The 226,766-nt window shown below is 61.6% G+C and carries 222 protein-coding genes, 5 tRNA genes, 7 pseudogenes and 1 riboswitch (2 of these 235 only partly in view); of the genes and pseudogenes, 77 read left to right on the plus strand and 157 right to left on the minus strand.

Annotated elements, in window-relative coordinates; translation table 11 throughout:
- From ACYU0X_RS11375 to ACYU0X_RS11385, 3 genes are all read left to right on the plus strand, one after another.
- On the plus strand, positions 1–457 hold the 3' portion of the coding sequence (locus ACYU0X_RS11375) for an RNB domain-containing ribonuclease (RefSeq protein WP_461900777.1). 1,001 nt of this gene lie to the left of the window's left edge; 457 of the gene's 1,458 nt are visible here — the last part of the coding sequence; its start codon lies off the left edge, out of view; the stop codon is at positions 455–457.
- Positions 458–704: 247 nt separating this feature from the next.
- Positions 705–2,255 carry a DEAD/DEAH box helicase gene (locus ACYU0X_RS11380; RefSeq protein ID WP_461900778.1) on the plus strand — a complete coding sequence of 517 codons (1,551 nt, stop codon included), beginning with the start codon at positions 705–707 and terminating at the stop codon, positions 2,253–2,255.
- 7 nt (positions 2,256–2,262) lie between these two features.
- Positions 2,263–3,150, plus strand: coding sequence for a DNA-methyltransferase (locus ACYU0X_RS11385; protein ID WP_461900779.1), 888 nt, complete (start codon positions 2,263–2,265; stop codon positions 3,148–3,150).
- On the opposite strand, the gene ACYU0X_RS11390 is transcribed toward ACYU0X_RS11385, so the two are convergent.
- Complete coding sequence (locus ACYU0X_RS11390) at positions 3,147–3,992, minus strand: PHP domain-containing protein (protein ID WP_461900781.1); 846 nt, start codon at positions 3,990–3,992, stop codon at positions 3,147–3,149. The genes ACYU0X_RS11385 and ACYU0X_RS11390 overlap by 4 nt on opposite strands.
- A 66-nt stretch (positions 3,993–4,058) precedes the next feature.
- On the opposite strand from ACYU0X_RS11390, the gene ACYU0X_RS11395 reads away from it, so the two are divergent.
- Positions 4,059–5,606, plus strand: coding sequence for an aminopeptidase P family protein (locus tag ACYU0X_RS11395; RefSeq protein ID WP_418907012.1), 1,548 nt, complete (start codon positions 4,059–4,061; stop codon positions 5,604–5,606).
- A gap of 79 nt (positions 5,607–5,685) precedes the next feature.
- On the opposite strand, the gene ACYU0X_RS11400 is transcribed toward ACYU0X_RS11395, so the two are convergent.
- Positions 5,686–6,567: a YflT domain-containing protein gene (locus ACYU0X_RS11400; protein WP_461900783.1), complete on the minus strand. Its 882-nt coding sequence runs from the start codon at positions 6,565–6,567 to the stop codon at positions 5,686–5,688.
- A gap of 112 nt (positions 6,568–6,679) precedes the next feature.
- Here ACYU0X_RS11400 and ACYU0X_RS11405 point away from each other — a divergent pair, with 112 nt between their 5' ends.
- From ACYU0X_RS11405 to ACYU0X_RS11415, 3 genes are all read left to right on the plus strand, one after another.
- Complete coding sequence (locus ACYU0X_RS11405) at positions 6,680–7,930, plus strand: magnesium transporter MgtE N-terminal domain-containing protein (RefSeq protein ID WP_309406418.1); 1,251 nt, start codon at positions 6,680–6,682, stop codon at positions 7,928–7,930.
- 66 nt (positions 7,931–7,996) lie between these two features.
- Positions 7,997–8,608 carry a DUF1003 domain-containing protein gene (locus ACYU0X_RS11410; RefSeq protein WP_309406417.1) on the plus strand — a complete coding sequence of 204 codons (612 nt, stop codon included), beginning with the start codon at positions 7,997–7,999 and terminating at the stop codon, positions 8,606–8,608.
- Positions 8,608–9,711, plus strand: a complete 1,104-nt coding sequence (locus ACYU0X_RS11415; RefSeq protein WP_418907014.1) for an Mrp/NBP35 family ATP-binding protein — start codon at positions 8,608–8,610, stop codon at positions 9,709–9,711. Before ACYU0X_RS11410 ends, ACYU0X_RS11415 begins: the two co-directional genes overlap by 1 nt.
- A 921-nt stretch (positions 9,712–10,632) precedes the next feature.
- Here ACYU0X_RS11415 and ACYU0X_RS11420 read toward each other — a convergent pair.
- From ACYU0X_RS11420 to sigE, 4 genes are all read right to left on the minus strand, one after another.
- A complete protein-coding gene (locus ACYU0X_RS11420; RefSeq protein ID WP_461900786.1) occupies positions 10,633–10,839 on the minus strand; it encodes a hypothetical protein in 207 nt (68 codons plus the stop codon).
- Between the two features lie 266 nt (positions 10,840–11,105).
- Positions 11,106–13,079 carry an HNH endonuclease signature motif containing protein gene (locus ACYU0X_RS11425; protein WP_418907016.1) on the minus strand — a complete coding sequence of 658 codons (1,974 nt, stop codon included), beginning with the start codon at positions 13,077–13,079 and terminating at the stop codon, positions 11,106–11,108.
- A 239-nt stretch (positions 13,080–13,318) separates the two neighbouring features.
- Positions 13,319–13,720 (minus strand): sec-independent translocase, encoded by a 402-nt coding sequence (locus ACYU0X_RS11430; RefSeq protein WP_309406410.1) that lies wholly within the window; start codon positions 13,718–13,720, stop codon positions 13,319–13,321.
- 46 nt (positions 13,721–13,766) lie between these two features.
- Positions 13,767–14,384: an RNA polymerase sigma factor SigE gene (gene sigE / locus ACYU0X_RS11435; protein WP_309406408.1), complete on the minus strand. Its 618-nt coding sequence runs from the start codon at positions 14,382–14,384 to the stop codon at positions 13,767–13,769.
- 141 nt (positions 14,385–14,525) lie between these two features.
- On the opposite strand from sigE, the gene ACYU0X_RS11440 reads away from it, so the two are divergent.
- On the plus strand, positions 14,526–15,173 hold the full coding sequence (locus ACYU0X_RS11440) for an O-methyltransferase (RefSeq protein WP_309406406.1): 648 nt from the start codon (positions 14,526–14,528) through the stop codon (positions 15,171–15,173).
- A gap of 53 nt (positions 15,174–15,226) precedes the next feature.
- Here the strand turns inward: ACYU0X_RS11440 and ACYU0X_RS11445 are convergent, their stop codons facing one another.
- The 3 genes from ACYU0X_RS11445 to ACYU0X_RS11455 form a co-directional block, all read right to left on the minus strand.
- Positions 15,227–15,394 carry a DUF3117 domain-containing protein gene (locus ACYU0X_RS11445; RefSeq protein ID WP_309406405.1) on the minus strand — a complete coding sequence of 56 codons (168 nt, stop codon included), beginning with the start codon at positions 15,392–15,394 and terminating at the stop codon, positions 15,227–15,229.
- 126 nt (positions 15,395–15,520) lie between these two features.
- Positions 15,521–15,868, minus strand: a complete 348-nt coding sequence (locus tag ACYU0X_RS11450; RefSeq protein WP_418907017.1) for a DivIVA domain-containing protein — start codon at positions 15,866–15,868, stop codon at positions 15,521–15,523.
- A gap of 3 nt (positions 15,869–15,871) precedes the next feature.
- Entirely contained in the window at positions 15,872–16,654 is a 783-nt protein-coding gene (locus ACYU0X_RS11455) for an LOG family protein (RefSeq protein WP_418907018.1), read from the minus strand.
- A 134-nt stretch (positions 16,655–16,788) separates the two neighbouring features.
- On the opposite strand from ACYU0X_RS11455, the gene ACYU0X_RS11460 reads away from it, so the two are divergent.
- The 4 genes from ACYU0X_RS11460 to ACYU0X_RS11475 all read left to right on the plus strand — a co-directional run bounded on the left by ACYU0X_RS11460 (position 16,789) and on the right by ACYU0X_RS11475 (position 20,073).
- The gene (locus tag ACYU0X_RS11460; RefSeq protein ID WP_418907019.1) at positions 16,789–17,559 is read left to right on the plus strand and encodes an amino acid ABC transporter ATP-binding protein; all 771 of its coding nucleotides are present in this window, start codon (positions 16,789–16,791) and stop codon (positions 17,557–17,559) included.
- Positions 17,560–17,595: 36 nt separating this feature from the next.
- Positions 17,596–18,429 carry a glutamate ABC transporter substrate-binding protein gene (locus ACYU0X_RS11465; RefSeq protein WP_418907020.1) on the plus strand — a complete coding sequence of 278 codons (834 nt, stop codon included), beginning with the start codon at positions 17,596–17,598 and terminating at the stop codon, positions 18,427–18,429.
- Positions 18,430–18,532: 103 nt separating this feature from the next.
- On the plus strand, positions 18,533–19,213 hold the full coding sequence (locus tag ACYU0X_RS11470; RefSeq protein ID WP_309406397.1) for an amino acid ABC transporter permease: 681 nt from the start codon (positions 18,533–18,535) through the stop codon (positions 19,211–19,213).
- Positions 19,210–20,073 carry an amino acid ABC transporter permease gene (locus tag ACYU0X_RS11475; RefSeq protein WP_418907021.1) on the plus strand — a complete coding sequence of 288 codons (864 nt, stop codon included), beginning with the start codon at positions 19,210–19,212 and terminating at the stop codon, positions 20,071–20,073. The genes ACYU0X_RS11470 and ACYU0X_RS11475 overlap by 4 nt, the downstream gene beginning before the upstream one ends.
- Before the next feature lie 80 nt (positions 20,074–20,153).
- Here the strand turns inward: ACYU0X_RS11475 and dapE are convergent, their stop codons facing one another.
- Complete coding sequence (gene dapE / locus ACYU0X_RS11480; protein WP_461900791.1) at positions 20,154–21,245, minus strand: succinyl-diaminopimelate desuccinylase; 1,092 nt, start codon at positions 21,243–21,245, stop codon at positions 20,154–20,156.
- A 79-nt stretch (positions 21,246–21,324) separates the two neighbouring features.
- Here dapE and dapD point away from each other — a divergent pair, with 79 nt between their 5' ends.
- Positions 21,325–22,275: a 2,3,4,5-tetrahydropyridine-2,6-dicarboxylate N-succinyltransferase gene (gene dapD, locus ACYU0X_RS11485; protein ID WP_461900792.1), complete on the plus strand. Its 951-nt coding sequence runs from the start codon at positions 21,325–21,327 to the stop codon at positions 22,273–22,275.
- 79 nt (positions 22,276–22,354) lie between these two features.
- On the opposite strand, the gene ACYU0X_RS11490 is transcribed toward dapD, so the two are convergent.
- The 4 genes from ACYU0X_RS11490 to fdxA form a co-directional block, all read right to left on the minus strand.
- Positions 22,355–22,960, minus strand: a complete 606-nt coding sequence (locus tag ACYU0X_RS11490; RefSeq protein WP_418907023.1) for a hypothetical protein — start codon at positions 22,958–22,960, stop codon at positions 22,355–22,357.
- Between the two features lie 133 nt (positions 22,961–23,093).
- A complete protein-coding gene (locus tag ACYU0X_RS11495) occupies positions 23,094–24,374 on the minus strand; it encodes a citrate synthase (protein WP_309406390.1) in 1,281 nt (426 codons plus the stop codon).
- Positions 24,375–24,473: 99 nt separating this feature from the next.
- On the minus strand, positions 24,474–25,589 hold the full coding sequence (gene dapC / locus ACYU0X_RS11500) for a succinyldiaminopimelate transaminase (protein WP_461900795.1): 1,116 nt from the start codon (positions 25,587–25,589) through the stop codon (positions 24,474–24,476).
- 11 nt (positions 25,590–25,600) lie between these two features.
- Positions 25,601–25,924 (minus strand): ferredoxin, encoded by a 324-nt coding sequence (gene fdxA, locus ACYU0X_RS11505; RefSeq protein WP_309406387.1) that lies wholly within the window; start codon positions 25,922–25,924, stop codon positions 25,601–25,603.
- Between the two features lie 214 nt (positions 25,925–26,138).
- Here fdxA and ACYU0X_RS11510 point away from each other — a divergent pair, with 214 nt between their 5' ends.
- The gene (locus tag ACYU0X_RS11510) at positions 26,139–26,390 is read left to right on the plus strand and encodes a putative acetyltransferase (protein WP_461900797.1); all 252 of its coding nucleotides are present in this window, start codon (positions 26,139–26,141) and stop codon (positions 26,388–26,390) included.
- A gap of 105 nt (positions 26,391–26,495) precedes the next feature.
- Entirely contained in the window at positions 26,496–26,993 is a 498-nt protein-coding gene (locus ACYU0X_RS11515) for a helix-turn-helix domain-containing protein (protein ID WP_309406383.1), read from the plus strand.
- A 64-nt stretch (positions 26,994–27,057) separates the two neighbouring features.
- On the opposite strand, the gene ACYU0X_RS11520 is transcribed toward ACYU0X_RS11515, so the two are convergent.
- The 7 genes from ACYU0X_RS11520 to thiO all read right to left on the minus strand — a co-directional run bounded on the left by ACYU0X_RS11520 (position 27,058) and on the right by thiO (position 33,415).
- Positions 27,058–27,480: a hypothetical protein gene (locus ACYU0X_RS11520; RefSeq protein ID WP_461900798.1), complete on the minus strand. Its 423-nt coding sequence runs from the start codon at positions 27,478–27,480 to the stop codon at positions 27,058–27,060.
- Positions 27,467–29,374 carry a translational GTPase TypA gene (typA, locus tag ACYU0X_RS11525; RefSeq protein ID WP_459273717.1) on the minus strand — a complete coding sequence of 636 codons (1,908 nt, stop codon included), beginning with the start codon at positions 29,372–29,374 and terminating at the stop codon, positions 27,467–27,469. Before typA ends, ACYU0X_RS11520 begins: the two co-directional genes overlap by 14 nt.
- Positions 29,375–29,519: 145 nt before the next feature.
- Positions 29,520–30,053, minus strand: a complete 534-nt coding sequence (locus tag ACYU0X_RS11530) for a GNAT family N-acetyltransferase (RefSeq protein WP_418907029.1) — start codon at positions 30,051–30,053, stop codon at positions 29,520–29,522.
- 30 nt (positions 30,054–30,083) lie between these two features.
- Positions 30,084–31,232, minus strand: coding sequence for a ThiF family adenylyltransferase (locus ACYU0X_RS11535; RefSeq protein WP_461900801.1), 1,149 nt, complete (start codon positions 31,230–31,232; stop codon positions 30,084–30,086).
- Positions 31,233–32,039 carry a thiazole synthase gene (locus ACYU0X_RS11540; protein ID WP_461900802.1) on the minus strand — a complete coding sequence of 269 codons (807 nt, stop codon included), beginning with the start codon at positions 32,037–32,039 and terminating at the stop codon, positions 31,233–31,235.
- Positions 32,040–32,041: 2 nt separating this feature from the next.
- Complete coding sequence (gene thiS, locus ACYU0X_RS11545) at positions 32,042–32,287, minus strand: sulfur carrier protein ThiS (protein WP_459273722.1); 246 nt, start codon at positions 32,285–32,287, stop codon at positions 32,042–32,044.
- Positions 32,288–33,415 carry a glycine oxidase ThiO gene (gene thiO / locus ACYU0X_RS11550; RefSeq protein WP_461900804.1) on the minus strand — a complete coding sequence of 376 codons (1,128 nt, stop codon included), beginning with the start codon at positions 33,413–33,415 and terminating at the stop codon, positions 32,288–32,290. It abuts the gene before it with no gap.
- A riboswitch (TPP riboswitch) is annotated at positions 33,412–33,522 on the minus strand. Its footprint overlaps the gene before it by 4 nt.
- A gap of 80 nt (positions 33,523–33,602) precedes the next feature.
- On the opposite strand from thiO, the gene ACYU0X_RS11555 reads away from it, so the two are divergent.
- Complete coding sequence (locus tag ACYU0X_RS11555) at positions 33,603–34,619, plus strand: GNAT family N-acetyltransferase (protein WP_461900806.1); 1,017 nt, start codon at positions 33,603–33,605, stop codon at positions 34,617–34,619.
- Between the two features lie 85 nt (positions 34,620–34,704).
- Here ACYU0X_RS11555 and ACYU0X_RS11560 read toward each other — a convergent pair whose 3' ends face one another.
- From ACYU0X_RS11560 to ACYU0X_RS11600, 9 genes are all read right to left on the minus strand, one after another.
- Positions 34,705–35,925, minus strand: coding sequence for a mechanosensitive ion channel (locus ACYU0X_RS11560; RefSeq protein ID WP_461900807.1), 1,221 nt, complete (start codon positions 35,923–35,925; stop codon positions 34,705–34,707).
- 237 nt (positions 35,926–36,162) lie between these two features.
- A complete protein-coding gene (locus ACYU0X_RS11565; RefSeq protein ID WP_459273726.1) occupies positions 36,163–36,501 on the minus strand; it encodes a YnfA family protein in 339 nt (112 codons plus the stop codon).
- A 17-nt stretch (positions 36,502–36,518) separates the two neighbouring features.
- Positions 36,519–36,959, minus strand: coding sequence for an OsmC family protein (locus tag ACYU0X_RS11570; RefSeq protein WP_418907036.1), 441 nt, complete (start codon positions 36,957–36,959; stop codon positions 36,519–36,521).
- Positions 36,956–37,921 (minus strand): NAD-dependent epimerase/dehydratase family protein, encoded by a 966-nt coding sequence (locus ACYU0X_RS11575; protein WP_461900810.1) that lies wholly within the window; start codon positions 37,919–37,921, stop codon positions 36,956–36,958. Before ACYU0X_RS11575 ends, ACYU0X_RS11570 begins: the two co-directional genes overlap by 4 nt.
- Positions 37,918–38,733: an alpha/beta fold hydrolase gene (locus tag ACYU0X_RS11580; protein WP_461900811.1), complete on the minus strand. Its 816-nt coding sequence runs from the start codon at positions 38,731–38,733 to the stop codon at positions 37,918–37,920. The genes ACYU0X_RS11575 and ACYU0X_RS11580 overlap by 4 nt, the downstream gene beginning before the upstream one ends.
- Complete coding sequence (locus ACYU0X_RS11585; RefSeq protein ID WP_461900813.1) at positions 38,730–39,194, minus strand: acetyltransferase; 465 nt, start codon at positions 39,192–39,194, stop codon at positions 38,730–38,732. Before ACYU0X_RS11585 ends, ACYU0X_RS11580 begins: the two co-directional genes overlap by 4 nt.
- Before the next feature lie 65 nt (positions 39,195–39,259).
- Complete coding sequence (locus ACYU0X_RS11590; protein ID WP_461900814.1) at positions 39,260–39,823, minus strand: tetratricopeptide repeat protein; 564 nt, start codon at positions 39,821–39,823, stop codon at positions 39,260–39,262.
- Positions 39,816–40,358, minus strand: coding sequence for a GNAT family N-acetyltransferase (locus ACYU0X_RS11595; RefSeq protein WP_461900816.1), 543 nt, complete (start codon positions 40,356–40,358; stop codon positions 39,816–39,818). The genes ACYU0X_RS11590 and ACYU0X_RS11595 overlap by 8 nt, the downstream gene beginning before the upstream one ends.
- A gap of 42 nt (positions 40,359–40,400) precedes the next feature.
- On the minus strand, positions 40,401–41,303 hold the full coding sequence (locus ACYU0X_RS11600) for a DUF4303 domain-containing protein (protein WP_461900818.1): 903 nt from the start codon (positions 41,301–41,303) through the stop codon (positions 40,401–40,403).
- A gap of 92 nt (positions 41,304–41,395) precedes the next feature.
- On the opposite strand from ACYU0X_RS11600, the gene ACYU0X_RS11605 reads away from it, so the two are divergent.
- A complete protein-coding gene (locus tag ACYU0X_RS11605) occupies positions 41,396–42,589 on the plus strand; it encodes an MFS transporter (protein WP_461900820.1) in 1,194 nt (397 codons plus the stop codon).
- A gap of 10 nt (positions 42,590–42,599) precedes the next feature.
- On the opposite strand, the gene ACYU0X_RS11610 is transcribed toward ACYU0X_RS11605, so the two are convergent.
- The 4 genes from ACYU0X_RS11610 to ACYU0X_RS11625 all read right to left on the minus strand — a co-directional run bounded on the left by ACYU0X_RS11610 (position 42,600) and on the right by ACYU0X_RS11625 (position 47,337).
- Entirely contained in the window at positions 42,600–43,175 is a 576-nt protein-coding gene (locus tag ACYU0X_RS11610) for a hypothetical protein (protein WP_461900822.1), read from the minus strand.
- 36 nt (positions 43,176–43,211) lie between these two features.
- On the minus strand, positions 43,212–43,556 hold the full coding sequence (locus tag ACYU0X_RS11615) for a hypothetical protein (RefSeq protein WP_461900824.1): 345 nt from the start codon (positions 43,554–43,556) through the stop codon (positions 43,212–43,214).
- A 105-nt stretch (positions 43,557–43,661) separates the two neighbouring features.
- Positions 43,662–44,330 carry an MOSC domain-containing protein gene (locus ACYU0X_RS11620; RefSeq protein WP_461900826.1) on the minus strand — a complete coding sequence of 223 codons (669 nt, stop codon included), beginning with the start codon at positions 44,328–44,330 and terminating at the stop codon, positions 43,662–43,664.
- 1,180 nt (positions 44,331–45,510) lie between these two features.
- Positions 45,511–47,337, minus strand: a complete 1,827-nt coding sequence (locus ACYU0X_RS11625; RefSeq protein WP_461900828.1) for an ATP-binding protein — start codon at positions 47,335–47,337, stop codon at positions 45,511–45,513.
- A 550-nt stretch (positions 47,338–47,887) separates the two neighbouring features.
- Between ACYU0X_RS11625 and ACYU0X_RS11630 the strand changes: the two are divergent.
- Positions 47,888–49,095: pseudogene (locus ACYU0X_RS11630) on the plus strand (IS110 family transposase).
- 40 nt (positions 49,096–49,135) lie between these two features.
- Here the strand turns inward: ACYU0X_RS11630 and ACYU0X_RS11635 are convergent.
- The 4 genes from ACYU0X_RS11635 to ACYU0X_RS11650 all read right to left on the minus strand — a co-directional run bounded on the left by ACYU0X_RS11635 (position 49,136) and on the right by ACYU0X_RS11650 (position 55,099).
- Positions 49,136–50,740 (minus strand): AAA family ATPase, encoded by a 1,605-nt coding sequence (locus tag ACYU0X_RS11635; RefSeq protein ID WP_461900829.1) that lies wholly within the window; start codon positions 50,738–50,740, stop codon positions 49,136–49,138.
- Between the two features lie 822 nt (positions 50,741–51,562).
- Positions 51,563–52,648: a redox-regulated ATPase YchF gene (ychF, locus tag ACYU0X_RS11640; protein ID WP_418907050.1), complete on the minus strand. Its 1,086-nt coding sequence runs from the start codon at positions 52,646–52,648 to the stop codon at positions 51,563–51,565.
- Positions 52,649–52,699: 51 nt separating this feature from the next.
- Positions 52,700–53,797: a 4-hydroxy-3-methylbut-2-enyl diphosphate reductase gene (locus ACYU0X_RS11645; RefSeq protein ID WP_461900831.1), complete on the minus strand. Its 1,098-nt coding sequence runs from the start codon at positions 53,795–53,797 to the stop codon at positions 52,700–52,702.
- Positions 53,798–53,920: 123 nt separating this feature from the next.
- A complete protein-coding gene (locus ACYU0X_RS11650) occupies positions 53,921–55,099 on the minus strand; it encodes an SH3 domain-containing protein (RefSeq protein ID WP_461900833.1) in 1,179 nt (392 codons plus the stop codon).
- A 349-nt stretch (positions 55,100–55,448) separates the two neighbouring features.
- On the opposite strand from ACYU0X_RS11650, the gene xseA reads away from it, so the two are divergent.
- Both xseA and ACYU0X_RS11660 read left to right on the plus strand, forming a co-directional pair.
- Positions 55,449–56,711 carry an exodeoxyribonuclease VII large subunit gene (xseA, locus tag ACYU0X_RS11655; RefSeq protein ID WP_461900835.1) on the plus strand — a complete coding sequence of 421 codons (1,263 nt, stop codon included), beginning with the start codon at positions 55,449–55,451 and terminating at the stop codon, positions 56,709–56,711.
- Complete coding sequence (locus tag ACYU0X_RS11660; RefSeq protein WP_461900836.1) at positions 56,711–56,941, plus strand: exodeoxyribonuclease VII small subunit; 231 nt, start codon at positions 56,711–56,713, stop codon at positions 56,939–56,941. The genes xseA and ACYU0X_RS11660 overlap by 1 nt, the downstream gene beginning before the upstream one ends.
- A gap of 5 nt (positions 56,942–56,946) precedes the next feature.
- Here the strand turns inward: ACYU0X_RS11660 and ACYU0X_RS11665 are convergent, their stop codons facing one another.
- The 4 genes from ACYU0X_RS11665 to ACYU0X_RS11680 all read right to left on the minus strand — a co-directional run bounded on the left by ACYU0X_RS11665 (position 56,947) and on the right by ACYU0X_RS11680 (position 60,513).
- A complete protein-coding gene (locus ACYU0X_RS11665; protein WP_461900837.1) occupies positions 56,947–57,807 on the minus strand; it encodes a PPK2 family polyphosphate kinase in 861 nt (286 codons plus the stop codon).
- Positions 57,808–57,828: 21 nt separating this feature from the next.
- Entirely contained in the window at positions 57,829–59,049 is a 1,221-nt protein-coding gene (locus tag ACYU0X_RS11670; protein ID WP_309406331.1) for a pyridoxal phosphate-dependent aminotransferase, read from the minus strand.
- 63 nt (positions 59,050–59,112) lie between these two features.
- A complete protein-coding gene (locus ACYU0X_RS11675; protein WP_461900839.1) occupies positions 59,113–60,003 on the minus strand; it encodes a glycine betaine ABC transporter substrate-binding protein in 891 nt (296 codons plus the stop codon).
- 39 nt (positions 60,004–60,042) lie between these two features.
- A complete protein-coding gene (locus ACYU0X_RS11680) occupies positions 60,043–60,513 on the minus strand; it encodes an NUDIX hydrolase (RefSeq protein ID WP_461900841.1) in 471 nt (156 codons plus the stop codon).
- A 70-nt stretch (positions 60,514–60,583) separates the two neighbouring features.
- On the opposite strand from ACYU0X_RS11680, the gene ACYU0X_RS11685 reads away from it, so the two are divergent.
- On the plus strand, positions 60,584–61,078 hold the full coding sequence (locus tag ACYU0X_RS11685) for an Lrp/AsnC family transcriptional regulator (RefSeq protein ID WP_309406327.1): 495 nt from the start codon (positions 60,584–60,586) through the stop codon (positions 61,076–61,078).
- A gap of 115 nt (positions 61,079–61,193) precedes the next feature.
- Here ACYU0X_RS11685 and ACYU0X_RS11690 read toward each other — a convergent pair whose 3' ends face one another.
- Both ACYU0X_RS11690 and ACYU0X_RS11695 read right to left on the minus strand, forming a co-directional pair.
- A complete protein-coding gene (locus ACYU0X_RS11690; protein WP_461900843.1) occupies positions 61,194–62,063 on the minus strand; it encodes a hypothetical protein in 870 nt (289 codons plus the stop codon).
- A gap of 163 nt (positions 62,064–62,226) precedes the next feature.
- Complete coding sequence (locus tag ACYU0X_RS11695; RefSeq protein WP_461900844.1) at positions 62,227–62,841, minus strand: GNAT family N-acetyltransferase; 615 nt, start codon at positions 62,839–62,841, stop codon at positions 62,227–62,229.
- 55 nt (positions 62,842–62,896) lie between these two features.
- Here ACYU0X_RS11695 and ACYU0X_RS11700 point away from each other — a divergent pair, with 55 nt between their 5' ends.
- Positions 62,897–63,511 carry a 5-formyltetrahydrofolate cyclo-ligase gene (locus ACYU0X_RS11700; protein ID WP_461900845.1) on the plus strand — a complete coding sequence of 205 codons (615 nt, stop codon included), beginning with the start codon at positions 62,897–62,899 and terminating at the stop codon, positions 63,509–63,511.
- An 83-nt stretch (positions 63,512–63,594) separates the two neighbouring features.
- On the plus strand, positions 63,595–64,290 hold the full coding sequence (locus tag ACYU0X_RS11705; protein ID WP_461900847.1) for an RcpC/CpaB family pilus assembly protein: 696 nt from the start codon (positions 63,595–63,597) through the stop codon (positions 64,288–64,290).
- A gap of 25 nt (positions 64,291–64,315) precedes the next feature.
- On the opposite strand, the gene ACYU0X_RS11710 is transcribed toward ACYU0X_RS11705, so the two are convergent.
- From ACYU0X_RS11710 to ACYU0X_RS11780, 15 genes are all read right to left on the minus strand, one after another.
- Positions 64,316–64,645: a hypothetical protein gene (locus ACYU0X_RS11710; protein WP_461900849.1), complete on the minus strand. Its 330-nt coding sequence runs from the start codon at positions 64,643–64,645 to the stop codon at positions 64,316–64,318.
- Positions 64,642–68,697, minus strand: coding sequence for a DNA helicase (locus ACYU0X_RS11715; RefSeq protein ID WP_461900851.1), 4,056 nt, complete (start codon positions 68,695–68,697; stop codon positions 64,642–64,644). Before ACYU0X_RS11715 ends, ACYU0X_RS11710 begins: the two co-directional genes overlap by 4 nt.
- Before the next feature lie 194 nt (positions 68,698–68,891).
- Complete coding sequence (gene guaA / locus ACYU0X_RS11720; RefSeq protein WP_461900853.1) at positions 68,892–70,478, minus strand: glutamine-hydrolyzing GMP synthase; 1,587 nt, start codon at positions 70,476–70,478, stop codon at positions 68,892–68,894.
- A gap of 175 nt (positions 70,479–70,653) precedes the next feature.
- Entirely contained in the window at positions 70,654–71,115 is a 462-nt protein-coding gene (locus ACYU0X_RS11725; RefSeq protein ID WP_461900855.1) for a DUF3817 domain-containing protein, read from the minus strand.
- On the minus strand, positions 71,108–71,935 hold the full coding sequence (locus tag ACYU0X_RS11730; protein ID WP_461900857.1) for an SURF1 family protein: 828 nt from the start codon (positions 71,933–71,935) through the stop codon (positions 71,108–71,110). The genes ACYU0X_RS11725 and ACYU0X_RS11730 overlap by 8 nt, the downstream gene beginning before the upstream one ends.
- Positions 71,936–72,141: 206 nt before the next feature.
- The gene (locus tag ACYU0X_RS11735; RefSeq protein ID WP_461900859.1) at positions 72,142–73,923 is read right to left on the minus strand and encodes an alpha/beta fold hydrolase; all 1,782 of its coding nucleotides are present in this window, start codon (positions 73,921–73,923) and stop codon (positions 72,142–72,144) included.
- Positions 73,920–74,519 (minus strand): TetR/AcrR family transcriptional regulator, encoded by a 600-nt coding sequence (locus ACYU0X_RS11740; RefSeq protein ID WP_461900861.1) that lies wholly within the window; start codon positions 74,517–74,519, stop codon positions 73,920–73,922. Before ACYU0X_RS11740 ends, ACYU0X_RS11735 begins: the two co-directional genes overlap by 4 nt.
- 344 nt (positions 74,520–74,863) lie before the next feature.
- Positions 74,864–76,015: a GuaB3 family IMP dehydrogenase-related protein gene (locus ACYU0X_RS11745; RefSeq protein ID WP_459273764.1), complete on the minus strand. Its 1,152-nt coding sequence runs from the start codon at positions 76,013–76,015 to the stop codon at positions 74,864–74,866.
- A gap of 4 nt (positions 76,016–76,019) precedes the next feature.
- Positions 76,020–77,360, minus strand: a complete 1,341-nt coding sequence (locus tag ACYU0X_RS11750) for a DUF4872 domain-containing protein (RefSeq protein ID WP_461900863.1) — start codon at positions 77,358–77,360, stop codon at positions 76,020–76,022.
- A gap of 137 nt (positions 77,361–77,497) precedes the next feature.
- Positions 77,498–79,183: an HNH endonuclease signature motif containing protein gene (locus tag ACYU0X_RS11755; protein WP_461900865.1), complete on the minus strand. Its 1,686-nt coding sequence runs from the start codon at positions 79,181–79,183 to the stop codon at positions 77,498–77,500.
- A 185-nt stretch (positions 79,184–79,368) separates the two neighbouring features.
- The gene (guaB, locus tag ACYU0X_RS11760; protein WP_461900867.1) at positions 79,369–80,871 is read right to left on the minus strand and encodes an IMP dehydrogenase; all 1,503 of its coding nucleotides are present in this window, start codon (positions 80,869–80,871) and stop codon (positions 79,369–79,371) included.
- Between the two features lie 96 nt (positions 80,872–80,967).
- A complete protein-coding gene (locus ACYU0X_RS11765; RefSeq protein WP_461900869.1) occupies positions 80,968–83,070 on the minus strand; it encodes an acyltransferase family protein in 2,103 nt (700 codons plus the stop codon).
- 178 nt (positions 83,071–83,248) lie between these two features.
- A complete protein-coding gene (groL, locus tag ACYU0X_RS11770; RefSeq protein WP_461900871.1) occupies positions 83,249–84,859 on the minus strand; it encodes a chaperonin GroEL in 1,611 nt (536 codons plus the stop codon).
- A gap of 102 nt (positions 84,860–84,961) precedes the next feature.
- Positions 84,962–85,258, minus strand: coding sequence for a co-chaperone GroES (groES, locus tag ACYU0X_RS11775; protein ID WP_461900873.1), 297 nt, complete (start codon positions 85,256–85,258; stop codon positions 84,962–84,964).
- A gap of 244 nt (positions 85,259–85,502) precedes the next feature.
- Complete coding sequence (locus tag ACYU0X_RS11780) at positions 85,503–86,921, minus strand: amino acid permease (RefSeq protein ID WP_461902802.1); 1,419 nt, start codon at positions 86,919–86,921, stop codon at positions 85,503–85,505.
- Positions 86,922–87,435: 514 nt separating this feature from the next.
- Between ACYU0X_RS11780 and ACYU0X_RS11785 the strand changes: the two genes are divergently transcribed.
- Together ACYU0X_RS11785 and ACYU0X_RS11790 are read left to right on the plus strand one after the other, a co-directional pair.
- The gene (locus ACYU0X_RS11785) at positions 87,436–88,677 is read left to right on the plus strand and encodes a class I SAM-dependent methyltransferase (RefSeq protein ID WP_461900875.1); all 1,242 of its coding nucleotides are present in this window, start codon (positions 87,436–87,438) and stop codon (positions 88,675–88,677) included.
- Between the two features lie 127 nt (positions 88,678–88,804).
- Positions 88,805–89,947: a glutamate--cysteine ligase gene (locus tag ACYU0X_RS11790; protein ID WP_461900877.1), complete on the plus strand. Its 1,143-nt coding sequence runs from the start codon at positions 88,805–88,807 to the stop codon at positions 89,945–89,947.
- Between the two features lie 130 nt (positions 89,948–90,077).
- On the opposite strand, the pseudogene ACYU0X_RS11795 reads toward ACYU0X_RS11790, so the two are convergent.
- From ACYU0X_RS11795 to ACYU0X_RS11825, 7 genes and pseudogenes are all read right to left on the minus strand, one after another.
- Positions 90,078–91,273: pseudogene (locus tag ACYU0X_RS11795) on the minus strand (IS3 family transposase).
- 308 nt (positions 91,274–91,581) lie between these two features.
- Positions 91,582–94,158: a DEAD/DEAH box helicase family protein gene (locus tag ACYU0X_RS11800; protein WP_461900879.1), complete on the minus strand. Its 2,577-nt coding sequence runs from the start codon at positions 94,156–94,158 to the stop codon at positions 91,582–91,584.
- The gene (locus tag ACYU0X_RS11805; RefSeq protein WP_461900881.1) at positions 94,158–95,999 is read right to left on the minus strand and encodes a site-specific DNA-methyltransferase; all 1,842 of its coding nucleotides are present in this window, start codon (positions 95,997–95,999) and stop codon (positions 94,158–94,160) included. Before ACYU0X_RS11805 ends, ACYU0X_RS11800 begins: the two co-directional genes overlap by 1 nt.
- Positions 95,999–96,235: a helix-turn-helix domain-containing protein gene (locus ACYU0X_RS11810; protein ID WP_461900882.1), complete on the minus strand. Its 237-nt coding sequence runs from the start codon at positions 96,233–96,235 to the stop codon at positions 95,999–96,001. Before ACYU0X_RS11810 ends, ACYU0X_RS11805 begins: the two co-directional genes overlap by 1 nt.
- Positions 96,225–98,099 (minus strand): AAA family ATPase, encoded by a 1,875-nt coding sequence (locus ACYU0X_RS11815; RefSeq protein WP_461900884.1) that lies wholly within the window; start codon positions 98,097–98,099, stop codon positions 96,225–96,227. The genes ACYU0X_RS11810 and ACYU0X_RS11815 overlap by 11 nt, the downstream gene beginning before the upstream one ends.
- Positions 98,096–98,536, minus strand: a complete 441-nt coding sequence (locus ACYU0X_RS11820) for an ABC-three component system middle component 2 (protein ID WP_461900887.1) — start codon at positions 98,534–98,536, stop codon at positions 98,096–98,098. The genes ACYU0X_RS11815 and ACYU0X_RS11820 overlap by 4 nt, the downstream gene beginning before the upstream one ends.
- The gene (locus ACYU0X_RS11825; RefSeq protein ID WP_461900888.1) at positions 98,533–99,501 is read right to left on the minus strand and encodes an ABC-three component system protein; all 969 of its coding nucleotides are present in this window, start codon (positions 99,499–99,501) and stop codon (positions 98,533–98,535) included. The genes ACYU0X_RS11820 and ACYU0X_RS11825 overlap by 4 nt, the downstream gene beginning before the upstream one ends.
- Positions 99,502–100,278: 777 nt before the next feature.
- Between ACYU0X_RS11825 and ACYU0X_RS11830 the strand changes: the two genes are divergently transcribed.
- The 3 genes and pseudogenes from ACYU0X_RS11830 (at position 100,279) to ACYU0X_RS11840 (ending at position 102,918) form a co-directional block, all read left to right on the plus strand.
- Positions 100,279–100,731, plus strand: coding sequence for a hypothetical protein (locus ACYU0X_RS11830; protein ID WP_461900890.1), 453 nt, complete (start codon positions 100,279–100,281; stop codon positions 100,729–100,731).
- A 689-nt stretch (positions 100,732–101,420) separates the two neighbouring features.
- Positions 101,421–102,558 (plus strand): annotated as a pseudogene (locus ACYU0X_RS11835) (DUF2800 domain-containing protein).
- Positions 102,559–102,582: 24 nt separating this feature from the next.
- A complete protein-coding gene (locus ACYU0X_RS11840; RefSeq protein WP_461900892.1) occupies positions 102,583–102,918 on the plus strand; it encodes an ssDNA-binding protein in 336 nt (111 codons plus the stop codon).
- Here the strand turns inward: ACYU0X_RS11840 and ACYU0X_RS11845 are convergent.
- Together ACYU0X_RS11845 and ACYU0X_RS11850 are read right to left on the minus strand one after the other, a co-directional pair.
- Entirely contained in the window at positions 102,842–103,105 is a 264-nt protein-coding gene (locus ACYU0X_RS11845; protein ID WP_461902832.1) for a hypothetical protein, read from the minus strand. The genes ACYU0X_RS11840 and ACYU0X_RS11845 overlap by 77 nt on opposite strands.
- A gap of 15 nt (positions 103,106–103,120) precedes the next feature.
- Positions 103,121–103,330, minus strand: a complete 210-nt coding sequence (locus ACYU0X_RS11850) for a hypothetical protein (protein ID WP_461900894.1) — start codon at positions 103,328–103,330, stop codon at positions 103,121–103,123.
- Between the two features lie 32 nt (positions 103,331–103,362).
- On the opposite strand from ACYU0X_RS11850, the gene ACYU0X_RS11855 reads away from it, so the two are divergent.
- From ACYU0X_RS11855 to ACYU0X_RS11870, 4 genes are all read left to right on the plus strand, one after another.
- Entirely contained in the window at positions 103,363–103,659 is a 297-nt protein-coding gene (locus ACYU0X_RS11855; protein WP_461900896.1) for a DNA polymerase, read from the plus strand.
- 57 nt (positions 103,660–103,716) lie between these two features.
- A complete protein-coding gene (locus ACYU0X_RS11860) occupies positions 103,717–103,959 on the plus strand; it encodes a hypothetical protein (protein WP_461900898.1) in 243 nt (80 codons plus the stop codon).
- Positions 103,960–104,022: 63 nt separating this feature from the next.
- Complete coding sequence (locus ACYU0X_RS11865) at positions 104,023–104,277, plus strand: hypothetical protein (RefSeq protein ID WP_461900900.1); 255 nt, start codon at positions 104,023–104,025, stop codon at positions 104,275–104,277.
- Positions 104,278–104,478: 201 nt separating this feature from the next.
- Positions 104,479–105,243 (plus strand): phage antirepressor, encoded by a 765-nt coding sequence (locus tag ACYU0X_RS11870; protein WP_461900901.1) that lies wholly within the window; start codon positions 104,479–104,481, stop codon positions 105,241–105,243.
- Between the two features lie 170 nt (positions 105,244–105,413).
- Here ACYU0X_RS11870 and ACYU0X_RS11875 read toward each other — a convergent pair.
- Together ACYU0X_RS11875 and ACYU0X_RS11880 are read right to left on the minus strand one after the other, a co-directional pair.
- Positions 105,414–106,611: pseudogene (locus tag ACYU0X_RS11875) on the minus strand (IS110 family RNA-guided transposase).
- Between the two features lie 281 nt (positions 106,612–106,892).
- On the minus strand, positions 106,893–107,642 hold the full coding sequence (locus ACYU0X_RS11880) for a transposase (RefSeq protein ID WP_461900903.1): 750 nt from the start codon (positions 107,640–107,642) through the stop codon (positions 106,893–106,895).
- Positions 107,643–107,845: 203 nt separating this feature from the next.
- On the opposite strand from ACYU0X_RS11880, the gene ACYU0X_RS11885 reads away from it, so the two are divergent.
- Positions 107,846–108,865 carry a beta family protein gene (locus ACYU0X_RS11885; protein WP_461900905.1) on the plus strand — a complete coding sequence of 340 codons (1,020 nt, stop codon included), beginning with the start codon at positions 107,846–107,848 and terminating at the stop codon, positions 108,863–108,865.
- Here ACYU0X_RS11885 and ACYU0X_RS11890 read toward each other — a convergent pair.
- From ACYU0X_RS11890 to coaA, 8 genes are all read right to left on the minus strand, one after another.
- A complete protein-coding gene (locus ACYU0X_RS11890; protein WP_461900907.1) occupies positions 108,786–109,403 on the minus strand; it encodes a sce7726 family protein in 618 nt (205 codons plus the stop codon). The two genes, ACYU0X_RS11885 and ACYU0X_RS11890, sit on opposite strands and share 80 nt — an antisense overlap.
- A gap of 432 nt (positions 109,404–109,835) precedes the next feature.
- Complete coding sequence (gene tsaD, locus ACYU0X_RS11895; protein ID WP_461900909.1) at positions 109,836–110,912, minus strand: tRNA (adenosine(37)-N6)-threonylcarbamoyltransferase complex transferase subunit TsaD; 1,077 nt, start codon at positions 110,910–110,912, stop codon at positions 109,836–109,838.
- Positions 110,909–111,406 carry a ribosomal protein S18-alanine N-acetyltransferase gene (gene rimI, locus ACYU0X_RS11900; protein ID WP_461900911.1) on the minus strand — a complete coding sequence of 166 codons (498 nt, stop codon included), beginning with the start codon at positions 111,404–111,406 and terminating at the stop codon, positions 110,909–110,911. The genes tsaD and rimI overlap by 4 nt, the downstream gene beginning before the upstream one ends.
- On the minus strand, positions 111,403–112,086 hold the full coding sequence (gene tsaB, locus ACYU0X_RS11905; RefSeq protein WP_461900913.1) for a tRNA (adenosine(37)-N6)-threonylcarbamoyltransferase complex dimerization subunit type 1 TsaB: 684 nt from the start codon (positions 112,084–112,086) through the stop codon (positions 111,403–111,405). The genes rimI and tsaB overlap by 4 nt, the downstream gene beginning before the upstream one ends.
- Complete coding sequence (gene tsaE / locus ACYU0X_RS11910; RefSeq protein WP_461900915.1) at positions 112,083–112,646, minus strand: tRNA (adenosine(37)-N6)-threonylcarbamoyltransferase complex ATPase subunit type 1 TsaE; 564 nt, start codon at positions 112,644–112,646, stop codon at positions 112,083–112,085. The genes tsaB and tsaE overlap by 4 nt, the downstream gene beginning before the upstream one ends.
- Complete coding sequence (gene alr / locus ACYU0X_RS11915; RefSeq protein WP_418907083.1) at positions 112,636–113,838, minus strand: alanine racemase; 1,203 nt, start codon at positions 113,836–113,838, stop codon at positions 112,636–112,638. The genes tsaE and alr overlap by 11 nt, the downstream gene beginning before the upstream one ends.
- A gap of 132 nt (positions 113,839–113,970) precedes the next feature.
- Positions 113,971–114,369, minus strand: coding sequence for a large conductance mechanosensitive channel protein MscL (gene mscL / locus ACYU0X_RS11920; RefSeq protein ID WP_418907084.1), 399 nt, complete (start codon positions 114,367–114,369; stop codon positions 113,971–113,973).
- 95 nt (positions 114,370–114,464) lie between these two features.
- Positions 114,465–115,382 carry a type I pantothenate kinase gene (gene coaA / locus ACYU0X_RS11925; RefSeq protein WP_461902803.1) on the minus strand — a complete coding sequence of 306 codons (918 nt, stop codon included), beginning with the start codon at positions 115,380–115,382 and terminating at the stop codon, positions 114,465–114,467.
- A gap of 211 nt (positions 115,383–115,593) precedes the next feature.
- Between coaA and glmS the strand changes: the two genes are divergently transcribed.
- The 3 genes from glmS (at position 115,594) to ACYU0X_RS11940 (ending at position 119,748) form a co-directional block, all read left to right on the plus strand.
- Positions 115,594–117,465, plus strand: coding sequence for a glutamine--fructose-6-phosphate transaminase (isomerizing) (gene glmS, locus ACYU0X_RS11930; protein WP_461900918.1), 1,872 nt, complete (start codon positions 115,594–115,596; stop codon positions 117,463–117,465).
- Between the two features lie 624 nt (positions 117,466–118,089).
- Positions 118,090–119,115, plus strand: a complete 1,026-nt coding sequence (locus ACYU0X_RS11935; protein WP_461900920.1) for a restriction endonuclease — start codon at positions 118,090–118,092, stop codon at positions 119,113–119,115.
- A gap of 198 nt (positions 119,116–119,313) precedes the next feature.
- Complete coding sequence (locus tag ACYU0X_RS11940) at positions 119,314–119,748, plus strand: helix-turn-helix domain-containing protein (RefSeq protein ID WP_461900922.1); 435 nt, start codon at positions 119,314–119,316, stop codon at positions 119,746–119,748.
- Between the two features lie 285 nt (positions 119,749–120,033).
- On the opposite strand, the gene ACYU0X_RS11945 is transcribed toward ACYU0X_RS11940, so the two are convergent.
- On the minus strand, positions 120,034–120,546 hold the full coding sequence (locus ACYU0X_RS11945; protein WP_461900924.1) for a hypothetical protein: 513 nt from the start codon (positions 120,544–120,546) through the stop codon (positions 120,034–120,036).
- Positions 120,547–120,594: 48 nt separating this feature from the next.
- The gene (locus ACYU0X_RS11950; protein WP_461900925.1) at positions 120,595–120,819 is read right to left on the minus strand and encodes a hypothetical protein; all 225 of its coding nucleotides are present in this window, start codon (positions 120,817–120,819) and stop codon (positions 120,595–120,597) included.
- Between the two features lie 160 nt (positions 120,820–120,979).
- On the opposite strand from ACYU0X_RS11950, the pseudogene ACYU0X_RS11955 reads away from it, so the two are divergent.
- From ACYU0X_RS11955 to ACYU0X_RS11980, 6 genes and pseudogenes are all read left to right on the plus strand, one after another.
- A pseudogene (locus ACYU0X_RS11955) lies at positions 120,980–121,120 on the plus strand (holo-ACP synthase); the annotation flags it as partial.
- Positions 121,121–121,433: 313 nt separating this feature from the next.
- Positions 121,434–122,815, plus strand: a protein-coding gene (locus tag ACYU0X_RS11960) for an IS3 family transposase (RefSeq protein ID WP_461900927.1) whose coding sequence is annotated in 2 segments (ribosomal slippage) — positions 121,434–121,752 and positions 121,752–122,815 — 1,383 coding nt in all. Because the reading frame shifts where the segments join, the coding sequence is not laid out codon by codon here.
- A gap of 381 nt (positions 122,816–123,196) precedes the next feature.
- Positions 123,197–123,631 (plus strand): excisionase family DNA-binding protein, encoded by a 435-nt coding sequence (locus tag ACYU0X_RS11965; protein ID WP_461900929.1) that lies wholly within the window; start codon positions 123,197–123,199, stop codon positions 123,629–123,631.
- A gap of 44 nt (positions 123,632–123,675) precedes the next feature.
- Entirely contained in the window at positions 123,676–124,269 is a 594-nt protein-coding gene (locus ACYU0X_RS11970) for a PIN domain-containing protein (protein ID WP_461900931.1), read from the plus strand.
- A gap of 63 nt (positions 124,270–124,332) precedes the next feature.
- Positions 124,333–124,683, plus strand: coding sequence for a holo-ACP synthase (locus tag ACYU0X_RS11975; protein ID WP_461900932.1), 351 nt, complete (start codon positions 124,333–124,335; stop codon positions 124,681–124,683).
- A 72-nt stretch (positions 124,684–124,755) separates the two neighbouring features.
- On the plus strand, positions 124,756–126,267 hold the full coding sequence (locus ACYU0X_RS11980; protein ID WP_461900933.1) for an NAD(P)H-hydrate dehydratase: 1,512 nt from the start codon (positions 124,756–124,758) through the stop codon (positions 126,265–126,267).
- 100 nt (positions 126,268–126,367) lie between these two features.
- On the opposite strand, the gene ACYU0X_RS11985 is transcribed toward ACYU0X_RS11980, so the two are convergent.
- Both ACYU0X_RS11985 and glmM read right to left on the minus strand, forming a co-directional pair.
- Positions 126,368–127,693, minus strand: coding sequence for a UDP-glucose dehydrogenase family protein (locus ACYU0X_RS11985; RefSeq protein ID WP_461900934.1), 1,326 nt, complete (start codon positions 127,691–127,693; stop codon positions 126,368–126,370).
- Positions 127,694–127,813: 120 nt separating this feature from the next.
- Positions 127,814–129,163 carry a phosphoglucosamine mutase gene (gene glmM / locus ACYU0X_RS11990; RefSeq protein WP_461900935.1) on the minus strand — a complete coding sequence of 450 codons (1,350 nt, stop codon included), beginning with the start codon at positions 129,161–129,163 and terminating at the stop codon, positions 127,814–127,816.
- Positions 129,164–129,431: 268 nt separating this feature from the next.
- On the opposite strand from glmM, the gene ACYU0X_RS11995 reads away from it, so the two are divergent.
- Together ACYU0X_RS11995 and ACYU0X_RS12000 are read left to right on the plus strand one after the other, a co-directional pair.
- Positions 129,432–129,710: a helix-turn-helix domain-containing protein gene (locus tag ACYU0X_RS11995; RefSeq protein WP_461900936.1), complete on the plus strand. Its 279-nt coding sequence runs from the start codon at positions 129,432–129,434 to the stop codon at positions 129,708–129,710.
- The gene (locus tag ACYU0X_RS12000; RefSeq protein WP_461900937.1) at positions 129,703–130,908 is read left to right on the plus strand and encodes a HipA domain-containing protein; all 1,206 of its coding nucleotides are present in this window, start codon (positions 129,703–129,705) and stop codon (positions 130,906–130,908) included. The genes ACYU0X_RS11995 and ACYU0X_RS12000 overlap by 8 nt, the downstream gene beginning before the upstream one ends.
- Before the next feature lie 119 nt (positions 130,909–131,027).
- Here ACYU0X_RS12000 and rpsI read toward each other — a convergent pair whose 3' ends face one another.
- From rpsI to truA, 3 genes are all read right to left on the minus strand, one after another.
- Positions 131,028–131,528: a 30S ribosomal protein S9 gene (rpsI, locus tag ACYU0X_RS12005; RefSeq protein ID WP_461900939.1), complete on the minus strand. Its 501-nt coding sequence runs from the start codon at positions 131,526–131,528 to the stop codon at positions 131,028–131,030.
- 38 nt (positions 131,529–131,566) lie between these two features.
- Positions 131,567–132,010 carry a 50S ribosomal protein L13 gene (gene rplM / locus ACYU0X_RS12010; protein WP_309406261.1) on the minus strand — a complete coding sequence of 148 codons (444 nt, stop codon included), beginning with the start codon at positions 132,008–132,010 and terminating at the stop codon, positions 131,567–131,569.
- Between the two features lie 301 nt (positions 132,011–132,311).
- Positions 132,312–133,211, minus strand: a complete 900-nt coding sequence (gene truA, locus ACYU0X_RS12015; RefSeq protein WP_461902804.1) for a tRNA pseudouridine(38-40) synthase TruA — start codon at positions 133,209–133,211, stop codon at positions 132,312–132,314.
- Positions 133,212–133,369: 158 nt separating this feature from the next.
- On the opposite strand from truA, the gene ACYU0X_RS12020 reads away from it, so the two are divergent.
- On the plus strand, positions 133,370–133,780 hold the full coding sequence (locus ACYU0X_RS12020) for a hypothetical protein (RefSeq protein WP_461900941.1): 411 nt from the start codon (positions 133,370–133,372) through the stop codon (positions 133,778–133,780).
- Between the two features lie 100 nt (positions 133,781–133,880).
- Here ACYU0X_RS12020 and rplQ read toward each other — a convergent pair.
- The 37 genes and pseudogenes from rplQ to rpoB all read right to left on the minus strand — a co-directional run.
- Positions 133,881–134,327, minus strand: a pseudogene (gene rplQ, locus ACYU0X_RS12025) (50S ribosomal protein L17); the annotation flags it as partial.
- A gap of 79 nt (positions 134,328–134,406) precedes the next feature.
- On the minus strand, positions 134,407–135,408 hold the full coding sequence (locus ACYU0X_RS12030) for a DNA-directed RNA polymerase subunit alpha (RefSeq protein ID WP_461900943.1): 1,002 nt from the start codon (positions 135,406–135,408) through the stop codon (positions 134,407–134,409).
- 161 nt (positions 135,409–135,569) lie between these two features.
- Positions 135,570–135,971 carry a 30S ribosomal protein S11 gene (rpsK, locus tag ACYU0X_RS12035; RefSeq protein ID WP_309406255.1) on the minus strand — a complete coding sequence of 134 codons (402 nt, stop codon included), beginning with the start codon at positions 135,969–135,971 and terminating at the stop codon, positions 135,570–135,572.
- 43 nt (positions 135,972–136,014) lie between these two features.
- Positions 136,015–136,389, minus strand: coding sequence for a 30S ribosomal protein S13 (gene rpsM / locus ACYU0X_RS12040; protein ID WP_309406253.1), 375 nt, complete (start codon positions 136,387–136,389; stop codon positions 136,015–136,017).
- 147 nt (positions 136,390–136,536) lie between these two features.
- Positions 136,537–136,650 (minus strand): 50S ribosomal protein L36, encoded by a 114-nt coding sequence (gene rpmJ / locus ACYU0X_RS12045; protein WP_071894985.1) that lies wholly within the window; start codon positions 136,648–136,650, stop codon positions 136,537–136,539.
- A gap of 117 nt (positions 136,651–136,767) precedes the next feature.
- Entirely contained in the window at positions 136,768–136,989 is a 222-nt protein-coding gene (gene infA / locus ACYU0X_RS12050; protein ID WP_309410423.1) for a translation initiation factor IF-1, read from the minus strand.
- A 209-nt stretch (positions 136,990–137,198) separates the two neighbouring features.
- Positions 137,199–138,029, minus strand: coding sequence for a type I methionyl aminopeptidase (gene map / locus ACYU0X_RS12055; RefSeq protein WP_418907096.1), 831 nt, complete (start codon positions 138,027–138,029; stop codon positions 137,199–137,201).
- 125 nt (positions 138,030–138,154) lie between these two features.
- A complete protein-coding gene (locus tag ACYU0X_RS12060; RefSeq protein WP_309406244.1) occupies positions 138,155–138,727 on the minus strand; it encodes an adenylate kinase in 573 nt (190 codons plus the stop codon).
- Positions 138,724–140,028 carry a preprotein translocase subunit SecY gene (secY, locus tag ACYU0X_RS12065; RefSeq protein ID WP_418907097.1) on the minus strand — a complete coding sequence of 435 codons (1,305 nt, stop codon included), beginning with the start codon at positions 140,026–140,028 and terminating at the stop codon, positions 138,724–138,726. Before secY ends, ACYU0X_RS12060 begins: the two co-directional genes overlap by 4 nt.
- 255 nt (positions 140,029–140,283) lie before the next feature.
- Positions 140,284–140,736 carry a 50S ribosomal protein L15 gene (gene rplO / locus ACYU0X_RS12070; protein ID WP_309406240.1) on the minus strand — a complete coding sequence of 151 codons (453 nt, stop codon included), beginning with the start codon at positions 140,734–140,736 and terminating at the stop codon, positions 140,284–140,286.
- Position 140,737: 1 nt separating this feature from the next.
- On the minus strand, positions 140,738–140,944 hold the full coding sequence (rpmD, locus tag ACYU0X_RS12075) for a 50S ribosomal protein L30 (RefSeq protein ID WP_309406238.1): 207 nt from the start codon (positions 140,942–140,944) through the stop codon (positions 140,738–140,740).
- 3 nt (positions 140,945–140,947) lie between these two features.
- Positions 140,948–141,637, minus strand: a complete 690-nt coding sequence (gene rpsE / locus ACYU0X_RS12080; protein ID WP_309406236.1) for a 30S ribosomal protein S5 — start codon at positions 141,635–141,637, stop codon at positions 140,948–140,950.
- On the minus strand, positions 141,634–142,005 hold the full coding sequence (gene rplR / locus ACYU0X_RS12085; RefSeq protein WP_309406234.1) for a 50S ribosomal protein L18: 372 nt from the start codon (positions 142,003–142,005) through the stop codon (positions 141,634–141,636). Before rplR ends, rpsE begins: the two co-directional genes overlap by 4 nt.
- A gap of 2 nt (positions 142,006–142,007) precedes the next feature.
- Positions 142,008–142,544: a 50S ribosomal protein L6 gene (rplF, locus tag ACYU0X_RS12090; protein ID WP_309406232.1), complete on the minus strand. Its 537-nt coding sequence runs from the start codon at positions 142,542–142,544 to the stop codon at positions 142,008–142,010.
- A 21-nt stretch (positions 142,545–142,565) separates the two neighbouring features.
- Positions 142,566–142,964: a 30S ribosomal protein S8 gene (rpsH, locus tag ACYU0X_RS12095; RefSeq protein WP_309406230.1), complete on the minus strand. Its 399-nt coding sequence runs from the start codon at positions 142,962–142,964 to the stop codon at positions 142,566–142,568.
- A gap of 60 nt (positions 142,965–143,024) precedes the next feature.
- The gene (gene rplE / locus ACYU0X_RS12100; RefSeq protein ID WP_309406229.1) at positions 143,025–143,594 is read right to left on the minus strand and encodes a 50S ribosomal protein L5; all 570 of its coding nucleotides are present in this window, start codon (positions 143,592–143,594) and stop codon (positions 143,025–143,027) included.
- Positions 143,594–143,938 (minus strand): 50S ribosomal protein L24, encoded by a 345-nt coding sequence (rplX, locus tag ACYU0X_RS12105; RefSeq protein WP_309406227.1) that lies wholly within the window; start codon positions 143,936–143,938, stop codon positions 143,594–143,596. Before rplX ends, rplE begins: the two co-directional genes overlap by 1 nt.
- Before the next feature lie 2 nt (positions 143,939–143,940).
- Positions 143,941–144,312, minus strand: a complete 372-nt coding sequence (rplN, locus tag ACYU0X_RS12110) for a 50S ribosomal protein L14 (protein WP_309406226.1) — start codon at positions 144,310–144,312, stop codon at positions 143,941–143,943.
- Between the two features lie 297 nt (positions 144,313–144,609).
- Positions 144,610–145,545: an endonuclease/exonuclease/phosphatase family protein gene (locus tag ACYU0X_RS12115; RefSeq protein ID WP_461900946.1), complete on the minus strand. Its 936-nt coding sequence runs from the start codon at positions 145,543–145,545 to the stop codon at positions 144,610–144,612.
- A 157-nt stretch (positions 145,546–145,702) separates the two neighbouring features.
- Complete coding sequence (rpsQ, locus tag ACYU0X_RS12120; protein WP_058254898.1) at positions 145,703–145,990, minus strand: 30S ribosomal protein S17; 288 nt, start codon at positions 145,988–145,990, stop codon at positions 145,703–145,705.
- The gene (gene rpmC / locus ACYU0X_RS12125; RefSeq protein WP_309406221.1) at positions 145,990–146,250 is read right to left on the minus strand and encodes a 50S ribosomal protein L29; all 261 of its coding nucleotides are present in this window, start codon (positions 146,248–146,250) and stop codon (positions 145,990–145,992) included. Before rpmC ends, rpsQ begins: the two co-directional genes overlap by 1 nt.
- 2 nt (positions 146,251–146,252) lie before the next feature.
- Complete coding sequence (rplP, locus tag ACYU0X_RS12130; RefSeq protein WP_309406220.1) at positions 146,253–146,669, minus strand: 50S ribosomal protein L16; 417 nt, start codon at positions 146,667–146,669, stop codon at positions 146,253–146,255.
- Positions 146,670–147,458: a 30S ribosomal protein S3 gene (gene rpsC / locus ACYU0X_RS12135; protein ID WP_309406219.1), complete on the minus strand. Its 789-nt coding sequence runs from the start codon at positions 147,456–147,458 to the stop codon at positions 146,670–146,672.
- Entirely contained in the window at positions 147,459–147,824 is a 366-nt protein-coding gene (gene rplV / locus ACYU0X_RS12140) for a 50S ribosomal protein L22 (protein WP_309406218.1), read from the minus strand.
- 58 nt (positions 147,825–147,882) lie between these two features.
- Positions 147,883–148,164, minus strand: coding sequence for a 30S ribosomal protein S19 (gene rpsS / locus ACYU0X_RS12145; RefSeq protein ID WP_309406217.1), 282 nt, complete (start codon positions 148,162–148,164; stop codon positions 147,883–147,885).
- A gap of 12 nt (positions 148,165–148,176) precedes the next feature.
- Positions 148,177–149,016 (minus strand): 50S ribosomal protein L2, encoded by an 840-nt coding sequence (gene rplB / locus ACYU0X_RS12150; RefSeq protein ID WP_309406215.1) that lies wholly within the window; start codon positions 149,014–149,016, stop codon positions 148,177–148,179.
- A gap of 32 nt (positions 149,017–149,048) precedes the next feature.
- Positions 149,049–149,351: a 50S ribosomal protein L23 gene (gene rplW, locus ACYU0X_RS12155; RefSeq protein WP_309406213.1), complete on the minus strand. Its 303-nt coding sequence runs from the start codon at positions 149,349–149,351 to the stop codon at positions 149,049–149,051.
- Positions 149,348–149,950 (minus strand): 50S ribosomal protein L4, encoded by a 603-nt coding sequence (gene rplD / locus ACYU0X_RS12160; RefSeq protein WP_309406211.1) that lies wholly within the window; start codon positions 149,948–149,950, stop codon positions 149,348–149,350. The genes rplW and rplD overlap by 4 nt, the downstream gene beginning before the upstream one ends.
- A gap of 4 nt (positions 149,951–149,954) precedes the next feature.
- Complete coding sequence (gene rplC / locus ACYU0X_RS12165) at positions 149,955–150,605, minus strand: 50S ribosomal protein L3 (protein ID WP_309406209.1); 651 nt, start codon at positions 150,603–150,605, stop codon at positions 149,955–149,957.
- A 19-nt stretch (positions 150,606–150,624) separates the two neighbouring features.
- Positions 150,625–150,933: a 30S ribosomal protein S10 gene (gene rpsJ / locus ACYU0X_RS12170; protein ID WP_013349689.1), complete on the minus strand. Its 309-nt coding sequence runs from the start codon at positions 150,931–150,933 to the stop codon at positions 150,625–150,627.
- Positions 150,934–151,327: 394 nt separating this feature from the next.
- Positions 151,328–155,227, minus strand: a complete 3,900-nt coding sequence (locus ACYU0X_RS12175; protein WP_461900953.1) for a hypothetical protein — start codon at positions 155,225–155,227, stop codon at positions 151,328–151,330.
- Between the two features lie 180 nt (positions 155,228–155,407).
- Positions 155,408–156,598, minus strand: coding sequence for an elongation factor Tu (gene tuf / locus ACYU0X_RS12180; RefSeq protein ID WP_309406197.1), 1,191 nt, complete (start codon positions 156,596–156,598; stop codon positions 155,408–155,410).
- 242 nt (positions 156,599–156,840) lie between these two features.
- Entirely contained in the window at positions 156,841–158,955 is a 2,115-nt protein-coding gene (gene fusA / locus ACYU0X_RS12185; RefSeq protein ID WP_461900955.1) for an elongation factor G, read from the minus strand.
- A gap of 75 nt (positions 158,956–159,030) precedes the next feature.
- Entirely contained in the window at positions 159,031–159,501 is a 471-nt protein-coding gene (gene rpsG, locus ACYU0X_RS12190) for a 30S ribosomal protein S7 (RefSeq protein WP_047119684.1), read from the minus strand.
- Complete coding sequence (gene rpsL / locus ACYU0X_RS12195; protein ID WP_309406191.1) at positions 159,501–159,875, minus strand: 30S ribosomal protein S12; 375 nt, start codon at positions 159,873–159,875, stop codon at positions 159,501–159,503. The genes rpsG and rpsL overlap by 1 nt, the downstream gene beginning before the upstream one ends.
- Before the next feature lie 448 nt (positions 159,876–160,323).
- A complete protein-coding gene (locus ACYU0X_RS12200) occupies positions 160,324–164,214 on the minus strand; it encodes a DNA-directed RNA polymerase subunit beta' (RefSeq protein ID WP_418907103.1) in 3,891 nt (1,296 codons plus the stop codon).
- Between the two features lie 100 nt (positions 164,215–164,314).
- Positions 164,315–167,821 carry a DNA-directed RNA polymerase subunit beta gene (gene rpoB / locus ACYU0X_RS12205; RefSeq protein ID WP_309406188.1) on the minus strand — a complete coding sequence of 1,169 codons (3,507 nt, stop codon included), beginning with the start codon at positions 167,819–167,821 and terminating at the stop codon, positions 164,315–164,317.
- 392 nt (positions 167,822–168,213) lie between these two features.
- Between rpoB and ACYU0X_RS12210 the strand changes: the two genes are divergently transcribed.
- Positions 168,214–169,404, plus strand: coding sequence for an acetyl-CoA C-acetyltransferase (locus tag ACYU0X_RS12210; RefSeq protein ID WP_461900956.1), 1,191 nt, complete (start codon positions 168,214–168,216; stop codon positions 169,402–169,404).
- Between the two features lie 81 nt (positions 169,405–169,485).
- Here ACYU0X_RS12210 and ACYU0X_RS12215 read toward each other — a convergent pair whose 3' ends face one another.
- The 8 genes from ACYU0X_RS12215 to ACYU0X_RS12250 form a co-directional block, all read right to left on the minus strand.
- On the minus strand, positions 169,486–170,622 hold the full coding sequence (locus ACYU0X_RS12215) for an acyltransferase family protein (RefSeq protein WP_418907105.1): 1,137 nt from the start codon (positions 170,620–170,622) through the stop codon (positions 169,486–169,488).
- A gap of 159 nt (positions 170,623–170,781) precedes the next feature.
- Positions 170,782–171,159: a 50S ribosomal protein L7/L12 gene (rplL, locus tag ACYU0X_RS12220; RefSeq protein ID WP_309406184.1), complete on the minus strand. Its 378-nt coding sequence runs from the start codon at positions 171,157–171,159 to the stop codon at positions 170,782–170,784.
- 71 nt (positions 171,160–171,230) lie between these two features.
- Positions 171,231–171,755, minus strand: a complete 525-nt coding sequence (gene rplJ, locus ACYU0X_RS12225; protein WP_418907106.1) for a 50S ribosomal protein L10 — start codon at positions 171,753–171,755, stop codon at positions 171,231–171,233.
- A gap of 587 nt (positions 171,756–172,342) precedes the next feature.
- Entirely contained in the window at positions 172,343–173,041 is a 699-nt protein-coding gene (gene rplA / locus ACYU0X_RS12230; protein WP_309406182.1) for a 50S ribosomal protein L1, read from the minus strand.
- 138 nt (positions 173,042–173,179) lie between these two features.
- The gene (gene rplK / locus ACYU0X_RS12235) at positions 173,180–173,611 is read right to left on the minus strand and encodes a 50S ribosomal protein L11 (protein WP_309406180.1); all 432 of its coding nucleotides are present in this window, start codon (positions 173,609–173,611) and stop codon (positions 173,180–173,182) included.
- A 129-nt stretch (positions 173,612–173,740) separates the two neighbouring features.
- Entirely contained in the window at positions 173,741–174,541 is an 801-nt protein-coding gene (gene nusG, locus ACYU0X_RS12240) for a transcription termination/antitermination protein NusG (protein ID WP_418907107.1), read from the minus strand.
- Between the two features lie 80 nt (positions 174,542–174,621).
- Positions 174,622–174,876 (minus strand): preprotein translocase subunit SecE, encoded by a 255-nt coding sequence (gene secE / locus ACYU0X_RS12245; protein WP_459273806.1) that lies wholly within the window; start codon positions 174,874–174,876, stop codon positions 174,622–174,624.
- Between the two features lie 119 nt (positions 174,877–174,995).
- A tRNA-Trp gene (locus tag ACYU0X_RS12250) sits at positions 174,996–175,068 on the minus strand.
- 226 nt (positions 175,069–175,294) lie between these two features.
- Here ACYU0X_RS12250 and ACYU0X_RS12255 point away from each other — a divergent pair.
- Positions 175,295–176,494 carry a pyridoxal phosphate-dependent aminotransferase gene (locus ACYU0X_RS12255; RefSeq protein WP_461900960.1) on the plus strand — a complete coding sequence of 400 codons (1,200 nt, stop codon included), beginning with the start codon at positions 175,295–175,297 and terminating at the stop codon, positions 176,492–176,494.
- A gap of 95 nt (positions 176,495–176,589) precedes the next feature.
- On the opposite strand, the gene ACYU0X_RS12260 is transcribed toward ACYU0X_RS12255, so the two are convergent.
- Both ACYU0X_RS12260 and ACYU0X_RS12265 read right to left on the minus strand, forming a co-directional pair.
- Positions 176,590–177,261: a response regulator transcription factor gene (locus tag ACYU0X_RS12260; protein ID WP_309406176.1), complete on the minus strand. Its 672-nt coding sequence runs from the start codon at positions 177,259–177,261 to the stop codon at positions 176,590–176,592.
- On the minus strand, positions 177,258–178,529 hold the full coding sequence (locus ACYU0X_RS12265; protein WP_461900963.1) for an ATP-binding protein: 1,272 nt from the start codon (positions 178,527–178,529) through the stop codon (positions 177,258–177,260). The genes ACYU0X_RS12260 and ACYU0X_RS12265 overlap by 4 nt, the downstream gene beginning before the upstream one ends.
- A 114-nt stretch (positions 178,530–178,643) precedes the next feature.
- On the opposite strand from ACYU0X_RS12265, the gene ACYU0X_RS12270 reads away from it, so the two are divergent.
- The 4 genes from ACYU0X_RS12270 to ACYU0X_RS12285 all read left to right on the plus strand — a co-directional run bounded on the left by ACYU0X_RS12270 (position 178,644) and on the right by ACYU0X_RS12285 (position 181,739).
- On the plus strand, positions 178,644–179,960 hold the full coding sequence (locus ACYU0X_RS12270) for a PspC domain-containing protein (protein ID WP_461900964.1): 1,317 nt from the start codon (positions 178,644–178,646) through the stop codon (positions 179,958–179,960).
- A 15-nt stretch (positions 179,961–179,975) separates the two neighbouring features.
- The gene (locus ACYU0X_RS12275) at positions 179,976–180,224 is read left to right on the plus strand and encodes a hypothetical protein (RefSeq protein ID WP_461900966.1); all 249 of its coding nucleotides are present in this window, start codon (positions 179,976–179,978) and stop codon (positions 180,222–180,224) included.
- A gap of 19 nt (positions 180,225–180,243) precedes the next feature.
- On the plus strand, positions 180,244–180,486 hold the full coding sequence (locus tag ACYU0X_RS12280) for a PspC domain-containing protein (protein WP_309406171.1): 243 nt from the start codon (positions 180,244–180,246) through the stop codon (positions 180,484–180,486).
- Positions 180,487–180,710: 224 nt separating this feature from the next.
- Entirely contained in the window at positions 180,711–181,739 is a 1,029-nt protein-coding gene (locus ACYU0X_RS12285; RefSeq protein ID WP_461900968.1) for a 6-phosphofructokinase, read from the plus strand.
- Positions 181,740–181,816: 77 nt separating this feature from the next.
- On the opposite strand, the gene ygfZ is transcribed toward ACYU0X_RS12285, so the two are convergent.
- From ygfZ to ACYU0X_RS12300, 3 genes are all read right to left on the minus strand, one after another.
- Positions 181,817–182,896 (minus strand): CAF17-like 4Fe-4S cluster assembly/insertion protein YgfZ, encoded by a 1,080-nt coding sequence (gene ygfZ / locus ACYU0X_RS12290; RefSeq protein ID WP_461900970.1) that lies wholly within the window; start codon positions 182,894–182,896, stop codon positions 181,817–181,819.
- 4 nt (positions 182,897–182,900) lie between these two features.
- Positions 182,901–183,536 (minus strand): heme-binding beta-barrel domain-containing protein, encoded by a 636-nt coding sequence (locus ACYU0X_RS12295; RefSeq protein ID WP_461900971.1) that lies wholly within the window; start codon positions 183,534–183,536, stop codon positions 182,901–182,903.
- Between the two features lie 279 nt (positions 183,537–183,815).
- Entirely contained in the window at positions 183,816–184,556 is a 741-nt protein-coding gene (locus ACYU0X_RS12300; RefSeq protein ID WP_461900973.1) for a hypothetical protein, read from the minus strand.
- 115 nt (positions 184,557–184,671) lie between these two features.
- On the opposite strand from ACYU0X_RS12300, the gene ACYU0X_RS12305 reads away from it, so the two are divergent.
- From ACYU0X_RS12305 to asd, 9 genes are all read left to right on the plus strand, one after another.
- On the plus strand, positions 184,672–185,355 hold the full coding sequence (locus ACYU0X_RS12305) for a winged helix-turn-helix domain-containing protein (RefSeq protein WP_309406163.1): 684 nt from the start codon (positions 184,672–184,674) through the stop codon (positions 185,353–185,355).
- 39 nt (positions 185,356–185,394) lie between these two features.
- On the plus strand, positions 185,395–186,345 hold the full coding sequence (gene mshD, locus ACYU0X_RS12310) for a mycothiol synthase (protein ID WP_461900975.1): 951 nt from the start codon (positions 185,395–185,397) through the stop codon (positions 186,343–186,345).
- 82 nt (positions 186,346–186,427) lie between these two features.
- Positions 186,428–188,644, plus strand: a complete 2,217-nt coding sequence (locus ACYU0X_RS12315; protein ID WP_461900977.1) for an RNA degradosome polyphosphate kinase — start codon at positions 186,428–186,430, stop codon at positions 188,642–188,644.
- Entirely contained in the window at positions 188,644–189,651 is a 1,008-nt protein-coding gene (locus ACYU0X_RS12320) for an NUDIX hydrolase (RefSeq protein WP_461900979.1), read from the plus strand. The genes ACYU0X_RS12315 and ACYU0X_RS12320 overlap by 1 nt, the downstream gene beginning before the upstream one ends.
- 117 nt (positions 189,652–189,768) lie before the next feature.
- Positions 189,769–190,113, plus strand: a complete 345-nt coding sequence (locus ACYU0X_RS12325; RefSeq protein WP_309406158.1) for a GNAT family N-acetyltransferase — start codon at positions 189,769–189,771, stop codon at positions 190,111–190,113.
- A gap of 73 nt (positions 190,114–190,186) precedes the next feature.
- On the plus strand, positions 190,187–190,990 hold the full coding sequence (locus ACYU0X_RS12330; protein WP_418907121.1) for a thymidylate synthase: 804 nt from the start codon (positions 190,187–190,189) through the stop codon (positions 190,988–190,990).
- Positions 190,987–191,544 (plus strand): dihydrofolate reductase, encoded by a 558-nt coding sequence (locus tag ACYU0X_RS12335; protein ID WP_461900981.1) that lies wholly within the window; start codon positions 190,987–190,989, stop codon positions 191,542–191,544. The genes ACYU0X_RS12330 and ACYU0X_RS12335 overlap by 4 nt, the downstream gene beginning before the upstream one ends.
- Positions 191,541–191,768, plus strand: coding sequence for an NF038396 family protein (locus ACYU0X_RS12340; protein ID WP_461900982.1), 228 nt, complete (start codon positions 191,541–191,543; stop codon positions 191,766–191,768). The genes ACYU0X_RS12335 and ACYU0X_RS12340 overlap by 4 nt, the downstream gene beginning before the upstream one ends.
- 112 nt (positions 191,769–191,880) lie before the next feature.
- On the plus strand, positions 191,881–192,999 hold the full coding sequence (gene asd, locus ACYU0X_RS12345; protein ID WP_461900983.1) for an aspartate-semialdehyde dehydrogenase: 1,119 nt from the start codon (positions 191,881–191,883) through the stop codon (positions 192,997–192,999).
- A gap of 89 nt (positions 193,000–193,088) precedes the next feature.
- Here asd and ACYU0X_RS12350 read toward each other — a convergent pair whose 3' ends face one another.
- From ACYU0X_RS12350 to ACYU0X_RS12380, 7 genes are all read right to left on the minus strand, one after another.
- A complete protein-coding gene (locus tag ACYU0X_RS12350) occupies positions 193,089–193,640 on the minus strand; it encodes a GNAT family N-acetyltransferase (RefSeq protein ID WP_461900985.1) in 552 nt (183 codons plus the stop codon).
- Positions 193,641–193,680: 40 nt separating this feature from the next.
- Positions 193,681–194,742 carry a UDP-N-acetylmuramate dehydrogenase gene (locus tag ACYU0X_RS12355; RefSeq protein WP_461900987.1) on the minus strand — a complete coding sequence of 354 codons (1,062 nt, stop codon included), beginning with the start codon at positions 194,740–194,742 and terminating at the stop codon, positions 193,681–193,683.
- An 8-nt stretch (positions 194,743–194,750) separates the two neighbouring features.
- Positions 194,751–195,905, minus strand: a complete 1,155-nt coding sequence (locus ACYU0X_RS12360) for an MFS transporter (protein ID WP_461900989.1) — start codon at positions 195,903–195,905, stop codon at positions 194,751–194,753.
- A 65-nt stretch (positions 195,906–195,970) separates the two neighbouring features.
- Complete coding sequence (locus ACYU0X_RS12365; protein ID WP_461900991.1) at positions 195,971–196,411, minus strand: MaoC family dehydratase; 441 nt, start codon at positions 196,409–196,411, stop codon at positions 195,971–195,973.
- A gap of 8 nt (positions 196,412–196,419) precedes the next feature.
- Complete coding sequence (locus ACYU0X_RS12370; protein ID WP_461900993.1) at positions 196,420–196,866, minus strand: FAS1-like dehydratase domain-containing protein; 447 nt, start codon at positions 196,864–196,866, stop codon at positions 196,420–196,422.
- Positions 196,867–196,915: 49 nt separating this feature from the next.
- Positions 196,916–197,176 carry a hypothetical protein gene (locus ACYU0X_RS12375; protein ID WP_309406145.1) on the minus strand — a complete coding sequence of 87 codons (261 nt, stop codon included), beginning with the start codon at positions 197,174–197,176 and terminating at the stop codon, positions 196,916–196,918.
- 104 nt (positions 197,177–197,280) lie between these two features.
- Positions 197,281–198,240, minus strand: a complete 960-nt coding sequence (locus ACYU0X_RS12380) for a DUF2797 domain-containing protein (protein ID WP_461900995.1) — start codon at positions 198,238–198,240, stop codon at positions 197,281–197,283.
- 304 nt (positions 198,241–198,544) lie between these two features.
- Here ACYU0X_RS12380 and ACYU0X_RS12385 point away from each other — a divergent pair, with 304 nt between their 5' ends.
- The 4 genes and pseudogenes from ACYU0X_RS12385 to ACYU0X_RS12400 all read left to right on the plus strand — a co-directional run bounded on the left by ACYU0X_RS12385 (position 198,545) and on the right by ACYU0X_RS12400 (position 200,469).
- Positions 198,545–199,045, plus strand: a complete 501-nt coding sequence (locus tag ACYU0X_RS12385) for a VanZ family protein (RefSeq protein ID WP_461900996.1) — start codon at positions 198,545–198,547, stop codon at positions 199,043–199,045.
- Between the two features lie 179 nt (positions 199,046–199,224).
- A complete protein-coding gene (locus ACYU0X_RS12390; RefSeq protein WP_461900998.1) occupies positions 199,225–199,539 on the plus strand; it encodes a hypothetical protein in 315 nt (104 codons plus the stop codon).
- A gap of 21 nt (positions 199,540–199,560) precedes the next feature.
- A pseudogene (locus ACYU0X_RS12395) lies at positions 199,561–199,802 on the plus strand (ISL3 family transposase); the annotation flags it as partial.
- A 220-nt stretch (positions 199,803–200,022) separates the two neighbouring features.
- Positions 200,023–200,469, plus strand: coding sequence for a hypothetical protein (locus ACYU0X_RS12400; RefSeq protein WP_461901000.1), 447 nt, complete (start codon positions 200,023–200,025; stop codon positions 200,467–200,469).
- A gap of 131 nt (positions 200,470–200,600) precedes the next feature.
- Here the strand turns inward: ACYU0X_RS12400 and ACYU0X_RS12405 are convergent.
- Positions 200,601–200,677 (minus strand) — tRNA-Met (locus ACYU0X_RS12405).
- Positions 200,678–200,722: 45 nt separating this feature from the next.
- Positions 200,723–200,794: transfer RNA gene (locus ACYU0X_RS12410), tRNA-Thr, on the minus strand.
- Between the two features lie 508 nt (positions 200,795–201,302).
- Here ACYU0X_RS12410 and ACYU0X_RS12415 point away from each other — a divergent pair.
- Positions 201,303–201,377: transfer RNA gene (locus tag ACYU0X_RS12415), tRNA-Thr, on the plus strand.
- A gap of 465 nt (positions 201,378–201,842) precedes the next feature.
- Here ACYU0X_RS12415 and ACYU0X_RS12420 read toward each other — a convergent pair.
- The gene (locus ACYU0X_RS12420; RefSeq protein WP_418907135.1) at positions 201,843–203,729 is read right to left on the minus strand and encodes a DEAD/DEAH box helicase; all 1,887 of its coding nucleotides are present in this window, start codon (positions 203,727–203,729) and stop codon (positions 201,843–201,845) included.
- Positions 203,730–204,134: 405 nt separating this feature from the next.
- On the opposite strand from ACYU0X_RS12420, the gene ACYU0X_RS12425 reads away from it, so the two are divergent.
- Both ACYU0X_RS12425 and ACYU0X_RS12430 read left to right on the plus strand, forming a co-directional pair.
- Positions 204,135–205,604: an alanine/glycine:cation symporter family protein gene (locus tag ACYU0X_RS12425; protein ID WP_418907136.1), complete on the plus strand. Its 1,470-nt coding sequence runs from the start codon at positions 204,135–204,137 to the stop codon at positions 205,602–205,604.
- Positions 205,571–206,014 carry a hypothetical protein gene (locus ACYU0X_RS12430; protein WP_461901003.1) on the plus strand — a complete coding sequence of 148 codons (444 nt, stop codon included), beginning with the start codon at positions 205,571–205,573 and terminating at the stop codon, positions 206,012–206,014. The genes ACYU0X_RS12425 and ACYU0X_RS12430 overlap by 34 nt, the downstream gene beginning before the upstream one ends.
- Before the next feature lie 78 nt (positions 206,015–206,092).
- Here the strand turns inward: ACYU0X_RS12430 and ACYU0X_RS12435 are convergent, their stop codons facing one another.
- Together ACYU0X_RS12435 and ACYU0X_RS12440 are read right to left on the minus strand one after the other, a co-directional pair.
- Positions 206,093–207,247: a cystathionine gamma-synthase gene (locus ACYU0X_RS12435; protein WP_461901005.1), complete on the minus strand. Its 1,155-nt coding sequence runs from the start codon at positions 207,245–207,247 to the stop codon at positions 206,093–206,095.
- A 15-nt stretch (positions 207,248–207,262) separates the two neighbouring features.
- Positions 207,263–208,633: a pyridoxal-phosphate dependent enzyme gene (locus tag ACYU0X_RS12440; RefSeq protein ID WP_461901006.1), complete on the minus strand. Its 1,371-nt coding sequence runs from the start codon at positions 208,631–208,633 to the stop codon at positions 207,263–207,265.
- Between the two features lie 105 nt (positions 208,634–208,738).
- Here ACYU0X_RS12440 and ACYU0X_RS12445 point away from each other — a divergent pair, with 105 nt between their 5' ends.
- Positions 208,739–209,716, plus strand: a complete 978-nt coding sequence (locus ACYU0X_RS12445) for a DNA-3-methyladenine glycosylase family protein (protein ID WP_461901008.1) — start codon at positions 208,739–208,741, stop codon at positions 209,714–209,716.
- 18 nt (positions 209,717–209,734) lie between these two features.
- Here the strand turns inward: ACYU0X_RS12445 and trxA are convergent, their stop codons facing one another.
- Both trxA and ACYU0X_RS12455 read right to left on the minus strand, forming a co-directional pair.
- Positions 209,735–210,112 carry a thioredoxin gene (gene trxA / locus ACYU0X_RS12450; RefSeq protein ID WP_309406135.1) on the minus strand — a complete coding sequence of 126 codons (378 nt, stop codon included), beginning with the start codon at positions 210,110–210,112 and terminating at the stop codon, positions 209,735–209,737.
- Between the two features lie 119 nt (positions 210,113–210,231).
- A tRNA-Tyr gene (locus ACYU0X_RS12455) sits at positions 210,232–210,313 on the minus strand.
- A 169-nt stretch (positions 210,314–210,482) separates the two neighbouring features.
- On the opposite strand from ACYU0X_RS12455, the gene ACYU0X_RS12460 reads away from it, so the two are divergent.
- Positions 210,483–210,971: a YajQ family cyclic di-GMP-binding protein gene (locus tag ACYU0X_RS12460; RefSeq protein ID WP_309406133.1), complete on the plus strand. Its 489-nt coding sequence runs from the start codon at positions 210,483–210,485 to the stop codon at positions 210,969–210,971.
- A gap of 192 nt (positions 210,972–211,163) precedes the next feature.
- On the opposite strand, the gene ACYU0X_RS12465 is transcribed toward ACYU0X_RS12460, so the two are convergent.
- The 4 genes from ACYU0X_RS12465 to ACYU0X_RS12480 form a co-directional block, all read right to left on the minus strand.
- Positions 211,164–211,676 carry a hypothetical protein gene (locus ACYU0X_RS12465; protein ID WP_461901011.1) on the minus strand — a complete coding sequence of 171 codons (513 nt, stop codon included), beginning with the start codon at positions 211,674–211,676 and terminating at the stop codon, positions 211,164–211,166.
- A gap of 251 nt (positions 211,677–211,927) precedes the next feature.
- On the minus strand, positions 211,928–212,719 hold the full coding sequence (locus ACYU0X_RS12470) for a DUF6612 family protein (protein ID WP_461901013.1): 792 nt from the start codon (positions 212,717–212,719) through the stop codon (positions 211,928–211,930).
- Between the two features lie 139 nt (positions 212,720–212,858).
- On the minus strand, positions 212,859–213,737 hold the full coding sequence (gene htpX, locus ACYU0X_RS12475) for a zinc metalloprotease HtpX (RefSeq protein WP_461902805.1): 879 nt from the start codon (positions 213,735–213,737) through the stop codon (positions 212,859–212,861).
- A gap of 67 nt (positions 213,738–213,804) precedes the next feature.
- On the minus strand, positions 213,805–215,100 hold the full coding sequence (locus tag ACYU0X_RS12480) for an MFS transporter (protein WP_461901015.1): 1,296 nt from the start codon (positions 215,098–215,100) through the stop codon (positions 213,805–213,807).
- 81 nt (positions 215,101–215,181) lie between these two features.
- Here ACYU0X_RS12480 and rarD point away from each other — a divergent pair, with 81 nt between their 5' ends.
- Positions 215,182–216,117 (plus strand): EamA family transporter RarD, encoded by a 936-nt coding sequence (rarD, locus tag ACYU0X_RS12485; protein WP_418907143.1) that lies wholly within the window; start codon positions 215,182–215,184, stop codon positions 216,115–216,117.
- A gap of 83 nt (positions 216,118–216,200) precedes the next feature.
- On the opposite strand, the gene gabT is transcribed toward rarD, so the two are convergent.
- The 3 genes from gabT to ACYU0X_RS12500 form a co-directional block, all read right to left on the minus strand.
- On the minus strand, positions 216,201–217,541 hold the full coding sequence (gene gabT, locus ACYU0X_RS12490) for a 4-aminobutyrate--2-oxoglutarate transaminase (RefSeq protein WP_461901017.1): 1,341 nt from the start codon (positions 217,539–217,541) through the stop codon (positions 216,201–216,203).
- Between the two features lie 210 nt (positions 217,542–217,751).
- Complete coding sequence (locus ACYU0X_RS12495) at positions 217,752–217,889, minus strand: methionine/alanine import family NSS transporter small subunit (protein ID WP_309406124.1); 138 nt, start codon at positions 217,887–217,889, stop codon at positions 217,752–217,754.
- Between the two features lie 2 nt (positions 217,890–217,891).
- Positions 217,892–219,499: a sodium-dependent transporter gene (locus tag ACYU0X_RS12500; RefSeq protein WP_461901019.1), complete on the minus strand. Its 1,608-nt coding sequence runs from the start codon at positions 219,497–219,499 to the stop codon at positions 217,892–217,894.
- 112 nt (positions 219,500–219,611) lie between these two features.
- On the opposite strand from ACYU0X_RS12500, the gene ACYU0X_RS12505 reads away from it, so the two are divergent.
- The 4 genes from ACYU0X_RS12505 to ACYU0X_RS12520 are packed head-to-tail and all read left to right on the plus strand — an operon-like array spanning position 219,612 to position 222,563.
- A complete protein-coding gene (locus ACYU0X_RS12505; RefSeq protein WP_309406120.1) occupies positions 219,612–221,015 on the plus strand; it encodes a PucR family transcriptional regulator in 1,404 nt (467 codons plus the stop codon).
- Positions 221,016–221,034: 19 nt separating this feature from the next.
- Positions 221,035–221,469, plus strand: coding sequence for a hypothetical protein (locus tag ACYU0X_RS12510; RefSeq protein WP_461901021.1), 435 nt, complete (start codon positions 221,035–221,037; stop codon positions 221,467–221,469).
- Positions 221,469–221,981 carry an HIT family protein gene (locus tag ACYU0X_RS12515; RefSeq protein WP_461901023.1) on the plus strand — a complete coding sequence of 171 codons (513 nt, stop codon included), beginning with the start codon at positions 221,469–221,471 and terminating at the stop codon, positions 221,979–221,981. The genes ACYU0X_RS12510 and ACYU0X_RS12515 overlap by 1 nt, the downstream gene beginning before the upstream one ends.
- Positions 221,982–221,990: 9 nt before the next feature.
- Positions 221,991–222,563 carry a hypothetical protein gene (locus ACYU0X_RS12520; protein ID WP_461901024.1) on the plus strand — a complete coding sequence of 191 codons (573 nt, stop codon included), beginning with the start codon at positions 221,991–221,993 and terminating at the stop codon, positions 222,561–222,563.
- An 18-nt stretch (positions 222,564–222,581) separates the two neighbouring features.
- Here ACYU0X_RS12520 and ACYU0X_RS12525 read toward each other — a convergent pair whose 3' ends face one another.
- On the minus strand, positions 222,582–223,679 hold the full coding sequence (locus ACYU0X_RS12525; RefSeq protein ID WP_461901026.1) for a polyprenyl synthetase family protein: 1,098 nt from the start codon (positions 223,677–223,679) through the stop codon (positions 222,582–222,584).
- A gap of 281 nt (positions 223,680–223,960) precedes the next feature.
- On the opposite strand from ACYU0X_RS12525, the gene ACYU0X_RS12530 reads away from it, so the two are divergent.
- The 3 genes from ACYU0X_RS12530 to ACYU0X_RS12540 all read left to right on the plus strand — a co-directional run.
- The gene (locus ACYU0X_RS12530) at positions 223,961–225,295 is read left to right on the plus strand and encodes an isochorismate synthase (RefSeq protein ID WP_461901028.1); all 1,335 of its coding nucleotides are present in this window, start codon (positions 223,961–223,963) and stop codon (positions 225,293–225,295) included.
- A gap of 140 nt (positions 225,296–225,435) precedes the next feature.
- Positions 225,436–226,215: an ABC transporter substrate-binding protein gene (locus ACYU0X_RS12535; protein WP_418907154.1), complete on the plus strand. Its 780-nt coding sequence runs from the start codon at positions 225,436–225,438 to the stop codon at positions 226,213–226,215.
- Between the two features lie 80 nt (positions 226,216–226,295).
- Positions 226,296–226,766 carry the 5' portion of an amino acid ABC transporter permease gene (locus ACYU0X_RS12540; protein WP_418907155.1) on the plus strand. Its footprint extends 324 nt past the window's final position, so the window shows 471 of its 795 coding nt (coding positions 1–471); its start codon is at positions 226,296–226,298; its stop codon lies off the right edge, out of view.

Consider the following 226,766-nt stretch of genomic DNA (forward strand, 5'->3'; position numbering starts at 1 on the left):
GGATGTGATTCAGGCGGCCCTGGCCGCGCCCTATGCCCATGTCACCGCCCCACTGCGCCGCCTCGTGGACCGTTTCGGGCTCCTCACCTGTTTGTTCATCAGTCAAGGGCAGCAGCTTCCCGCGGAACTGTCGGAGGCGCTAAACCAAGTGCCGGATCTCATGCGTGCCTCGAACGCCGCCAACGGCCAGATTTCTCGGGCCGCGGTGGAACTCGTCGAGGCCTATGTGCTCAGGGATCGGGTTGGGCAGAGCTTCGAAGCGATTGTGCTGACCCTGCCCGAGTCCGCCGACGACTCCCAGGCACGCGAAGGGAGCATCCAGTTGGTCGACGAGCCGGTCACCGCACGCTTTCGCGGACACAGTGCCCCCGGCTCACTCATTACGGTACGTCTGCAGTTGGTCGACGTCGGCAAACGCCGGGTACTCTTCGAGGAAATCGCCGGTCCGGAGGAGTGAAAATATCCTCCGTTGCCACCTAAGGGCTATGCTTGGGCTATTGAACTATAGGATGCCCGGTCGCACCGCGCTAAGAAATTGAACGAGGACCCGGTGGCTTCCCAGCGGCCACCCGTGCCCCGCCAGCCGCCCTTCAGGGCGCAGGCCAGGACACGAGAATCAGCGATCGGCTCCGCTGGCAACGCGCCAGCCGTCGGCCCAAGGGCCACGCAGCCAGGCGCCTTCAAAGAAATGAGACTCACGAACCGTGACAGAGATTACCACCGAGACGACCGCCCCGGCGGCTCCCATCGAAGAAAAAACCTTCGCCGACTACAAGGTCCGTGAAGACATCGTCGGCTCGCTGCTTGAAGCCGGCATCGAACACCCTTTCCCGATCCAGGCGCTGACCCTTCCGGTTGCCCTGGGCGGCAATGACATTATCGGCCAGGCCAAGACCGGTACCGGCAAAACCTTGGGTTTCGGCATTCCGGCCCTGCAGCGCGTGATCCGCGAAGAAGACCCCGGCTACGCCGATCTGGAATTCCCCGGTGCCCCGCAGGCACTGATCGTCGCCCCGACCCGTGAGCTGGCCCTGCAGGTTGGTGCAGACTTGGCCAAGGCCTCCAAGCACTCGAATATCCGCATCACCACCATCTACGGTGGACGTCCGTACGAAGAGCAGATCTCCGCACTGACCGCCGGCACCGACGTGGTCGTCGGTACGCCGGGGCGCCTGATCGACCTGAACCGCCAGCGCGTGCTGAACCTCAAGCAGGTGCGCACCGTGGTCTTGGATGAGGCCGATGAGATGCTCGATTTGGGCTTTTTGCCCGATGTGGAACGCATCCTCGCAGCACTGCCTCCGGTACGCCAGGCGATGCTTTTCTCCGCCACCATGCCCGGCCCGGTCATCACCATGGCCCGTCGCTACATGTCCCGCCCCACCCATATTCGGGCCCAGGATCCGGACGACGACTCGATCACCAAGCGCAACATCCGCCAGCTGGTCTACCGCGCCCACAACCTGGACAAGGACGAGATGGTGGCCCGTCTGCTGCAGGCCGAGGGCCGTGGCCGTACCATCATCTTCACCCAGACCAAGCGCTCGGCCGCGAAGCTCACCGACGAATTGATCGACCGTGGCTTCAATGCCGGGGCACTGCACGGGGATTTGGGTCAGGGAGCCCGCGAGCAGTCCCTGAAGGCCTTCCGCTCGGGCAAGGTTGAAATCTTGGTGGCCACCGATGTGGCGGCCCGTGGCATCGATGTGGACGACGTCACCCACGTGGTGAACCTGCAGTGCCCGGATGACGAGAAGACCTACCTGCACCGTGTCGGCCGTACCGGCCGTGCGGGCAACGACGGCACCGCCGTGACCTTCGTCGACTGGGATGACGTGCCGCGCTGGTCGCTGATTAACAAGGCTCTGGGTCTGAACGTGCCCGAACCGGTGGAGACCTACTCCTCCTCCCCGCACTTCTTCGCCGACCTGTCGATCCCCAAGGGTACGAAGGGACGCCTGCCGCGTGCCGCCAAGGCCCGGAGCGAAGAGTCCGCGGCACCGCGTAACGAACGCTCCTCGCGCCGCCGCAACTCAACCCCGCGCAACCGCACCCGCACCCGCACCGTCGAGGGCGAGCAGACCGGTAACGAAGAGTCCGGAGCCCGCCACGGCCACTCCAAGGGCAAGCACGACCGTCCGGCCCGCGAGGCCGAACGGCACCGTGAGACCTCCCCCGCGCAGGAAGAGGGTCAGCCGGCCAAGCGCCGGCCGCGTCGCCGTACGCGCCGCACCACGCGTACTCAGGAGGACTAAGCACCCCATGCTCGATGCACAAACGAGCGACCCTCGGTCGACCCCCGCGGGGCCGGCCGAGGGCAACACCGTCATGCACGGGGAAAATCTTCCGGTCCTCGAGTCGCTGCCGGATGAAGCTTTTCAGCTGATCTACGTTGATCCGCCGTTTAACACAGGTCGTACTCAGCGTCGTACCGAACGCACGATGATCCGCTCGGATGAGGGCACGCACACCGGTTTTCAGGGACGCTCCTATGACACGGTGCTCGGCGAGAACCGATGGTACACGGACAGTTTCGACGACTACCTCCAGTTCATCGCCCCACGGTTGATGCATGCGCATCGGCTCTTGAACGAAACCGGAACCCTCTACGTACATCTGGACTACCGCGAGGTGCACTACGTGAAGGTGTTGCTCGATGACATCTTCGGCCGCAAGTGCTTCCTGAACGAAATCATCTGGGCGTATGACTACGGTGGACGGGCGAAAAGCCGCTGGCCCTCCAAACACGACACCATCCTGGTGTATGTGAAGGACCCGAAAAAATACCACTTCGACTCGGCCGAGGTCGATCGCGAGCCGTATATGGCTCCGGGCCTGGTGACACCGGAGAAACGAGCCAAGGGCAAGCTCCCCACCGATGTATGGTGGCACACTATTGTCTCGCCCACGGGCAAGGAGAAAACCGGCTATCCCACTCAAAAACCCGAGGGGATCCTGCGCCGAATCATCTCGGCCTCCTCACGCCCCGGGGACTGGATCTTGGATTTCTTTGCAGGTTCTGGCACCACCGGGGCCGTCGCGGCGGCCATGGATCGCAAGTTCTACCTGATCGACCAGAACGATCAGGCCATCGAGGTAATGCGCGGACGGTTGCCGGACGGTACCGACTTCGCCACCGTCGAAGCCTAGAGCAGCGCCGGGCTTCCGGTGGCCGTGGCCACAATACGTTCGAGCATTTCCGGCTCGGTGAGATTCTCACCGAGCCGGTTGAGCTTTCCGGTCCCGTGATAGTCCGAAGACCCGGTGACGATCAGGTCGTGCTCGGCAGCCAGCGCGCGCAGGAACACCTTGCCTTCGGCCGAGTTATCGCGGTGGTCAATTTCGAGACCGTGTAACCCTGCCTCGATCATGTCGTGGAAGGTCGATTCGGGTACCACTCGTCCGCGGGAGGAAGCCATGGGGTGAGCGAACACGGAGACTCCCCCGGCCTCACGCACCAGTCGTACCGCATCGCGCGGGTCGATCGAGGGGTGCGAAACATAGTATTTGGAGCGCGTCGAAAGCACATGCGCGAAGGCCTCGTTGCGGTCCTCGACCACCCCGGCACTGACCAGGGCGTCGGCGATATGCGGGCGCCCCACCGTGGCACCGGGCTGGCAATGCTCATTGACCAGATCCCAGTTAATTGGGAAGTCCTCGGCCAGAAGGTCGACGATTCGGCGAGCGCGCACTACACGCGAGCCGCGGGACTCCGCCAACTCGTCGAGCAAGGGCTGGTACTCGGGGTCCTGGAGATAGCACAACAGGTGCACGCTGATGCCGGTGGTGTCCTGGCAGGTGATTTCCATGCCCGGCACGAATCCAATACCGCATTCGGCAGCCACCTGGCGGGCCTCATCCCATCCGGTGGTCTGATCGTGATCGGTCAGTGCCACCACATCCAACCCCGCAGCCTGTGCCGCGCGGATCAGGTCACCGGGGGTTTCGGTCCCGTCGGAAACGTTGGAGTGCGCGTGCAGGTCTATTCGCATAGTTCCTAGGGTATCCCGCGCGCTGACACTTTGCCCCTATCCACTCGGCAGTGACAGTATGGTGCCATGACTAACGAACCAAGCACCGTTTCGGGGAACGACCAGCCCCTAGAAGACCGGGTGAACAACCGCTCGCAACGACCCACTTCGCGAGCTTTCCAGGAATTCATGGGCTCGCACTGGGCCACCGATACCTCCGAGCTGCCGGCCGCCGATCCGGCCGCACCATACGCCGCCGCACGCCGCGCCGCGCTGTCGGCGAAGTTCCCGGGCGAACGCCTGGTCATCCCGGCCGGTCCGTTGAAGGTCCGTTCAAATGACACCGATTACCGATTCCGTCCGCATTCGGCATTCGCCCACCTAACCGGGCTGGGCGTCGACCACGAACCGGACGCGGTACTGATCCTCGAACCGACCGACGAGGGCGCCGGCGATCAGGGCTCAAACCACGCCGCCACCTTGTACTTCGCTCCGATGGCCGGGCGTGACTCCTCGGAGTTCTACCTGAACTCGCGTTCCGGTGAATTCTGGATCGGCCCACGCCCGACCCTCAGCAGCCTCTCGGCCCGCACCGGGCTACCCACCGAGGGACTGGAGCAGCTGGAACTGGCCATCACGAAGAACGCCGGGCCGCAGGCCCTGGGCGGCATCCGCATTCGCCTGCTCCGCGAGGTCGACCTGAACGTGGAAGCGTTGGTGGACACCTCGCGCATCAACACCGGTCAGGATCTTGAGGCCAGCGACGCGCTGGATGGCGAGCTCGCAGAATCCCTCTCCGAGTTGCGCGTCATCAAGGACGAATACGAGATCGCCGAGCTACGCAAGTCGGTCAACGCCACCATCAACGGCTTCGAAGATGTGGTGCGCAACCTCGACAAGGCCATCGCCCACGAGCGCGGTGAGCGCATTGTGGAGGGGACCTTCTTCGCCCGGGCCCGCGCCGAGGGTAACGAGCTGGGCTACGACACCATCGCGGCCAGCGGCAATAACGCAACGATCCTGCACTGGATCCGCAATAACGGCACCGTGAACGAAGGCGAGGTGCTGTTGCTCGACGCCGGCGTCGAAGCTGACTCGCTGTACACCGCCGATATCACCCGTTCGCTTCCGGTCAGCGGTCGTTACACCGAGGTGCAGCGCAAGGTCTACCAGGCGGTGCTTGACGCTGCCGACGCCACCTTCGCCGCGGTGAAGCCGGGTCTGAAATTCCGTGACCTGCACACCATCGCCACCACGGTTCTGGCCGAGCGTCTGAACGACTGGGGTCTGTTGCCAGTGTCCCTGGAGGAAGCGCTCTCCCCCGAGGGCCAGCATCACCGTCGGTGGATGCCGCATGGCACCAGCCACCACCTGGGCCTGGATGTCCACGACTGCGCGCAGGCTCGCGCCGAGCTGTACCTCGACGCCGAACTGCAAGAGGGCATGGTCTTCACCATCGAGCCCGGCCTGTACTTCAAGAAGGAGGATCTGGCGATCCCCGAGGAGTACCGCGGCATTGGTGTGCGCATCGAGGATGACATCCTGGTAACCGCCGACGGCGCGGTCAACCTTTCCGCAGCGTTGCCGCGCACCCCGGACGAGGTAGAGGCATGGATGGCTAAGCTCCGCGGCTAATCCCCACGCCCCACACATACATCAGGCTCCGAACCCTTGAGGGTTCGGAGCCTGATGTATGTAGATCTCTGCGCGAGGTCTAGACGCTCTCATCCTTGCGTTCGGACTGCGACTGCTCGGCGTCGTCCTCCGGGGCGGATACCGGGGGCTTTGCGGTCACCCGTGGCTCTTCGTCGGCCTCCGGTGAGGGTGCCTGCTGAGCCGGGGACGGCGCGGCCGGTGTCTGTGGCTGCTCCGGCGCCGGGGCGGGGCTGTTCGTCGGTGCCTTCGGCTCGGACACGCGCACGCCATAGCGCGGGCGTCCATCGGGCAGGTCCGGGAACTGGCCACTGGCCTCACGCGGCGCCTCGGCCGCCGGCGTACCCTGTGCCGGTGCGGCGGGCTGCGCTGGAGCCTGTGCCGGAGGCTGCTGCTGGAATGGGGCCTGCGGAGGGGCCGGTGCCTGCGCCTGCGGCTGGACCGGCGCTTGTTGTCCGCGCATCGGTAGCTGAGCGGCCAGCGTACGGGCGGCCTGTGCATGTTCGAAGTCGACGACCACATCGAAGCTCGTCGCCACGAACTGGCTCGAGGAGGCAAAGTCGCGCTTTCCGCGGCGGGTCGAGTAGCTGACCACTCCGGCGATCATCCAGATCGCCATACCCAAACCGATGGCGGAGAGCACCTGGTAGAGACCGTTGCCGGCCCCCGAGAACAAGGAGAGCAGCAAGCCGACGAACAGGCCCATCATGGCGCCCTGTGCCGCGCCAGCCAAGGCAACCTTCGGGTACGAGAGCTTCGCGGTGACCCGCTCGACCGTGCGCACATCGTTGCCCACAATCGTCACGGCCGCCACCGGAAAGTCGTTATCCGCGAGGTAGTCCACCAGCTTCTGGGCATCCAAATAGCTGGTGTAACGCCCCAGCAGCTCGCCGCGTGGCAGGCCGTTGGGACTGATCGTGTTCATTCCTTGTGGAGAGGTCATATCACTATTGTGCACGTAATTGCTGTGTGTCTGCCCAGCATATGAAAGCTCGATCGCTTAGGACGTAATGCGATACCCGCACCGGGGCACGGCCCGCGCTAGGGTAGGAAGGGTGAGTGCGCAAGTATCTAAAGTCTTTGTCGCGAGGTTGCTCGGCCTAGACGTATTCGACCCGCTGGGTGACCGTCTGGGCCGCCTGCGCGATGTGGTCGTGGTCTCTCGCGGCCCCAACCGTGCCCCTGCCTGTGTCGGCGTCGTGGTCGAGGTCCCCGGCAAGCGCCGCGTCTTCGTGCCCATGACACGTATCCAGTCCATGGAGTCCAATCAGGTCATCTGCTCGGGCCTGATGAATATGCGCCGTTTTCAGCAACGCGGTCAGGAAATGCTGGTCGTGGGCGAGATCTTCGACCGCAAGGTCTATTTCGTCGACGGTTCCGGCCGGGGCGTCGTCGAGGACATCGGCTTGATCCAGAACCGCCGCGGGGACTGGGAAATCCACGAGTACTTCGTCCAACGTATCGAATCGGGCGGCTCGCTGTTGGGGCTGCGTTCCCGGAAACGCAATTCGGTCTTGGTCACCTGGGATGAGGTGCGCCACGGAGCGGAAAGCGAACCTCAGGCGGCGGATAACTTCGTGGCCACTCACGATGAGATGAAACCGGCTGACTTCGCCGACGCGCTCCACGAGATGAGTGGCAAGCGCCGTCTGGAAATCGCCGCCCATCTGCAAGATGACCGCCTCGCCGACGTGCTGCAGGAGCTGCCCGACCGCGAACAGGTCGAAATCCTCTCCGCGCTCGGGCTCGAACGCGCCGCGGACGTGTTGGAGGAAATGGACCCGGACGACGCGGCCGACCTGCTCGCCGAAGTCGAGGAAGACACCAAGCACCAGTTGCTTGAGCTGATGAACGACGAGGAAGCCGAAGACGTGCGTCGTCTTCTCGCTTACCCGGAGGGTACCGCCGGTTCGGTGATGACCCCGGTTCCGGTCATCCTGACCCCGGAGTCCACCGTCGCCGAGGCCCTGGCCGCGGTTCGCCAGGAGGAACTAAGCCCCGCGCTGGCCTCGACCGTGTACGTGGTGCGTCCGCCCTTGGAGACTCCCACGGGACGGTATGTGGGCCAAGTTCACATTCAGGCACTCTTGCGGACCGCTCCCCCGGAACCGGTCGGCGATATCCTAGACAAGGAGCTTGAGCCGGTCTCCGATCTGGCCGATATTTCCGAAGTCGTCCGCCACCTCGCCACCTACAACCTGACCTCGGTCGGGGTGGTGAACAAAGAGGGTCGGCTCGTTGGAGCGATTACCGTCGACGACGTGCTCGACCATCTACTGCCCGACGACTGGCGCTCACAGGACTAGGCAAGAAACCCGATAGCCACCGGGCACCCCGCACCGTACATTTCACGCAGCAAAGGAGTTCTGCTAATGGCCGAACCACGCAAGACTGGCGGACTTGATACTCCCCTCGCTGCACGAAGTCGCTTCTGGCCTAAGTTCAACCCGGACCCCGACCGTTTTGGCTCGGCGACGGAGAAGTTCGCCCGCTTCATGGGCACCCCGGCGTTCCTCTTCTACATGACGATTTTCTGTCTCGTCTGGCTAGGGTGGAACACCTGGGCGCCAGCCGAATGGCGTTTCGACTCCGCCGCACTGGGATTCACCGCGCTGACCCTGATGCTCTCGCTTCAGGCCTCCTACGCGGCTCCACTGTTGCTGCTGGCGCAGAACCGACAAGACGACCGTGACCGTGTCTCGCTCACCGAGGACCGTGCTCGGGCCGAACGAAACCTCTACGACACGGAGTACCTCACGCGCGAGCTTGCCAGCCTACGCCTGGCAATGCGCGACGTCGCCACCCGTGACTACGTGCGTTCCGAACTGCGCAATGTCCTCGAAGAGCTGCTCGAAACCACCGACGGCGAAGAGCTGCACCTGCGCGCCAAGCGGAAGTCAAAGTCCAACCCCACGACCGGCCTGATTGAACAGGTCGACCCCTCCAAGAACCCGAACCGCAAAAACCCGAAGAGCCAAAAGTAGTGCCACAAGACAACGAACTGCTCCAGGCGCTCTCTGCCGTCACCGACCCGGAGCTGCGCCGCCCGATCACCGAACTGAAGATGGTTGAGTCGGTGAGCTGCGACCACGGGGTAGCCCGCGCACGCATCTTGCTCACCATTGAGGCCTGCCCTATGCGCTCCCGTATTGAGCAGGATGTGGCCGAGGCCTTGTGCACCGTGCCCGGGGTCGAACGCGCCGAAGTAGAACTCGGGGTCATGTCACCCGAGCAGCGCGCGGAGTTGCGCAGTTCGCTAGCCTCGCGGCGCACCCCATTCTCCGATCCTTCCTCGCTCACGCGCGTTATCGCCGTGGCCAGCGGCAAGGGCGGCGTCGGCAAGTCATCGGTCACCGCGAACCTGGCCACGGCCATGGCCAGCGCGGGCCTGAAGGTCGGGCTGATCGACGCGGACGTGCATGGGTTCTCCATTCCTTCGCTGATGGGTATTTCGCAGAATCCCACCCGTGTCGATGACATGATTCTTCCCCCGGTAGCCCACGGGGTGAAAGTCATCTCCATTGGCATGTTCCTCGAGGACAATGCGCCGGTCATCTGGCGTGGCCCGATGCTGCATCGCGCCCTGGAACAGTTCCTGTCCGACGTGTACTTCGGCGACCTCGATGTGTTGCTTCTGGACCTCCCACCGGGCACCGGCGACATGGCCATCTCGGTGGCGCAGCTATTGCCCAATAGCGAACTCTTGGTCATCACCACGCCACAGTCCACCGCGACCCAGGTCGCCGAACGCGCTGGCACCATCGCCCTGCAAACCAAGCAGAAGGTGATTGGCGTGGTGGAAAACATGAGCTATCTGCTGTTGCCCGACGGCACCCCAATGGAGGTCTTTGGCTCCGGCGGCGGTCAAGCCCTCAGCGACTCGCTGACGGACCAGCTGGGCTATCCGGTACCGCTGATGGCCACCCTGCCCTTGGAGCAATCACTGCGTGAAGGGTCGGACCAAGGTGTACCCGTCGTCCTGCAGAACCCGGATAGTCCGGTCGCCCAGGAGCTTGTAGCTCTGGCGGCTTCACTGTCCCAGCGTCCACGCGGTCTTGTCGGCAAGTCCCTACCCATAAGCTTCTAGCCGCACACGTTCCGTGGGCGTACGGAACCAAATTTGTTAGGTACCCCGGGCAGTCGTGAATCGAATTTCGACGGCTGCTCCCGGCTGAACCGCCGAGCATACGTCGCGCGGGGCTGCTGCCCGACGTCGGATCACGGCGAACTGGACAAAAGATCTGGATCCCGTGAACCTTCTGCGCGATCTCATTACCAGGCACGCGCATGCTGCTCGCCATCGATCCCATGTCGTTTACCGTCTGGATCTGCGATGGCCACAGTGCAACGCATCGGCGCTCCGGCGCTTCCTGAGCCTAACTTTGAAGGCTAGACCAACCAACCGGAGTCGTGCCGTCAAGCAATTCACAGGGCGTCGTCTGCTCGGCAACCACTTGTGCCAAAGTCCTCATGTCGCCGATCAGGTCCGAATGGGTAGATCGTCGACCGGCATCCATCATGTCTTGATCAACGAGCTGCGCCAGATTGTAGGTTCAGCGGCGCGTACTCCTATTTAGCAAGGCAATATCCGGTCGTCGTCCCCGAACCAGAGTAATACCAGTAGCCGGGCAAACAGTGGAGCCCATACACGTGAGGATCTAGGCCCAGGCCGATTCTGACAGCTTGCGTCGATCGGTGTATCGTCCTCCAGCCAGTGATTGGCCCCCATGAACCAAGCTCGAGCCACATGAACCGATTCGTTCCCGTCACGTATTCAGGCATCGAATGATGCAAAGCGCGGCCTCATGACGGCATCCAGCTCCGGTAGTCATTCACCGGACTCGGGCCCTGACCGGGCCTCCGGTCCGGCCGGAACGGCGCCGTGCCGGAGAGCGGTCGCCGGCTATTCTCCGTCAAATGCTCGATTGGCTATGGTGCAAGGCGTGAAACAGGAGATTTGCCCTGATTCCATACTGATGCAGAGCAAATCCCCTAACGCAATTTCAACCTAGCGGGGAGCTTGAGTTCGCCGAAGCTCTTTGGACTTCGCGATGCTGTCCGCGACGGCACCCCAGGCGCATCCAACCACTGCGATGCCGGCAACGACGATCCACCACACCGGCTGTTCCGGAACCGCTGTCAGGTAAAGCACCACTGCCACCAGCACCAAAAGTATGAGCATGACAGGAACACCGTTCAAGTTCTTATTCTTCATCATTCTCCTCTAGGCTTTCGGCTAGCTGAAGCAAGTGCCCCAGATAGAATCCACGCCGAGTAATTTCGCCGTAGCGCTACCGACGGCAATTCGGGTAGCTGCCTATATTCCGGCGCTTCTCGTTGAGGCGTTTCAGGCGCGCACCGGTACTTACATCGTATGTTTCAGGCTACCGAATCGTTTAACGACTCGATGTGTCGTGGATGTCGCGTGGGCACTCCCTGCAATCTCTGCAACGACAGTGGCAAGACAAACGGTCCGCCCCGCTATCGGGGTTTGAGATGGATCGTGTTACGCCGCAATCGTTGCTCCGGATCTATATGCTTCGGCAGTCTCACCCAGGGCACCCCGTCCTTGACGACGATCTCGAACAGCCCGGCGTGCTTATCCATGTGGTGCCCCTTGCTCAACGTGGCAGCGTTAGCCACGTTGGTCGGGCCGCCGTTCTCCCACGGATCCACATGATCCACCTCGCATAGTTCGGCGGGGACCGTGCATCCGGGCACGATGCAGCCTCGATCACGGGCGAGGATTGCGCGTTTCATCGCAGGCGGGAAGTACCGTTGCGAACGCCCCACATCAAGTACTTCGCTCTCCCCACCAAGGACCATCGGGATGATGTTCGCTTCGCACAGCATCCGTCGCAGGGTGCCTGGGTCGATTGCGAGACCGTGGGCGGTAATGCCACCAACCCTCGGCACCGCCCCGGCACCGGCGGTTTCGGCTTGGGCGAGATCCAATGCGTGCCGGTCGGCAAGACGAAGCATTTCACTGAAGGGGATGTGCACGATCACGGTGGGTCGGAACAGGCCTTGAGGTTTCTGAATACCACCACCCGTGGCGATGGTGCCCTCGGCACTACCTGTGCCGCCCGCAGATCCGTTGCTATCGGTATAGGTGTCGCAGTCACTGTCGCGCTCAACGTCAACCTCAGCTACGGGTCCGGACTCGGGAACGGTGGCGGGGATCGGTCCCAAACCGTTCGAGGTGCTCTGGGCACGTAACAGGTTCAGCAGCCCGGCCAACCGGCGTTGCGCCATCGTGGGCTCTGGCAATCCCAGATCATCGGCCCGAGCGGTCTCCGCTTCCTCATCGGTCAGGAAGTCCGGATGCTCTCCCGACCCACCACCAGTGGTTTGATAGGCGTGGGCTGAGCTACTTTTCGCGCCCTGCACCGCCGCGGCATGCGCGTCGGTACGTAGATGATCGATCTGACCCAGCGCCGACTCCAGATACTCGCTATCCTCGCCATCGGCTTTGAACACGTAGGTGGTGACCCCGTTCTTCGTACCCCGCCGGAACAGGCCTGTACTTGCGTGCGGGTCACTGACGGTGCGGGCTGCGGTGGTGTGGGTGAAGAACTTCTTAAGTTGATCATCGCGGGTACGTGGGTCGGGTTCTTCCAGAAGCCGGGCGGTGTGTTCTTCCAACGCGACCGGGTCATCAGCAGCACCATCAAGGTCGGTGGTGCTACCGGTGGTCGCGGCGAAGGGCGAGTCGAGGACACCGGCCCCGGTGGTCGAATCGGAGTGCGTGATTTTCTCTAGGCGCCGGGCCGCAGTGAGAACGGCGTGCGGGTCGGTACCTGAGGCGAATTGTTCGGCGAGTTGGCCGAAGAGCGGGACACCGGGAACCTCGGTCGTGGTGGTAGGTAACGCGATGAGTCGGTGGGCATCCTGAATCCTAGCTTGGGCAGTGAAATAGTCCAGATGGAGCCAGTTGCTGAGAAAGCTGGTGGTGTCTCGGTAGGTGGGGCGGCCCGGAGTCAAGGTGCACGGCCCGGTCAGAATCGAGGTGCCCGGGCATCCATCCGGGGCTTCCTGTGCGTGTTGGTTGTCCAGGACGTCCGATGCTTTCGCCGGTACAGCCTGCGTACCCGGTCCGTCCCGGCCGTCCACGTCGTCCGGCTCATCGAGCGCGTTCAGGTTCTCGAAGACCGTCAGGTCCAGATCCGGGTCGGCCAGCGCGTCCAACACCAGGCTAGGCAGCGCGTGGGCTGCGGTGGCTTCGGCCCGGTGTGCGGCGTGCAATTGGTTGCGTAGCAGTTGCCGGGAGATTTGCTCGGTGTAGCGGGCGGCCAGGGCCGCGATCCGCGGATCGTTATCCTGCGCCAGCAACGCGGGTAGTTCGCTCAGGTAGGTGGTGATCAGAGTCAGGGCATGCAGATGCGCCGCCGCGGTGCGACGGTTCCCTGTAGTGCTCCGGTCGTTGAGTGCCCGAGTGAGGTCGGTGATCTGCATGAGCCCAGTCTCTCCCCGACCGGGGTGAGAGTTCTACGCAGGGCGCACGTGATGTGGATAAACGTGATCTGAGATGGCGCGGGTCCACCGGCACGGACGATGAGGGCACGTCGCGCGCGGCGAAAAAGCGGCGCAGTGCAGGTCCATCGCGCCGATACCGACGGCCTAGAACACGGAAAATGGCATGTCGGAGATGGTCACACCGACGATTCGAACCAAGGTCAGCTCCGAGGTGGTTACTAGGTCGCCTCGGTATCGAAGGGCGCCGGTTCCCCGGCTGCCAGAAGCGCGCGCTCATCAACCGCGATCGCGCTCTTACGCTGCGGTGTTTCGGGGCGCGAGGCAATTGGCTCCTGCTTGGCGGCTGCTACGGCATCGTCGAAATCGTCGAGCAACGCATCTTTGATGATCCGGCGCGGGTCATATTGCCGCGGATCGAGCTTACGCCAGTCCAGGTCGGCCACTTCGTCGCCGACCTCTTCACGAAGCTGCTCCTTGGCCCCGTTGGCCATCCGGCGCAACTCCTTGACCAAGTTGGCGAGCTTTTTGGCATAGTCCGGTAGCTTCTCAGGCCCCAAAACCACCACAGCGAGGATGGCGAGTACCAGAAACTCGCCACCGTTAATCCCAAGAAACTCCACGTCCTACAGATTACCCTCTCGCCGCGTCCTCATGCCATGCGGCAGGCTAGGCCGACGGCCGCAACTTGCGCGAGATGCGCGGCAGCGAGACCGTCAATGGTGCCCGGTTGGCCGGGTTTCGGTGGGCCAAGGCGTCGCGCAACATGGCACGGCCGCGGTGAATGCGTGAGCGGACCGTGCCCAGCTTCACGTTCAGGATCTGTGAGACTTCCTCGTAGGAAAAGCCTTCGAGGTCCGAAAGCACCACGGCGGCACGGAAGTCGGGCGAGAGGGAACGCAACGCTTCTTGCACGTCGACGTCGAGATTGTTGAACTCGAAACCCCGCTCGGGTGTGACTTGGTTGCTGGGCAGGCGGTCTTCGGCGCCCTCGGCGAACCGGTCGAAACGGATCTTGGACTTGCGCCGTGCCTGATCAAGGAAGAGGTTAGTGGTAATTCGGTGCAACCATCCGGCCATCGTCCCGGGCACGTACTTATCGAGCGCGTTGAAGGCCCGAACGAAGGCTTCCTGTGAGAGATCCTCCGCGTCTTGGCGGTTACCGGTGAGCCGGTACGCCAAACGAAACACCTGATCGCCGTGGTCGTGGACCATTTCATCCCACGTAGGGATCGACGAATTCGACACCATAGGGTGCGAGGCGGTTGCGGTCGAGAAAGTATTCACATTAACGATTGTGGGTGGTAAAGCTGAGCTGAGGCTAAGAATGAACTGCGTGGCTCCCCGCAGTTCAAGCCCGGCGCGGTGGACTCGGATAGGTAACATGGTGCTAGTCGCAACTTCCCCATTTCCAAGGACCACGTACCTATGCCCTCGATGAATCCCGAGCTGCTGGCAAGCTGGAGCTACAGCCAAAATCAGGCCCCCGAGGATGAAACCATCCTTCGGGCCCGCCAGCGCGCCCAGGACCTCGGAGTCAGCTGCATCGATCCCGGCGGCCGCGCCATGCTCGAGTTGTTGTGCGCCCTGCGCGAGCCGCAGAACGTGGTGGATATTGGTGCCGGCGTCGGCGTCGCGGCCATCAGTATTTTGAGGTCTTTGGGCGAACTGGGCACGCTGACGGCGATTGAGCCGGACCGTGAACGGGCCACTGCGCTCCGCGAAGGTCTGCGCGACGCCGGTTTGCTGGCCGCTCGCGCCCGAGTGATCACCGAGCGCGCCGAGAATGTGCTGGGGCGTCTGGCCGATCACGCCTACGATCTCGTGCTGCTCGACACCGGTTCGGCGGAGTTGCTGGATCTGGTCGTCGAAGCCAAACGTCTGATCGGGCCACGCGGCGTGATCGTCATCAATAACGCCTACGACGAGCACCGGGTTGCCAAACCAGCGGTTCGCCGCGAATCGACGGTGGCTATGCGCGATGCCATGCGTTTGCTACGCGAGGACCCGAAACTTCGCGCCCACCTATTCCCCAGCGAACAGGGACTCTTCGTCGCCAGCGCCTTCGCACGCTAAGCAGGCATGCCAAAGGGCCAGCCGCACGGCCGGCCCTTTATTCGCGCAAGGCGTTATTCGGTAACGCCCATCAAGCAGTTACGCAGCTCAGCTGCCTCGGCGTCGTTGAGCTCGACTACCAAGCGCCCACCGCCATCAATGGGAAGGCGCAGAATCAAGCTACGACCTTCCTTGGTTACCTCCATCGGTCCGTCACCGGTGCGTGGCTTCATCGCAGCCATGTAAGCTGTTCCCTTCGTCCGTGGCTAACACGCGCAACATGTGTTTGCTTTGCGCACAACCGAATGCCTTGCCCATTGATCACGACGATTTCATTCCAGATCAACGGGTACTTATGTTTATTATCGCTAATTTTCGCTCGTGTCGCTAATCACACGCCGTGCCTTAAGGTCACGAATTTCGTTTTCCAGCCGGGTAATTTCCGCCGAAAGCACGTCCAGGGTGTCATCAACCTGATCGCAGCGGTAGCCACGTAACCCCAGCGAGAAACGCACCGCGTCGACATCGGCCGCCCGCGGATGTTCGGGAAGTAGCACCGGTGGCAGCGAAGGTTCGGGCTCGACGAGTCCGACGATTGGCTCCTGGACGGCCGCGAACCGACGCCCCTTACCTGCCGCGCTGGAACGTTGCATCGAGACGAGGAAGAACAACGCACCGATGAGTACGACGGCCAGAGCTACCAGAAGGAAAGGCATGCGTTACTCCCAGGTCGCGCCGTCGTCGGTTCCGTCGCGGCGCATGGTGCGCAGCACGAGATCCACGGCCTCATCCGGGTCGTCGGTGAGCTGGAACAGTTCCAGATCCGCGGCGGAGATGGCGCGTTCCTCGGCCACGGTGTTACGCAACCAGTCCACCAGGCCACCCCAGTAGTCGGTGCCCAGCAGAACGATCGGGAAGCTGGTGATCTTCTGCGTCTGCACCAGGGTCATGGCCTCAAAGAGCTCGTCCAGGGTGCCGTAGCCGCCGGGCAGCACGATGAAGCCCTGCGAGTACTTGACGAACATGGTTTTACGCACGAAGAAGTAGCGGAAGTCAATGCTCTTGTTGACCCAGGGGTTTTGCCCGGTTTCAAAGGGCAATTCGATACCGAGCCCGACGGAGGTGCCCTCCGCGTTGGAGGCTCCACGGTTCGCCGCCTCCATGGCCCCGGGGCCACCACCGGTGATGGTGATCAATCCGGCCTCGGCCAACCGTTGTCCGACGCGTTGCGCCCACGCGTAATACTTGCTCTCCGGGCTGGTGCGGGCCGAACCGAAGACGGCCACCGCAGGTCCAAGGCCGGCTAGGGTGCCGAAGCCGGAAACGAACTCGCTTTGGATCCGCAGTACCCGCCAGACGTCGTTGTGGGTAACGTCGCCCTGCGGACCTTTCAGCAGGTAGTGGTCGAGCTGCTCGGTGGGCTTTTTCCCCGAGGGCTCCGAAGGCGCGGACTGCCGCTGTGCGCCGGAGGCGTTCTCTTCGCTCTGCTGCTGATGAACCATGTCTTCACTGTATCCCGTGGGCCTTTTCAATCCACGCATTGGGCGGAACACGAACAGGCAAATATTCGATAACAGTTGCAGTTCACTTGCGAAGATCTCGCGTAAGCTTCGTCACATCGGCTATCGTCATACTCATGAAAAGCGAACAAGAGGCATCGGCGTCGCATGCTGGCCCAATTGTCGAGCTGTCTGGGGTCAACAAGCACTATGGCGACCTACACGTATTGCAGAACATCAATCTCGAGGTCTCCAAGGGTGAAGTAGTTGTCATCCTCGGCCCCTCGGGATCGGGAAAGTCTACGCTCTGTCGCACCATCAATCGTCTGGAAACGATCGATGAGGGCAGCATTGCGATCGACGGCAAGAAGTTACCCGAGGAAGGCAAGGCCCTAGCCAATCTGCGGGCCGACGTTGGCATGGTCTTCCAGTCCTTTAACCTCTTCGCACATAAGACGATCCTGGAGAACGTCACCCTGGGCCCGATCAAGGTCAAGGGGATGAAGAAGTCCGAGGCCGACAAATTGGCCATGTCGTTGCTGGAGCGCGTGGGGGTGGCCAACCAGTCCCACAAGCTACCGGCCCAGCTCTCCGGTGGTCAGCAACAGCGTGTGGCTATTGCCCGCGCCCTGGCCATGAAGCCCAAGGTGATGCTCTTCGACGAGCCCACCAGTGCGCTGGATCCGGAAATGATCAACGAGGTGCTGGACACCATGGTGGGGCTGGCCCACGAGGGAATGACGATGCTAGTGGTGACCCACGAGATGGGCTTCGCGCGCAAGGCCGCCGACCGCGTGATCTTCATGGCCGACGGTCAGATCGTCGAGCAGTCCAGTCCCGAAGACTTCTTCACCAACCCGCAGAGCGATCGTGCCAAGGACTTCCTCGGCAAGCTCATCACCCACTAATCACCCACGACACACCTTCAAGAACTAGGAGTTCACATGCGTAAACAACGTTTGGGCGCAATCGCGGCGGCAGCCGCTGCCGCCACCTTGGCCCTGACCTCGTGCGGTAGCAGCGGCGGGGGCGGCGGTGGCGAAGGCGACACCGTGCGCATCGGTATCAAGTACGACCAGCCGGGTCTGGGCTTCAAGGAAGGCAACAGCTACACCGGCTTCGACGTCGACGTGGCCAAGTACGTGGCCAAGGAGCTGGGCTACGACGAGAACAAGATCGAATGGGTCTCGGCTCCTTCGGCGAACCGTGAAACCCTGCTCGAGACCAAGCAGGTCGACATGATCTTCGCGACCTACACCATCAACGACAAGCGCAAGCAGCGTGTCGGCTTCGCCGGACCGTACTTCGTCGCCGGTCAGGATCTGCTGGTGCGTGCCGATGATTCCTCGATCACCGGCAAGGACTCGCTCGACGGTAAGAAGCTGTGCTCGGTCACCGGTTCCACCTCGGCCGAGAACGTGCGCAAGGACGTACCAGGCGTGGAGCTGGTGGAGCAGAGCGGCTACGCCGAATGCCTTGGCCTGCTCGAGGGTGGCAATATCGATGCCATCACCACCGATGACATCATCTTGGCCGGTCTAGCCGCCACCGACGCCAACAAGGGCAAGTTCAAGGTTGTCGGCAACCCGTTCAGCGAGGAGCCGTACGGCGTCGGACTGAACAAGGAAAGCGACAAGTGCGAGGCCATCAACACCGCCATCCAGAAGATGATCGACGATGGCGCCTGGAAGGAAGCGCTGGATAAGAACACCGAGGGCACCGGCTACGAGCCGAATGCCAAGCTGAACCCGCCCACGAACTTTGAGGCCTGCAGCTAGCAGCTCACCCGTGGATTGATCACGAGGCGCCACGCGCCAGCATGAGCTGCGTGTGGCGCCTCGCGCGTCAACGACTATTTCCGTCAACCAAGGAGAAAATGCCGTGGAAGGCTATTTAAGTCTTTGGGATGAGTATGGCTCCCGCATTATGGAGTCGTTCTGGGCCAACCTCCAGCTCACGTTCTGGGCCGCCTTGGCCTCGCTGGTGCTGGGCACCATCTTGGCGATTATGCGCATCAGCCCCATTCCGAGCCTGCGGGCCTTTGGTGCCGCCTATGTGAACATCATCCGCAATACCCCGCTGACGATCATCCTCACCTTCGGAGTCTTGGTACTCTTCGGCGTTTTTCAACTGAAGCTCACCAACGATTTCGATCTGAACTTCTTCCAAATCGCCATCATCGGCTTGAGCATCTACCACGCGGCGTTCTTCTGCGAGGCCATCCGCTCGGGCGTGAATACCGTCCCGCTTGGGCAGGCCGAGGCGGCCCGCGCCATTGGGCTCAGCTTCCTGCCGGCTGCCTGGCTGGTGATTTTGCCACAGGCCTTCCGTGGAGCGATCGCCCCGATGGGCAACGTGCTCATCGCCCTGATTAAGAATACGACGGTGGCCATTGCCGGTTCCGTCGCCGAAATTTCTGGCCTGATGAAAACCATGCTGGAGTACCGCGCGGATGTCGGTGTACTGATCTTCCTCACCGTGGCCCTGATGTTCGTCATCGTCGTGCTACCCATCGGCGCGCTGGTGACGTGGCTGTCTAAGCGATTGGCGGTGGCACGATGAGTAGCACCTCGCAGTCCGTACTCTTCGACGCGCCAGGGCCGAAGGCCAAACGTCGGATCCTGATCTTCAATATCCTCGGGATCCTGCTGGCAGTGGCCCTGATCGTCTACCTGTTGCTGGCGCTGAACGCAAAGGACCAGCTCAACCCGGTCCGTTGGCTGGTCTTCACCGAGGGCTCGGTGTGGAGCAACTATCTGCTGCCCGGGTTGATCAACACCCTTAAGGCCGCGGCGATCTCCATCGTGACCTCGCTGCTGTTTGGTTTCATCTTCGGCATGGGCCGACTGGCCCACAACAAGGTGATCAACGCGATCAGCTCGGTAGTCGTGGAATTCTTCCGCGCGGTGCCGGTGCTGTTGATGATGCTGTTCCTCTGGATCATGCTCGCCCGTAGCGGTCTGGTCCCGCCGGCCGACTCTCCCTTTATCGCGGTGGTCATTGGTCTGACGTTGTATAACGGTTCGATCGTGGCCGAGCTGATCCGTTCGGGTGTGCACGGTCTGCCCAAGGGGCAGCGCGAGGCGGGTATCGCCATTGGGCTTACCCGCGGCCAAAGCCTGCGCCTGATTGAGGTGCCCCAGGCACTGACCGCGATGTTGCCGGCGTTGATTAGCCAGTTCATCGTGATCTTGAAGGACTCGGCACTGGGTTACATCATCAACTTCAACGAGTTGCTGTTCAACGGCAAGCTGGTCGGTACCGGTAATTCGAATACTCTCCAGGCTCTGGTCGTCGTCGCGCTGGTCTTTATCATCTTGAACTTCGGTCTTTCCAAGCTGGCCGAGCTGGTCTCCAGCCGGCTCAGCAGCCGTGTCGGCATTGCCGCCCCGGTCAAGGAAGAGGTCGAAGCCGAGGTCTAAGCACCAAAGCCCGCCACGCAAAAGATCCCGTAGTCCCCGCCGCGAATATTCGCAGGGGGCTACGGGATCTTTGTGTGTTCCTAGGCGCTGGCCTGCAGCCAGCTACGCAAGCTGTTCAGGCAGCGACGGATATCTTCCTGCGCCACATGCTCGTCGTCGGTGTGCGCCAGCAGCGGATCGCCGGGCCCGAAGTTCACCGCCGGGATCCCCAGCGCCGAGAAACGCGACACGTCGGTCCAGCCGTACTTTGGTTTGGGTTCGGCACCGATACTCCGCACCAGCGAGGCGGCCACCTCGCGGTCCAGTCCGGGGCGGGCGCCTTCGGCACCGTCGGTGCGTTCGACCTCGAAGCCGGTGAAGAGTTCGCGGACGATCTCTTCGGCCTGCGCCAAATTCTTGTTCGGCGCGAAACGATAGTTGACCTCGACCTCGCAGTAATCCGGAATCACATTGCCGGCGACCCCGCCGGTAATCCGCACCGCGTTCATGCACTCGCGGTAGTCCAGGCCTTCAACGGTCACCGTCGCGGTGTCGTACTCGGCCAGCCGGGCCAGGATCGGGGCCGCCGCGTGGATCGCGTTGCTGCCCATCCAGGCGCGCGCCGAGTGCGCGGCCACCCCGTGGGTGCGCACCACGAAACGGCTGGTCCCGTTGCAGCCGCCTTCCACGGTGCCGTTGGTCGGTTCGAGCAGGATCGCGAAGTCGGCTTCGAGCAGCTGCGGGCTGTTCCGGGCCAGGCGGCCCAGACCGGATTTTGCCGCTTCGACCTCTTCGTGGTCGTAGAAGATGTAGGTGACATCGAACTGGGGTTCGCGCAGTTCGGCGGCCAGGGCCAGCTGTACGGCCACCCCGCCCTTCATATCGGTGGCGCCGCGCCCGTAGAGCACCGAATCGATCACCTGGGATGGGACGGTGCCCCGGGCTCCTTCGGTGCGGGGCAAGGGCACGGTGTCGAGGTGTCCGGCCAGTACGACGCGGCGTTCGCGGCCCAGCTCGGTGCGGGCCACAATGGAATCCCCGTCGCGGTGCACCTTAAGGTGGCCCAGCGCGCGCAGCGCCGTTTCGACGGCGTCGGCCAAGGCCCCTTCATTCCCGGAGACCGATTCAATGTTCATGATCTGCTCGGTCAGCAGCGCAACATCCTGTTCGAGGTTCAGCACGGTGGTGCCCACGACGGACTCCTTCTGTAAATTACTTCCACCCAATGTCATCTACAAACGTTACCCTCCGTTGGAACGATACGATCAGTGCATGACTTCAGAGCTAACACCAGAGAATAAGTCCGTCCGCGTTGCCTCCGGCCACGGACTGGCCACGGTGGCCCAGGACGGCACCGTGCTGGACGTGTGGTATCCCGCCCCGGTGCTCGGCGATATCGAAGACGCTAAGGAACTTTCCGGCGAGCTGTCGGCCATCGCCGCCGACGACGCCGAGCGTGGCACCACCCAGAAGGTCGTCTCGCTGACCGTCGACCTCGATGTGGCCCCGGCGGACACCGCCGATGTGTGGCTGCGCCTGCACCTGCTCTCGCACCGCCTGGTGCGCCCCAACAGCATTAACCTCGATGGCATCTTCGGCCACCTGGCCAACGTGGTGTGGACCAACTTCGGTCCCTGCCAGGTGGAGAACTTCGAGCTGACCCGTCTGAAGCTGCGCAGCCGCGGCCCGGTCGTGGTCTACGGCATTGACAAGTTCCCACGCATGGTCGACTACGTGACCCCGAGCGGCGTACGTATTGCCGACGCGGACCGCGTGCGCCTCGGCGCCCACCTGGCCGAGGGCACCACGGTGATGCACGAGGGCTTCGTGAACTTCAACGCCGGCACCTTGGGCACCTCGATGGTCGAGGGTCGTATCTCCGCCTCGGTGGTCGTCGGCGACGGCTCGGATGTGGGCGGCGGCGCCTCGATTATGGGTACCCTCTCGGGCGGCGGCAAGCAGCGCATCGTCATTGGTGAGCGCGTGCTGCTCGGCGCGAATGCCGGCGTCGGCATTTCCATCGGCGACGATTCGGTGGTTGAGGCCGGCCTGTATGTCACCGCCGGCACCCGCGTGCTGGTCGATGGCGAGAGCGTGAAGGCACTGGAACTCTCCGGTGTGCCGAATCTGCTCTTCCGCCGCAACTCGCTCAGCGGTGCCGTGGAGGCACTGCCGCGCAACGGCCTGAAGGTCGAGCTGAACAGCGCCCTGCACGCCAACTAGTCGCAGAAGAATACCGTCTGCTCCCTTCGGTGAACCCACCGGGGTGCAGACGGTATTTCTGTGCCCTGTTCACGGGAAGCTAGGGAAACATCACGCTGGCGATCGGCTCCATATACGAGTGGAAGGCCGCACCGTCGCGCAAGAGATTGTGGCTGGCCACAATGGTCCCGCCCCCACCCAGCCAGGCGCGGGGTTCGCTCAGCGGCACCTGAAGCACCCGGATGTTGGTTTCGGTATTGCTCTGACCGGCATGCTCAACACCCTGATCGAGCAGGATCTTCTCCAACTCCTGGATGCGTTGCGGGACGTACTCGACCGCGGCCCGGGTGAACTCCCGATGGTGCTCATCGGCGAAGACGATCGCCTGACCATAGTGGGCCGACGCCACGCGCGCCAGCTGCGGGTACCCCCGACGTTCAAGTTGCAGGGGCAAATCGTGGGTGGATTCCAGTTGGTTGTGCGTCGGTCCGTGCATGATGGACTGCCACCACGAATCCCATTCCTGTTTGATTTGCCCGTGGGTATCCCAGCGGCCGCCACGGATCTTCACCGTATGGGCCAGCGTGCTATTCGGGCCAACTTCCGTATGCGTCAAACCTGCCAAATCCCGCAGGAATAAGGCCATCACCGCGTAGGGATCCGAGTCGATACAGATCGACCAGTTTTGGCCACGTCGAATATACATGCGCACCACCACCAAGCACACGCGAATCGTCTTGTGCCCATAGCATACGCCTCACAGAGCGCTTAAAACAGGGCGCCGAGGCATCATCCTCGATGATGCCTCGGCGCCCTGTGAATCGCTGGTACGCGCGGGGTTAGACGCCCGGGTAGTTGCGTTCGGTGTTGCCCGTGTACAGCTGACGCGGACGGCCGATCTTGGTCTCCGGGTCCTGGTTCATCTCGCGCCACTGGGCAATCCAGCCCGGCAGGCGTCCGATGGCGAACAGCACGGTGAACATCTTCTCCGGGAAGCCCATGGCCTTGTAGATCAGGCCGGTGTAGAAGTCGACGTTCGGGTAGAGCTTGCGCTCGATGAAGTAATCGTCGTTCAGCGCCTTCTCTTCCAGGCTCAGCGCAATGTCGAGCAGTTCGTTGCTGCCCTGCTTGGCCAGGATGTCGTGGGCGGTCTTCTTGATGATCTTCGCGCGCGGGTCGTAGTTCTTGTACACGCGGTGGCCGAAGCCCATCAGGCGGACGCCGTCCTCCTTGTTCTTCACCTTCTCCATGAAGGTTTCCGGAGTCATATCCGAGGCGGCGATTTCGCGTAGCATCTTCAGCACGGCCTCGTTGGCACCACCGTGGGCGGGGCCGGAGAGGGCGTTGATACCGGCGGAGACCGAGGCGAACAGGTTGGCCTGAGCCGAACCGACCAGACGCACGGTGGAGGTCGAGCAGTTCTGCTCGTGGTCGGCGTGCAGGATCAGCAGGGTGTCCAGGGCCTTGACCATATCGGGGTCGAGATCATACGGCTCGGCGGCTAGGCCGAAGGTCAAACGCAGGAAGTTCTCGACGAGGTTCATCGAGTTATCCGGGTAGAGCAGTGCCTGGCCGATGGACTTCTTGTAGGCGTAGGCCGCGATAACCGGCATCTTCGCCAGCAGGCGAATGGTCGAAACCTCGACGTGCTCCTCGTCGCTGGCGTCGAGCGAATCCTGGTACCAGGTCGACAACGCCGAAACGGCCGAGGACAGCACCGGCATCGGGTGGGCATCACGCGGGAAGCCGCCGAAGAAGCCCTTGAGCTCTTCGTGCAGCAGGGTGTGACGTCGGATCTTGTGGTCGAACGCTTCCAGCTGCTGCGGGGTGGGCAGTTCACCATAGATGAGCAAGTAGCTGACCTCGATGAAGTTCGAGTTCTGGGCCAGCTGTTCGATGGGGTAACCGCGGTAGCGCAGGATCCCTGCGTCGCCGTCGATGTAGGTGATGGCGGACTTGGTTGCCGCCGTGTTCATGAAGCCTGGATCGTAGGTAACGGCACCCGTAGTCTTGAGCAACGGGGCGACGTTCAAGCCTGGATTACCTTCGGCAACCGGCAATACCGGTAGCTCTAGGTTCTTGTCACCAAAATTCAGCGTTGCAGATTTAACATCTGTCATTGCATCTCCTAACCGGAAAAGCGTCTCGTTCCGAAAGGTCAGTCGTCAGGAAAGAACATACCCCTAAGTGGCGTGCGAGAGCTAATCACCACGACATGTTCAGCGGCGCGTAGCCGATTCCAGCCGCGCCACTGCGGCCGCAATTCGTTCGTCGGAGGCGGTGAGCGCGATGCGCACATGCTGCTCCCCCGCCGTTCCGTAAAAAGCGCCTGGACCTGCGACGATACCCAAGTCGGCCAGTTGCGAAAGGGTGTCCCAGCAGGAGCGTGCCTCGGTGCACCACAGGTACAGCCCGGCCACCGAGTCATCTATGCGCAACCCGAAACGCTCCAGCGCCGGTCGCAGTGCGTCACGGCGGGCCTGGTAGAGCTCTTTCTGGGCTACCACGTGCGCGTCGTCGTCCAAAGCCACCGCCATCGCATGCTGCACCGGAGCGGGCACGATCATCCCGGCGTGCTTGCGGCTGTTGATCAGCTGCGGCATGAGATTCGGCGCACCGGCCACGAAGGCGGCGCGGTAGCCGGCCAGGTTCGACTGCTTGGACAGCGAGTACAGCGCCAGCAGATCGCTCAGTTCCCCACCGCTAACCTGCGGATCCAGTACGCTAGGCACCTGCCCGGCGTACTGGCCCCAGCCCAGTTCGGCATAGCATTCATCCGAGGCCACCACGGCACCCAAGGCACGGGCCTGGTCGACGAGCTCGCGCAGCGATGCGGCGTCGCGCACCTTGCCGGTTGGATTGCCCGGGGAGTTGACCCAGACCAGCTTCAGGTTGGCGCGCTGCTCGTCGGTCAGCGTGTTCAGGTCGTCGGTGGCGATGGCGGTGGCACCCACCAGCAGCGCCCCGATGTCATAGGTCGGGTAGGCGATCTCCGGGCGCACGATGACATCCCCGGCCCCGAGGCCGAGCAGCAGCGGCAGCCAGGCCACCATCTCCTTGGAACCGACCGTGGGCATCACGTCGTCGACGCTCAGCTGCGTGACACCACGGCGCCGGGCGTACCAGCGCACGATGGCTTCGCGGACCTCGAGGGTGCCATGGGTGGTCGGGTACCCGTGGGCGTCGCTGGCCTCGGCCAACGCTTCACGAATGATGCCCGGAGTGGGGTCGACCGGGGTGCCGATGGACAGATCGACCGTTCCCCCTGGATGTTCGGCGGCGCGCTCACGGTATGGGGCGAGCTGATTCCAAGGGTAATCGGGAAGCTGCAACATGCGCGGGAAACCTACTCCTGGTTCTGTGGGGGCAGCGCGCTGATGTAGGGGTGGTCGCTGCCGGTGTTACCAATTTTAGCGGCACCGCCGGGCGAACCCAGCTCGTCGAAGAACTCGACGTTGGCCTTGTAGTAGTCGGCCCACTCATCCGGCACGTCGTCCTCGTAGTAGATCGCTTCCACCGGGCAGACCGGCTCGCAGGCACCACAGTCGACGCACTCGTCCGGGTGGATGTACAGGCTACGATCACCCTCGTAGATGCAGTCGACCGGACATTCCTCGACGCACGCCTTGTCTTTTACGTCGACGCATGGCTGGGCGATGATGTAAGTCACGGGAACCGGGACCTTTCCTTGCAGTGTGGTTGTTACGCGGTAAGTGGTGTGCAGCTCATTCACGGCGCATTGAATCTTGCACCAACTCAAACTACAGTCTAGACCTGTTCTCCCGCGGAAATACCGTTGCCCGAAACGCTGTGACGTAATTGACTGGTCACATTTCCCCGTGTGGCGTTTAGTTTTCGTTTCTTGACATGAAGGTGGTGGGTGGGTGCTGAACCTCGACGAGCTGACCGAGGCGGACCGTATCGTGCTGCGCTACCGGCTGGCCGAGGGCCCCGATTCCCCGAATACTGCGCAATTCTCCGATGTGTTGGGCTATGTGGTGCAGGTCGATCCGCGGGTGATTCGCCTGCGCACCCGGGGCGGGATCGTCGAGGTCGAACGCGCTTTGATTACGCGCGCCAAGCGAGTCCCACCCCCTCCGGTGCGGCGGCCGAGGTCATCGGGCGTCGCAGACTAGGTGAACCACGGCGATACTGTGCTAGGCACGCGTTCCGGGTCACAACTGGGTCACATGTGATTTGAAAATGCCAATCACTCACCGAAAATCGCGTATGCTGGCTATATGCCCACCGACGAAATGATTCAAGCCCGGGCCCGGGCGTTGAGTTCGCCCCTGCGCTTGCGAATTCTGCGGCTGTGCCTGCATGAACCGCGAACGAACAAGGAGATCGCCGATATTCTCCAACTGAATCCGGCCACCTCCTTGCACCATGTGCGCACGCTGGTTAGCAGCGGTTTCCTCGAGGCGCTCGAGGCGCGCAAGGGTAATCGCGGGGCCAAGGAAGTGCCCTACCGCAGCACCCGCCAGTCGTGGGGCACGCGCATCCCCGACGCCGCACCACTGTTGGTGGAGACCTTCCTGCAGGAAATCGACGGTCTGGACGCGCAAGAAATTCAGGTGATGCGCGTGGGTTTGAAACTTTCCGAGGAGACGCAGAAGGAAATGTTGGGCCGGATCCGAGCCGTGGTGGAAGACTACGCCATGCGCGAGCCGGAGCCAGGCGGAGTAGCCACTTCGCTGTTCTTGGCCCACCACTTGGATCTCACCGGCAACGAGTAGCCGAAGCACACGAACGAAAATGCCCTAACCCCGCGCGGGGTTAGGGCATTTTCTGTGTGGAACGCTAGCCAGCGCGCCGTAGCCGCAGTACCTTCAGGGCCCGCAGCAGGCCAATGACCGCGGGGATGATCATCCCGTACATCCACAGCAACGACACCACGGTCGGGGCCGGCAAATACTGCAGGTACCCGATCGACAGAATCAACTGGTCATTGCCGAGGAAGGAGATCGCTCCCACGAGCACGTAGCACAGCAGCAGGCTCAAGGCTCCGGCCCAGAGCTTGCCGCTGGCGACGGTGGCCCAATAGACCAGCACCCCCAGCAACGCCCAGGCCAAGGCCAGACCCCAGGGCAACGGAATGTCCCCGAGGTAGGTCAGCGAGGCATGCGCCAGCGTTCCAAACACGGCGCCGACCAGGGCGGCCACCCCGGCGCGCCACAGCCCGCCGAGAGTGCCGCCCTTGGCACGCGTGTTAGGCGCGGGCACGGTTGCGGGCAGCCTTTGCGCGGTCGGTGGCGTTCAGAATGACCTTGCGGATGCGGATAGCCTCCGGAGTGACCTCGACGCACTCGTCTTCGCGAGCGAATTCGAGCGACTCTTCCAGGGTCAGGGTGCGCGGCGGGGTCAGGTTCTCGAAGCTGTCCGAGGATGCGGCACGCATGTTGGTGAGCTTCTTTTCCTTGGTGATGTTCACGTCCATGTCATCGGCGCGCGAGTTCTCGCCGACGATCATGCCCTCGTACACCTCTTCGGTGGGCTTCACGAAGAAGCTCATGCGCTCCTGCAGGTTGATCATGGCGAACGGGGTCACCACACCGGCACGGTCGGCCACGATGGAGCCGTTGATGCGGTATTCGATGGCTCCGGCCCACGGCTCGAAGCCTTCGGCGATGGACGCGGCAATACCGGCACCTCGGGTTTCGGTCATGAAGCGGGTACGGAAACCGATCAGGCCACGGGCCGGAACGATGAATTCCATGCGCACCCAGCCGGTGCCGTGGTTCGACATGTTGGTCATGCGGCCCTTGCGCGACGCCATCAGCTGGGTAATCGCGCCGAGGTACTCCTCGGGCACGTCGATGGTCATGTGCTCCATCGGCTCGTGCACCTTGCCGTCGATCATCTTGGTGACAACCTGCGGCTTGCCCACGGTCAGCTCGAAGCCTTCGCGGCGCATCTGCTCCACGAGGATGGCCAGCGCCAGCTCGCCACGGCCCTGAACTTCCCAGGCATCCGGACGCTCGGTCGGCAGCACCTTCAGCGACACGTTACCGATCAGTTCCTTGTCCAGGCGGTCCTTGACCTGGCGTGCGGTGACCTTTGCGCCCTTGACGCGGCCGGCCAGCGGGGAGGTGTTGATACCGATGGTCATCGAGATCGCCGGGTCATCCACGGTGATCAGCGGCAACGGCTTCGGGTTCTCCAGGTCGGTGAGGGTTTCACCGATCATGATGTCTTCGATACCGGCCACGGCCACGATTTCACCCGGGCCAGCGGATTCGGCCGGCACGCGGGTCAGACCCTTGGTGGCCAGCAGTTCGGTGATCTTCACGGTCTTCAGCTCGCCGTCCTGGCGGGCCCAAGCAACCTGCTGGCCCTTGCGCAGGGTGCCGTTGAAGATACGCAGCAGGGCCAGACGGCCCAGGAATGGGGAGGCGTCGAGGTTGGTCACGTGCGCCTGCAGGACCTCGCCCTCTTCGTAGGACGGGGCGGGGACGTGCTCCAGGATGGTCTGGAACAGCGGCTCCAGGTCCTCGCTGTCCGGCAGCGAACCGTCGGCCGGCTGGGTCAGCGAGGCGCGGCCGGCCTTGCCCGAGGCGTACACCACCGGCACGTTCAGCACGGAGTCCAGATCCAGGTCCGGAACTTCGTCGGCCAGGTCGCTGGCCAGGCCCAGCAGCAGGTCCATGGAGTCCGAGACGACGCCGTCGATGCGGGCGTCGGGACGGTCGGTCTTGTTGACCACCAGGATCACCGGCAGCTTCGCGGCCAGCGCCTTGCGCAGCACGAAGCGGGTCTGCGGCAGCGGGCCCTCGGAGGCGTCGACGAGCAGCACCACGCCGTCGACCATGGACAGGCCGCGCTCGACCTCGCCACCGAAGTCGGCGTGACCCGGGGTATCGATCACGTTGATGGTCAGGTTCTTGCCCTCGGCGGAAGGACCGGAGTAGAACACGGTGGTGTTCTTGGCCAGGATGGTGATGCCCTTTTCACGCTCCAGCTCGCCGGAATCCATCACGCGGTCTTCGGTTTCACCGTGCGAAGAGAACGCACCGGTCTGCTGCAGCATGGCGTCGACCAGGGTGGTCTTTCCGTGGTCAACGTGGGCCACGATGGCAACATTGCGAAGATCTTCGCGAATCGTCGTGTTTTCTGACATGCGTGAAGGCTCACTTCCGCTAGAGAGTTTTAGGGTCATTGGGTCGGGGCCACAGTTGACCCAAGATTCTATTTTACGCGCTCCCACCAAAAAAGCCGCGTCAGCGTGTTGTACGCAACAGCGCGCGGGTATCTGGCGGTGCTATTCAGCCGGTGGGGGCCCAGAACCGCAGCGTCGTTCCGCCGTCATGACGACGAACCGTCGGCTGCTGCCGATCGGGGCGGCCGCCGACCTTTTCAATGGTGGCCCGCGACCCGGTATTGGACTCGTCGCAGGTGATCAGCGCCTGGTCGACGCCGGAGGCGTGGAGCCGCTGCAGGCCGAAGCGGGCCAGCGCCTCGGCCACCCCTTGGCGGCGGTAGGCCGGGCCCACCCCGTAGCCTAGGTGGCCGGCCACCGAGGCGAGGAAGGCGTTCAGTTCATAGCGTACGCCGAGCCGGCCCAGCAGCTCCCCGTCGCGTTCGGCCACATAGAATCCGGCACGCACCCAGCCTTCGGGAATGTCGCGGCCCTCCTCATTGGCCAGTTGCCGGGCCACGTAGTCGGCGAAGGACTCCTGCTCACCGCGTCCGACGAGGAACTCGAATTCGTCGGCCAGCAACTGCTCATGCAGGGCTTCGGCCTGCTGCCGATCGCTGGGCCGCAGCTGGCGGATGATTAGTCGATTCGTTTCACTCACCCTTTCATCCTTGCAGATCAGCGAGCAGTACTAGTAGTCGAGAACTTCACCGCGCACCTCGCTGGCCCAGCGCAGGGTACCGCCGGCCAGATTCAGCACCGTGGCCTGCGCGTCGGCGGCCAGTAGCGCGCTGGCCGCACGTTGTGAACGTGCCCCGGTCTTGCACACCAGCACGGTGACGCGATCTTCCGGCGCGTCCGGCAACGCCGCCCACCCTTCGGCCAGGACCCGGTCCAGTGGCACATGGATGCTGCCGGGGATGGCCAACAGTTCGCGTTCCCAGCTCTCGCGCACATCCACCAGGTGCACCGTCGCGCCTTCCTGCAATGCGGCCAGTTCGCCGACCTGCAGGTCGCGCACGGTTGCCGGGGGCGCGGCACAGACCTGCTGGTACTGGCCCAGCTCCCGAACAGGTTCACGGTCCGGGTCGGCTTCAAGCATCAGGGTCATGGTGTGGGCCGCGGCCGCATCATAGCACCACAGCCGTCCGATGAGCGGCTCGCCCACCCCGCAGATGAGCTTCAGCGCCTCGGTGGCCATGGTCGCGCCCACCACCCCGCACAGCGCGCCGAAGACCCCGCCTTCGGCGCAGCTGGGCACCGAGTCGGCGTCGGGCATCTCCGGGAACAAGTCGCGCAGCATCGGACCGTGCCCCGGGGCGAACACCGAGACCTGGCCGTAGAACTGGAAGATCGTGCCCCACACCAGCGGGGTACCGCTCAGCTCGGCGGCGTCGTTGCTCAGGTAGCGGGTGGCAAAGTTATCGGTGCCATCGATGACCAGATCGTGGGCGGCGAAGAGCTCTAGGGCGTTTGCCGGTGTGAGTCGGCCGGAGATCGGGGTGACGCGCGCCCCGGCATCCAACCGGTGTGCGGCCTGCACCGCCGAGTCCACCTTGGCCAGGCCCACGTCGGCCTCGCGGTGAATGACCTGGCGCTGCAGGTTGGAGGCTTCCACGCGGTCGTCGTCGATCACGGTCAGCTCGCCGAGGCCGGCGGCCACCAGATACTGGAGGATCGGGGCACCCAGTCCGCCGGCGCCGATCAGCAGCACCTTGGCGTTGCGGATGCGGCGCTGCCCCTCGGGACCGACCCCGGGCAGGGTCAGATGCCGGGCGTAGCGGGCCAGCTCATCCGGTGACAGCGGCGGACCGGGGGCCACCAACGGGGGCAGCGGCATCTACAGTTCACCGACCAGCGTCTGCATCATGCCCTCGGCAGGTGAGGAGGCCAGCGCCACGTCACGGCGCGGAATTCGCCCGGCCAGGTGGGCGGCACGCCCGGCGCGCACCGCCTCGCGCATCCCCTGAGCCATCAGCGCCGGGTTGTGCGCGCGGGTAACCGCGCTGGCCAGCAGCACCGCGCTGCACCCCAGCTCCATGGCCAACGCCGCATCCGAGGCGGTGCCCACCCCGGCGTCGAGAATCACCGGCACGTTGCTGCGTGCGACGATGGTGGAAATATTGTGCGGGTTAAGGATGCCCAGCCCGGAGCCGATCGGTGAACCGGCGGGCATGATGGCGGCCACCCCCACATCCTCGAGACGCTTGGCCAGGGCCGGGTCGTCGTTGGTGTAGGCGAAGACCGTGAAATCCTCGGCCACCAGCTGCTCGGCGGCGCTAAACAGCTCGATCGGATCGGGCAGCAGGGTGTGCTCGTCGGCGATGACCTCGAGCTTGATCCAGTTGGTTTCCAACGCCTCGCGGGCCAGTTGGGCGGTGAGCAACGCGTCGCGGGCGGTGAAGCATCCGGCGGTATTCGGCAGCGGGCGCACGTTGTTGCGGCGCAGTAGCTCATAGACCGACCCGGAGCCGGCGGCGGCGAAATGCCGGATGGCCACGGTGGTGATCTCGGTGCCGGAGGCCTCCAGCGCCTGTTCGACACTGGCCAGCGAACTGGCCCCGCCGGTGCCGAGGATGAGCCGCGAGCTAAACTGCTGCCCGTCGATTTCAAACGTGTCGGTAGCCAAGTGGTCGATGGTGCTCATGATTAGCCTCCTTGGGCTGCGGTGACGATATCGAGGCGGTCCCCGGCACAGAGTGCGTAGCTGGCCCACTTGCCGCGCGGAAGCACCGCGCCGTTCACGGCGAGGGCGACCCCGAGGCGGCTGCCGTCCACGGCACGCCCGTCCTCGCCCAGTGCACGTCCGGTGTGCGTGGCGATCAGGTCGCGGGCGGTGCTGCCGGCTGGCACGCTGTGCGCCTGGTTGTTCAGCTGGATGTCGATGCTGTGCATTTAGGTTGCCTCCACGGGTTGGGCTGGCAGGTGGCCGCCGGTGAAGCGGCTCAGGGACAGGGTGGTTTGTTGGGCGGCGGGCAGCTGCCCGCCGGTGGCGAGGGTGGCGGTGGCCTTGGCGGCGAAGGGAGTCAGCAGAATCCCGTGCCGGAAGTAGCCGGTGGAGACCACCAGGCCCTGCTCGACGCGTTCGATAATGGGTACGTCGTCCTCGGTGCCAGGCCGGGCCCGGGCGATCACCTCCAGGAGCGAGGCGTCGGCCACCCCGGGCACCAGTCGCCGGGCATCGTCGAGCAGGGTGTGCAACGCCCCCACATTGACCTCGGCGCGGCCGTCTTCGCGGCTGCTGGCCCCGAGCACCAGCGAACCGTCGCGGCGTGGCACCAGGTAGACCGGGCGGCGGTTGACGATCCCGCGCACCGTGTGCTCGATCAGCGGCCGTCCGCCGTGCGGGCGCAGCCGCACAATGTCGCCGTACACCGGACGCAGCGGTAGCTCCGGGGCACCGGCCAGCGCACCGAGTCCGGTGGCTAATACCACGCAGTGGCCTTCAACCACTCGCCCCGAGGCGAGGCGTACCCCGCTGATCGTTCCGGCCTCGCGGAGCACCTCGATGGCCTGCTCGCGGACCAGCTCGGCGTGCAGGTAGCGCAGCAGGATAGCGGTCAGCGAGCGTGGGTCGACCTGATGATCGTCGGCAAAGCGCATGGCCCCGGCAATATTGGCCGCCAACGCCGGTTCGGCCGCCCGGGCCTGCGAACCCAGCAGCCGTTCGGTGCGCAGCCCCAGGGATTGTTGCAAGGATTCGAGTTCGTTCAAGGCCTGCCGGTCGGCGGCCTCGGCGGCCACCACGAGTGTCGCGTTATCCCGGTAGTCCGGGCGCTCTCCGGTGATCGCCTCGATGCGGTCGATGAACTGAGGGTAGTCGGCGGCGGCCTGCACCATCAACGGGTGCAGGGTGTGTTGGCCCCAGACGGTTTCGGCGGCCGGGGCAAGCATGCCGGCGGCGGCGTGGCTGGCCCCACCGGCCGGGTCGGGGTCGATCACATTGACCGTATGCCCGGCTGTTTTGAGTTCGAAGGCGGTGGCGAGGCCGATGATTCCGGCGCCCACGACGAGAATATGCACGACGGCACACTTCCTTCCTACGGCGGCATCACCCGCATCAGGTCTGGCGGTCGGCGTTCGGCCCTCTCAGCCCACGTTCCAATCGGTGGGCTCCCGCGAAGTTGTTGCGATTATAAGCATGAGCCCGCTCACTAAGCGAAATTCCATGACGTGAGCATTTAGCCTCGCGGCGTGATCTACTGTGATCATGCAGCACACGGATTTTCCGCAGATTCTCGACCCCGCCGCTCCCCTCGTCGAGCACCTGACCGCCAGTGAGGCACGGCTACTGGATCCGGCCGTGCGGCACGACGAAAAGTCCCTGCGCGAGCTGCTGCACCCGCACTTCACCGAGGTCGGCGTCTCGGGCACCAGCTATGATTTCGCCGCCATCGTGGCCCTGCTGCAAGCTGAGCCCGCCGCCGACGCCGGACCTGGGGTCCCCGGCAAAGTGCTTGCACCGCAGCTGTGTTTGCTGGCCCCACAGACCGCGCTGCTGCGCTGGCGTTCCGAGACCGGCTCGGTACCTGCCCACCGCAGTTCGCTGTGGCAAAAGCACGAGGGCGAATGGCGTTTGCTCTTTCATCAGGGTACGGCGACCAGCGAGCCGCTACCCGCAGCCGCCGCAGAGCTAGAGCAACCTAATGCCGACGACGCACCACGTTCTACCGCGGCACACCCCGCCGCACCACACGACGGCATCTTCCTGCGCCCCCTCGAACCGGAGGACGCACAGGCGGTGTTGGCGGCCTTTGATTCGGACGCCGCGGCCATGGCTCGGCAAGGTCAGGTGACCACCATGGCCGAAGCCGAGCAGTATGTGGCCCGGCTGCTGGATCCGGCCAACCTTCAGCTCCCACTGGCCATCGCCACCGAAGACGGGCTGGCCGGTTTGGTCAGCGCCGGGATCGATGCCACCAATAACAACGCCTGGGTCTGGTACTGGATGCACGCCGCGTACCGGGGTCGCGGTGTGGTCAGCGCGGCGCTGCGTACCCTGGCTCGGGTACTTTTCGACACGCACGGGATCCACCGGCTCGAGTTGGGCCTGCGCGTGAATAATCCGGGCTCGCGCCGCGTGGCCGAAAGGGCCGGATTCATCTGCGAGGGCCGCGAGCGCGGCAAGTTCCTCATTGACGGGCAGCGCGTGGATACCCTGCTGTACTCCCGGCTGGCCAGTGACCCACGGCCGGCCTCGGCACGCGAGCTGCCCTTGCACCAATAATTACCGGGCAAAGGCAAGGGGACCGCCCACCGTGTGGTGGGCGATCCCCCGATAGTGCCGATCGTCGGTTGATCGAGCCTCAGCTTTAGCGGAACGGATCGGTATCCGGCAGGTCGGTACCCTTAGGTCCGTTGTCCTCGCCCAGCTTGGACTTGGCCAGCACCTTGGCCGCTGCGTCGCGTCCGCCGAGACCGAAGGCCAGTGCCGCGGCCAGCGCCGCACCGATGACTACCGCGCCGAAGGCCATATTCACGATCGAATCGGCCAGGCCCATGTAGCGCAGGCCCATGGCCACGAACAGGGCGATCGCGGTGTAGCGCACGATCTTCGAGGCGGTGCCGTCGGCCATGAACTTGCTGATCACGTTGGCCACGACGAAACCGGCGGCGATGATCAGGCCACCGAAGAGCACCCGGCCACCCAGGGCCAGCACCTCGTTGAGGATGTTGGTGATCGCCGGGAAGTTCAGCATCTGTGCGGCCATCACACCGAAGAAGAGCACAATGGCGATGCGCACGATGGTGGCGATAATGCCCGAGGCGCTCTGCCCCTCCGGCACGATGCCCCAGCCGGCGACGGCCCGGTCGGTGCCCACCCCGTGCAGGGTGGATTCGAGCAGCTGCCCAACGAACTTGGCGATCATGATACCGATGGCCAGCAGCACCAGTGCCATCAGCACCTGTGGGATAGCGGCCAGTACCAGTTCGAGCATGCGCTGTGCAGGACCGGAGATAGCTTCCAGACCCAGCACCTGCAGGGCGGCAATGGCCACGACCAGCAGGATCAGAGCAAATAGAACGTTAGCCAAGACGTCGACGATCTTGCCTTGGGCCTCGCGGCTGGCGGCCTCATCGAGCTCCTCGCGGTCCTTGGAGAATTTCTTGACCAGGGCGGAGAAGTCGACGGTCGATAGCGCGGTGACAACCAGCTGTCGGACGATATTGGCGATTACGTAACCGATAAAGAAGATGAAGCCCGCACCAATAAGGTTCGGGATAAAGGCCATAACCCCTGTGAGCAGGTTCTGCACCGGGGACAGTACCTCGGTCAACGAGAACAGCTGCAGGATGGCCACCAAGCCGAATAACCAAACGATCAGGCTCGCGACCTTGCCAAGTGACTGGCCTAGTTGCGCTCCGTCGTTGCCTTGTTTCTGAAGGAATTTCACCCTGGTCACTAGCTTGCCGATGGCCCATTTGATGATCTTGGCCAAAAGCCAGGTGACGAGGAGAATAATCAGCGCGGTGACAACCCTTTGTGTCAACAGCGCCCAATCGATGTTGCCGAAAACGTTCTGAGTTTGCATCACTGCTCCTTAAACGTGGGGACACCTTTGACCCTACGACGAGGAGTCCGCCCTGACTAGGGCAGAATACTGAGCACGAACGACGCAATACACGGTGGGAACTCAACCCAAGCGCGAAATCCGTGGCAAATATTGGCAAAATCCACGATCTGCGAGGAACATCCCCGGAAATCGCTACGGATCCATGTTCATGAAACTTTCAGCAAGGAGCCATGGAGGCTTTTCACCCAGCGAAGATTAGCCTCGTGGGGAGTACATAATGACGCCGACGCCCACTAGGCAAATGGCGGCGCCGATGAGGTCAAACCGGTCCGGGCGGTACCCATCGAGCACCGCACCCCACGCCAGCGAGCCGACGATAAACACCCCGCCATAGGCCGCGAGGATACGTCCGAAATTCGCATCCGGCTGCAGGGTGGCCACCACGCCATAGAGACCCAGCAGCACCACCCCGCCCCCGACCCAGAGCAGGCCGCGGTGCTCGCGCAGCCCCTGCCACACCAGCCAGGCCCCGCCGATTTCGGCGAGCGCGGCCAGTGCGAACAGGGCCACCGATCGAAGCACCTCGGAATTCATTGCGCTACGCTTTCGGGCTACGCCTGATCGGTTTCGACGATACTCCGCACGCTCGCGCCGTGCTCCACGGTGCGCGAAACGGTGCAGTACTTGTCGTGGGAGAGCTTCACGATGCGCTCGACCATACCCCGGGCCTTGCGTCCGTCCTCGGTATCCGGGAACTTCAGGTCAAAGGACATGGTGATGTCCTCCATTTTGCTGGCCCCATCTTCGGTCACCTTGTACCCGCTGGCGGCCACCTCGAACTTCTCCGGTTCGGTGCGGCGGGTGGTCGCCACATCCACGTCGATGGCCGAGCAGCCGGCAATGGCGGCCAGCAGTAGCTCCACCGGGGTCAGCAGCCCCTCCCCTTGACCGAATTCGACGCTGGCACCGGTTTCGGCGCTGGTCGCCCGGTAGCGGCAGGATTCGGTGCGTTCGACGCTCACTTCACGAAGGGATCGGGTATTTTCACTCATGCTCCCATCCTCCCATGAAGCGCCCCGGCACGCTGGGAATCCAGCACCCATTGCACCTCCTCGGCCACGAGCGACAAGCTATCCGCCGGGCGATACCCCAGCTCTTTCGCGGCGCTGGTATCCAGCTCGAACGGGTGGGCCGAGGCAAAGGGATTAGCGAGAGTGGACGGACCATCTCCGGCCTCTTGCACCTCCCCTGTGTAGCCCACCGTGTGCGCGATCCGCTCAAAAATCGCGCGGGCCGTCACCGGGTGGGCATCGGCCGCATTCAGCACGCGCGACGCGGGGTGAGCGGCAACGAGTTCGAGCAGTTGGGCCACGTTGGCCGCCGCAGTCAGCGACTGCACCGACTCCAAACTCGACACCCGAAGCTCAGGCGGGTTTCCTTGCATGGCTTCGACGATCCCAGCGGTGCGTGCGTTGCGGGCCCAGGCTCCGTGCACCTTTCCCGGGCGCAGCACGCTAACCGGCACCCCGCTCTCCAGAACCCGTAGCTCCATGGCGCGTTTGCCCGGGGCGTAGCCCTCTCGGGTGAACGGGTCCAGATCCCGTGCGCCGGGAGCGACGCAGGACTGGGATTCGGGTACCGGCCCGGCAAACTCGGGTGGCTGCTCGGCGTTGACATGTCGTCCCTCCGCGTCGGTGTAGACGGCACGCGAGGAGATCACCGCATTCGATGTGCAGTCGACCGCCCACCGACACAGTTCATCGGCTCGTTGGGCGTCGAAGCACACCATGTCCACCAATAGATCGGCGCCACCTGACAGCAACTGGCCGATCCCGGCGGTATCAGCCCGGTCAAGGGCGTGGAAGCGCACCCCGAGCTCTCGCAGTGGCTCTGGGAATAACTCCGCGTTCCGCCCGGTCACCTCGACCCGCCAGCCGGCACGGGCGAAACGTGCGGCGGTGGCCGCACCCATCGCCCCGGTACCGCCTAGAATCACGATTCGTTGCTGGCTCACTGTCCCGTCTCCTTCGCCTCGGCGGCCACTGCGGCCGCAAAATTACGCATCGCCGCCAGCACCCGCCGCGGCCGATCAATGTGCACGTTATGTCCGGCTCGGTCCAGTTCGACAAGCTCGACCGTCGCGAACCGGTCGCGGAGCCTTCGTTGATTCTGGTAACCGACCACATGATCCTGCCGACCGGTGATAATCACCCCGTGCGGCCATTGGCCAGCGCCCTCCACCGGCAGCCTTGGCAGAGTGTACTCACGGGCCAGCTTCGCCATGGCCCGCACGTTCGCCACCCGGATTCCGGGAAGCACGAAGCGTTCGAAGCGCTGGTAGTTCGCCTCGCTTTGCACCACCGACATTTCCGCATAGTTCTCCGCATCGGCCGCGGAAAGGCTAGCCAGTAGTCGCGGCTCGGAGTGCAAGATGCACCGTTCGGGCAGGGTGCGCCGTTCGGCCTGCGGGTACACCACCGGCGCGCACAGGCCCACGCCCAGCACCTGCCCGGGCAGGCGGTCGGCGATCTCGGTGGCCAAGAGTCCGCCCATTGATTGTCCGACGATCGCAAAGGGCTCCGTGCCAACCACCTCCCGCACCGTGCCCTCGAGCCAGTCGGCGAGCTGCGGCAGGCCGCCACGGTCGGTCAGCGCCGGGGTTTGCCCGAAACCGGGTAGGTCGACGTAGACCCGACGAAAGACCCCGGGCTGCGCGAAGGCAGGGTCCAACGGGAGCAGGCAACGGTGATCGACCCCATTGCCATGCACCATCACCACCGGAATGCCGGATCCGCGTTGTAGCACCGGGGCACCGCCGATACTCATTGGCGTGGTCCGCTATAGCGAAGGTGTAGCAGCGGATACGGGTTACCCTGCCCGTCGAGTTCACTGCGCCCGATCTGCTCGAAACCCAGATGCGTATAGAAGCCGTGTGCCTGCGGGTTCTGCTCATTCACATCCACTTCAAGGTGCGGATGCGCGGCGAGCGCTTCGTGCACCAACGCGCTCCCCACCCCGCAACCGAAGGCCTCCGGCGCGACGAACAGCATTTCCAGCCTGCCGTCGGCGAGGCCGCTGAATCCCACGAGCTTCTCTCCGTGCAGGGCCACGGTGACCAGCACCTGGTCTAGATACATATTTTCGATAAGTTCGGCGAGCGCCCCGATCTCTGATTGCGATAAAAAATGGTGCGTGGCTTCCACCGCGCTTCGCCAGATCTGGAGTATCGCTGGAATATCTTCCGGGAGGTTCGCGGCGCGCAACTGCAACGCTTGGTCGGTGTGCATGGGCTCAGCCTACGATGAAGCAGCGCTCGCGCCAATTTGCCGCGGTACGGGAAACCGGCCGTGGCCTAGAGGTTTACGCCACGGCGCCGGGTTGCGCGTAACGCCAACACCGAGGAGTCGATCATCTCCTGCCCGGCTCGATGCTCGCGCCGCAAGCTCTCGGCCTGTACAAAGCAGGACTCGGCCTCGCGGTAATCTCCCTGTTCGAAGAGCGACTTGCCATAGTGCTGATAGGCGAATGCCACATCCATCGCGTGAGCTCGCGGATCGGAGGGCTCTGTCGTCGCGATGAAACACTCGAGCGCCGCCCCATAGCACTCATCGGCGCGCGCGTAGGCGCCTTGCCACTGCCAAACGGTGGCCAGTCGCAGCAACCAGCGAGCCTGGGACGAACTTGCCTCTCGAGGTTGACGGACTAGTTTCTCGACCCCGGTGGGTCCATCGAGTTGGGTGAGCGCAAGCAGCTCGGCTTCCTCGAGCCTGCCGCCGATGCGCAACAGCGCGACACGTTGCGCCGCGTCGAGTTCCGGCGACGGCTGGTTCAGCAATTTCTGGATCCGCGTCGGGTCGGTGGCCACTTCGCCCAAGGTCTCCGGGTCGATGGCATACAGCGGACTCTGTTCAGTCAAGGTCGTTCCATTCGAAGGTAGTGGTCGTGCCCGTCTCCCAGTCCCGACGCAGAATCGCATAGGCCACGCTGGCGACCGGCGGCGCGCCAGCTACCGGCCAGGACTCCCGGTAGTGAGCCTCCTTGAGCCAACCACAGCGTTCGAAGACCTTACGCATGGCGATATTGTCCTCACGGGTTTGCCCCTCAAAGCGGGTGACCTCGCCGAAACGGCCGAAGACATAGCTCGTAACCGCGGTCAGCGCCTGCTCGCCCAGCCCTTGACCGCGCCACGATGTGGCCAGTCGCAGGTCGAATAGCGGCGTGGGATCTTCCAGGTCTTCCAGGCGCACAAGTCCGATGCGCCCGTGCTCACGGTGAATCAGCCAGTGGCTCTCATGCTCCGCGTCGTGAAAGTCGCCGTCGTCGATCATTTCCTGCACGTCCATGACGCTGAGCTGAGAACGCACATGGAAGGGGAAGTGGTGGCTGGTCATGAAGTCCAGCAGGGCGGCGCGATCGGCGCCGTTCACGTCGACTTCTTCTAAGGTGAGCATAAGCCCATCCTGCCAGCAAAGACGCCGCAAGTGAACAGGCGTTTATCGCCGAACTAACCATCCATAGAGGTCATCGGTCACCCAGTCACCTACACCCGCTACGTCCTCTTCCAACGCTCCGAGATCCAGCGCATAGACTTCGCTGGCCGCCGGTTCGTGCGCGGGCTCGAAGACGGCGCCACCGGCGCGCATGAGGTAGCCAATCCCGCCGCTGTCGTCCCCGATCAACACCCATCCCGGTGCGTACTCGGCGACCTCAAAGGTCTCATTACGTTCGGCTAACGAGTGCGGCCCATAGATCGTGGTGCCATCGGCCAGATAGAGACCCGGACTCCTCCCCCAGAGTTGCGCCAGCGCATTCGTTGGCGCGGGCACCAGCTGGTTGGGAGTGTCGGATAATTCTTCGGCCGCGACAAGGTCCGACGACAGGCGGGGGTCTTCGCAGGCCTGCTCGATCCAACGTTGAAGCAGGTCTCCTGCCGGGTTGAGTCGACGGGTGGAGCCGGACGTCGCCGGATCCGGCGGCATGGTTTCGGTCAACAGGAGAACCTGGCGGCGTGCCTCGCCCCGCCCGAACGCTCCGGCGCAGTCTATGTCCCGCAGCGCCTGTTCCATGAGGCGAAGCCGTCGGTCCAACTCGCCGTCGAGGTCCGCCAGTCCTAGCTCGGACGGATCGCCGAGTAAGTCCCACTGCTCGGTGAGTCTCGCCAGATGCTCGTCGCCGAGGATGGCGAAGCGGGCGTCGGCGAAATTCCATGGGTCCTCGCCGGGGAGCGTCACACTGAGATACGGGCGTAACAGGTCTCCGGTGGTCACCAGCGCGACGGTTTGGGGCGATTCGCCGGTCTCGTCGCGCAGCCGCAGCAGTGCGTGACGCACGGCCTCGACTAGCGCGTCGATTAACTGCTGCTCGGTTGGGCTCGGTTTCCACGCTGCGCCGCTCATGACACCCAGTATGTCATCACCCAACGACTGGACGTGCCGATAGGCTGACTACGTTGGCTGACAGAGCCAGAAACCACGAACCGAGGAGCACCATGCGCGACTATCACCGGTTTTGGACCGGTAACGCGCTGGCAAACTTGGCCGACGGCCTCGCATTCGTCGCCGTGCCGCTACTGGCCACCACCGTGACGGACGATCCAGTCAAGATTGCGGCCCTGGCCATGAGCTACTCACTTCCGCGCCTGCTATCCGTACTCGGTGTCGGGGTGATAGTTGATATGTTCGACCGGCGGCGGATTCTTTACTCGGCGAACATTGCGCGGGCACTGCTCTTCGCCGGGGTGACGCTCCTGAGCCTTTCGGGATCCGTCACGATCCTTGCGCTGCTCGTCGTCAATGCGACGCTCGGGGTCGTGGAGACGATGGCCGATAACGCCGCCGTCGCCATCGTTCAACAAGCAGTCCCGACCAAACGGCTGGACCGAGCCAACTCACAAATTGCCGGAACCCAAATAGTTGTGGATGAGTTCATTGGGCCACCGCTCGGCGGCATGACTTTTGCGCTCTCGGCCGTGGCCCCGACCGCGTTGATCAGCCTCGCCTTTCTTGGTGCCGGGCTAGCGTTCTCGACGCTCCGCGGAAACTACAAGCCTCCCCCGATCGCACCGGACGCCTCTGGTGTGCGCGTAGCGAAGCGCATCGTCGAGGGACTGCGGTGGACATGGCATCATCGCGCGGCCCGAGTTCTGGTCCTCGTCGGTTTCCTAGCCAGCATCGGTTACATGATCCCCTTCTCGTATCTCGTGCTTTACGCGCAGAGTACCTTGGGGCTCACCCCGTTTGGCTACGGACTGCTGCTGTCCGCATCGGCCCTCGGCGGACTGCTTGGCAGCATCCTCGCGGCACCGCTTCGACGTCGGTTCGGGTACGCAAACACCCTCATCGGCGCTTTGCTCCTTGGCGCTACGGCATTTGTGACCATCTCAATGAGCGGCCATCCGGTGCTCGTGGGAGTTGCGCTGGCCCTCTATATTGCGCATGCCGTGGTATGGAATATTTTGGCGTCCTCCGTGCGCCAGAAGATCACCCCGCCCTCCCTCATGGGACGCGTTCTGTCGGTCAGCCGCCTGTTCAGCATTAGTGGACTAATCATCGGCGCGGGGCTGGGCGGTATGCTGGCTCGGCAGCTGGGCTATCAGCAACCATTCGCGATCGCCGGCGGTCTCTTTCTCCTCGCCGCACTGGCCGTGCTGGTCACCCGGCGGCATTTCCGCGACATTACCTAGGCCGCTACCTTCAGCTCCAGTCGAATGTCAGCGCGACGAGGCCGGATTCGGGTTCGACGAAAAGCAAGATCGCATCGGCCCCAGCGTCCCGCCACGGGTAGCCGGCGGTGGCGCCGATAAATCGTAGCGGCTTCCCAGCGGCCGTTGCCAGCACCGGCGAAACAGGGTCCTCTGTGTCGAGGCTCAGCGCTCGCGGCGGTGGATAGCCGGTCCAGTTTCCATACCCGGGCTCTCCGCCCAGCTGGTCGATGAACGCGATGTCATCGTTCCAGCCTTCGCGAGGCTTCGCGGGGTCGTTGGCATCGCCCCAGAGCAACCGACCGTAACGCTCCCACCGTGTCTTGGCACCGGCCAGTTCAGTCTGTGCCCGCTCACGCTCGCCTGACGATAAGTCACCTAGTTTCGACGCATCCGGGTCACCGAGGTAACGGTAACGCCCCTGGTGATCTGCTTGAAAAATCAACCAGTTCTCCGCCATGTAATCGCCGTGCTCTCCGGCCGCCGGCTGGAACAGAAGTTGGTCAGCGACGGGACTCAGGAAATGCACCACACCGGGCATACCCGGCTGCAACGCATTGAGCCGCACCGAGATAAGTGGATGTAGCTCTTAGGCAAGCCACCGCTAATCGGCGGCGAAGACGTCGCGGACTTCGGGGAAAATCGTGAAGCGCCCATCGATCTCGGTGATGCGATCACCTGTGTCGCGATCACGCGCGGGATCCACCAGGCTCCCTAACCGCACAACATCGGGCCCCGGGTCGGCTGCCAGCTCCCCGGCAATCCCCCATGCGCTCTCGAAGGCGGAGGCATCGCCCCGGACCTGAGTCTCTGCACGCTCAATGAGATCCCTAGCTTCTTCTTCCGAAGCCGCGGGCATTTCAGCGACGACCTCGTGATCATCGAGTCGGCGAATAACCAGGTGGCCTATCGGCCCATCGGTGGCACCCCAGGTAGAACGGTAGGTCACTTCGTAGAGGGCATCGGCCGAGATATTCGCCTTAGTTCAACCATAACGACGAAGATGTCCGACGTAAGTCACATGTCGACCTCACGTCCAACCGCGTACCACGGATCAGCGGGTACGGCCTAGGCTTTCGAGTCGCGCCGCCAGCGCGGCAGTTTCCTCCGGGTCAGATAACACTCCTGATTCGACGACTGCACGCATCGCCTCGAGGTCGTCATAGAACGCCCGGAATACCGTAGGCACATCGATCCCATGGTCGGGACGGGACAGGACGGTAATCGCGTCGCCAGCCTTGACTACCCCGGGCCGCTCGATTGACAGATAAGCGCCCGACAGGCCGTGTGCGACGAACCGCTTGAGCCAGCCGGCTTCGCCCATATGCATACGGAAGGTACCGCATGGAATTCGCGGCCCTTCGACCCGGAGCACTACCTGCTCGCCCACCTGCCAGCGTTCGCCGATCAGCGCATGATCGGTATCGAGGCCTACGGTGGTGAGGTTCTCGCCGAACATGCCGTCATCCAGCTGTCGGCCGAGCTCACTACCCCACCAGTCAAGTTCTTCACGCGCGACCGCGTACACGGCCTGGTTGTCACCACCGTGATGCTGCCGATCGCCGATGAAGTCCCCCACGACGCCGCTACCAAGTCCACCGTGCTTCGGACCTGGCGGTCGCAATTCAATTTGGTCCACCGGCCGCTTGTGGATGCCGGTCGGAGTATCCTTTGCGGCATTTGGCTGACTCGTGCCGATATTCACCGGCACAACATGACCCATAATGGTTCCTTCCGTACTTGGCCCCGACGTAGATGCTGGATACTACGACGCTACGTTATTTGCAATGTAATCTTGTCGGCAAGCTTTCGTTTCCACTGCTGACAATGGCAAGCAGCATGGAAAAGTGCGCGGCTCTCGACCCTTAATACAGCCATCTGGAGGCCGCTACCTATCGCCCTTTATTCCGGAGCAAACGCCACACTACCAACGGCAACTTCAAGTCACGCAAAGCGCAACGGCGTCAATACTCGGGGACACCATCGCTAGACTTACATAGGGACCCAAGGCGACATCTACCCCAAGTTTGTTGGTTCTCAATTGCCTACGGCGTGCCTCAATGGAACTCCAAACCTTTGTCATTTCTACCTCGGCAGGTAAGTCGCATGTCGCCGCAGGTCTGTAAAGTACATATCGATGTTCCACGTGAGTCGGGGCAACTTTATGGAAATTGCACAGAAGTAGTTCATCAGGTCTCTGCGGAACTCCGTTTCGCCCTGTCCATATTTTTGCAGACATTCACATCGCGGCGAAGAATCCTATACATCGCCGACACCGAACGCACTTGCTGAACTGACCAAAGACGAGATTCGATACGGATTTCAAGCATGCAAATGCCAGAGTTTCGCTCTCATCTGCCGCTGAGGGACTGGCGAATAGCAAAATGCCGCAATCCAGAGATTACAGCACCGAACCGAATGAATCGGTACGTGGCCGACCAACTGAACCGGAACTCCACGGCGTTCGGGCACAGAGCAACCGTAGAGCATGTCTGGGCGCGGCTATCAGAGGATTCTGGAGAGAAATTATGGCTGGGTGTAATGGACTCACTGATTCTGGGCTAAACCGAACAAACACGCTCTTGTATCACGACCACGACGAGCGTGTGTTCCCGGTGAAGTAGCGCAACAAAGTTAGCAATCGAGATTGATTGGTAGAACCACCGGACAAAAATCGCACTGTAGTTAACTAGCCAACATTATGACTGCTAGTGGTAACCTGCATTTGAGACCCTGTGAACTCGAAGCTCCTATCAAATTATTTCTCTTCGATACTAAGAAAACCGCAGTCTTAACCGCTTTGATGTGAAGTTGGCCTTGGACGAAGTTGAATCCCTGACCACAGATTAGTTATACGGTGAATCATTGTCCGCCTACGCTTGAGATTTTGAAGAATGGACGACTTAATATCTAGCCATTTCGACCAACTTCTTAAACCAACCCATTACCTCGCCTTTAGGATCCGACTCTGCCAACCGTCCCAGCGTCATAAACCCGAACGCCTCATCTGCGAGACGTGACTTGACGATTCCTTTCTTTATCGGCCGCACACCTGGTGTGCTTCTCGTGGCCTCGACGACGAGATCCGGAACATTACAATCTGCCGAGACGTTGACACGAACTTTCAATGCGTCAAATATGGCATCCGGATGTAGATAGTTCTCCATCATTAGCCTTGATGTGGTGAGGGCCAGCGATCCGTCACCTCGTTCATTCACCTGTTTGGCGGTCTCTTTGTAAGTTTCCACGTCATTGTCGTACAGGTGAAATTCCTTCCTATTCAGGTCCTTCAAGTACCGATTGCTCACCCACTGTCCAAGCGTTCCTCCGCCCTGCGGCACGAATGCAAACCTGCGATCCGATGTGAGGTCGGGATAGAGGTCCGGCCTCTCGCGATTCAAATTTCGCGAAAGTCGTTGAAGCGACGTTACATCGTGAGGGCCCTCGACACAGATCAGCACTTTGACGCGGTTGTCGGGTTGCACTCCAAGCTCGTCAGCAAGCTCGGTCCAAAGGTCATCATCACTTTCCGCGACAGACGGAAGTCCGGATGATGGGTCCTTTCGTACATATCTCAACGACTCTGCAGGTAGTTCCGAGACGAACCCAGGACTATGCGAAGTCAGAACGACTTGCGTCCCTGAGACTTCAGACATAGTGCGGAACGAATCAAGTAATATACGCTGATTGCGTGGGTGTTGTGATGTCTCGGGTTCTTCGAGCGCGTAAACTACTGATGACTTCTCACTCGATTCGATCATCCGCTTGGCTTCGGCTTTAAAGAAGCTCACTAGGATCAGTCGTCGAACGCCGGAACCGCGCTTATTGATGGCAACCCCGTTGGCGCCTTGCAACACCACCGAAAATAGGCCGCTCCAGCGTGGATCGTTCTTGAACTCCGGGATCAGTCCATCGGCGATGGCCGGATCAATCTCGGAGAGTGCCTCATGAGTCCTAGTTGCCAGATCAGTCGCCTTGACCCGAACTGCTTCTACGACATCATCGAGAAGTTTCTGAACTGACTCCTCAGCAAGAGCGGCAGCAACAGCCATTTTCATGGGCTCTTGCACCTCATCATCAGCATCGGTGCTTTTGCGGTCTGACTGGAATAGCGCGAAGTAAGGAAGGTGCAATGCAAGCTTTGACCAAATCTTTCCGCCATCTTCTTTTCCGAGCGGAACGACCGATTCCTCAAGCGTCAGGTCTTCACTCTCCCACAACGCGGCTCGCAGATGAGGATTGGACGTCTTGTTTACGGCAAGATATTCAGCATCGATCAAACGGTCCTTAGCTAGCTTCTTGAGTGTTGCATTCCCTAGGGTAACTAGGTTGTCCAGCCCCTTGTTAGACGGATGCTGGCAAACGGCATGGATCTCCTCCTTCGGCTTTGCTGCTGAGCAGATCCATCGCTTCTGAAGCTGCAAGTAGCCGTCTGCATCTAACAAGTATTCTCTTGAGAGGCTTGTGGTGGCCTGAGCGTCAAGGACCAACTCGGACGGCAGGTCGGAGAACTTACAAGTGATTTGGAAGTAGTTGTCGGAGGTAGACACATTCTTGTCTGTCACGTCCGGCTTCACAACGTTGCCACCGAAGAAGATGTCGAGCGCCTCCAAAATTGTTGACTTTCCGACATCATTGCGACCCACGACAGTGGTGAGGTCGCTGAAACTGACCCATTGTTCCTGCTGATAACCGCGGAAATTCTTGAGCGCGACAGCTACGAGCTTCATTGGGGCACGGCCTTTCAAAGTGGGATCGGATTTCTATCCAAATATCATCAGTACTTATTGGAGTTACGCACGCGCCACTGCAATCGGCGCTTCAATCAGGGATCACTAGGCAAGACCTCCCAGTTGGATCTATTATGCCAGCTGAGACCGACAAATCAGCCGCATAACTTGTTTGAAAATACGAATTTTGATGCAGCACCAATGAGTTTCCATTGCCGGTGACCGAGTAACCTACTGCCGCCTGAGCGCAGCGTCGCACTTACGAATGCAGGCTGCAAGTAAGAGGTGGAGTCAGACAGCACAATATCTCGCGGACAGCCCCATAACCTCTAGGAACATACGACCATTGGGTCGGTCAATCTCAGCAAGGCACATTGCCCCTGCCAATCCAATTGTCCCGGCGATGTTCCCACCGAGAATGGGATAGCAGTGGGCGCGCTGAATAGGGGCTCGGTGCCAATTACAGATGCCTGCCACAATGTGGATGTAAGACTTCGGTACCGCCGGTTGGCCGACCCAGAAAATTCCCTGGTTCAACTGAGCACCAGTCTTGATCTTCACCGACGTTATCATTGTCCTCGGGCTGGATATCGGTAAGACCGATTATTGGGCCTACGCCGTTGCCAAATACGGAATCAAAAATTGAAACAAGATCCCGCCTAACGACGAAACCAAACTCGCCACTGTCTATGAAAATATCAGTGCAAATGGCACCGATTTCGTCGCTGTGGACCAGCCCGCCACAATCGGCACGCTAGCCCTCTCCCTGACCCAAAAGCACGGCGTTCCCGTCGCCTACCTGTCGGAGTTTTCGATGCGACGTATTGCAGACATGTCTCCGAGGACCGCGAAAACCGAAGAAAAAGACGCGTTCATCATCGCTGACGCAGCCTGCACCATGCCGTATACTCTGGGTAGCATCCACGTATTCGAAGTTGATGAAGCACACCTTGGACATGCTCGGTGGATTCGACCTAGACCTAGCACTGCAGATAACCAAGACCAGCAACATGATGCGCGGCCTATTTACCCAAATCCATCGCCACTAGAACGGATTCTTGGTCTCAAGCTGGTGCATGATGCGGTGCTAGACGTCCCCGCAACTTGGACCACTCCCGCAGCACTGGCGCATGTCTAGAAAGCGCGGATCGACGCAAAAATCAGGAAGCACAAAGCCCGCATGCACATGACATGAGCGGTAGCCCTCTTGACAACTTTGTAAGAACAGGCCATCACGCTCCACCGCACGCACGCCACAGATCCGGTCATTCCGAAGCTCGTCGGCTAACTGAGGTCGTTGCGTTCTCAATGAGCCGCCATGACTGAACACTTCGAAGCTAACGTGGAGGCCCGCCCGATTTACCCGGCACTGATTTCCCAGTCAGGGGTCGTATGTCAAAGGAGCTGTGATTATCCTCGCCGAGACCCCCGGGAAGACTTTCACCAAGGCAGCTGCACTAGCCTCCTACGCTGGACTGGCAGCATCCGCAGGTTAGGCAGGCACGTCAATCAAGTCGGAACGCTTCAATGATTCAGGAAACATACTATTGCAACGAGCTTTGTTCCTGTCAGCCTTCACATCCATTCATCTTGATCCAACTAGCCTGAATTACTTTGACCGGAAACGGCCCCAGAGAACCCCACGGCAGGGCGCTGATTGCGTTGGCTCACCTCGGGCTCGCATTCCTGTTCGCGATGATCCGCGATGGGCCACTCTATGACGTTCCGGACCTGAAAATTGCTTGGCTTTCAACATAGGGAGCATCCATGGCACATATGGGCTCCCGACCGTTCGATTTCAGACTGAGTCCGTCAAAGACCCAATTATTTTACGAAACTCCTGAAGAAACTCGGAATCTCGCTTCAGACTAGCCCGAACCGCGGCCTGATAGTCGCGTTCATTACGGTAACCCAAGCCATTAGCAATGTTCGATCCATAGCCGGATTCTCTGATCGAGAATCGTACAAGGATCGCTTCGTGGTCCTCTTCGCTCAGGGCCTTGCACAGCGCATTAAACTCTTCCTTTAGTGGCGAGCTAATGGTCCACGTAATCTCCTTACTACGGAGCTCTTCCTTGCTCGAGGGAAGATATCTGAGAGCCTCGTGCCGAACGATCTTGACGGCATTAACGGCGGCAAGATTCTCTTTTACATCGGGCCTTTCCAGGGACCTTAAGGCGTTCGATTGTGCGGTACTTAATCGTTCTTGAAAGTCACCACCTAACGCATCGGCCTGTTTACGCGCGTGATATTCGACGATGAAAGGAAGGTAGTAGAGATTCTCCACTTCGTTGACGGGCAATACTAGGATTCCTTTGCCTCGCAGCTTTTCCCGCTCCTCTGCCGAGCGACAGTCTCCATCGATTACGCCCGTAGCGTCTACCCAATGATGAGGGCTAGCCTCCCTGAGTCCAGAAACTGTTCGGATCACTTGTTCATTCCCACCGACAGAATGAACTGTCCATTCTGGGAACACAATCTGATAGAGGGATTTATCGAGACTAGCCAGTTCGCCTTCCGTCACTAGAATTCTCCCCCGGCTTCCAAGGAGAGCGAGCCGCACTTGCTCTTTACGATCCCCGACAGATTCGAGTTCTTCTAGATGCCAGCCAGATGCCTGACCAGCTTGCCAATTAACCGAACGCACTAAAATAGTTTTGAGACCAAGCGCCATGAGATCAACGTCGTGGGTAAACAATACAAAGATGCAGTCGTTGCGTACCTCAGTCAACGCGGTGATAAAGCGCGCCGAAATCGAGCGATGCAGGTGGCGTTCGGGTTCATCGATTACCAAAACGGAACCCTCATCTGCTAAAAGAACTTCGGAAGCGAGGAGAAAAGCAGACTTCTCCCCATCCGACATGTCCGAAATAGGGTATGTCTCTCCTTCCAAGCGAGCTACAAAAGCATTGTTCTCGCCTACCCGAAACTGCTGTCGGAATCCTGCCGACTTCATCAGGTCATTTATGATAGTCAGGAGAGAAGGCCCTATTTGACTCAGACCTTCTACTCCGGCTCCTTCGTCCACGCACTCGGCGAGGCGTGCATTCCGTTGATTTACTTTTGCAAGCAAGTCGAACAGCAAGGTTGCAGAACGCTGGCCACCTTGAGGATCCTTAACTCGTGACTGCGGTTGTGCGTCAGTGACACTAAAATTTCGTGAATAGGTCTCTCGCTGACTGAAAGTTATCTCAGGCGATGCAGAGGGGAGCCACACTTGACGCTGGGCGAATATCCTTCGGATTGGACGGGAGCAACTTCGGTTCGCAAGCCAGTAGCTCAGTGCTGATTTCCCGGAGCCGTTTGAACCGACGAACAGGACTACGTCCCCCGCGTTCATCCGGAGCTCAAGGGCTGGCTGATCCTCAACCGATGGGATGTACCATTCGACGCATTGATCCATTCCATAATTCTGACATGAGAAAGCTCAAATGGAAGCCTGGTAGATCCGTACCAACTATGTAGATCTAAACATCCGTACATTGATCCACGCCATCAGCGCAGGTTCTTTAGAGTCCTAGTTGCCGATGCGAATGTAAGTCCTGCTTAACAAGTCGGCAGCAGTCAGATTAAACGTGCTTCTCTCACAATAATTAGAGCGCTACCTAGAATGTTAACGATATTGATAGCGGAATAACCTGAAGAACTCCCGCCTATGCGCGCACGACGACAGGAATGCCCCGGATTCTGGGAAGAAGTAAGGGCATCTCTAGTGGTAAAACTAGATAGGACTCTATTTTCCACCGGGTTCCGCCATGGCGCTCCCTCAAGATTCTCACCAGTCTGGTAGGCCACAAATAGTCTCACGGATTAGGAATTCAATATGAAGGATCCAGACGATCACGTTGATGACTGGGTGCATCCGTCGGGCCCAAACGCCTTTGTTACAGGAGTAACTACGTGTCCCTATCCTCTCGACGCCTCGGTACCATATCTAGCAGAGATCACCGCAGAGTATAGTCACGTCGCCTTCTTTTCACGGACGAAAAGTAGAGAAAACTAATTCAACCTTAGCGCGGGCTGATCTGGGTCGAACCTCCATCATTTGAATTCTCGCACCAAGTCCACACAGCGAGTACAATCTCCACACTTTTACATTTATTAGCTGCATGACGAATTGGCTAGATGTAGATCACAATGAGTGTCATCATAGACCCCAAACATGCCAATTGTCCCTGATGAGCGGACCATCGTTGCTTCCGCTCACCAAGTCTTCAGAAGCCAATTAGACGTTGAAGCGGAACTCCGTCACGTCGCCGTCGCGCATGATGTAGTCCTTGCCTTCGATGCGGGCCTTACCCGCAGCCTTGGCGTTGGCGACCGAACCGGCCTCCACCAGATCGTCGAAGGCCACGACTTCGGCCTTGATGAAGCCGCGCTGGAAGTCGGTGTGGATCACGCCGGCGGCCTCCGGTGCGGTGGCACCCTTGCGGATGGTCCAGGCGCGAGTTTCCTTCGGGCCGGCGGTCAGGTAGGTCTGCAAACCTAGGGTGTCGAAGCCGACGCGGGCCAGCTTATCTAGGCCCGACTCTTCGATACCGGCGTCGGCCAGCATCTCCGCGGCCTCGTCCTCTTCCAGTTCGGCCAGCTCGGCCTCGAACTGTGCGTCGAGGAAGATCGCCTCGGCCGGGGCGACCATCTGCGCCAGTTTGCTCTTCATCTCTTCGTCGGCCAGCCCGGCCTCGTCGGTGTTGAACACATAGATGAACGGCTTGGTGGTCATCAGCTGCATGGGGGCCAGCTCGGCCAGATCCACGCCCGCCGCGGCACCGGCGGCGTACAGGGTCTTGCCCTCTTCCAGCACGGCCTGGGCGGCCTTGACGGTGTCGAGGAAGGACTTCTCGATCTTCTTGCTGCGCAGTTCCTTCTCGAGGCGCGGTAGCTGGTTCTCGATGGTCTGCAGATCAGCGAGGATCAGCTCGGTCGCGATGGTTTCAATATCGGATTCCGGGTCGACCTTGCCGTTGACGTGGATTACGTCGTCGTTCACGAAGGCGCGGGTGACCTGGCAGATTGCGTCGGCCTCGCGGATGTTCGCCAGGAACTTGTTGCCCAGTCCTTCACCCTCGGAGGCGCCCTTGACGATGCCGGCGATATCCACGAAGGACACGGTGGCGGGCAGGATGCGCTCGGAGCCGAAGATCCCGGCCAGCACCTTCAACCGCTCGTCGGGCAACGGCACGACACCCACGTTGGGTTCGATGGTTGCGAAGGGGTAATTGGCCGCCAGCACCTGGGCACGGGTCAGCGCGTTGAACATGGTGGACTTGCCGACATTGGGCAGCCCGACGATTCCGATAGTTAAAGCCACGGGAAAGAATTCTACCTTTATTTCGCAGGGTCTAGTGGTACAGCGTGTTGCTTAGCGGGAGGCGGGGCTGGCGCCGCGGCCACCGAGCGCACGGGCGTCGTCCCCGTTTTCCTTCAGCTTCCCGCGGATTTCCTTGGGCAGCGAGAAAATGATGTCTTCTTCGGCGGTGGTTACCTCGGCGACATCCGTGAAGCCGTACTCGGCCAGCAGGTCGATCACCTCGCGCACCAGCACCTCGGGCACCGAGGCACCGGAGGTCACGCCAACGGTGGACACGCCCTCGAACCAGCTCTCGTCGACCTCATTGGCGAAGTCCACCCGGTAGGCGGCCTTCGCGCCATGATCCAAGGAGACCTCAACCAGGCGCACCGAGTTGGAGGAGTTCGCCGAACCGACGACGATGACCAGGTCGGCCTGCGGGGCGATCTGCTTGATCGCGGCCTGACGGTTGGTGGTGGCGTAGCAGATGTCGTCGCTGGGCGGGTCCTGCAGGTGCGGGAAGCGCTCACGCAGGCGGCGCACCGTCTCCATGGTTTCGTCCACGCTCAACGTGGTCTGCGAGAGCCAGATCAGCTTGTCCGGGTTCTTCACCTCAACGGTGTCGGCCTCTTCCGGGTTGTTCACCACGGTGGTGTGCTCCGGAGCCTCACCGTAGGTGCCCTCGACCTCCTCATGGCCCTCGTGGCCGATAAGCAGTATTTCATAGTCGTTCTTCGCGAAGCGCACGGCCTCACGGTGCACCTTGGTGACCAGTGGGCAGGTGGCATCGATAGTCCGCAGGCCGCGTTCCTCGGCGCTGTTGACGACGGCCGGGGAGACACCGTGCGCGGAGAACACCACCAGGGCGCCCTCCGGTACCTCGTCGGTTTCCTCCACGAAGATCGCGCCGCGCGACTCCAACTCGGAGACCACATGCAAGTTGTGCACGATCTGCTTGCGCACATATACCGGCGGGCCGTAGTGCTCCAGGGCCTTCTCCACGGCCACCACGGCCCGGTCCACGCCGGCGCAGTAACCACGCGGCGCAGCGAGCAGCACCTTGCGCTCGGTCACCTGCGGGGAAGCAGCCAAAATTTCGGCGGGGGTGCGACGCACGCGCGGAATGCGCGGGGTCGGCAACGAAACCGGGACGGATGTGGAAGTAGCCATACTTCTAGTCTACGAACCCCGTGCAAGTTAGCACATGCTCATATGGCGTATCCCACCGAGATTAGCCTTGTGAGCTTCGACGCGCATGGGCCGAAGACATTCAAGACTGTGCTCCGGGACCGATCAACAGGGCAGGGTGCTGGGCAATAGCTCGGGGGAGGTCACCACCGCCCCGGCACCGTCGCTACCGCGATAGGCACGGCACAGGCTCACCCCACGACCAGATAGGTTCGCCTTGATTTGGCGCAACGCATCGGCGGAGAACCCATACCACTGCATATGCATGAGCACCGTGTCACCGGGCTGTGCCGCCGAAGCCCGCGCCACGGTAATGGACTTGGATTTCACCTCCCAGTCCCGGGTGTCCCGCGACCACGTCCAAATGGCCATGCCCTTGCTGTCGTAACCGCACAGCACGCTGCCGTCGATGGCGCCGTACGGAGGGCGACCGAAATTGGTATGGACACCGCTACCGCCGAGCTGCGCTGCCGCCTCGCGGCAACTGAGCGGACGCAGATCCGGGTGACTAATCGAATGGTTGATCACCCATTGTCCGCGCGCCCGGGCGTAGCTGGCCAGGTTCACCGAGTACCGGGATTTGAAAGATACTAGGCAGTCCCCGGTGGGCGCGAGCACCAACCCGATACTGTGGTCGCGGGCGTAGTTCACCGTGCTCTGGAAGCTGGTCAGCGAGCTTGGGCAATCGTCGTAGGTCAGCACCACCCGTGAACTACGGTTCGGTCCGGTCGACCGCGGGGCCGAAGGTGGTTTGGGATAACTGGTCACGTAGTTGTGGCTCACCCAGCCGGTGTGCCCGGCGTAGCTCACCTTGTACCATCCATTGCTGGCGCGCTCGTAGGCTGAGACCGTCGTTCCCTTGGGGATGGTCACCAGAATGCGGTAACTGGTGGACGCACCGCTTCGCAGATTCAGGCTGTCCAGCGTGCGCACGGTGGCTGGGACGGTGTAATAGTCGCTCACCCAACCGGTGTATCCACCGTAGGAGACCTTGTACCAGCCGTTGGAGGCCCGCCCGTACACCGGGACAGCGGTACCTTTCGGGATGCTGATCAAGATGCGGTACGCGGTGGACGAACCACTACGCAGGTTCAAGTTCGCCGTGGTGCGAACCTTTGCCGGCAGGTCGATGGCCGCGGCCGGCACCGCGACCGACACGGCCGCTGGCACTACCGCAGGGCTTGCCGCCGCCACCGGTGGAACACCGGAAATGGCTAAGCCCACACTGAGCGCACCGGATCCCAGCGTCCGAATGAACGCACTTCGCCCCACGAACCGTTTCATAATTGCTACGCCCCCTGCTCAGACGCCTCCCCTCAGGCGTCATACTGCACTTAGTGTGCGCTCGGTATCCTGGCCGGGCAATGGCTAAAACCGTACGTTACCCAATCGTTGGAAATACTCGGGCAACCATGTCACCGAGCGGCAAACTACCGGCGCGGCGCGGACTAAAACGTGACCGTCCGGTGATGCTGGGGCCACAAAGTTCACGATTCGCCACCTACGCTTTCGGCGCACTGGCAAGGGCGGGCAAGCCGTAATCCAGCGAACCGTCGGCCCCATGCGATAGTCTCGCTTGTGCGCCAATGGCACGGTCCCCCGTACCGCGCCACGGCACGGCAGGAGAGGACAGATGCCACACGAAGCCCCGCAGACCGTTCCGGCGACCGCCGCAGAAACCAGCGCCGACAACCCTTGGCCGCTACGCCTGCTCTCGGAAAAGCTCAAGGTCCACATCGAAAACTCCCCCACCAGCTGGATCGAGGGCCAGTTACTCGAGGTCAATGTGCGCAACGGCCACGCCTATCTGACCCTGCGCGACGTCGACGCCGATTGTTCCTTCTCCGTCACCATCTGGTCCTCGGTCATGCGCCGCCTCGACTCCAAACCGGAGGTGGGCTCCCGAGTAGTGGCCCAGGTCAAACCCAGCTTCTACGCCAAAACCGGGCGACTCTCGCTCAACGCCTCGGATCTTCGCCCGGTGGGACTGGGCGAACTGTTGGTGCGGCTGGAACGGCTACGCCAGTCGCTCGGCGCCGAAGGACTCTTCTCCCCCGCGCATAAGAAGCCGCTGCCGGTACTACCGTCAGTGATCGGGCTGATCACCGGACGGGATTCGGACGCCGAAAAGGACGTGATTCGCAACGCGACGCTACGCTGGCCCGCGGTGCGCTTCCGGGTGGTGAACACCGCCGTGCAGGGTGTCGACGCCGTGGCCCAGGTCAGTGCCGCCCTACGGGAACTTGATGCGGACCCCGAGGTCGAGGTGATCGTCATTGCCCGCGGCGGCGGGGCGCTCGAGGACCTACTACCCTTCTCCAATGAGGATCTGGTGCGGGCCGTCTTCGCCGCCACCACCCCGGTGGTCTCGGCCATTGGACACGAGGCGGACCGGCCCATCCTCGACGACGTGGCAGACCTGCGGGCCTCGACCCCCACCGACGCGGCCAAACGCATCGTGCCAGATCTCCAGGAAGAATTCGCCCTTTTGGAGCAGGCCCGTTACCGGTTGGATCGTGCCGTGAACCTGCTCCTGGAGCGGGAACGGCAGAATATTGCGGCGCTACGGGCCCGCCCGGTGCTCGCCAACCCACAAACCATGGTGATCACCCGCGCCGAGGAGCTGCAACGCTGGCGGGAACGCTCCACCGACCTGATGCGGCACCGGGTGCAGCGGGCCACCGATCAAATCTCGCACCTACGAGCGCAAATGCGGGCGCTTTCACCGCAGCAAACCCTGGACCGCGGCTACTCGGTCACCCAACGCAGTGACGGACAGATTGTGCGCGCCAGCAGCGAAGTCACCGCGGGTGAAGAACTGGCCGTCCTGCTCGCCGCCGGACGACTATCCGTCACCGTCGAAAACATCAGCAATACACCGGAAGGCAAAAACTAATGTCGGAACGCGCAATCCCCGAAGATATCGCCAAACTCTCCTACGAACAGGCCCGCGAAGAGCTGGTCTCCGTGGTCACCCAACTAGAAACCGGCGGGGCTCCGCTGGAGGCTTCGCTGGCGCTCTGGGAGCGCGGCGAAGCACTGGCCGCGCACTGCGAGAACTGGCTCGGTGGTGTCTCCGAACGTCTCGAGCAGGCACGTAGCCGCTCCGCAGAGCAGGAGCAGTAGCCGAACTACCGGGTGGCCTCAAGCCGACGCTTTTCGGCTTCGATATCCAGGGTGGTCACCGGCCACTGCGGATCGATGTCCTTGAGCGTGTGGAGCAGGAGCTCGGCGACGCACAGCCGAGCCAGCCACTTGTGATCGGCCGGGACCACATACCAGCCACCCGCCTCGTGATCGGTGCGGGACAGCACGTCCTGATAGACCGACTGATACTCGTCCCAAAGTAGCCGGTCGACGATGTCATCGGGCGCGTACTTCCAGTGCTTATCCGGACGTTCCAGGCGCTCGGATAGCCTCTGGTATTGTTCGTCGCGGCTAATGTGCAGCATCACTTTCACCACACGCACGCCGTCGCCCGCGAGCCGTCGTTCAAAGTCAATAATCCGCGGGAAGCGCGACTCGATGACCTCATCGCTGCTGAGCTTCTGGACGCGGTGAATGAGTACGTCCTCGTAATGCGAGCGGTCAAAGACTCCGACCACGCCGTGGCCCGGCAGTTGCTTTTCCACGCGCCATAAAAAGTTGTGCGCCCGCTCTTGAGCGGTTGGAGCCTTGAAGGCATGGTGAGCCACCCCTTGCGGGTCGAAAAAGCCCACCACGTGGCGCACGATGCCACCCTTGCCCGAGGTATCCATCCCCTGCAGGATCAACAGCACCGAATCCTCGGCACCACCCTGCGCCGCGGCAAAGAGCCGCTCTTGGTACTCCCCCAGTTCGGCGCCGATTTCTTCCAGCCGAGCCGCGGCGGACTTCTTCGAATCCGGGGCGTCCTTCGGCCACCAGGTGGGCACCGAGGTGGCCCGTTCGGCAAGCCGAAGGTCCGCCCCGGCACGTAGCCGGTCAACCAACAGGTCGGATAGCTGGTTCATCTTCGGCTCCTAAATAGGTGTTTAGGCGTGGCTGCGCCAGTCCTCGAGGAAGGTTGCGATACGGCCCACGGCGTCGGCCAGTACCTTGGTGTCCGGCAGGGTCACCAAGCGGAAGTGATCGGGCGATGGCCAGTTAAAGGCGGTGCCCTGGGTGATCAGAATTTTCTGCGCCTTGAGAAGCTCGAGGGCGAACTTCTCGTCGTCGTGGATCGGGTAAACCTCGGGATCCAGCTTCGGGAACATGTAGAGCGCACCCTTGGCCTTCTGCACGCTGATCCCGGGAATGTCACTCAGGAGCCGATAGGCAACGTCGCGCTGTTCGAGTAGCCGCCCTCCGGGCAGAATCAGGTCGTTGATCGACTGGTAGCCACCCAATGCGGTCTGGATCGCATGCTGTGCGGGCACATTGGCGCACAAACGCATGTTGGTCAGCAGGTTGATGCCTTCGATGTAGTCCGCTGCCTGATGCTTCGGACCGGAGATCGCCATCCAGCCGGCGCGGAATCCACAGACCCGGTAGGCCTTGGATAGGCCGGAAAAGGTCAGGGTGAGCACGTCGTCGGACAGCGCGGCGGTGTTGATATGCACCGCATCGTCGTAGAGGATCTTCTCGTAGATCTCGTCGGAAAACACGACGAGATTGTGTACGCGGGCCACCTCGAGGATGCCCTCGATGGTTTCTTTCGGGTACACGGCACCGGTCGGGTTATTCGGGTTGATCAGGACGATGCCCTTGGTGCGGTCGGTGATCTTCGCCTTGATGTCATCGAGATCCGGCAGCCAGCCTTCTTCCTCGACGTTCACGTAGTGCACCGGGGTGCCGCCGGCCAGCGACACGGAGGCGGTCCACAGCGGGTAGTCGGGGGCAGGGATGAGCACCTCGTCGCCGTTGTTCAGCAGCGCGTTCAGGCTCAACGTGATGAGCTCGGAGACGCCATTGCCGAGGTAGACGTCGTCGACCCCGATGCTCTGGATGCCGCGCGTCTGGTAGTACTGCGACACCGCGGTGCGGGCCGAGAGAATTCCGCGCGAATCCGAGTAGCCCTGGGCGTTAGGCAGATTGCGGATCATGTCGATCAGAATCGCGTCCGGCGCCTCGAACCCGAAGGGGGCGGGGTTGCCGATGTTCAGCTTCAGAATGCGCTGTCCTTCGGACTCCATGCGCTGGGCGTGTTCAAGCAGTGGCCCGCGAATATCGTAGAGGACGTTATGGAGCTTCGAGGACTGCGAGATATCTGCCATGGGAATACTTTCTCACGCTGGGCCCCGATCCAGCACATTTTTGACCGTGGCTTGGCTTACTTTCTAGTTGACCAGCTGTTCCCAGTGCGCGGCAATATCTTCACTGGTCAGGCCCCCAGGCTCATAGACCATGCGGTTAACGGCGGTTAACGCGTCCTGACTGACCGAGGAGCTGATGTCGTTAATGGAACGCAGCACCTGCTCGGAGACCTCGCCGGACACGACGGGCAGAATCGGTGCGCGGTCGAAGAACTCTTCACTGCCCGAAAGCACGTTGAACCCTTCATCGACGATGGCCGCGTCGTCCCCGTCGAGTACCGCCAACTGTCCGTTGGCCGAGCGCAGACTGTCCATGGCGGCAGCCGCCGCAACACCCTTAATAGCCTTCGGGGTGCATTTGGCCTCCTTGGCCCAAGCTTCGAGAGCCTCGCGCTGCTCGCTCGGGGTCAGGAACACCAGATCCTTGCAGGTCGAAGCCAGATCATCGAGAGAACCGAAGGAGTACTGGGCCATGGTGGCCTTGCTGGCCACCAGCACCGGCCCGGCATCCCCCGCCGTCGGATCAGCCGCGCGACGCCCCTGAGTTTCCAACGCCTGCGCCAGATCCGCGAGTTCACCGGTGCTCAGCACACCGTCCTCGCCGGTCACCGATTTGGGGTCCGGCACCAGTTGAAGTGCCGTTTCGGCGGTACCTACCACCACGTCGGCGTCGCCCGCCTCCAAGAGCTCGTAGGGCTTGGAGGACTCGGCCACCAGCTTGGCCTTGAATCCGCGCGCTTCGAGCTGATCGGCATATACCCGAGCCATGGCGCGTAGCACCGGGTCGTCGGCCGAGGTAATGCGTACGACGCTCTCCTCGCTCTGCGTCGGAGGGGCCGGCTGGGTGCAGCCTGCCAGGGTGAGCGGAAGGGCCACTAGGCCAAGGACGGTCAAACGAGTGCGGCGCAGATTCATGGTCACACCAGCTTATCCAGCGGCGCACCGTGCCGCGGGCTACGCCGCGCCATCATAGAGCGCCAACGCCCTGTCCACGCGCTCCACCCGAGGCAGCTGGGCGATCTCCTCCCGGGTGAACCAGGCCGCCCGACTGGTACTGCCCTGCTGTTCATGGGCCAGTTCCCCGCCGACCACGCGGCCGGTGTAGACGATGGCCACGGTCTGCATGGCGTGATCCACCTCGGCGTAGCGGTGCCGACCGGCGATCACTCCGGTCTGCGCGTCGAGCAGACGCAAAGAATCAACGAGGTACCCGGTCTCCTCCTGCACTTCGCGGCGCACCCCAGCACGCAAATCCTCACCCAGGTCGATACCGCCGCCGGGCAGCGTCCAACGCGGCTGGAAGTTCGGGTCGCGGTGGCGCATATCCCACAGCGCCAGCAAGAACTTACCGTCCCGTTCGACCAGACAGTAGGCGCCGAGCCTGGTATCGAAGGGTTCGCCGGTGGATTCGGAGATTCGCGTCATGTGCACCAATATAGTGGGCCGCGCCACGCGCCCCACCGCTCACCGGCCGCGTGTATGGTCAAATATTGTTATGGTCACACCCTCAGAACTCGCTCAAGCGGCCGATTTGGACGACATCGATCGAATCATCATCGACGAACTGGTCGCCAATGCCCGTATTTCGAATGCCATGCTGGCCCAACGCGCCGGCATCGCCCCCTCGACCGCACTGCTGCGCACCCGGGCTCTGGTCGAACGCGGAATCATCACCGGGTATCACGCGCAATTGGCGCTGGGGGCCGTGGGACGCACCGTGCAGGCGCTGATCTCGATCAAGTTGCGCGCCCATGACCGCGTCGAAATCGACCGCTTCCGTTCACGCATCCCGCAGCTGCCCGAGGTGCTCTCGATGTTCCACGTCTCCGGAGCCACCGACTACCTGCTCCACATTGCGGTGGGTTCCACCGAAGCGCTGCGCGACTGGGTGCTCGACAACCTGGCCACCGATGAATCCGTCGGACATACCGAGACCACGCTGGTCTTCGATCATGAGCAAGGCAATCACGGGCCGCTGCCACTGCCTTAACCGCTCCGCGCCGAGACCCCAATAGCCTGGGTGCCCTGCTAATAGGGCGCGGCTAACAACAAAGGGAAGCTTCCAGTCGGAAGCTTCCCTTTGTTGTTCTCTAAACTCTGGCGGGTTAGGCGCGGCGGCGCTGCATCACGGCGTCCAGGTTGATCCGTGCCGGGCCCGGGGTGCTGCCCGGAGTTGGCTCGTTCGGTGACTGCGGGGTGTTGGTACCGGTCGGGGTTGCTGCCGGTGCGGCGGGTGCGGACGATGCGGCTGGGGCAGGCTGCGCGCTGGCGCTGGCCTGCTTCTGCTCACGCACGGCGCTGACGTCGGCCAGGGCGGCACGCTGGTCGGCGGTGACCTCAGCGGCCAAACGCTTGGCGCGCTCCTCGGCCTTCAGGCTGATCTGGCGGCTGGGGCGCAGTGGCTCGGCCACCGGCAGCGGCTCGGGACGCACCTGGGCGATGATCTGCTGCTGGATGGAATCGCGGGCCTGCACGTAGACCGGCTTGGGGATCTCGGTCGGCTCCCAGGTCGCCGGCTGGCGAACGCCGCCGCGGCCATGGGCCACTCGCAGGGCCTCGGCGCGCAGTTCCTCGGCGGTGAAGGCCGGGGCCCGCAGATTCGATCCGGGGCGGGCGTCGAAGACCTGATCCTTGCTTTCGGATTTGGCTGGCGCGGCCGGACGCTGTGGTTCGGCCTGCGGCTCGGTGGCCAAGGCCTGGGCACGGACCTGCTCCATGCGCTGCAGCAGCTTGCGGTTCCGATCCCGCACGGCCAGCACGCGCAGTCCGGCGAAGCAGAGCACGCCGGTGACCGTCAGTGCGAAGAACCAGCCCACGCTCAGCGCCGTGAACGGCGCGAGGATGCCGGTGACCACGCCCGAGAGCAGAGCAAGCAACCCAAGCACGGCTAGGCTCAACCGGCCATATCGCACTTTCAACTTAAGCTGACCGGTCGCGCCGGCCGGCTGCGATGTGTTGTGCGAGGTGTCCGCCATGAGGTCCTCCATCACCGGGTTGCGGGTCCTACGTTAAGCGTGAAGTTTTGATACTCCACGGCATAACACTATGCAACAGGCAACCAGCAATGGTGCAGATCGCGGGCGTGTCTGGCAGATTGCGTTGATTCTTGCCCGATGACCTGCCCGAATTACCACCCAGCTAGGATATATGTTCGAGTAGCTGGCCGCGATGCTCGTCGGCGGTTAGCGCGAATGTTCTATGATCCCGCCAGCGGCCATTGATGTGCAGGAAGTCCTTGCGTACGCCCTCGTCGCGGAAGCCCAGCTTGGCCGCCACCCGCAGGCTCGCGGTGTTCTCCGGACGCACATTAATCTCCAACCGGTGCAGCCGCAGCGTGGTGAAACAGTGTTCGACGATCAACGCGCAGGCCTCGGGCATCAGCCCAAAACCCGCATGGGAGCTATCGATCCAGTAGCCGATGGAGGCGTTGCGGGCCGCCCCATACTGCACCCCGGAGACACTGACCTGACCGATCAACGGCGGTCGACGCTCGTTGAGCGCCGGAAGGGTCAGCACCCAGGAATAACCGCTGCCTTCCATGGCGCCCTGTCGCTGCCGCCGTAACATTTGGCGGTAACTTAACGTCTCACGCAGCCCCAACGGGTTGGTCGGATCCCAGGGTTTCAGCCACGCCGCGTTGGCCTGCCGCAGATCGAACCAGGCGTCCCGATCCCGCGCCGTCAAGGCACGTAGCCGAAGGCGCTTGGAACGTAGCTCCGGCACCGCCATACGCCCCGACTGAATACTCACCATATTCACCATCCTAGTCACGCGCGACCGGTGGACTAACTCGTCGTACAGTAGTGCCATGCTCAACGCGCTTCCCAGTAAAACCGACGCCCGCCGCATGGTGCGCGCCGCACGGCGCGCCATGGATGAACCCAACCGACGCCAGCACGCCGAGAAGCTACGCGATCAGGTGCTGCGGCTCTTGGCGGACTACCGGCCCGAGGCCCGGGTGGCCGCCTACCTCTCCTCCGGCGACGAACCGAATACCGCCCCGCTGCTCGAGGCTCTGCACGCCGCGGGACGCCAACCGCTGGTGCCGGTCTGCGGCCCCGACTACTCCCTGTCCTGGACCGACTGGTACCCGGGGGTGCCGCTGGAGCGCAGTACCTTGGCCCCGGTGGACGAGCCAGTGGGGCCACGGCACCAGCTCGAGGTTTTCGCCGACGTCGACCTGCTGATCATCCCGGCCCTGGGCATCGATCACGCCGGATTCCGGCTGGGTCAGGGCGGCGGCTACTACGACCGTTTCCTGCCCTCGCTGGCCGGTCGCACCACGCGGCAGCATCGCACCCAGGTGGCGGCGCTCATCTACGATGCCGAGCTGCTGACGGTGGCCTCATTCCCGGTCGACGCCCACGACATGCCCGTGGATATGGCCATCACCCCCGGTGGGGTGCAAGACTTCCGGCCGTAACCGGTAGGTCACCCCGGTCCGTTCCATCCACAGTTCGTGCCGGGGAGTCGCCGGGCACCGGGCCCGGCATCTGCAATGGGCCCATGAAGTTCTTCCGCGCGCGTTCCGCCCCGACGATCCCCCGCCCGCGCATCCGCCCGGCGACCAGTCGGCAGGCGGTGTTGCGCCGCTACCGGCGCCCGGCAGCGGTGGCCTTGGCCTTGCTGGCCGGTGCCCTGATGCTGCAATCGGTTGCCAAGGCGGGTTACAGCACGGTCGAGGTGCCGGTGGCGGCGGCCGATCTACCGGCCGGACACGTCTTGCAAAGCGGCGACCTGCGCTGGGTTGCCCAGCCTGCTGCCGAGGGGCAACCGGCACCACCATCCCACGACGCACTGGTCGGTGAGCAGCTGGCCATCGCGGTACCCGCCGGCCTGCCGGTGCGTGAGCATCTGTTGGTGGGCCCGCAACTGCTCACCGGAACCAGCCCGGGGACCGTGGCGGTACCGCTGCGGCTGAGCGACCCGGCGACCGTCTCGCTGCTCAGCCCGGGCCAGAAAGTCAATGTGGTACTCACCAGCGGCGACGGCTACGAACGAGAGATCCAAAGTCGCACCTTGGCCCAGGGGCTGACCGTGCTTTGGGTGCCGGCCGCTGCCGGAGACGATGGCTTTGGACTCATGCCGGCCACCAGTGGCGGGAATGACACGATGATCGTGGTGGCCGCCACCGCCGGTGCGGCCGAGAAACTCTCCGCCGCGTCAAGCCGCGGCAAGGTGGCGGCGGTGATCGTCAATTAGTTTCGCCGCGCGAACACAACGCGGGTTAGCCCCAGTGCGGGGGTTTTTCTCTGCGCAGCGACTCAGCTAGATCCTCGGTGGCTTCGCCCCAGCCGCGCGGATCTTCATCCTTCGCCCGCAGCTGCCCCAGTGGGTCCGCTGGCGCCGGTTCGGCGGAGAGCTGCCCGCGACGCGCCTGCGCCTTTTGGACGGCCTCGGTTGCCTCGATCGGGGTGAAGGCCCCGGTCAATTCGGCGGCCTGCTGCAAATGGGTGGGAGCGGCAACAACCCGCGCGCGCTTGCGGCGCGCGGGTTGTGCTGCCGACACCGGTGGTTCACCGGACGGGGTGGAACCAGAGGCGTCGGAGCCGTTCACCGCTTGCTGCCGGTATTGGTTTCGGCCACGGCGGGTACCGGCTTCGGAGTGCCGTCGGCGGCCTTGCTGCCCTTGTCTTCGGCCTTGGTCGCCTCTGCGGCCTTGTCGTCGGACTTTGCCTCGGTGGACTTGCCCGAATCCTCGGTAGTTGCTGCCGCGGCCTTCTCCTTCTCCGCGCTGTCCTGCTGCGTGACTGCGGCGGCCGGCACCGGTGGTGCGGTCTTGACCTGTGGGCGGGCCACCGGCTCTTCGGCGGCTGGCTTACGCTCGGGCTCCAGCGACAGGTACCCGGCCAGTCGATCGGTCACCGACTCCGGGTCGCTGAACACGTCGATGGTCCACAGCGGCACATAGCGCCATCCGTGGCTTTCGAAGAAGTCCGGACGCAGTCGGCTGCGTTCGCGCACGGTCAGCCCGGTGTAGTGCTCGGTGCCGTCGTACACCACCGCCAACGGGCGGGTGGCGGCCGCGTCGACCGGGTCAAAGGCGCGAGCCGAGAGGTCGAGCACCGAACGGAAGTCCTCGGCCACAATGGCGCCGCGTTCACGCAGACGACGGGCCAGATCGGAGACCAGTGCGTCGAAACGTGGCTCGTTGGCGTAATCCGAGGGCTCCTCCCCCGAGTACACGCGGCCGAAGAGTTCAAAGAACTGACGGGCGCCGCGGTACACGCGGTTCAGCTCCACATCCTCGGGTAGCAACCCGGAGACCAGTGCCATGCGGCGGCGGGCACGGGTGACGGCCGCGACGAAGAGCTTCTCTCCGCCGGGACGAGACAGCGCGCCAAATTCGTGCAAGGTTTTACCGTGCGGGGTGCGGCCAAAGCCCCAGGCCAGGATGACCGCGTCGCGGCGCACCCCGATGAGCCGGTCCATGGTGGTGACCACGAAGGGTTCGCGGGCGGAGCGCAGGTGCTCCATGGCGTACTTGTGGTTCGGTAGCTGTACCCGGATGGCCTCGGCAATGGCCGCGGCGTGCTGCCGGTTGGAGGCCACCACGGCCAGCGACTCGCTACCGCGGTTGGCGAAGTGTTCGAAGACCAGATCCACCACGCGGCGCACCTCGGCGGCGGTGGTTTGCACCCCGTCCTCGCTGTTCGAGAGCGTGCCGGTCGCGTCGGGCACATAGTGGGCGCTCAGGCGACGCTCCCCGCCGACCGCCGGGGCCACCGGGAGCCGGGAAATCGCCGAGTCGTAGTAGGTCTGCGACAGCTGCTCGACCAGCGATTCGTCCACCCCACGGTAGACGGTGCCCAGCGTGCCGGTCACCAGCACCTGGTTCAGCGCCGACAGCGCCGAGGGGGCCTGCTTCCGGGCGCGCAGCGAGGCCGTCGGATCCACCGAGACCTCGAAGGGGCGCGGGTCGCCAAGCATTTCGTCGCCCACCGCGATCACCTGCGAGGCCCGGCGCAGCGCGTCGAGCACCTCACGCAGCGAGAGGTAGTTCGCCTCGAGCAGGATCACCGCGTCGAATTTGGTGTCGCGCGGCAGGGCCGTGCCGAGTAGCAGCGGCGCCGAAACAAAGACGGGGCTCAGCGAATTGACCAGCGCCGAACCGTAATCCAGCAGACCGGCCAGGGTCGGGGTGCCTGACTTGAGCATTTCGCGCAGCGTCTTCGAGGCGGCCCGGTGGTCGGCCAGGGCGGCCTTCCAGTTCTTCGCCAGGGCCCAGCGGATGCGTTCGGCGCCGGCGGCCACATGGGCGCCGTCGGCCAGCCGGTACTCGGCCTCGAGGCTTTCGAGCTTGGCCCCGTCGTTCATGGCCATGAAGTCATCGCCGCTGATCATTGCCTCGAGCGCGGACTGCCACCAGGCCAGTTCCAGCTCGCCGTCCACGGCGTCGACGTCGATCTCCCGCTCGGCGAAGTCGCTGAGCAGATCCCCTAGGCCGGCCTCGCTGAGCTGTTCGGCGATGAGGGTGCGTTCGGGTAGCTCGGTGAGATCGTCCTTGTGATCCACCAGGGAGGCAATGAGATCCAGCAGCTCGCTCACCGGCATTTCGCGCAGACGCTTGCCCACGCTGGCCGGGAGCATTTCGGCCAGTTTATCGATGCGGGCCCCGGCGTCGTGATAGCCGGCCTCCACGTCGAGCAGGCCCGAGGGGACGGCCGGGTTGCGCTGGCTCGTGGCGTAGCGGCGCCAGGCCTCGCGCTGTTCGGACACCGCCTGCAGGGCAGCCTGCAGATCCGGCACGTGCATACCCGGGCGCACGTACTCCTTGGCGATCTTGCGCAGCCGGGAGCGGACGATGGAACCCATCTCCACACCGTGTTCGCGACGCCACTGGCCCGAGGCGGTGGCGGCGATCAGATCATCGATGTCGCCCTCGAAAATATCCGGCTCGAACTTATCCAACGAGCCGCGCACGGCCACCAGCAGCTGCAGCTGGTCGCCCCACTTGTCGTAGCTCTCCTCCAAGCGGATCTGCGACTGCTCGGCGATCTTGCGCATGTGCTTATCCAGGATCGGCAGGTCGCGGCCCAGTCCACTGGCCAGCTTCAGCGCCTGCTCGGTCTGCTCCTGATTGCGCAACGGCGCGCCATACCAGGGGCTGGTGGTGTGGGCTTGCGAGAAAGCACCGAGCTGGGCGGCGCGCTTGAGCTGCGCGGCCACATGCCCGCGCTGCCCCATCGAATCCAGCACCGACCGCTTCAGGCGCACCGTGGTGGCTGGGGCCGGTTCCAGCGCCGACAGGCGGGCGAGTTCCTGCATTGCCTGGTACGGCGAGCAACCCCAGCGGCTACGCACCGAATGCAGCGAGGCCACGTGCTCCTTCAGGGCATGACGGGTCTCGGTCAGCTTCTTGAACAGCCCGGTCAGCTGCGGCTCGGTGGCGCGCTCATTACGCAGGATCGCACGGATCAGGTGCCCGCGGATGGCCTCGGGATCCTCGTTCGGTTCAAGCAGCAGGCTGCCGGCGTCGAGCTTCTCGTTGAAGCGGGTGACGAACTCTTCGGCGGCCGAACGCTGCTCGGCGATCACCAGTACGCGCTTGCCCTGCGCGGCGAGCAGAGCCGCAGCATTCAGTGCGGTCTGGGTGGCACCGGTGCCCGGGGCGGCGTTGATGCTCACCGATTCGCCATTGGAGATCGCGTGCAGCAGGCGGCCCTGTGATTCGTCGGCGTCGAACAGGTACAGTTCCTCCGCCGGGTCGCGCTCATCCGAGGACTTGCTCAGGGCGCTGGTGCCGGTGTGGACCTTACGGGTGGTGGAGGCGCCCGCGGCGGCACCGGGGCGCTTGGCGCGCGAGGAATCCTTCAGTAGCTCGGCGAAGCGGCGCAACCGGGAGCCCGAGGCGTCGGCCTCGGACTCGCCGCTCTGCTCGGTGGCAGCCGCCGGCTCCTCATCATTGGCGGCCCGGATCAGCGCCTCGATCACCGGGTGTCCCTCGCCCAGAAGCGCCGGGTCGGCCGGGTCGATCAGGTCGGCAAAGGTCGAAATCAGCAGGCGGTGGCCGATGACCACGCCGGGAACCTCGGCCAGCTGGTGACGCAGCGCGTCCATGCCACGCACCGGGTCGAAACGGGCGATCGAATAGGCGGCGGCGTCCACGGCCTGCACGTCGATCTTCTCGTGGTGATCGACCTCGAACTGGCGCACGAAGGCCGGGGACATTTCGGCGCGACCGACCAGCTGCAGATCGTAGTCGTCGTTATCCACGTGCTTGGTCAGCGTGATGCGCCCCAACATGATGGGGGCCGAGACCGGCTCGCTGCGCCCCTCATGGGTGGCACGCCAGTTCGCGACACCGGCGGCCAGATAGCCCACGTCAATGCCGCGCTCATCCCAGAGTTCGCCGATCTTGGCGCTCAGCGCGCGGGCGGTGCGCTTGGCCTGCGCGAACTGCTCGGCATCATGAAGCAAGGTGGAAAGCCGGGTGCGTCGCCCGGCCAGAAACTGTGCCAAACCACTGGGGTTGGCATGGGTGATGTCAATGCTGTTGGAGGTGGAGGGGGCGAAGCGCAAGGCCGTATCCACACCGGCACCCTGGCCCAGAGTTCGCACCCATGCCGCTACGCGTTCGGCGGCCTCCGGCTGGCCACTAGTCGCCACAGTTCGTCCCTTCGTCCTTCATCCACTGCAGTGCGCGAAGTATCGATGCACTTCGCCTGCTACCAACCTAGTGCACCGTGGCCGCGCAACGGCTCTACGAAACACGTTTAAGCGGGCGAAGGGCGCCGGACACATGGCTTATTGTGCCGTGTCGACGCCCTTCGCGCGCTACGCTGCCAGGCAGCGTTTGGAGCTTACTCCCACTCGATGGTTCCCGGCGGCTTGCTGGTCACGTCGAGCACCACGCGGTTGATCTGGTCAACCTCGTTGGTGATGCGGTTCGAAATCTTCGAGAGCAGGTCGTAGGGCAGGTGCGACCAGTCCGCGGTCATGGCGTCCTCGGAGCTGACCGGGCGCAGCACGACCGGGTGGCCGTAGGTGCGGCCGTCGCCCTGCACACCCACCGAACGCACGTCGGCGAGCAGCACAACCGGCATCTGCCAGACCTCGTTATCCAGCCCGGAGGCGGTCAGCTCGGCGCGAGCAATCGCGTCGGCCTTGCGCAGCACCTCGAGGCGCTCCTCGGTGACCTCGCCGATGATGCGGATACCCAGGCCGGGGCCCGGGAAGGGCTGCCGACCCACGATTTCCTCGGGCAGGCCCAGTTCGCGGCCCACTGCACGCACCTCGTCCTTGAACAGGGTGCGCAGCGGCTCGACGAGCTCGAACTGCAGGTCCTCGGGCAGGCCGCCGACGTTGTGGTGGCTCTTGATGTTTGCGGTGCCTTCGCCGCCGCCGGACTCGACGATGTCCGGGTACAGGGTGCCCTGAACCAGGAATCGTACGGGCTCGCCCTTATCGGCTTCCTGCTCGATAATGGCTGCTTCGGCGGCTTCGAAGGCGCGAATGAATTCGCGGCCGATGATCTTACGCTTGGTCTCCGGGTCGCTCACCCCGGCCAGGGCCGAGAGGAAACGCTCGCGCTCGTCGGCCACGTACAGCTTGGCGCCGGTGGCGGCAACGAAGTCCTTCTCCACCTGCTCCACTTCGCCCTCACGCAGCAGGCCGTGGTTCACGAACACACAGGTGAGGTTGTCGCCGATGGCACGCTGCACGAGGGCTGCGGCCACTGCGGAGTCCACGCCACCGGACAGGCCGCAGATGGCCTTGCCGTCGCCCACCTGGGCGCGAATGCGTTCGATCTGCTCGTCGGCGATGTTATCGGCGGTCCAGTCGCCGCTGAGTCCGGCACCGTTGTAGAGGAAGTTCTCCAACACATCCTGGCCGAATTCGCAGTGCTTGACCTCCGGGTGCCACTGCACGCCGTAGAGGCGCTTGGCCTCGTTGGCGAAGGCTGCCACCGGGGCGCCCTCGGTGGTGGCCAGCACGTCGAAGCCCTCCGGTGCGGCGGAGACCGAGTCACCGTGGCTCATCCACACGGTCGGGGCCGAGGCGGCACCGGTGAGGATCGAGCGAGCTTCTCCCGCGAAGGAGGTTTCGGTGCGGCCGTATTCGCGCAGGCCGGTCTGGGCCACGGTACCGCCCAGGGCGTTAGCCATGGCCTGGAAACCGTAGCAGATGCCCAGCACGGGCACGCCTGCTTCGAACAGGTCGGCCTCGACACGCGGGGCACCGTCGGCGTAGACGCTGGAAGGACCGCCGGAAAGAATGATGGCGGCAGGATTCTTGGCCAGGATTTCTGCGGTCGTCATGGTGTGCGGAACGATCTCCGAATACACCCGGGCCTCGCGTACGCGGCGAGCAATCAACTGCGCGTACTGGGCCCCATAATCAACGACCAGAACCGGCTTGTGTTCTGGGGTGGGAGCAGCTGTAGTCACCCAACCAGTCTACCGGCTGGCCACAGGGGGAAAAACTGCAATCCGCTGTCAGGAGCGTCACGGCCACCGGCCGCGGCCCGGAAGACAAAACCGCGCGCCTTATCCCGAGCAATACTCGGGGTAAGACGCGCGGTGTTGGGCTGTCGCTCTGCGGCGGGGCCGCAGGAATCAGAGCCTAGTAACGTTTGGCGGCTTTCGGGTTGGCGGCGACGTCGCGCTCCACCTCGGCATGCACCTTGCTCTCGGTGTAGAAGGAGAGGAACGGCACCACGCCGCCTAGGGCGATGGTGATGAAGCGGCTGAAGGGCCAGCGCATGAGCGACCAGAGACGGAAGTCGGCGAAGAGGTAGACCACGTACATCCAACCGTGCACGATGAGAATCGCCAGCGACACGTTGAACCCGTCGGTGATCTCTGCCCGGTTCAGCAGGGCAATGCTGTTGGAGGTGCCGTCGAGCAGCGTGCCGCCGACGAACAGCTCGAGCTTCCAGAAGTACTTGACGACCATCTCGAGCACGAGCAGGAGCAGCATCACACCGGTGGTGTAGGCCAAAACCTTGTAGAAGCCGGCCGCGGCGCGGATCTGCGCGGGGGTGCCACCGAATTTGCGGGGCGCGGTACCTGGGGTGCTACTCATCGTCCTTATCCTTCTGTGAGGTTGAAAGTTCATCGGTGCCCTGTGAGGCGCCGTCCTTGAAGTTCTGAGCCGCCTTTTCGGCAACGGCGTCCATTTCGCGCTGATAATCATCGCGTACGAGGCGGTACCAGAGGAAGATCGCGAAACCGGCGAAGACCACCCATTCGATCCCGTAGAACACGTTCAGCCAGTTGATCTGGGCTTCCTGCGGCTGTGGCCCGACGTAGATCGGGTCGAGGCCAGCCCGTGTCACCGGCTTGCCGTCGGCCGAAAGTTCGTGAGCGGAGATAAAACCGGAATAAAGTGGCAAATCCCAGCGATTGGCCAGCTGTGCCGAGGAGAGTGACTTCAGGCTTGGCTCGCGCAGGTCGTGCTTGAGCTGCGGTCCTTCGGGAGGAAGCAGACGGCCGGTGATATCGATGGTGCCACTGGGTGCCGGCAGCGGCTCGGCTCCGCTGGGCTGCCAACCGCGCACGACGGCAATGGCTTCGTCATCCGGTGCCCCGTCGACCGCGAAGGCGCTCACGGTCCACTGACCAAGTTTCTCGTCGTCGATCCGGTTCGTGATCGCGACCTCGGTTCCAGGCACGAAATGGCCGCTCAAGGTGACGATTTGGTCGGCCTTGTCGCCAAACAACGGGACGCCAGGCTCGTAGAACTCGGTCAGCGCCACGGGCTTTTCGGTGGTCTCTGCCTTGTGCACCGGCTCCGATGAGGAGGAACCGAACTGCCATCCGGAGAGCGCGACGAACACGGTGGAGAGCAACAAGGCTCCGAGCAGCGCGGCGATCCATTTGGGTTTGAAGGCAGTTTTCAGCACAGCTTAACCGTACTTCTATTCGGCGTAGAAGATGAAATGCCTCGGGCGTGATCTAAGCGGCACCGGGAGCACAACGTGAGATTCATACGAAGAGCACTCACCTGACCAGCAACACGCGGCAGTCACGTGCCACCGGCCGTTTCTCCCCCCTCTGTTTTCTCCCCCCTCTGGTAAGACACTTGCCTACTGACCCGGGGGTCGTTAGCTCACTTCAACAAACCGACGAGCTCGTCGGCGTGCGTCAATTGAGGATGATGGCCCGCACCAGGAATCGAAAGCAGCTCCAGATTTGAATAAGAGGCCAATCTTTCAATAGCGGCCGGAAGTAATGGATCTCGACTCCCTGTGATGATACGAACTGGAATCTCGACTCGCGCGAGCGTCTCGGTGAGTGTAGTCCGCCAGCGAGCAGCGCCAGTTAGCGCAAGTTGCGCGGCCACCCTATAAGCAGTACTACGCCGCAGGTCGACCACGCTTGATTCGATCAGGGTTGAATTAGTATCTGATCCGGTCAGAAGGTGCGACAACCGCGCAGAATCCATCCGCCGTAGAAGTACGGCTACAAGATGCCGTGCCTGAAATAGCCGGCTCGTCGGCGCTTGAAGAAAGAACGGAGCGATCAAGGTGAGGGACTTGACCTGATCCGGGCATTGATTAGTAGCGAGCACGGCGGCGGCCGCGCCTAGGGAATGACCAACCAAGTCCACAGGTTCCCCGTCCAGTAAGGCAGGCAACCATCGTTCCCAGTCACGAACTCCGACACCGCCACTGAGACCTAGACCCGGCAAGTCGATAGAGCGCCCTCCAATCGATTCGGCGACACCGGCCCACGTATCCGCATTGACTGGGAGTCCTGGAAGAATCAACTTTCGCGCTAGCGGGACACCCACTTCGAAGGTCCGCACACCGGCGATGTCGACAAAACGGCGCGGGCCGGTATTGGCAGCACCAAAGCGGTGAGCCACTAGGTACTGTACCCAGCGACGGAGCGCAAGGTCGACATCCGGCATGCGCAGTCCGTGGCGCTTGGCTGCCGCGATCGCAGGCCCCGTCGGGTAACGATCGGAGGACATGAACGAGAGTGTCTCCGGGTCAGCCTTCGTCACCATTGGCGGGAGGCGCTTGATCAAGCTGACCGGTAGCTGAAGTCGAGGGGTTTTAACCTCCATATGATGACCCGCGCGTGTCAACAGGTCAGTCAACGGTGGGGTGTTGTCGTCGAGGACCCAGAATGATTGCCCCACCGCTTCCGGATCGACCGCAATTGCCGCCATGAACGATGCCAGGTAGTCGACGGTGACAACAGGCAAGAAGGTCGCTCGGCCTCCCGGAAGCGCGGTGGCCGTGCCCTTCCAGATCTGCTCGATCGTGCTAGGCAGGCCGACGTATTGGTCGGAAGCCCCGGTGACGCTATCACCGATCACGGCGGAAGGATTCACGATGCTCCACGGGATCCCTCGCTCCTGAGCGAGCTTCTGGAAGATCGCGTCTGATTCCATCTTCGAGGCTTCGTAGGCGCCAAGCTTTGCATAGGTTCTGGCACGGTAGTCTTCCGGCCATGGAATGCGGTTAGGGTCCTGACCACCGACGCGATAACCCGATACATGCAGTACGCGGGTTAGATCGGGCAGGTGACCGGCGAAGCGGATGACGTGTTCGACGATGCCCACATTGGTTTCGCGCGCTTCCTGCTCCGTCATTCCAAAGCGATAGGAGCCGGCGCAATTGTGAATCTCAGTCACATGAGCGAAGGCTTCTGACCCTCCGGCGAAAATTTCCTGGGCATTGAAATCGACGATCACAGTGCTAACGCCGCCGGTTTGCCCTTGCTCTTCCATCCACGTCATGACGCGCTCTGCGGCCGCGGCGCTTCTCACGGCGGCCGTGACGCCAGCGCCGGCCTTGACCAAGCTGAGCATGAGGTGCCGCCCAATGAGTCCTGAAGCCCCGAAGACTAGGGCCTGCCGGGAAGCACCATGAGGAGTCATCGCGTACCTCCGGCCGTAGCACAGCGCTGCTCGATAATGTCCGCCGCTGCATCCGCGGCGGCTATCAACGGCTGGGTGTCCTGCAGAGCCCGTGCAACAATGACAGCCCCCTCGGTCATCGACACAACCACCGTGGCCAAGGAGCGTGCTTCGCCACGGCTCACGCCATTTGCCTCAAGTAGTGCGGCCGTCGGCTCAATCCACGACTCGAATGCCCGTGCGCAGGCTTGCCGCAACCTCTCGCTTTCGGTGCCCATCTCCAAGGTGACCACGGAGACAGGGCACCCCAACTGAAATCCGCTATCTCTGACAATCGTTGCCAGGGCGTCGATAGCCATCCGTACCGCCTCGGCCGCACTGCCTGCAGCATCGGCTGCCTGCTTGATGAGATCCCCGAACTGGCGTGAGGCCAGTTCAACTGCGGCGACACCGAGCCCCTCCTTGCCATCTGGGAAATGGAAGTAAACCGATCCCCTAGGAGCGGCTGCGCGTTCGATAACAGCGTTCAGCCCCGACCCACTGTATCCCTGGGTCTGGATTAGTTCGAGCATGGTCTCTGTGAGTCGAGCCTTAGTCAGGTTGCCTTTGGAGGTCATGCTATTAAAAATAGACCAGTCTACATATTTTCACAACTCGGAGTTCCCGAACACGACCCCTTCGAAAACTACGCAACAAGCGGACCACGCTGTCGCCAGGCTCCCAGGCCCGAGGACTGCCAGCATTTGGCCCGTTAGGTCCAATTTCGCACGAATCGCGCCTCCACGGCTCGAGCACATTGACGTCTTTACGTACGGGAACGCATGCGCGGCTAGTCGAACCTCGAATGTTGAATTCACTGTCGTTCAGGGCAAGCAGGGAAAAGCAAAACCCACCAGCCGAGCCCCCGGGAAGGGATTCGGATGGTGGGTTTCGCCAGCTACGCGCGGTAAGTCGTTGGCTATTAGTAGCGATCTGCCTCGTAAGGCGAGAGCACCACGTCGACCTGCTGGAATTCCTTCAACGTCGAGTAGCCGGTGGTAGCCATGGAGCGACGCAAGGCACCGACCAGGTTCGAGGTGCCATCGGTGTGACGCGAAGGACCGTAGAGCACTTCCTCGAGCGGGGCCACGGTGCCCACCCGGGCGTGGTCGCCACGCGGGCTGGACTCGTGAACGGCTTCCATGCCCCAGTGCCAGCCGGCACCCGGGGCTTCTTCGGCTCGTGCCAAGGCGCTGCCGAGCATGACGGCGTCGGCGCCCATGGCCAGGGCCTTGACGATATCGCCGGAGGAACCGAGGCCACCGTCGGCGATGACGTGCACGTAGCGTCCGTCGGACTCGACCATGTAGTCGCGGCGGGCCGCGGCCACATCGGCGATGGCGGTGGCCATCGGGGCGTGGATGCCCAGGGTGCGACGGGTGGTGGAGCTGGCGCCGCCACCGAAGCCCACGAGCACGCCGGCGGCACCGGTGCGCATCAGGTGCATGGCCGGGGTGTAGCCGGCCGCGCCACCGACGATGACCGGGACGTCGAGTTCGTAGATGAAACGCTTGAGGTTCAGCGGCTCAACGGTCTGCGAGACGTGCTCGGCCGAGACGGTGGTGCCGCGAATGACGAAGATATCCACGCCGGCATCGATGACCGACTGGTAGTGCTCCTGGGTGCGCTGTGGGGTGAGCGAACCGGCCACAACCACGCCGGCCTCGCGAATTTCGGCCAGACGGGCGCCGATCAGCTCCGGCTGGATCGGGGCGGCGTAGAGTTCCTGCAGCTTGGCGGTGATCGCCGGATTGCTGCGCTGGGCGGACTCCTCGCGCAGGGCGGCAATTTCGCGTAGCACCGACTCCGGGTCCTCGTAGCGGGTCCAGAGACCCTCGAGGTTCAGCACGCCCAGACCGCCGAGCTTGCCCAGGGCGATGGCGGTGGCCGGGGAGGTCACCGAGTCCATCGGGGCGCCGAGGATCGGGGTATCGAACTTGAAGGCGTCGATCTGCCAAGACACCGAGACGTCCTTCGGGTCGCGGGTGCGGCGGTTCGGGACGACCGCCACGTCGTCAAGGGAGTATGCCTGGGTGGCGCGCTTGCCGCGGCCGATCTCAATCTCGTTAGTCACCACACTAGGTTATCAAGTTCGCGGCCAGCCGCTGGGCGCATTGCTCGAGGTTGCGGGCGGCCTGCTCTTCGGCGTCGGCGATACGTTGCAGTGTCTGCCCGGCGGTGGTGAATGCCTCGGCGCGTGTCTCCGGGTCGATCTGGGCGGAGAATTGGCCGATCAGTTCTTCCCAATGCTCACCGACGCGCTGGTAGGCGGCCGCGTGTTCGGCGAGGTCTTCCAAGCCGGGCAGCGCGGCGGCTTCATCAAGGAACTCCGCGTACAGTCCGCGCAGCCCTTCGGGGCCGGCCAGTCGGGTCTCGGTGAAAGCGGCACAGAACTCGTCGAAAACGGTGTTGATACGTTCTTCGGTGGTCAGCAAGGCGTTGAAGCCACGTGGTGAGTCGGTGTCGGCGAGCTTCTCCGCAAGCCAACGCATCCCGGCGATGCCGTAGTGGCGGGCCAGGTGCGGCGGAACGGAACGCGACTCGCGGTGGCCGAGCAGGTAGCCGGTGGTGGCTTCGATGGCCTGCAGAATATTGCCGCGAAGCGTCTCCAGTTCCGGTCCGCGCGTGGTTGGCACCCAGGCCTGCCAGTGCTTATCGCGTTTGCGTGAGGCGCGGGCGGTAGCGAGGTCTTCAGGGGTGATTGGCGCCAGCGAGCCGGAGCCGTCATCGATCAGCAGGAACTGCTCGTGCTCCCCCACCACGGCCACGTCGATGGTGTCCTGTGGGTCGATCCCTTCGTCGGACACCCAGGGCAGGGCGTGGACGGCGACACGCACCACAACCGCCCGGCCGGCGTCCAGTCCCGTGTCCAGGTAGTCCGCGGCGCGTTCCGGTGAATTGGTGGTGCGCTCGTTGATGGTGGCGCCGCAGCGCGCCAACAGGGTCGCGGTGAAAGGTTCGCCGTGCGAGCGGGTCATCAGCGTGGCGCTGGGCTCGTCTTCGTCGAGGTGGGTGAAGGCGGTGAAGCCGATGCCTCCGGCCAGCCCGGCGAGAAGTTCTTGGCTCAGCGGCTGCCCGGTCATTAGGTGGGTGACCCCGGCCTGGGTCAAGACACGCTGCCAGAGGGCGGCGTCGTACTGCACCACATGTTCGGGCGCCGGGTACTCGGGTAGTTCCTCTTCCTCGACGGCAGGTGCCGCAGACTGCGGGGTGGGCTTGGGTTTGGCCGCAGAATTGGCTCCGTTGCCGGGCTTGGTGCCGGTGCCGGGCTTGGTGCCGGTGCGGGCGGCCGCGGCGCGCACAGCCTTCGGGCTTTCGGGCTTGCCGTCGAGAATGTTCTTGCGTGCGGTGGTGTAGCTTTCACCGGTGCACTCCATGCGGGCACGCACCTGCTTCTTGATGTTTTTCGGTTGGGCCACGACCCGTCCTTCCCTCACGCCGGTGCCCGTGGGTGGTTGCGCCACGGGCGCGGTCCGCGTGGTGATGTACGCCGTGGGGCGTGGGCGGACCGAGGCACCATTCTACGGGGCATAAGGGCCCGGACGGCATCGGGGCGTTAGGCGGCGAGGTCGTCCCAGTAGGTGTTGCGGCGCGGTTTTTGTTCCGGGTCCAGGTGCGGTGGCAGGATCACCCACGGCAGCCCATCGCGGAACACCAGTTTGATCCGGCCGGAGTCATAGTCGAGGTGATGGCCCAGACAGCCGGGCCCGAGGTTGCTCAGGCAGGTGCGCCCGCCCTTGTGCCATGGGTCGATGTGGTGAAATTCCAGTCGTTCGGGTGGTTCGGTGCAGCCGGGCACGAGGCAGCCGCGGTCTCGGGCGAGCACCGCCCGTTTGAGCTTGTCCGGGACGATGCGTTGGGCTCGCCCGTAGTCCAGTAGTTCGCCGCGCCCGTTGAAGATCGCTGGCAGCAAGTTGGCGTCGCAGAGGAGTTGGCGAAGTTGGCCGGGCGGCAACTTGGCCCCGTGTGCGGTGCGGGCATCGCCGGCGGCGAGGTCGCGTAAATCCTCGATGCGGAGGTGCACGATGACTTCCGGACGTATCGCCGGGTAGTTGGCTCCTGAGTCGCCTGGGAGCAGTAGGCGGGGCACCTGGCTCGTGATGGTCAGTTGCTGACCGGTTACTGTCTGCGGATCACCGGTTGCCCGTTGGCTTCGGTGGTCAAAGGTCAGCAACGCGAGCAGGGCGTTTAATCCGCGTTCGGCCACGGTGGCCTCGGCTGCCGGTTCGTCCTCCCAGCGTTGCGCCTCGGCTCCCTCGGGCAGGAAATCGGCTGTGGCCGCATCGGTGGCCGTGGGATTGGTGCCCGCTTCGGTGCCGGGGTTGGGGTTTCGGCGGGCCGCTTGGCCGGCCTTGGTCCGCGGGTTATTGGCGTGGGCGAGGAAGGATTCGAGCCGCTCGGCCTCGAGGGTGCTTACCCGTAGCAGGTACTCGCGGGTCAGGGTGCTGCGTTCCGGGAGCCGGAAGAGCCCGCGGCGTAGTGCGACCGGATCGCTGGTCTCCGGGTCGTCCGCCGCGGTGGCGACCAGCTCGTTGATGTGCCGGCGCGCCTCGGGGACGCTGGTGGCGGTGCTGAGCACCTGAGCGGCGTGTTCCTCGATGGCCCGGCCGTCGTGATGCCGCAGGGTGGGTGCGGTGGGTTCGCCGTCGAAGCTGGTATCGGGCGGTTCATGTTTGGCGATTTTGGCGCTGGTTTCCAAGACGGGGTCGGGGTTTTGCTGCGGGTCGGCAAAGAGCGCGGCCAAGTGGGTGAAGCGTGGGGGCAGCAAGGTGCCGGTAGCATCGCGGCGGGCAATGAGGTCTGCGGCGTCGGCGACCCGGCGGCGGGCGGAGGCCAGGGGTATGCCCACCCAGCTGGCCAGCAGTTGGGCCGGAGTGCCAAAGAGCGGACGGCCGGTGCAGAATGTGGCGGGGGTGTTGGTTTCCGGTGGGTTCTGGCGCAGTGCATCGAATTCCTCGGCCTGCATCAGGTGGGCGTTGCTGGCTGCGAGCCGGTCGGCGGCGAGGATGCGCAACCGGGTGCTTTCATGCCCGAGGGACTCGGCAATGCCGGCCAATTCGAGAGCCAGCCGCGGATCGTCGCAGGCGGCCATTTCCTCGCGCAGTTGTTGCAGGAAGGCGGTGCCCAGCTCCCCCAGCGCGCGTAGCCGGGCACCGTCGCTCGCGGGCGTGCACTGCCGCGGTGCCGGGTCGAGAAGCTCGCGCAGGATGTCGACTCGCTGCGCCAGGGCCGTGTGGTTCATGGGCCCAGAATCACCCCGGGCGACATGGTGGCCCGGCGGCCGGCGTCGAACTGTGGAAAAGCCCTCGGTGGCAGGAGCGGCGAGGGTGGTTAACGCAGAACTCCCCGCCTGCCCTGCGCGGTGTCGGGCACCGGGCGGGGAACGCGGGGAGTTCTGGTGATTCGTTAGCCGAGGAGAGCCGTGGCCTAGCGGCGGTAGTTCGGGGCCTCGACGGTCATCATGATGTCGTGCGGGTGCGATTCCTTCAGGCCCGCGGCGGTGATGCGCACGAACTTGCCGCGCTCCTTCAGTTCCGGGATGGTCGGGCCGCCCACGTAGAACATGGTCTGGCGCAGGCCGCCGACCAGCTGGTGCACCACGGCCGAGAGCGGGCCGCGGTACGGCACCTGGCCCTCGATGCCTTCGGGGATGAGCTTCTCGTTGGTGGGCACGTCGGCCTGGAAGTAACGGTCCTTGGAGTAGGAGGTGTTCTTCCCGCGGGTCTGCATGGCGCCCAGCGAGCCCATGCCGCGGTAGGTTTTGAACTGCTTGCCGTTCATGAAGACCAGGTCGCCCGGGGCTTCGGCGGTGCCGGCGAGCAGCGAGCCGAGCATCACCGAGTCGGCACCGGCGACCAGGGCCTTGCCGATGTCGCCGGAGTGCTGCAGGCCGCCGTCGGCGATCAGCGGCACGCCGGCCGGGATGGCGGCCTTGGCGGATTCGTAGATGGCGGTGACCTGCGGGACGCCGACACCGGCGACCACGCGGGTGGTGCAGATGGAGCCCGGGCCCACGCCGACCTTGATGGCGTCGGCGCCGGCGTCGATCAACGCCTGGGCACCCTCGCGGGTGGCGGCCTGGCCGCCGATGACGTCCACGTGGGCGGCGGCCGGATCGGCCTTGAGCTTAGCGATCATCTCCAGCACACCCTTGGAGTGGCCGTTGGCGGTGTCCACGACCAGTGCGTCTACGCCGGCGTCGATCAGCGTCATGGCGCGCTCGTAGCCTTCGCCGAAGAAGCCGACGGCGGCGGCCACGCGCAGGCGGCCGTCCTCATCCTTGGTGGCCAGCGGGTACTGCTCGGCCTTGTCGAAGTCCTTGACGGTGATCAGACCGGTCAGTCGGCCCTCGTCGTCGACCAACGGCAGCTTCTCGATGCGGTGGGTGGAGAGCAGTTCGATGACCTTCTCGCGGGCCACGCCCTCGGTGGCGGTGACCAGCGGCATGCCGGTCATGACCTCGTAGACCTTGGTGGTGAGGTAGTTTTCGCGCGGCACGAAGCGGGTGTCGCGGTTGGTGATGATGCCGAGTAGCTTGCGGTTTTCGTCGACCACCGGCAGACCCGAGACGCGGTACTGGGCGCAGAGCTCGTCCCATTCGGCCAGGGTGGCGCCCGGGGCGACGGTGACCGGGTCGGAGATCATGCCCGATTCGCTGCGCTTGACCTGGTCCACCTGCTTGGCCTGGTTCTCGATGGACAGGTTGCGGTGGATCACGCCGATGCCGCCCTGGCGGGCCAGTGCGATGGCCATACCGGCCTCGGTGACGGTGTCCATGGCGGCGGAGGAGATCGGCACCTGAATGTTGATGCGCTTGGTGAAGCGGGTGGTGGTGTCCGCATCCGAGGGGATCACGTCCGTGGGACCGGGCAACAGTAGCACGTCGTCGTAGGTCAGTCCTTCGAGGGCAAAGGGGTTGAACTCAGTCACGGGTGGTGAACCTTTCAAAGCGGGTAGCGGAGGTTGCTTCAATGGTAGAGGTATTTGCGCTTTCCCACGATGCCGCACCGAGCGGGTGTGGCGAAGCTAACGTCTCGCGTCCGCGGCCTTGGCCAACGCCTGCCGGTAACCGCGGGCGATCGGCTCGGCGGCGCTCTTGATAAAGGTGCGCGAGAGGTGCTCATTGTCGATGTACACCAGCACGTTGCCGATGACCGCCTTGCAGGTGCCCTCCGGGCAGAGCAGCTCGGAAAAGTCCAAGGGAACCAAACGTCCGGGAAGCTCCCGATCCCAGGTGACCGTGTGCAGCGGGTTGAGCTCGGCCAGCTTCTCGTTACGTGGTGCATCGCAGCTGGCGATGTCCTTTTTGTTCTTTTCCACGCAGTCCGGGATCCGGTAGTCGTAGCGCGGGGTATCGCGCAGCGCCACCACGGTGGCCCCGTAGTCCAACAGCGGTTCGATCACCTCGCGGTAGCCACTGACGATGTGTTCTCGGTCGGCGGCGGTGCGCCCAAATTCGTCGGGTTCCGGCTCGGTGCGGGTGCCCACGGTGATCACCTCCTTGGGCTTGCGCTCGGCCAGGTACTCGGAGGCGGCGACCTGGAAGTTGGCACAAGATTCGGATTCGGCCGCATCCTCCGGGGAACCGAAGCGGCAGCCCGGGTGATGTAACACCACCCAGCTCTTGCCCTCGGCCTCGATGGCCGCGGTGAGCGCCACGGAGAAGTGCTGCAGGTGAGAGTCGCCGACCAGCACCACGTCGGCGGTGCGCGCGGCGTCCGGCGACTGGCGGCATTCGGCCAGCCGCGAGTCTTCCGGGGAGGGCCCGCGCTCGCAGGCCACCCCCGGGCTCTGCCACTGGTCATCCAGTTCGGTGCCCAGCGGCAGGGTCAACGCGGTGCGTTCGGGCTGCCAGTCGGCGGAGGCGGCGGCCCCCGGGTTATCGGTGATCGGCGACTGCGAGGCGGCGATTGCCGCACGGTGATCCAGCGACTGCTGCCAGGCGGCCAGCGGCACCGCGGCCAAGAGCACGGCCATTCCGGCGGCGATGACCTGGCGGCCCACCGGGCGCCAGGAGAAGTTCCCGCCGGGCTGTTCGCTGAAGCTTCGTACCGGCTGCTCGACGTAGCGGGTGCTCAACCAGGACAGCCCGATGGCGGCCAGAATGATCGCCAGGCCCCAGAAGGCGCCGAGCTGCGGCACCCCGAGCAGTTCGAGGGTGATCACCAGCAGCGGCCAGTGCCAGAGGTACATCCCGTAGGACAGATCGCCGAGGCGGACCAGCGGCCCGAAGGACAGCAGGTAGGCCGGGTTTCGCTTCTCCGCGGCGGCCGGGGCGATGATCAGCGCGGCGGCGGCCAGCGTCGGCACCAGGGCCAGGTAGCCCGGGAAGCGTCCCTGCACGTCCAGCCAGGCACCGCAGCTAACCAGCACGGCCAACCCGGCCCAGCCGGCATAGCGACGCAGCACCTCGGGAAGCTTCTGGAGCAACGGGAGCGCGATGGCCAGCAACGAGCCGAGGGCGAACTCCCAGAGCCGGGTGCCGGTGTGGAAGTAGGCCAGCTGCTGATCGGCATTGGTGAGCCGGATGGAGAAGCTCAGCGAGACGAGGAAGACGACCCCGAACACTCCTCCGGCGATGAGCGCCAGCGGGATCTTGCGGGCGGTGAGCCTCCAGAGCAGCACGGCCAGGCCGATGAGTAGCGGCCAGAGGATGAAGATTTGCCCTTGGACGGAGAGCGACCAAAAGTGTTGCAGCGGGGAGGCCGAGAGGTTGTTGAAGGCGTAGTAGTCCACGCTGGTGTCGGCTAGGAACCAGTTTTGCCGGTAGAGCAGGCTGGCGCGGCCCTGATCGATGATATCGGGCCAGCGTTGGCTGGGTAGCAGCCACCAGCTGGCTGCGGCGGTCACAGCGATCACCAGGGCGGCCTGCGGAATCAGTCGGCCGAAACGTCGGGCCCAGTGCGCCGGCAGGTTCAGCCGTTGTCCGCGCTGTGCGGTGCGCAGCAGCGATCCGGTGAGGAAGAAGGCCGAGAGCATCAGGAAGACGTCGACCCCGCCGGAGACGCGGGAGAACCAGATGTGGTAGCACATGACCAGCAGCACGGCGAGGGCACGCAGGCCCTGCACGTCGCTACGGTGTGCGGAAGCTACGGGCCGGGTCGGCGTCGAGGTGCTCGGCTCTCTCACGTTGTGGCTTTCTGGCAGGCGGCGGGTGTGCGGTACGCCTCCCCATGAGGCGATCCAACCCACAAGTTTACCAATTCGTGATCTTTGGCGGAAAACAACGGCGGCAAGCCCGCGATGACGTGGTGCATCGCCGACTTGCCGCCGTTGATTGGATTTATGACCGGTCGGTCACGACCGCCTAGTGAGCGTGGCCGTGGCCTTCCTCAGCGTTCTCCTCCGGCTTTTCGGCCACGAGGGTTTCGGTGGTCAGCACGAGCGCCGCGATGGAGGCGGCGTTGCGCAGAGCCGAACGGGTGACCTTGACCGGGTCGATGACGCCTGCGTGCAGCAGGTTCTCGTACTGGCCGCTGCGGGCGTTGAAGCCCTCGTTGGCGGGCAGTTCGGCCACCTTGGAGGCCACCACGGCGCCGTCGAATCCGGCGTTGGTGGCGATCCAGAACAGCGGCTGCACCAGGGCGCGGCGCACAATGGCCACACCTGCGGCGACGTCGCCTTCCAGACCGGCCACCGAGGCGTCGGAGTCCAGTGCCTTCAGCGCGTCGACCAGGGCGGTACCGCCACCGGCGACGATGCCCTCTTCGAGGGCGGCGCGGGTGGAAGCCACGGCGTCCTCGATGCGGTGCTTACGCTCCTTGAGCTCCACCTCGGTGGAAGCGCCAACCTTGATCACGCCGATGCCGCCGGCCAGCTTGGCCAGGCGCTCGGAGAGCTTCTCGCGGTCCCACTCCGAGTCGGTGCGGTTCAGCTCTGCCTTCAGCTGGGCGACGCGGTCATTGACATCTTCTTCGGTACCGGCACCATCGACGATGGTGGTCGAGTCCTTGGTGATGGTCACGCGGCGGGCCGAGCCGAGCACCTCGGTGCCGACCTGGTCCAGCTGCAGGCCGAGCTCCGAGGAGACGACCTGGGCGCCGGTGAGGATCGCGATGTCCTGCATCATGGCCTTGCGGCGGTCGCCGAAGCCCGGAGCCTTCACGGCTGCCACGTTCAGCAGGCCGCGCAGCTTGTTGACCACCAGGGTGGACAGGGCTTCGCCCTCGACGTCCTCGGCAATGATCAGCAACGGCTTCTTGGTTTCGAGCACCTTTTCCAGCAGCGGCAGGAATTCTGCCACGGTACCGATCTTGCCCGGGTTGATCAGGATCAGTGCGTCCTCGAGGACGACTTCCTGACGCTCGACGTCGGTGACGAACTGCGGGGAGAGGTAGCCCTTGTCGAACTGCATACCCTCGGTGACCACGAGCTCGGTGGCGGTGGTGGAGGATTCCTCGATGGTGATCACACCGTCGGTGCCCACGGTCTTGAAGGCCTCGGCGAGCAGGTCACCGATTTCCTCGGACTGGGCGGAGATGGCGGCCACGTTGGCCACCTTGTCCTCCACGGCCACGGCGTTGGCGGCCAGCGCCTGGGAGACGACCTCGGTGGCCAGTTCGATGCCCTTGCGGATCTCGCCCGGGGCCGCGCCGGCGGCCACGTTCTTCAGACCCTCGCGGACCAGCGCCTGGGCGAGCACGGTGGCGGTGGTGGTACCGTCGCCGGCGACGTCGTTGGTCTTGGTGGCGACCTCCTTGGCCAGCTGCGCGCCAAGGTTCTCGTAGGGATCTTCAAGATCGATATCGCGGGCGATGGTCACGCCGTCGTTGGTGATGGTCGGGGCGCCCCAGGTCTTGGCGAGCACCACGTTACGGCCGCGTGGGCCGAGGGTGACCTTCACGGTGTTTGCGAGCTTGTCGATGCCCGCTTCGAGGGCGCGGCGCGCTTCCTCGTTGAATGCTAGCTGCTTAGCCATGCATTGACTCCTGAATGCTAGAGGTCCTAAACGACGCCAAGCCCCGCACCGCTTCGTAGGGTGCGGATCGCGGGGCTTGGTCGGTTTATGTGGGGTGCGTCGTTACTTAACGACGACGGCCAGCACGTCGCGAGCCGAGAGCACCAGGTACTCCTCGGCGCCGACCTTGACCTCAGTGCCACCGTACTTGGAGTAGAGCACAACGTCGCCCTCGGCAACGTCCAGCGGAACGCGGTTGCCGTTGTCGTCGATGCGACCCGGGCCCACGGCTACAACGGTGCCCTCCTGCGGCTTCTCCTTGGCGGAGTCCGGGATCACGAGACCCGATGCAGTGGTGGTGACGGCTTCGACCTGCTTGATGACAATGCGGTCTTCGAGCGGCTTGATGGAGACGGACACGGTCTCTCCTTTTCGTGTATGAACCAATGGTTGTAGGGAAAGCGCCCTATGGCATTGGACCAACCGTCGTCGCGGTGCCAGTTGGCGGTATCCAGTCAGGCGGTGTGCGCGCATTTGCATGCGCGGCACCTATGGATGACTTTAGGCCGAGCATTAGCACTCGGTCAAGGTGAGTGCTAATGCTCGGCCCGTGTCGTGTCCGGCGAGCGCCGCGGCTACCGAAAGCCGCGGCCAAGTGGAGGCGCTAGCGACGTGCGGAATCCGCCGGTTCGTCGATATCCGCCGGGGAGCTCAGGTCCATCGCGGAGAGCGTAACCATCTTGGACTTGGTCACCAGACGGTGCCCGATCCACAGGGCCAGGAAGACCGGCAGGCCGATGTAGGCGGAGAGTACCTCCAGGCCGCGGCCGGCCAGTACGGCCTCGTAGTTCTGACCGGCGATGACGATCAGCAGCATCGCGAAGGCCACCAGTGGGCCAAGCGGGAAGAACGAGGCCTTGTAGGGTAGATCGCGCACATCGCCACCCTGGGCGATGTAGCCACGGCGGAAGCGATAGTGCGAGATCGCGATGCCAACCCAGACGATGAAGCCACAGAGACCCGAGACATTCAGCAGCCAGGCGTAGGCGGCACCCTGGCCGACCAGCGCAGTGAGGAAGCCGAAGAGTCCCACGGCGGCGGTAGCCATCAGCGCGGTCATCGGCACGCCGCGGCGGTTGAGCTTGCCGAAGGCCTTCGGGGCCTTACCGTCCAGCGCCATCGAGTAGAGCATACGGGTGGAGGCGTAGAGCCCGGAGTTACCGGCCGAGAGGATCGCGGTGAGGATCACGGCGTTCATCAGGGCGGCGGCGAAGGCGATGCCGGCGTTCTCGAAGACCAGGGTGAAGGGCGAGGAGGCCACGTCGGCCTCGCCACTGGAGAGCAGGCTCGGGTCGGTGAGCGGTACCAAGCAGCCGATGACGAAGATGGCGCCGATGTAGAAGATCATGATGCGCCAGAACACCTTGCGGATGGCCTTGGGTACTTCTCGGCGCGGGTTCTTCGCCTCGCCGGCGGCCACGCCGACCAGTTCGGTGCCCTGGAAGGAGAAGCCGGCGATCATGAAGACGGAGATGATCGAGAGCCAGCCACCGTGGAAGACGTCCTTGGCGTCGCGCCAGTTGCCCAGCGGGTCGCTTTGTCCGCCGATGATGCCGAAGATCATCAGCGTTCCGGCCACGAGGAAGACCACCACGGTGACGACCTTGATCATGGCCAGCCAAAATTCACCTTCGCCGAAGGCCTTGGCCGAGAGGGCGTTCAATCCGGTCAGCAAGGCGAGGAAAACGCCGGCCCAGACCCATCCTGGAACCTGCGGCAGCCAGAAGTCCATCACAATGCCTGCGGCCACCAGTTCGGCGGCCACGGTGATCGCCCAGTTTAACCAGTAGTTCCAGCCGATCGCGAACCCGAAGGAAGGCGAAACGAAGCGGGTGGCGAAGGTTTGGAAGGAGCCGGCCACCGGAATCTTGGCGGTCATCTCCCCCAGCGACTGCATCAGCAGGAAGACCATGAGGCCGACCGCGGCGAAGGCAACCAGTGCACCGCCGGGACCGGCGGCGGCAATGCTGCCACCCGAGGCCACGAAGAGGCCGGTACCGATGGAACCGCCAATGGCGATCATTTGCAGGTGACGGCTACTGAGCCCTCGCTTGAGGTCGGTGGCCCCCGCGGGCCGTTGGCGCGTCGTTGCGCTTGGGTTCGCGTCCGGCGATTGCTCGGCCGGCGCGTGGTCCTGATCCAGAATTACTTTGCTCACGGTGATATGGAACACCAGAAAGCAGGGGTGCTGCGACCTGAATCACAGGGGCAGCGGGCCGGAGGGGGTCGGGATGCGCGCAGCGGCCTGCACTGCGCCCGACGGCGACCGGGCACGATACATGCGGCCGGACGCAGTGCTACCCAACCGCGGGGATCGCTTATCAAATGTGACGCATTTGCTGATGCTCGCCCTAGTAAAGCATTAGGGTTACTTATGCTAATGTTTCACATATCTTCCCTGTTCAACGAGTCTTTCAGAAGATTCGGCGGGCCTAAGTGGCCGTTTCCGGAGTTCTGGTCGACGGCAGTTCGCTACGACATAATTGCGTAACATTCCATGGCACGGTCGCGGCACCCGACTCCGATAGGCTGGAAACATGGCTCAGGCTTCCAACGACCCCACACTCAAAGACCAGTTCGCTTCCCTGCTCAGCCCTGCCGGGTGGGAGCTCTTGGCGACCATCGATCCTTCGTCCGTGGGTTCCAAGGACGCCGCGTGGTCGGTCAACGAGAAACTACGCAAAGCCGGACATGACCCGGATGTGGTGCGTGCGGTGCTCGCCCAGGCGCAGCTGCGGTACAGGGCACGCGTGAAGTTCGGCCCCTTCGCCGATTCCCTGATCTTCACCCCTGCGGGACTGGAGCAGTCCACACGCCTGACCATCGCGGGCCTTCATGCCCGCCGCTTCACCGAGGCCGGCTGCCAGCACGTGGCAGATCTCGGCTGCGGCATCGGGGCCGACTCCATCGCCCTGGCCAGCGCGGGGCTGGAGGTCACCGCGGTGGAAATGGATGAGACCACCGCCGCGGCCGCCACCTTGAACCTGATGCCCTTCGATACCGCCCGCGTGGTGCACTCCCGCGCCGAGGACGTGGATCTGGACGGCATCGACGGCGTGTGGCTGGATCCGGCGCGCCGCGAAGAGCACCGTGGCTCCACCCGGCGCATCTTCGACCCGGAGGCATTCTCCCCTCCCCTGTCCTTCGTCGAGAAACTCGTCGACGACGGATTCAAGGTCGCGGTCAAGCTGGGACCAGGACTCCCCCACGAGGCGATTCCGGTGGGTGCCGAAACCCAGTGGATCTCCGACCACGGCTCGGTCATCGAGGCATGCCTCTTCTTCGGTGCGCTGCGCCGCCCCGAGGTATCCCGTGCCGCGCTGGTCATCGACAGCGACGGCGCCCATGAGCTGGTCAGCGACCACCCCGCCAGCGAGGACGCCCCGGCGCCCGTAGTCGAGCTGGGGTCCTACATCTACGAGCCGGACGGCGCCGTGATCCGCTCGCACCTGATTGGCACGTTGCTCGAATCCATCGGCGGCGGGTTGCTGGATGAACACATCGCCTACTTCACCCACGACGAGGCACTCTCGACGCCTTTCGCACGCGGCTACAAGGTACTCGCCGTCCACGACTACAACGTGAAGAAATTGCGCACCTGGGTGCGCAGCAACGGCATCGGTACCCTGGAAATCAAGAAGCGCGGTGTGGACGTCACCCCGGAGGAGTTGCGGCGGCTATTGTTAGCCGGGGCCCCTAAAACGGCCAAGGGCAAGGCCACGCTGATTTTGGCGCGCGTCGGCGAGCGTCGGGTGGCAATCGAGGCCGAAGCCCTGTAGTGCCCCATCTCTCCTGCGCATATGTCGTCACTTTTACGCCGAGTGGACGGAGAGAAAACTAAACTAGTTACAGATCGTCCCTACGCGACCCCAAAAACCGGGTCGTGGTCAGAGCCTCAGGAGCACCGTGCAAAAAATCGAGTTCGCCGACTCGGCGCAATCCACCATCGGCGTGGAGTGGGAAATCGCGCTGGTCGACCGCGATGGCGCCGACCTGTGCTCCATCGCCGAAGAGGTGCTGAACCGCTTGAAGCGGCAGGCCGGCCTGGAACTCGATCAAGAGCACCCAACCATCAAGCCCGAGTTGCTGATGAACACGGTGGAGATCGTCACCGGCGTGCACAACACCGTGGCGCAGGCCGGCGACGAGCTGCGCCAAAACGTGCGCCTGCTCATCGAGACCACCGCGCCGCTGGGCGTGGACCTCTACTCGGCAGGGTCCCACCCCTTCGCGGCCCCCACCTCGCAGCCCGTGACCGACAAGGACCGCTACGCCAAGCTCATCGACCGCACCCAATGGTGGGGTCGGCAGATGGTGATCTACGGCGTACACGTCCACGTGGGGCTGGATTCGCGGGAGAAGGCTCTGCCGATCACCGACGGGCTGATCAACTACCAGCCGCACTTCCAGGCCCTGAGCGCCTCCAGCCCCTATTGGGGCGGAGAAGACACCGGCTACGCCTCCCAGCGCGCACTGATGTTCCAGCAGCTGCCGGCCGCAGGCATTCCCGTGCATTTCAACTCGTGGTCCGAGTACGAAGCCTACGTGGCGGATATGACCCACACCGGAGTCATCGATGATGTCTCCGAGATCCGCTGGGATGTCCGCCCGGTCCCCCGTCTGGGCACCGTGGAAATGCGCATCTGCGACGGCGTCAGCTCGCTGGCCGACATCGAGGCGATCACCGCCCTGACGCAGTGCCTGGTGCACGACATGTCGCTGAGCCTCGAGGCCGGGTACAAAATCCCGGTCATGCCGCCATGGTTCCGTGTGGAGAACAAGTGGCGCGCCGCTCGCTATGGGCTGGATGCCATCATCATCCTCAACGCTCAGGGGGATGAAATGTTGGTGACCGAGCACCTACGCCAGGAAGTCGAGCGGCTCACTCCGGTGGCCGAGCAACTCGGGTGTGTAGACGAACTGCAAGGCATCATTCGGTTGATCGAGCGTGGCGCGGAGTACCAGCTACAGCGGCAGGTGTTTGCTGCGTCGGGCGGGGACTTCGCGGCGGTTGTGCGGGACAACGTTGCGCGTCTGCACGCGGTGTAGTTCCAGATTAGTAGTTCGGGCGAGCCATTGAGCACATATTCCTGGCAAGTGAATAATTTTCCCGGTGACTGTTATTTGGAAGATGAAACACGGGGATGCACCCTAAATAGTGGACACAGCACGGAAAAATCTAGGCTGCAGACAATACTTTAACCGACTCCCGGTCTTCGAAGACAACCGGAGCCAGATACGCGATTCCCGAATGGATCCTGCTGTTGCACCGCATGATCCACCGGAACACCTCGTGCCGGCATTCTTACTTCGTCGCCCACCGCTTCGCTCCCTGCAAGGTCTCGCGCTTGAGCGACGCATTGAACGACTCGGCCAACGCGTTATCGGCGCTGGACCCGATACGGCCCATGGATTGACGTACACCGAACGCCCGGCACAGTGCCTGGAAATCACTGCAGGTGTACTGCCGCCCATGGTCGGAATGGAACACCGCGCCATCCAGCGTCCCGCGCGTGCCCCGAGCGTCCTGCAGCGCGTCTTCGACCAGGCTGGTGCGCATATGCTCGGCGATCGATCAGCCCACCAGCCAGCGCGAGCACACATCGATGACCGTGGCCAAGTAGAGGAACTCGCCCTTTGCCACGTAGGGCAGGTAAGTGATGCCACCGACATACACCTGCCCCACGGCCTGGGCAGTGAAGTTCCGGCGCACGAGATCTCCGAACACCTGCGCCCCGGGGTCTTAGACCGTCGTCACCTATCATTTCCGCAAATGCACGCCCTGCATCCGGTGCTCGCGCATCACCCGTTCGACCCGCTTGTGATTCACCAGATCCTGCCCGTCCTGCTCGTTGAGGTAACAGGTCATCCGCCGGGAACCCAAGGTGCCGTCCCACTCCTGATTCAACGCGTCCATCCGGTCCACCAGCAGCTGATCGGCGTGGACCCGCACCTGGCGGGCCTCGATCCCCTCACGCCATTTGTAGTAGCTGGAGCGACGGATCTCCAGCACCCGGCACATCCGCTTCACCGCGTAGGTGGCCCGGTTCTCTTCAACGAACTGGAAGCGGATCACCAGGTCGTCTCTGCCGCGAAATACTTCGTGGCCCTGCGCAAGATGTCGCGCTCCTCGGCCAGCTTCCGTGTCTCGACATGCAACGCACGGTTCTCCGACCTTAGCCGGGCCAGCTCTTCCTCGGCCGATTCCGCACCGGGGAGCGCCACCGCCGAGGAACGATTCGAGGGACGGTCCGAAGACTCGCCTCGCTCGAGCCGGACGCGCTGCACCCACTGTTGCAAGGTACCGCGAGAAATCCCGAGGGCCGCGGTGATTCCCTTATAGGACGCACCCTCGGTGGTCTCGTACACGCGGATGGCGTAGTCCTTGAACTCGTCGTCCTAGGTTTTGATAGGCATCGTGTTAGGGACTCAATTTCTCCGTTCCATTTTGGCACGGTCACAGTGTGTCCACTACTCAGAGGATAGTCCCGAGAACAAAGCAAAGCGCACACTGCTGCGCCTATCCAGTGATCCCGTCCTGTTCCTGCCAGACTTCCTCAGCATTGTCGAAGGTGGATGCATGCTCAACGACCACCGCCTCGGTTTCGTCTTCATCACCGCTGACGTGGTGACCCTTGACTGGCCAATGCGGTGGACGCCGAAACTTTACGCCCACCAGAAGCTCAGAGGACGTTGTTAACTGGCTGTGCCAGTGCCTTGAGATCAGACCATGATTCAGAGCTTTCGATGTCCTTCTCGTAGGCAATCAGGTAGCCCCAGTGCTGGCCCGCGTAGGTATCGTCAGCGATCATCTTGCGCACCAGCGACTCGGCAGCCTGGCGTTTGGCTTGGACCTGAGCATCGTCCCTGCCTTGTTCGCTCTTGCCTTCGATGATCCAGTGGACGCCGTCGGTGTCCTTAGCAACGAAGTCTGGGAAGTAGCGGTCTTTCGAGTTGAAGTAGATGAACGCGTTGTCCTGCGGATGCAGGCGGTGCCACCACTGGATACTGGGCGAGGTGTTGAGCAGTTTCGCCAACTGGTGCTCGCCGCTGTAGGAATCGAAGTGTTCCGCCTCAAACAATGACTTGAACCAACCTCCGTAGACCCGTCCACGCACGAAATCGTCTCGTGAGTCGATTTGGTCGTGGATTTTCTCTCCCAGGGGCAGGCTGTAACCGTCGCCGGGTAGCTTCTTTGGATGAACGATCGGTACTTCGCGGGTGGAGCGCAATGTGTCTACCACATAGGCGTGGACGAGTTGCTGTAGCAACGACTGGGCCGAGGCCAGGGATTTCACTGTCCAGTCTTCAAAGGGAACATTCTTCATGAACTTCGGCACCAAGTAGGTGTCGATGTAGCGAGCCATAGGCTTAGTCTTTGGCACCAGATTCATGTTCATGATGAGCCTGGTCAGTGCCTGACGGGCATCATCGTCAGGGATCGGGATGGAGTCTACTTCAGCGCTCTCAACATCCGCTACCCGTAGCCCTTTCCCAACGGCGGCGATGATCTCCTTGCGGTACATCACATCACCTGCAGAGGTCACTCTCCGAGCAGCTTGTTCGATCCGCTCGTCAGCAATCTCAGATAGCTCAATCGGGGGCTGCTGAACGGTGATCGTCGTGACCGGGAAGTGGTAGGAAACATCGGCGAAGGCCGGACTACGGTCGACTGAGACGGCCTCACATTCAGTGCTGTCATCTGCAACGTTGTCGTCAAGGAGACGAACACCTACGCCAAGAGTCTGCCCAGCAGAATTCAGGCTCGACTTTCCGCGCCCCGTTGCTGGCGCATCGAGTCCCCCCGGTTGTTCACCTGCATCGGCTACCGGCTGGATGGGTGAGGTGCCACCTAATGCTTGAGCCTCGCCGCCTGTGCCTTCTTGGCCTTCAACTGCATGACGAATAGCCTTTTCGATTTCCTCTTGTTCGGTCGCTTTAACTGCCTCGTCAAGGCCGAACTGCTGAAGGACGTTCTCGGCTGCCAAGAGTTCTTTGAAGGATTGGTGGGCAATAATGTCGAGCTGATCGATCTGGCTCACGCCGGTGTAGCGCCCAAATGGTAGGCGTAATCCACGGCCCATCGTCTGTTGCGTGAGCACCTCAGAGGCCATCGCTCGCAGCGTGACAACCACCGCGATGTTCTTCACATCCCAGCCTTCTTTGAGCTTGTTGACACTCGCAACCGCCAGCACCGGGGAATCGGGCTGGTCGAGACGATTCAGCAGCTTTTGCGTTGCGTCATCGTCGTGCTGGTTGTCCACCTGCAGCACCGCCGAATCACGTCCGAAATACTCCGGGGTGCGGAGCAAGTCAGCAACTTGGGTCGCATGCTCAACATCGGAACAGACGACGAACATCACGGCATTGACACCCTTGCGGTTGTTGCTTGCAGCATAGGAATCGTAGAAGGCCTGCTTAATCCCACGCAGCTGTAGAGCATCACGCAGCTGCTGTTCTTCGGAGGCCTGATCAGTGCCGTAGCCGTCTTTACGGAAAGCAAGCACCGGGGCTTTGACGTACTGATCCTTGATCGCCTGGTAGAGCGGGTACTCGAAGATGACATGGTCCTTCTTCTTGTCCACCGAGGCCGTCAATCCAATCGATGCCGCTGGCTCCAACTCGCGCAACGCCGCGTTAAAGGCCTTCGCGGTGGTGCCGTAGAGATGGGACTCATCAGCAATAACCACCAGGTCTTCTTGGTCCGTCAGATAGTCGAAAAGAACACCGGCGTTCTCGTCGAAGCGGCGCGGCTTTCGACGCATAGCCTCCTGTGTGCTGCCGTGCGTGTCGCCTTCGACATCTTTCGGAGCGATCAGTTGCTGGATATTGAAGATGAACGCCAGCATCGGGATCTCACGCCCGTAGGGCAGCATGGCCGATCCGTTGGTGCGGTTGATCCAGGCTGAATAGTCCTGTGGTGTGACCACCTCGGGCGGGACCGGAGAACCGGTGATGAACTTCGGTGCACCTGGGGTGAAGTTCTGCACTGTCTTAGCCTGGACAGTCTTGCCAGGGGTAACAATCACGACATTGCCCACACCTTGGCTGCGCAGATACTCCACAAAAGCGGCCATGAGATAGGTCTTACCCACACCGGTGGCCAGATTCAGCACCTGCTGGACCTCGGGGTCGTAATCACCATCAAGGGTGAAAATGAGCTGACGGAGGGCTTCTTTGTTCGGGGCGCGCAGGTCGAAATCCGCGCTAATGGCTTCGAGCAAGTCGGAGTCGAAGCTGATGTTGAGTCGCTTAGCCATCACCGGTCACCACCTTCGGAGTAGCGGAAAATGTCATCCGGGATGGCAATCACCCGCGATCCCTTACACGCCCGGCGCAGATGCTGGCGGACACCGTCCATGACACTGGTCGCAGCTAACACGATCGTCTCGCCTTCCTGAACCTGGGATACCAGCCAATCGACCTGCTCCACGGTCGCAACACCTTCGACAACTTTCAGCAAGGAATTACCGCGACGACCGTCGAAGACATAATCATCATCCGGATGCAACAGGTAGAACCCTAGGTTCGCTGCCACCGACTCCACCAACACATCGCCAGTTGCTTCCGGTGTGACAATGACGCGGCCCAGCTCTGGGTCGTAGTCAAAGCACGAGGGAGACAAGTGCGCGACCTGAAAACCGCCGCCGCCACGCCAGTTGCGCGTCTTCGAGGGGCCGGTTTCCAATAGCCGCTTCACTGCCTTGATTGCTGCGGCGTCATTTTCTTCAATGTTATCTTCCGTTGCGATAGCGTTCAGCAGCTTGGTGGCCTCCTGCAAATCTTTGGCCTCAAACTTTTCTGGTAGCAACGTGGTCGCCTTAAGAGTCCGGTCCATAGTCATCGTGACTCCACCTGCGTCTTCGTCCCGGACAACTTTTTCCAACCGCGGACGTGTAAAAGTGTCAAACGTTGTCTCCAACAGCTCGCAAGTTACCCAGCGACGGCCCATCTTTTGTGCCACTGCAGCGGTAGTGCCTGAACCAGCAAAGACATCGAGCACGATGTCTCCAGGATTGGAGCCGATATGGATAATACGTTCAAGGAGACGCTCTGGTTTAGGGGTCGAGAATGGGGTATCAACGTCCGAGAACATCTTGTTTAGATGGTCGCGCTTGGCTTCTTGATTGTGCCCAGCTTCGTCAGCGCTCCACCAAGTTCTCGGAACGAGGCCGGTCTGCACCTCGGTAAGATAGCGCTTAATAACCGGGAGAGAGTCACCATCTTTTCCAAACCAAACTCGGCCCTCGGCGCGGGCTACAGCCAGACCTTCTGGACTGAAACGCCAATAGCGGCCTTTTGGGGTGACAACTCGCCCAGACGGTAAAGTGACCGGAAACCTGTTTTTCTCAGTTCCGCTTTTTGCGGTTCCGTTATCTCCCTGCAGCCAAGGGCCTCTCGGGTCGTTATCAGGATTCTGATAGCGAGCGTCCTGCGACGCAAGGCGCGGGAGTAGATTGCGTTCGTTCTTCCACTGTTTGCCCAGTGGTGAATAGATCAGTATTTGATCGTGTGCTCCAGATATATCGGTGTCGTTTCTGCGGCCCTTATCCTTCTCCCACACGACTGTTGCGATGAATCGGTCAGCACCAAAAACTTCATCCAACAACACTCGCATCCGGTGTACCTCAACGTCGTCCAGATGCACCCAGATCGAGCCGTTTCCGGCAAGCAGCTTTTTTAGATGGAGCAGTCGGTCTCGCATCATGGTGAGCCAGATCGAGTGCTCAAGGTTGTCCTCGTACGAAGGGAACGTCTGTGCCGTGTTAAACGGCGGGTCGATGTAGACCAGCTTCACCTTGCCGACGTATTTGTCGGCGAGTTCTGGGACGCCGGTGAGGGCTTCGAGGACGTCGCCTGATTCACCGAGGATGAGCAGGTTGTCGTCTTGGGGTTCGAGGTCGGCGCGGTCGGAGTATTCGAAGTCTTCGGTCTTTGGGCTTTGGGCCCCTTGGACGTAATCACTGTAGATGAGTGTGTGGGTTTCGCAGTAGCGGGGGTCGGAAGGATCAACCCACGTGTAGCCGTACTTCCCGGTCTCGGTTGGAATGAGGGCTTTGTCTTTGTTGTACCAGGTGAGTTGGAGCCGTTGTTGCGACATTACTGGATCCTCTCTTTCTGATCAGCAGGGACGATTTCGCAGATATCAGAGATATCACAGTCGAGGGTTTCGCAGATGCGGACAAGGACGTCAGTTGTGACGTTGTTGCCCTTTCCGAGTTTCGCCATGGTGGCCGGGCTTAGGCCTGCGAGGTCTTGGAGCTGCGTTTTGTTGAGGTCTTTGTCGATGAGGAGTTTCCACAACGGCTTGTAGCTGAAAATGCGGTTAGTTGTCATCGGTCTGGTCCTGGTCTTTGAAGTCATCGTCGGCCATGTCGATGAGGAACCCGAAGCGCCCTTGATCGTGACGCCTCGTGAAGCGGATAAGGTTGCAGTCGTTTTCGATCGAGTTGATGTCGGGCATGAACTTCGTGTTGTCGGCGATGATGATCTGGCCTTGGTCTTGGATGTTGATGAGGTGTTCGTATAGCGCTTGGGGGATCTTCTCGCGGACGTCCATGAGTTCTTGGTCTAGCTGCTGGTCGTCGAGACCCAATAGCGGGGTGTCAATGATCAGCAGGCAGGGGTTGTGGCTGGCTTGGTTACTTGCGAGGTAGTCGCGGAGTGCAAGCATTACGGCGGTATTGACGAAGGATCGGTAGCCCTGTCCTTGCTTGGCTTTGCTCTTGCCGTTGATCGTCGCATCGAACAACTGCCGTGAGAACTTGGCTGTCTTTAGCGCAGGGAACGCGCACGCGCCGAGTGTGTCGAGGAGGTTGGTGTCCATCGCTGCCCAGAACCCGTCGGGGAACTCACCGAGTGGACTGAAGGTGCCCTTCGTGAACTGCTTCTCGCGCCTCTCCCTGAGTTCCTCTTCGATTCGGCGTTGCTGGTAGATAAGCTCGTCGCGCTCGCTGCGCATCGCCACCAAAGCATTGTGGCCGTCCAGTGCGGAGCGCAGAGAATCCAACTCAGGTTGAAGTTCGCCTCTGATCAGCCGATTGATCTGATCAGCCTCCGTCTTCAGCGTCTCCTGCCTGAATTGCAGTGCTCCTTGATCGTCATCCATTTGCCGCAGGGTCTGCTGGAGGTCTGCGAGCCGCTGCACAAGTTCGCCGCGTTCTGCAGGGTCAGGCTCCGGGACATCATGAGTCGTTGCAGGGTCGATTTCGCTGTCACAGACCGGGCATGAGTGTGCCGCCGGGTGCTCACGAAGCAAATGGCCGCCTTGTTGGACGAAGTCGAGCCTGTCGATGCGTGCCTGATAGGATGCAGCGAGCTCCTCGTAACGGGCACCCAAGGCACTTGATTCTACAAGTTCCTCGCGTACCAGCTGCAGCTGACCGACGATTCGTCGACCTTCTGTCAATGCTTGGGCGACGTGTTGCTGCACCTGCTCCATCACATGGCTGATCTCACTGATGCGGCCCCTGATCTCGTCCTCGTCGCAGCTGCCCAGAGTCTTCTCGATCAGTGCAATGCGTGCGGCGAGCCGTTCCGGCTGCTGCTCTAAGTACTCGATGACAGCGTTGTTCCTGAGCTTCTTGGTGTCGGTCGACTCATCGCGCGCCCATGCCGCAAAATCGCGTCCTGTCGCGAGGGATGCCAGCGCACACTTAGCTGCCGTTGCCGCCGTGTTTTGGGTCGGCAACAGGACGGAAGTCTTAATCGCGATCCGGTCTTCGTCGGCGTAGAGCGCTGGCAAGAGTGTGCGCCACGTCATCGCCTTGGTCTCAAAGTCTTGGTTGCTGATGACCTTGAGTTGTTCGGGATTCTCATAACCGATGAGTCGCAAAAAGATCGAATTGACGGACTGATGATTCTTCGTGTGTCGGCTCTTGTAGATACCGGACTCGATGTCGCGGTGGGTGCTGGTGACCTCGATGCTGGTATTGCCCTGGCCGATGGGGCGTTTGAGTGTGATGTTGCCCTCGGATGTGCTGAGGCCCAGCCGAACCTCGCTATGCCCGTTGGACTCGTCGAGGACGAACTTGCTGGCCTCTTTGCCGAAAGCATAGTCGATGCAGTCAAGCACCCAGGACTTTCCGCTGTTGGATGGCCCACAGATTACGTTGAGCCCCTGGGTGAACTGGATTGAGGAGTCTGGTTTACTGGGATGCCCTGCAACCGTGACTGAGCTGATCCAAAACTTCGGCATCATGAGGCGGCCTCCACTGAGGTGATGATCTTGGCCAGGCGAGTCGTGCTTCCAGTTCCGACCGCTTCGAGAGTGTCAAGGGCTGCGGCGAAGAATTGTACGGCATAATCTGTTCGCAGCTGATTGACCACGCTCGCCCCTTCATCGGTGATCCGGAATCCACCGGACTCAGCGGAGGTATCGAACGTGGTGAGGCACTTGAGGGTGAGCTGCTTCAGCGCTTGGCGCATAAGTACCGTACGTGTGCGCAATTCGCCAGCTGCCAAACGGTGGGTGCCATTGAGGTTGTCACTTCCGATGCGGAAGGTGCACTGGTTGATTGTGAGCGTATCGAGCGCACCGAGGTAGTCCGCATCCACAGGCTCATCGAGGAGGAAGAGGAAGACCAGCGCGCGCAGTTCAGCCTCAAAAGCCGTATCAAGTAGAGAAACTGACCTCAATCGGCCCACCTCAACTTCTGCCGAGCAGCGAGCTCATGACAGGAACCCTTCCGTACCCATACGTCGATCAAGTCAACGACCTGAGCAAGTGGGATGCGGTCGAGTTGAATATGGGTAGCCTGCTCTAATGTCGCGAGTAAGCGTTCAACGGCCGACGGGTGAGCGCGTAGGTGGGTGTCACTGACACCTGCATACATGTTGTCCAGCCAAATCTCGAACACCGCTTCGCCATCGTGGAAGCAGTTCCAGGAAGTCTCCCTGAGCCACTCAGCGCTATAAAACGCCTTCCGCTGATCCTGAAAATGACTAGCCAGACGATCTGGGATGTCGGCCACGGTCACCAGGACACCCTCCTTACACTTCAGCTCACAGTATGCCTCGAGTAGCGGCGTGACGTATGCGAGTTCTTCGTCCCGCACCTCATTGGGCACCTCGCGCCGTGCGACTGCCGCAGTGGAGTACTCGCCGAGTCTGATCCGGTTCGTCTTTGAATCGAAGTAGGGGTGGCCGGATTGTTCGATGCGTTGGACTACCCGATCTTCTCGGGGCAGCGCTGCTGTCTGTGCGCCACTCAGCTCGAGGAATGTGTTGTACATGAGTCGGCCAAGCTCTTCGGCACAGTTGCCCTTGTTTATAGCGGGATCAAGCTGATGCAGGTTTGCGGCCAGGCTGATGAGTGCAGTTTCCCCATAATTTTCGGTGACGTTGCCGCCAAATGCGACCTCGTCCCATCGGCTAGCGATCTCACTGGCGAGGTCCGCTGGCAATGGTGCCGAACCGTTCGCATATCCCTTCCACGATGCGGCACTCCGAATTTGAAGTGCAGTCCGCTCGCCATCAGGACCTCGCCCTGCCTGCATTCCCATGTCGATAAGTCCAGCCGTGAACGCGCCGAGATTCCGCGTGCCCTTCATGAGCGGCCGCACGACGGCAACAAGACGACTGAACTGTGTCGATTGAACCATCACTGCTTCCTCTCATCGCGGTTCATCGCATCTCATCGCTTCCCAGCCGCTCAGAAATTGCCGATGCGGGAATGTTGAAGTAACAGATCGGCAGGGCGCGCAGATCACCTAAGGGCATCATACCAGTTTCCTACACCAACGGCTGGTTCATCTTCACGAACGCGAAGATGGCGCTCCTGGCGGTGAAGCTGAAGGTCATGTCGAGCGAGATTTCGGATGCAGGAAGGAGGTGGTGGCCGTGGCGAAGAACGCCAAGCAGACATCGCGTGCCGTGGCCCGTAAAGCGTCAGTGGCGCTGCGCGATGGCAGATGTAGCGCTAGAACTAAGTCGATTGCTGCATCTGCGCTGTCACAGACGCGCCCCACGCGACGTAAGTAGTCGCATCTGGTCCGCAGAGTAGCTAACTGAGGACCTCACTTTTCAACCAATCAATTCAGGAGACATCTCGTCGGGCCCGGCGGGTACCTACCTGGCTTGTCAGTAACGCGCTGGCTGCCAGACCACGTAGGTACCCGCCTTCTTTGTGCCCGATGAGCTCCTGAAACAGCACCCGATGCAGCTCTGTCTCCGCAATCCGCCAACACGGCGGAGAAACGGAGACCACGGTGTCACGCCGTCCTCGCAAGCCACAACTAACGCCTTATGCGGTCCGGACCAAGAAGGTCGCCCACAAGGTCTACACACAGATTTACGTGCCCTCGAAGGTCACAAACGGGATCCAAAAGTGCGCCTGGATCACGCTCGTCGACCCGCCAGCTGGGGACAAAGAGCTCGGGTTGAGCGCCGAAGAGGTTCTCGCCTTGCTCTACGATCCGACCTACCTGCCAGACTGGAAGATCGCATACCTGCGCGAAGCATACCTCGATTTTCGCGCCGCCGAGAATGCTAGAAACCGGGGCGACATCTCCTACAGCGAGTGGGAGGTCGAGGTCCATGACGGGCCGCGATATGTGGGCGCCTCAGTTCACGAAGACCAGGTCAATAGCGAGCTGGTCGCTGAATGGCTGCTCTCTCAGGTGAGCGACAAGCAAGCCGAACAAATCCGCCTGCACGTGTTCGAACAACGGTCCTTTGTCGAGATTGCCCGTGACGAGCTGCCCGGCGGTGACGAGGACGAAGTTGCTAGGCGCGCGAACAGTATCGGGCGCTCGATCAAGCGCGCCCTGAAGAAGCTCCAGGAACTCATCGAACAGGAGTGTCCGGATCTGGCTCCTTTCAGAGGCGTATAAGCGCCCGGCCCACACCAAGGCCATCACCGACCGACCCAAAACCTGATTCATTAGGAGGAGAACGATGGCCAACCATCGCCTCAAGGCCACCTTGACTGAATAGCCCCAAGTTGGCGCAGCGGTCTCTGCCCGCAAGATCAGCATCCGCACCGGCTTGCCCGCAAGCTTCACGGGACCCCAGCAGCTCACGGTTCTCGTACCCGGCAACCAAGTCCGCGCAATAGAAATCGTACGCCCCGACGATGACCTCATGGCGCTCGCCAACGCGGTCGGTGTCATCCGCGTTGGCAATGTCGCGTGAACGTCACCGAAGCAAACAAATTCATTCAGGCGATCAACACGATCGTCTAGGGGTACACCGCTCTAGCACGAGCGATCGAGCACAGTGCGTGGGCATCGTTTGAGGACCACGCTGGAATGTCGGGTGCTCGCCCGATCGTCGCAGTCCAACTGGCCCAGCCTACACTCGAAGCCGAAGCAGGCACCAGGGAAGTCATCCGCCAGCGGCCTTCCCCGGCGCTTCCTTTAACCCCAGTCCCGGTGACGCTCGAGCAAGTCCGTACCGTGCTGGCCCGGCTCTCGCAGCAGGTCACACAGCCGAGGTGCGTGAACTCATCCAAGCAACAGGTGCGAACAAGCTCGCCGAGGTTGATCCGGCCAGCTACTGTCGCAGGCAGAGGCGATCACCGATGCCTAATCAACACGCACTGATCAGGGCTTCGGATGCACCCCGATGGTTGGCCTGCACGCCGTCAGCGACGCTGGAGTCCGGGCTCTCAGACTCCTCATCGTCAGCTGCCGCGCAAGGCACTGCTGCTCATGAGCTCGCGGAGGGGAAGCTCCGCCGGGCCCTGCATGACGCGCCGACCACGAAGCCGGTCTCGGACTGGCATGACGAGCAAATGGACACCCTCACCGACGACTACGTGGCGTTCGTTCAGGAGCGGCTGCAAGATGTGCGGGAGACATGTGCCGATCCGAAGGTGTTCATCGAGCAACGCCTAGACTTCAGCCATGTGGTGCCGGGCGGTTTCGGGACTGGGGACTGCGTGATCGTCGCCGAACACGCGCTCCAGATCATCGACCTGAAGTATGGCCAGGCTGTCTTGGCCGAGGCCGAGAACAACCCTCAGCTCATGCTCTACGCGCTCGGTGCGATCCATGCGTTCGGATCGTTCTATGACATCAGCGAGGTGGCGGTCGCGATCTACCGGGCCGGCCGCTCCAACGTCTCAACGTGGACGGTCCCGGTCTCCGACCTCGGCCTGGGCCGAGAACGTGGTGAAACCGCGTGCCGTGTTGGCAGCAGCTGGTGACGGCGAGTTCACCGCCGGTGATGAGCACTGCCGGTTCTACAAACTCAACGCCGCCTGCCGCACCCGCGCTGAAGCGAACCTCGCGCTCGCCAAGCACGCGTTCGCACCACCAGCCGAGCTCTCCGATGAGGAGATCGCGAGGGTGCTTGTCCAGTTACCAGATCTCAAAGCCTGGGCCTCCAACGTCGAGGCACACGCGCTGTCGCTGGCAGTGAACCAGGGCAAGACGTGGGCGGGGTTCAAGCTTGTCGAAGGCCGATCGACCCGTAAGTATGCGGACAAACATGCCGTCGCCTAAACCGCTCATGCTAGGGGTGTCACCGACACCTGGGAGCAAAAGCTCAAGACGATCACCGCACTGGAGAAGCAGCTGGGCAAAAAGCACTTGACCGAACTACTCGGGGACATCGTGGTCAAACCTGCTGGGAAGCCCACGCTCGTTCCCGAGTCCGAAAAACGGCCAGCCCTCACCGTGAGGGACGCGGCCACCGAACTGACAGCAAACAAGTAAAACCGAAAGAAGGGTAAGACAACCATGTCTACAAACAATCCGACCCGCGTGGTCACTGGCGAAGTCCGGCTGTCCTACGCCAACATTTTCGAGGCGAAGTCCATCCAGGGCGGCAAGCCCAAGTGCAGCGTCAGCCTGATCATCTCTAAGGGTGGCACCGAGACACTGGCCAAGATCGAGCGGGCGATCGAAGCCGGGACCGGGAAGTTCGGTGGCAAGCGCCCTAACAAGGCCCCGTCAAGCTCCCGGCGTGTGACGGGGACATCGAACGCGACGACGAAGCCTACGCAAACGCGATGTTCGTCAACGCGAACGCGCCATCCACGACCGACTCGCCGCGTTCCCAGTCCCAGAGATTGAGCGGGACACCTACGTGCTCGATCAACGGATCAACGACACCGGCACCCTCCTCGACAGCGTGCTGGTGGGTCATGCGGTGGAGTGCGACCGTCAGCACCGTGCCACCGCGCTCGCCCGAGCACAGGGGCACACGGGGCTTGAGAATCCGAACTCGCCGATCCAGCTCAAGTATTGGCTCGCTGACCACGGCACACCCCTGCAGTCACTCACTAAAGAAGAAATCGCCGCTGCGTTCGACACCGCCACCGGCGACGTGCGCGAGGCGCTCGAACTGCGCGGCGAGCTCACCAAATCCTCGGTGAAGAAATACGAGGCCAAGCAGTACGTCGCAGGAGCCGACGGGCGTGGACGGGGCTTCTTTCAGTTCTACGGTGCAGGCAGAACCGGCAGATTCGCAGGCCGCCTTGTCCAAGTCCAAAACCTACCCACAACTACTTCTCAGATTTGGCCGAAGCCCGAGAACTTGTGCGGACGGGCAACTTCGAGGCGGTCGAACTGCCTTACGACTCCGAACCCGACACCCTGTCCCAGCTGATCCGCACTGCGTTTGTCCTCGCAGAAGGGCACCGGTTCATCGCTGACTTCTCCGTCATCGAAGCACACGTGATTGCCTGGCTCGCAGGCGAAACCACCAATCTGGCGGCTTTCGAGGAAGGCAAGGATCTGTACTGCGAGACCGCCAGCCGCAAGTTCGGCGCCCCCGTCGACAAACACGGCGTGAATAGTGTCCTGCGACAGTAAGGCAATATTGCAGTCTTAGCTTGCGGTTATCAAGGCGGCGTCGGTGCACTCAAAGCCATGGGCGCACTACGCATGGGACCGGCTGAGTTTGAGATGCAGCCGTTGGTTGACGCGTGGCGCACAGCCACCCCGAACGTCGTCCAGCTCTGGGTCGACATCAACGCCGCCGCGATCGAAGCCGTCACCACCCGCCAGCCCACCCACGTCGGTCCGCTGACCTTCACTGCCGAGTCCGGGATCATGTTCATCGCTCTCTCATCAGGGCGTTGGCTCGCTTACGTGAAGCCACGGCTGGGTTAGAACCTGTGCGGCGGCACTAGCATCACCCATGAAGGCGTAACAACCCGACGTAAGTGGGGCCAGTTGGAAACCTACGGTGGGAAACTCACTGAGAACATCGTCCAAGCCGTCGCCCGGGACTTACTCACCGTCGGCATGCACCAGGTCGCAGACGCTGGACACCGGATCGTCATGCATGTACATGACGAGATCGTCGTCGAAACCGCCACCGCCACACTCGATGAGATGGGCGAGCTCCTGGCCACCATCCTCGACTGGGCGGAGGGCTTACCGTTTGCAGCCGACGGGTTCGCCTGCAACTTCTACCAGAAGGACTGATCTAGAAACTCGTTGCACTATTGGATTCGGGGCTGAGGCCAGGGTTACCTAGTAGCGAGGGGTTACTGGGGGTGTCAAAACTGCTTCGAGCTGAGTGTCCGGATTCTTGTGTCCTCGGGGGCGTATGCGTGAGAGCCCGACGCAGTCGCACCTGCGACATGCCGGAATCACGTCAATCCTGGCTCTTAGAAGGAGCCAATTGTGGCTACCACTGACCTCCAAACATTCACCAATAATGCGTTTGGATCCATCCGAACCATCAACCACGGCGGCAAGGTCTATTTCTGTGGCCGAGATGTCGCCACAGCGCTCGGCTACAAGGACCCGAACAACGCGATGAAGCAGCTCTGCAAGGGGGTGGCGGTTCACCACCCCCTTCTCACCGACGGTGGGATCCAGCAGGATCGCTTCGTCATCGAAGGTGACCTGTACCGGCTCATCTTCTCCTCGACGCTCCCGGCCGCCCAAGCCTTCGAGGCATGGGTCAGCGACGAGGTCCTGCCTATCATCCGCCGCCACGACGTCTACGCCATCGATGAACTCCTGAGCAACGATGAGTTCCTCGAGCAGGCCATCGTTCAATTGAGTGCGGAGCGGGCCAAACGACTGACCGCCGAACAAGCACTGCTCGAAGCAGTCCCGAAGGTCTCGTACTACGACATGCTGCTGCAGTCGGCCTCGCTGCTGACCATGACCGAGATCGCCAAAGACTATAGCTTGTCCGCTAAACGGATGAACGCGATCTTGCACGAAGAGGGCGTGCAATTTCGTCAGTCAGGGCGTTGGTTCCTCTACGCCCGATACGCCGAACACGGGTACACCCAATCCAAGACCCACGAATACGACGAGGGCAAGACGCGTACCCACATGTATTGGACGCAAAAGGGACGCCTGTTCATCTATGACCTGATGAAAAACCGCCTAGGTTTGCTACCGGTCATCGAGCAGGACGGCGGTGCAGCATGAGCGGCACGCTCCTCTTGGACGCCGAGGTCGGTTTCTCGCCTCGCTACATCGAGGGCTACCCAGACCCTTAACCCTACAAGACGTTGAAGAATCTGCAGCGTGCCGAATACGGCTACCGCTTCTTGGTCTACAACTGCTCGTCTTACTCCGGGGTGCCCCTATGTTGAAAGTCAAGCAATTTTCAGCTCCGGAACGTTGTAGAGAGACCCGTCGCGGATCATGGCGAACAGGATGGTGAGCCGGCGGTGGGCCAGTGCGATGGGTGCTTGATTGTGGCGTTTGCCCTGCGCCCGTTTCCTGTCGTAGTAGGCCCGGCTGGTCGGGTCGAACCTTATCGAGGCGAACGCTGAGAGGAAGAGCGCTCGCTTCAGCCGCTTGTTGCCTGAATGGCTGACGCGCTCAGACTTGATCGAAGTGCCCGACTGACGGGTGGTTGGCGCAAGTCCAGCGTAAGAGGACAGTGCGACAGCACTGGTGAATGTTTTACCAGAGGTCTCGGCGATGATAATCGCGGCGGTCCTAACGGTGACCCCCGGCATGGACGTCAGGACCGGGTAAAGAGGGTGGGCCTCCACCATGGCATCCAAATGCGTGGCCACGTCCACGCGTTGGGCATGCAACGAGATCAGCTGCCGGGCCAGATGCGGGATGACCAGTCCTGCGGCGTCGGTGCCGACCACGACCACCGTTTGCTCATCCACCGCGTCAATGATGGTTCCGCCCCAGGCGGTGTGTCGGCGGGCCGAGTGCTTCTTGAGCTTCGCATCGATCCTGGCTTTGCCAGCATGCTTCAGCTGCGCTGGGGTGGGCCAGGCCGCGAGGACCTCTAGTACGGCGTCGAGTTCCAGCCAGGGACCGAGGATCCGCTCGAGTGGCGGGTGGATTTGGGTGAAGAGACCGCGGATCCTGTTGCTGGTTTGGGTGATCTGCCGGACCAAATCCAGGTCAAACCCGGTGAGCATGCCCAAGGTGGCCTCGTCTTCGTCTGAGACTTGGATGCTGCGTAAGGTGTGTGGCATGGTGCGGGCCGCGTAAGCGAAGATGAACGCGTCCTTTTCATCGGTTTTCGCCGCCCCCGGGATACATGTCTGCGATGCGTCGCATCGACAGGCCCGGCAAATAGGCAACGGTGATTCCCATGTGCTGGGCGACGGCGACGGCTAATGCCCCGATGGTGGCGGGTTGGTCCACGACGACCAGCACAGTGCCCTTGGAGCTGAGGTTCTGGTAGACGGTGACGAGTTTGGTTTCGTCGTTGGGCAGGGTCTTGTTCCAGATTTTGGTGCCGTCTTTGGTGACGGCGCAGGCCCAATGGTCTGCTTTCCCCACGTCGAGCCCGAGGAAAATGTCCACGTCTGAGGTGATCATGACTAGTGCTCCCTTGAACCAGTTTCTGTTCATGGCCGACCAACCGACGGTAGCAAAGTCTTACATCCACGTTATGACAGGCGTCCGTTTTTGGCGCCGCGCCCCTAATCAGCAATCACCCTGCTGCCATCCCAGCCTCGGTGGCAACACCCCCCGGACTATTGGATAAGCAGGGGCAAGACACCATGCCGAGGCTGGTCGGCCGACAGTCCCCACGATCCTCTGTTTAGGGACTATCAACAACATAACGGGGAAACCGGTCAGCCCTTCACAGCAGGCGATCAACACGTCCTACACGCCGCGGTCGGCCAGCTGCGCGCAGATGCATCGCCTGCGAACTTCGTGCCCTCGTGCTCCGTGACCCAGATCCCCAGCACGTGCTTGGTGCGTCCGCGGTCACGCCGATGGCCATGTGCGCGCACCTTGTTGCGCACCTGGTGCCCGTCACGGACCTTGATCACGATCGCATCCAGGTAGAGGATCGGGTAGAACTCCTCCATGGGCCATCCCTTCCAGGCGGCGACCTCCTCGAGGACCTCGTCGGTGATCTTGCTGATGGTGCCGCGGGACAACTGGGTGCCGATGGTGGTTTCCAGGTGGGATACGATATCCCGCACCGTCATGCCCCCGGCGTAGAAGGAAATGATCATCGAATCCAGGCCACCGGTGCGGCGCGAGCCATTGGACACCAGTGTCGGGGTGAAGGTTCCGGCCCGGTCGCGTGGGACCTGCAGGTCGATGTCTCTGGCCACCGTGGATACGGTCTTGGGTGGGAACCGTTGTGGGAGTTCGGGGTGAACCGGCCCTGGGCTCCGCCTTTCTCGTAGCCCCGGGTGGTCGGTCAGTTCGGCTTTAAGGCGGCGTTCCAGCCCGGCCCGGATCAGCTGTCGGATGAACCCGACTTTTCCGTCGAGCTGGATCTCGCCACGTTTGATGAAGCCCATCGGCTCGTCGAAGGCTCCGGATTCCTTCACGGCGTCCATGGGGTCAAAGACTGCGATGTTCTCGGCGATATCGGAGGCGTCGTTCACGGTGGGCGCTACCCGGTCATTCTGGATAGTCAGAATGTGGTCTTGTTAGTCACTTTCTATCAAGTGACTAAGGGCAGCACACAATCCACCTGACAAGCTCAATCGACGGCAACCACGAGAACCCCTCCGAATGTCGCGGAAATCACATAGGATGTGAGTGAGTCAACAAATCTATGCTGGCCACTAATCAGTTAGGAGAACAATTGTACTACCCGATACTCAGAGGCAAGGCTGGAGAATTCGAAGCATGGAAGAATGTGGGCGGTAAGAATCGAACCAACATTGAGCCGCTTTTCGAACTCGTCGCAGCTAGCGGAGTTAGTCGAGACCTAGCCAAGTTCCGCGAAGCCTTGCATCGATCCTCTAGAGATCGCGATCTTTACGCAATTGACCTAAGTGCGTTACCGCCTGGTGAAAAAGAAGAATCTAGTGGACTATTACCGTTTACGTGGCTCGCCTCGGAACTGTCCGGTACAGGAATAGACTTCCATGCAGTGATCCACCTGAATGACACTCAGGAACAACTCTCGGACGCAATCACAGCCGTCGGTGTGAAGAACCTGATACTGAGAATCCGGGAAGCAGACCTGCATCCCGACCCCGCCCCCAATGATCAAAGTCTTCAACACTGGTGCACGTCTCATGAACTAACACCCGCGGACGTCGCTATAATGATCGATCTTGGGAGCATCTATGGAGCGGATATTCACTCAGTAACTCGATTGGCCGATGCCTCGTTAGGGTGGGCGCTTAATAATGGCCCTTGGGAGTCAATAATCCTCGCCTCCGGAGCATCGCCTGAGCAAATTTCCCACCTGCAGAAGCAGACATACCACTACATAGATCGCAACGATGCCGAACTCTGGAACCAAATGCATCAGAAGTATCCGGATATTGATTATGCTGATTATGGCACTCGATCTCCGGAACAGTCTGACGGCTCGGGGTACCAGGGGCCTTTACCTTACCTCCGTTATGCGACAGCGAACCACTGGGTCATTTGGCGTGAGCCCAAGGATTCTCAGGGTAGGCACTCGACATTCTTCGATGTTTGCCACAATGTCGTAGCGCATCAGGATTTTAGCGGCACTCGTTTCTCATGGGGCGATAAGATGATCGCGAACCCTCCGGGGCCAGGTGCTGCTACGCAATGGATTTCCTATGCGCAGAACCATCATATTGAGCTGGTAAGTGACCGCCTGACCAGTCTTGGCGTTGCTTGAGCCGGGTCAAAACGATTGATCGTAATTCTTTTTTCGGAACAACTTCTGAAAGCCGTTGCCAGATAACAAATCTGGGTTTCGAGCTGAGACCGCGCGCTTGATCACGCAGCTTCAACTCTTCCATGGCTTCGTCTCGCCAAAGCAACTGGGCCAGGGAAAACGAATCGACATGCCGATTAATCCTTGGAGCCCTGCGGTTGACAATTCGAACACCGCGAGGCCCATTTATGGCTTCTTGCAGTCCCCAGTTCGTTGGCAGAAGTGCAGCGCATCGGTCGAGGTACTTTGCGGTCGTTACTATCGTGAGATAGTCCATGACCTTCGAGAAGGCCGCAGCCTGATCTGGCAGACGCGCAAGCGTGTCCTTGTCGCTCTTGATTTCCCAGCCGGCGAGGTGGCCGTTGAGGACTGCGACATCAATTCGCCTGTTGCCCATGTCCACACCGAGCTCATGGCGAATAATGGCATCGGAGTCTTGCGCGTACTTATTTTGCAGTTTCTCGTCTAGTGCTAGGCGGATGTCAATGTCGTTGGTCAACGTTTTTCCTCCTAGACATAGTCATTGCCCCCGCAATGCTAGCTCCTGTTGGCACATTCAGAAAAACTGGCTCTTCTAATTGACGTCGGTCGTGTCCGAGGCGCGCCCGCCACCTAGCGGGTCGCAGATGGTTGTGCCGGACCTTGGCCACCGCCGTGTTTTAGAGTCCTATTGGTAGGCTTGTATAGCAGAGGTTCTTGGCAGCGCGTGTGTGAAGACCGGATTGCGCCAATGTAAGGCAGGGAAAGGGCCCGCCAGACTTTGACGGCGAGATGAACCTGACATCCACACATCGTAGAATTCATGACCCTACTGTGTCTAGCCCGATGCAATCACGATCGAGCTACAACGCCGTCAGATTCACAGGCTCAGCAAGTACCCGGAACCCGCAAGCCAACGAAACTTCGTAATGGAATGATCGACCGGACTGGTTCACTTGACCGGCAAAACGATCTCCGTCACCGGTTGCGAAGAGTCGCTCGCAAAGTCCAGCCCCGACGGCTCGGCTCCACCTGCCACCAACTGCGCACCCAGTGCCGCGACCATTCCGCCGTTATCGGTACACAACTCGAACGGTGGCACGGTCAGCCCGATGCCCGCCGAGGCACAGCGCGCAGCCAGCAGCTCACGCAGTCGGGTATTCGCCGCGACTCCCCCGCCCAGCAGCAGCGTGCTCAGCCCGTGCTCCTGGCAGGCACGCACAGCCTTGGAGGTGATCACGTCCACCACGGCTTCTTGGAAGCTGGCGGCGATGTCCGCCACGGGCACCGGCTCGCCGGCCGCTTCGAAGTGCTCCACGCAGCGCGCCACCGCCGTCTTCAGCCCGGAGAAGGAGAAATTGTGGCGGTTCTTGCCCGGGTTCTCAGCGGTACCGACGAACTTGGGCAGGCTCAGCCCGCGCGGGAAGCGGAAGGCCTTGCGGTCCCCTTCCGCGGCGGTCTTGGAGATCGCGGGCCCTCCCGGGTAGCCCAGTCCCAACAAACGGGCCACCTTGTCGAAGGCCTCCCCCGCGGCGTCATCGATGGTGGCACCCAGCAGCTGGACATCCTTGGTCAGCGAGCCAACCCGCAGGATCTCCGTGTGCCCGCCGGAAACCAGCAGCGCACCGAACTGCTCGGGCAGCACCGTGCCCTCGAGCACGCCGACGCCCACGTGGGCCACGAGGTGGTTGATCGCGTAGAGGGGCTTGCCGGTGGCCACGGCCAGGGATTTGGCGGCCGAAACGCCAACCATCAGCGCGCCGGCGAGGCCGGGGCCGCTGGTCACGGCGATCGCGTCGATCTCTTCCAGGGTCACTCCGGCGGTGCGCAGCGCCTGGTCGAGGGTGGGGACGAAGGCATCCAGATGGGCGCGGGCGGCAATTTCGGGGATGACCCCGCCAAAGCGCACGTGCTCATCCATGGAGCTGGAGACGGTGTTGGCCAGCAGGCGGGTGCCGCGCACGATGCCGACACCGGTTTCGTCGCAGGAGGATTCGATGCCCAGCACCAGTGGTTCGTTCCGGTTCATCGGGGCATTGCTCCTTTGTCGTCCTGGACGGTGGTGGATGCGGTGGCCACCGGCAGCGGCAGCCGCATGATCTGCGCGTCGATTCCGCCCTTGTAGTAGCCGGGGCGGATGTGGATCTTCTCGAAGCCCAGCGAGGCGTAGAGCCCGATGGCCACCGGATTGTCCACGCGGACTTCGAGCATGACCTGCTCGGCGCCGCGCTCCTGGGCTTTGGCGATCAACGTGTTCATGAGGAGTCGTCCCAGTCCTTGTCCTTGGGCGGCGGGCGACACGCCGATGGTCTGCACATCGGCGAAGTCCGCCACGGTGCACAAACCGGCGTAGCCGATGATCTCCCCTGCCGACTCATACACCCAGTAGTCTCGGGTCTCGGTCTGCTCGAGCTCTGCGACGAAGCCTTCCAGTGGCCAGGGGTCGCCGGGAAACAATTCGGTTTCCAGCGCCTGGACCTCGGGGAGGTCTTCAGCCGTCATCCGGCGCAGCTGGGGGTTCATGGCTTGGCCTTGCGCATGAAGGCCGGCACCTGGGCATCGGATTCGCGCAGGTAGCGTGGGGCGGTGTCGCTAAGGTCCACACCTTCGGTGAGGAACTGCAGGCCGCGGCGGCCGAGCGAGGAGGCTTCGGCCAGCCATCCGGCGCTGTCGGCCACGGGCTGGGCGCCGGCCTGTGCGAGCTGCTCCTGGTAAAGCCCGGCGCCGGGCCCGTACACCGGCACGGAGGGCAAGGTCTCGGCCGCACCGACGTGCGGTCCGTCCAGCAATGCTCCGGAGGCGTCGAAGCGCGCCCAGTACAGTTCGCGGCGCCGTGCATCGGCAGCCACGATGAATTCGCTCGGAACCTGCACGTCGGCATCGAGTACGCGCTGGACGAGTGCCTCGAGGGACATCACGCCGTGTAGCGGGACGCTCCACACGTAGGCAAAGGTGCGGGCAGCGACGAGCCCCACGCGGAGCCCGGTGAAGGGACCCGGTCCCACGCCCACGATGATCCCGGCGAGCGCGGACCCCTGAATCTGTTGGTCGTCCAACAGCTCGGCGACATAGGCGTTGAGCGTTTCGGTTTGGTCGTTGGGTGCCGGGGAAGTACGTTCCGCGAGCACCGTGCCGTTAACGGCGTCCACAAGGGCCACCGAGGCATGCGCCGAACTATCGATGGTTAGGTAGATGCCGTTCATGCTGCTCCTTCTCCCACTGCCAGTTCGAGTGCGCTGGCGAGACGTTGGAAGTTACCCTCGGCCCAACGAGGACCGATGCCACGAACCACCATGGTGCGCGGTTCATCGAGTTCTTCCTCGGATTCTTCCCACGGGGCGGCCGTATTAGGTGCCAACTGTTCACGATCGAGGCTGATCTCGAGTCGTGACTCGCTGAGGTGCTCGACCTTGCCGGTCCCCCACTCCACGACGGTGACGTTCTCACCGAGCGTGGATTCCAAATCTAAGGTGTCGATCTCTCCCCCGGCCTCCAGCCGGTAGGCATCCACATGGACGAGCCCCGGTCCCTCAACGAGTGAGGGATGGTGCCGAGAGAGCACAAAGGTCGGTGAGATGATGCCCGAGCGTACTTCCAGTCCCTCGCCGAGGGACTGGGTCAGCGTGGTTTTGCCGGCTCCGAGCGCGCCGGTAAGGATCACTAGGTCGCCGGCTTGTAGCCAGGCCCCGAGCATATGGCCTACTCGTTCGGTGGCTTCGAGTGTGGTGAGCTCGAGCTGTAGCTGTTGTTGGTTAGTTTCCATCGGTAGCTCCCCAGCTGCCTTCGACGTATTGTCGTGGAACGCGCGGTGAGATGCGCGTGATCATTTCATAGTTGATCGTGCCTGCGGCCTCGGCCCATGTGGTGACGGGTTGGCCGCCTTCTCCGAAGATCACCGCTTCGGCGCCAAGCAGTTTTTGTGGATCGGCATCCGGCCCGAGGTCCACTACGCACTGGTCCATGGCGATAGTCCCGCGTACGGGGTAGGAGCGTCCGTTGATGGTCACTGGTGCCCCGGTGGCGGCGCGCGGGAGACCGTCGCCGTAGCCCACGGGAATCAGACCAAGCACGGTCGGACGCTCGGTGATGTAGCGCAGGCCGTAGGAGACCCCCTGCCCGGCTGGTACGCGTTTGACGTTGGCCACCTTGGTCACCAGACGCATGGCCGGGCGCAGACCGTAGTGTTCCGGGCTTTCGTCCGAGAAGGGGCTCAGACCGTACATGCCCAGTCCGAGCCGTACGAGATCGTGGTGCGAGTCGGGTCGAGACAGGATGCCCGGGGTGTTAGCGATATGCCGTACCTCGAGGTCGAAGCCAGCGGCCTCTACTTGTGCGATGACATCGTCAAAGCATTCAAGTTGCCGGTCGGTCTCTTCACGTTCGGGCTCATCGGCCACTGCTAGGTGAGAGAACACGCCCACCACGCGCAGGAGCCCGGCGTCCTGGTATTCCTCGGCTCTGCGCAGGATCTCGGGTAGTAGCTCAAGTGGTACGCCGTTGCGCCCCAAGCCGGTGTCGACCTTGAGGTGCACGCGAGCCGGCGTTTGGGTGCGTTGCGCGGCCTGAGCGATGGCGTCCAGTTCCCAACCCGAAACACCCAGATCAATATCGTGGGCCAGGGCCTCCTCAAAGGGTGTGTCGGCCGTGTGCAGCCAAGCCAGCATCGGTGCAGTGAGTCCACGCTGGCGTAGCGCCAGTGCTTCGGTGACGTGTGCGGTACCCAGCCATCGCGCTCCGGCACTGAGTGCGGTGCGGGCGACCTGTTCGGCTCCGTGACCGTAGCCATCGGCTTTCACCACGGCTAGCACGGCCGCCGGGGCTACGAGCTCGGCGATCCGGCGCACGTTATGACGGATCGCGGACAGGTCGATTTCCGCCCGGCGTTCCCACCCATCCTGATGCCCCGGAACCGGCGGCTGACCGGCGGACGACTCATCGGCTACTTCAAAGTTCACCTGTCCATCTTGCCACTTTTAGCCGCCGCAATGCTCCAAAACAGCAAGGTTAAAGCTCACAGGCCGGTGTCACCGATTCGATTCGGTGACACCGGCCTGTTCGCAAGTAGGTCGAATAGTAGTTAGTTGGCGCTAGCGTAGCGACTTGATTTCGTCGCGGATCTGCTCGAGTAGGGCCAACTGCGGATCTGGCTCGGCTTCCTCTTCTTCACCGTCTAGGCCGCGGCGCGCCTTGAGCGACTCGGTAACCTTATTGATCGGCAGAACCACTACGAAGTAGACAGCCGCAGCAATCAGCAGGAAGTTCACCAAGGCGGTGAGGAAGACACCAAACTTGATGTCATTACCATCGATGGTCACCACCAAGAACTGATCAAAACTTGGCGACTTAGTCAATGCCGAGATCAGCGGCATGAGAACGCTGTCCACCAGCGCGGTAATAACGGCACCGAAGGCGGCACCGATCACAACGGCAACGGCCAGATCTACAACATTGCCTTTTAAGATGAAATCGCGAAAACCCTTAAGCATGGCTTGATCATACACAGCGATTTATTCGGACCACGACTGATTCGGCTAACGAGTGCAGAATCTTTCGGTGAACGGTTAGCAACTAGTCAAAGCCGCTAAATCTTCCTAAGCAGCATTCTTCTCACCGAGTGATCGGCGCTCTTGCGCAACACCAACTGTGCCCGACCCCTCGTGGGTAGCACATTCTCCTTCAAATTCGGCTCGTTAATGCGCTTCCAGATGCCATGTGCGGTGCGACGAGCCTCCTCATCGGAGAGTTGAGCGTAGCGGTGGAAGTAGCTGGCCGGATCGGCGAAGGCTCCGGAGCGCAACTTCATAAATCGCGAGATATACCACTCTTCAATATCGCTCGTCCGCGCGTCGACATAGAGGGAGAAATCAAAGAAGTCACTCAGGGCCAGACCCACCGTTCCATCGTTGCGGATCCGTGCAGGCTGCAGGACATTCAGTCCTTCCACGATCAGTACCTGTGGCGAGCGCACCACATTGCGCTCGCCGGCAAGAATGTCATAGGTCAAATGCGAGTACATAGGTGCCGACACCTCTGGCACGCCGGACTTCACCGCAGAGACGAAACGCAACAGCGCACGGCGGTCGTAGGACTCGGGGAAACCTTTGCGATGCAAGATCCCGCGACGCTCAAGCTCGGCGTTGGGATACAAGAACCCGTCGGTGGTGATCAACTGGACGTCGGGAGTTTCTGGCCAGCGACGAAGCAGTTCGCGCAACACACGAGCCGTGGTCGACTTACCGACCGCCACGGAACCGGCGACACCGATAACAAACGGGGTGCGCCGGGTTTGTTCCCCAAGGAAGGTGGTGGTGGCGCGGTGCGTGGCACCCGCACCCTGCACGTAGAGATAAAGCAGGCGGCTCAGCGGCAGATAGACATCGCGCACCTCGTCGAGGTCCAAGCCGTCGCCGAGGCCACGGAGCCGTTCGATATCGGCTTCGTTCAGCGGCTGCTCCATCTCATTAGATAGTCGCGCCCAAGTTTTTCGGTCTAGCTCCACAAAAGGAGTAATGGGGGCATCGACCTCATGCTGTGGTTCCACGGGGTCAAATTCTGCCAAGAACCATAGGGTTTGCCCAAACTTGGGGCACAACCCCTTGGCCTACTGTGCACGGCATCACGCGGCACGGGCGATGCGATATTCCCGATTTTTCTATGTCACGTGCCACCATTTTTACCTCCATCGCCTTTCAAAAGGTAGGCTTTTGGGCATGTGTGGAATCGTTGGATATGCAGGAACCTCGAGCCGGAGCGCCGAACACGGCGCCCTCGACGTTCTAATTGAAGGCTTGCGTCGACTGGAATACCGCGGCTACGACTCGGCTGGCGTGGCCGTCGTGGCTGACGGGGCAATCCACTCCCGTAAGAAGGCCGGCAAGCTGGTAAACCTTGAGAACCAGATTGCCGAGGCGCCATTGCCGGACTCGTTGACCGGTATCGGCCATACCCGTTGGGCAACTCACGGTGGTCCGAGCGACCAGAACGCCCACCCCCACCTTGCCGACGGTGGCAAGCTCGCCATGATCCACAACGGCATCATCGAGAACTTCGCCGAGATCAAGGCCACCCTGGTCGCCGAGGGCGTCGAGTTCCTCTCGGATACCGACACCGAAGTGGCTGCAGCACTGCTGGGCAAGATGTACAGCAACGAGGCCGAGGGCGATTTGACCCGCGCCATGCAGTTGGCCGTGAACAAGCTCGAAGGTGCCTTCACCCTGCTGGCCGTGCACCAGGATCACCCGGGCGTCGTTGTGGCTGCACGCCGTAACTCCCCGCTCGTGCTTGGTTTGGGCGAGGGCGAGAACTTCCTTGGTTCGGATGTCTCCGGCTTCATCGACTTCACCCGTCGCGCCGTCGAACTGGGCCAGGACCAGATCGTGACCATCACCCCCGAGAGCCACAGCATCATCGGCTTCGACGGTGAGCCTGCCGAGGGCCGCGAATTCAGTGTTGACTGGGACGCAGCCAGCGCCGAAAAGGGCGGCTTCCCTTCCTTCATGGAGAAGGAAATCCACGATCAGCCTGCCGCCGTGGCCGACACCCTGCTGGGCCGTTCGGACGCAGAGGGCAAGCTGACCCTCGATGAATTGCGCATTGACCCGGAGAAGCTGGCCAAGATCACCAAGATCGTCGTGCTCGCCTGCGGTACCAGCGCTTACGCCGGTTCCGTAGCCAAGTACGCCATCGAGTCTTGGTGCCGCATCCCGGTCGAGGTCGAGCTCTCCCACGAGTTCCGCTACCGCGAACCCATCGTGGATAAGAACACCCTGATCGTTTCGATCTCGCAGTCGGGCGAGACCATGGACACCCTGATGGCCGTGCGTTACGCCAAGGAGCAGGGCGCCAAGACCCTATCCATCTGCAACACCAACGGGTCCACCATCCCGCGCGAATCCGACGCCGTGCTGTACACGCACGCCGGTCCGGAGATCGCGGTGGCTTCCACCAAGGCTTTCTTGGCTCAGATCACCGCCACCTACCTGCTGGGTCTGTATCTGGCACAGCTGCGTGGCAACTTGTTCTCGGGCCAAATCAAGGACATCCTGGCCGACCTGGGTAAGATCCCGTCGAAGATCCAGGACATCTTGGACCGTGACAACGAGATCAAGGATCTGGCACGCTCGATGGCCGACGCCTCCTCCGTGCTGTTCCTGGGCCGCCACGTTGGCTACCCGGTTGCCATGGAAGGTGCCTTGAAGCTCAAGGAAATCGCCTATATCCACGCCGAAGGCTTCGCCGCCGGCGAGCTGAAGCACGGTCCGATCGCACTGATCGACGACGGCCAGCCGGTCTTCGTGGTCGTGCCTTCGCCGCGCGGTCGCGATTCCCTGCACTCGAAGGTCGTTTCCAACATTCAGGAAGTTCGCGCTCGTGGCGCCAACACCCTGGTGATCGCAGAAGAAGGCGACGTGGACGTGCGCGAGTACGCCGAGTTCGTCTTCTACGTGCCGGAGACCCCGACCTTGCTGATGCCGCTGTTGGCCACCGTGCCGCTGCAGATCTTCGCTTGCGAACTGGCTACCGCCAAGGGCTACGACGTCGACCAGCCTCGTAACCTGGCTAAGTCGGTCACCGTCGAGTAGACGCTAGGCGCCGTCCGCCGACCCCGGAAGGGACACGTCGGACGGCATGAAGCGGCCGTTGCCGCTCCTGATCACTTCAGGGGTTGTGGCGGCCGCTTGCCGTTGGGGGCGAAGAATTCCATTTAGTCATGCATGAATCGGTGCCTGGCTAAAGGATTAGTTGTCCGCCAGCCCAAACAGCAAGCTTCCCGAGACAAGTACCCTACCCCCTTGACGGTGCGTGTTGTTGAATCACATATCTCGGGCAAAGTTGCCCGCAGTCCAGATTGGGCGGAGCACAATCATCTGCGCCGAATCGACATTCGCAACGAGACTCACAACCCTTGACACGTTGACCGACGATGAACGTTGGGAAATGATCATGACGCGCCGCTAGTGTGAACCTACAATCAGCAATGAGAGCCGAAACGTGGGCCCCACGGGCCAACTCTTTAATCCCAGCCTCATGCTAGGTTTTCGCGTTAGATTTGGTCTCGGCCGCGCAACCGAACTTGTACCGACAGCCCAAGGGCGGCTTAACTAACAGTCCAAGTCGCCCGAATAACATCTCATTGATCCAAAGAGCGGGGCCTGCACCGTATGCTGAGGTCAACAGCAGACATCCACGCGAAAGAAGATCGTTCCATGCAGGTTTGGGGTATACACAACGACACGCTCAGCACCGAGCTGATCGAGGGAAGCTTCGTCAGCATTGGTTGGGATGACATGGGCGATCTGACATTGATCCCTGGCGGCCGTGAACAGCTCAAGAGCGAGCTCACACGGCGCACCCCGGAGAGCCAACACAAAGCCATCCCGATCTGGGCAGGTATCCTTTTGCGCTTCCGAGACGAAATCCAAGTTGGCGACGTGATCGTTGCACCCTACAAAGCTGACAGCACCATCAATATCGGAATTGTCCGCAGCGCATATCGATACGAAGCAACGCAGTCGACGCACCGGCATCGTCGCCAGGTCGAGTGGAAGAAAATCGGGCTCTCCCGAACTATTTTCACCCAGCCAGCGCTGTATGAAATCGGCTCCGCAATCACATTATTCAAGGTGCGTAAGCATGCGCACGAGTTCCTCGCTGCCCTCAACACGCACATTCAGGATGTCGAGAAGGTGACGGAGGTTGTCGAGCGGGCGGCGGCCACGAATCTGTCCGAAGACGAGGCACCCGATGAACCTCGCGCATCCCGCATCGAGCGACACACCCGAGATTTCGTGCTCGAGGTACTGCAGGATCGTATCGACCACCGGCAGTTTGAAGAATTTTCCGCGGACTTGCTCCGCGCTCTGGGCTACCAGGCCCGAGTTACCGCGTATAGCCAAGATGGCGGCGTCGATGTCATCGCCCACCGTGATCCGCTCGGCATCGAGCCACCCCTGATCAAGGTGCAATGCAAGCACAAGACGTCCACTGCCGGTGCTCCGGAAGTTCAGCAGCTCATTGGCACGCAAGGAACCGGAGAACTTCTGGTCTTCATGACCCTCGGCGCCTACAGCCGAGATGCCTTGGCCCTCGAACGGCAGCGCCCCGGGCTGAGGCTGATAACCGGCGAAGACATTGTGAGCTTGGTCTTAGACCACTACGATGCACTTCCCGAGCGTTGGCGTGCGCTTATGCCTCTAACGCCCGTTCTTGTTGTAGCCGACAGCGCTTCATAATCGGCAGACTCAATATGCGGTCACCACCCCACCTTGTTTTGAGCCGCCGTTCCCAAATAAGACTGCGATAACACCAAATCGACTCTTTCACTTATAACCGAAAAGCGGAATAATCGGCAGGGTCCAAAACTAGATCGAATCAGGTTAGGCAATAATCGCTCCCACCCACCCCGGTGGTAGCCAAAGGAAAACGGCATCATGAGCGCGACGTTACTGAGAAACGAAGTTATGGTTTCCGCAGAGGACCTCACCTCCATTCGTCATGAGGTTAAAAAGCACATGGCAGAAGCCAACGGTTTTGCCGCTGTTTTCGCCAACGGGGAGATGTGCGAGCTTCCGCAGGAACTTTCAGCGATCATCAACCTGGGGTTGCAGTCACTTGCTACAAACGGCAGTGTTAGCGTTGCGAGGCTCCCTGAGGAACTCACAAGTACAACAGCTGCAGACATCCCGGGTATATCCCGCCCAACGATGCTTAAGCTAGCTCGAGAAAGACAGATTGATTCCTTCAAAGTCGGAAGTCACCGGCGCTTTAAGCGAGACGCAGTCCTAGAGTTCAAGGAGCAGCGCGAGCTAACACGACGCGAAGCTATGCACGCGTTGTTGCACGCTGAAGGCCAATTGGACGGCTAGGTCTGCGCGTCTATCTTCGATGGGCGAGCTCCGCGCCACATGTCAGGATCGACTATTCTGCGTCGAAAGGACTGCCACAGGACCGGCCCGACCGAATTGACCCTCGTAGACTAGATCCTTGCCGACATCCAGACTCACACGATGTCTCAACACTGACTTCTTGCGCGTCACGCCAGCAAAGTAACCGTCACGGCACAATCATCATGTCGCTGCGACGAGAACGCTTCCCGCTCCCATGACGCCTGTTCTGCCCCGGAAGATCGTTAGCCAGACGGCTTGCCCTCATCACTCGGACTTTCGGGACCAGTAGTGCTCCATCAATTTTCGCTGGGCTTGCCCCTCGGTGAGTCCTAAGATCTCCGACACCGACGAGCCCAACTGTTCCTGTAAAGCCGTGACCATCCACTCGGGCAGAGCGGGTTTACGTTCGGGCTCGGCCGTAGCGGCGAACGACTCGTACAATCTCGCCATTTCGATGATGGCGTCCCTGAGCGGGCGGATACTCGGATCGTCACCCATGCGAGCGACGCGCAAGATCAGCTCGTCGTAAACTTCGCCGTCCGAACGCGCACCCACCGACCAGACCTCTAAAATCTCAAGTATCGGCACGCCGGATGCGTCTTCTTCGACGCGCCACTCAATTCTCCAGTCGCGATCGCCCGCGACCAGCTTGCGAAATCCAAAAAGCGCTCCGAACAAGGGCTCCCTGGCCATCGGAGACCTCGCCAGCAGGAGCTTCTTCTTGAAAACAGTGCGGATTATGCGCGGGTCCTTCTTGAGAAGCAGGGGGAACAGCAACCGCTTCTTCCGTCTGGCGAACGACTCAAAGACGCGCTTTGGACTGGCTCACTGTTGGTTGGATTCCCCTTCAGCGACGATTTCGGCTTCCAGCTCGGCCCGGCTCCAGTTGAAGAGTTCCATCGCTTGGTCAAGTTCTGTGCGCACGCCGCCGTCCGCGGCGAAACGGGCCATAACCAAGGCAGCATCGCGAAGCGTCTCCCGGTCCCGACGAAGCTGAGCAATTTCTTGAGCGGAAACCATTTCGGCCACGATCTTGCCGTGGCGAGCCAAGGACGTATTCTGGCCCGCTTCGGCTGCTGCGACCAGGGCAGAAAGCCCAGCACGCGAGGCTTCGTTGATACTCCTGATACTCGTGTAAAAAAATATAATGATTTATACCTAGATATTCAAAGGATCTCCGTGGAGCCGCGCTTTCGATAGGCTTATACCCATAATTGTTGGCATTCGCGTGGACATCGTCGACGCACCTTGTTTCGACGCCCAGCTTGCGAAGGACTCCGGATTGCGCGAGCGGCTCTTCACCGAATCCGAGCTTCTACTCCCCCTGCGTTCGTTGGCGACCCGCCTTGCCACTTAGGAAGCACCTCAAAGGCGCTGGGCTGCCGCGGGCCCCTTTGACAGCACTGCACAATCCAAAATGACGAGCCGAGTGCACTGATAGCCGTAACCGGGCTGGACTGTGCTGGGGCCCACAAAGGGTAGAGCCATCAGCTTCATCACACTGGGCACCCACAGCCGTGATTTTTTGGCGCTCGATCCCCTACGTGTCAGGCTTGAGCGGTACCAACGTGACATAGCAAATCAGTCACCCGCGTAGGGCGAGAATCAGGAAACCACAGACCGTGTCGAATCTAGCCGTAGCGCTCGTAGGACACGATGGTCCTATGAGTACTCCCGGACCCCGTGCCGGTGGACCGTCCCGTCGCCGGACGTTCACCCCAGCAGAAAAGCTCGACTTCCTCACCGGCTACGAGCAAGCCATCACCGAGCAGAAGGGTGGCGCGTACCTGCGGGAGAACGGGATCTACTCATCGCAGATCGCCGAGTGGCGCAAACAGCGCGACGCCGGGGTTCTCGAGGGGAAAACCGGTCGAACACCGATCGGGAAGCTCTCTCCGGAGCAGGCCGAGATCGCCCGGCTACGCCGCCAGTTGGAGGTGAGCGAGGGCAAGCGGAAGAAGACCGAGGAGGCCTTGGATATCATGGGAAAACTCTCGGCGTTCTTCGAGAACGCCATCAACGAGTCCTCGGACGAGCCGAAGCCCAAGAAGAAATGACGAAGGTCTACCACCAGTTGGTTGCGCTCAACATCCCGACCCGGCGGGCGGCCGCGCTGGCCGGTGTTTCGCGCACCACGATGTACCGCAAACCCGCTGCACCGCAGGATGCGCCCCGTCCGGCTCCGCCGAATAAGCTCAGCGACGCCGAGCGGGCGGCGATCCTCGCGGCGTTGAACAGCACCGAGTTCGTGGATCTGTCCCCGTTGCAGGTCGACGCGAAGCTGCTGGACGAGGGGATTTATCTGGGGTCGTTGTCCTCGTTCTACCGAGTGTTGGGCGAGAACCGGTTGGTCAAGGAACGCCGTCGGCTGGCCAAGCACCAGCCGCGGGCCATCCCTGAGCTCGAAGCCACGGCCCCGGGTCAGGTGTATTCCTGGGACATCACGAAGCTGGCCGGCCCGGTGAAGGGCAAGTACTACGACTGCTACGTGATGCTCGATATCTATTCGCGGTTCATCGTCGGTGCACACGTGCACGCCACCGAGTCCGGGGTGCTGGCCGTAGAGATGATGGAGGAGATCTTCGGGGTCCACGGTGTTCCCCAGGTGGTGCATGCCGACCGGGGCACGTCGATGACCTCGAAGACCGTGGCGGCGCTGCTGGCGGATCTGGAGGTGACCAGGTCGCATTCGCGGCCGCGGGTGAGTAATGACAATCCGTTCAGCGAGTCGCTCTTCAAGACCATGAAGTATGCTCCGGTGTTCCCGGAACGGTTCGGGTCGCTGCCCGAGGCCCGGGGGTTCATCGGTGAATTCGTCGCCTGGTACAACCATGAGCATCAGCATTCCGGGCTGGGTTTGCATACCTCGGCGAACGTGCACCACGGGTTGGCTGATTCGGTGGCGGTGAAGCGTTCGCAGACGCTGGCCGCGGCGCGGGCCAGGAACCCTGAACGGTTCAGCAAGCAGGCGGATCCGAAGATCCTGGCGATGCCGGACACGGCCTGGATCAATAACCCGAACGATCGGGTCGCTCAGGCTGCTTGAGCACTAAATAGACTCACCTTGGTACCGCTTGACTTGAAAAATTCCGGATCGACAGCACCCTGATTATCGCCCCATTACCGGTGAAGACATTTCTTCACTGGGTACTTGACCACGGCAGCGCGTTTCCTGAACGCTGGAGAGCGCTCATGCCGCTAACTCCTCTCCTCGTTATTGCCGATACCCGTCGCAGTCACCACGTTCGATGGGTGCACCACGCGTCGTGCAGACGATACGCGGCCACACGCTCCCATCATTGCCGCGCTTTCACTTATAAACGAAAAGCGGTAAGATTACTCCGTAAGTGAAGGTAGAACGAAGTAACTTGAAGTGGCACGCAACGGCCACGACCTCGTTCTCATTGCCAGCCGAAGGAGGACGGCCATGAGCGCAACATTACTGCGGAACGAAGTGATCGTATCCGCCGAAGACTTGTCGTCCGTTCGCCGGGAGCTCGAGAACCGCACGGCGGAAATCAACGGTTTTGCCGCAATATTCTCCGATGGAAAGACACGCGAACTTCCGCATGAACTTTCTCAGATCATTGAGCTGGCTCTGCGGACGCTGGCAACGAACGGCAGTGTCAGCGTTGCGACGTTGCCCGAAGAGCTCACAAGCAGCACCGCTGCAGAGGTATTGGGCATTTCGCGCCCCACGGTGCTGAAGCTTGCGCGCGAAGGGCAGCTTGATTCCTTCACGGTCGGAAGCCATCGTCGATTCAAGCGAGAAGCTGTCCTCGAATTCAAGAAGCAGCGGGAACTGGCACGACGAGAAGCCATGCGTAAGCTGCTTGACCTTGAAGACCAATTAGACGCCTAGGCAGATCTTCAAATGAGTTTGGGGCATAGGGCAGAATTGCAGCTATGCCCCAACGTGTATTCGTGGATGCCAACGTCTTATTCAGCCGCACACTTCGTGATTGGCTCTTCCTTCTGCGCGTCGAATCAAAGGGCGGCCTGTTCCAGATCCACACCACTTGGGACGTCATCGCTGAAACTGGATCTCATCTGCGCAATAAATACCCCGAGGCGTCTGGCGCCCTTGTTTCTAGCCTTATTGATCGATGCCAGGAACTATTCGACGAGATTCTGGTCGGCTTTCCTGGCGGCGCGGTTGACCACATTGCCGATCGCGAGGATTGGCATGTGCATCATGCAGCGATGGCTTGCCAAGCGGCGATTCTCCTCACCGAAGACCACGGGTTTGTTTCCGAAGAGACCTCTTACGAAACCTACAATTGCGACGAATTCTTCACGGAAATCAGTTCCTCGTCGACAATGACCGTCCGGACCGTGGCGGATATGCAGGCAAAATACTGGGCCACAAGAGGCGGCAGGGCCCTGCCCGATGCGCTGCGCGATGCCGATTGCCCCGTATTTGCCGACATCGTCCAGCAACACTTACGGCAAATTGCACGCTGCGGCTCGCCTAAGGACCCGGCGAAGCGGACGAAATAGCAGCTCCCTTCCGCACAAGCGCGCCGGAATATGCCTTGGTCTTCCTCCGATAGTCTTATAACCATGATTGTTGGCATTGGCGTGGACATCGTCGACGTTCCCCGTTTTGGCACCCAGCTCGAAAAAGGGGCCGGGCTCCTCGAACGACTCTTCACGGAATCAGAGCGCCATCTCCCCTTGCGTTCGCTCGCGGCTCGGTTCGCGGCCAAGGAAGCCATTGCCAAAGCTCTCGGTGCCCCCGCAGGTCTAAATTGGCAACACTGCACGATCGTCAAGGACGAGGCCGGAGCACCGCAAGTCACGATGTGCGAGAGTGTCCTCAAACGGGCCGAGGACTTGGGCATCACGAGTTGGCACCTGAGCCTGTCGCACGACGGGGATATGGCTATCGCGATGGTGGTCGCAGAGCGTTAACTATCGGCGCGGATAATTGTCGTCCACCGGGTATCGATGAGTATTCTTACTTGTATGATCCCTGTTTACAGTGTGGCTCAAGTACGTGCGGTCGAGCAGGAAGAAATTTCCTCGCGTGGAAGTTCTGTTCTGATGCAGCAGGCGGCCAGCGCGTTGACCCAGTGCGCAATCCAGATGCTCGAGCAGCATCCAGCCAACACCGACACGCTCGTGGTGGGCTTGATCGGCCCGGGCAATAACGGAGGCGACGGCTTGTATGCGCTCGCCCAGCTCGCCGGCTATGGATATGCCACCTGCGCCGTGCTATGCGCAGATACCGCGCACGAGGAAGCACTGAAGGCCTTCAAGGCGCATTCTGCTGCTGAGGTGCTCCAACTGGAACAGGCCGACCAGCGTCTGAAGGACGCCGCCCTGATCATCGATGCCATTTACGGCATCGGCTACCGTCCGGGTGCCGAATTGCCAACCCTGCCGGCTGGCTCGCGAGTCTTGGCCTGCGATGTGCCCTCGGGGTTGGACCTCAGCACGGCGCGTGCCGACGATCGCGTTCTTCTCGCCGAACGCACCGTAACCTTCGGTGCCATGAAGGATGCGCTGATTAGCGGAGACGGCCCCCTGGTGTCCGGGGAAGTCGAATTGGCTGGGCTCGACTTCACCACCGACTCGCAAACCCCCTCCGCGCATCTAGTCGACGAAGCCTCCGCCAAGGAGCTGCTGTCGGTTCACCGCAGCTGGCGGGACGCGGGGCGCCACAAGTACGAGCGTGGGGTCTTGGGACTCATCGCGGGTTCGGCGCTGTACCCGGGAGCCGCACAGCTCACTGCACGGGCCGCTGTCGACGGCGGTGTGGGGCTGTTGCGCACCCACGTCCCGTCCGAAGTCCAGACCCTCGTGGCGCAGTCCGTACCAGAATCGGTGCCGCTGGACGATGACCAGATCCGCGAGGCACTCTCGCTGGCTCGCCGCTACCTGCATGGGCGCGGTGCAAAGATTTCCGCTTGGGCCATCGGCCCGGGTCTAGATAGCCGCACTCCCCCGACCGGTGTGATCGCCGATGTCTTTACCAGCCGTCAGCCTGCCGTGATTGACGCCAGCGGGCTGGAATTGGTGCCCATCGGTCCAAGTGTGCAGCCACGCGTACTGACCCCGCATGCCAAGGAGTTGCGTATGCTTCTTAAGCGCGCCGGGGTCGTGGTGACCGCCGATGAAATTTTGGAGGACCCGGCCCGGTGGACCCGCTGGGCGGCACTGGCCTACAACGCCGTGGTACTACTCAAGGGGCCGACCAGCTACGCGGTCGCCCCGGATGGTCGCACGCTGATGGTCTGCCACGCTTCGGCCCAGTTGGCCACTGCTGGTAGCGGAGACGTGCTGACGGGAATCCTAGGTCGTCTGCTCTCCGACGCCTCACTGACCGGTGCCCAGGGGCTGACTCCGGTCTCCAACAACCGTTTGTTAGAGCTGACTGCTTGCGCTGCAGTTATCCACGGTCATCTTGGTCGTGTCACCGCCGCACAGGGCAGCGTGAGCGCCTCCCGGCTTATCGCGAACCTGCCAGCGGTCATGGGAGAGTTTGGGCTGTAGGACCGCCTCTGACATACGAAGGCCGCCGACACAGAGTGGAAGCTAACTCCACTCAGCGTCGGCGGCCTCGTCCGTTTTCAGGGGCCGTTTAGAGCTCCTGCTACGGGTACTTCTCCCCCGGTCCGGTAATGTCCCATCCAGCTTCTCGCCAAGCCGCCCGGTCCAGCACATTTCGTCCGTCGATCAACCGCTGTTCGGCCACAACTTCGGCGAGTTGTTCGGGCTGTAGCTGACGGAACTCCTGCCATTCGGTGAGTAGCAGCACCACATCGGCATCCTGCGCGGCTTCCTGCCACGAATCGACGTAGTTCAGGCGAGGGAAGCGGCCGGCGGCGTTGGAGTTGCCCTGCGGGTCGTAAACGGAGACCTCGGCGCCGGCGTTGAACAGGCGTACGGCCACATCGAGGGCTGGTGAGTCACGGACGTCATCGCTGTCGGGCTTGAAACTCACACCGAGCACCCCCACGCGCTTACCGGGCAACTGATCGCCCAGCATGCTCTTGGCCAGCGCCACCACGCGGTCACGGCGCCGCAAGTTAATCTGGTCGACCTCGGCGAGGAAGCCCATGGTGTGGCTCAGGCCCAGTTCGCTCACGCGGGCCTGGAGGGCACGAATGTCCTTGGGCAAGCATCCGCCGCCGAAGCCAACCCCGGCGTTGAGGAACTTTCGCCCAATGCGCGCGTCGTGTCCGATGGCGTCGGCGAGTGTCTTGATATCTCCGCCCACGGTCTCGGTGACCTCGGCGAAAGCGTTGATGAAGGAAATCTTTGTGGCGAGGAAGGCGTTGGCCGCCACCTTGACCAGTTCGGCGGTTTCCCAGTCCGTGACCACCTCTGGGGTGCCCGCGGTTAGGATCGGCGCATACACCCGTCGCAGCAGCTCTAGCGGTTGCTGTCCGTTCAGGCCATAGACCAGACGATCCGGAGACAGCGTGTCTTTGACCGCGAAGCCCTCGCGGAGGAACTCGGGGTTCCATGCCAGCGAGACCTCGCTTCCCGGGTGGGCCCGGTCGGCGATCCGGGCGGCCAGTCGGCGGGCAGTCCCTACCGGCACGGTGGACTTGCCCACGATCAGTGCTTCCCCGGTGATGTGCTCCAGCAAGCTGTCGACCGAATCATCCACGTACTGCATGTCGGCCCCGTGCCCGTCGGCGCGCTGAGGAGTGCCCACGGTGATGAAGTGGATATCCGCCTCGTTCGCGGCCCATTCATACGAGTCGGTGAAACGCAGCCGGCCGCTACCCACGTGCTTGCGGAGCAACTCGGGCAGGCCCGGTTCATGGAAAGGCAGGATGCCTGCGGCTAGGGCCGCGAGCTTCTCCTTGTCGACATCGACGCCGATGACGTCATAGCCAAGCTCGGCCATGCAGGCCGCATGGGTGGCTCCGAGATATCCGGTTCCGATAACGCTGATGCGCAGGCTCACGCTGGATGACTCCCCTTCAACTGGAACTGCTTTAAGTGCAACAATGCCACATCCCCACCGGTCAGGCCCTGTCGGACACTACGGTGGGGATGTGGCATTCACCAAAGATTCACCGGTGCGTCAGCTCAAGGCCAGATGCTCCGCCACGGAGGCGGCCAGCGCCTCGGCTTCGGTCTGTGCCTGTTCTTGCGTGGCGGCCTCGACCATCACGCGCACCACCGGTTCGGTGCCCGAAGGACGTAGCAGCACACGTCCGGTGCTGCCTAGGCGAAGCTCGGTCTTCGCAATGTCATTCAGCAACGGTTCGCATTCGCTGACGCCGGCCTTATCCACGCCACGGACGTTGATCAGTACCTGCGGCAGCACGTTAAGAACGCTAGCCAGTTCCTTCAGGCTCTTGCCGGTGGCCTTGATGCGGGCTGCGATCTGCAGGCCGGTGAGCACACCGTCACCGGTGGTGGCGTACTGGCTGAAGATTACGTGGCCGGACTGTTCGCCACCGAGCGAATAGTCGCCTTCGCGCATGGCTTCGAGAACGTAGCGGTCTCCCACACCGGTCTGCTTCACGGTGATGCCGGCAGCTTCCATGGCCAGCGTCAGCCCGAGGTTGCTCATCACGGTGGCAACCAGGGTGTTGTCCTTCAGCTCGCCACGGTCCTTCAGTGCCAGCGCCATGATCGCCATGATCTGATCGCCGTCCACGATGGTGCCCTCGTGGTCCACGGCGAGGCAACGGTCTGCATCGCCGTCATGGGCAATGCCTAGGTCGGCGCCGTGCTCGAGTACTGCAGCCTGCAGCGGTCCGAGGTGGGTGGAGCCATAGCCGTCGTTGATGTTGATGCCATCGGGTTCTGCACCGATGACGATCACCTCGGCACCGGCGGCCGAGAAGACCTCGGGTGAGCAACCGGAGGCGGCACCGTGGGCGCAGTCCAGTACGATCTTCAGTCCCTCGAGGCGGTTAGGCAGGGACTGGAGCAAGTGCACGATGTAGCGGTCCTCGGCATCCGAGAAACGGCGTACGCGGCCAACCGAGCCGCCGATCGGACGCGGAGGTTCCATTTGCAGGCAGGCCTCAATGGCGTCCTCGAGAGCGTCGTCGAGCTTCTTACCTCCGCGGGCCAGGAACTTGATCCCGTTATCGGGTGCGGCGTTGTGGGAGGCGGAGATCATCACGCCGAAGTCCGCGCCGAGATCCCCCACCAGGTAGGCGGCGGCCGGCGTCGGCAACGTGCCGGCGTCCTCCACGTTAACTCCCGAAGCTGCCAGGCCCGCTTCAATGGCCGCCGAGAGGAAGTCACCGCTGATGCGCGGATCCTTGGCCACCACGGCGACCGGCTTACGCCCCTCGTCGGTCTGGCTACGTCCCAGCACGACGGATGCGGCCTGTGCGAGCTTCAAGGCGAGCTCAGGCGTCAATAATTCGTTTGCTTTTCCACGGACCCCGTCGGTCCCAAATAATCTTGCCATCCTTACCATGATATGCCGTGCTATTCGATTTAACGCATTTATCACGGTCGGATCGAGCTTGATATCGCGTGGAACAGGCGTCCTTGCGCACTCGCCAAGCGAATTCGAGAGTTATGCGGCCCTCTGCTCCATCCCCGTTCACCTCTCAGTACTGGCCGCGTGAAAAGGTCACACGATCCAGTTTTTTGCCCGCTGTCTCGCGACGCATCGCGGGACCTTGAAGTCCATGCACCTGCACATCTGTTGACATCAAACGTAGAATTGGAGCATGACGGAGCGACCATTCATTCATACCGTGGAGCGGTTGGCCTCCGTCGTGCACACCGAACGTTTGGCACATCATCTCTCGATCGAACAGCTCGCCGACAAAGCTGGGGTGAGCCAACATTTTTTGGTCGATATCGAGGCAGGCCGTCCGCGGGCCGAGGTCGGAAAGGTTTTAGATGTCCTCGTGGCACTCGATCTGAAACCGCGAGCGATTCCGGTGACGACCCAGTGGGCCTTTGACGGAAGTGGAGCCCTACGCGACGGGGCTCAGCATGACTGAGATTCTCAACGCGTGGCGAGACAATGAACCTGTTGGCCGGTTTGAGCGAAACTCACGAGGTGTCGTCACGTTCCAGTATGAGGAAATGGCCTCCGCTGCTCCCATTTCCCTATCGATCCCGCGATTTGGACCCCACACTAAGAGCGCGCCACGAAATCTCCTGGATAACCTGTTGCCCGACAATAAGGATGTCCGGGAAGCATGGGCCCGAAACCTCGGCGTTCCAAATACGCCCTTCGACCTTCTGACCCAGATGGGCGAAGACGTCGCCGGGGCGCTATCCCTACTACCCGACGGCCGAGAGCCTCTGGCCGATACGAAGCCGGCTCGCGTTGTCAGCGAAGACGAAATTGCCGACCGCATCCTGTCTTTGCGCCAGAATAAGGATGCGTGGTTAGAGGTTGAGCAACTGGGTCAGGTGAGAATGTCCCTGGCTGGCGCTCAAGGCAAATTCACTCTGGCTAAGGTCGGCGCCCACTGGCTCTGGTCGACAGCTCAGCTTCCCTCCACACACATTTTCAAGCCCGCGCAGGCTCGATTCGAGCAAGCCCATGAACTCGAAGCGGGCGCCCTTACACTAGCCAAGGCGGCCGGCATACAAGCACCGTGGGCTGGGGTCATGGAGTTCCTGGGCGAACGCTCTTATGTGACCGAACGATTTGACCGGGAACCGCTACCCACGGGAGTTGCGCGTCGCCAACACATTGAGGACCTGGCTCAAAGTCTTGGCCTCGGCCCGGAGAGTAAGTATCGAATTACCGCCGCGCAAATTCTGGATCTGCTACGCCAAGTCGCCGACGCAGAGCAGCGCTACGTTTTCGTGAGAATGCTGGCGTTCAACACGATGATCGGCAATGCCGATGCACACGCTAAGAACTATTCGGTGCGCCTCGAAAAGGAAATTACGCTCACGCCGATCTACGATTCGCTCCCCACGCGCGTTTGGCCGCACCTTGAAAGCAAGCTCGCGATGCGAATCGCCGGAGCGAAACACCCTCAAGAAGTGCACCTCGATCACTGGCGGAAGCTTGCTCGCGTAGAATCCTTGGATACGGATCGGGTTATCGCCATCGTGAGGGACGTTGCAACGGTCATCGGCGAACAGGGGCACGACTCTTTCGCCGCGGCCGGAGTTCACTCACGCGCGCTCGAGCGAATCGACGTGATCCTGACCGACTCGCTACGGAACATCCTCTAGGCGGACGGGCTATGCCACCGGGCATAGCAGCCATTAAGTAGATGAGGTCGCTGGTTCCGTTAAATGCCCGAAGGCCCCATCCACGAGGGATGGAGCCTTCGGTTGAAACCGGTGAAGGTTTAGCGCTTCGAGAACTGCGAAGCCTTGCGGGCCTTCTTCAGACCAGCCTTCTTGCGCTCGATGACGCGAGCGTCGCGAGTCAGGTAACCGGCCTTCTTCAGGGTCGGGCGGTTAGCGTCGCGGTCGATCTCGTTCAGTGCACGAGCGATGCCCAGGCGCAGCGCACCGGCCTGACCCGAAGGGCCACCGCCGTGGATGCGAGCGATAACGTCGTAGGCGCCTTCCAGGCCCAGAACCTTGAACGGCTCGTTGACGTCCTGCTGGTGCAGCTTGTTCGGGAAGAAGTCGTCCAGTGCGCGGCCGTTCAGGGTCCAGTTGCCCGAACCCGGAACCAGACGCACGCGGGCGATAGCCTGCTTGCGGCGACCCACAGCTGCACCCGGAACGGTCAGCGGTGCGCGCTCGGTCTCGGCCACAGCGGTCGAGGCGTTGGTCTCGGTGGTGTACGACGAAGGAGCTTCGCCTTCGAATTCAGTGATCTCTTCAGCGTTCTGAGCCACGATAATCTCCTAGTAAGTTGTTTTTCTCGGGGCCAGGACTACTGAGCGACCTGGGTGATTTCCAGTGCCTTCGGGGCCTGAGCAGCGTGCGGGTGCTCGGCGCCACGGTAGACCTTCAGCTTCGAGAGCTGGGCAGCGGACAACTTGGTCTTCGGGAGCATGCCCTTGATGGCCTTCTCCACGGCGAGAACCGGGTTCTTCTCCAGCAGCTCGGCGTAGTTGACGCTCTTCAGGCCGCCCGGGAAACCGGAGTGGCGGTAGGCGCGCTTCTGCTGCAGCTTGTTGCCGCTCAGCGCTACCTTCTCAGCGTTGATGATGATGACGTGATCGCCCATATCCATGTGCGAGGCGAAAGTCGCCTTGTGCTTGCCGCGCAGCAGGGTTGCGGCCTGGACGGCGAGGCGGCCGAGCACAACATCGGTGGCGTCGATGACATACCACTGACGAGTCTGGTCAGCCGGCTTTGGGGTGTACGTACGCACAGTAATTGCCTTACGTTGATTCGTTTCTGGTCAAACAGTCGCTTGTATCGAGGCGTGAGATCCCCCAGTGACGAGCACTGTCGTGTTGTTCTTGTGTTTGGACCAGTACGTCAGGTGAGGACTAAACTAACCGGCCGTCCATGTAAAGTTCGCGCGCCCAGCAGACCAGTGGCTATGCAACTAAACCGTCACGCCATGGCGCGTAGTGTCGAACAAGGACATACACAACTTCATTAACATTACCGGATTAAAGCCGTTGCCACCAAAAGTTCACCACTGGCCGTGAGCAAGGACACCTCAATTAGCGCCCGTCGACCTCATCGGCGCCACGCTTGGCTCGGGTCTGCGCGGCGCGGGCTGCCAGCTCGTCATCCGCGGGGTAGCTGACCTCTTCGAGCACCAGCGCCCGCGGGTGAGCCAGCTTGGTTTTCGAGTCGCGCACCATCGCCTCAAGCCTGCGGGCGAGGAAGCCGGGCTCTTCACGCCCATCCCCGACCATCATGGCCGCCCCAATCAGCGCGCGCACCATATTGTGGCAAAAGGCATCGGCCACCAGGTGGGCCACGATCAGCCCGTCCGCTCCCCTGGTGAAGGTGAACTCCTCGAGGGTACGGATGGTGGTGGCGTGCTCGCGTGGCTTGCAGTAACTCAAATAGTCGTGGCGTCCCAAGACCGATTGCGCCTCGGCGTGCATGAGCTTCACGTCGAGTTCTTCGCGGTGCCAGGTGGCTAGGTGGCGAGTCAAGGGATCCCAGCGGGCCACGCCGTCGGCGATGCGGTAGGAATAGCGTCGACGCATGGCCGAGAAGCGTGCGTCAAAACCCTCGGGAGCCAATTCGGCATCGTGAACCCAGAGTGCACCTTCGTGGCGCGAGAGGATTCCGTTGATGCGACGTACCAGCGCCTGCGGAGGATCCAGCAGTGAACGCCGCGGCAGAGCCTCGTATTCGGCATTGGTGAGGTCGAAGTGCACCACCTGATGACGGGCGTGCACCCCGGCGTCGGTGCGGCCGGCCACCACCACGCGCACGGTGCGGCGGATCAACGTTTCCAGGGCTTCCTCGAGCACCTGCTGGACGCCAAGCACGTTGGGTTGGCGGGCCCAGCCATGAAATTGCGAACCGTCGTAACCCAGCGTCAGCTTAATACGCCGCAGTGCGGGTTCGCTGATGTCTGAATCGCTGAAGAGGCTGGCTAGCATCGGGTTTTCGGGCTCCTGCATATGATCCATTATCGCCCAGGCCGATAGCGCCTCGTGTCATCTCGGGGTCGATCAATTCTCAATTTGGTGGGGCTATGGAAGTATGGCCAGCGACAGAACACTCGCTGGATTGCTTCACGACACTAAGGACCCACCCTATGAAGGCTCACCGCTTAGCCGCACTGGCCGTTACCCCGCTGATCGCCGCCGGTGTTCTCACCTCTTGCTCGAGTGATTCGCTCAGCGACGCACAGGCCTGTACCGAGGTCAAGGAGGCGGTGCAGCAAGCCGGTATTACCGCCGGGGCGGCCACCGATCCCAGCAACTTTGGCAAGCTCGCCGAGGCGGCCCCAAAGATCCAAGAAATCGCCGAGCGCACCGAATCGGATTTCAAGAACGACCTATCCAACATTTCCACGGCGTTCAGCAAGATGGGGGAACTGGTGGGTGCGGATGGAAAGCCCGATACCGCCAAGGTTCTGGAGTTCGCCAAGGACCCGCAGTTCCTCACCGATATGCAGGGCTCGTTGACGAAGCTCAGCGAGGTCTGCGGCGGGCTCGGAGGCTAAGAACGACCCGATGCGCTAAAGAGTTAAATGCGAAGAACCCTCCAGCGACGATGTCTCTGGAGGGTTCTTCTATGCGTTACTCACGCGAAGGGGCTTAGGCCTCTTCGGTGGTGGCTTCTGCGGCCTGCTCGGTAGCCTGGGTGGCTTCCTTCACAACGGCCTGCTTCGGCGATACCGGCTCCATCACCAGTTCGATGACAGCCATCGGGGCGTTGTCGCCCTTGCGGTTGCCGATCTTGGTGATGCGGGTGTAACCGCCCTGGCGGTCAGCCATAACAGGTGCGATGTTCTCGAACAGCTCGTGAACGACCGACTTGTTGGTGCGGCTGCGCGAAGCGATAACGGCCTGGACACGACGACGCGAGGCCAGATCTCCGCGCTTTGCGAAGGTGATCAAGCGCTCGGCGTGCGGACGCAGACGCTTGGCACGGGTCAGGGTGGTGGTGATCTTCTTGTTCTCGAACAGCTGTGCAGACAGGTTAGCGAGGATCAGTCGCTCATGTGCTGCGCTGCCGCCGAGACGCGGACCCTTGGTGGGGGTAGGCATGGTGGTTCTCCTAGATGAATAACCCGTTCCCTCCGGTAACCGGCGGGACGGATGAAGTAGTGTGTCGCGAGACTAAGGCTTAGAGGCCCTCGTCGTAAGCGTCCTCGTCCTCGATGGCGCTGCGAGCGGCCAGATCGAAGCCTGGAGGGGAATCCTTCAGGGCCAGACCCAGTTCGACAAGCTTTGCCTTGACCTCGTCAATGGACTTCGCACCGAAGTTACGGATGTCCATCAGATCGGCCTCGGAGCGAGTAACGAGTTCACCCACGGTGTGGATGCCCTCACGCTTCAAGCAGTTGTACGAGCGAACGGTCAGTTCCAGATCCTCGATCGGCAGCGCCATGTCGGCGGCCAGCGCAGCATCGGTCGGCGATGGGCCGATTTCGATGCCCTCGGCGGCGGTGTTCAGCTCGCGGAACAAGCCAAACAGCTCCACCAGGGTGGTGCCGGCGGATGCCACTGCATCGCGCGGGGTGATCGATTCCTTGCTCTCAACGTCCACGATCAGGCGATCGAAGTCGGTGCGCTGCTCAACACGGGTAGCCTCCACGCGGAAGGTCACCTTCAGCACCGGCGAGTAGATCGAGTCGACCGGGATGCGGCCAATCTCGCCGTCGGCGCTCTTGTTCTGAGAGGCGGACACGTAGCCACGGCCACGCTCAATGGTCAGTTCCATGTCGAACTTGCCATTGGCGTTCAGGGTGGCGATGTGCAGATCAGGGTTGTGGAACTCAACACCGGCCGGCGGAGTGATATCCGCGGCGGTGACGACGCCCGGGCCCTGCTTACGCAGGTAGGCGACGACCGGCTCGTCGTGCTCGGAAGATACCGACAGGTTCTTGATGTTCAGAACCAGCTCGGTCACGTCTTCCTTGACACCGGCTACAGTGGAGAACTCGTGCAGCACGCCGTCGATACGAACACTGGTGACAGCTGCACCAGGGATCGAGGACAGCAGGGTGCGGCGAAGCGAGTTACCAAGGGTGTAACCGAAGCCTGGCTCCAGTGGTTCAATAACGAACCGGGAGCGGTTTTCGGCAACTACTTCTTCGGTCAGGGTTGGGCGCTGCGTAATGAGCACTTACATTTCCTTTCGGCGAGCGTCCGCTATATGACGCAACACGGGGGTGGAAACGACGGTAGCCACGGTGGCCGTTCGTCTGTGGTGCAGGCGTGGGTCTAAGAGGTCACCGACCCGTATCACGGTTCGGTGACGTTCTTAGGCCTAGCCTAGCGAATCAATTAGACGCGGCGACGCTTTGGTGGGCGGCAACCGTTGTGTGCGCTTGGGGAAACATCCTGGATGGATCCAACCTCAAGGCCAGCAGCCTGCAGCGAGCGGATCGCGGTTTCGCGTCCCGAGCCTGGGCCCTTGACGAAAACGTCGACCTTGCGCATGCCGTGCTCCTGTGCACGCTTGGCAGCGGCCTCGGCGGCCATCTGCGCTGCGTACGGGGTCGACTTACGCGAGCCCTTCATGCCTACCTCGCCGGCCGAAGCCCACGAGATCACAGCACCGGTCGGATCGGTGATCGAAACGATGGTGTTGTTGAAGGTGCTCTTGATATGCGCCTGTCCCTGCGCAATATTCTTCTTGTCCTTGCGACGCGGCTTACGTACCGCTCCACGAGTCTTTGGGGGCATTTCTTCTCCTACGAAAAAGGTTTATGAGTTAGGCCGCTAAAATTTAGCGAGCCTTCTTCTTACCGGCTACGGTACGCTTCGGGCCCTTGCGGGTGCGAGCGTTGGTCTTGGTGCGCTGACCGCGGACCGGCAGGCCCTTACGGTGACGAAGACCTTCGTAGGATCCGATTTCAACCTTGCGGCGGATGTCGGCCTGAACCTCACGGCGCAGGTCACCTTCCACCTTGTAGGTGCCTTCGATGAAGTCACGCAGCTGAACCAGTTCAGCGTCGGTGAGATCCTTCACGCGGGTGTCCGGGTTGATCCCGGTGGCCGCGATGGTCTCTTCTGCACGGGTCTTGCCCACGCCGTAGATGTAAGTCAGCGCGATGATTACGCGCTTTTCGCGTGGAATATCCACGCCTGCTAAACGAGCCATATGTGGCTACCTTTCAACGAACGGAGGTCTGGAGCAGTACCTTCCACCAAAGTTTCTGGTGGCCCCGGCCTCCGAATCCGGGGGTGTGCACCGGTTGCCCGATGCGGTACTGCCTATATTGACTACGCGTGGGAATCCCGTAAGGGATTAGCCCTGACGCTGCTTGTGGCGTGGGTTCTCGCAGATCACCATGACGCGACCGTTGCGGCGAATCACCTTGCACTTGTCGCAGATCGGCTTCACGCTAGGATTAACCTTCAAGGGTTTACTCCTCTTGCGGTTGCAGTTAAATGTGGAGCTGTAAACGTTGCGTCCCAGGACATTCCAGCACCGGCGGCGTGTGTCACGCTACCGGTGATGATTCATCCAGCTGGCTGTTTACTTGTAGCGGTAAACGATACGACCACGGTTGAGGTCGTATGGGCTCATTTCTACCTGCACCCGATCCTCAGGGAGGATACGGATGTAGTGCTGGCGCATTTTACCCGAGATAGTGGCAAGCACCACGTGTCCGTTCGGCAACTCAACGCGGAACATCGCGTTGGGTAGCGCCTCGGTCACCGTGCCCTCTACCTGGATGACACCTTCCTTCTTGGCCATTTTCCCCGCTAACTTTTTGTAGTTAATGTTTCCATCAACAAGTATTTGTTCCGGCTGACTGTGCGTGTACCCGCGCTGAGTTTTGGGCACACTTAAACAGACAACCAACAGTCAAGCATACGCTATTGACGGGGGCCGGACAAATCATTGGACCCGGCCACCGATGTTAGATTGAGCACGTGGGCACCGATTCGATCCCACACTTCCGGTTAGGAGCGGATCGGCGAAGGCTCCACACCGAAGGGAGCCAGGCCGGCGGCGCCGCCGTCGTGGGCGGTCAGCACCCACAGCCCGCCGAGGTGGAAGGCCACGGTGTGCTCCCACTGCGAGGCGTTGGCCTTGTCGTCGGTGACCACGGTCCAGTCATCGGCCAGCGTGCTGGTTTCGATGCCGCCGCGCACGAGCATCGGCTCGATCGCCAGGGCCATGCCCGGCTTGATGCGTGGGCCGCGATGTCCGGAGTTGTAGTTGAGCACATCCGGGGCCATGTGCATCTGTGAGCCGATGCCGTGGCCGCAGTAGTCTTCGAGGATGCCCAGCTCGTCGCCGGGCTGCGAGGTGACGTACTCGTCGATGGCCTCGCCGATCTGCCCGATGAAGCGGGCCTTGGCGGCCGCGGCGATTCCGGCCCACATGGCCTGCTCGGTGATGTCGCTCAGGCGCTGGTCGGCTGGGTCCACGGTGCCCAGCAGCACGGTGCGCGCGGAGTCCGCGTGCCAGCCATCGACGATCGCTCCCCCGTCGATCTTCAGCACGTCCCCGTCCTTGAGCTCATAGGAGCCCGGGATGCCGTGCACCACTTCGTGGTTCACCGAGGCGCAGATCCGTCCGGGGAAGCCGTGGTAGCCAAGGAAGTTGCTGGTGGCCCCGTGGCGTTCGAGGACCTGACCGAAGACACGGTCGACCTCGGCGGTGGTGACCCCCGGCTTGGCGAAGGCGCAGGCCTCGTCCAAGGCCTCGGCCAGCACCAGGCCGGCTTCGCGCATTTTCAGCAGCTGCTGGTTGTTCTTGTACTCGATCCGTGGCTGTCCGATTCCCAACACTCTTCCTTGTCTATTTGCGGCCGTTGCCCTGGCAACGTGCTCAATTCTAGTTCACAACGCCAAACGCCGTGCCGGATCCCAGTGTGGGAACCGGCACGGCGTTGGACACGCTGCGGTGATATTTAGGCGTTGACGTTCAGTGCCGCGAGGACACGGTCGGTGACCTCGTCGATCTGGCCGATGCCATCCACCTTGCGCACGATGCCGCGCTCCTCGTAGCGGTCGACGACGACCTGGGTTTCTGCGTGGTACAGGCTCAGGCGGTGACGGATGACCTCTTCGGTGTCATCGGCGCGGCCCTCGATCTCGGCACGCTTCAGCAGGCGTTCGACGAGCTCCTCGTCGTCGGCGGTCAGCTGCAGCACGGCGTCCAGCTGCTGGCCCTGCTCGCCCAGGATCTCATCGAGCGCGTCGACCTGGGCGCTGGTGCGCGGGTAACCATCGAGCAGGAAGCCGTTGGCCACGTCGTCCTGGGCCAGGCGGTCCTTGACCATGTTGTTGGTTACCGAGTCCGGAACGAAGTTACCGGCGTCGATGTACTTCTTGGCCTCGACGCCCAGCGGGGTGCCGCCCTTGACGTTGGCACGGAAGATGTCACCGGTGGAGATCGCGACGATGTCCAGACGCTCGGAAATCTTTACGGCCTGGGTGCCCTTACCGGCCCCGGGAGGGCCAATGATCAACAGTCGCGTCATCGCAATAGTCCTTCATAGTTTCGTTGCTGCATTTGAGCATTGATTTGCTTGACGGTTTCCAGACCCACACCAACCATGATGAGGATCGAGGTACCGCCGAATGGGAAGTTTTGGTCGGCATTGATGAGCACGAACGCGATCAGCGGGATCAGCGCAACGAATGCCAGGTACAGCGAGCCCGGGAAGGTGATACGGGAAATCACGTACTGCAGGTAGTTTGCCGTGGGGCGTCCGGCGCGGATGCCCGGAATAAAGCCACCGTACTTCTTCATGTTGTCCGCGACCTCTTCAGGGTTGAAGGTGATGGCCACGTAGAAGTAGGCGAAACCGATAATCAGCAAGGTGTACACCGTCATGTAGATCGGCGAGCTGCTCGAGGCGTGGGCCTGCAACCAGATAGCCCAGTCCGGCAGCGTGCCATCGGGACGCTGGTTGAACTGCACGATCATGGTCGGCAGCGCCAGAATCGAGCTGGCGAAGATCACCGGGATTACGTTGGCCATGTTGACCTTCAACGGGATGTAGGTGGAGGTACCACCCACGGTGCGGCGACCCACGGTGCGCTTGGCGTACTGCACCGGAATGCGGCGCTGGGACTGCTCCACGAAGACGACCAGACCGATCACCAGCAGGCCGATGAGGATCACGCCGACGAAGATGCCCCAACCCTGCTGACGCAGGATGGCGCCCATGGCGGCCGGGAAGCCCGAGGCGATGGAGATGAAGATCAGCATCGACATACCGTTACCGATACCACGCTCGGTGATCAGCTCACCCATCCACATGATCAGGCCGGTGCCCGCGGTGAGGGTGACGATCATCAGCAGGATCGTGATGAGGTTATCTTCGGGTACGAGCGGCAGCGTACAGCTGGGGAACAATGCACCGGTCCGCGCCAGGGTTACCAGCGTGGTGGCCTGCAACAGGCCGAGCGCGATCGTCAGGTAGCGAGTGTACTGCGTCAGCTTCGACTGGCCGGCTTGGCCCTCCTTGTGCAGGGTTTCGAAGTGCGGAATCACCACACGGAGCAACTGCACGATAATGGCGGCGGTAATGTACGGCATGATACCCATGGCGAAGACGGACACCTGCAAGAGTGCCCCGCCACTGAATAGGTTCACAAAATTGTAGAGACCACCGGAAGTCTGACCCATTGCCAGACACTGCTGCACGTTGCCGTAGTTCACTCCGGGCGCCGGGATGAAAACACCGACACGATAGATCGCGATGATCCCGATGGTGAACAACAGCTTGTTGCGCAGGTCAGGCGTGCGGAATACACGGGCTATGGCGCTGAACAAGCGTCCTCCTGATTTTAATTGCCTGAGCCGGGTTTTCGGCTCATGCTGTGACCTAATGATTCTAGCCGTCTGATATACGTCCACGCCAAATAGCGCACGAGGCTATTCGCTATATGAACGAAGTCGGCAGGATTCTTTCCCTTGTCAGTCAGCTTATCAGCGAAACGTGACCTAAACTACGAGATTAAATGACGAACCCCGCCGATCTCGCCCAGTTGGACGTGATCGACGGGGTTCGTCTTTAGCTAATCCCGCTTAGAGGGTGTTAGCCGAACCGCCGGCAGCAGCGATCTTCTCGGCTGCGGAGGACGAGAAGGCGTCAACCTTCACATCGACCTTGACCGTGATCTCGCCGGTGCCCAGCACCTTGACGGGCTGGTTCTTGCGGACGGCGCCCTTAGCAACCAGTGCCTCGACGGTGACGTCGCCACCCTCGGGGAACAGTTCGCTGATCTTGTCCAGGTTAACAACCTGGAACTCGACGCGGAACGGGTTCTTGAAGCCACGCAGCTTCGGCAGGCGCATGTGCAGCGGCAGCTGGCCGCCGGCAAAGCCAGCCTTCACCTGGTAGCGAGCCTTGGTACCCTTGGTACCGCGACCAGCGGTCTTACCCTTGGAGCCTTCACCACGGCCGACGCGAGTCTTGGCGGTCTTGGCGCCTTCGGCCGGACGCAGGTGGTGAATCTTCAGTGCTTTTTCATCAGCCATGTTACTTAGCCTCCTCAACCTTCAACAGGTGCGGGACCTTGTTGAGCATGCCAACGGTCACCGGATCGGCGGTGCGAACCACGGTGTGGCCCACGCGCTTCAGGCCCAGCGAGCGAACGGTGTCGCGCTGAGTCTGGTTGCCACCGATGATCGACTTGACCAGGGTAATTTCCAGCTGGGCGTCGCTTGCAACAATGTTCTTCGCCATTGCTTAAGCACCTGCCTTCTGGGTCTGGATGTGACGCAGCATTGCTGCTGGGGCGACCTCGTCCAGCGGAAGACCGCGGCGAGCTGCCACTGCCTGAGGCTCTTCCAGAGCCTTCAGTGCAGCAATGGTGCCCTGAACGATGTTGATCTGGTTGCTCGAACCCATCGACTTCGACAGGATGTCGTGGATGCCTGCGCACTCCAGCACGGCGCGAACCGGACCACCGGCGATAACACCGGTACCGGGAGCGGCCGGGCGAAGCATGACGACGCCAGCGGCGGCCTCACCCTTCACCAGGTGCGGGATGGTGCTGCCAACGCGCGGTACGCGGAAGAAGGACTTCTTGGCCTCTTCAACGCCCTTGGCGATAGCTGCAGGAACTTCCTTAGCCTTACCGTAGCCAACGCCAACCAGGCCGTTGCCGTCACCGACAACGACAAGTGCGGTGAAGCTAAAGCGACGACCACCCTTGACGACCTTGGACACACGGTTGATAGCTACAACGCGCTCAAGGAACTTGTCCTTGTCTTCGTTGCGGTTATCCTTCTGATCGCGACCACGACCACGGCCACCCTCGCTACGACGGCCACGGCCCTCGTTGCGGCGGGAGTTGGTGTTCTCAGTCGCGGCGGTCTCGACTGCCTCAGTTGCTTCAGCCACCTGAGTTTCCTTCTCGTTAGTTGCTTCGCTCACAGTGCCAGCCCTCCTTCACGAGCGCCGTCAGCCACTGCTGCAACGCGACCGTGGTACTTGTTACCGCCACGGTCGAAGACGACGGCCTCAATGCCAGCAGCCTTGGCGCGCTCTGCAACGAGCTCACCAACGCGCTTGGACTTTGCGGTCTTGTCGGCCTCGCTTGCGCGCAGGTCGGCTTCCATGGTCGAGGCGCTTGCCAGGGTGATGCCCTTGGCGTCGTCCACGATCTGTACAAAGATGTGGCGAGCCGAACGGTTGACCACCAAGCGCGGACGAGCGGCGGTACCAACGATGCGCTTGCGCACACGCAGGTGACGGCGGCCACGCTGAGCGGACTTGCTCTTGCCCTTGATTCCGATAGCCATAATTACTTACCAGCCTTTCCGACCTTGCGGCGGATCTGTTCGCCGGCGTAGCGAATGCCCTTGCCCTTGTAAGGCTCGGTCTTACGCAGCTTGCGGATGTTGGCGGCAACCTCGCCCACCTGCTGCTTGCTAATGCCAGCAACGGTCAGCTTGTTGTTGCCCTCAACGGCAAAGGTGATGCCGGCAGGAGCCGAAACGGTGATCGGGTGCGAGTAACCCAGAGCGAACTCCAGGTCCGAGCCCTTGGCCTGCACACGGTAACCGGTGCCATGGATTTCGAGCTTCTTTTCGTATCCCTCGGTGACACCGATGATCAGGTTGTTGATCAGGGTGCGGGTCAGCCCGTGCAGCGAACGCGATTCGCGCTCGTCGTTCGGACGGGTGACGGTAACAGTGTTCTCGTCCTTGGCAACGGTGATCGGAGCCGAAACGGTCAGCGAAAGCTCACCCTTCGGGCCCTTGACCGAGACCTGCTGGCCATCGATCGTGAGCTCAACGTTGGCCGGGACGGTGATCGGAAGACGTCCAATACGTGACATTGTGTATTCCCTTCCTTCCCGTTACCAGACGTAGGCGAGGACTTCCCCACCCACGCCCTTCTTTGCAGCCTGACGGTCGGTAAGCAGACCGGAGGAGGTGGACAGGATTGCGATGCCAAGACCACCGAGCACGTGCGGCAGGTTGGTGGACTTCGCGTAAACGCGCAGACCTGGCTTGGAGATACGGCGCACGCCAGCGATCGAACGCTCGCGGGTCGGACCGTACTTCAAAGTGATGGTCAGCTTCTTGCCGACTTCGGCAGCCTCTTCCTCGAAGGAGGCAATGTAGCCCTGTTCCTTCAGGATGTTGGCAATGCGCACCTTCAGCTTGCTCGACGGCATCGACACGGTGTCGTGGTAAGCCGAGTTGGCGTTGCGCAGACGAGTCAGCATATCTGCGACTGGATCTGTCATAGACATGTGGGCTTCAGCCCTTCCTCGTTACGGTTTCCTTGAATCGGACCTGTAACGTAGTTGCGATTAATTTTCGGTCTTGAACGGGAAGCCCAGTGCCTTAAGCAAGGCGCGGCCTTCGTCGTCGGTCTTGGCGGTGGTCACCACGGTGATGTCCATACCACGCACGCGATCGATCTTGTCCTGATCGATTTCGTGGAACATGGACTGCTCGGTCAGACCGAAGGTGTAGTTGCCGTTGCCATCGAACTGGCGGTCGCTCAGTCCGCGGAAGTCGCGGATACGCGGCAGTGCCAGGGTGATCAGGCGGTCCACGAATTCCCACATGCGATCGTTGCGCAGAGTGGTGTGGGTACCGATCGGCATGCCTTCGCGCAGCTTGAACTGTGCGATCGACTTGCGAGCACGGGTCACCACTGGCTTCTGACCGGTGATAGCGGTCAGGTCGCGCACGGCGCCTTCAATCAGCTTGGAATCCTTGGCGGCCTCGCCGACACCCATGTTCACAACAACCTTGGTAAGGGTCGGAACCTGCATCGGGTTGGAGTAGTTGAACTGCTCCTGCAGCGCCGGACGGATGTCCGCGGTGTACTTGGTCTTCAGACGTGGCTGGATCTTGGTGGCTGCTTCAGTCATTACAGATCCTTTCCGGAAGCCTTGGCGTAACGGACGCGCACGGTCTTGCTGACGCCGTTCTTTTCAACGGTCTCCTCGCGGAAACCAACGCGGGTAGGCTTCTTGGTCTCGGGATCCACAACGGCCACGTTCGAAACGTGCACGGGAGCCTCGACAACGACGATGCCGCCGCCCTGCGAACCGTTCTCGGTCGGGGTTGCCTTGGTGTGCTTGGTGACGCGGTTAACGCCTTCCACCAGAACACGCTCGGCTGCCGGGAACACCTTCAGGACCTTGCCCTGCAGGCCACGATCCTTGCCGGCCAGTACCTGGACCAGATCGCCCTTCTTGATCTTTGCACCCATGGTTACAGCACCTCCGGAGCCAGGGAAACGATCTTCATGAACTTCTTGTCGCGAAGTTCACGACCCACTGGGCCGAAGATACGAGTACCACGAGGATCGCCAGCGTCACCCTTGAGGATCACTGCGGCGTTCTCGTCGAACTTGATGTAGGAACCGTCTGCGCGACGAACTTCCTTCTTGGTGCGAACGACGACAGCCTTGACGACGTCGCCCTTCTTTACGTTGCCGCCCGGAATTGCATCCTTGACGGTAGCGACAATAGTGTCGCCAATGCCTGCGTAGCGACGCTTCGAGCCACCGAGAACACGAATGGTAAGGATTTCCTTAGCACCGGTGTTATCGGCAACCTTGAGTCGCGACTCCTGCTGAATCACTTATTACTCCTGTCGTCTCGCTGGTTCTCCTAGGGAGCCTTGCGGAACGGATATGGTCCCTCCGATACGATCGCTTACCCCCACCGACGCGGGCGCACCGAATGCTGATCCCAATTGGCGGCAGGGCCGAGGCGTAAAATATCGAAGCCGTGCTGCGTTGCCGAAACGGTGTCTCGGTCACGCTGCATCGAATCGGAGGTGGATAGTCCCCGGAGACAATGCGCACAGAACCTTAAGTCTAGCCTAGATTCGGTGGTTTCCGAAATGGTGTGGTAGTGCCGCCGAACGCGTGATTCGTCACATCGAGGACTGCGGCGTAAAGCGCGCTAGCAGGGCCCGATGATCGGATCCGGCCACCTCGAAGGTGCGGGCGTGCCCCGCTTTCAGCCCCTTGGACAGCTGGTGGTCGATGGTCAATAACGAAGGTAGCTGTGGCAGCGGCGACCAGGTGGGTGCCGCGATCAATCCGTCGGCCGAACTCATGGTGTCGGCAAGCTGCCGGAAGGCCGGATGACCCCGGTGGGCGTTGAAGTCCCCGGCGAGCACCACCGGCGCCGGTGCGGCTTCGGTCCAACGGCCAAGCGCCGCCAATCCCTGGGCCCAGGTCGTAGACTCCCCCAGCGGCGGGCGCACATGCACCCCGGCGATCATCACCGGGCTGCCGGCGAACTCTACGGTCGCGGCGGGAAGTTCATACCATCCAGTGTCGCTGATCGGGGCCAGTTCTTTCAGCGGTAGCGCAGAGAAGATCACCGCATCCCGCTGGCCACCGGTGGGCACCGGTGCGGTGCGGTACTGATAGTCCGCTAGGGCGCCGCGTCGCTCAAGTTCGCGGTGTAGTGGCTCGCTGGTTTCCACGAGCACCAGCACCTCGGGATGTTCGGCGCGAATTACCGCGGCTAGCTCATCGGAGTCGGCCTGCGCACGGCCGGCATTGAAACTGAGCACGCGCAACGACTCGGCCGAATCCGGTATGGCCGCGGAGCTGGGTGCGAGCAACGGATAGCCGGCCAAGGCCAGCACCGCAACGGTCGCTACCGTCCACCGCCAGCGGCGGCGCAACGCGACGACGGCGATCGCCACGGCAAGCAGCGGCAGCATGAGCGGCACCAGGGCTTGAATTTGCGGCAGCCAGCCAATACCGGGCAAGTGCAGATGCGGCAAGAGCGCCACGCACGTCAGCCCAAGCACAACGCCGAGCACACCAAGGCCGCGAAGAGAGGGAAGCTGCATGATCCGAGCCTAGTGCACCGGCGGGGCTACTCGCGTGCCCTCCCCTACCCCGGCACCCCGGACGCAAGGGGCTGCTTAAAAGACTTCACCCCCGGTCCTTCCAAGGGAAGTTCCGGGGGTGAAGTTCAGCTATGTGATCCGTGGAATCACGAGTTGGCTACTTAGCCTTCTCGACGATCTCCACCAGACGCCAACGCTTGTCAGCAGACAGCGGACGGGTCTCGGCGATTACAACCAAGTCACCGATGCCGGCCTCGTTGTTCTCGTCGTGAGCCTTCACGTTTTTGTTACGACGCATAACCTTGCCGTAGAGGGCGTGCTTCACACGGTCCTCAACATCGACAACGATGGTCTTCTGCATCTTGTCAGAAACCACGTAACCACGGAGGGTCTTGCGGTAGTTACGCTCGGTTGCGTTGTCCACACCGTTCTCCTTCTCGCTCATTACTTGGCTTCCTTGGTCTCTTCAGCCGGCACAACAACATCCTGGCGAATGCCCAACTCGCGTTCACGCAGCACGGTGTAGATGCGTGCGATGTCGCGCTTGATCTTCTTCAGGTTGCCGTGGGTCTCGAGCTGACCGGTGGCCGACTGGAAACGGAGGTTGAACAGTTCAGCCTTGGCCTTCTTCAGCTCCTCGTTCAGACGAGCGTTATCGAAGCCGTCCAGAGACTCCATGCTTAGGTCCTTCGAACCGATAGCCATCCCTATTCACCACCCTCACGACGCACGATGCGTGCCTTCATCGGCAGCTTGTGGATTGCAAGGCGCAGGGCCTCGCGTGCTACCTCTTCACTGACACCGGAGAGCTCGAACATGACGCGCCCCGGCTTGACGTTAGCGACCCACCATTCCGGCGAACCCTTACCGGAACCCATACGGGTTTCGGCAGGCTTCTTGGTCAACGGACGGTCAGGGTAGATGTTGATCCACACCTTACCGCCACGCTTGATGTGACGGGTCATGGCGATACGAGCGGCTTCGATCTGACGGTTGGTCACGTAGGCCGGAGTCAGCGCCTGAATGCCGTATTCACCGAATGCAACGGTGGTTCCGCCCTTGGCAGCGCCCGAACGCTTCGGGTGGTGCTGCTTACGGAACTTCACTCGACGTGGGATAAGCATTTAAGCCTCTCCTCCTTCCGCGGCAGGAGCTGCCACAGCGGCACCCTTGTTGCGGTCGTTACGACGACGGCGCTCGCCACCGCGCGGACGGTCGCCACCACGGCCACCGCGTGCCGGAGCGGCAGCGGCCTGCTGAGCAGCCAGTTCCTTAGCGGTTACGTCGCCCTTGTAGATCCAAACCTTCACGCCGATGCGGCCGAAGGTGGTCTTGGCTTCGAACTTGCCGAAGTCGATGTTCGCACGCAGGGTGTGCAGCGGCACGCGACCCTCGCGGTAGAACTCCTTACGCGACATTTCAGCGCCACCCAGACGGCCGGAGCACTGAACACGGATGCCCTTGGCACCAGCGCGCATGGCCGACTGCATAGCCTTCTTCATTGCGCGGCGGAATGCCACACGCGAAGCGAGCTGCTCGGCGATGCCCTGGGCGACCAGCATGGCCTCCATGTCAGGGTTCTTGACCTCGAGGATGTTCAGCTGAACCTGCTTAGCGGTCAGCTTCTCCAGCTCACCGCGGATGCGGTCAGCTTCGGCGCCACGGCGACCGATAACGATACCCGGGCGGGCGGTGTGGATGTCCACACGCACGCGGTCACGGGTGCGCTCGATCTCGACGCGGGCGATACCGGCGCGATCCATACCAGTGGACAGCAGCTCGCGGATCTTTACGTCTTCCTTCACGTAATCCTTGTAGCGCTGACCCGGCTTGTTGCCATCGGCGAACCAGTGCGAAACGTGGTCAGTGGTGATGCCGAGACGGAATCCGTTCGGGTTTACCTTCTGTCCCATTTACTTCTCCCCACCCTTCTCCGGGGTTGAAACAACCACGGTGATGTGGCTGGTGCGCTTCTTGATCTGGTAGGCACGACCCTGAGCGCGCGGCTGGAACCGCTTCATGGTCGGACCCTCGTCAACAAACGCCTCGCTGATGTACAGCTCGTCCTCATTGAATGCTTCACCTGCGCGGTCCGCGGCGGCACGGGCGTTAGCCACTGCCGATGCGACAACCTTGTACACTGGCTCCGAAGCTGCCTGAGGGGCAAACTTCAGTACTGCCAATGCCTCGTTCGTCTGCAAGCCACGAACAAGGTTGACGACGCGCCGGGCCTTCATAGGCGTTACGCGGATGTGACGCGCAATAGCCTTGGCTTCCATTGCTTTCCTTCTCTCGTCTATCGAAGAAGTGCAAGCTCCTCTAGGTCCCTCGCGGGGCCTAGCGGCGCTTACCCTTCTTGTCGTCCTTCACGTGGCTACGGAACGTGCGGGTCGGAGCAAACTCACCGAGCTTGTGTCCAACCATCGCTTCGGTGACAAACACCGGGATGTGCTTACGTCCGTCGTGCACGGCGATGGTGTGTCCCAGCATGTCCGGGACAATCATCGAACGGCGGGACCACGTCTTGATGACGTTCTTGGTGCCCTTTTCGTTCTCAGCCTGCACCTTCAGGTACAGGTGCTGATCGACGAAGGGGCCTTTCTTCAGGCTGCGTGGCATGTTTCCAGGCTCCTATCGCTTGTTCTTGCCGGTACGACGGCGACGCACAATAAGCTTGTCGCTTTCCTTGTTCGGACGGCGAGTACGTCCTTCACGCTTACCGTTAGGGTTGACCGGGTGGCGACCACCGGAGGTCTTACCTTCACCACCACCGTGTGGGTGATCGATCGGGTTCATGGCCACACCACGCACGGTCGGGCGAACGCCCTTCCAGCGCATACGGCCGGCCTTACCCCAGTTGATGTTGATCTGCTCGGCGTTACCCACCTCGCCGACGGTTGCGCGGCAGCGCACGTCAACGTTGCGGATTTCACCCGAAGGCAGACGCAGCTGGGCGAAGCGACCTTCACGGGCCACCAGCTGGATCGATGCGCCAGCGGAGCGGGCCATCTTGGCGCCGCCGCCCGGACGCAGCTCAACAGCGTGGATCACGGTACCGACCGGGATGTTGCGCAGCGGCAAGTTGTTGCCAGGCTTGATATCCGCGTTCGGACCGGCCTCGACGGTGTCGCCCTGGCTCAGCTTGTTCGGTGCGATGATGTAACGCTTGGTGCCGTCCACGTAGTGGAGCAGCGCGATACGGGCGGTACGGTTCGGGTCGTACTCGATGTGAGCGACCTTTGCCGGCACGCCGTCCTTGTCGTGACGACGGAAGTCGATCAGACGGTAGGCGCGCTTGTGACCGCCACCCTTGTGACGGGTGGTGATCTTACCGGAGTTGTTACGGCCGCCGGACTTGGTCAGCGGGCGAACCAGCGACTTTTCCGGGGTCGACCGGGTAACTTCTGCGAAGTCGGCTACCGACGAGCCACGCAGGCCCGGGGTAGTCGGCTTGTACTTACGAATTCCCATTTATTCTAATTCCTCGTTAAAGTGGTCTCCGCTTAGGAAAGCGGACCGCCGAAGATGTCAATCGAGCCTTCCTTCAGGGTGATGATGGCGCGCTTGGTGTTCTTGCGCTGCCCCCACCCGAAGCGGGTGCGCTTGCGCTTACCGGCTCGGTTGATGGTGTTTACGGAGTCAACCTTGACGTTGAAAATGCTCTCAACGGCGTACTTGATTTCCGTCTTGTTGGAACCCGGTGCGACCTCGAAGGTGTACTTACCTTCGTCGATCAGACCGTAGCTCTTTTCCGAAACGACGGGTGCGATGACCACGTCGTGCGGTGCCTTAGAGAAGACGCTCACTTGGCTTCCTCCTTCTGAACCAGGGCATCGAAGGCGGCCTTGGTGAAGACCACGTCGTCCGAAACCAGAACATCGTAGGTGTTCAGCTGGTCAACGTAGAGAACGTGCACGTCTGCGAGGTTGCGCACGGAGAGTGCTGCCACATCGTTGGCGCGGTCGATAACGACCAGCAGGTTCTTACGCTCGGTCAGCGAACGCAGGGTAGCAAGCGCGCCCTTGGTCGACGGAGTCTCGCCGTCCACCACGTTCTCGATGACGTGGACGCGACCGAAGCGGGCGCGATCCGACAGGGCGCCACGCAGAGCGGCGGCCTTCATCTTCTTCGGGGTGCGCTGCGAGTAGTCGCGCGGGGTCGGACCGTGGACAATGCCACCGCCGGTCATGTGCGGAGCACGGATCGAACCCTGACGGGCGCGGCCGGTACCCTTCTGCTTGAACGGCTTACGACCTGCACCGGAAACCTCGGCGCGAGTCTTGGTCTTGTGAGTGCCCTGACGTGCGGCGGCCAGCTGTGCGACAACTACCTGGTGCAGCAGCGGAACGTTGGTCTGTACGTCGAAGATCTCTGCGGGCAGTTCGACGTTAAGTGCCTTAGTCATTAGCTTATGCTCCCTTCACAGCGGTGCGTACGAGCACGACGCGACCGCGAGCGCCTGGAACGGCACCCTTGATCAGCAGGAGGTTCTTCTCAGCGTCAATGGCGTGAACGGTCAGGTTCTGCGTGGTAACACGCTCTGCACCCATGCGACCGGCCATGCGCTGACCACGGAAAACGCGACCTGGGGTGGTTGCGCCGCCGATGGAACCTGGCTTGCGGTGGTTCTTGTGAGCACCGTGAGAAGCGGAGACGCCCTTGAAGTTGTGGCGCTTCATAACACCAGCGAAGCCCTTACCCTTCGAGGTACCCACGACGTCGACCTTCTGGCCGGCGGTGAACAGCTCGACGGACAGCTCCTGGCCGGCGGTGTACTCTGCGGCATCATCGGTGCGCAGTTCGACCAGGTGACGACGTGGGGTCACGCCGGCAGCTTCAAAGTGACCAGCCAGCGGCTTGGTGACCTTGCGTGGGTCGATCTGGCCGTAGCCGATCTGAACTGCGGTGTAGCCATCGCGCTCTTCATTGATGAGCTTGGTGACAACGTTGCTGTCAGCCTGCACGACGGTGACCGGGATCAGGTTGTTGTTTTCGTCCCAAACCTGGGTCATGCCGAGCTTCGTGCCCAGCAGGCCCTGAACTTTACGGGTTGCGGTCATAGTTTTCTCAGCACCTCCCCTAGAGCTTGATTTCGATGTTGACGTCCGCTGGCAAGTCGAGACGCATCAGCGAGTCAACGGCCTTCGGGGTCGGATCGACGATGTCGATCAGACGCTTGTGCGTGCGCATTTCGAAGTGCTCACGGCTGTCCTTGTACTTGTGGGGCGAACGGATAACGCAGTACACGTTCTTCTCCGTCGGCAGCGGCACTGGGCCGACTACGGTTGCGCCTGCGCGCGTGACCGTCTCAACGATCTTCCGGGCAGAAACGTCAATGACCTCGTGGTCATACGACTTCAGCCGGATGCGGATTTTCTGTCCCGCCATGGCGTCATGCCTCTTTCTGATAGCACTCTCTACAGTTACTGTGCCCTACGGGTTCCCTCAAGGAACCGGCACGCCTTACACTGCGACTGAATCCGGATAAATCCGGGTTCCTCACCCGCAGGTGGCTCCGACCCACGCGGTCGGGCGTGTCGCGAATATTTCAGTCGCAACAAACCCTGGCAATTCTCATGCCCTCGTTGGTCTGTTCATCCAAGCAGTTGTATCGGTCCCGAACCCCAGGCATTATCCTGAGTGAGAGCCGATCCCGGTCGTTGGAATCGTATCGATTACCCCGTCACGGGGATCGAGTTGCAAACAAGCAACTTATCCAGTCTGACAGGTCGGCCCCGAACGCGCAAATCATTGGGCGCATCCGGGGCCAGTGATCTTCGCCTCAGCCTTGCTCGTTCTCCGGTGGATGTGGTGGCCGAGGCGGCTGCGGCGCAGCGGAATTCGGTGGCGGAGCCTGCGGCGGCTCGGTCGGCTGGACGCCTCGTCCCGGAGGACGCCACGGTTGACGTGGCGCTTGAGGCCCCGGCGGCGCCATGGGCGGTGCACCCTGATTCGGTGGCATCGGCGCCATGGGCTGCGGCGGCATCGGTTGGGCCGGCGGTGGGGTCCCCTGCTCCGGGCGTCCGCGCCCTTCGGTGCGTTGCAGGCTGCGGATCGCCAACACGATCAGGCCAGCACCGATCACCACAAGCCACAGCACCGCCAGGTAACGCAGGAACCACATCACCGACAGCGTGATACCTACCGCGGAGAACCAGAGGTAGAGCTTGTCGGAGAGTACGAGCCCGAGAGCCAGGCCCACGGCGTAGAGGGTGAGCACCAAGACCTGTACGACGACCGCCCCGTCGATCAACGCGCTGAGTAGGGCCATGCTGTTGAGGATCAGGGTGGCGATCCCCCACCGCTTCGCGAGCACCGCCCGGCGCCCGATCAGGTGACGCAGCACGATCAAGGCTGCGAGCATGGCGAAGTAGAACAGTGCCGCGCTCGGGGTGGGTGTGCGCACCAATCGGTCGTACCCCGACAGCGCCAACGCGCCCAAATAGATCAGATAGAAATCGGTTGCGCCCCGGGCAAAGCGTGCCGGTACCTCATACAGTCGGACAAGGAGCCCGGCTCCCGCCATGAGCACGATTCCGAGCAGCACCGCCCAGAGTTCCGCTTGGCGCAGGTGTGCGTCGAGGCCAGCGACAAAGAGCGCCAGAAGCATCCCGGCCGCATAGAAGCGTCCGGCGGCGCCGACCGCCTCCGCGCTACTGGCCGGGCGACCGAAGCGGTAGCGTCCCGGCTCCTCGCCGTAGCGGCCATGAAGCAACGCGGCCACAAACAGGAGCAGCGCGGCGATAATCATGGTCCAGAAGGAATCCCAGGTGAAGCCGATACCGCTACTCGGTCCGCGGCGGAAGGCCAGAATCGCCGAGTACAGTGCGCTGGGCACCAGCATGGTCGCCAGCAGGGCGCCGAGCGGTAGACGGCGGGTGTGTACCAGCAAGGCCAGGTAGCAGGCCAAGGTTCCCAGGGCCGCCGCGACCCGTCCGTAGCCTTCCGTCCACAGCACGCTGATGCTCAGCGGCACCACGAGCCCGGTGACGGTCGCCGGAATAAACTCGAAGCGGTTCCTCGTCGACCATTCGACGAGGATCGCGGCCCACGCCAAGGCGACCAAGAGCGTGCAGGCCAGCGCCGGGCCATACCAACTGGTGCGCAGCCAGCCAAGGGAAGTCGAGAAGTTCATGGCAGGGGCCGTAAGGAGTAGCACCATGCCGAGCGGGATAGCCACATGATGCAAGGCAACGCGTGGCTTCCCGGAAAACACCTTGGCGCAGACCAGCGCATGCGCCACGAGATATAGCGCCAGCAGCATGGTGGTGCCACGGTCGGCGGTCAGCGCACCGGATAGGTAGATGCCAAGTGTCAGCAGGAGCAGCACCGGCAAGAGCGCGGCGATCAACCCATGCTCGACCCGCAACGCGGTGCCTTGGCGCCAATGCACGATCAACCGTGCGGTCTGCGGCACCATCACGGTACTCGCCACGATGGCCAACTGCCCGTGGATATCGATCTCGAGTTGGTAGACGGTCCACCAAGATGCCAGCGAAAGCTGGACCTGCCCCAACACGACAAGCAGCACGCGTAGCCAGCCCAGTTCTTGCCGGCGCTCCACCACCGCGTAGTACACCAGATTGGTGGCGGCGATGACCGGTGCGAGCCACCAGTAATCATCGAGGAAGGATCCGAAGAAGATGAGTGCACCGGTGGCCAGTGCTGCCAGGTGCGACAACGAACCGGGGCGCGTCCGCGCCTGCACGGCAGCCAGCCGGATCACCACGCCGAGTCCGGCCAGCGCCAGGAACACCAGGCACCATCCGGCGCCGAGCCCCAGGAAGCCGAGCCGGTCCGAGCCTTCGTCGGCCAATGCGCGCAGTACCGCGAGGACCAAAACCAACCCCAAGAGACTGGCGAGGTTCCGAGCTACATGGTGCGCTTCGGACTGTGCGTCATGAGTCAATAGTCGACCGGCGTAGCTCAACCAGATCAGGGTACCGAGGAAGCCGAGTCCCAGCCCGAGGCTGACACCTAGCGCCGTGGTTTCGGTGCCCTCGCCGACGCTGAGCCACTGCGCCAGATAACCCAGCAGCGCCAGCATGTTGATCACCAGTAACCAGCGCAGGTGTGCCAGCCATTCGCCCCTGACCGGCAGGGCGTGTCGGCCCGCAAAGCCGAGAGCGAGCAGAGCCACCAGTAGGGCGGGCAATGGAAGCCAAGGATAGTACTGAGAGCCCGCATTGGAGCAGAGCGCAAGCAGCGGCACCGCGATCATTTCCACCAGTGCACGCTGGCGTAGCGCCGGAAGGGTCATCACGAGCAGCGCCGGGATCACCAGCAGATAGAACCACGGCGATTGGGCGGCGGCGGTGTCGCCGACCAACACCAAACCCACGCAGATCAGTGTCAGCGCCCAGCTGGCAGCTCGCTCGGCTCGATAGCTGCTGAAGCTGACGCCAAATCGCGTGCGGTAGCCCGGTGCGAACGCCGCGACCGCGGCCGCCTGCCCGGCAATGAGCAATGCGGCCACGCTCGTGATCCAGGAGAACTCGGCCCCTAGGTAGTCCATGCCGAAGAGCGCAGCGGCGGTCAACGCCAGCCGTGCGCCGATGAGTTTCAGCCACCGATGCGTGGTTTCCAGCGCCAACCGAAGCGCGGTGTGTGCACCGATGAGCGCGAAGATCCAAAAGAGACGGCCACTGCCCAAACTCCCGAACAGCAGGAAGGCTAGTAATGCGGTGATCAACGGCAGCACGCGCCCGGTCTGCCGGATCGGCTCGGCGAATATGGTCTGAGCAATCCGCGGCTGACGCAGGAGCAAGAACAGGAAGATCCCGGAGAGCACCAGCAGCGCGAGCAGATAGCTCATGATGGATTGCTGCAGCACCGAGGCCGAGGCCATGGCCGTGGAGATGAGGATCGCCACCGCCAACCAGGCCAGGATCTTGGAATTGAGCCGCACGGTCGCGTAGCCGAACGCCAACGTGGAGACCAAGGAATAGGCGAACCAGGTCAGGGGGCCATCGGCGCCCAGTGAGGAATAGGTGGCCCAGGCGCATAGCGGGAGCAGGGCCAGCCCGGTCCCGGCGAAGGCGGTGGCCGCAGGGCGCAATGCGCGTTTCCGCGCGTGGGTGATCAGCCCCGCCAGGTAGAAGCCGACGGCAATGAGACCCAGCAGAACTACCTTGGCCAGTGGCGGCAGCGCGAAGGTGAGGAACCCGGCGCCGGCGGCGACGATGAGCAATGCGGCCACGTAGAGCGTGATGTTGATATTACGCAGTTCGCGTTCACGGGGGCTGAGCACTCGGGCCGGACGCTTCGGTGCGCCGGCCGGGGGTGCTGGCGGCAGGCTGCCGGTGCCACCCGGCGCGCCCTGCGCTGTCGCCGGTCTCCATGGCTGCGCTACCGGTGCGGCGGGCGGTGTTACCGGAGTAGGTGACTGTGGCGGGCGTGCCGTCGTGTCAAAGATACGGTCGCGTTCCGGCCTCTGGGCCGGAGGCGGCTCGGGCCACGGTGCGGGGCTGGGCGGAGTGGAGTACGCAGCGGAAGCGGTGTCTTGCTCCTGGCTGGAAGCGCGTTGTTGCTCGCGGTAGTTGACCGCGGCATCGTAGCCTTCCTGCCAGATCTTGGCCCGCTGATCACGTAGGACGCGTTCACGGCCGAGGCGGCCTAGCCAAAAGCCCAGTGCGAGGGCCGGGATGAGGAGCACGAGCGCACCTAGCAGTGTCAGAAGCATCTATCTCTCCCCAATTCGCTATCCGTCGGCGGCACCGATCCGTTCAATTAGACCACTACCTCGACTTAACTGCCAGTTCAGGCGGACTTTTGGGCAATAAAAATCGCCCCCGTTCATCCACTGGGGATGAGCGGGGGCGACTTTGGAACTAGGTGCGACCTAGATCAGTTCAAGCAGAAACTACTTGATGATCTTGGTAACGCGACCCGAACCCACGGTGCGGCCACCCTCACGGATAGCGAAGCCGAGGCCCTCTTCCATTGCGATCGGCTGGATCAGCTCGACGGTCATCTCGGTGTTGTCACCCGGCATGACCATTTCGGTGCCTTCCGGCAGGGTGATAACGCCGGTGACGTCGGTGGTGCGGAAGTAGAACTGCGGACGGTAGTTCGAGTAGAACGGGTTGTGACGTCCGCCTTCGTCCTTCGACAGGATGTAGACGTTGGCTTCGAAGTCGGTGTGCGGGGTGATCGAACCCGGTGCAACAACAACCTGGCCACGCTCGACATCGTCGCGCTTCAGACCGCGAAGCAGCAGACCACAGTTCTCGCCTGCCCATGCTTCGTCGAGCTGCTTGTGGAACATCTCGATACCGGTAACGGTGGTCTTCTGGATCGGGCGGATGCCAACGATCTCGACCTCGGAGTTGATGGCGAGGGTACCACGCTCGGCGCGGCCGGTCACCACGGTACCGCGACCGGTGATGGTGAAGACGTCCTCGATCGGCATCAGGAACGGCTTGTCGCGATCGCGAACCGGATCCGGGATGTACTCGTCAACGGCTTCCATCAGGTCCTCAACGGCCTTGACCCACTGCGGATCGCCTTCCAGAGCCTTCAGGCCCGAAACGCGGATAACCGGAGCGTTGTCACCGTCGAACTCCTGCGAGGACAGAAGTTCGCGAACTTCCATCTCCACCAGCTCGAGCAGCTCTTCGTCCTCGACCATGTCGGACTTGTTCAGTGCGACCATCAGGGTCGGCACGCCAACCTGGCGAGCCAGCAGCACGTGCTCGCGGGTCTGAGCCATCGGGCCGTCGGTGGCGGCAACCACGAGGATTGCACCGTCCATCTGAGCAGCACCGGTGATCATGTTCTTGACGTAGTCAGCGTGACCCGGGGCATCGACGTGAGCGTAGTGACGCTTCTCGGTCTGGTACTCGATGTGCGCGATGTTGATGGTAATACCGCGCTGGCGCTCTTCCGGAGCCGAGTCGATGTTTGCGAAGTCGCGCTGCTCGTTGATATCCGGGTACTTGTCAGCAAGCACCTTGGAAATGGCAGCGGTCAACGTGGTCTTACCGTGGTCAACGTGACCGATGGTGCCGATGTTGACGTGCGGCTTAGTCCGCTCGAACTTTGCCTTTGCCACAGGTTCCTCCTAGAAACGTTTACAGAAGACTTCCTTCGTCTGCGCGGTTCGCAAACGAAACTGGAACAAGTCTACTGGGGGCATGGATAAATATGGAAATTTCGGTCCTCTGCGGGAGTCGCATGTGATGAGAATCCCTCGTTGGCCGTTTGCGAGGCCGACCTCAATGGCTTTGGGCCGGCCTCGCGATCGGCCACTTCCCCACTAGCGTGGGGTCACGGCCAAGTTTGTTGCCGAGACGATTACTCGCCGCGGGCCTTCTGCACGATCTCGTCGGCGACGGCCTTCGGAACCTCAGCGTAGCTGGAGAAGGTCATCGAGTACACCGCGCGACCCTGGGTGCGCGAACGCAGGTCACCGATGTAGCCGAACATTTCGGACAGCGGCACGTTGGCCTTGACGACCTTCACGCCGGCGGCGTCGGACATTTCCTGAATCGCACCACGGCGCGAGTTCAGGTCACCAATCACGTCGCCCATGTACTCTTCCGGAGTACGAACCTCAACGGCCATCAGCGGTTCGAGCAGAACCGGGTTGGCGCGGCGTGCGCCTTCCTTGAAGACCTGCGAGCCGGCGATCTTGAACGCCATTTCGGAGGAGTCAACGTCGTGGTAGGCACCGTCGATGAGGGTAGCCTTGACGCCCACCATCGGGTAACCGGCGAGGATACCGAACTGCATGGCGTCCTGGATACCGGCGTCCACCGATGGGATGTATTCGCGAGGCACGCGACCACCGGTCACGGCGTTCTTGAATTCGTAGGTAACACCGTCGACAACCTCGAGAGGTTCGAAGGAAACCTGCACCTTTGCGAACTGACCGGAACCACCGGTCTGCTTCTTGTGGGTGTAGTCGACCTTCTCGACAGCCTTCTTGATGGTTTCGCGGTACGCAACCTGCGGCTTACCAACGTTTGCTTCCACGCGGAATTCGCGCTTCATGCGGTCCACCAGGATGTCCAGGTGCAGCTCGCCCATGCCGCCGATTTCGGTCTGGCCGGTCTCTTCGTTCAGCGACACGGTGAAGGTCGGGTCCTCCGCCGAAAGCTTCTGAATAGCGGTGGAGAGCTTCTCCTGGTCACCCTTGGTCTTCGGTTCGATGGCCACGAAGATCACTGGATCCGGGAAGGTCATCGACTCGAGAACGATCGGGTTGGCCGGATCGCAGAGGGTGTCACCGGTGGTGGTGTCCTTCAGACCGATCACGGCGTAGATGTGACCGGCAACGATCTCGTCCACCGGGTTCTCCTTGTTGGAGTGCATCTGGAAGAGCTTTCCGACGCGCTCCTTCTTACCCTTGGTGGAGTTCAGCAGCTGTGCACCGGCTTCGACGCGACCGGAGTACACGCGAATGAAGTTCAGCTGGCCGAAGAATGGGTGAGCGGCGATCTTGAAGGCCAGCGCCGAGAACGGTGCTTCCTTGCTCGGCTCGCGGGTCAGCTCGACCTCTTCGTCCTTCGGGTCGTGACCAACCATGGCGCCCACGTCCAGCGGGGTCGGCAGGTAGTCGATCACGGCGTCGAGCATTGGCTGCACGCCGCGGTTCTTGAAGGCCGAACCACAGAAGACCGGGTAGGCTTCCGAGTTCACGGTCAGCTTACGGATGCCGGCCTTGATCTCGTCGATGGTCAGCTCTTCGCCCTCGAGGTACTTCTCCATGAGTTCCTCGGAAGCCTCGGCCACATCTTCGATGAGCTTGGCGCGGTATTCCTCGGCCTTCTCCTGAAGGTCGGCCGGGATTTCCTTGGTCTCATAGGCAGCACCCAGGGACACGTCGCCCTTGGCGTCGCCTTCCCAAACCAGAGCCTTCATGCTCAGCAGGTCGACGACACCGATGAAGTCGCTCTCGGAGCCGATCGGCAGCTGCATAACCAGCGGCTTGGCACCGAGGCGGTTGATGATGGTGTCTACGGTGAAGTAGAAGTCAGCGCCCAGCTTGTCCATCTTGTTGACGAAGCAGATACGCGGAACGTCGTACTTGTCAGCCTGACGCCACACGGTCTCAGACTGAGGCTCGACGCCTTCCTTACCGTCGAAGACGGCAACGGCGCCATCGAGCACGCGCAGCGAACGCTCCACCTCAACGGTGAAGTCAACGTGGCCCGGGGTGTCGATGATGTTGATCTGGTTCTTGTTCCAGAAGCAGGTAACGGCCGCGGAGGTAATGGTAATACCGCGTTCCTTTTCCTGTTCCATCCAGTCGGTGGTCGACGCACCATCGTGGGTCTCACCGAGCTTGTGGTTCACACCCGTGTAGAACAGGATGCGCTCAGTAGTAGTGGTCTTACCGGCATCGATGTGAGCCATGATGCCAATGTTGCGGACCTTATTCAGGTCGGTCAGCACGTCCTGTGCCACGTTGTCTCCCTTTGAGGTGAGGCTTGAGTCGATCGGCGGTACCAGTAAAGTACCGCCGATCTACTCAGGCGGTTCTTACCAGCGGTAGTGAGCGAAGGCCTTGTTGGACTCGGCCATCTTGTGAGTGTCTTCGCGACGCTTCACAGCGGCACCCAGACCGTTCGAGGCATCCAGAATCTCGTTCATCAGACGCTCGATCATGGTCTTCTCGCGGCGAGCCTTGGAGTACCCAACGAGCCAGCGCAGAGCCAGTGCGGTTGCACGGCCCGGCTTGACCTCGACAGGAACCTGGTAGGTTGCGCCACCAACGCGGCGGGAACGAACCTCAAGGGCCGGACGGATGTTGTCCATGGCCTTCTTCAAGGTCGAAACCGCATCGGTACCGGACTTGGCAGCAGCACCTTCAAGAGCACCGTAAACGATGCGCTCGGCGGTGGACTTCTTGCCGTCCACGAGAACCTTGTTGATCAGCTGGGTGACCAACGGGGAATCATAAACCGGATCGGAAACCAGTGGGCGCTTCGGCGCCGGACCCTTACGAGGCATTACTTGCCACCCTTCTTTGCACCGTAGCGGGAACGAGCCTGCTTGCGATCCTTAACACCCTGAGTATCCAGAGCACCACGAACAATCTTGTAGCGGACACCCGGCAAGTCCTTCACACGACCACCGCGCACCAGCACGATGGAGTGTTCCTGCAGGTTGTGACCGACACCTGGGATGTAGGCGGTAACTTCCATGCCACCGGCCAGGCGCACACGGGCAACCTTACGCAGTGCGGAGTTCGGCTTCTTCGGGGTGGTGGTGTACACACGGGTGCACACGCCACGACGCATTGGGTTGCCCTTAAGGGCAGGTGCCTTGGTCTTATTGACCTTAGGCGCGCGGCCCTTACGGACCAACTGCTGAATAGTAGGCACTTTCGTGTCCTTCCATATTGCTAAAGTTCTTCGGCACCACTCACCCACCAACGAATTCGTGAGCGCGTGGAGCTAACTGCTCGTTTTATCGCGAGCTAAAAACAAAAAGTTCTAGGCGTGCGAAAGTGTGGCATTCGTTGCGCAACGACCCCGCAACCCGGACTGCGTCCATTTTGCCACACATAAAACAATTGACCTTAGCCTATCACGCGGAACGCCCGATCCCCGAATCTCTCCGGGATTACCACTGTGATCTCCACCGTAGGACCCGTGGGTAAACAACCGGTAAGCCGCCGGTGAGCGATGGCCAAATACCTGGCTGTCGCAGGGTCACTAGTAGTTTCTTCACCTAATGATGAATCGCCTAGTTTTCTTCGATGTTCCGGTTAACGGGGCGGGCCCCGCCGCACCCTAAAGTGCGACGGGGCCCGCAGGCTCGGTCTCCGGTTTAGCGGAAGTCCGACCCGTGGTCGTAGTCATCCATCGAGATGGCCTGGAATTCCGGGGAGAGCCCGCCTTCCAGTGCATCGTCGTAGAGACCCGAGGAGAACGCCGAGGAACCGGTGAACAACGTGGCCTTGGCCTCGTCGGTCGGCTCAACGTCGATCTGGGTGTAGCGGTCCAGGCCGGTACCGGCCGGGATCAGCTTACCGATGATCACGTTTTCCTTCAGACCCAACAGCGGATCGTCCTTGCCCTCCATGGCGGCCTGCGTCAGAACGCGAGTGGTCTCCTGGAAGGACGCTGCCGACAGCCACGAGTCGGTGGCCAGCGACGCCTTGGTGATACCCATCATCTCGTCACGACCAGCCGCCGGACGCTTGCCCTCGGTGACTGCCTTGCGGTTAGCCGAGGTGAAGCGTGCGCGGTCGGTGAGCTCACCTGGCAGCAAGTCGGTTTCGCCCGACTCGATGACGGTGACGCGGCGCAGCATCTGACGCACGATAACTTCCACGTGCTTATCGTGGATGCCCACACCCTGCGACTGGTACACGTCCTGAACCTCGCGGACGAGGAACTTCTGTGCCTCACGCGGGCCGAGCACGCGCAGAACCTGCTTCGGATCCAAGGTACCGCTGGTCAGCTGGGTACCAGCGGTGATCGACTGGCCTTCCTCAACCAACAGGCGGGCACGACGCAGTACCGGGTAGGCCTGCTTCTCGTCGCCGTTGTCCGGGGTGACGATCACGCGAAGCTGCTTCTCGTCGTCCTCGATCGACACGCGACCGGTGACCTCGGACATCGGGGCCACACCCTTCGGGGTACGGGCCTCGAAAAGCTCCTGAATACGTGGCAGACCCTGGGTGATATCGTCGGCCGATGCCACACCACCGGTGTGGAAGGTACGCATGGTCAGCTGGGTACCGGGCTCACCGATGGACTGTGCGGCGATAATGCCCACGGCCTCACCAATGTCCACGGTCTTACCGCTGGCCAGCGAACGGCCGTAGCACAGGGCACAGGTGCCCACTGCGGAATCACAGGTCAGCACGGAGCGAACACGGATCTCGTCGACACCGGCGTTGTACAGCTTCTCGATGAGCACATCGCCCACGTCGGAGCCGGCCTCGGCCAACACGTTGCCCTCGGCGTCCTTGACGTCGGTGGCCAGCGTACGGGTGTATGCGGAGTTCTCCACGGTCTCGTGCATGTGGCGCACGCCGTTGACGCTCTCGGCGATCGGCACGGTCAGACCGCGGCGGGTGCCACAGTCCTCTTCGCGCACGATAACGTCCTGCGACACGTCGACCAGACGACGGGTGAGGTAACCGGAGTTAGCGGTCTTCAACGCGGTATCGGCCAGACCCTTACGGGCACCGTGGGTTGCGATGAAGTACTCCAGCACCGACAGGCCCTCGCGGTAGGAGGACTTAATCGGACGCGGGATAATCTCACCCTTCGGGTTCGACACCAGACCACGAATACCGGCAATCTGGCGCAATTGCAGCCAGTTACCACGGGCCTTGGAAGTCACCATGCGGTTAATGGTGTTCAGTTCTTCCATGCCGTTCTTCATGGCCTCGGCAACCTCGTCGGTTGCCTTGGTCCAGATGTCGATCAGGTCCTGACGACGCTCGGAGTCGGCGATCAGACCCTTGTCGTAGGAAGCCTGCACCTTGCGGGCACGCTCCTCGTACGGAGCCAGGATCTCGGCCTTGTTCATGTTCGAGGTGATATCCGAGATCGCCACGGTCACGCCCGAGCGAGTAGCCCAGTGGAAACCGGCATCCTTCAGGTTATCCAGGGTCTCGGCAGCCACGATCTTCGGGTAGCGCTCGGCCAGATCGTTGACGATCTCCGAAAGCGCATCCTTACCGGCCACGCGCTCAACCCATGGGTAATCCGCAGGCAGGGTGTCGTTGAACAGTACCTGGCCCAGCGAGGTTTCGATCAGTGCCTCGGTACCTGGCTCCCAGCCTTCCGGAGCGGGCTGCTCGTCGGAAGGCACGAAGTTCGGTACGCGAACCTTGATCGGTGCGTTCAGGTGCAGTTCGCGACGGTCCATGGCCATGATGGCTTCCGGAACCGAGGTGAACACGCGACCGGCGCCAGCCTCGTCGGCACGCTTGGTGGTCAGGTGGTGCAGACCGATGATCATATCCTGCGAAGGCAGGGCCACCGGGCGGCCATCCGAAGGCTTCAAGATGTTGTGCGAGGACAGCATCAGGATGCGGGCTTCGGCCTGAGCTTCCGGGCTCAGCGGCAGGTGAACTGCCATCTGGTCACCGTCGAAGTCGGCGTTGAACGCGGCACAAACCAACGGGTGCAGCTGCAGGGCCTTACCCTCAACCAGCTGCGGCTCGAAGGCCTGGATACCCAGACGGTGCAGGGTAGGTGCACGGTTGAGCAGTACCGGGTGTTCGGTGATGATCTCTTCGAGAACATCCCACACCTGCGGACGGTAACGCTCGACCATGCGCTTGGCGCTCTTGATGTTCTGTGCGTGGTTCAGGTCGACCAGGCGCTTCATCACGAAGGGCTTGAACAGCTCCAGGGCCATCTGCTTCGGCAGACCACACTGGTGCAGCTTCAGCTGCGGACCAACCACAATCACTGAACGGCCGGAGTAGTCCACGCGCTTACCGAGCAGGTTCTGACGGAAACGACCCTGCTTACCCTTGAGCATGTCGCTCAGGGACTTCAGCGGGCGGTTACCCGGACCGGTGACCGGACGACCACGACGACCGTTGTCGAACAGCGAGTCGACGGCTTCCTGCAGCATGCGCTTTTCGTTGTTCACGATGATCTCGGGGGCACCGAGATCCAGCAGACGCTTCAGGCGGTTGTTGCGGTTGATCACGCGGCGGTACAGGTCGTTCAGGTCCGAGGTGGCGAAACGGCCACCGTCGAGCTGAACCATCGGGCGCAGCTCCGGCGGGATCACCGGAACGGCGTCCAGAACCATACCCTGCGGCGAGTTCTCGGTGCTCAGGAAGGCGTTGACAACCTTCAGGCGCTTGAGGGCGCGAGCCTTCTTCTGGCCCTTGCCGTTGTCGATAACCTGCTTGAGCTCTTCGGCTTCGGCCTTGAGGTCGAAGTTCGCCAGACGCTTCTGGATGGCTTCGGCACCCATGGAGCCCTCGAAGAACAGACCGTACTTCTCACGCATGGTGCGGTACAGGCCTTCGTCACCTTCGAGGTCGGCGACCTTGAGGTTCTTGAAGCGCTCCCAGACCGCACGCAGGCGCTCGGCTTCAGCCTTGGCGCGCTTGTCGATCTGCAGCACGGTCTTCTCGGCGGTGGCGCGAGCCTTGTTCAGCTCGGCACCCTTGGCACCGTCGGCTTCCAGACGCTCGAGTTCTGCCTCGAGGTCGGCGGCCACGGCCTTCTTGTCGGCCTCGGCGTTGTTCGCCAGCTGGCGCAGCTCGAGATCGTGCTGTGCCTGCAGGTTCGGCATTTCGGCGTGGCGACGCTCTTCGTTAACGCTGGTGATCATGTAGGCAGCGAAGTAAATGACCTTTTCCAGGTCCTTTGGTGCCAGATCCAGCAGGTAACCAAGGCGCGAGGGAACACCCTTGAAGTACCAAATGTGGGTCACCGGAGCGGCCAGCTCGATGTGTCCCATGCGCTCACGACGAACGTTCGCGCGGGTCACCTCGACGCCACAGCGCTCACAGATGATGCCCTTGAAGCGCACGCGCTTGTACTTACCGCAGTAGCATTCCCAGTCACGGGAAGGACCGAAGATCTTTTCGCAGAAAAGACCGTCCTTCTCGGGCTTCAGGGTGCGGTAGTTAATGGTTTCCGGCTTCTTGACCTCGCCGTAGCTCCAGTCACGGATTTCGTCCGCGGTGGCCAGGCCAATGCGCATGAGGCCGAATGAGGAATCGCTGGACATAGGGTCCTTTTCTCTCTTCTTTGATCTCTGAAGTCGATGTGGGTGAAGTGTGGGTCCGCCGGGCGGCGTAGCATCTACGCTCGGCGCCCGGCGGGACGCACTACACTTCCTCTACGGAGTTCGGCTCCGACCGGGAAAGGTCGATGCCCAGCTCTTCAGCGGCGCGGAACGATTCCTCGTCCGATTCACGCATCTCGATGGTGTTGCCGTCGGTGCCCAGCACCTCGACGTTCAAGCACAGCGACTGCATTTCCTTGATGAGCACCTTGAACGACTCCGGAACGCCTGGCTCCGGGATGTTCTCGCCCTTGACGATGGCCTCGTAGACCTTCACACGACCATGGATGTCATCGGACTTGATGGTCAGCAGTTCCTGCAGGGTGTAGGCGGCGCCGTAAGCTTCCAGCGCCCACACTTCCATTTCACCGAAGCGCTGACCACCGAACTGTGCCTTACCACCCAGCGGCTGCTGGGTAATCATCGAGTACGGGCCAGTGGAACGGGCGTGGATCTTGTCGTCGACCAGGTGGTGCAACTTCAGGATGTACATGTAGCCCACGGAGATCGGGTCCGGGAACGGCTCGCCGGAGCGGCCGTCGAACAGACGGGCCTTACCGGAGTTGCCGATCAGGCGCTGTCCGTCGCGGGTGACGTTGGTCGAATCGAGGATGCCGCGGATCTCTTCCTCCGAGGCGCCGTCGAAGACCGGGGTGGCCACGGTGGTGGACCCGGATTCGCGCGGCAGGTTCGGAAGGTTCTTGACCCACTCCGGCTCGCCTTCGATCTTCCAACCCTGCTTCGCGGCCCAGCCCAGGTGGATTTCCATAACCTGGCCGACGTTCATACGACCTGGCACACCCAGCGGGTTCAGCACGACATCCACCGGGGTACCGTCCTCGAGGAACGGCATATCTTCCAGCGGCAGGATCTTCGAGATGACACCCTTGTTACCGTGACGGCCGGCGAGCTTATCGCCGTTGGTGATCTTACGCTTCTGCGCCACGTACACGCGCACCAGCTGGTTCACACCCGGGGAGAGCTCATCGTCGTTGTCGCGATCGAAGATGCGCACGCCGATGACGGTACCGGACTCACCGTGCGGCACCTTCAGCGAGGTATCGCGCACCTCACGGGACTTCTCACCGAAGATGGCGCGCAGCAGGCGCTCTTCTGGGGTCAGCTCGGTTTCACCCTTCGGGGTGACACGACCGACGAGCACGTCGCCGGCCTCAACCTCGGCACCGATGTACACGATGCCGCGGTCGTCGAGCTGGGAGAGGATGTCTTCCGAAACATTCGGGATGTCGCGGGTGATTTCCTCGGCACCAAGCTTGGTGTCGCGGGCATCAACTTCGTGCTCTTCGATGTGAATCGAGGTCAGCACGTCGTCGAAGATCATGCGCTGCGAAAGGATGATCGCATCCTCGAAGTTGTGGCCTTCCCATGACATGAATGCCACGAGCAGGTTCTTACCGAGCGACAGCTCACCCTTGTCGGTGGACGGACCGTCGGCGATGATCGACTGGAATTCGATCCGGTCGCCTTCGGAGACGCGCACGCGCTGGTTGTAGGCGTTGCCCTGGTTCGAGCGTGCGAACTTCATGATCGGGTACATCGACTCGGTGCCGTCGTCGTTCATGACAACCACCAGGTCGGCGGAGACCTCGGTGACCACGCCGGGCTTCTTAGCCACAACGGAGTCGCCGGCGTCCACTGCGGCGTACTTCTCCATACCGGTACCGACCAGCGGTGCCTCGGAGGCCAACAGCGGCACGGCCTGGCGCTGCATGTTGGCACCCATCAGTGCGCGGTTAGCATCGTCGTGCTCGAGGAACGGGATCAGTGCGGTTGCGACCGACACCATCTGGCGCGGGGAAACGTCCATGAAGGCGACCTCGGACGGGTCGACCAGGATCGGCTCGCCGCCGCCACCCTTTTCACGCACCAGCACGGTGTCTTCGGCGAAGCGGTTGTTCTCGTCGAGCGGGGCGTTAGCCTGCGCGATGTAGTGCAGCAGCTCGTCGTCGGCGGTGAGGTACTCGACCTCGTTGGAAACGACGCCGTCCTTGACCTTGCGGTACGGGGTTTCGATGAAACCGAAGGAGTTGATGCGGCCGTAGGTTGCCAACGAACCGATCAGACCAATGTTCGGACCTTCGGGAGTTTCAATCGGGCACATACGTCCGTAGTGCGACGGGTGAACGTCTCGAACTTCCATGCCGGCGCGATCGCGCGACAGACCGCCCGGGCCCAGCGCCGACAGACGACGCTTGTGGGTCAGGCCGGCCAGCGGGTTGTTCTGGTCCATGAACTGCGAGAGCTGCGAGGTACCGAAGAATTCCTTGATCGCGGCCACGACGGGACGGATGTTGATCAGGGTCTGCGGGGTGATGGCCTCGACGTCCTGGGTGGTCATGCGCTCGCGCACAACACGCTCCATGCGGGACAGACCGGTGCGTACCTGGTTCTCGATGAGCTCGCCTACGGCGCGGATACGACGGTTACCGAAGTGGTCGATGTCGTCCACGTTCACCGAGATGTCCACGATTTCGCCCTTGCGGGTGCCCTCGATGGTCTTCTCGCCGGCGTGCAGCGCGATGAGGTAGCGGATCATGGCGATGATGTCGTCCAGCGAGAGCACCGAGGCGTTCTCGGTGTCGACGGCGGTCTCCACACCCAGCTTGCGGTTGAGCTTGTAGCGGCCGACCTTCGCCAGGTCGTAGCGCTTTGGCTCGAAGTACATGTTGCGCAGCAGGGACTGTGCGGCTTCCACCGTCGGAGGCTCGCCCGGGCGCAGCTTGCGGTAGATATCCAGCAGGGCCTCGTCCTGGTCCTTGATGCTGTCCTTTTCCAAGGTGGCGCGCATCGAGTCGTACTGACCGAACTCGGAGAGAATCTTCTCTTCGCTCCAGCCCAGGGCCTTCAGCAGGACGGTGACCGACTGCTTACGCTTGCGGTCCAGGCGCACACCAATCTGGTCGCGCTTATCGATCTCCAGCTCGAACCATGCACCACGCGAAGGGATGATACGTGCGGAGTAGATGGTCTTGTCACTGGTCTTGTCCGGGGCGGACTCGAAGTATGCACCCGGGGAACGGACCAGCTGGGAAACGACGACACGCTCGGTGCCGTTGATGATGAAGGTACCCTTGTCCGTCATCAGCGGGAAGTCGCCCATGAAGACGGTCTGCTGCTTGATTTCGCCGGTTTCATTGTTCATGAATTCGGCCTTGACATACAGCGGAGCGGCGTACGTAGCGTCGCGGTCCTTGCACTCGGCAATGCTGTACTTGGGTTCGGCGAACTCCGGATCGGAGAAGCTCAAGGACATGGTGTCCTGGAAATCTTCAATCGGGGAGATTTCTTCGAAGATTTCAGCCAGACCACTGGCGTCCGGAACGCTGTTGTCGCCCGCGGCTACTGCCTGAGCCAGACGCTCCTTCCAGCGCTCGTTGCCGACCAGCCGATCAAAGCTTTCGGTCTGCAGCGCTAGCAGGTTCGGGACTTCGAGGGGTTCGTGAATCTTTGCAAAAGAAAGTCGGCCAGCGTACGCAGCGTCGCGAGCCGAACTAGCGGTTTGATTGTTGGGGTTGCTCGAGGCGACCAAGATGGATCCTTCCACAGACCGTCAGGTTTCCGAGACCTTGCCGTGCTAAGGTTCCTGCGTAGTGCAGAAACCTCGCGTCCGCACGAGCCCACCGCTATATGAAGGTCGTGCGCGCACACAGTAAGGCGCAAACTTCTACTGTACCGGATCGAATCAAGCTTGTCGATATTCCCCAAGCAAATTTCGTGCTATAGTGATCGGCCGCCGCGGCCCACACCCTGTTGTTCCGGCCTGTAGCGCCGCCACAGCCCCGAATTCACGGGCCGCTGACTACGTCTAATATGCTTCACTCCCCCACGCCCGAGCCACATCGTGCACACCAGCAACGGGGCGAAAATGACCTAAGCTGGAAACACAATGTCGTGTAACTCACAGGGAACGGAGCAATTTCCATGGCCTCACCACGCGATGCTGTCCTCATAGGTGGCAGCCGCACCCCATTCGCTCGCTTCAAGGGAGCTCTGGCCTCACAAAGCGCCGTTGAGCTGGGCGCGGTGGCGATTAAGGGAGCCCTGGCTAGCGCCGGCGTACCGGCCGACGCGGTGCAAAGTGTCATCATGGGCCAGGTTGTTCAGGCTGGATGTGGGCAGAACCCCGCCCGCCAGTCGGCCATTGCCGCCGGTATTGGTTGGGATGTGCCCACGGTGACCGTCAACAAGGTGTGTCTCTCGGGGCTCGCGGCCATTATCGATGCGGCACGGCTCGTCCGTTCCGGCGAGGCCGACGTGGTGGTTGCCGGCGGCCAAGAGTCGATGTCAAACACCCCGCACCTGCTGCCGAAATCCCGCTTTGGGTGGACCTACGGTGATATTTCGGCGGTGGACTCGGTGGCCCACGATGGTCTGACCGACGCCTTCGATGGCAAATCCATGGGTTTGAGCACGGAAGAAAAGAACGGTGTGCTCAGCATTGATCGCCCCGCTCAGGATGCGGTGGCTGCCTTGAGCCACCAGCGCGCGGCGCGTGCCGTAGCCGAGGGTGTTTTCGCCAAGGAAATCTCCCCGGTCTCCATCCCGCAGCGTAAGGGCGAGCCGGTGGTAGTGGCGCTGGATGAAGGTATTCGCCCGGACACGACCGAGCAGACCTTGGCCGCTCTCCGCCCGGCCTTCACTAGCGATGGCACGATCACTGCGGGTAACTCTTCACCGCTGTCCGATGGTGCCGCGGCTGTCGTGGTGACCTCGCGCGAGTGGGCGGAAAACAACGGCTACGAGATCCTCGCGACCCTCGGGGCCGCGGGTCAGGTGGCCGGACCGGACAATTCTTTGCACTCGCAGCCGTCGAATGCCATCGCCAGTGCGCTGAACAAGCAGGGCTGGGCCGCCGAAGACCTCGACTTTATCGAAATCAACGAGGCCTTTGGTGCCGTGGCCTGCCAGTCGCTCAAGGACCTGAACTATCCGCTGGAGCGCACCAATATTCATGGCGGGGCCATTGCCCTCGGCCATCCCATTGGGGCCTCGGGTACGCGCCTTGCGCTCACCGCGGCGCTGGAACTTCAACGTCGCGGCGCTGGCCGCGCGGCAGTGAGCCTCTGTGGCGGCGGCGGCCAGGGCGAAGCCTTGGTCCTCTTCCGCGACTAGACCCCCGTAATGTCGATCGGCTCCGCACTAGGTGCGGAGCCGATCGACATTAATCGTGCGCGGTGACTTGAGCGTCACCAGCTACGGGACATCGGAACGTGCCCAGGAAGGAACCGGCAACGTAATGCGTTGGCCGAGTTTGCCGCCGGCCGCGAGGATGCCGTTGCGTAGCAACAGTCCCGCCGGTTTCTCGATGAAGCGGGAGATCAGGTACGCAACCAGCAGGACGATCGCGATAGTCAGCGGTAGCAGCACGTACTGGTTGATCTTCAAATGCAGGGATTCAATGATCCACCAGCCCCACAGCTCATGGATGAGATACAGCGGGTAGGTCAGCGAACCGGCGAAGACCAGCCAACGCGAGTAAACCCTGTTTAGTGGTGTGACCGTACATAGGGCCACCACCGCCACACAAAGGGTGCACAGTAGGGCGAAATGCCATGCGGGGACGTCTAGGCCCGACAGGTATGAACTATCGAAAGCGCCTTTCAGTCCGGTGTGGTAGCTGGCGATGAGCGTATTGACGCCAATCAGAAGCCAGCGCGTGAGTGAAGATCCCTCGGTATATATGACGTAGAGCAACATGCCGATGCAGAAGAGCGATGAATACTGCCCCAGTACCCATTCCATCGAGGTCGTGGCGCCAGTGAATTTAAAATACAAACCAACCGCCGGCCAGAGCACCGAAAGCAACATAATATGATGCGATTTGGTCCAGCCTAGGGCGAGCATGATTCCCAGCAGGAAGTAGAAACGAAGCTCTGCCCACAGTGTCCAGTAGACACCGTCAAGGTCTCGGACATCCATGGCGGTCTGCATCATCGTCAGGTTGGGTAAGATGTCCCCGGTGGTTCGTCCATCACTGGCCTCTGGCCACAGTACGAAGGTCAGCACGGCCGCAGCCAATACGGCCAACCAATAGGCCGGATAGAGTCGTCCCGCACGTGAGGCGACGAATTGCAGCACAGATTTGCCCTGCACCGACATGAGGATGACGAAGCCCGAGATCAAGAAGAATAGCTGCACACCGATGCTGCCGTAGCGTGTAATCTCGGAAAGAATTGGCCACGCATCCGGCGCCTTGGTTCCCCAGTGGGAATGGCCCCAAGCAGTGTAGTGGTAGAACACCACGGCAAGTGCCGCGGTGATTCGCAACCCGTCGAGCAATCCGAGTCGCGCTACCTTTTCTGGGCGTTTAGCCGCTACATGTCTCTGCACACTTCCAGCGTAGGATAACCAAATGAGTATCAGCTGTTAATGGAATCGTTATAAGCATATAAATATCAAATAACGGTTAGGAGCGTTAACGGCGAAAGGCCCCCAAACGAACGAATCGTTTGGGAGCCTTCGCAATAAGCTGCGAGTGACCGCGTGAGCTTACTTGACGGTGACGGTGGCGCCGGCAGCTTCCAGAGCTTCCTTGGCCTTCTCCGCTGCGTCCTTGGCAACGCCTTCCAGCAGAGCCTTCGGAGCGCCGTCGACGAGCTCCTTGGCTTCCTTCAGACCCAGCGAGGTGATGCCGCGAACTTCCTTGATGACTGCGATCTTCTTGTCGCCAGCCGACTCGAGGATAACGTCGAACTCGGTCTTCTCTTCAGCAGCAGCTTCGCCTGCGCCGCCAGCCGGACCGGCAACGGCAACAGCAGCAGCGGTGACCTCGAAGGTCTCCTCGAACTGCTTAACGAACTCGGAGAGCTCGATGATGGTCATTTCCTTGAATGCGTCGAGCAGCTCTTCGGTGGTGAGCTTCGCCATGGTGGCGTCCTTTCGGTTTTGGCCCTAGGGGCCGATGAATTGGGTTACGTTGCGAGAGAATCGCGAGGAGCTTAGGCCTCGTCGGCCGGAGCGGCCTCGGCGGCTTCGCCACCGTTCTCTTCGAGCTTGGCGCGCAGGGCTTCCACGATGCGTGCAGCAGCGGAGGCCGGAGCCTTCAGAACGCCAGCAACACGTGCCAGCTGGTGCTCGCGGGACTCCAGGGCAGCCAGGGCCTTGATGCCTGCTTCGTCAAGGGCGTTGCCCTCGAAGAAACCGGCCTTGATAACCAGCTGCTGGTTCGTCTTGGCGAACTCCGTGAGGCTCTTTGCAGCGGCAACAGCATCGCCCTTAATGAAGGCGATAGCGGTCGGACCGGCAAGCTGGCCATCGAATGCATCGATGCCGGCTTCCTTAGCCGCGATTGCAGTCAAGGTGTTCTTGACAACCGCGTACTTGGTCTCCTGACCAAGCGAACGGCGCAGTTCCTTGAGCTGTGCAACGGTAAGCCCACGGTATTCGGTCAGGACAGCCGCGGTTGATTCCTTGAAATCAGTGGTGATCTCTTCGATCGCCACAGTCTTGGTCGGCGTTGCCATAACACTCCTTCCGGGGAATAGTTCGGTACCGTTTCATAACCGGCGGAGCGCAATAAAAAACGCCCCGCGCAGGAGCACAGGGCAGCTCAACCTGAGTTGAGACAATTCTATGAAACCTGCGTTGGTCGTCCAGGTGGACTCTTCGGATTCCTGACAAAGCAGGTCTCGACCGACGGTCTTCGGTGCTTTTAAGTCTACCGACGCGAGTGCCGCAGGCAAAATCGAGGCAAAGCCATTGAGTGGTGATCTCTGCCACGCCGCATTAAAAGACAAGGCCCGCGCCAGCACTTTGGGGGACGCTGAACGCAGGCTACTTGTCGACGAACAGGCCTTGGGGAGACCTTATTCATCCACCTGCTACATGGTCTTGGGGGTCCCATATAACTGGTGCCGAGTGACTCGGTTTCTACAGAGTATCACCGAGGTATGAGGGCAAGACAAGACCCCAGCAATACATGAAGCAAACTTTCTCTACGTACCGTTGAATAATTCCGGGTGACGTCACAGCGCAGGAATGCGTCCTAGGCATGCGAAAGGGGAGCCGAAGAAACTCTTCGACTCCCCTATTCGGCCTGACTAATCAGTGACTAGCCAACGCGGGTTACGTTCGGATCAACCGGGATGCCGGGACCGAAGGTGGTGGCCACGGTGGCCTTCGAGATGTAACGACCCTTGGAGGAGGACGGCTTCAAGCGAAGCACCTCTTCCAGAGCGGCTGCGTAGTTCTCGGTCAGCTGCTTGGCATCGAAGGATGCCTTGCCGATGATGAAGTGCAGGTTCGAGTGCTTGTCGACGCGGAAGTCGATCTTGCCACCCTTGATGTCGTTGACGGCCTTGGCCACATCCATGGTCACGGTGCCGGTCTTCGGGTTCGGCATCAGGTTACGTGGGCCGAGGATCTTACCCAGGCGGCCAACCTTGCCCATCATGTCCGGGGTTGCCACAGCGGCGTCAAAGTCGGTCCAGCCGCCCTGCACCTTCTCGATCAGTTCGTCCGAGCCAACGAAGTCGGCGCCGGCTTCACGAGCGGCCTCTGCCTTGTCACCGTTGGCGAAGACCAACACGCGGGCGGTCTTACCGGTGCCGTGCGGCAGGTTGACGGTGCCGCGCACCATCTGGTCAGCCTTACGGGGGTCGACGCCGAGGCGGAATGCAACCTCAACGGTCGAGTTGCTCTTCTCGCCGGCCAGTTCCTTGGCCAGGGCGATTGCCTCTGCCGGATCGTAGCTCTTGTCGGCGTCAATCTTGGCCGCTGCGGCCAAGTATGCTTTGCTGCGCTTTGCCATCTGCGTTTTCTCCTTATGCAGTCGTGGTCATGTGGACCGCGCTCGGCCCTGCCACGGGTGGGTGAACTGGCGGTTCAGCCACCTTTTATTAGTTAGTGGTTGTGTAGCTTCGTGGTGAAGCTACGCAAAGGCTGGTACTTAGCCTTCGACGGTGATGCCCATGGAGCGGGCGGTACCGGCGATGATCTTGGAGGCGGCGGCCAGATCGTTTGCGTTCAGGTCTTCCATCTTGGAGTTAGCGATCTCCTCAACCTGAGCCTGGGTCAGCTTGCCCACCTTGGTGGTGTGCGGGGTGCCCGAACCCTTGGCAACGCCAGCAGCCTTCTTGATCAGCTCGGCTGCCGGAGGAGTCTTGGTGATGAAGGTGAACGAACGATCTTCGTACACGGTGATTTCAACTGGAATCACGTTACCGCGCTGCGACTCGGTGGCAGCGTTGTAAGCCTTGCAGAATTCCATGATGTTCACGCCGTGCTGACCAAGGGCAGGACCGATCGGAGGTGCCGGGTTGGCGGCGCCTGCCTGGATCTGCAGCTTGATGAGTCCGGTGACCTTTTTCTTAGGGGCCATGTCGGGTCCTTCTACTCTTGCGTTTTTCCGCAGCACAGGAGCGTGGTACGGATGGTGGCCGTCGTGGCGCGACAGCCGAACGTGCCCGCACCGCGAAAGCATGTCGCAATGGGGCACGAAGACTTAATACTACTGGATCTTGGTGACCTGGTTGAAGTTCAGCGTCACCGGGGTCTCGCGTTCGAAGATCGAAACCAACACAACCAGCTGGGCCGCTTCGAGCTTGATCTCGGAGATGGTCGCCGGCATGGTCTCGAACGGACCGTCGTTGACGATAACCGACTCGCCAACCTCGAAGTCCACCGTGACCTCAGTAATTGGGGCACGACCCGGCTTGGAAGCCGAGGGCTGCTTCTCCGGATCAACCACGGTGTGCTCAAGCATGGAGAACACTTCATCCAGGCTCAGCGGGTTCGGGTCGTGGGCGTTACCCACGAAGCCGGTGATACCTGGAGTGTGGCGAACAACACCCCACGAAGCGTCGGTGAGCTCCATACGAACCAGCACATAACCCGGAATGCGCACGCGGCGCACGATCTTGCGCTGAGTGTTCTTGACCTCGACGACCTCTTCCATCGGGACCTGGATTTCGTAAATGAAATCCTCCATGTCCTGAGTCTGGATACGAGCCTCGAGGTTCACCTTCACGCGGTTCTCATAACCTGCGTAGGTGTGGATTACATACCAGTCACCTGGCTGACGACGCAGCTTGGCGCGGAATTCTTCCTTGAGCTGGGCGACCTTGTCGGCGGCCTCATCAGCTTCGCTCTTCTCGGTCGCTACCTCGTCGCTAGCTTCCGGTGCCTCATCAGCGGTTTCGGCGGTAGCCGTTTCACCTGCAATAACCGGCTCGTCGGCGGTCTGCTCGGATGCAACGAACTCGGTCTCGACCTCGTCGCTAACCTGCTGTTCGAGTTCATTGTCGGACACTGCAGTTCCTGCTTTCTTTTTACTGACTTAACACCATTGCGCGCCCACCGGCCGGGTTCGGCTGGCAGACGCTGGAAATTTTACTGTTCCGGACGGTTTGTGAACAGGAGGATCGAGCCACTACCGAACACGAAATCTAGGAAGGAAACCAACACCATGACAACCGCGACGAAGGCGATCACCACCAGGGTGTAGTTCAAAAGCTCGCTACGAGTTGGCGTAACGACCTTCTTCAGCTCGGAGATGACTTGGCGCAGGAAAAGCATAATGCGCCCGAAGAAGCTCTTCTTAAGGTCGTTACCGCGTCCCGGGCTTTCAACAGCTGAGTTGCTCACCGTGATCCTCGTTTCAATAATTGGCCAGTTGAAACAATCACGGTGTGTCGCAGCCTGGCCGACCACAACACACCGTGACGTGAGATTCGCTGTGCGATACCTTCTGTATCGCTACTGCGCAGGGCAGACAGGACTCGAACCTGCAACCTGCGGTTTTGGAGACCGCTGCGCTACCAATTGCGCCACTACCCTTTGAGCTTTAGCTCTGCTGCCGCTTGTCCCGGCAACGAAAAATAACTTTACGCAAGGATCGCGCAAATGTCGAACTGACCACCCGGAGTGTGTCGAAGGCCGCTAAAAAAGTGTTGCTGAACTGATCATTCTCCGTAATTTTCCGGGGTATCCCGGCCATAGATCGATCTGACCACTAATGTTAAGAGCGACAGCTTTCAACGTAGAGTTCAGGATCTCTCCACCCATGTCTAGAATTTCTCGCCGCATTGGCGCAATCTCCGAATCTGCCACCCTGGCCGTCGACGCCAAGGCCAAGGCGTTGAAAGCCGCCGGCCGCCCCGTGATAGGGTTCGGCGCCGGCGAACCGGACTTCCCAACGCCCGAGTACATTGTGCAGGCCGCCGTTGAGGCCGCACGTGACCCGAAGAATCACCGCTACTCCCCTGCCGCCGGTCTTCCCGAACTACGCGAGGCCATCGCGGCCAAGACCATGCGTGATTCGGGCTACGCCATCGAGGCCAGCCAGGTGCTGGTGACCAACGGCGGCAAGCAGGCCGTGTACAACACCTTCGCGACCCTGCTGGATCCGGGCGACGAGGTCATTATTCCGGCCCCCTACTGGACCACCTACCCGGAGGCCGTGCAGCTAGCCGGTGGCGCACCGGTGACCATCTTCGCCGGCCCGGAGCAGGGCTATAAGGTCACCGTGGAACAGCTCGATTCGGTACGCACCGAGCGCACCAAGGTTCTGCTGTTCGTCTCCCCTTCGAACCCCACCGGCGCGGTCTACACCCCCGATGAAGTAGCGGCCATTGGTCGTTGGGCCGCCGAGCACGGCATCTGGGTGGTCACCGACGAGATCTACGAGCACCTAACCTACGGCGAGGCCAAGTTCAGCTCCATCGCCACGCTCGTACCGGAGCTCGAAGACCGCGTGGTGGTACTCAATGGTGTGGCCAAGACCTACGCAATGACCGGTTGGCGTGTGGGATGGATGGTCGGTCCGCAGGACGTCATCAAGGCCGCGACGAACCTGCAGTCGCACGCTACCTCGAATGTCGCCAACGTCTCGCAGCGTGCAGCCCTGGCCGCCGTGGCCGGACCGCTGGATGCCGTCGAGGAAATGAAGGTAGCCTTCAACCGCCGCCGCCTGGCGATCGTCGAGGGCCTGAACGCCATCGAAGGCCTGCACTGCCCCACGCCGGAGGGCGCCTTCTACGCCTACTCCGATGTGCGTGGACTACTGGGCAAGGAAATCCGCGGCGTGGTGAGCAACACCAGCGCCGAACTGGCCGCGGTCATCTTGGAACAGGCCGAAGTTGCCGTGGTCCCGGGCGAAGCCTTTGGCCCTTCCGGCTACATCCGCATGTCATACGCACTGGGTGACGCCGACTTAGCCGAGGGAGTGGCTCGCATGCAGCGTCTGCTCGGCGAAGCACGCTAACTAGCACGTACGTACATCGCAGCGGGCGGTGTGTAGGAGTCTCCTACACACCGCCCGCTGCGATTAAGACTCGGTCCGCTTGGAAGCGTCCAAGGCTAGAGAAGCCGACGATCGACGGCCCACCGGGTTAGCTCATGACGATTCGATAACTGCAGTTTGCGCAACACATTCGACACATGCGATTCGACGGTCTTGATGGATATGAAGAGTTCTTTGGCGACCTCACGGTAGCTGTAGCCGCGGGCGATCAACCGCATCACTTGAAGTTCCCGGTCGGAGAGCAGATCGAGTTCCTCGTCAACGCTGGCGACCTGAGCACCACTGAAGGCATCGAGCACAAAACCGGCCAGACGCGGCGAGAACACCGCATCTCCGCTGGCCACCCGGCGCACGGCGGCGGAAATTTCCTCGCCCGAAATGCTCTTGGTGACATAGCCCCGGGCTCCGGCGCGAATCACCGTGACCACGTCCTGGGCCGCATCCGATACGCTCAACGCCAAAAAGCGGGTTCCTTCCAACTGCGCGGCACAACCGGCCAACACTTCGGCCCCACCGCCGCCGCGGCCGCCGGGAAGATGGACATCGAGCAACACCACATCGGGGCGTTCGGAGGCAATGACGCTGATCGCGTCTTCGACCGTACCGGCCTCACCGACAATCTGAATATCGCTCGCCAAGTCGGCCTTCAGGCCGGAGCGAAAAATGGCGTGGTCATCGACCAGTACGACGCGTACCGGCGACGCGTCTTCGATAGGTGCCTCGGTCATGGCGTCGTTCCTTCCTCGGTGGATTCTTCTCGTGGCATGCGTAACTGAACCTCGGTGCCCTCTGATGAGCTACGAATAGTCACCGTGCCACCGGCTCGTTCGATGCGCCCGATAATTGACTCGCGGACCCCGTGCCGATCGGCGGCGATGCTCTGCACATCGAAACCCGAACCTCGGTCCCTCACGAAAATCTCCACTTGGCGCGGAGTGCATTCGACAAAGACCGAGATCTTTCCCGTGGTGTGTTTCGCCGCGTTCATCATCGCTTCACCGCTGGCCGCGACCAGGGCCTGTTGCGCGGCAATCCCCTGCGCATGACCCACGGTGATCACCTCGATATCGCGCAGCATCAGCTGTTCAATGGTACGTGCCTCTTCGGTGATGGCGGTGCCCAGATCCTCGGGGGATTGTTCGGGATCCCCATAGAGCCATTGGCGTAATTCGCGTTCCTGCACGCGGGCCAAGGTGCGTACCGCGGCCGGGTCGTCGCTACGTTTTTGAATGACCGCGAGGGTCTGTAGCACCGAGTCGTGCAGGTGCGCGGCGAATTCGGCACGTTGCGCTGCGGCCTGCCGGCTACTGCGCTCGGACAGGAAATCGCGCCATAGCCGCAAGGCCCACGGCAGCAAGACCACCACGGTGCCGGCGAGGATCGCCCCCGCCGTAGCCAAACCGCCGAATAGGTCGGCGGTGCTCACGTTGCCGCTGACCAAGGCCAGCAATCCGGAGATCACCAGAAGCAGGCCCAGCGCCAGACGTAAGAGCACCGGTCCGCGCAGTTTGCCTTCACGGCGGGCGTTGGAGCCGTCCAATTGCAGCCAAGCGAGCACCACACCGGCCAGAATCCCCAGCGAGGGCCAAATCAAATCCCAGCGGATCGTCCAGCCCGCCCATTGCCCATAGGCCAGAAAGGCCAAAACGAGTAGAGCCGCACCAATCAGTACCTCACGGATCGAAACGAGCCACGCGCTCAGTTCGGCAGGTTTGGGCAGATTGCGTTGCACCCGCTCCATTTCTTCGGCCAGCGACAGCCGTCGCGTACCACGACTACGTTCGGCATCGGCATCGGCTTCCTGTTCGCTGGGGGTCATCGCCCACAGCCAGGCGTAGAGCACCACGCCCGCGCCGCCGAGCCCAACCAGCGCAATGAAGGCCACGCGCACATAACTGACCCGGAGCCCCAGGTGTTCGGCGAGCCCGCCGCACACGCCGGCGATCACACGCGAGTCGCTGCGCAGTAAGCTGGGACGCTCTGCTGGTGTTTGCATGCTCCAAGTCAAGCACGCCCGAACCCGGAGGAGCGAGCACCCCTAGGGTAGCTCAGGGTTAAATCAGGGCACCCCCTCATAGCGGTGGGGCCCTAGTCATTAGAGGATTGAGTTATGAACATGCAGAACGGATCATCCAGCAGCTTCTTCGAGCAGATGCGTAAGCTCGGGATCGTTCGCCAAGACTCGCAATGGTTCGGTGGCGTGGCGGCGGGCCTCGCCCAGCGTTTCTCCATCGACACCATCCTGGTGCGCGGCATCATCATCGTGCTGAGCATATTCGCCGGCGTGGGCCTCATTGCCTACGCCCTGGCTTGGGCGCTACTGCCCGACCGTCGCGGAACTATCCACCTCGAACAGGCCATCGCCAAGGAGTGGACCAACGGCATGACCGGCGCGGTGATCTTTTTCGTCTGTGGCCTGCTCCCGCTTCCGTGGGCGATCGGCTCACTCGGCCCCATCCTTTTTCCGGTGGTGATTATCGCTGCCGTATTGTTCCTGATTTTCAGCCGGCGCAACACTCGCTTCGAACGCCACCATCCAACGCCACCGAGCCCCGGTAGCCCGAGCAGCGACGCGACCGCTCACCGAAGCGGCCCGGTGCACCACGGCACGGTGATCGAAAAGCCCTGGCGTGTGCCGCACGACCCGCCCTTTCATCAGCGACAATCCAAAGAATTTCCCGAAGTCCCCGGTGAGCCGAAGCTCCCGGAGCCCGAGTTCGAGCAGCACCCCAACCGGGAGGACCAGATGAGTACCCCATACAATGACGGATTCACTCCGCCACCGCCACACCACTCACCCACTCCACAAGTGCGCAAGGCTCCCCCGATCCCCGGCTGGGTAGCAACTATCGTTGTCGGGTTGAGCGTATTGTCCATGGCCGCGGTCCTCCTGGCAGGACAGCTCGATTTCCCTGGCGTACCAGATAATGGTTGGACCTTGGCGCTCCCGGTGGGTCTGCTGGTCGCTGGCTTGGGCATTACCTTTGCCTCATTCGCTAAGCGCACCAGTGGCGGCCTGTTGGGTTTGGCCATCCCGTTGTTGGTTCTCACGCTGGTCTTCGGTGGCAAACCGGTGATTTTCGGTGACTACCGCGACGGAGTCATCGTCCATGACGACCCCAACGAATACAGTGCCGTGTTCAGCAACGCGACCATCGATCTGACCGGGTACCGGCACATTACGACGCCCACCAAAGTAGAGATCAATTCGGTTTTCTCAAAGGTGGAACTGATGCTTCCCGAAGGTGTCCCGGTGACAATCGACAGCAACGGGGTGTTCATGTCTAAACGCGAGGGCATCGACTCGATCAATCAGGGGGTTATCAACCCAGATGCCCCGGTTCTCACGATCGAATTCAACGGGGCGTTCACCAAGTTCGATTATGAACGCAGCAGCATTGTCACGACGCCCGACACCGATTTCTAGAAAGGAGCTAGGCTCATGAATAGCAACGACTCCGAGACTAAGTTCCCCTCCGGCACCCTGATCTTCGGCCTCATTGTGATCGCCGTGGCCGTGACGACGATGGGCGGCGAAATCCTCTCCTGGCACTTCGACCGTTCCCTGTTCTTCATTTGTTTGATCGCTCTCGCCGGCATCGGCCTGATCGGTTCGGGCATCGCCTCGGCGCGCCGCAACCATGCACGATCGACCGAGCTCCCCGGCCCTGACTCCACCGAGACCCACTAAGGAAAAGGAACCACATACCATGGACAGTTTCTTCAACTCCCTACGCTCCATCCCGCTTCGTCGTGGCCCGGCCCGCATGGTCGGAGGTGTGGCCGGCGGCCTCGCCGATAAGTTCGGATGGGATGTCACCCTCGTGCGCATCGGCATGTTGCTCTCCTTCCTGTTGCCGGTGCTCGGCATTGGCGTGTACATCGTGGCCTGGCTCCTGATCCCCGACCAGCAGGAGAACATCATCTTGCAGAAGTGGCTGCGGGCCTTCTAGGCCTCTCAGGCTTCGAGAACCCCTCGGCGAGCCGGGGCGGGAACTTCCCGCCCCGGCTCGCTCTTGTGGTCTAAAGCACGTAAACTAGTCACAATCGCGGCTCAACGGTGCGCCAGGAACCTATCCACCGGTCCCCGCCCCCGTTCACCGCCGGCCTTCACGATACGAGTCAGTATTGTGGCCAGCTCGAATCGTGGGTGAAGACCCTTGAGAAACGAGCACTCATGCGCATTGGCATCCTTACCTCCGGCGGCGACTGCCCCGGTTTGAACGCGGTGATCCGCGGCGCCGTACTGAACGGCATCAAGTCCCACGATTACGAATTTGTTGGCTTCCGTGACGGCTGGCGTGGCGTCAAGGAATCCGATGTGATCGACCTGCCCCGTCAGGCGGTGCGCGGTATCGCCAAACAGGGCGGCACCATTTTGGGTACCTCACGCACCAACGCGTTTGAGGGCGAAAACGGCGGAGCCGAGAACATTGCCCGCAATCTCGAGCAGCTCGGCGTTGACGCCCTGATCGCCATTGGTGGCGAAGGCACCCTCGCCGGTGCGAAGCGCCTCTGTGATGAGGGCATTCGAATCGTGGGCGTGCCGAAGACCATCGACAACGACCTCGACGCCACCGACTACACCTTCGGTTTTGATACCGCGAATCAGATCGCCGTGGAGGCCATTGACCGTCTGCGCACCACCGGCGAATCTCACCACCGTTGCATGGTTGCCGAAGTGATGGGTCGTCACGTGGGTTGGATTGCCCTGCACTCGGGTATGGCGTCCGGTGCCCATGCCATTTTGATCCCGGAGCAGTCCACCTCGATGGATCAGATCTGCGAATGGGTTACCGAAGCCAACGAGCGTGGTCGCGCACCGCTGGTGGTCGTGGCAGAGGGTTTCGTGCCCGAAGGCGATTCCGAAGCCTTCTCCACCCGTGGGCTGGATACCTTCGGACGTCCGCGCTTGGGCGGCATCGGCGAGCTACTTGCCCCGATGATCGAGGAGCGCACCGGTATTGAAACTCGTGCCACCGTGCTGGGGCATATCCAGCGCGGCGGCGTTCCGAGCGCTTTCGACCGTGTGCTGGCCACGCGCTTGGGTATGGCGGCCGTGGACTCGGTAGCCAACGAAGCCTGGGGCACCATGGTGGCCCTGCACGGTACGCATATCAACCGCGTCCCGTTGCGTGCTGCCTTGAACAATCTCAAGCGTGTTCCGCAAAACCGCTACGAGGAAGCCAAGCTGCTCTTCGGCTAAACCATTCCTTAAAAGTGAACGTGCCGGCCGGTTCCCGTTGGGGAACCGGCCGGCACGTTACTTTGCGTACGGTGTAGTTAGTGACGCGGAGGGGTGCGAATAAAACCGGTAAACCGCCCGGCGGTCTGCCCGGCATCCGGTGCGACGATCACTTCCTGCGCGACCGGGTAGGTGCTCTCCCCGTCGACCACGGTCAGTTCAGCCTGCGGATCGACTCCGCGCTTGATGACCGCCAACGCGATCGGTCCGGCCTCGTAGTGCAGGGCCGCCGAGGTCAAGGTCCCCACCTGACGCTCTCCGAGCATCACCGGCGAGCCCTCGGCCGGCAAGGTATGCATGGAGCCGTCGAGGTGCAAGAACACCATACGCCGTGGCGGATGACCGATGTTATGTACCCGGGCGATGGTTTCCTGCCCCTTGTAGCACCCCTTGCTCAGATGCACCGCGGTGCGCAGCCAGTCCAGCTCATGCGGAATGGTGCGCTCGTCCACCTCGTGGCCCAGGCGGGGCTGCCAGGCGGCGATACGCAGTGCCTCGACAGCCATCATGCCGGCCAACGGGTGGTCGCCCACCCGTTCCTCCAGCTCGGCCAACGGCACGAGGTGCAGCACCCATGGGCGCTCCACGGCAGGGTGGTCGGCAGCTGAATAGGCGAAGCCACCTTCGCTCACGCCCGGCCACGGATCCACCCAACGCAACGCGCTGACCTCATCCAATGGCTTCGTCGCTGCGAGGATCCCGAACTCGTCCGAACGGTTCTCGATCTCCACCCGCAGGGCGAAACGCATCGAGAGCAGGAACTCTTGGAGTGCCTGTCCGCGTCCGGGTTCAACGATGAGCAGCAGCCGGTCCTCGTCGACAAGGACCTTCATCTCATGCTCGATGCGGCCTTGCACCGAGAGCAACAGGGTCTGTGTGCTGTTGCCCGCGGTGAGCGTGTTGATCCGCTGGGTGCTGAGGGTATCTAGCCAGCTCTGCCGGTCTGCCCCGCTGAGTTCCAGAACCTCGAAGTGGCTCAGGTCCGCCAGGGCTTCGCCCTCGGCGAGCTTCCGGGCCTCCCGGGTCGGCGCACCGTAGTGGGCGGCCACTGCGGCGTCCACCCCGGTACCGGCCACGGCACCGGAACGCTGTAGCAACACCGAATGGTATTCGCCCATGGCCTTAACCTTCGGAATCCGTCGGCTCGGGCTCTGCGGAGGACCCGGTTTGACGCTTCAACGCCGCCGAAGCGTGAGCCTTGAGCTCCTTATTGCCCAGCGACACATCCCAGCGCCAGAAGAGGTCTCCGCCGACCAGCCCGTAGATCCGGGTGGAGGAGGCGTAGGACTTGGCGTTCTGACCGCGTAGCAGGGCTTCGGTGGCCAGTTGAATGCGCGGGCCGTCGATAAATCCGTAGTAGAGCTCGCTAATCGCGCCGGGCTGAGTGATCTGCACCTGGATCTTGAAGCCTTCGTCGGTGCGCAGCGTTTCCACGTCGTCGGCGGAACGAAGCACCGGGAACGGATCGCCTGGCGTCATGCCCGGGCCCGGGTCCGCATCCTGCCAGGGACGGTCCAGCGACCAATAACCGGTTTCGGCGCTGAGGAAACGCAGCTTGGTGCCGGACTCGTCACTGAGCCAGGCTTCGCTACGGTATTCGAGAAATGGGCCGCCAAGGTCGGAGAAGGTCACCCGTTGCACAAAGTAGGGGTCATCTGCTTCTCCCTCGCCCAACCGGCCGGTACCTTCCCAGGTCCCGATGAGCCAGGACAACGGCACCAGTTCGGGGGTCAGGTCAGTGGGGATATCAAAGGCCATTGGTTGCGTGCTCTTTCTACGCGTCGATGCTTTAACGAATCAACGCACACTTTCGTGTGCGCTGATGCTTACTTCTGCCCCTTGAACAGGCGCTTGACGACCAGTGCCGCGAAGCCTGCCATGCCGAGACCTGCCACGGTGAGCAGGGAGAGGAAGAAAATCTCGAGTGCAAGATAGTTTTCGTTCATGCCCCCATCCTAACGCGCCATAGGGTGCGGTGCGCGCCTCGGGCGCCAGAAGTCATGTGAGCCGCGCCTCGCCGTGGCTCACCAGCGGTAGCTAGCTGCCGCCGAGCAGCTGTAGTGCGTACCAGTTGAGACTGCCGGTCAGCAGCAACATGCAGCTGGCAACGGCCAGCACACCGCTCAGCGATCGCACGGCCTTGCTGGTCAGCGACAGGGCACGCACCACCGCCACCACCAATCCACCTAACGCACCGAAGATCAGCCCGTGTACCCAGTCAAGGCCCAAGGGCAGCGCGGTAGCCGCCGCGCCCAGCGCACCGGCGAGCACCGGGGACACGGGTAGCACCACACGGTCAGGAAGCCGGGTAATGGATAGCGCGCCGGCGGCCACAAGGCCCAACAGGCTCAGAATGGTCACCGATAACACCGCTCGATGGTCACCCAGCGCCACCCAGCCCACGCCCTGGACCGCGATTGTTACGCCAGCGACGCCACTGACCACCGTGGCCAGCCGGTGCTTGGCCGACGCGCCGCGAAACACCTGCGTAATGAAAACCAATAAGAGGCCACAGGCGATCACTTCGACGCTATGGCGATTGGTAACCGGAGGTCCCGAGGCGAGGCCCGCGGCGGTGGCACCCAGTGCACTGAGCAGGATGACGCTAGTGATCAGCCACGGGGTCTGTGCGCCCGTCAAACGGGGCCAACTCACGGCGAAGAGCACCTGCACGATGACCGCCGCCCCGGCCAGCGCCCAAGGGGCAAAAGGCAGCCCGGCGGCAACGAGTAGCAGAGCCGCGGCCAGCAACCCGCAGATGAGGACCTTGATTCGCACTGGTGTTCTTCCCGTCGATGTCGTTACGGCGTTACACGCTGTCAAGTGGTTCTATTCCATATACTGTGACACGTAGAAACGATTTTTTTGTAACGCACACGTGAAGGAGGCCCTGGTGACACGCCTCCTGATTCTCAGTCCCACGGCCACGGAAGTTTCCCAAGTCCTACCCGCATTGGAGCTGTTGCCCTACGAATTGATCGTGCTCCCGGCGAGCGCAGAGTCGCTGGTCAAATGCGATGATTACGAAGCTGTGGTGCTCGATGCCCGCACCGAGCTCCTAGCCGCGCGTAATCTCGCCGGGGTACTGCATAGTTCGGTCGCGGTGCCGCTGCTCCTCGTGCTTGAAGAGGGCGGGTTGAGCGTGCTGAGCGATCAGTGGATGTTCACGGATTTTGTGTTGGCTTCGGCCGGCCCCGCCGAAATTCAGGCCCGCGTGAACCGCCTGCAGGTGCGCGCCGAACCACAGGCCGCGCAGCAGGGCCAAGGCGATGAGCCGGAGCACAATGTTCTGGTCATCGATGAGCTGAGCTACACCGCCAAGATCGAAGGACGGGTCCTGGACCTGACCTACAAGGAGTTCGAGCTGCTGAAGTATTTGGCGCAGCACCCCGGGCGTGTGTTTAGCCGCGACCAGTTATTGCACGAGGTATGGGGCTACGACTACTACGGTGGTACCCGCACCGTGGATGTGCATGTGCGTCGCTTGCGCGCCAAGCTCGGCACGGACCACGAACAGCTCATCGGCACGGTCCGTAACGTTGGCTACCGCTACTACTATGACGACGCGGAGAGCTGACGCTAGCTCACCACGCGATCGAAGGCTTAGGGTGAATTCATGAGCGAAAAGTCCGTTGGGAACCTCACCCTGCACGCCACCGATACTTGTCTCGATGAGTTCTACCTGTCCGAAGTCCGCGCGCTGTCACTGGCGGCGCAGCAGGCCGACGGCAATCCGCCACTGAGCGATCAAACCTACGTCAGTTTGGCCGCGGAAGATTCCCAGGCGCTGAGCGTCGGGGCCTACTGGGCCGATGAGCCGGAGCTTGCCAAGTTGGTGGGCTTCGCGGTCGTCCTTCCCTCCACCGATTCCGCGCCAACTCTCGAACTGGTGGTACATCCCGACTACCGCCGCCGTGGCATTGCCGACGCAATGCTCGACCGGTTGAAAGACACCGTAGATCTCACCGAGGTGCAGGCCTGGGCACACGGTTCCCATGCAGGGGCCAAAGCGCTAGCCGAGAAGCTGGGGCTTACGGCCATTCGCGAACTGCATAAGATGCATCGCGAAAGCACCGAGGAGCTTCCCCAACCGGAGCTCCCCTCGGCCATTACCGTGCGGACCTTCCGCGTGGGTGAAGACGAACAAGCTTGGTTGCAAGCCAACGCCCAGGCCTTCGCCGATCACCCCGAGCAGGGCTCACTGACCTACCAAGACCTCGATGCTCGCATGTCCGAAGCGTGGTTTGACCCCATGGGCTTCTTTTTGGCCCTCGATCAGGACGATCAGGTCGTGGCCTTCCACTGGACCAAGATCGATCCTTCCAGTGCTGGCAACTCGCGCCCTCCCGGCGAGGTCTATGCCGTGGGCGTGATACCCGATGCACAATCGATGGGCCTGGGCCGAGCGATGACCGCGATCGGCATCAATCACCTGCTCGAACAGGGCGTAGCTTCGATCCTGCTGTACGTCGATGGTGAGAACACCGCGGCCCGCCGCCTTTACGAGTCACTGGGATTTACCTCCCGCGATGTTGACCTGCTGTTCGGTATGCGGGCGATAGACTAAAGAGGAACGGTTGCCATGGCGATGCTGGCATGGACTGCGCATCTACCAGTATCGGCTCTTGCGGGAAGAAGTGAACACGACAATGACAACGCCTTCACATAAAACAGCGACCAAGCTCGAAGACGTCCCTTCCTATAAGACCAATGAGGATCGCATTGTGCCTCCCGAAGAAACCCCGGCTCGCTTGCCCGCCGGCGACATGGGCGGGGAACGCTTTCTCGACCGTGAGCTGAGCTGGCTGCACTTTAACGCCAGGGTGCTGGAGCTCGCGCAAGACCCCGATCTGCCGTTGCTTGAACGCGTGAACTTCCTGTCGATCTTCGCCTCGAATTTGGACGAGTTTTTCATGGTTCGAGTCGCCGGACTCAAGCGACGCATCGCCACCGGCTTGGCGGTTCCGGCCGCCAACGGAATGAACCCCATAGACCAGCTCGAGCTGATTCTTTCCTCGGCCCACGAACTGCAGACCCGCCACGCGCAGGTGTTCTCGGAGTCGGTGCGTCCGGCGTTGGCCGAAGAGGGTATTGAGCTGGTGCGTTGGGACTCGCTGACCGCCAAGGAACGCGAGGTACTCTCCGACTGGTTTATCGCCCAGGTCTTCCCGGTACTTACCCCCTTGGCCGTCGACCCGGCTCACCCCTTCCCCTACATTTCGGGACTTTCGCTGAACCTCGCCGTGGTGGTGCGTAACCCGCAAACGGACAAGCAGCTTTTCGCCCGCCTGAAGGTACCGGACACCATCGCGCGCATGATCAGCATCGATGGGGCCAGGGCGGCACACTCTTCACATCGTCACGCCCGCTTCATCGCCCTGGAAGAGCTCATCGCCGTTCACCTGGATCTGCTGTTCCCGGGTATGGACGTGGTTGAGCATCACCTGTTCCGGGTGACCCGTAATGAGGATCTCGAGGTCGAAGAGGATGACGCCGAGAACCTACTGCAGGCACTGGAAAAGGAACTGTTGCGCCGCCGTTTCGGTCCTCCGGTTCGCCTTGAGGTCGCCGACGATATTAACCCGCAGGTGCTCGAACTGCTCGTCCGCGAGCTGAATATCGAGGACGATGAGGTATTCAAGCTCCCCACCCCGCTAGATTTGCGCGGTCTGGGTGTGATCGCCGGTTTGGATCGCACCGAGCTGCACTACTCCAAGCATGTGGGACACACCTCGCGGTTCCTGAACGAGTCGGAGACCGCAAAGGCCGCAAATGTCTTTGCCGCCGTACGCCGCCGCGATATTCTGCTGCACCACCCCTACGATTCCTTCTCCACCTCGGTGCAGGCCTTCCTGGAACAGGCCGCCGCGGATCCGAAGGTTATGGCCATCAAGCAGACCCTGTACCGCACCAGCGGTGACTCGCCGATCGTCGACGCTCTGATCGACGCCGCCGAGGCGGGCAAGCAGGTGCTGGCCCTGGTGGAGATCAAAGCACGCTTCGACGAGCAGGCCAACATTTCCTGGGCCCGCAAGCTCGAGCAAGCCGGCGTGCACGTGGTCTACGGCATCGTGGGCCTGAAAACCCACTCGAAGTTATCGCTCGTGGTGCGCAAGGAAGGCGACAAGCTACGCCGTTACTGCCATATCGGTACCGGCAACTACCACCCGCGTACGGCTCGCTACTACGAGGATCTGGGCCTGCTCACCTGTGACGATGCCGTGGGCGAGGATGTCTCGCGGCTGTTCAACCAGCTGTCGGGGTACGCCCCTCGCTCCACCTACAACCGACTGCTGGTCGCCCCACGTTCACTGCGCGCGGGCCTAATCGAACGCATCGACCGGGAAATCGAGCACGCCGGCGCGGGTCACGAAACCCGCGTGGTCATCAAGGTCAATTCGATGGTCGACGAAGCGATTATCGACGCACTCTACCGGGCCAGCCAGGCCGGGGTGCAGGTCGATGTGATCGTGCGCGGCATTTGTGCCTTGCGCCCCGGGGTGCCGGGCCTGAGCGATAATATCCGTGTGCGTTCGATCCTCGGACGCTTCCTCGAGCACAGCCGCGTGTTCATGTTCGCCAATGCCGGGAACCCCGAGGTGTTCATCGGGTCCGCCGATATGATGCACCGCAACCTGGACCGCCGGGTGGAGGCCCTTGTCTCGCTGGGCAACGCCGAGGATATTTCCTGGCTTATCGGATTGCTGGATCTGTACGTGGATGACAGCACGTCCTCGTGGCATTTGGACGGCGAGGGACAGTGGACTCGTCACCACCTGGACGCGGAGGGCAACGCGCTACGCGATATCCAGTTCTGGCTGATCGGGCAGAACAGCCGCCGACGCAATCTTGGGCGTAGCAAATAGTGGCAGCAGATACCAACTCCCCGGCCCACGCCCGGGTCATCTCGCTCCAGCGCTCCAGCGACCCGCAGGAGGTGCGACTGGGCCTGTTTGACGTGGTCGCCGCCGGTGCCATCCCGTGGAAGGTCGTCGACGGCGAGCTGCGCGTGCTGCTCATTCACCGGCCACGCTACGACGACTGGTCGTGGCCGAAGGGCAAGCTCGATGACGGCGAGTCCGTGGCCGAATGCGCGGTACGTGAAGTGTACGAAGAGGTGGGTCTGTCGGTGCACCTCGGGCTGCCGCTGAGCGCCACCGCCTACAGCGTCAAGGGCAAGGCGAAGATCGTCTACTACTGGGCCGCGAAGGTCGCCGATGGCGTCACGGCCCAGCCCGACGGTGGCGAGTGCGACAAGGTGCGCTGGGTCTCTGGCTCCAAGGCCCTGAAATTGCTGACCAATGCCAGCGATCGGCAGCCGCTGGAAGATCTCATGAAGGCTCATAAGAAGGGCCGGCACGATACCTTGGCGCATATTATTCTGCGCCATGCCAAGGCCAAGCCGCGCGGAAATTGGACCCGCGAGGAGGGTGAGCGCCCGTTGGCGGCTACCGGGCGGCGTCAGGCTCAGGCGGTCAGCCGGCTTCTCTCGGCGTGGATGCCGCAACGCGTCTACTCCTCCCCCTGGACTCGCTGCCTGCAAACCATTACGCCCTATGCGGCGAAGTACTCGCTCAAGCCGAAGAAGTTGCGGTCGATGACCGAGTACGCCGCGTCGCTCAAGCCCCACAAGGCGCAGGCGATTCTGGGCAAAATACTGGCTCGCGAACAGTCCTCGTTGCTGTGCACGCATCGTCCGGTGCTCCCCCTGTTGCTCGAGGTGCTCTCCGGTTCCATGGATAAGTCCGTCGCTGAGGTGCTACCGGACGAAGATCCCTATTTGGAACCTGGCGGACTGATCGTGGTTCATCAGGCCCGTGGCAACGGCGGCAAACTGCTCAGCGTGGAAGTTCACAACCCCTACCACGACTGACCGCTGGCTGACTTGGCGTATCGGACCGTGACGGGGCCAGCGAAGAAATTGCATTGTGGCGGCGCGCGACTAATACTGAGAGTGACAGAGATCACCTATCGAGTATGAGGTGCCCCGATGACACAGGATTCATCCTCCCGGCAGCAACCGCACAAGATCGTCCACCAGGGTCTGCGTGTCGATCACGACGAGGGTCGGGGACGCTATTCGCTGTGGCATGGTTCGACCTACATCGGATTCATTGGCTTTTACCGCGAGGGAGATGTGGTGACCTTGCAACATACGATCGTCAATGAGGAGTTCGGTCGCCGCGGTTACGCGCGCGCCCTAACCACCTTGGTGCTGGATGAGTTGCGGGCCCAAGGGCTGAAAATCGTGCCCGAGTGCAGCTATATCGCCGATTACTTGCATCGCTACCCGGAATACCAAGACATGGTGGCCAGCTGGCCGGCACAGGACTAGTCAGGGCGCACGTGCGCAATGCCTCCTCGCGCGGCCTCGAGCCGCGCGGTGCCGGTGCCCTAAACTTAATCGGGTGAGCATCCCAACGCCCTATGAAGACCTGCTGGCCGATGTGCTAGCCAACGGCACCCGCAAGGAAGATCGCACCGGCACCGGCACGCTCTCGGTGTTCGGCCGCCAAATCCGCTTCGACCTGGCCGAGTCCTTCCCGCTGATCACCACCAAGCGGGTACATTTCAAATCCGTGGCGACGGAACTACTCTGGTTCCTGCGCGGCGAATCGAATGTGCGCTGGCTACAGGAACAAGGCGTCCGGATCTGGAATGAATGGGCCGACGCCGATGGCGAACTCGGCCCGGTCTACGGGGTGCAGTGGCGTTCGTGGCCCACCCCGGACGGCGGGCACATTGATCAGATCGCTCAGCTGGTCACCTCGCTGCGGGAAAACCCGGATTCGCGCCGCCATATCGTCTCGGCCTGGAATGTGTCGGAAATCCAGAATATGGCGCTCCCGCCCTGCCACGTGTTCTTCCAGTTCTACGTGGCCGACGGCAAACTCTCCTGCCAGCTCTACCAGCGCAGCGCCGACATGTTCCTCGGCGTCCCCTTCAACATTGCCTCCTACGCGCTGCTAACCCGGATGCTGGCCGCCCAGGTGGGCCTCGAGCCCGGCGAGTTCGTCTGGACCGGTGGCGACGTACACATCTACACCAACCACCTCGAGCAGGTCCGCGAGCAGCTTAGCCGCGATCCCTACCCTTACCCGCAGCTGGAGTTCACCCGCACCCCGGAATCCATCTTCGACTACACCCTCGAAGACTTCGAGCTACGCAACTACCAGCACCATCCCACCATCAAGGGGGCCGTCGCCGTATGAGCACACCCGCAACACCCAACCCGGTGATCGGCGCGATCTGGGCGCAGGGCATCAACCAGGTCATCGGGCAAGATGGCGCTATGCCGTGGAGCGTGCCGGAGGATCTCAAACACTTCAAGGCCGTAACCGCCGGTCACCCGGTGGTTATGGGTCGGCGCACCTGGGAATCCTTCCCGGCGAAGTTCCGCCCACTTCCCGGGCGGAGCAATATTGTGCTCACCCGGGATCGCAAAGCGCATGACGCGCTGCGGCAGGACGGGGCCCTGCCGGTGGCGACCTTCGAGGAAGCCCTCGAGCTGGCCTCGGTTTGCGACGGTGCGGAGCAGATCTGGATTATCGGCGGCGGCCAGGTCTATGCGCAGGCCATGGACGTGCTGGACCTCGCGGTGATCACTCGGTTACGTATCGAACCGGACGGCGATACTCGTGCTCCGCAACTGACCGAAGACTTCAACTGCAACACGCTGGATCCGGCCGAGGGCTGGCACCACTCCGCCGGTGGCGTTGACTACCGATTCGAAACCTGGACTCGTCCCAAGGGGAGACACCTGTGAAAGATTCTTTTGACGCGCTGAAGAAGCACCCTGAGGCGCTGTTTATCATCGGCTATATGCTCTTCCCGCTGCTCGCCTTGGTGGCTGCGGTGCTGGGCTTCTTCCTTGTGCTCGGCGGACACAAGATCTTCGGGCTGATCATGCTTCTGGTACCGACGCAGCTGTTTATTTTCGGTGCCTACTGGGCCATCAAGAACCGTAAGGCACTTCTCGAGGACCAGTAGATCTTAGACTGGGCCGCCGAACCTAAAGCCGCGCTGGGTCACCGACCCAGCACGGCTTTATGCGCTGTAACGAACGAAAACGGCACCCAAGTCAGGGCCTACCATTGGGAGTATGACTTCTTCCGTTGGTTTTGTTGGTTACCGTGGCATGGTTGGCTCCGTGCTGATGCAGCGCATGCTCGAAGAAAACGACTTCGAGCAGCTCAACCCGGTGTTCTTCTCCACGTCGAATGCCGGTGGCGCGGCCCCCTCCTTCGCCGAGGGCGCCGATAAGTTGCAGGACGCTTACGATATTCAGGCACTGGCTAAGCTGCCGATTATCGTGACCGCCCAGGGCGGGGACTACACCAACAAGGTTCACCCCCAGCTGCGTGCGGCCGGTTGGGACGGCCTGTGGATCGACGCTGCCTCCGCACTGCGCATGAACGATGATTCGATCATCGTGCTCGACCCGGTCAACCGCGATGTCATCGACCGTGGTCTGGCCAACGGGGTCAAGGACTTCGTCGGCGGTAACTGCACCGTCTCCTGCATGCTCATGGGGTTGGGCGGATTGTTCCGCAACAACCTGGTCGAGTGGAGCACCTCGATGACCTATCAGGCGGCCTCCGGTGGCGGTGCCCGTCACATGCGTGAATTGCTCACCCAATTCGGTGACATCAACGCCTCGGTCAAGGCCCAGCTTGACGATCCGGCCAGTGCCATCTTGCAGATCGACCGCGACGTGTTGACCACTCAGCGCGGCGAGCTGGACGCCTCGCAGTTCGGTGTGCCGCTGGGCGGCTCGCTGATCCCGTGGATCGATGCAGATCTGGGCAATGGCCAGTCCAAGGAAGAGTGGAAGGCCGGGGTCGAGACCAACAAGATCCTGCATACCACCGAGGAAAACCGCATTATCGTCGACGGGCTCTGCGTCCGTATCGGTGCCATGCGTTCCCACTCTCAGGCACTGACCCTGAAGCTGAAGGAAGACCTCGCCGTTGACGAGATCGAACGCATTTTGGCCGCGGATAACCAGTGGGCCAAGTTGGTTCCGAATGAGAAGGAGGCCACCATGGAGCACCTGACCCCGGTGGCTGCCTCCGGCACCCTGGACATCCCGGTTGGTCGCATTCGCAAGCTGGAAATGGGCCCGGAGTACATCTCGGCCTTCACCGTCGGCGACCAGCTCCTCTGGGGCGCCGCCGAGCCGTTGCGCCGCATGCTGGCCATCGCTCGCGGCCGCCTCTAAAAGGCCAAACACCGGTATTTAGCCGGTTAACCTGCTCCGGTCCGGACACGCTATGCGCGTTCCGGACCGGAGTTTTTTATGCCACGCACTCAGCGGGCTGCTTCCCATTCGGGGCGCAGTAACGAGTAGAGCACCTGATCATGCCATTGCCCGGCACGCCACTGAGCCTGACGCGCCACGCACTCTCGGCTGAAGCCCAACTTCTCTAGGGCGCGCTGCTCGGCGATATTCTCCACCGCCGTGGTCGCCTGTATCCGGTGACGTGGATAATGCGCAAAGAGATAGTCGATGAGTAAGCCCTGCGCCGTGGTGCCGATGTCACGGCCTCGGTACGCGGCAAAGATCCCCACGGCGATCTCCCAGCAGGCCGACGTGTTCGCCCGGCCCCAGGCGGTATTGCTGAACCAGTCCACCTTGCCGACAATGTCCGCACCAAGGGTTACCGCAAGTGCCCCGTCCTGTGCCCCAATGTGCTGGTCTTGCTCGAGGCGGGCGCGCAGTCCGTTGGTGTTCCAGAATCCAAACCACTGGGCCGTCCCCGCCCCGTCTTCCGACTGGAACTCTTCCTCGATCCGCTCGAGATCACGAGCCACGAGTTTGCGCAGGCTCACCCCGTCCGCCTGCCGTACGTGAGCAGCCATGGCCTCCCCTAACGTCGCGCCCGCGAGTAACTCTGTCGAGTTATAGGCTAGTGCCAATCAGCAGCGGTTCGTTGTGCAACAAGACGCCGAAGCGTTCCTGCACCCCGGCGCGCACGGCCCGGGCGATGGCCAGTAGGTCTCCGGCACTGGCCGTCCCACGGTTGGTCACCGCCAGGGTATGTTTGCTGGAGAGCGAGGCACGGCCCTGCGCGAGCGGGAAGCCCTCGGTGCCTTCGAGCCCATAGCCCTTGGCGTACCCTGCTTGGTCGATCAGCCAAGCGGCGGAGAGCTTGACCTGTCCTTCGGCGGCCACCGGATAATTCGGGGCTCCCTCGGGCAGCGACTCAAGCACCGAGCGATCCACGATGGGGTTGGTGAAAAACGAACCGGTCGAATGTGAGTCGGGATCGTTGACATCGTAGACCATGCCCTTGGACCGGCGTAGTCGTAACACCGTTTCACGTACCGCTTCGGCTTCGGCACGCTCGCCCACCGCTACATCCAGTTGCCGCGCAAGCTCCGCGTAACGAATCGGGGCGGACAGCGTATCGACCGGTAGCTCGAAGAGCACCGAGAGCACCACATAGCGCGGCGACCCGGCCACCGACGTCTGCTTAATCAGGGAGTCACGGTACCCGAAACTCAGTTGCTCATTGCTCAGTTCCACGACCTGGCCCACTTGCCGGTCGTAGGCGCGAATGGAACGCAGCACACTACTGACCTCCGCCCCATAGGCGCCAACGTTCTGCACCGGGGTGGCACCGGTCAGACCGGGAATGCCGGAGAGCGCTTCGAGCCCGCTGAGCCCTGCCTGCAAGGTGGCGCGAACCGTATCGTCCCACGGCTCGCCCGCGGCTACCTCGACGAGCTGGTATCCGGCGCGACCCGGCGTGATGTTCACCCCGCGGGTGGCAATACGTACCGCGGTCCCCCGATAACCGGCATCGGCGATGACCAGGTTTGATCCGCCACCGATCAATAGCAGCTGCTGGCCTTCTGCGTCAGCCTCGGCGACCGCACGGACCAACTGCTCTTCGCTCGTAGCGGTTACCAGCCGGTCGGCCGGTCCACCCACCGCGCTGGTGGTCAAGTCGGCAAGCATGTTCTCACTCAAACTTCGCTCGTTTCTTCGTCATGGTCGGTAGATTCGACAGCCTCGTGCCCTCGGGCGTTGCCTGCCAGCAGGAACGCCATGACCAGCAGGAGCCCGATGCAGCTTAGTGCCGGCAGCAGTCCGATGGCATGGGCCAGCAGGCCCAGTAGCGGTGGCCCGCCGAGGAAAGCGCCGTATCCGATGGTTGAAACCACCGATACCCGGCTGGCGGCACGCACCGGATCATCCGAGGCGGCACTCATCGCCAGCGGGAAGGACAGGGCCACCCCCATGCCCCAAATCGCAAGGGCCACGAAGGCCAGTGGCAGGTGATCTCCCCAGGCGAATACCAGTACGCCCAGTAGCGCGCTCAATGCGCTGGCACGAATCATCGCCACGCGTCCGAAGCGGTGTACCAGTTCTCCGCCGAGCAGCCGGGTGATGGTCATCGCGGTGACAAATATGCCGTAGCCCAGAGCGCCGGTGGCCTCGCTGGTGTCATACCCATCCGCCAGAGCCAGGGCCACCCAGTCACCTGCGGCGCCTTCGGCAAGGGCCATACCGAGCACCAGCACTCCAAGCAGTACGGTGCGAGGTTCACGCCAAGCCTGGCGCATACCACCGCCGCGGTGCTCGGTGCTTCGGCGGCTGCCGTCGGGGCCAAAGTAGCGGCTACTGATCAGCACCGTGCCGGCGACAATCAGGCCCATCACGGGGTAGTGCACCGTCAGCGGCAGATCGACGGCCGCGGCAAACACCCCGAGCCCGGCGCCGATGACGGTGCCGATCGAGAAGAACCCGTGCAATACCGACATGATCGATCGGCCCAACGCACGCTCCATGGCCGCGCCCTGGACATTGGAGGCCACGTTCCAGGTCGCCGTGCCGGCGCCCTGCAAAGCCAGGAAGATGCCGGTCACGACAATATTTCCCAGTGCCCCGGCACCTAGGCCCACCATCAGCAGGCCGAATCCGGCCAGGCTGGCGCCAAACTGCATGATCCGGGTCGCACCCCAGCGCAGGACAAAGCGTCCGGCGAAGGACACCGCAGCGAAAGAGCCTCCGGTCATGCACAGCAACAGCAGGCCAACGCTGGCGTGATCGAGCACTAGGTCATCCCGCAGTGCCGGCAAACGGGAGACGAGAGCGGAGATCAGCAGTCCACTGGCCATGAAGGAGGCCAGCAAGCCATTGCGCCAGGCGATGACGCCGCCGTGAGGGGTTACGGTGTGCTGGTTCAGAGCTGCACCACGGCCTGGGACTTCATCAGCACCTTGGTACCGTCTACGCTCACGATGAGATCGATGCGGGCGGTACGGGCCTCGGCGTCCAGTGCCCCGACCTTACCTTCGACCAGGATTTCGGTTCCGGGCTGGTCGGTGGGGTTGGTCCCGGCAGGATCCTGCACCACGACCGGCTTAGTGAAGCGCGTCTGGTAGTCGATAACGGCTGCGGGGTTACCCACCCATTCGCTGACTACGTCAACCGCCGAGCCCATGGTGAACATCCCGTGGGCGATCACGGAGTCCAGCTCGACCTCTTTGGCAAAGCGCTCGTTCCAGTGAATCGGGTTGAAGTCCCCGGAGGCCCCTGCGTAACGCACGAGGTCGCCGCGGTTGACGCTGATGGTCTTCGAACCAATCACTTGGCCTTTTTCGAGGGTGTCAAAGTCAATCATGCTCAGTCCTATTCCCCGGCGCGAACCAGTAGCGACGAAATGGTGGTGGCGATCTTCTCACCGGATGTGGTGGTGATTTCCGCGCGTGAGGTGATCATGGCACCGGCTCCCATTTCGCGGACCTGGTCCACGTGCAATTCGGCGACCAGTTCGTCTCCGGCAACGATCGGGCGGTGGTGCGTAAAGCGCTGGTCAGCGTGTACGACGCGGGTGAAGTCAATACCGGATTCCGGATCGGCCACAAGCTTCGCATCGGCACGCTGGGCGACGATGATGGCGAAGGTTGGCGGGGCGATGAGGTCAGCGAAGCCGAGTTCGCCGGCGGCGTCGAGATCGTAGTGTGCGCGCGAGGTAGCCTTGGTCGCGGCCGCGAATTCGCGAATCTTTTCGCGACCCACCTGATAGGTCTCGTCCGCGGGGTAAACGCGCCCCACAATATCGGGATTAATGCCCATTGCTTCTCCTGTAAGTGTCGGGAGGTGATTTCCGTGCGTGCTGCGGCGATTAGCCCCGGCGCTTACGGCGCTCGGGAATCAGGCCGTTGGCAATCCGCCAGTTGCGTGCGTCGCGGGCACGCACCATAAGAGAGGCCACGTGCATGAGCATGCCGATGACCATAATGCCGATCGCGGTGTATACCAACGCTAGGGAGGGAATATTGGCGCCGATAATGGCGAGGATAATCCCCAGGCCCATGACCCCCATCGCACTAAATACGAGCTTCTTATAGCGTGGCGAGGCCGCTTCCCATGGCGTATTGGTCATGGCTCCCAGTTTAGCGATTTCCGAGGCCACAACGTGGCGTTGAGCAAAAATGAGCGCAACGTCCCATCTGCCAATCTTGCCCGATCATTACCCAAGCCCATGGGCTAGAACAACGAGCCTTGTCCCTTGGCCTGCAAATCACCGGCCGGTCGCACCTGCAATGCGCGTGTTTTCAGCTCTGCCGCGTCGAGAATACGTGCTTCGCTCCCCTCGCCTGCGTCGGCGAGGATTCCTTGCCCTAAAACACCTCGTACACGTAATTCAAGGTGTGCTCCGGGAACTTCGGCGGCCCACGGATGAATACGGCGCTCGGTCCACGCGTCGATCACCGTACGCGCATAACTCGGCTGCACGAAGGGTTCGTCGAGTAGGTCTACCCCGTAGGTTTCCAGCGAGCGCTGCTGGGAAAGTAGCTCGTGAACTCGTTGCGCCGCAGCATCGTTGAGTTCGCGTAGCGAGGGCTCGTCGAAGTCCCACCGGGCGAGGCCCTGAATTTTAGATTTTTGTCGAACCTGTTGGGTGATGCGCAACTGCTCGGTCACGAGGTCCTCAATCACTCGAATGGCTGCCCCATCGGGGGCGCTGGCCACATAGCGCGCGACTACGGCGCCCTGGCTTGCCAAACGTGTGAACTTACTCGACGTTGAGGTGGTCCCGACCTTGGTGACCCCGTGGGCAAAGCTGGCGACATAAAGAAAATGCGGCTGCATTAGGTAGCGCCGGAGCCCCTCGGGAGCCTCACCAGTGGTGTGGAAGTGATGCATGAATTTCGTTTCATCCCGGCGGCGGCACCCCGAACACTGTGTGCCGGTGCGCAGGCGTTGGCCCTGCGGGCAGACGAAACTGCGACGGGATCCGTCACTGTCCATCCGCACGTAGCCGAGGCACCACTTATCGGCTGAGACGTCCATGGACAGCGTGCGACCCAAGCCAAGCGGCTCGAAGCGAGCCCCCAAGTCCCGCTGCAACCGCAATGACGGCTCGGGTTCCGAGGTGGAGAAAACTATTCCGTGACAGAGCTGCTTCTCTTGTCCCTGCTCAATATCGAAAGTTCCCTCTGTCATCACTCGCACAAGGCTACGCGATCCCAGTGACCGTGAGCGAACGATTGCTCGTGGCCACCGTAGAACACGACGCCGACGCCCAACCCTGCGCATGAAGCGGTCAGCTGCTCACACGGCATGGGTGACCTGCCAGTACTGCTCATACCCGTCGCGAAGGCAGGTCACAACGTGAATTACGGATAAGCTCCTATCCGAACACAACCGACACGAACCACAGGAAGTCATGGAACAAATACTTCGATCGTTTGGGTTTCTCATTCCCCTCTGGGCTATCGCCACAACATTGGCGGCCCTCATCATCTTCGTGACACACACATCCCGTGTACGCGACGGAAAGAGCAGCTGGGGACGCGCCACAGCCTACACATTGGTCACATCATGGGCGTTGGGAGTTTTGTTCCTCACCCTATGGCCCAAAAGCGGTGGATACGACGCGGAACTCAACGACGAACAATATTCGAGGATTTCCCTAATCCCCTTCGCGGAGTGGTTCGGGCTTCGCGGCGAGCCCGGCATTAATGCCGGAGTCGAGCTTTTCAGCAATATTGCCATGTTTGCCGCCGGCGCTTTCCTCGTGCGGCTACTGCTGAACAAGTCACTCGCGTACACCGTCACGTTCACTACGGCTGCAGGTGTGATCACCGAACTCGGGCAACTAATCCTCACGTCGAACCGTTCGGTATCGATCGATGACGTCATTGCCGCAGTGATCGGCGGCCTGATCGGCTTCGCCGTCGGGGCGCTATTGCGCCGCCTACTTGTTACCCAGCCGAGCGTGGCCGGGAAAACCAGCACCCCAGCCTAGATTCGGATAAGCCATTCTTGTTGCTCAACCAGCTGTAGTCGCCAGGGATTCTATCTACTTTCAAACACGAATAGTCGCGACTCGACCCGTTGACGCCTATCGGGTGAAACACTAGCGTGGCGCATACCCCTAGATCATGGCTCTGAAATTAACCCATACCCCGGCGGCAGGTTTACCCAATGAAGCGATTTCAACTTATCGACAAACCGGTAATTGTCGCGGGCGAAGAAGTACTGCTGTTCATGATCGAACGCACCGATCAGGGCACCATCGTTCACTGGCGAGTACCGCCCACGCCAGTAGGGGAATTTCCCAAATTTCCCATACCCGTTCTTGAAGACCTCGACACCGACGAACTGCACCACTACAGATTCGCAAACTCTGGTGGTACCGGCACCGAGGACCAAGTTCAGGTTGTTTACTCATGCCACAATGTGCGGCGGTTCGCCCTCAAGGAAGCAAACGCACAGGCCATCGTCTACAGCGAGGGATAACGAACGAATCCTCGTGCGTTCAATCCCGGCCTTGGGGTGATCTACGCGGTCTAGGAGCAAGTGCGGCAGCTCGTGAAAGCCACAGATGGTCATGAGTTTCGGTCTCGGTGGACGGCGCTGGAGAGCTCGGTGACAGTTGCGAAGATGACCGAGGCGGCGAATCTGAGGCGAAGAACTTGAAACGGATCGGCGGGGCTACCGGAATCACAAGCATTATCGGCTTCGGATGTCGTGTGTATACGGCGGGGCTACGGTCGTGTTGAACAGTCTGCACCACGCTTAAGTTCTAAGAGCCGCTTCGGAGTCCCCGTAGAAATCCTCTTCTATATTAGGAATCCTCCCAACAGTCCATCAGTCGGTAGGTTGGCCGCAGAATTTTCGGGAATTGACGTTTTCGACTCACCGAAGGGGGTTGGGGCCTTGAGTGCTTGAGTGCTTGAGACCCGGGTAGGCTCAAGACGTCTCGCGCTTTAGGAGAGCCCAGTGAAAAAGAAGCTAAGCATTGTCCTGATACCGATGATGACCTTGAGCTTGTCGAGCTGCCAGTCAGACTCCGAATTTATTGGAGACGCGGCAGCACATGCCAGTCTGATGAACACCACACACTTTTTCAGCGAGGAATTTGAGTTTGATGACGGCTTGCCGTTGCTGCGACAAGTTAACGATTGGCTCGCTGACCCAGACCCAATTGATCTCAAGCGACTTGGAGACCCCGGAATTATTGTATTGGATGCTACATCTGACCGGCTGGACGCTGCTATTTACAGGTACGGGCGTGGGCCAGGGATGTTCATGAGTAAAGTTGAAGGCTGGGGGCATCGATGTGTTCAGTTTCGGGAGTCACCTCTGGCTACGTTAACCATCAACGAGATCGAATGCCCGGAAGAGCTACCAGAGGACCCAAACGCATTAATATACGATCTTGATTAAGTCATCGTATCTAGATAAGCCTATAACCCCCAATATACCTATCAGCCATTAGAGGTCTCCGCTGGGCGCCGCACCCGGCGAAACGCTGGATAACGAAAAAGACCCCCAGCATTTCGCTGAGGGTCTCGATCTGGTAGCGGTGCCGGGACTCGATCCCGGGACCTCACGATTATGAGTCGTGCGCTCTAACCAGCTGAGCTACACCGCCACAAGTGGGAAATCAAAAGTAGAAGCCAAATGACTTCCCACTCAGAGCCCCCTGCCGGAATCGATCCGGCGACCTCGTTCTTACCAAGAACGCGCTCTACCACTGAGCTAAGGGGGCAACGAGTAAATACTCTACACGGATTGGCCGGCAAACAAAAATCGACCCACTCTCACCTTTCGGACCAAAGAAAGGGACAAAAAGCCAAGTCAGAGCATGGTTTACTAGGCGCCATCGAGCTTTACCGTCATTTTCACGTTGATTTTTTCGCGCGTGACCCTGCTCACTAGGAGTTTTATGAGCCCTGGCGGCCCGTAGCGCACCGGAAACCCAATTAGTTCGCCCCACCCAGAGGGCACCACCGCCCGGCGGGGAAAGTAGTTCTCAATGTCGGCACGCAAAACCAATAGCGGGAACCAGCGACCCCACCATTGGAATCTTGACGGCAGGGCCCGTTGACGCCACCCTCGGCACCGCGCGCCACGAGAAATCATGCCCGCAATCTTGCGCAGCCATTCACCCGAGGGTGCTCCTGAAGGCGGCTTTCAGTAGTGAAGATGTGATTACCAGCACCTTTGGGTTGTCGATTTTGCAATCCACCGGAGCCTGTGTAAAGTATTTACCTGTTGCCCCCTTAGCTCAGTGGTAGAGCGCGTTCTTGGTAAGAACGAGGTCGCCGGATCGATTCCGGCAGGGGGCTCCACTACAGAAGGACAATTCGATCGCGAATTGTCCTTCTTTTTTATTGCGCTACTCCCCCTAGATGGTTGCCATTCTTCGAGGTATACCTAGCGCGCAACATTCTTTCTCACGGTCATGAGCGGACACGCTGCAGACCGTTTTCTCCTAGTAGATCCAGAGCCTAGGATCCGCGCTACGCGCGCCTATAACACGCGTTACGCCGCATCTCTGGAACCAGCCCCTTATGGATACCTAAGGACGGTTTAACGGGCCCAGTGAGCCCGCATCAGCCTTGTTCGACGACCGCGGCCGACCATCGGGACATCTGAGGCGCCACAGCTATCGCCAGCGGCCCTCTGCACCCGTTCTACGCCATCTTTAGACCTCACAGACCCAACTAGTGTGGAGACGAAAACGATCGAGCCAGGATAGGCCAAAGGCCGGGCACCCTCGGAAGAGGATGCCCGGCCTTTGAAAACAGGTACCTTTAGTCGAAGTCGCGGCGTGCGCCACGGCCTGCGTCGCTGAAGCGACCCTTGCCACGACCACCGAAGCGCTTATCGCCACCACGACGATCGTCACGGAAACCGCCACCGCCGCGCTTGCGATCCTTGAAGCTACGATCCGGACGGTTGCCACCACGCTCATCATCACGATCGCGGCGAGGCTTGCGACCGGAATCGAGTTCGAGGTTGATCAGCTCACCACCGATACGGGTCTTGGACAGCGCGCGCCACTGGTCCTTGGACAGCTCGGCTGGCAGCTCCACCAGGGTGTGATCCGAGCGGATCTCAATGCCACCGATTTGCGAGGAGTTGAAGCCACCCTCGTTCGCCAGGGCTCCAACGATCGAGCCGGGCTGCACGCGGTTACGTCGACCAATCGCCAAACGGTACATCGCGTTGCCCTCGGCCGCAGTCTTGCCGCGGTTGCCGCGCTGGCCTGGCTCGCGCTTCCCGTCACGCTCGCGGCTCAAGCGAGCCTGCTTGCCGGCCGGGATAGCTGGCTCTTCCATCAGCAACGGACGGCCACCCTGCGCCATCAAGGCCAGTGCAGCGGCGATCTCCAAGTGATCCAGGTTCTCGTGCTTCGCGGCGAACTGCTCGACGATCTCACGGAAAGTGGTCAGATCCTGGCTCGTGATGGTCTCATCGATGCGATCGGTGAACTTCTGGATACGGCGATTGTTCACCGAATCCAGCGACGGCAACTGCATGAGGCTCACCGGCTGGCGGGTAGCCTTCTCGATGGCACGCAGCAGGTACTTCTCGCGCGGGGTCATGAACAGAATCGCGTCGCCCGAACGACCGGCACGGCCGGTACGTCCAATACGGTGCACGTACGACTCGGTGTCATGCGGGATGTCGTAGTTGATGACGTGGCTGATGCGCTCGACGTCAAGACCACGAGCGGCGACATCGGTGGCGACCAAGATGTCGATCTTGCCGGCACGCAGGTTCTCCACGGTGCGCTCACGCTGCTGCTGCGGAATGTCACCGTTGATAGCTGCTGCAGTGAATCCGCGGGCCTTGAGCTTGTCGGCCAGGTCTTCGGTGGCCATCTTGGTACGCACGAAGGTGATCACGCCATCGAATTCCTCGGACTCGAGGATGCGGGTCATGGCATCGAGCTTGTGAGCTCCCATGACCTGCAGGTAGCGCTGGGTGATGTTGGTGCCGGTGGACTGCTTGGACTTGACCGAAACTTCTTCCGGATCACGCAGGTACTCGGAGGCAATGCGGCGAATGGTGCGCGGCATGGTGGCCGAGAACAGGGCAACCTGCTTCTCTTCCGGGGTAGCTTCCAAGATCTTGTCGACCTCTTCGGCAAAGCCCATGCGGAGCATCTCGTCGGCCTCGTCCAACACGACATACTGCAAGTTGGACAGGTCCAGTGAACCCTTGTTGATGTGGTCGATGACGCGACCCGGGGTACCGACAACTACCTGTGCACCGCGGCGCAGACCGGCCAGCTGTGGGCCGTACGGCGAGCCACCGTAGACCGGCAGGACGGTGAAGTTCGGGATGTGCTTGGCGTAGGACGTGAAGGCCTCGGCAACCTGCAGAGCCAATTCACGGGTCGGAGCGAGCACAAGAATCTGTGGGCTAGAGGCCGGACCGTTGAGGTCGGCCAGCTCGGCCATACGCGAAAGCGCTGGCAGGGCGAAGGCTGCAGTCTTACCGGTACCGGTCTGGGCCAGGCCCACGACGTCACGGCCGTCGAGCAGCAGCGGGATGGTCGCCGCCTGAATCGGCGACGGCTTTTCGTAGCCGAGGTCGGCTAGAGCCGCCAGTACTCGACCGTCAAGGCCCAGCTCGCTGAACAGAACGGTCGGTTCCTCGGTGGCCTGGGTATCGGTGGAGTTTGCGGGCATGTCAGAAGACACGAAGAATTACCTCATTCGTTAGGGGAAACGCCTAAACGCCCCTACTACGAGGCTCAGGCGGCACACAGTCAATACAACTCACGCGCATTCAGCGTTCCCCTATGACATACAAACCCGCACACACTTTGCGGAAATACAACACGAGAAGGCTCCAACCTCAAAAATTGGGCTGGATGCGAGGGATACCCTGATGTTCGCGAACACTTAATACTATCGGGCCTAGCTCCGCTTGGGCAGGGCAAAAGGTGTGAGATCACCCACCGCGCGATATTTTCAGGAAGGCTACTAAGCCCCTATTTTCCCGGTCACAACGGCAATTGAGGTAGATCACTCGTTTGAAGAAAACGTGCGGCAGATTACTCAATGCCGCGACTTCCGGTAGTGTCCGATGTCATGAACTGGCTACAAAATGAGGATGTTGCTACCTGGTTGGGCGACCAGGGCAACGTTTTATGGGGCAATATCGTCCTGCCCGTGGTGATTGCAGCCGGCCTGTACTTCACCATCCGCACCGGCGCAGTCCAGCTACGACTACTGCCGAATATGCTCAAGACTCTGACCGATAAGGCACTCGTCGACGAGAACGGCAACAAGAAGTCGATCTCCGCGTTCCAGGCTTTTACTATTTCGGCTGCCTCACGCGTGGGCGTCGGCAATATCGCCGGTGTGGCCACCGCTATCGCCGTCGGTGGAGCGGGTGCGGTGTTCTGGATGTGGACCATGGCCTTCATCGGCGGCGCTTCCAGCTTCGTGGAGTCCACGCTGGGTCAGCTTTATAAGCGTCACGGCAAGGACGGCTACCGCGGCGGTCCGGCCTACTACATGCAGCACGGGCTGGGCGCCCGTTGGTTGGGGATCATCTTTGCGATCATCCTCGTGGTCACTTTCCCCTTCGCCTTCTCCTCGCTGCAGGCAAACACCATTACCGCCACCATCACCGGTGCGGTTGGACTGGACGCAACCGCAGATGCAGCACAAATCACCACTTTGAGCTGGGTGATCGGTGTGGCGCTGGCCGTGCTGACCGCACTCGTCGTCTTCGGTGGTGTCCGCCGTATCGCCAAGGTCACCGAGTCATTGGTGCCGGCCATGGCCGTGCTCTACATCGTGCTGGGTATCGTGGTGGTCTCGATGAACATCGGCCAGCTCCCGCACGTCTTCGGCATGATCTACTCGGAGGCTTTCAACTTCAATTCGGCTATCGGTGGCGGGCTGGGCATGGTCCTGCTAACCGGCGTGAAGCGCGGCATGTTCTCCAATGAAGCCGGTCTCGGTTCGGCTCCGAATGCCGGTGCCACGGCCTCGGTTACCCACCCGGTTAAGCAGGGCCTCGTTCAGACCCTCGGCGTGTACTTCGATACCTTCATCGTGTGCACGGTGACCGCGTTCATCATCTTGCACACCGTCCCGGACGCCGTTGGTTCCGAAGGCGGCGTGGCCATTACCCAGCTGGGTCTAACCAACGCCCTTGGCTCCTGGACCGGCACGCTGCTGGCAGTGATCATCTTCCTGTTGGCCTTCTCGTCGGTGATCGGCAACTATTACTACGGTGAAGCGAATATCGGCTTCATTACGAGTAATCCCACCGTCATGACGGTCTACCGCCTGCTGGCTTCGCTCGCCGTGCTCGGCGGCGCCGTCGCGGCTTCCTCGGTGGTCTGGAACTTCGCCGACGGAATTATGGGCATTATGGCCTTGCTGAACCTGGTAGCGATCATCTTGCTCTCCCCCAAGGCCTTGGCTCTGCTCAAGCACTACACCGCCCAGCTACGCGATGGTAAGGATCCGGTGTTCCTTGCCTCGGATATGCCAGGCTTGCGCGGCATCGAATGCTGGGAGCCATCGGACGTGCGCACGCAGTGATACTTCGGCGCAACAACCGGGCTTCGGCCTCGAGCCCCGGGCAGCTCCCAGAGCTACCCGGGGCTCTGCGTGTAGCTCGCTGGTGGTGGGTGGTGTTGGGGCTGGTCTTCGCGGGGTTCGCCGGCAAGTTGCTCCTCGATGAATTCAGCGCCCAACGCAACGCCACCACCTTGCTCTTTGCTGGCCTATTGTGCGCCGCAGGCATTGCAGTGGCGTTCTTGGCCTCCGGACTGTGGCGTGCCGATCGACGCGCTCGGTCGCATTTGACCTGGCTCGGTCTGATTCTTGCGCTTCCGCTCTTTCTTCGATTCGGACGGTACTCGCTTCTAGCACTACTGGTTCTGGTCGGAGTGCTATTGCTGTGGACGCCTTCCTCGATCAAATACTTCAGGGCCCTTCGCCGGCGCTAATAGTTGTTGACCTACGGCAAAGGCCTGGCCCCATCCGTGGATGGGGCCAGGCCTTTGCCGTAGGTCGGGAGTTATCGATTAGAGCGTCGTGAAGGCGCGCTCGAGGTCATCGATGAGATCGGCGGCATCTTCAATACCCACCGACAGTCGCAATAGGTTCTCCGGGACGGCCAGTTCGGTCCCCTTCACCGAGGCATGCGTCATCTCCGACGGGTAGTTCATCAGGGACTCAATGCCGCCGAGCGACTCGGCCAACGTGAACAGGCGGGTGCTTTCGGCGACCTTGCGTGCGGCCTGGGCCCCGCCGGCCAGCTGAACCGAGACCATGCCACCGAAGTCGCGCATTTGCCGCTTAGCGATCTCGTGTCCCGGGTGTTCGGCGAAGCCCGGGTAAAGCACGTGCTCGACCTCTTTGCGGTCACGTAGCCAGGTCGCGATCTGTGCGGCATTTTCACTATGTGCCCGCATGCGCACCCCGAGGGTCTTGAGCCCACGGGTGGTCAAGTAGGCATCCATGGGCCCGGAAACGGCACCGACGGCAAACTGGATGAATCCGATCTGCTCGGCCAACGCCTCATCCTTGACCACTACTGCGCCGCCAACCACATCGGAGTGTCCGCCGATGTACTTGGTCGTCGAATGCACCACGATATCGGCACCGAGACTCAGCGGCTGCTGCAGGAACGGGCTGGCGAAGGTGTTATCTACGACCAGCAATGCACCGGCGGCGTGTGCGATCTCGGCGAGCGCGGCAATGTCGGTGATCTTCATCATCGGGTTCGAAGGCGTCTCCACCCACACCAATTTGGCGCCGTTGGCCTCGATGGCCGCGGCCACCGCATTGGCATCGGACATGTCCACCGGGGTGCTGCCGATCCCCCACGGACCCAGCACGCGGGTCAACAGGCGGTAGGTGCCGCCGTAGACGTCATTGCCCAGCACAATGTGATCCCCGGGACGCAGAATGGCTCGGATCAGCGAGTCTTCGGCGGCAAGGCCCGAGCCGAAGGAGAAGGCGTGAGTGCCCTGCTCCGCGGCGGCTAGCTGGGTCTGCAGCGAATCTCGCGTCGGGTTGGTGCCGCGCCCGTAGTCGTAGCCGGCACGCAGTTGTCCGATAGCTTCTGGGGCGTAGGTGGTGGAGAAGTGCACCGGGGGCACCACGGCGCCGGTGCGTGGTTCGAATTCCTGTCCGGCGTGCACGAATCGAGTGTTGAATCCCTCGACATGGCTCATAGGGGATGCTCCTAACTAGGCGTGGTGAGTTGAGGTGTGGGCCAGCAGTTCCGCGGCGTTCAGTCCGCGGGTGATGTCCCCATGTTCGGTGATCAGCAGGACCGGGCAGCTATCCAAGGCTGCGCGGGCATCGGCGACGGGTTGTCCGGCACCAATTAGTGGTTTGGGCAGATCGGTCAGTTCGGAGACGGGGGTTTCTGGGCTCATCCCGGCCAACAACGCATCCGTAAGGATGGTTGCGCTCAGCACACCGCGAACCTCACCGATACGGGCGGGCAAACGGCGGCTTGCCACAATTGCGGCACTACCACCGGAGGCGCTGAGCGTTGCTGCTGCTTCGCTGAGCGTGGCCTGCAGGTCAATGACCGGGGTGGATCCGGTTCCTGCTGCGCTGAGCGCCGCTAGGGGTGCATCCTCGGCAATGCTGAAGCCTTGCTGGAGCATCCATGGTTCATTGAAGATCTTGGCAAGGTAGCCGCGGCCTCCGTCTGGGGCAATGACAACCACGATGTCATCTTCGGAGAGGTCTTTGGCGCTGCGCAATGCGGCGGCGACGGCCATTCCCGAGGAACCACCAAGCAGCAGCCCTTCTTCCTTAGCCAGGCGCTGAGTCATGGCGAAGGACTCCGCGTCGCTGACCGGCACCACGCTGTCGGGCACGGAAGGGTCGTAGTTGCCCGGCCACATGTCCTCGCCGACGCCTTCGACCTGGAAGGGGCGTCCGCTACCGCCGGAATAGACCGACCCGTCGGGATCGGCGGCGATGACCTTGACCGGTCCACCGGGTCGATCGGCGGAAACCTGCTTCAGGTAACGCCCCGTGCCGGTGATGGTGCCACCGGTGCCTGCGCCAATCACCACATGAGTCAGGCGTCCATCGGTGTCGTTCCAGATTTCTGGGCCGGTGGTTTCGAAGTGGCTCTCCGGGGCGCCCGGGTTCGAAAACTGGTCCGGCTTGTAGGCGCCGTCAATTTCCCGAACGAGGCGATCCGAGACGCCGTAATAAGACTCCGGGGATTCCGGGGCGACATCGGTGCGGGTGACCACCACATCGGCACCGTAGGCGCGCAACACGTCGCGCTTCTCTTCGCCGACCTTATCGGGGGTCACGAAGACGGTTTTATACCCCTTTAGCTGGCCCACCATTGCCAGACCGACTCCGGTGTTGCCGCTGGTAGGTTCCACGATGGTGCCGCCCGGCTTCAGGGCACCGGTTGCTTCGGCACGTTCCACCATCTTCAGGGCGATACGATCCTTGATGGAACCGCCGGGATTCAAGTATTCAAGTTTGACCAAGATTGTTGCCTTGATGCCATCGGTGACATGGTTGAGTTTGACCAGTGGCGTATTACCGATGAGATCTAGCACAGTGGGGGCATACTTCATGTCAAGTACCTTACCGGCGGTCGTCATAAACGAAGATGTCTTACGTAGCTTGGCGTCATTCTTCGTCCAAAACTTGAAGTGTGCGAACAGCTAGGGGTTGGGGTGATGATGAACGGACAGAGTAGCTCCGAGGTCCGCGGCCGTTATCAGCCCGAGCACCCCGTCGATCTGCTGAGCTCTTGGAGTATCTTTCGGCGCGGGCTGGGCGACCCGACGATCCGGCTTGAGCGCGCGGAAGCGTGGCTGGCACTCGACACGCCGCTCGGTGACGCAACCCTTCACGTGACTCTTCCCGATCCGGGTGCCGGGGTGTGTTTCGTCGCGTATGGCCCCGGGGCTCGTTGGGCGGCCGATCAGGTTCCGCAATTGTTCGGGGCCGGCGATGACTGGTCGGCCTTTGACGATCCGGCATTCTTTAGCGGGCTACCGGAATTGGTGCAACGTAGCCGGAGTCTGCATCGAGCGTTGGTACTTCCGCGCACCTCACGGGTCTTTGTTCCGGCCGCGGGGGCGGTGTTGGAGCAACGGGTGACCGGTATCGAGGCGAACTACGCGTGGCGCTGGTTGATCCGGCATGCGGGGCGTCAGGCGCCGGGGCCCTGCCCGGCTTCGCTGCGCTTGTTCCCTACTCCGCGCGAGATCTTAGGGCTCAAACGCTGGGATTGGCAGGCGGCACGGGTCGATGCCTCGCGAGCCACCACCCTGCGGCATCTGGCCGAGGCGGCCAGCCGATTGGAATGGTGGGGTCCTGAAGAGTTGGAGACAAGCAAGCCTCACGCGCGACCGCCCGGAACTTTGGAAGCGGCGCTACTGGCCGTGCCGGGCATTGGTCCGTGGACGGTGGCAGAGACCCTGCAACGTTCGCATGGGTCTGCCGACCACATCTCCGTCGGTGATTTTCATCTTGCTGATTTCGTCGGGCAGGTGCTCACCGGTCACCGTGTCGACGATGCGACGATGCTCTCGCTGCTGGAGCCTTACCGTGGACACCGCCAACGAGTTGTGCGGCTCTTGCAGCTGTCCGGGGTCCGCAAGCAAGCTTTTGGACCGCGTTATGCACCGCTGGACCACCGCAATCGATAGTCCTGCGGGCATCCGCGCTTAGGCTTCGGACTGTCCGCTGGCCTCTTCGGCGATCTGTGCGTGAACTTCGGACATGTCGATGCCCTTTACCGCGGTAACCAGGTCCTCCAGCTGGGCGGCGTTCAGTGCGCCGGGCTGCGAGAAGACCAGGACCTTCTCACGGAAGGCCATCAGCGTGGGAATGGAGGTAATGTTTGCCGCGCGGGCTAGACCCTGCTCGGCCTCGGTATCTACCTTCGCAAAGATCACGTCGGTGAACTTCTCCGAGATCTGCTCATAGACCGGAGCGAACTGCTTGCATGGGCCACACCAGTCGGCCCAGAAATCGACGAGAACGATTTCGTTCTGATCAATCAGCTGCGCAAAGTCGGCTTCGGTTACATTTCGTGTTGCCATGCTTACACGGTAGCGGAATTTGGCGGAGAACTCCCATTGAGGCGTGCCTCACGCGCCACAGAAAACGTGCGGTTAACGAAAAATCTCCCAGATCCACGATCTGGGAGATTTTCACTCGGTGGCAGATGAGGGATTCGAACCCCCGTAGGCATTGCCAGCTGATTTACAGTCAGCCCCCTTTGGCCGCTCGGGTAATCTGCCGAGTTTGTTCTTGTCGGAACGAGAAATAACTCTACATGAGAATCCGGATGATGTGAAATCGAGGGGGCTATATTGGCTGTAACCCTGCTCACAGCCTGTAAGGGCATCGCTAAACCGGTAGGCTATGAAGCGAATTTGACCCATTTCCCGACGCCAAAGGAGCAACAACGTGGCAAGTGATTCCACATTCGACGTGGTCAGCAAGGTCGACAGCCAGGAAGTGTCCAACGCCTTGAATCAGGCGCAGAAGGAGATCGCCCAGCGCTATGACTTCAAGGGCGTCGGGGCCGAGATCGATTTCTCGGGCGAAAAGATCCTGATGAAGGCCAGCTCGGAAGAGCGCGTCAAGGCAGTCTTGGATGTCTTCCAGTCCAAGCTGGTCAAGCGCAACATCTCGCTGAAGTCGTTGGATGCCGGCGAACCTTACGCTTCGGGTAAGGAATACCGCATCGAGGCCAGCATCAAGGAGGGCATCGCCCAGGATGTAGCCAAGAAGATTAACAAGCTCATTCGTGACGAGGGCCCCAAGGGCGTGAAGTCCACCATCCAGGGCGATGAGCTCCGCGTCTCCTCCAAGTCCCGCGACGACCTTCAGGCAACGATCGCCTTGCTGAAGGACTTCGAAGAGGCCGACCTGCAGTTCGTGAACTTCCGCTAGAGTTTCGCAGCTACGCGCGTCAGCGACCTACAGGGGTCTAAAGCCCGAACAGGGTCCGCAGACGGGTGAAGAGCCGTTGCCACCATTTTGGTGGCAACGGCTCTTACTTTTTATCCGTAGCGCTAGGGCTCCGTCTACGAAGCGCGGCGCTCTTTAGACGTACGCGCTTCGGTATGGTCCGCCGCCTAACTATCAGCACTGCACATCATCGGAGACTGTGAAGCTTTCCCCAGTATCGGTTGCGGTAAGGGTTAGCGATTGGAGGCCCGAAACGGCTTCCTTATCGGCGGTGCCGAAACGCAGTAGGCTACAGACTTCCCGTGTCGCCACTGATCGCAGGGCCGGTGATGTGTAGTAACTATCCAGCACGAACTCAACGGCTCCGTGCATATCGGACTTTACTTCGGTGATATTGAGCCAACGGTCAATACCTCCGGCATTCAGCGCGTAGAGATGCTGGCCGTATTTTCCACCGCTAATACCGGCATAGTAAGCAACGTGCGAATCTAGAGCCTGCTGAGCTTGGGCTTCAAGCTCGGCGGTAGCGCCAGAAACCTTCACATCATCGACGGTCCACAGCCCCTCGCGCCCGGCGGTTCCCGCAGCCGATTTCGAATCGGTGGGGACAGCCGGTGCGGTTTGCGGAGCTGGTTCTACCTCCGCAGCCGTGCATCCGGTTAGCGCTAGGCCTGCGGTGATCGCCACAGCTGGGATTTTCCAAGCCTTCAATCTTCCTCCATCGGTATTTCTCGTGCTTCACGACCACGGACATTTGCTCGACAAGTCGCGCGAACCGCTGTAACCAGTGGCTCCACGGAGCTGTCCGCCACCACGTACTTCACACCGCTAAACGTGAACGTCGGCTAGAGTCTCGTGCTGATACACGCAAGGCACCGACCTGGCGGTCGGTGCCTTGCGTGTGTTGAGCCACGGAATCGCGAGCAGTGAGCTCGTGATTACATGCCTGGCATTTCGATGAGCTCGTCTTCGGCCGGAGCCTCGATCGTCACATCTTCGCCCCACTTGGAGAAGTTGGCGGTCATCGGAGTATCGGCAACATTCATCACCATACGGCGCGGAAGGTCATCGGCATCACCAACGTACATCTCGTAGGTCAGGGTGTCACCGAGCTGCTTGAGTGCTTCCGGCGGCAACTGCTCGCTCTGCCCCGAGGCTTCCATGGCCTTCTTGGTGTCGACGGTCAGCACGTACTTGGTGGTCTTCACACCGTCGATCTCTTCTCCGGCCTCGGCCTTGAAGTCCTTCAGAGCGCTCTTGAGCTGCTCAGCGCTGGCGGCCGGGTTCATCTGCGAGGTGATCTGGTCGAAGTTCATCTGCTCCTTCATCGAGTCAGGGAGCTTGGTGAACTTGTTCTGCGTGGCGTCGCCCATGTTCATGTAGAGCTCGTTGCCGATGAGAATCATGACTGCCTTCATATCCTGAATCGGCATCGTCATCTTCATCGCGACATCCTTGGGATCTTCGGCGATCTTGATGTCGGCGTCAATGTTCATGTCGGTGCCGGCAGCATTCATCTTCATGTTCATGTGAGCGGAACCGGCCTTGTACTGCGCGTCGGACATGCGCTGCACAAAGTTGTCGGCGGTCATCTGCTGGTTAGCGGGCTGCTGCTGCTCCTGCGATGCACCGGTCTCGCCAGTGGCACCGTTGTCGCCGCAACCGGCTAGGCCCAAGGAAGCGGCCAGAACGATCGAAGCGACTGCAGTGATTTTGCGTGATGATTTCATATCTACAAGCCTATGATTATTTCCCAGCCGAGGCAATGCGACCGACCGGGTACTTCTCCCCATCGCTGATCACCGAAGAGTGTAAAAGTGGCGCCTACCCGATACTGGGCAGACGCCATCTTGCGTGGGTGTTACGGGCTTAGTACCCGCGGCCACCGGCCATTGCTTCAAGGCGAGCGATCCGCTGGTCCATCGGAGGGTGAGTGGAGAACATCTGCCGAAGCTTGGAACCAAAGGGGTTGGCAATCATCAGGTGAGAGCTGTTCACCACCCGCTGGTCCTGCTTTAGCGGTGAGGCACTGATGCCGGTTTCCAAGCGACGTAGCGCGCTGGCTAGCGCCAGCGGGTCATTGGTCAGGCGAGCACCGTCCTCGTCGGCGTCGAATTCGCGGGTGCGGCTCACGGCCATCTGGATCACCGAGGCGGCGATGGGTGCCAGCAGCGAGAGGGCGATCAACGCCAGCGGGTTCACGCCACGGTTGTCGTTGCTGGAACTGCCACCGCCGAAAAACAGCAAGAACTGGGCGATGGAGGTGATCACGCCGGCAATGGCTGCCGCCACCGAGGAAGTGAGAATATCTCGGTTATACACGTGCATTAGTTCGTGGCCCAGAACGCCGCGCAACTCACGCTCGTCAAGCAACTGCATAATGCCTTCCGTACAGCAAACGGCCGCGTTCTGCGGGTTGCGTCCGGTGGCGAACGCATTGGGCGACATCGTCGGTGACATGTAGAGCCGCGGCATCGGTTGCTGGGCGGTCATCGACAGTTCGCGAACGATCCGATATATCACCGGCTGTTCTGCTTCGGTGACCGGGTAGGCGTGCATGGAGCGCAGGGCAATCTTGTCACTGTTCCAGTAGCCGTAGGCGGTGGTGCCCAAACCGATCAACGCGAAGATAATGATGAAGCTACTGTTACGCGTGCTGGAGGCAATAATCGAGCCGATGACCAGCAAAATGGCAAACATGCCACCGAGCAGTACGGCGGTCTTCAACCCATTGTTATGTTGGTGCACGGTCAATTTAGGTACTCCCCATAGTTCGAACGGTTGCGCTACGTCCTATTAAACGCCGTGTCGACGATTATGGTTCCTCAACCACGCCTTGTTCGGTGCGGTGTGCGTCATAGGCGAGAAAGCTCGGTTGCCAGCGCATCAGCGCACTGGCGGCCAGAACACAGGCTAGTCCCCCGACGATCAGCACCCAGGGTTCGCCGAGAACGGTTGCCGAGGCTCCGGCCAGCATGCCCCCGACATGCGGACCGCCGGCGACGACCACAATAAAGACTCCTTGGAGTCTGCCGCGCAGGTGATCTGGTGCAGCGGACTGCAAGATGGTGGTTCGGAAGATCGCCGATACCGAATCAGCCGCCCCGGCGGCAAGCATGGCCAGCACCGCCAAGATCACCCATATCGGGGAAGCCACGGCCGCACCGCCATGCCCCAGCGCCAACAGAACCACCAGCCCCAGCCCACTGATGCATAGCCCCCACAAGCAGACACTGACGAATACCGCGACCCCGTGCCGCCGCAGATGGCTCAAGGATCCCGAAAACAAACCGACCAGCATGGCCCCACCGGCCGCTGCGGCAAGTAGCAGACCCACGGTGGTTTCTCCGCCTCCCAGTGCCAACGCAGCGATCGCTGGCAGTAGCACCCGCGGGGCGGCCAGAATCATGGCCGCCAAATCGATCAGGAAGGTCATGCGAATATTGGGTTGGGTGGCCAGGAACTGAAATCCCTCGCGTACCGATCGCAGGCCACGCACCGTGGGTTTTTCGGCCATTGGCATGGGTGATAGCCGATACACGGACCACACGGCGGCGGTGAAGGTCACCGCATCGATGGTGTAGGTCCAACGGTAGCCGTACTGGGCTACAAGTAGCCCGCCGAGCATGGGCCCAAGCATCATCGCGATTGAAAAGGTCATCATGTTCAGCGAGTTTGCTGCTGGCAGTAACCGGGTTCCCACCAGTTTGGGAATGATGGCTCCTCTGGTGGGCTGGTTGATTCCTGCTGCTCCCGAATGAACCGCCATGAGCCCATATAGCCACCAGACGTTATCGACACCGATCCACGCCCCGATGGCCAGGGTTGCCGATACCGCCCACAAGACCAGACCCGATCCGAGCGCGACTTTTCGTCGGTCGTGGGCATCGGCGATTGCTCCGCCATAGAGCCCAGCAATAATCAGCGGCACCAGTGTGAAAGCACCGAGTAGTCCCACGGAGAAACTTGACGCGGTCAATGCGTAGACCTGAAGGCTGACGGTAATGACGGTCATCTGCGTACCGATAGCCGACAGCGAATTACCCAACCACAGTCGTCGGAATGCCGGAGAAAAGCGCAAGGGTTCGAGATCCACGAAAAGTTTGGCCACCTGCAAAGTCTAGCGAGGTGAACAACGTCATATAGGGACACTAATGAGGAATAATAAACTTCCCGTGTGGTTAGTACTTATATGGCTTCATCCGCACACTCCCCAACGTCGCAGCGCACCGTAGGAATTCTTCAGGGCGTCAGCGCTTATCTCATGTGGGGGTTGCTCCCGCTGTACTTTCTCACCCTGCCGCAGATCTCGGCCTTCGAGTTCGTTGGGGCGCGTGTTGTCTTCTCGCTGGTACTCTGCGCGGTGCTCCTAGCCGCCACCAGCCAGTTAAAGGATTTCTTCGCGCTATTCCGTGATGGAGCAACCACGGGACGCTTGGCGATAGCCAGCGTGCTGATCGCCGCCAACTGGGTGCTCTATGCCGTCGCGGTGCTCACCGGCCATGTGCTGGAGGCCTCGCTGGGATACTTCATCAACCCCATCGTGGCGATGCTCTTAGGCGTGGTCATCCTCAAGGAGCGACTGACGAAGTTGCAATGGACGGCTCTTGGCTTCGCCGGGACCGCGGTGCTCGTGCTGACCGTGGCGCTGGGAAGCATCCCGTGGATTTCTCTCGGCTTGGCCTTTTCCTTTGGCTTCTACGGCCTCGTGAAGAATCAGGTCGGACAGAAGGGCAGCGCGCTCGTGACGCTAAGCATGGAGACCCTCCTGCTCTCCCCCTTCGCCTTGGCCTTTATTCTCTACCTTGCCGCCCGTGGTGAGTCGGCGACGCTCGGAAGCTCGGCCGGCGGGTTCTGGCTGCTAGCCGCCAGCGGCGTGATTACGGCGGTGCCGCTATTGCTCTTCGGTGGCGCGGCGCGGCGGTTGCCGCTGAGCACCGTGGGGTCCTTGCAGTTCTTGGCCCCGCTGTTGCAGTTCTTGTTGGGTTTGCTGGTCTTTGGCGAGCACATGCCGCCCGAACGTTGGGCTGGGTTCATTCTGGTGTGGATTGCGGTCGCACTGATCATGATCGATCTATTCCGTGCCCCACGCGTGGTGCGTGGAGCGGAACCGAAGAAACTCGTCTAAAAAAGAAAATCGCTGGCCACGCACCAAAGGTGCGTGGCCAGCGATTTATCGTAGCCTAGGCCGCCCAATCAGGGGAAGGCGACTTAGGCATGCTTGCGGATGGCTGCCTCGAGCACATCAAAGGCTTCGCCGAGCAGCTGGTCACCGATGACCAGTGGCGGCAGCAGGCGCACTACGTTGCCGTAGGTGCCGCAGGTGAGGATCAGCACGCCCTGTGCCAGGCACTCGTCGGCGATCTTCTTGGTCAGCGCGGCATCTGGCTCGATGCCGCCGGCCTTGACGAACTCCAGTGCGATCATTGCGCCACGTCCGCGCACGTCGCCGAGGGCTGGCACGTCCTTCTGCAGAGCGGTGAAGCGCTCGAAGAACTGGGCCTCGATCTCGCGGGCACGCCCGGCCAGGTCCTGCTCTTCCATGAACTTGATGCTCTCCAGGGCTGCGGCCACGGCCACCGGGTTACCACCGTAGGTGCCACCCAGTCCGCCGCCGTGCACGGAGTCCAGCAGTTCGGCGCGGCCCACCACACCGGACAGCGGCATGCCGCCGGCAATACCCTTAGCCACGGTGACCAGGTCCGGTTCGATCCCCTCGATGTCGGAGGCGAACCAAGCGCCGGAGCGGGCGAAGCCTGCCTGCACCTCGTCGGAGATGAACACGATGCCGTTTTCCTTGGCCCACTCGGCCACGCGCGGCAGGAAGCCTTCGGCCGGAACGATGAAGCCGCCCTCGCCCTGAATTGGCTCGATGATGATCGCGGCGATCTGGTCGCCACCGATCTGCTTCTCCATGGCGAGGATGGCGCGCTCAGCAGCTTCCTTACCCGAGATGTTCGGGTTCTCTTCGCGGAATGGGTAGCTCATCGGCATGCGGTAGATCTCCGGTGCCAGCGGACCGAAGCCACGCTTGTACGGAGCGGCCTTCGCGGTCAAACCCATGGTGAGGTTGGTGCGGCCGTGGTAGGCGTGGTCGAAGGCCACAACGGCCTGGCGGCCGGTGGCGATACGCGCAACCTTGATGGCGTTCTCAACGGCTTCGGCGCCGGAGTTGAACAGGACGGCCTTCTTCTCGAAGTCACCTGGGGTGATGGCCACGAGCTTCTCGGCCAGCTCCACGTAGTTCTCGTACGGGGCCACCATGAAGCAGGTGTGGGTGAAACGCTGGGCCTGCTCGGCCACGGCCTTGGCCACGGCCTGGTTGGAAGCACCAACGGTGGTCACGGCGATGCCGGAGCCGAGGTCGATCAGCTGGTTGCCGTCAACATCGACAATGATGCCGCCGTCAACGTCTGCGGCGTACACCGGCAGGGTCGAGGCCACGCCAGCGGCTACCGCCTTGGTCCGGCGTTCGGCCAGAGCCTGCGACTTTGGGCCGGGGAATGGGCCGTTGAGCTTGCGCTTCTGCTCGATGCGGTAGGTAACGTCCACCGTAACTTCCTTTCATAAACACTGGCTGTCCGGTACCGGACAAGCTTGTAAACCTACCAAGAAGAATAGGAGCGTGAGGGGCCGCGCTCCACGGAATGATGCACAGTACATCCCGGAAGTTACCGTGCAGTTGCACGAAAAGCGCCGACCCCTTGTCGTGGACGTGATCCACGGCAAAGAGTCGGCGCCTTCGTGGCCGACCGAGCGAGCCTAGGTTGCGTTATCGGCGAGGTACTCCTCGTCTTCTTCGGGCTCGGGGTGACGGGAGAGGTTGAGCATGGACAGGGCCAGTCCTCCCCAAATGGTCAGCATCGCGATGATCATGAAGACAATAGCCAAAGCAGTCATGGCTAGTACTCCTTTCCGGAGGTTTCGGGGACTTCATCCCGTTCGACCGCCTTTTGGTAGCCCTCGAACTCCGGGTCCGCGACCTTCGAACTGCGGCTCCACGGAATCAGCGAAAGCAATAGGGCACCGACGATCAGCAACCCGGCCATTCCCCAACCGAAGATGCCGTTGAACCAGGCTGGGTAATCCGAGTACTGCGCAGACAGCTTGGTCTGAATTTCGTTGATGAGCATGTAGCCCAGGGCAGCCGGGGCAATACCGCCGACCAGGACCTTCCAACCGGTGCCCAACTTGACGGAACTGAAGCGGTTCATGTGCTTGGCCAGCTTCGGCAATGCGCCGAGGCCAGCGCCTACCACGATCACGGAAACCAGTGCCGCGGCCAGGATGCCGAACTGGTTCACGAAGGCATCCATCGTGTCCAGCAGATACAGGCCGGTAGTGGTCGGGAAGAGCACCAGCGAGATGAGAGCCACCGGAATCGTGACCACCAGAGTGGCCGCCTTGCGGTTCCAACCCAGCTTGTCTTGGAATGCCGCCACGATCACCTCGAGGATCGAGATCAGCGAGGTCAAGCCCGCGAAGACCAAGGACCCGAAGAACAGCACACCGATCAGCGAGCCAAGCGGCGCGTTGGAGACGATGGTTGGGAAGGCAATGAAGGCCAGACCAATACCACCCGAGGCTACGTCGCCCACGGCGGCGTTGGTGTTGTGGGCCATGAAGCCCAAGGCCGCGAACACGCCGATACCGGCGAGCAGCTCGAAGCTGGAATTGGCGAAGGCCACGGTGTAGCCGGCGCCGGTCAGGTCGCTCTTACGCTTCATGTACGAGGAGTAGGTGATCATGATGCCGAAGGCCACGGACAGCGAGAAGAAAATGTGTCCGAAGGCGGCTGCCCACACACCGGGATTCAGCAAGGCCTCGAAGTTCGGAGTGAAGAACGCGTTCAGGCCCTCGGCCGCGCCGGGGAGGAACACCGACTGGATGACCAAGATCAAGAACATCACAATCAGCAGCGGCATGAAGACCGCGTTGGCGCGGGCAATACCCTTGTTCACGCCGGCGACCATGATGATCACCGTGATCAGCCAGACGGCCAACATCGGCACGAAAATATTCGGGACGTATTCGAAGGACACCCCGGCGCCATCGGCAACCTTCAGGAAGTCGCCCTGGAAGAAAGCACCGGCGCCGTCGGCATTGTTATCCCATGCCTTATTGATGGAGAACCAACAGTACATGGCCGCCCACGCGATAATCGCGGCGTAGTAGATGGCGATGATGAAGCAGATCAGCACCTGCCACCAGCCGATCATTTCGGCCTTGCGGTTCAGGCGACGATAAGCCAGTGGGGCCGAACCGCGGTAGCGGTGGCCGACGGCGTAGTCGAGGAATAGCAGTGGGATACCGGCACACAAGATCGCCACCAGATAGGGGATCAAGAATGCACCGCCGCCGTTTTCATACGCGACGTAGGGGAAACGCCAGATGTTTCCCAAGCCAACCGCGGAACCTACGGCCGAAAGAATGAAGAGCTTACGCGAGGAAAAAGTCTCGCGCTTCTTCGGGGCCGCCGGACCGCCCTTAAGTGACGATGGAGTGCTCATAGGTCTAAGCTAGCCCAGATGTCCACGTAGTGGGCGGAAAATCGGAAAAAATGTTCAAGATGTGGACATGAGGGCAGGGCGAAAGAGCGGCAAGACACCCTAGAATTACCTTATGGCAATCACCTTACGCGCCCTGTTGGCACAAGGCGAGCTAAATTTGCGCGCACTAAATGCCCATGCCAGCGCGGACGACATACCCATCACCTGGAGTGCCGTCACCGAATTGCTCGATCCCTCCAAGTTCCTGACAGGACGCGAGATCGTCCTGACCACCGGGGTGCGCCAAAAGACCACGGCGAGCCAGCGTGAATTCGTGCGTACCTTGGCGGCCAACGACGTGGTGGCCCTTGGCTTCGGCACGGGGCTGGGCCACAAGAACGTGCCGCAGACGATCATGCAGACCGCCGCAGAAGTAGGGCTCGCGGTATTTGAGGTCCCCTATCAAACGCCCTTTGCGGCCATTACCCGGTTGATTGCCGAGGCGCATAACGCCGATCACCTGCAGCGACTCGAACGCCTGTTGCGTTCACACCAGCGGCTGACGCAAACCCTGCTGTCCTCCAACCTCGACTCCATGCTGAGCACACTCTCACGCATGCTCAACACCGACGTGGCCCTGAGCCTCTACGGCGAATTCATCCACGGCACCGCCGAGGACTCGCGGCAATGGCATTCGCTCCCCATTGCTACCGGAGTCCGCGACCGCTGCACGTTATATCTCGCCGAACCCTATGAGCGCGACGGCCTAGTCGAATATGCCCAGTCGCTGATCGGGCTCGAACTAGCCAATAAGGCAGCCCTGCGTGTCTCGCAACGGCACGCCCACGGTCAGGTCTTAGCCGACCTAGCGGCAGGTTCGCTTTCCGGCTCGGATGCAGTGGCGAGGTTCGCGGCCCTAGGACTGAACTCGCAGCGCGAACATGTGGTCGTGTTGGTCCAGGCCAGCAAGGATGCCGAACGGCTACACAATCTCCCGCTACCCCCGGAATTCGAATCCGAAGTGTCGGCAATTGTCGAAGACCGGCTGGCCGTCATTCTCTCCAACCACGGCGACCCGCAAGCCATTGAACGGCTAGACCACTACCTCGAGGGCGCAGGTATCAAAGCCACCGTCGGTTACGGCGGCCGATACCCCAACACCACCGGCATCCGTTGGAGCTACTTTGAGGCACTCGAAGCCCTGCGTCACGGCGATCGAGTGAACCTGCCCACAAAACTCTCCCTGACCTCATTACTACTCGCGGCGCGCGACGTCCCCCTGCAGGATCTGGCTCAGGAGGCCCTAGGTCCGTTGCTGGAATTCGACGCCGCCCATGAGTCCGATCTCATGGAGACCCTGCGTGAATACCTGAACCGTGACGGGTCCGTAGGTGCCGTGGCCGAGGCGCTGGGGTTACACCGCAATACGGTGCGCTACCGCATGCAGCAGATCGCCGAACTCTCTGGTTATGACCCGAACGCCACCGCCGATCGAGTGCAGTTGTGGATCGCGCTGAGCGCACTTGAGCTGGGCTAAATCTAGATAGGATTGGAACATGGCTGACATGTTTCTTGAGAAGTTCCGTTCGCTCGTTCCGAAGTACCTAGAGGACCAGTGGCAGGAAGCCGACGGCCTGAGCCGTCAGGAACTTCGCGATGCCCTCGCCGAGCATGACTTCGAGATCCCAATGGTTCTCGAAGAGTTTTATTTGGCGCTGGGCAATAACGAAGACTTAATGGAGGCGTACCACTACTTCTTCGATCCCGAAGAGCTTGAAATCGAAGACGACTACCTGCTGTTCCTCGAAGACGAGGAAGAGAAGTTCGTTTGGGGATTCAAGACCAACCAGTTGGAAGTGCCCGACCCGATCGTGTACCGCCGAAACAACGCTCGCGGTTCATGGACAAGCGAAGAGGGTACCTTCAGCGAATTCGTCTTTGACATGTTCAGCTGGGTCTTCGAGGAGCTGAGCAAGGAGCTTGAGCACTAATGCTCCACCGCTCTCACGCACCGGAAAATTACCAGTGTCCGTTCTGCGAACTGGTCAATCACCGTGAATTCAGTGAGGGCAACTACTGCGCGCCCACCGATTTGATCTTTCAGACCGAACTTGTCGCCGCCATCATGGCGTGCGACGGGTTCGGTCCATACGGCGGGCATGTGATGATCATTCCCAACGCCCACCTCGAGGCCCTCTATGACCTAGACGAGGAAACTGGCTCCGCCATAATGCGCGAGACCAGGCGTGTGGCGTTGGCGATGAAAATTGCGTGGAGTCCAGAGGGCACCAGCACCCGGCAACACAATGAGCCTTCGGGCAACCAGCATGTCTGGCACTACCATCAACACCTATTTCCGCGTTACGCAGACGACAACCTCTATGGACATCTGCGGCACCGGGTACCGGTTGAAGAACGAGCCCGCAAGGCCGCCGAGCTACGCGCGGCTCTCAGTAGCCCCCTGCACCCCGATCCCCTACCCAGTTCGTATTGCCCGTCGTAGACTCGGGCCATGATGAAGGTTGGGCATCGGCGCATCTGGCAGGGACTTGTGGCACTATTGCTGGTCGCCAGCATGGTCGGTTGTACGGAGCAACGCCACTTATTTTCGATGATCCCCGAGCTCAATGAGCCAGCGGCAAGCGAACGCCCACCGGTGCCTCAGGTGGCCGACCCGGCCACCGGGGAACTCGTGTCCACCGAAGACGCCCGACTCCTCGTGCGCAACGAACACGCCAATTTCTGGGTCATTCCCATCACCCGAGGCACGAGTGTGTGCGGCGTCTTGGAACTCCACGGCGGGGAGAGCCGCACAACGTCTTGCGTTGACGCCGAAACCTTCACCACGCTCGGCTTACGCGCAGCAGTCACCATAAGCGAGGGAACGAAACGTTCGCATGCAGCGGTACTTCTTGTTCCCGAAGGATATACCGCCACCGAAACCGAGTTACCGGACCACATTCAGGTGCTCCGGCCTCACCTGCTGTTTAGCGCGGACGAACAGAGCGGCAATAGCATGGCGACCTTCGAGACGCCGCGGCGTCTGGGGCAGCAGTCCGAGTCTCTCGAGCTACGTTTCCCCTAACCGCAGCGTCTACGTCGCTTAGGCCTCGCGGGTCACCACGGCGTCCGCGAATGCCGTCAATGCGGCCTTGATAGTGCCTTCCGGCAGGGGCTCGAGCACGGCGATCGCCTCATCGGCCCAGCGACGAGCCACCAGCCACGCATCTTTAATGGCTTGGTGAGCGCGCAAAGCCTCGACGGCCTCGGCCAGTGCTTCATCGGTGCTCAAATCCGAGTCGACGAGCTCCACGATTTGCTCCGCATGGGCATCGCCGGCGGCGGCCGCCTTACGCAACAAGAGGACCGGCAGGGTCGGCACACCCTCGCGAAGATCGGTACCCGGGGTCTTTCCGGAGCTCGCGGTGGTGGAGGCAATGTCGATCACATCGTCGGCTACCTGGAAGGCAACTCCAACCTTCTCGCCATATTCGCGCAGCACCGGCACTAGTTCCGGGATCTTGCCGAACTGGGCACCGAAGGCTCCCGAGGTGGCCAACAATGAGGCGGTCTTGTCGCTGATGACCTGAATGTGATGGTCGATCGGATCATCGGATTCCCGCGGGCCGATGGATTCATGCAGCTGCCCAAGGCAGAGACGCTCGAAGGTGCGGGCCTGCCAGCTTACGGCCTTGGGGCCGAGTTCGGCGCCGAACACCGAGGCACGGGCGAAGATCAGGTCGCCGGCCAGAATGGCCACAGAGTTGCCCCACACCTCGTGGGCGGTGGGGGCCCCGCGACGCATAGGAGCGGAGTCCATCACATCATCGTGGTACAGGGTCGCGAGGTGGGTCAGTTCCACCACGGCGGCGGCCTTGATGACCTCGTCGTTGATGCCTTCACCCAGCAGTGCCGTGAGCAAGACCAGTAGCGGGCGCACGCGCTTGCCACCGGCTTCGACCAGGTGTCGGCTCGTGGCGTCAATCAGCGGATCCGAGTTGGCGATCGCGTCGCGTAATAGCTTCTCGACGCGCGCCATTCCGGTGGAGATGGCAGGGCCAAACTCCGGGTCCTCGGCGATCAGCGCAAAGCCCGAGGGAAGATTGATGGCGGCCGCTAGGGCCGAGGTTTCGGGATTCAGCTCAATCGAGTCGGACACGTCGTGCCCGGCTGCGGTCCAGTTGCTCTTCGAATCAGTCACAGTTCTACGACTTACTTATCTTTCATCGGGTGGTCATCGCGGAAAGACGAAGACTTTCGGGGAGCCGTTGAGCCCTCCAAACTTCCAACACTCTATCCGATGGGCAACCCCTAACCCGCAACAAGCCATTAATACTCGCCTTGGACTGTGGGTTTATGTCCTCTGGTCTCGAGTTTACCGGTAAGCAGGGCGCTGTGCGCGTGAGCTAGCTCGTGGTGGCGCGTGATCGCAACCACCGCACCGAATATATCCGCACACCGCGCGGTAGGCTTAGCCCTATCATGTCTGCCGAATTACCCCTAGACCATGCCTATGCACCACAGCCAGCGGTGCCAGAGTTAACCAGCCTCACCTTCGCCTTGGCGCCGACCCAACTTGCGGCCCTCGGTGACTTTTTTGCTCACGAGGCGAAAATCTGGACCCGTCAAGGGCACGGGCTCGTGGGATTCGGCGAGGCGGCAAGTATTCGCACCCGAGGGGAACACCGGTTTACTCAGGCGCGTGAATGGTTCGCGCAGATTCGGGCGGCGGCCACGATTCTCGACCCCATTCAACGCCCCGGTAGCGCCCTGGTGTGCTTCGGTGCGTTCTCCTTCTCCTTCACCAGTAGCTACGAGTCGCGGCTCGTCATTCCGCAGGTGGTCATCGGCCAAGATAGTGCCGGGGCCTGGATTACCGTCAACTCCCCAGCTGAGGACACCTCCGGCCTCGACGTCCGGGCAGCACTTGACCTAGCTCACCGGCTCAAGGACGAAGCGTCAATGCCTAGCGCGCGGGGCTCGATTCGTTTAAGTAGCGGTCAGCTCACCGCTGGCTCCTATGTTCAGGCCGTAGGTCAGGCGCTGAGTATGTTCGATGAGTACGGTATTTCGAAGCTGGTGCTGGCCCGAGATATTCTGGCGCAGAGTACCGAACGGATTGACTTGGCCCATGTGGTGGCCAAGCTGACCGAGGGCTACGGCAAATGCTGGACGTACTTGGTAGACGGCTTGGTCGGGGCAACTCCGGAAATGCTGGTGCGTGTCACCAACGGAGTGGCCGAGGCCCGTGTATTAGCCGGCACCCTTGACCGCGCCACCGCCCCCTCGCACGATCCTCAATATCCATCCCGGATGCTCTTGGATGATCCGAAGCAGCGCACCGAGCATGAGTTGGCAATCGACTCGCTCACCGAGGCCTTGGCGCCGATCTCCCACGGCATGAATGCCCCGCGCGAGCCCTTCATTTTGGAGTTACCTAACGTCTGGCATTTGGCCAGCGATGTCAGCGCGCAACTCAAGCCAAACGCCGATGGGAAGATGCCCACGGCGCTGGACCTTGTTGAAATTTTCCATCCGACCGCGGCAGTGTGCGGCACGCCGACCAAGGCAGCGGGAGTCTTGCTCCGCAAACTCGAGGGCATGGACCGCGGCCCCTATGCCGGACCGGTGGGCTGGCTAGACGGGCGCGGCGACGGCGAATTTGGTATTGCGCTCCGCGGCGGTGTGCTGGAGGCCGAAAAGGAAATGCGGCTCTACGCTGGGTGCGGCATCGTTCCCGGTTCCGTACCGGAGGCCGAGCTTGCCGAGTCGTGGGCGAAGATGCGGCCCATGCGGCAGGCGCTGGAGGCGGATTAGCCGCGAGATCCCGCATAAGGCTAAGTTATGCTTATGCTTAGCGCCTCAAGAGTGATGTAGGTCTCTCTCTAGTGTGAGCGTGGTTATGATTATTCGTACGCAATGATCCACTCGCATTACCGAAAGTAGGTCTTGATCTTATGCGTATCACTAAGCGCCTCACCTCAGCACTGGCCATCACGGCCGTTGCAGCCCTGTCCCTCTCCGCCTGCGGCGGCAGCCCTTCCTCCGAATCTGAAGGAGAGAAGTTCCCGCTAAAGTCCGAAGGTAGACTCACCGTCTGCTCCGACATCCCCTACGAGCCCTTCGAGTTCACCAAGGACGGCAAGATCGTTGGCCTGGACATTGACCTAGCAAACGAAATTGCCAAGGATCTAGACCTCGAAGCCAGCATCGTCGATTCCTCCTTCGACGCCATCGAGTCCGGCCTGTTCAGCACCAACTGCGATCTGGCCATGTCCTCGCTCTCGATCACCGAGGAACGCAAGGGCAACATGGATTTCTCCAACCCTTACCTCGACGATGACCTGATGCTCATCGCTCGTAAGGGTTCGGACATCACCGACCTCGAGTCGGCCAAGGGCAAGCGCGTCGCCGTCCAGCAGGCGACCACCGGTGAGTCCTACGGTCAGGACAACGGCATGGAAACTGTCGCCTACGACGACAGTGGCCTGCAGCTCCAGGCGCTTATCAGCGGTCAGATCGACGCAGCGCTCGGCAACCAGTCCGTCATGGGGTACGCCATCAAGGACATCGACGACATTGAGATCGTCGATGAATTCTCCACGGGTGAGCAGCTAGGCATTGCTGCGGCCAAGGGCAACACGGAACTCATCGAGAAGGTCAACTCCACGTTGAGCCGTCTCGAAGAGTCCGGAGACCTGGCCAAGATCACCGAGAAGTGGCTAGGCACCAAGTAGCACACTGATACACCGTTGGTCCGAGGCCGCTAGCGAAGGTTACGACCTCGGACCAACGCTATTTGGAAGGCTTTCCTCACATGGCTATGACCGCACGTGAACGTGCCCGCGTAAGCAAAATTGCGCAGATCGCGATCTTCATCATCGTTGTCGCGATCCTTCTGATCTCGATGAATTGGCCGAAGGTCCTTACTTCGTTCTTCGCCTTCGACAAGATCGGGCCTATGTTCCCGGACCTGCTGATCGTGGGTTTGAAGAACACGATTTTCTATACGGCGATCTCATTCGCCTTCGGGTTGACGCTGGGTCTGATCCTCGCACTGATGAAGATGGCCTCTTTTGGCCCCTACCGCTGGTTTGCCACCGGATACATCGAATTCTTCCGCGGTGTTCCAGCCCTGTTGGTGCTGTTGGCCCTAGGCTATGGCCTGCCCTCGGCCTTCCCGGAGGCCAAATGGCCGTACGCCGTGATTGTCATGGTGTCGTTGGGTCTGGTTGCCGCCGCCTACATCGCTGAAACCCTACGCGCCGGTCTTCAGGCCGTGCCGAAG

The sequence above is a fragment of the Glutamicibacter sp. X7 genome (assembly GCF_054889245.1).

Bases quoted from the DNA above. Each gene is read 5' to 3' on its own strand.
- ACYU0X_RS11385 (WP_461900779.1), top strand. From the start codon at position 2,263: ATGCTCGATGCACAAACGAGCGACCCTCGGTCGACCCCCGCGGGGCCG.
- ACYU0X_RS11390 (WP_461900781.1), bottom strand. From the start codon at position 3,992: ATGCGAATAGACCTGCACGCGCACTCCAACGTTTCCGACGGGACCGAA.
- ACYU0X_RS11395 (WP_418907012.1), top strand. From the start codon at position 4,059: ATGACTAACGAACCAAGCACCGTTTCGGGGAACGACCAGCCCCTAGAA.
- ACYU0X_RS11400 (WP_461900783.1), bottom strand. From the start codon at position 6,567: ATGACCTCTCCACAAGGAATGAACACGATCAGTCCCAACGGCCTGCCA.
- ACYU0X_RS11410 (WP_309406417.1), top strand. From the start codon at position 7,997: ATGGCCGAACCACGCAAGACTGGCGGACTTGATACTCCCCTCGCTGCA.
- ACYU0X_RS11420 (WP_461900786.1), bottom strand. From the start codon at position 10,839: ATGAAGAATAAGAACTTGAACGGTGTTCCTGTCATGCTCATACTTTTG.
- ACYU0X_RS11425 (WP_418907016.1), bottom strand. From the start codon at position 13,079: ATGCAGATCACCGACCTCACTCGGGCACTCAACGACCGGAGCACTACA.
- ACYU0X_RS11440 (WP_309406406.1), top strand. From the start codon at position 14,526: ATGCCCTCGATGAATCCCGAGCTGCTGGCAAGCTGGAGCTACAGCCAA.
- ACYU0X_RS11445 (WP_309406405.1), bottom strand. From the start codon at position 15,394: ATGGCTGCGATGAAGCCACGCACCGGTGACGGACCGATGGAGGTAACC.
- ACYU0X_RS11450 (WP_418907017.1), bottom strand. From the start codon at position 15,868: ATGCCTTTCCTTCTGGTAGCTCTGGCCGTCGTACTCATCGGTGCGTTG.
- ACYU0X_RS11455 (WP_418907018.1), bottom strand. From the start codon at position 16,654: ATGGTTCATCAGCAGCAGAGCGAAGAGAACGCCTCCGGCGCACAGCGG.
- ACYU0X_RS11460 (WP_418907019.1), top strand. From the start codon at position 16,789: ATGAAAAGCGAACAAGAGGCATCGGCGTCGCATGCTGGCCCAATTGTC.
- ACYU0X_RS11465 (WP_418907020.1), top strand. From the start codon at position 17,596: ATGCGTAAACAACGTTTGGGCGCAATCGCGGCGGCAGCCGCTGCCGCC.
- ACYU0X_RS11475 (WP_418907021.1), top strand. From the start codon at position 19,210: ATGAGTAGCACCTCGCAGTCCGTACTCTTCGACGCGCCAGGGCCGAAG.
- dapD (WP_461900792.1), top strand. From the start codon at position 21,325: ATGACTTCAGAGCTAACACCAGAGAATAAGTCCGTCCGCGTTGCCTCC.
- ACYU0X_RS11490 (WP_418907023.1), bottom strand. From the start codon at position 22,960: ATGTATATTCGACGTGGCCAAAACTGGTCGATCTGTATCGACTCGGAT.
- ACYU0X_RS11495 (WP_309406390.1), bottom strand. From the start codon at position 24,374: ATGACAGATGTTAAATCTGCAACGCTGAATTTTGGTGACAAGAACCTA.
- dapC (WP_461900795.1), bottom strand. From the start codon at position 25,589: ATGTTGCAGCTTCCCGATTACCCTTGGAATCAGCTCGCCCCATACCGT.
- ACYU0X_RS11515 (WP_309406383.1), top strand. From the start codon at position 26,496: ATGCCCACCGACGAAATGATTCAAGCCCGGGCCCGGGCGTTGAGTTCG.
- typA (WP_459273717.1), bottom strand. From the start codon at position 29,374: ATGTCAGAAAACACGACGATTCGCGAAGATCTTCGCAATGTTGCCATC.
- ACYU0X_RS11535 (WP_461900801.1), bottom strand. From the start codon at position 31,232: ATGCCGCTGCCCCCGTTGGTGGCCCCCGGTCCGCCGCTGTCACCGGAT.
- ACYU0X_RS11540 (WP_461900802.1), bottom strand. From the start codon at position 32,039: ATGAGCACCATCGACCACTTGGCTACCGACACGTTTGAAATCGACGGG.
- thiS (WP_459273722.1), bottom strand. From the start codon at position 32,287: ATGCACAGCATCGACATCCAGCTGAACAACCAGGCGCACAGCGTGCCA.
- ACYU0X_RS11555 (WP_461900806.1), top strand. From the start codon at position 33,603: ATGCAGCACACGGATTTTCCGCAGATTCTCGACCCCGCCGCTCCCCTC.
- ACYU0X_RS11560 (WP_461900807.1), bottom strand. From the start codon at position 35,925: ATGCAAACTCAGAACGTTTTCGGCAACATCGATTGGGCGCTGTTGACA.
- ACYU0X_RS11565 (WP_459273726.1), bottom strand. From the start codon at position 36,501: ATGAATTCCGAGGTGCTTCGATCGGTGGCCCTGTTCGCACTGGCCGCG.
- ACYU0X_RS11570 (WP_418907036.1), bottom strand. From the start codon at position 36,959: ATGAGTGAAAATACCCGATCCCTTCGTGAAGTGAGCGTCGAACGCACC.
- ACYU0X_RS11580 (WP_461900811.1), bottom strand. From the start codon at position 38,733: ATGAGTATCGGCGGTGCCCCGGTGCTACAACGCGGATCCGGCATTCCG.
- ACYU0X_RS11585 (WP_461900813.1), bottom strand. From the start codon at position 39,194: ATGCACACCGACCAAGCGTTGCAGTTGCGCGCCGCGAACCTCCCGGAA.
- ACYU0X_RS11595 (WP_461900816.1), bottom strand. From the start codon at position 40,358: ATGCTCACCTTAGAAGAAGTCGACGTGAACGGCGCCGATCGCGCCGCC.
- ACYU0X_RS11600 (WP_461900818.1), bottom strand. From the start codon at position 41,303: ATGAGCGGCGCAGCGTGGAAACCGAGCCCAACCGAGCAGCAGTTAATC.
- ACYU0X_RS11605 (WP_461900820.1), top strand. From the start codon at position 41,396: ATGCGCGACTATCACCGGTTTTGGACCGGTAACGCGCTGGCAAACTTG.
- ACYU0X_RS11620 (WP_461900826.1), bottom strand. From the start codon at position 44,330: ATGGGTCATGTTGTGCCGGTGAATATCGGCACGAGTCAGCCAAATGCC.
- ACYU0X_RS11625 (WP_461900828.1), bottom strand. From the start codon at position 47,337: ATGAAGCTCGTAGCTGTCGCGCTCAAGAATTTCCGCGGTTATCAGCAG.
- ACYU0X_RS11635 (WP_461900829.1), bottom strand. From the start codon at position 50,740: ATGGATCAATGCGTCGAATGGTACATCCCATCGGTTGAGGATCAGCCA.
- ACYU0X_RS11645 (WP_461900831.1), bottom strand. From the start codon at position 53,797: ATGGCTACTTCCACATCCGTCCCGGTTTCGTTGCCGACCCCGCGCATT.
- ACYU0X_RS11650 (WP_461900833.1), bottom strand. From the start codon at position 55,099: ATGAAACGGTTCGTGGGGCGAAGTGCGTTCATTCGGACGCTGGGATCC.
- xseA (WP_461900835.1), top strand. From the start codon at position 55,449: ATGCCACACGAAGCCCCGCAGACCGTTCCGGCGACCGCCGCAGAAACC.
- ACYU0X_RS11660 (WP_461900836.1), top strand. From the start codon at position 56,711: ATGTCGGAACGCGCAATCCCCGAAGATATCGCCAAACTCTCCTACGAA.
- ACYU0X_RS11665 (WP_461900837.1), bottom strand. From the start codon at position 57,807: ATGAACCAGCTATCCGACCTGTTGGTTGACCGGCTACGTGCCGGGGCG.
- ACYU0X_RS11670 (WP_309406331.1), bottom strand. From the start codon at position 59,049: ATGGCAGATATCTCGCAGTCCTCGAAGCTCCATAACGTCCTCTACGAT.
- ACYU0X_RS11675 (WP_461900839.1), bottom strand. From the start codon at position 60,003: ATGAATCTGCGCCGCACTCGTTTGACCGTCCTTGGCCTAGTGGCCCTT.
- ACYU0X_RS11680 (WP_461900841.1), bottom strand. From the start codon at position 60,513: ATGACGCGAATCTCCGAATCCACCGGCGAACCCTTCGATACCAGGCTC.
- ACYU0X_RS11685 (WP_309406327.1), top strand. From the start codon at position 60,584: ATGGTCACACCCTCAGAACTCGCTCAAGCGGCCGATTTGGACGACATC.
- ACYU0X_RS11690 (WP_461900843.1), bottom strand. From the start codon at position 62,063: ATGGCGGACACCTCGCACAACACATCGCAGCCGGCCGGCGCGACCGGT.
- ACYU0X_RS11695 (WP_461900844.1), bottom strand. From the start codon at position 62,841: ATGGTGAGTATTCAGTCGGGGCGTATGGCGGTGCCGGAGCTACGTTCC.
- ACYU0X_RS11700 (WP_461900845.1), top strand. From the start codon at position 62,897: ATGCTCAACGCGCTTCCCAGTAAAACCGACGCCCGCCGCATGGTGCGC.
- ACYU0X_RS11705 (WP_461900847.1), top strand. From the start codon at position 63,595: ATGAAGTTCTTCCGCGCGCGTTCCGCCCCGACGATCCCCCGCCCGCGC.
- ACYU0X_RS11725 (WP_461900855.1), bottom strand. From the start codon at position 71,115: ATGAGTAGCACCCCAGGTACCGCGCCCCGCAAATTCGGTGGCACCCCC.
- ACYU0X_RS11735 (WP_461900859.1), bottom strand. From the start codon at position 73,923: ATGACTCCTCATGGTGCTTCCCGGCAGGCCCTAGTCTTCGGGGCTTCA.
- ACYU0X_RS11740 (WP_461900861.1), bottom strand. From the start codon at position 74,519: ATGACCTCCAAAGGCAACCTGACTAAGGCTCGACTCACAGAGACCATG.
- ACYU0X_RS11755 (WP_461900865.1), bottom strand. From the start codon at position 79,183: ATGAACCACACGGCCCTGGCGCAGCGAGTCGACATCCTGCGCGAGCTT.
- groL (WP_461900871.1), bottom strand. From the start codon at position 84,859: ATGGCTAAGCAGCTAGCATTCAACGAGGAAGCGCGCCGCGCCCTCGAA.
- ACYU0X_RS11780 (WP_461902802.1), bottom strand. From the start codon at position 86,921: ATGATCGCCATTGGCGGTTCCATCGGTACCGGCCTCTTCGTGGCCTCG.
- ACYU0X_RS11785 (WP_461900875.1), top strand. From the start codon at position 87,436: ATGGCTCAGGCTTCCAACGACCCCACACTCAAAGACCAGTTCGCTTCC.
- ACYU0X_RS11800 (WP_461900879.1), bottom strand. From the start codon at position 94,158: ATGGCTAAGCGACTCAACATCAGCTTCGACTCCGACTTGCTCGAAGCC.
- ACYU0X_RS11805 (WP_461900881.1), bottom strand. From the start codon at position 95,999: ATGTCGCAACAACGGCTCCAACTCACCTGGTACAACAAAGACAAAGCC.
- ACYU0X_RS11810 (WP_461900882.1), bottom strand. From the start codon at position 96,235: ATGACAACTAACCGCATTTTCAGCTACAAGCCGTTGTGGAAACTCCTC.
- ACYU0X_RS11815 (WP_461900884.1), bottom strand. From the start codon at position 98,099: ATGATGCCGAAGTTTTGGATCAGCTCAGTCACGGTTGCAGGGCATCCC.
- ACYU0X_RS11825 (WP_461900888.1), bottom strand. From the start codon at position 99,501: ATGGTTCAATCGACACAGTTCAGTCGTCTTGTTGCCGTCGTGCGGCCG.
- ACYU0X_RS11840 (WP_461900892.1), top strand. From the start codon at position 102,583: ATGTCTACAAACAATCCGACCCGCGTGGTCACTGGCGAAGTCCGGCTG.
- ACYU0X_RS11860 (WP_461900898.1), top strand. From the start codon at position 103,717: ATGGGCGCACTACGCATGGGACCGGCTGAGTTTGAGATGCAGCCGTTG.
- tsaD (WP_461900909.1), bottom strand. From the start codon at position 110,912: ATGAACCGGAACGAACCACTGGTGCTGGGCATCGAATCCTCCTGCGAC.
- rimI (WP_461900911.1), bottom strand. From the start codon at position 111,406: ATGAACCCCCAGCTGCGCCGGATGACGGCTGAAGACCTCCCCGAGGTC.
- tsaB (WP_461900913.1), bottom strand. From the start codon at position 112,086: ATGAACGGCATCTACCTAACCATCGATAGTTCGGCGCATGCCTCGGTG.
- tsaE (WP_461900915.1), bottom strand. From the start codon at position 112,646: ATGGAAACTAACCAACAACAGCTACAGCTCGAGCTCACCACACTCGAA.
- mscL (WP_418907084.1), bottom strand. From the start codon at position 114,369: ATGCTTAAGGGTTTTCGCGATTTCATCTTAAAAGGCAATGTTGTAGAT.
- glmS (WP_461900918.1), top strand. From the start codon at position 115,594: ATGTGTGGAATCGTTGGATATGCAGGAACCTCGAGCCGGAGCGCCGAA.
- ACYU0X_RS11935 (WP_461900920.1), top strand. From the start codon at position 118,090: ATGCAGGTTTGGGGTATACACAACGACACGCTCAGCACCGAGCTGATC.
- ACYU0X_RS11940 (WP_461900922.1), top strand. From the start codon at position 119,314: ATGAGCGCGACGTTACTGAGAAACGAAGTTATGGTTTCCGCAGAGGAC.
- ACYU0X_RS11965 (WP_461900929.1), top strand. From the start codon at position 123,197: ATGAGCGCAACATTACTGCGGAACGAAGTGATCGTATCCGCCGAAGAC.
- ACYU0X_RS11970 (WP_461900931.1), top strand. From the start codon at position 123,676: ATGCCCCAACGTGTATTCGTGGATGCCAACGTCTTATTCAGCCGCACA.
- ACYU0X_RS11975 (WP_461900932.1), top strand. From the start codon at position 124,333: ATGATTGTTGGCATTGGCGTGGACATCGTCGACGTTCCCCGTTTTGGC.
- glmM (WP_461900935.1), bottom strand. From the start codon at position 129,163: ATGGCAAGATTATTTGGGACCGACGGGGTCCGTGGAAAAGCAAACGAA.
- ACYU0X_RS11995 (WP_461900936.1), top strand. From the start codon at position 129,432: ATGACGGAGCGACCATTCATTCATACCGTGGAGCGGTTGGCCTCCGTC.
- ACYU0X_RS12000 (WP_461900937.1), top strand. From the start codon at position 129,703: ATGACTGAGATTCTCAACGCGTGGCGAGACAATGAACCTGTTGGCCGG.
- truA (WP_461902804.1), bottom strand. From the start codon at position 133,211: ATGCTAGCCAGCCTCTTCAGCGATTCAGACATCAGCGAACCCGCACTG.
- ACYU0X_RS12020 (WP_461900941.1), top strand. From the start codon at position 133,370: ATGAAGGCTCACCGCTTAGCCGCACTGGCCGTTACCCCGCTGATCGCC.
- rpsK (WP_309406255.1), bottom strand. From the start codon at position 135,971: ATGCCCCCAAAGACTCGTGGAGCGGTACGTAAGCCGCGTCGCAAGGAC.
- rpsM (WP_309406253.1), bottom strand. From the start codon at position 136,389: ATGGCTCGTTTAGCAGGCGTGGATATTCCACGCGAAAAGCGCGTAATC.
- infA (WP_309410423.1), bottom strand. From the start codon at position 136,989: ATGGCCAAGAAGGAAGGTGTCATCCAGGTAGAGGGCACGGTGACCGAG.
- ACYU0X_RS12060 (WP_309406244.1), bottom strand. From the start codon at position 138,727: ATGACGCGACTGTTGATCATTGGCCCTCCCGGGGCCGGTAAGGGCACC.
- rplO (WP_309406240.1), bottom strand. From the start codon at position 140,736: ATGGCTGATGAAAAAGCACTGAAGATTCACCACCTGCGTCCGGCCGAA.
- rpmD (WP_309406238.1), bottom strand. From the start codon at position 140,944: ATGGCGAAGAACATTGTTGCAAGCGACGCCCAGCTGGAAATTACCCTG.
- rplR (WP_309406234.1), bottom strand. From the start codon at position 142,005: ATGGCTATCGGAATCAAGGGCAAGAGCAAGTCCGCTCAGCGTGGCCGC.
- rplF (WP_309406232.1), bottom strand. From the start codon at position 142,544: ATGTCACGTATTGGACGTCTTCCGATCACCGTCCCGGCCAACGTTGAG.
- rpsH (WP_309406230.1), bottom strand. From the start codon at position 142,964: ATGTCTATGACAGATCCAGTCGCAGATATGCTGACTCGTCTGCGCAAC.
- rplE (WP_309406229.1), bottom strand. From the start codon at position 143,594: ATGACTGAAGCAGCCACCAAGATCCAGCCACGTCTGAAGACCAAGTAC.
- rplX (WP_309406227.1), bottom strand. From the start codon at position 143,938: ATGGGTGCAAAGATCAAGAAGGGCGATCTGGTCCAGGTACTGGCCGGC.
- ACYU0X_RS12115 (WP_461900946.1), bottom strand. From the start codon at position 145,545: ATGCAGCTTCCCTCTCTTCGCGGCCTTGGTGTGCTCGGCGTTGTGCTT.
- rpsQ (WP_058254898.1), bottom strand. From the start codon at position 145,990: ATGAGCGAGAAGGAGAACGGTGTGGACAACGCAACCGAGCGTAACTAC.
- rpmC (WP_309406221.1), bottom strand. From the start codon at position 146,250: ATGGCTATCGGTTCGAAGGACCTAAGCATGGAGTCTCTGGACGGCTTC.
- rplP (WP_309406220.1), bottom strand. From the start codon at position 146,669: ATGCTTATCCCACGTCGAGTGAAGTTCCGTAAGCAGCACCACCCGAAG.
- rpsC (WP_309406219.1), bottom strand. From the start codon at position 147,458: ATGGGACAGAAGGTAAACCCGAACGGATTCCGTCTCGGCATCACCACT.
- rplV (WP_309406218.1), bottom strand. From the start codon at position 147,824: ATGGAAGCCAAGGCTATTGCGCGTCACATCCGCGTAACGCCTATGAAG.
- rpsS (WP_309406217.1), bottom strand. From the start codon at position 148,164: ATGCCACGCAGCCTGAAGAAAGGCCCCTTCGTCGATCAGCACCTGTAC.
- rplB (WP_309406215.1), bottom strand. From the start codon at position 149,016: ATGGGAATTCGTAAGTACAAGCCGACTACCCCGGGCCTGCGTGGCTCG.
- rplD (WP_309406211.1), bottom strand. From the start codon at position 149,950: ATGACTAAGGCACTTAACGTCGAACTGCCCGCAGAGATCTTCGACGTA.
- rplC (WP_309406209.1), bottom strand. From the start codon at position 150,605: ATGACCGCAACCCGTAAAGTTCAGGGCCTGCTGGGCACGAAGCTCGGC.
- rpsJ (WP_013349689.1), bottom strand. From the start codon at position 150,933: ATGGCGGGACAGAAAATCCGCATCCGGCTGAAGTCGTATGACCACGAG.
- ACYU0X_RS12175 (WP_461900953.1), bottom strand. From the start codon at position 155,227: ATGCTTCTGACACTGCTAGGTGCGCTCGTGCTCCTCATCCCGGCCCTC.
- rpsG (WP_047119684.1), bottom strand. From the start codon at position 159,501: ATGCCTCGTAAGGGTCCGGCGCCGAAGCGCCCACTGGTTTCCGATCCG.
- ACYU0X_RS12200 (WP_418907103.1), bottom strand. From the start codon at position 164,214: ATGTCCAGCGATTCCTCATTCGGCCTCATGCGCATTGGCCTGGCCACC.
- ACYU0X_RS12210 (WP_461900956.1), top strand. From the start codon at position 168,214: ATGGCCTCACCACGCGATGCTGTCCTCATAGGTGGCAGCCGCACCCCA.
- rplL (WP_309406184.1), bottom strand. From the start codon at position 171,159: ATGGCGAAGCTCACCACCGAAGAGCTGCTCGACGCATTCAAGGAAATG.
- rplJ (WP_418907106.1), bottom strand. From the start codon at position 171,755: ATGGCAACGCCGACCAAGACTGTGGCGATCGAAGAGATCACCACTGAT.
- rplA (WP_309406182.1), bottom strand. From the start codon at position 173,041: ATGGCAAAGCGCAGCAAAGCATACTTGGCCGCAGCGGCCAAGATTGAC.
- rplK (WP_309406180.1), bottom strand. From the start codon at position 173,611: ATGGCCCCTAAGAAAAAGGTCACCGGACTCATCAAGCTGCAGATCCAG.
- ACYU0X_RS12255 (WP_461900960.1), top strand. From the start codon at position 175,295: ATGTCTAGAATTTCTCGCCGCATTGGCGCAATCTCCGAATCTGCCACC.
- ACYU0X_RS12260 (WP_309406176.1), bottom strand. From the start codon at position 177,261: ATGACCGAGGCACCTATCGAAGACGCGTCGCCGGTACGCGTCGTACTG.
- ACYU0X_RS12265 (WP_461900963.1), bottom strand. From the start codon at position 178,529: ATGCAAACACCAGCAGAGCGTCCCAGCTTACTGCGCAGCGACTCGCGT.
- ACYU0X_RS12270 (WP_461900964.1), top strand. From the start codon at position 178,644: ATGAACATGCAGAACGGATCATCCAGCAGCTTCTTCGAGCAGATGCGT.
- ACYU0X_RS12275 (WP_461900966.1), top strand. From the start codon at position 179,976: ATGAATAGCAACGACTCCGAGACTAAGTTCCCCTCCGGCACCCTGATC.
- ACYU0X_RS12280 (WP_309406171.1), top strand. From the start codon at position 180,244: ATGGACAGTTTCTTCAACTCCCTACGCTCCATCCCGCTTCGTCGTGGC.
- ACYU0X_RS12285 (WP_461900968.1), top strand. From the start codon at position 180,711: ATGCGCATTGGCATCCTTACCTCCGGCGGCGACTGCCCCGGTTTGAAC.
- ygfZ (WP_461900970.1), bottom strand. From the start codon at position 182,896: ATGGGCGAATACCATTCGGTGTTGCTACAGCGTTCCGGTGCCGTGGCC.
- ACYU0X_RS12295 (WP_461900971.1), bottom strand. From the start codon at position 183,536: ATGGCCTTTGATATCCCCACTGACCTGACCCCCGAACTGGTGCCGTTG.
- mshD (WP_461900975.1), top strand. From the start codon at position 185,395: ATGAGCGAAAAGTCCGTTGGGAACCTCACCCTGCACGCCACCGATACT.
- ACYU0X_RS12315 (WP_461900977.1), top strand. From the start codon at position 186,428: ATGACAACGCCTTCACATAAAACAGCGACCAAGCTCGAAGACGTCCCT.
- ACYU0X_RS12325 (WP_309406158.1), top strand. From the start codon at position 189,769: ATGACACAGGATTCATCCTCCCGGCAGCAACCGCACAAGATCGTCCAC.
- ACYU0X_RS12335 (WP_461900981.1), top strand. From the start codon at position 190,987: ATGAGCACACCCGCAACACCCAACCCGGTGATCGGCGCGATCTGGGCG.
- asd (WP_461900983.1), top strand. From the start codon at position 191,881: ATGACTTCTTCCGTTGGTTTTGTTGGTTACCGTGGCATGGTTGGCTCC.
- ACYU0X_RS12350 (WP_461900985.1), bottom strand. From the start codon at position 193,640: ATGGCTGCTCACGTACGGCAGGCGGACGGGGTGAGCCTGCGCAAACTC.
- ACYU0X_RS12355 (WP_461900987.1), bottom strand. From the start codon at position 194,742: ATGCTTGCCGACTTGACCACCAGCGCGGTGGGTGGACCGGCCGACCGG.
- ACYU0X_RS12360 (WP_461900989.1), bottom strand. From the start codon at position 195,905: ATGGCCAGTGGACTGCTGATCTCCGCTCTCGTCTCCCGTTTGCCGGCA.
- ACYU0X_RS12365 (WP_461900991.1), bottom strand. From the start codon at position 196,411: ATGATTGACTTTGACACCCTCGAAAAAGGCCAAGTGATTGGTTCGAAG.
- ACYU0X_RS12370 (WP_461900993.1), bottom strand. From the start codon at position 196,866: ATGGGCATTAATCCCGATATTGTGGGGCGCGTTTACCCCGCGGACGAG.
- ACYU0X_RS12375 (WP_309406145.1), bottom strand. From the start codon at position 197,176: ATGACCAATACGCCATGGGAAGCGGCCTCGCCACGCTATAAGAAGCTC.
- ACYU0X_RS12380 (WP_461900995.1), bottom strand. From the start codon at position 198,240: ATGACAGAGGGAACTTTCGATATTGAGCAGGGACAAGAGAAGCAGCTC.
- ACYU0X_RS12390 (WP_461900998.1), top strand. From the start codon at position 199,225: ATGAAGCGATTTCAACTTATCGACAAACCGGTAATTGTCGCGGGCGAA.
- ACYU0X_RS12420 (WP_418907135.1), bottom strand. From the start codon at position 203,729: ATGCCCGCAAACTCCACCGATACCCAGGCCACCGAGGAACCGACCGTT.
- ACYU0X_RS12425 (WP_418907136.1), top strand. From the start codon at position 204,135: ATGAACTGGCTACAAAATGAGGATGTTGCTACCTGGTTGGGCGACCAG.
- ACYU0X_RS12430 (WP_461901003.1), top strand. From the start codon at position 205,571: ATGCTGGGAGCCATCGGACGTGCGCACGCAGTGATACTTCGGCGCAAC.
- ACYU0X_RS12435 (WP_461901005.1), bottom strand. From the start codon at position 207,247: ATGAGCCATGTCGAGGGATTCAACACTCGATTCGTGCACGCCGGACAG.
- ACYU0X_RS12440 (WP_461901006.1), bottom strand. From the start codon at position 208,633: ATGAAGTATGCCCCCACTGTGCTAGATCTCATCGGTAATACGCCACTG.
- ACYU0X_RS12445 (WP_461901008.1), top strand. From the start codon at position 208,739: ATGATGAACGGACAGAGTAGCTCCGAGGTCCGCGGCCGTTATCAGCCC.
- trxA (WP_309406135.1), bottom strand. From the start codon at position 210,112: ATGGCAACACGAAATGTAACCGAAGCCGACTTTGCGCAGCTGATTGAT.
- ACYU0X_RS12470 (WP_461901013.1), bottom strand. From the start codon at position 212,719: ATGAAATCATCACGCAAAATCACTGCAGTCGCTTCGATCGTTCTGGCC.
- rarD (WP_418907143.1), top strand. From the start codon at position 215,182: ATGGCTTCATCCGCACACTCCCCAACGTCGCAGCGCACCGTAGGAATT.
- ACYU0X_RS12495 (WP_309406124.1), bottom strand. From the start codon at position 217,889: ATGACTGCTTTGGCTATTGTCTTCATGATCATCGCGATGCTGACCATT.
- ACYU0X_RS12500 (WP_461901019.1), bottom strand. From the start codon at position 219,499: ATGAGCACTCCATCGTCACTTAAGGGCGGTCCGGCGGCCCCGAAGAAG.
- ACYU0X_RS12505 (WP_309406120.1), top strand. From the start codon at position 219,612: ATGGCAATCACCTTACGCGCCCTGTTGGCACAAGGCGAGCTAAATTTG.
- ACYU0X_RS12510 (WP_461901021.1), top strand. From the start codon at position 221,035: ATGGCTGACATGTTTCTTGAGAAGTTCCGTTCGCTCGTTCCGAAGTAC.
- ACYU0X_RS12515 (WP_461901023.1), top strand. From the start codon at position 221,469: ATGCTCCACCGCTCTCACGCACCGGAAAATTACCAGTGTCCGTTCTGC.
- ACYU0X_RS12520 (WP_461901024.1), top strand. From the start codon at position 221,991: ATGATGAAGGTTGGGCATCGGCGCATCTGGCAGGGACTTGTGGCACTA.
- ACYU0X_RS12530 (WP_461901028.1), top strand. From the start codon at position 223,961: ATGTCTGCCGAATTACCCCTAGACCATGCCTATGCACCACAGCCAGCG.
- ACYU0X_RS12535 (WP_418907154.1), top strand. From the start codon at position 225,436: ATGCGTATCACTAAGCGCCTCACCTCAGCACTGGCCATCACGGCCGTT.